General features: G+C 66.9%; 208 protein-coding genes, 2 tRNA genes, 1 pseudogene and 1 riboswitch (1 of these 212 running past the window's edge). Of the genes and pseudogenes, 86 read left to right on the forward strand and 125 right to left on the reverse strand.

Annotated features, from left to right (window positions below; all coding sequences use genetic code 11):
- The 4 genes in view from AC1DSA_RS05950 to AC1DSA_RS05965 are tightly spaced (at most 17 nt apart) and all read left to right on the forward strand, a layout consistent with a single transcriptional unit that may run on beyond the window.
- A protein-coding gene (locus AC1DSA_RS05950; protein ID WP_477887044.1) for an alpha/beta fold hydrolase crosses the window boundary here: on the forward strand, positions 1 to 827 show its 3' portion. It extends 148 nt beyond the left edge of the window; the window shows 827 of its 975 coding nt (coding positions 149-975); its start codon lies off the left edge, out of view; it ends in the stop codon at positions 825 to 827.
- Positions 824 to 2,038 (forward strand): efflux RND transporter periplasmic adaptor subunit, encoded by a 1,215-nt coding sequence (locus AC1DSA_RS05955; protein ID WP_477887046.1) that lies wholly within the window; start codon positions 824 to 826, stop codon positions 2,036 to 2,038. The genes AC1DSA_RS05950 and AC1DSA_RS05955 overlap by 4 nt, the downstream gene beginning before the upstream one ends.
- Positions 2,039 to 2,055: 17 nt before the next feature.
- The gene (locus AC1DSA_RS05960) at positions 2,056 to 5,283 is read left to right on the forward strand and encodes an efflux RND transporter permease subunit (protein WP_477887047.1); all 3,228 of its coding nucleotides are present in this window, start codon (positions 2,056 to 2,058) and stop codon (positions 5,281 to 5,283) included.
- A gap of 14 nt (positions 5,284 to 5,297) precedes the next feature.
- Positions 5,298 to 6,689, forward strand: a complete 1,392-nt coding sequence (locus tag AC1DSA_RS05965; protein WP_477887048.1) for an efflux transporter outer membrane subunit — start codon at positions 5,298 to 5,300, stop codon at positions 6,687 to 6,689.
- Positions 6,690 to 6,706: 17 nt separating this feature from the next.
- On the opposite strand, the gene AC1DSA_RS05970 is transcribed toward AC1DSA_RS05965, so the two are convergent.
- The 5 genes from AC1DSA_RS05970 to AC1DSA_RS05990 form a co-directional block, all read right to left on the reverse strand.
- Positions 6,707 to 7,063 carry a DUF4148 domain-containing protein gene (locus AC1DSA_RS05970; RefSeq protein ID WP_477887049.1) on the reverse strand — a complete coding sequence of 119 codons (357 nt, stop codon included), beginning with the start codon at positions 7,061 to 7,063 and terminating at the stop codon, positions 6,707 to 6,709.
- Between the two features lie 209 nt (positions 7,064 to 7,272).
- A complete protein-coding gene (locus tag AC1DSA_RS05975; protein ID WP_477887050.1) occupies positions 7,273 to 8,556 on the reverse strand; it encodes a catalase in 1,284 nt (427 codons plus the stop codon).
- Between the two features lie 24 nt (positions 8,557 to 8,580).
- The gene (locus AC1DSA_RS05980) at positions 8,581 to 9,534 is read right to left on the reverse strand and encodes an enoyl-CoA hydratase/isomerase family protein (protein ID WP_477887051.1); all 954 of its coding nucleotides are present in this window, start codon (positions 9,532 to 9,534) and stop codon (positions 8,581 to 8,583) included.
- A 265-nt stretch (positions 9,535 to 9,799) separates the two neighbouring features.
- Positions 9,800 to 10,522 (reverse strand): SDR family oxidoreductase, encoded by a 723-nt coding sequence (locus tag AC1DSA_RS05985; RefSeq protein ID WP_477887052.1) that lies wholly within the window; start codon positions 10,520 to 10,522, stop codon positions 9,800 to 9,802.
- Between the two features lie 212 nt (positions 10,523 to 10,734).
- Positions 10,735 to 11,505, reverse strand: a complete 771-nt coding sequence (locus AC1DSA_RS05990) for an alpha/beta hydrolase family protein (protein WP_477887053.1) — start codon at positions 11,503 to 11,505, stop codon at positions 10,735 to 10,737.
- A gap of 171 nt (positions 11,506 to 11,676) precedes the next feature.
- Here AC1DSA_RS05990 and AC1DSA_RS05995 point away from each other — a divergent pair, with 171 nt between their 5' ends.
- Positions 11,677 to 12,069, forward strand: a complete 393-nt coding sequence (locus AC1DSA_RS05995; RefSeq protein WP_477887054.1) for a tautomerase family protein — start codon at positions 11,677 to 11,679, stop codon at positions 12,067 to 12,069.
- On the opposite strand, the pseudogene AC1DSA_RS06000 reads toward AC1DSA_RS05995, so the two are convergent.
- Positions 12,057 to 12,299: pseudogene (locus AC1DSA_RS06000) on the reverse strand (peptide-methionine (S)-S-oxide reductase); the annotation flags it as partial. The gene AC1DSA_RS05995 and the pseudogene AC1DSA_RS06000 sit on opposite strands and share 13 nt — an antisense overlap.
- 137 nt (positions 12,300 to 12,436) lie before the next feature.
- Between AC1DSA_RS06000 and AC1DSA_RS06005 the strand changes: the two are divergent.
- From AC1DSA_RS06005 to AC1DSA_RS06020, 4 genes are all read left to right on the forward strand, one after another.
- Positions 12,437 to 12,925, forward strand: a complete 489-nt coding sequence (locus AC1DSA_RS06005) for a hypothetical protein (RefSeq protein ID WP_477887055.1) — start codon at positions 12,437 to 12,439, stop codon at positions 12,923 to 12,925.
- Positions 12,926 to 12,935: 10 nt separating this feature from the next.
- A complete protein-coding gene (locus AC1DSA_RS06010) occupies positions 12,936 to 14,462 on the forward strand; it encodes a phospholipase D-like domain-containing protein (protein ID WP_477887057.1) in 1,527 nt (508 codons plus the stop codon).
- A gap of 262 nt (positions 14,463 to 14,724) precedes the next feature.
- Entirely contained in the window at positions 14,725 to 16,410 is a 1,686-nt protein-coding gene (locus AC1DSA_RS06015; protein ID WP_477887059.1) for an ATP-binding protein, read from the forward strand.
- A 322-nt stretch (positions 16,411 to 16,732) separates the two neighbouring features.
- Complete coding sequence (locus AC1DSA_RS06020; protein ID WP_477887061.1) at positions 16,733 to 17,185, forward strand: Ohr family peroxiredoxin; 453 nt, start codon at positions 16,733 to 16,735, stop codon at positions 17,183 to 17,185.
- 38 nt (positions 17,186 to 17,223) lie between these two features.
- Here AC1DSA_RS06020 and AC1DSA_RS06025 read toward each other — a convergent pair whose 3' ends face one another.
- Positions 17,224 to 17,664 carry a response regulator gene (locus AC1DSA_RS06025; protein WP_477887063.1) on the reverse strand — a complete coding sequence of 147 codons (441 nt, stop codon included), beginning with the start codon at positions 17,662 to 17,664 and terminating at the stop codon, positions 17,224 to 17,226.
- Positions 17,665 to 17,979: 315 nt separating this feature from the next.
- On the opposite strand from AC1DSA_RS06025, the gene AC1DSA_RS06030 reads away from it, so the two are divergent.
- Positions 17,980 to 18,339 carry a hypothetical protein gene (locus tag AC1DSA_RS06030; protein ID WP_477887065.1) on the forward strand — a complete coding sequence of 120 codons (360 nt, stop codon included), beginning with the start codon at positions 17,980 to 17,982 and terminating at the stop codon, positions 18,337 to 18,339.
- Between the two features lie 282 nt (positions 18,340 to 18,621).
- Here the strand turns inward: AC1DSA_RS06030 and AC1DSA_RS06035 are convergent, their stop codons facing one another.
- The 7 genes from AC1DSA_RS06035 to AC1DSA_RS06065 all read right to left on the reverse strand — a co-directional run bounded on the left by AC1DSA_RS06035 (position 18,622) and on the right by AC1DSA_RS06065 (position 23,683).
- Positions 18,622 to 19,110, reverse strand: coding sequence for an RDD family protein (locus AC1DSA_RS06035; RefSeq protein ID WP_477887067.1), 489 nt, complete (start codon positions 19,108 to 19,110; stop codon positions 18,622 to 18,624).
- Positions 19,111 to 19,280: 170 nt separating this feature from the next.
- Positions 19,281 to 19,715, reverse strand: coding sequence for a helix-turn-helix domain-containing protein (locus AC1DSA_RS06040; RefSeq protein ID WP_477887069.1), 435 nt, complete (start codon positions 19,713 to 19,715; stop codon positions 19,281 to 19,283).
- 79 nt (positions 19,716 to 19,794) lie between these two features.
- Positions 19,795 to 20,493, reverse strand: a complete 699-nt coding sequence (locus AC1DSA_RS06045) for a hypothetical protein (RefSeq protein ID WP_477887071.1) — start codon at positions 20,491 to 20,493, stop codon at positions 19,795 to 19,797.
- Positions 20,494 to 20,880: 387 nt separating this feature from the next.
- The gene (locus AC1DSA_RS06050) at positions 20,881 to 21,240 is read right to left on the reverse strand and encodes a hypothetical protein (RefSeq protein WP_477887073.1); all 360 of its coding nucleotides are present in this window, start codon (positions 21,238 to 21,240) and stop codon (positions 20,881 to 20,883) included.
- Between the two features lie 47 nt (positions 21,241 to 21,287).
- A riboswitch (SAM-I-IV-variant riboswitch) is annotated at positions 21,288 to 21,389 on the reverse strand.
- A 157-nt stretch (positions 21,390 to 21,546) separates the two neighbouring features.
- Positions 21,547 to 22,173, reverse strand: a complete 627-nt coding sequence (locus AC1DSA_RS06055) for a DUF1376 domain-containing protein (protein ID WP_477887075.1) — start codon at positions 22,171 to 22,173, stop codon at positions 21,547 to 21,549.
- Between the two features lie 501 nt (positions 22,174 to 22,674).
- Positions 22,675 to 23,268, reverse strand: a complete 594-nt coding sequence (locus AC1DSA_RS06060; protein WP_477887076.1) for a hypothetical protein — start codon at positions 23,266 to 23,268, stop codon at positions 22,675 to 22,677.
- Positions 23,269 to 23,428: 160 nt separating this feature from the next.
- Positions 23,429 to 23,683 (reverse strand): helix-turn-helix transcriptional regulator, encoded by a 255-nt coding sequence (locus AC1DSA_RS06065; RefSeq protein ID WP_477887078.1) that lies wholly within the window; start codon positions 23,681 to 23,683, stop codon positions 23,429 to 23,431.
- A gap of 265 nt (positions 23,684 to 23,948) precedes the next feature.
- On the opposite strand from AC1DSA_RS06065, the gene AC1DSA_RS06070 reads away from it, so the two are divergent.
- Together AC1DSA_RS06070 and AC1DSA_RS06075 are read left to right on the forward strand one after the other, a co-directional pair.
- Positions 23,949 to 24,443 (forward strand): hypothetical protein, encoded by a 495-nt coding sequence (locus tag AC1DSA_RS06070; RefSeq protein WP_477887080.1) that lies wholly within the window; start codon positions 23,949 to 23,951, stop codon positions 24,441 to 24,443.
- Between the two features lie 1,174 nt (positions 24,444 to 25,617).
- Positions 25,618 to 26,505 (forward strand): type IV toxin-antitoxin system AbiEi family antitoxin domain-containing protein, encoded by an 888-nt coding sequence (locus AC1DSA_RS06075; RefSeq protein WP_477887082.1) that lies wholly within the window; start codon positions 25,618 to 25,620, stop codon positions 26,503 to 26,505.
- Here AC1DSA_RS06075 and AC1DSA_RS06080 read toward each other — a convergent pair.
- Complete coding sequence (locus AC1DSA_RS06080) at positions 26,482 to 27,387, reverse strand: nucleotidyl transferase AbiEii/AbiGii toxin family protein (RefSeq protein WP_477887084.1); 906 nt, start codon at positions 27,385 to 27,387, stop codon at positions 26,482 to 26,484. The two genes, AC1DSA_RS06075 and AC1DSA_RS06080, sit on opposite strands and share 24 nt — an antisense overlap.
- A gap of 857 nt (positions 27,388 to 28,244) precedes the next feature.
- Here AC1DSA_RS06080 and AC1DSA_RS06085 point away from each other — a divergent pair.
- A complete protein-coding gene (locus AC1DSA_RS06085) occupies positions 28,245 to 29,366 on the forward strand; it encodes a hypothetical protein (protein ID WP_477887086.1) in 1,122 nt (373 codons plus the stop codon).
- Between the two features lie 207 nt (positions 29,367 to 29,573).
- On the opposite strand, the gene AC1DSA_RS06090 is transcribed toward AC1DSA_RS06085, so the two are convergent.
- From AC1DSA_RS06090 to serS, 4 genes are all read right to left on the reverse strand, one after another.
- Positions 29,574 to 30,689, reverse strand: coding sequence for a hypothetical protein (locus AC1DSA_RS06090; RefSeq protein ID WP_477887088.1), 1,116 nt, complete (start codon positions 30,687 to 30,689; stop codon positions 29,574 to 29,576).
- A gap of 269 nt (positions 30,690 to 30,958) precedes the next feature.
- Entirely contained in the window at positions 30,959 to 32,278 is a 1,320-nt protein-coding gene (locus AC1DSA_RS06095; protein ID WP_477887090.1) for a tyrosine-type recombinase/integrase, read from the reverse strand.
- Between the two features lie 183 nt (positions 32,279 to 32,461).
- Positions 32,462 to 32,551, reverse strand: a tRNA-Ser gene (locus AC1DSA_RS06100).
- A gap of 45 nt (positions 32,552 to 32,596) precedes the next feature.
- A complete protein-coding gene (serS, locus tag AC1DSA_RS06105) occupies positions 32,597 to 33,907 on the reverse strand; it encodes a serine--tRNA ligase (protein ID WP_477887092.1) in 1,311 nt (436 codons plus the stop codon).
- Positions 33,908 to 33,965: 58 nt separating this feature from the next.
- Here serS and AC1DSA_RS06110 point away from each other — a divergent pair, with 58 nt between their 5' ends.
- Positions 33,966 to 34,382 carry a VOC family protein gene (locus AC1DSA_RS06110; protein ID WP_477887094.1) on the forward strand — a complete coding sequence of 139 codons (417 nt, stop codon included), beginning with the start codon at positions 33,966 to 33,968 and terminating at the stop codon, positions 34,380 to 34,382.
- Positions 34,383 to 34,389: 7 nt separating this feature from the next.
- Here AC1DSA_RS06110 and AC1DSA_RS06115 read toward each other — a convergent pair whose 3' ends face one another.
- Genes AC1DSA_RS06115 through AC1DSA_RS06125 form a run of 3 tightly spaced genes read right to left on the reverse strand, consistent with a single transcriptional unit; the run spans position 34,390 to position 36,742 of the window.
- Positions 34,390 to 35,331: a threonine/serine dehydratase gene (locus tag AC1DSA_RS06115; protein WP_477887096.1), complete on the reverse strand. Its 942-nt coding sequence runs from the start codon at positions 35,329 to 35,331 to the stop codon at positions 34,390 to 34,392.
- A complete protein-coding gene (gene ispH / locus AC1DSA_RS06120) occupies positions 35,328 to 36,266 on the reverse strand; it encodes a 4-hydroxy-3-methylbut-2-enyl diphosphate reductase (RefSeq protein WP_477887098.1) in 939 nt (312 codons plus the stop codon). The genes AC1DSA_RS06115 and ispH overlap by 4 nt, the downstream gene beginning before the upstream one ends.
- Entirely contained in the window at positions 36,266 to 36,742 is a 477-nt protein-coding gene (locus tag AC1DSA_RS06125; protein ID WP_477887100.1) for an FKBP-type peptidyl-prolyl cis-trans isomerase, read from the reverse strand. The genes ispH and AC1DSA_RS06125 overlap by 1 nt, the downstream gene beginning before the upstream one ends.
- Before the next feature lie 108 nt (positions 36,743 to 36,850).
- Between AC1DSA_RS06125 and radC the strand changes: the two genes are divergently transcribed.
- The gene (gene radC, locus AC1DSA_RS06130) at positions 36,851 to 37,528 is read left to right on the forward strand and encodes a RadC family protein (RefSeq protein ID WP_477887102.1); all 678 of its coding nucleotides are present in this window, start codon (positions 36,851 to 36,853) and stop codon (positions 37,526 to 37,528) included.
- The gene (locus AC1DSA_RS06135; protein WP_477887104.1) at positions 37,525 to 38,160 is read left to right on the forward strand and encodes a Smr/MutS family protein; all 636 of its coding nucleotides are present in this window, start codon (positions 37,525 to 37,527) and stop codon (positions 38,158 to 38,160) included. The genes radC and AC1DSA_RS06135 overlap by 4 nt, the downstream gene beginning before the upstream one ends.
- Here AC1DSA_RS06135 and AC1DSA_RS06140 read toward each other — a convergent pair.
- The 17 genes from AC1DSA_RS06140 to apbC form a co-directional block, all read right to left on the reverse strand.
- Entirely contained in the window at positions 38,147 to 39,148 is a 1,002-nt protein-coding gene (locus AC1DSA_RS06140; protein ID WP_477887106.1) for a M48 family metalloprotease, read from the reverse strand. The genes AC1DSA_RS06135 and AC1DSA_RS06140 overlap by 14 nt on opposite strands.
- 19 nt (positions 39,149 to 39,167) lie before the next feature.
- Positions 39,168 to 39,761, reverse strand: coding sequence for a LemA family protein (locus AC1DSA_RS06145; protein WP_477887108.1), 594 nt, complete (start codon positions 39,759 to 39,761; stop codon positions 39,168 to 39,170).
- Positions 39,762 to 39,813: 52 nt separating this feature from the next.
- Positions 39,814 to 40,221, reverse strand: coding sequence for a group II truncated hemoglobin (locus AC1DSA_RS06150; RefSeq protein WP_477887110.1), 408 nt, complete (start codon positions 40,219 to 40,221; stop codon positions 39,814 to 39,816).
- Between the two features lie 21 nt (positions 40,222 to 40,242).
- Complete coding sequence (locus AC1DSA_RS06155) at positions 40,243 to 42,765, reverse strand: ABC transporter permease (RefSeq protein WP_477887112.1); 2,523 nt, start codon at positions 42,763 to 42,765, stop codon at positions 40,243 to 40,245.
- The gene (locus AC1DSA_RS06160; protein WP_477887114.1) at positions 42,762 to 44,168 is read right to left on the reverse strand and encodes a C13 family peptidase; all 1,407 of its coding nucleotides are present in this window, start codon (positions 44,166 to 44,168) and stop codon (positions 42,762 to 42,764) included. The genes AC1DSA_RS06155 and AC1DSA_RS06160 overlap by 4 nt, the downstream gene beginning before the upstream one ends.
- A gap of 28 nt (positions 44,169 to 44,196) precedes the next feature.
- Positions 44,197 to 45,051 carry a formate dehydrogenase accessory sulfurtransferase FdhD gene (locus tag AC1DSA_RS06165; RefSeq protein WP_477887116.1) on the reverse strand — a complete coding sequence of 285 codons (855 nt, stop codon included), beginning with the start codon at positions 45,049 to 45,051 and terminating at the stop codon, positions 44,197 to 44,199.
- Positions 45,052 to 45,115: 64 nt separating this feature from the next.
- Positions 45,116 to 45,709, reverse strand: coding sequence for a hypothetical protein (locus AC1DSA_RS06170; protein WP_477887118.1), 594 nt, complete (start codon positions 45,707 to 45,709; stop codon positions 45,116 to 45,118).
- Between the two features lie 14 nt (positions 45,710 to 45,723).
- Positions 45,724 to 46,968, reverse strand: a complete 1,245-nt coding sequence (locus AC1DSA_RS06175; protein WP_477887120.1) for a formate dehydrogenase subunit gamma — start codon at positions 46,966 to 46,968, stop codon at positions 45,724 to 45,726.
- Complete coding sequence (locus AC1DSA_RS06180; RefSeq protein WP_477887122.1) at positions 46,952 to 47,179, reverse strand: hypothetical protein; 228 nt, start codon at positions 47,177 to 47,179, stop codon at positions 46,952 to 46,954. The genes AC1DSA_RS06175 and AC1DSA_RS06180 overlap by 17 nt, the downstream gene beginning before the upstream one ends.
- Positions 47,176 to 47,793: a formate dehydrogenase FDH3 subunit beta gene (fdh3B, locus tag AC1DSA_RS06185; RefSeq protein ID WP_477887124.1), complete on the reverse strand. Its 618-nt coding sequence runs from the start codon at positions 47,791 to 47,793 to the stop codon at positions 47,176 to 47,178. The genes AC1DSA_RS06180 and fdh3B overlap by 4 nt, the downstream gene beginning before the upstream one ends.
- A 12-nt stretch (positions 47,794 to 47,805) precedes the next feature.
- Entirely contained in the window at positions 47,806 to 50,772 is a 2,967-nt protein-coding gene (locus tag AC1DSA_RS06190; RefSeq protein WP_477887126.1) for a formate dehydrogenase subunit alpha, read from the reverse strand.
- A gap of 15 nt (positions 50,773 to 50,787) precedes the next feature.
- The gene (locus AC1DSA_RS06195) at positions 50,788 to 50,997 is read right to left on the reverse strand and encodes a twin-arginine translocation signal domain-containing protein (RefSeq protein WP_477887128.1); all 210 of its coding nucleotides are present in this window, start codon (positions 50,995 to 50,997) and stop codon (positions 50,788 to 50,790) included.
- A 185-nt stretch (positions 50,998 to 51,182) separates the two neighbouring features.
- Positions 51,183 to 51,800 (reverse strand): TorD/DmsD family molecular chaperone, encoded by a 618-nt coding sequence (locus AC1DSA_RS06200; RefSeq protein ID WP_477887130.1) that lies wholly within the window; start codon positions 51,798 to 51,800, stop codon positions 51,183 to 51,185.
- Positions 51,797 to 53,881, reverse strand: a complete 2,085-nt coding sequence (locus AC1DSA_RS06205) for a 4Fe-4S binding protein (protein ID WP_477887132.1) — start codon at positions 53,879 to 53,881, stop codon at positions 51,797 to 51,799. Before AC1DSA_RS06205 ends, AC1DSA_RS06200 begins: the two co-directional genes overlap by 4 nt.
- Positions 53,808 to 54,443 carry a DUF3306 domain-containing protein gene (locus AC1DSA_RS06210; protein ID WP_477887134.1) on the reverse strand — a complete coding sequence of 212 codons (636 nt, stop codon included), beginning with the start codon at positions 54,441 to 54,443 and terminating at the stop codon, positions 53,808 to 53,810. The genes AC1DSA_RS06205 and AC1DSA_RS06210 overlap by 74 nt, the downstream gene beginning before the upstream one ends.
- Positions 54,436 to 54,984 (reverse strand): DUF3305 domain-containing protein, encoded by a 549-nt coding sequence (locus AC1DSA_RS06215; protein ID WP_477887136.1) that lies wholly within the window; start codon positions 54,982 to 54,984, stop codon positions 54,436 to 54,438. Before AC1DSA_RS06215 ends, AC1DSA_RS06210 begins: the two co-directional genes overlap by 8 nt.
- A 14-nt stretch (positions 54,985 to 54,998) precedes the next feature.
- Positions 54,999 to 56,150 carry an iron-sulfur cluster carrier protein ApbC gene (apbC, locus tag AC1DSA_RS06220; protein WP_477887431.1) on the reverse strand — a complete coding sequence of 384 codons (1,152 nt, stop codon included), beginning with the start codon at positions 56,148 to 56,150 and terminating at the stop codon, positions 54,999 to 55,001.
- A gap of 75 nt (positions 56,151 to 56,225) precedes the next feature.
- Between apbC and metG the strand changes: the two genes are divergently transcribed.
- The 6 genes from metG (at position 56,226) to AC1DSA_RS06250 (ending at position 61,404) form a co-directional block, all read left to right on the forward strand.
- The gene (gene metG / locus AC1DSA_RS06225) at positions 56,226 to 58,298 is read left to right on the forward strand and encodes a methionine--tRNA ligase (protein ID WP_477887138.1); all 2,073 of its coding nucleotides are present in this window, start codon (positions 56,226 to 56,228) and stop codon (positions 58,296 to 58,298) included.
- A 123-nt stretch (positions 58,299 to 58,421) separates the two neighbouring features.
- Positions 58,422 to 58,757: a cupredoxin domain-containing protein gene (locus AC1DSA_RS06230; RefSeq protein WP_477887140.1), complete on the forward strand. Its 336-nt coding sequence runs from the start codon at positions 58,422 to 58,424 to the stop codon at positions 58,755 to 58,757.
- A gap of 10 nt (positions 58,758 to 58,767) precedes the next feature.
- Positions 58,768 to 59,586, forward strand: a complete 819-nt coding sequence (locus tag AC1DSA_RS06235; protein WP_477887142.1) for an FTR1 family iron permease — start codon at positions 58,768 to 58,770, stop codon at positions 59,584 to 59,586.
- 34 nt (positions 59,587 to 59,620) lie between these two features.
- On the forward strand, positions 59,621 to 60,367 hold the full coding sequence (locus AC1DSA_RS06240) for a hypothetical protein (protein ID WP_477887144.1): 747 nt from the start codon (positions 59,621 to 59,623) through the stop codon (positions 60,365 to 60,367).
- A 61-nt stretch (positions 60,368 to 60,428) separates the two neighbouring features.
- Entirely contained in the window at positions 60,429 to 60,635 is a 207-nt protein-coding gene (locus AC1DSA_RS06245; RefSeq protein ID WP_477887146.1) for a hypothetical protein, read from the forward strand.
- Between the two features lie 16 nt (positions 60,636 to 60,651).
- Positions 60,652 to 61,404, forward strand: coding sequence for a YoaK family protein (locus AC1DSA_RS06250; protein WP_477887148.1), 753 nt, complete (start codon positions 60,652 to 60,654; stop codon positions 61,402 to 61,404).
- Positions 61,405 to 61,434: 30 nt separating this feature from the next.
- Here AC1DSA_RS06250 and AC1DSA_RS06255 read toward each other — a convergent pair whose 3' ends face one another.
- Genes AC1DSA_RS06255 through hyfB form a run of 6 tightly spaced genes read right to left on the reverse strand, consistent with a single transcriptional unit; the run spans position 61,435 to position 68,631 of the window.
- Positions 61,435 to 61,959 (reverse strand): NADH-quinone oxidoreductase subunit B family protein, encoded by a 525-nt coding sequence (locus tag AC1DSA_RS06255; protein ID WP_477887150.1) that lies wholly within the window; start codon positions 61,957 to 61,959, stop codon positions 61,435 to 61,437.
- Between the two features lie 26 nt (positions 61,960 to 61,985).
- On the reverse strand, positions 61,986 to 63,539 hold the full coding sequence (locus tag AC1DSA_RS06260; RefSeq protein WP_477887152.1) for a hydrogenase large subunit: 1,554 nt from the start codon (positions 63,537 to 63,539) through the stop codon (positions 61,986 to 61,988).
- Between the two features lie 4 nt (positions 63,540 to 63,543).
- Entirely contained in the window at positions 63,544 to 64,998 is a 1,455-nt protein-coding gene (locus AC1DSA_RS06265; RefSeq protein ID WP_477887154.1) for a hydrogenase 4 subunit F, read from the reverse strand.
- Between the two features lie 3 nt (positions 64,999 to 65,001).
- Positions 65,002 to 65,661, reverse strand: coding sequence for a formate hydrogenlyase (locus AC1DSA_RS06270; RefSeq protein WP_477887156.1), 660 nt, complete (start codon positions 65,659 to 65,661; stop codon positions 65,002 to 65,004).
- Positions 65,654 to 66,610 carry a respiratory chain complex I subunit 1 family protein gene (locus AC1DSA_RS06275; RefSeq protein ID WP_477887158.1) on the reverse strand — a complete coding sequence of 319 codons (957 nt, stop codon included), beginning with the start codon at positions 66,608 to 66,610 and terminating at the stop codon, positions 65,654 to 65,656. Before AC1DSA_RS06275 ends, AC1DSA_RS06270 begins: the two co-directional genes overlap by 8 nt.
- Positions 66,607 to 68,631, reverse strand: a complete 2,025-nt coding sequence (gene hyfB / locus AC1DSA_RS06280; RefSeq protein WP_477887160.1) for a hydrogenase 4 subunit B — start codon at positions 68,629 to 68,631, stop codon at positions 66,607 to 66,609. Before hyfB ends, AC1DSA_RS06275 begins: the two co-directional genes overlap by 4 nt.
- 272 nt (positions 68,632 to 68,903) lie before the next feature.
- Here hyfB and AC1DSA_RS06285 point away from each other — a divergent pair, with 272 nt between their 5' ends.
- The 5 genes from AC1DSA_RS06285 (at position 68,904) to AC1DSA_RS06305 (ending at position 74,753) form a co-directional block, all read left to right on the forward strand.
- Positions 68,904 to 69,134 (forward strand): DUF3460 family protein, encoded by a 231-nt coding sequence (locus AC1DSA_RS06285; RefSeq protein WP_477887162.1) that lies wholly within the window; start codon positions 68,904 to 68,906, stop codon positions 69,132 to 69,134.
- Positions 69,135 to 69,147: 13 nt separating this feature from the next.
- Positions 69,148 to 70,008, forward strand: coding sequence for a segregation and condensation protein A (locus AC1DSA_RS06290; RefSeq protein WP_477887164.1), 861 nt, complete (start codon positions 69,148 to 69,150; stop codon positions 70,006 to 70,008).
- Positions 70,009 to 70,108: 100 nt separating this feature from the next.
- Positions 70,109 to 71,704 carry an L-aspartate oxidase gene (gene nadB, locus AC1DSA_RS06295; RefSeq protein ID WP_477887166.1) on the forward strand — a complete coding sequence of 532 codons (1,596 nt, stop codon included), beginning with the start codon at positions 70,109 to 70,111 and terminating at the stop codon, positions 71,702 to 71,704.
- 95 nt (positions 71,705 to 71,799) lie between these two features.
- A complete protein-coding gene (locus tag AC1DSA_RS06300) occupies positions 71,800 to 72,504 on the forward strand; it encodes a hypothetical protein (RefSeq protein ID WP_477887167.1) in 705 nt (234 codons plus the stop codon).
- A 164-nt stretch (positions 72,505 to 72,668) separates the two neighbouring features.
- Positions 72,669 to 74,753, forward strand: a complete 2,085-nt coding sequence (locus tag AC1DSA_RS06305; RefSeq protein WP_477887169.1) for a hypothetical protein — start codon at positions 72,669 to 72,671, stop codon at positions 74,751 to 74,753.
- Between the two features lie 7 nt (positions 74,754 to 74,760).
- Here the strand turns inward: AC1DSA_RS06305 and nadA are convergent, their stop codons facing one another.
- Both nadA and nadC read right to left on the reverse strand, forming a co-directional pair.
- The gene (nadA, locus tag AC1DSA_RS06310; RefSeq protein ID WP_477887171.1) at positions 74,761 to 75,879 is read right to left on the reverse strand and encodes a quinolinate synthase NadA; all 1,119 of its coding nucleotides are present in this window, start codon (positions 75,877 to 75,879) and stop codon (positions 74,761 to 74,763) included.
- Positions 75,879 to 76,742, reverse strand: a complete 864-nt coding sequence (gene nadC, locus AC1DSA_RS06315) for a carboxylating nicotinate-nucleotide diphosphorylase (RefSeq protein WP_477887173.1) — start codon at positions 76,740 to 76,742, stop codon at positions 75,879 to 75,881. Before nadC ends, nadA begins: the two co-directional genes overlap by 1 nt.
- Before the next feature lie 80 nt (positions 76,743 to 76,822).
- Here nadC and AC1DSA_RS06320 point away from each other — a divergent pair, with 80 nt between their 5' ends.
- Positions 76,823 to 77,221, forward strand: a complete 399-nt coding sequence (locus AC1DSA_RS06320) for a PaaI family thioesterase (protein ID WP_477887175.1) — start codon at positions 76,823 to 76,825, stop codon at positions 77,219 to 77,221.
- A gap of 71 nt (positions 77,222 to 77,292) precedes the next feature.
- Positions 77,293 to 77,610, forward strand: a complete 318-nt coding sequence (locus AC1DSA_RS06325; protein ID WP_477887177.1) for a thioredoxin family protein — start codon at positions 77,293 to 77,295, stop codon at positions 77,608 to 77,610.
- Positions 77,611 to 77,652: 42 nt separating this feature from the next.
- On the opposite strand, the gene AC1DSA_RS06330 is transcribed toward AC1DSA_RS06325, so the two are convergent.
- From AC1DSA_RS06330 to AC1DSA_RS06350, 5 genes are all read right to left on the reverse strand, one after another.
- Positions 77,653 to 78,315 (reverse strand): hypothetical protein, encoded by a 663-nt coding sequence (locus AC1DSA_RS06330; RefSeq protein ID WP_477887179.1) that lies wholly within the window; start codon positions 78,313 to 78,315, stop codon positions 77,653 to 77,655.
- A gap of 80 nt (positions 78,316 to 78,395) precedes the next feature.
- The gene (locus AC1DSA_RS06335) at positions 78,396 to 79,400 is read right to left on the reverse strand and encodes an NAD(P)H-dependent glycerol-3-phosphate dehydrogenase (RefSeq protein ID WP_477887181.1); all 1,005 of its coding nucleotides are present in this window, start codon (positions 79,398 to 79,400) and stop codon (positions 78,396 to 78,398) included.
- Between the two features lie 21 nt (positions 79,401 to 79,421).
- Positions 79,422 to 79,892 carry a protein-export chaperone SecB gene (gene secB, locus AC1DSA_RS06340; RefSeq protein WP_477887183.1) on the reverse strand — a complete coding sequence of 157 codons (471 nt, stop codon included), beginning with the start codon at positions 79,890 to 79,892 and terminating at the stop codon, positions 79,422 to 79,424.
- A 104-nt stretch (positions 79,893 to 79,996) separates the two neighbouring features.
- The gene (gene grxC / locus AC1DSA_RS06345) at positions 79,997 to 80,263 is read right to left on the reverse strand and encodes a glutaredoxin 3 (RefSeq protein ID WP_477887185.1); all 267 of its coding nucleotides are present in this window, start codon (positions 80,261 to 80,263) and stop codon (positions 79,997 to 79,999) included.
- Between the two features lie 20 nt (positions 80,264 to 80,283).
- Entirely contained in the window at positions 80,284 to 80,691 is a 408-nt protein-coding gene (locus AC1DSA_RS06350; protein ID WP_477887433.1) for a rhodanese-like domain-containing protein, read from the reverse strand.
- Positions 80,692 to 80,784: 93 nt separating this feature from the next.
- On the opposite strand from AC1DSA_RS06350, the gene gpmA reads away from it, so the two are divergent.
- The 3 genes from gpmA (at position 80,785) to AC1DSA_RS06365 (ending at position 84,067) form a co-directional block, all read left to right on the forward strand.
- Positions 80,785 to 81,531, forward strand: coding sequence for a 2,3-diphosphoglycerate-dependent phosphoglycerate mutase (gene gpmA / locus AC1DSA_RS06355; RefSeq protein ID WP_477887187.1), 747 nt, complete (start codon positions 80,785 to 80,787; stop codon positions 81,529 to 81,531).
- A 163-nt stretch (positions 81,532 to 81,694) separates the two neighbouring features.
- Positions 81,695 to 83,134, forward strand: coding sequence for a S41 family peptidase (locus AC1DSA_RS06360; RefSeq protein ID WP_477887189.1), 1,440 nt, complete (start codon positions 81,695 to 81,697; stop codon positions 83,132 to 83,134).
- Positions 83,135 to 83,311: 177 nt separating this feature from the next.
- Complete coding sequence (locus tag AC1DSA_RS06365) at positions 83,312 to 84,067, forward strand: HesA/MoeB/ThiF family protein (protein WP_477887191.1); 756 nt, start codon at positions 83,312 to 83,314, stop codon at positions 84,065 to 84,067.
- Between the two features lie 4 nt (positions 84,068 to 84,071).
- Here the strand turns inward: AC1DSA_RS06365 and AC1DSA_RS06370 are convergent, their stop codons facing one another.
- The gene (locus AC1DSA_RS06370) at positions 84,072 to 84,230 is read right to left on the reverse strand and encodes a hypothetical protein (RefSeq protein WP_477887193.1); all 159 of its coding nucleotides are present in this window, start codon (positions 84,228 to 84,230) and stop codon (positions 84,072 to 84,074) included.
- Positions 84,231 to 84,442: 212 nt separating this feature from the next.
- Here AC1DSA_RS06370 and AC1DSA_RS06375 point away from each other — a divergent pair, with 212 nt between their 5' ends.
- Positions 84,443 to 84,820 carry a response regulator gene (locus tag AC1DSA_RS06375; RefSeq protein ID WP_477887195.1) on the forward strand — a complete coding sequence of 126 codons (378 nt, stop codon included), beginning with the start codon at positions 84,443 to 84,445 and terminating at the stop codon, positions 84,818 to 84,820.
- A 4-nt stretch (positions 84,821 to 84,824) separates the two neighbouring features.
- Here the strand turns inward: AC1DSA_RS06375 and AC1DSA_RS06380 are convergent, their stop codons facing one another.
- On the reverse strand, positions 84,825 to 85,457 hold the full coding sequence (locus tag AC1DSA_RS06380; RefSeq protein ID WP_193678111.1) for a response regulator: 633 nt from the start codon (positions 85,455 to 85,457) through the stop codon (positions 84,825 to 84,827).
- Between the two features lie 119 nt (positions 85,458 to 85,576).
- Between AC1DSA_RS06380 and AC1DSA_RS06385 the strand changes: the two genes are divergently transcribed.
- The 7 genes from AC1DSA_RS06385 to AC1DSA_RS06415 all read left to right on the forward strand — a co-directional run bounded on the left by AC1DSA_RS06385 (position 85,577) and on the right by AC1DSA_RS06415 (position 90,209).
- The gene (locus tag AC1DSA_RS06385; protein WP_477887435.1) at positions 85,577 to 86,956 is read left to right on the forward strand and encodes a CHASE3 domain-containing protein; all 1,380 of its coding nucleotides are present in this window, start codon (positions 85,577 to 85,579) and stop codon (positions 86,954 to 86,956) included.
- Between the two features lie 165 nt (positions 86,957 to 87,121).
- A complete protein-coding gene (locus AC1DSA_RS06390; protein WP_477887197.1) occupies positions 87,122 to 87,286 on the forward strand; it encodes a DUF1328 domain-containing protein in 165 nt (54 codons plus the stop codon).
- 37 nt (positions 87,287 to 87,323) lie between these two features.
- Entirely contained in the window at positions 87,324 to 87,590 is a 267-nt protein-coding gene (locus AC1DSA_RS06395; protein ID WP_477887199.1) for a hypothetical protein, read from the forward strand.
- A 12-nt stretch (positions 87,591 to 87,602) separates the two neighbouring features.
- Complete coding sequence (locus AC1DSA_RS06400) at positions 87,603 to 87,977, forward strand: hypothetical protein (RefSeq protein WP_477887201.1); 375 nt, start codon at positions 87,603 to 87,605, stop codon at positions 87,975 to 87,977.
- 87 nt (positions 87,978 to 88,064) lie between these two features.
- The gene (locus tag AC1DSA_RS06405; RefSeq protein ID WP_477887203.1) at positions 88,065 to 88,523 is read left to right on the forward strand and encodes a hypothetical protein; all 459 of its coding nucleotides are present in this window, start codon (positions 88,065 to 88,067) and stop codon (positions 88,521 to 88,523) included.
- A gap of 94 nt (positions 88,524 to 88,617) precedes the next feature.
- Complete coding sequence (locus AC1DSA_RS06410; RefSeq protein WP_477887205.1) at positions 88,618 to 88,932, forward strand: BON domain-containing protein; 315 nt, start codon at positions 88,618 to 88,620, stop codon at positions 88,930 to 88,932.
- Positions 88,933 to 89,030: 98 nt separating this feature from the next.
- Positions 89,031 to 90,209 carry a zinc-binding metallopeptidase family protein gene (locus tag AC1DSA_RS06415; protein ID WP_477887207.1) on the forward strand — a complete coding sequence of 393 codons (1,179 nt, stop codon included), beginning with the start codon at positions 89,031 to 89,033 and terminating at the stop codon, positions 90,207 to 90,209.
- 108 nt (positions 90,210 to 90,317) lie between these two features.
- Here the strand turns inward: AC1DSA_RS06415 and AC1DSA_RS06420 are convergent, their stop codons facing one another.
- The 3 genes from AC1DSA_RS06420 to AC1DSA_RS06430 form a co-directional block, all read right to left on the reverse strand.
- A complete protein-coding gene (locus AC1DSA_RS06420) occupies positions 90,318 to 90,569 on the reverse strand; it encodes a hypothetical protein (protein WP_477887208.1) in 252 nt (83 codons plus the stop codon).
- 169 nt (positions 90,570 to 90,738) lie between these two features.
- Positions 90,739 to 93,201, reverse strand: coding sequence for a ligase-associated DNA damage response DEXH box helicase (locus AC1DSA_RS06425; RefSeq protein ID WP_477887210.1), 2,463 nt, complete (start codon positions 93,199 to 93,201; stop codon positions 90,739 to 90,741).
- A 1-nt stretch (position 93,202) separates the two neighbouring features.
- On the reverse strand, positions 93,203 to 93,724 hold the full coding sequence (locus tag AC1DSA_RS06430) for a MarR family winged helix-turn-helix transcriptional regulator (protein WP_477887212.1): 522 nt from the start codon (positions 93,722 to 93,724) through the stop codon (positions 93,203 to 93,205).
- Between the two features lie 119 nt (positions 93,725 to 93,843).
- Between AC1DSA_RS06430 and AC1DSA_RS06435 the strand changes: the two genes are divergently transcribed.
- From AC1DSA_RS06435 to AC1DSA_RS06455, 5 genes are read left to right on the forward strand one after another with little or no spacing between them, the layout of a single operon-like run.
- Entirely contained in the window at positions 93,844 to 94,767 is a 924-nt protein-coding gene (locus AC1DSA_RS06435) for a tripartite tricarboxylate transporter substrate-binding protein (protein ID WP_477887437.1), read from the forward strand.
- A 10-nt stretch (positions 94,768 to 94,777) separates the two neighbouring features.
- Positions 94,778 to 95,731: a Bug family tripartite tricarboxylate transporter substrate binding protein gene (locus AC1DSA_RS06440; RefSeq protein ID WP_477887214.1), complete on the forward strand. Its 954-nt coding sequence runs from the start codon at positions 94,778 to 94,780 to the stop codon at positions 95,729 to 95,731.
- A complete protein-coding gene (locus AC1DSA_RS06445) occupies positions 95,731 to 97,056 on the forward strand; it encodes a sulfatase family protein (protein WP_477887216.1) in 1,326 nt (441 codons plus the stop codon). Before AC1DSA_RS06440 ends, AC1DSA_RS06445 begins: the two co-directional genes overlap by 1 nt.
- 10 nt (positions 97,057 to 97,066) lie before the next feature.
- Positions 97,067 to 98,719, forward strand: coding sequence for a SulP family inorganic anion transporter (locus tag AC1DSA_RS06450; protein WP_477887218.1), 1,653 nt, complete (start codon positions 97,067 to 97,069; stop codon positions 98,717 to 98,719).
- A gap of 12 nt (positions 98,720 to 98,731) precedes the next feature.
- A complete protein-coding gene (locus tag AC1DSA_RS06455; RefSeq protein ID WP_477887220.1) occupies positions 98,732 to 99,301 on the forward strand; it encodes a LuxR C-terminal-related transcriptional regulator in 570 nt (189 codons plus the stop codon).
- A gap of 1 nt (position 99,302) precedes the next feature.
- On the opposite strand, the gene AC1DSA_RS06460 is transcribed toward AC1DSA_RS06455, so the two are convergent.
- Positions 99,303 to 100,433, reverse strand: a complete 1,131-nt coding sequence (locus AC1DSA_RS06460) for an ABC transporter substrate-binding protein (protein ID WP_477887222.1) — start codon at positions 100,431 to 100,433, stop codon at positions 99,303 to 99,305.
- Positions 100,434 to 100,624: 191 nt separating this feature from the next.
- Here AC1DSA_RS06460 and AC1DSA_RS06465 point away from each other — a divergent pair, with 191 nt between their 5' ends.
- On the forward strand, positions 100,625 to 102,145 hold the full coding sequence (locus AC1DSA_RS06465; protein ID WP_477887224.1) for a class I adenylate-forming enzyme family protein: 1,521 nt from the start codon (positions 100,625 to 100,627) through the stop codon (positions 102,143 to 102,145).
- Here AC1DSA_RS06465 and AC1DSA_RS06470 read toward each other — a convergent pair.
- The 25 genes from AC1DSA_RS06470 to AC1DSA_RS06590 form a co-directional block, all read right to left on the reverse strand.
- Positions 102,138 to 103,226 carry a flavodoxin family protein gene (locus AC1DSA_RS06470; RefSeq protein WP_477887226.1) on the reverse strand — a complete coding sequence of 363 codons (1,089 nt, stop codon included), beginning with the start codon at positions 103,224 to 103,226 and terminating at the stop codon, positions 102,138 to 102,140. The two genes, AC1DSA_RS06465 and AC1DSA_RS06470, sit on opposite strands and share 8 nt — an antisense overlap.
- A gap of 86 nt (positions 103,227 to 103,312) precedes the next feature.
- Positions 103,313 to 103,678: a DUF2784 domain-containing protein gene (locus tag AC1DSA_RS06475; protein ID WP_477887228.1), complete on the reverse strand. Its 366-nt coding sequence runs from the start codon at positions 103,676 to 103,678 to the stop codon at positions 103,313 to 103,315.
- 2 nt (positions 103,679 to 103,680) lie between these two features.
- Positions 103,681 to 104,487: a DUF429 domain-containing protein gene (locus AC1DSA_RS06480; protein ID WP_477887230.1), complete on the reverse strand. Its 807-nt coding sequence runs from the start codon at positions 104,485 to 104,487 to the stop codon at positions 103,681 to 103,683.
- A gap of 3 nt (positions 104,488 to 104,490) precedes the next feature.
- Positions 104,491 to 104,913, reverse strand: a complete 423-nt coding sequence (locus AC1DSA_RS06485; protein WP_477887232.1) for a BLUF domain-containing protein — start codon at positions 104,911 to 104,913, stop codon at positions 104,491 to 104,493.
- A gap of 13 nt (positions 104,914 to 104,926) precedes the next feature.
- Positions 104,927 to 105,658 carry a GTP cyclohydrolase I gene (gene folE / locus AC1DSA_RS06490; RefSeq protein ID WP_477887234.1) on the reverse strand — a complete coding sequence of 244 codons (732 nt, stop codon included), beginning with the start codon at positions 105,656 to 105,658 and terminating at the stop codon, positions 104,927 to 104,929.
- Between the two features lie 40 nt (positions 105,659 to 105,698).
- A complete protein-coding gene (locus tag AC1DSA_RS06495; RefSeq protein WP_477887236.1) occupies positions 105,699 to 107,423 on the reverse strand; it encodes an ATP-dependent DNA ligase in 1,725 nt (574 codons plus the stop codon).
- 2 nt (positions 107,424 to 107,425) lie between these two features.
- Positions 107,426 to 107,755: a DUF2269 family protein gene (locus AC1DSA_RS06500; protein WP_477887238.1), complete on the reverse strand. Its 330-nt coding sequence runs from the start codon at positions 107,753 to 107,755 to the stop codon at positions 107,426 to 107,428.
- The gene (locus AC1DSA_RS06505) at positions 107,752 to 108,222 is read right to left on the reverse strand and encodes an SRPBCC family protein (protein ID WP_477887240.1); all 471 of its coding nucleotides are present in this window, start codon (positions 108,220 to 108,222) and stop codon (positions 107,752 to 107,754) included. The genes AC1DSA_RS06500 and AC1DSA_RS06505 overlap by 4 nt, the downstream gene beginning before the upstream one ends.
- A gap of 16 nt (positions 108,223 to 108,238) precedes the next feature.
- Entirely contained in the window at positions 108,239 to 109,351 is a 1,113-nt protein-coding gene (locus AC1DSA_RS06510) for a saccharopine dehydrogenase family protein (protein ID WP_477887242.1), read from the reverse strand.
- Positions 109,348 to 110,373: a ligase-associated DNA damage response exonuclease gene (locus tag AC1DSA_RS06515; protein WP_477887244.1), complete on the reverse strand. Its 1,026-nt coding sequence runs from the start codon at positions 110,371 to 110,373 to the stop codon at positions 109,348 to 109,350. The genes AC1DSA_RS06510 and AC1DSA_RS06515 overlap by 4 nt, the downstream gene beginning before the upstream one ends.
- A gap of 142 nt (positions 110,374 to 110,515) precedes the next feature.
- Positions 110,516 to 111,733, reverse strand: coding sequence for a cardiolipin synthase ClsB (gene clsB / locus AC1DSA_RS06520; RefSeq protein ID WP_477887246.1), 1,218 nt, complete (start codon positions 111,731 to 111,733; stop codon positions 110,516 to 110,518).
- A gap of 10 nt (positions 111,734 to 111,743) precedes the next feature.
- Positions 111,744 to 112,472, reverse strand: a complete 729-nt coding sequence (locus tag AC1DSA_RS06525) for an endonuclease/exonuclease/phosphatase family protein (protein ID WP_477887248.1) — start codon at positions 112,470 to 112,472, stop codon at positions 111,744 to 111,746.
- Positions 112,469 to 112,918, reverse strand: coding sequence for a dihydroneopterin triphosphate diphosphatase (nudB, locus tag AC1DSA_RS06530; RefSeq protein WP_477887250.1), 450 nt, complete (start codon positions 112,916 to 112,918; stop codon positions 112,469 to 112,471). Before nudB ends, AC1DSA_RS06525 begins: the two co-directional genes overlap by 4 nt.
- Positions 112,919 to 112,942: 24 nt before the next feature.
- Positions 112,943 to 113,443: a hypothetical protein gene (locus AC1DSA_RS06535; protein ID WP_477887252.1), complete on the reverse strand. Its 501-nt coding sequence runs from the start codon at positions 113,441 to 113,443 to the stop codon at positions 112,943 to 112,945.
- A 15-nt stretch (positions 113,444 to 113,458) separates the two neighbouring features.
- Positions 113,459 to 115,246: an aspartate--tRNA ligase gene (gene aspS / locus AC1DSA_RS06540; RefSeq protein WP_477887438.1), complete on the reverse strand. Its 1,788-nt coding sequence runs from the start codon at positions 115,244 to 115,246 to the stop codon at positions 113,459 to 113,461.
- A 39-nt stretch (positions 115,247 to 115,285) separates the two neighbouring features.
- Positions 115,286 to 115,903 carry a DUF502 domain-containing protein gene (locus AC1DSA_RS06545; protein ID WP_477887254.1) on the reverse strand — a complete coding sequence of 206 codons (618 nt, stop codon included), beginning with the start codon at positions 115,901 to 115,903 and terminating at the stop codon, positions 115,286 to 115,288.
- 7 nt (positions 115,904 to 115,910) lie between these two features.
- A complete protein-coding gene (locus tag AC1DSA_RS06550) occupies positions 115,911 to 116,273 on the reverse strand; it encodes an FmdB family zinc ribbon protein (protein WP_477887256.1) in 363 nt (120 codons plus the stop codon).
- 93 nt (positions 116,274 to 116,366) lie between these two features.
- Positions 116,367 to 117,839 carry a high affinity choline transporter 1 gene (locus AC1DSA_RS06555; protein ID WP_477887258.1) on the reverse strand — a complete coding sequence of 491 codons (1,473 nt, stop codon included), beginning with the start codon at positions 117,837 to 117,839 and terminating at the stop codon, positions 116,367 to 116,369.
- 58 nt (positions 117,840 to 117,897) lie between these two features.
- Positions 117,898 to 119,460 (reverse strand): ubiquinone biosynthesis regulatory protein kinase UbiB, encoded by a 1,563-nt coding sequence (gene ubiB, locus AC1DSA_RS06560; protein ID WP_477887260.1) that lies wholly within the window; start codon positions 119,458 to 119,460, stop codon positions 117,898 to 117,900.
- A complete protein-coding gene (locus tag AC1DSA_RS06565) occupies positions 119,457 to 120,032 on the reverse strand; it encodes a ubiquinone biosynthesis accessory factor UbiJ (protein ID WP_477887262.1) in 576 nt (191 codons plus the stop codon). The genes ubiB and AC1DSA_RS06565 overlap by 4 nt, the downstream gene beginning before the upstream one ends.
- A 44-nt stretch (positions 120,033 to 120,076) precedes the next feature.
- Positions 120,077 to 121,090 carry a Tim44 domain-containing protein gene (locus tag AC1DSA_RS06570; protein ID WP_477887264.1) on the reverse strand — a complete coding sequence of 338 codons (1,014 nt, stop codon included), beginning with the start codon at positions 121,088 to 121,090 and terminating at the stop codon, positions 120,077 to 120,079.
- 33 nt (positions 121,091 to 121,123) lie between these two features.
- A complete protein-coding gene (ubiE, locus tag AC1DSA_RS06575; RefSeq protein WP_477887266.1) occupies positions 121,124 to 121,855 on the reverse strand; it encodes a bifunctional demethylmenaquinone methyltransferase/2-methoxy-6-polyprenyl-1,4-benzoquinol methylase UbiE in 732 nt (243 codons plus the stop codon).
- Between the two features lie 17 nt (positions 121,856 to 121,872).
- Positions 121,873 to 122,292, reverse strand: a complete 420-nt coding sequence (locus AC1DSA_RS06580) for a gamma-butyrobetaine hydroxylase family protein (protein ID WP_477887268.1) — start codon at positions 122,290 to 122,292, stop codon at positions 121,873 to 121,875.
- Between the two features lie 26 nt (positions 122,293 to 122,318).
- The gene (locus tag AC1DSA_RS06585) at positions 122,319 to 122,729 is read right to left on the reverse strand and encodes an HIT family protein (protein WP_477887440.1); all 411 of its coding nucleotides are present in this window, start codon (positions 122,727 to 122,729) and stop codon (positions 122,319 to 122,321) included.
- A gap of 83 nt (positions 122,730 to 122,812) precedes the next feature.
- Entirely contained in the window at positions 122,813 to 126,709 is a 3,897-nt protein-coding gene (locus tag AC1DSA_RS06590; protein ID WP_477887270.1) for a DUF3683 domain-containing protein, read from the reverse strand.
- Between the two features lie 189 nt (positions 126,710 to 126,898).
- Between AC1DSA_RS06590 and ugpB the strand changes: the two genes are divergently transcribed.
- The 5 genes from ugpB to ugpQ all read left to right on the forward strand — a co-directional run bounded on the left by ugpB (position 126,899) and on the right by ugpQ (position 131,929).
- Entirely contained in the window at positions 126,899 to 128,209 is a 1,311-nt protein-coding gene (gene ugpB, locus AC1DSA_RS06595; RefSeq protein WP_477887272.1) for a sn-glycerol-3-phosphate ABC transporter substrate-binding protein UgpB, read from the forward strand.
- 176 nt (positions 128,210 to 128,385) lie between these two features.
- A complete protein-coding gene (ugpA, locus tag AC1DSA_RS06600) occupies positions 128,386 to 129,267 on the forward strand; it encodes a sn-glycerol-3-phosphate ABC transporter permease UgpA (protein WP_477887274.1) in 882 nt (293 codons plus the stop codon).
- A 1-nt stretch (position 129,268) separates the two neighbouring features.
- The gene (ugpE, locus tag AC1DSA_RS06605) at positions 129,269 to 130,123 is read left to right on the forward strand and encodes a sn-glycerol-3-phosphate ABC transporter permease UgpE (protein WP_477887276.1); all 855 of its coding nucleotides are present in this window, start codon (positions 129,269 to 129,271) and stop codon (positions 130,121 to 130,123) included.
- Positions 130,124 to 130,125: 2 nt separating this feature from the next.
- Positions 130,126 to 131,136 (forward strand): sn-glycerol-3-phosphate import ATP-binding protein UgpC, encoded by a 1,011-nt coding sequence (locus AC1DSA_RS06610; RefSeq protein WP_477887278.1) that lies wholly within the window; start codon positions 130,126 to 130,128, stop codon positions 131,134 to 131,136.
- 58 nt (positions 131,137 to 131,194) lie between these two features.
- Positions 131,195 to 131,929: a glycerophosphodiester phosphodiesterase gene (gene ugpQ / locus AC1DSA_RS06615; RefSeq protein WP_477887280.1), complete on the forward strand. Its 735-nt coding sequence runs from the start codon at positions 131,195 to 131,197 to the stop codon at positions 131,927 to 131,929.
- Between the two features lie 153 nt (positions 131,930 to 132,082).
- Here ugpQ and AC1DSA_RS06620 read toward each other — a convergent pair whose 3' ends face one another.
- The 3 genes from AC1DSA_RS06620 to AC1DSA_RS06630 all read right to left on the reverse strand — a co-directional run bounded on the left by AC1DSA_RS06620 (position 132,083) and on the right by AC1DSA_RS06630 (position 134,562).
- A complete protein-coding gene (locus AC1DSA_RS06620) occupies positions 132,083 to 132,673 on the reverse strand; it encodes a DUF3501 family protein (RefSeq protein ID WP_477887282.1) in 591 nt (196 codons plus the stop codon).
- 5 nt (positions 132,674 to 132,678) lie between these two features.
- Positions 132,679 to 134,031 carry a heterodisulfide reductase-related iron-sulfur binding cluster gene (locus AC1DSA_RS06625; RefSeq protein ID WP_477887284.1) on the reverse strand — a complete coding sequence of 451 codons (1,353 nt, stop codon included), beginning with the start codon at positions 134,029 to 134,031 and terminating at the stop codon, positions 132,679 to 132,681.
- Between the two features lie 108 nt (positions 134,032 to 134,139).
- A complete protein-coding gene (locus AC1DSA_RS06630; protein ID WP_477887286.1) occupies positions 134,140 to 134,562 on the reverse strand; it encodes a rubrerythrin family protein in 423 nt (140 codons plus the stop codon).
- A 243-nt stretch (positions 134,563 to 134,805) separates the two neighbouring features.
- On the opposite strand from AC1DSA_RS06630, the gene AC1DSA_RS06635 reads away from it, so the two are divergent.
- Genes AC1DSA_RS06635 through AC1DSA_RS06650 form a run of 4 tightly spaced genes read left to right on the forward strand, consistent with a single transcriptional unit; the run spans position 134,806 to position 140,230 of the window.
- Complete coding sequence (locus AC1DSA_RS06635; protein WP_477887287.1) at positions 134,806 to 135,423, forward strand: VOC family protein; 618 nt, start codon at positions 134,806 to 134,808, stop codon at positions 135,421 to 135,423.
- Positions 135,424 to 135,479: 56 nt separating this feature from the next.
- Positions 135,480 to 137,207: an FAD-dependent oxidoreductase gene (locus AC1DSA_RS06640; protein WP_477887289.1), complete on the forward strand. Its 1,728-nt coding sequence runs from the start codon at positions 135,480 to 135,482 to the stop codon at positions 137,205 to 137,207.
- Positions 137,204 to 137,404: a DUF2783 domain-containing protein gene (locus AC1DSA_RS06645; RefSeq protein WP_477887291.1), complete on the forward strand. Its 201-nt coding sequence runs from the start codon at positions 137,204 to 137,206 to the stop codon at positions 137,402 to 137,404. Before AC1DSA_RS06640 ends, AC1DSA_RS06645 begins: the two co-directional genes overlap by 4 nt.
- Positions 137,405 to 137,413: 9 nt before the next feature.
- The gene (locus tag AC1DSA_RS06650) at positions 137,414 to 140,230 is read left to right on the forward strand and encodes a valine--tRNA ligase (RefSeq protein WP_477887293.1); all 2,817 of its coding nucleotides are present in this window, start codon (positions 137,414 to 137,416) and stop codon (positions 140,228 to 140,230) included.
- Here AC1DSA_RS06650 and AC1DSA_RS06655 read toward each other — a convergent pair whose 3' ends face one another.
- On the reverse strand, positions 140,231 to 141,241 hold the full coding sequence (locus tag AC1DSA_RS06655) for an NAD(P)-dependent oxidoreductase (protein WP_477887295.1): 1,011 nt from the start codon (positions 141,239 to 141,241) through the stop codon (positions 140,231 to 140,233).
- Positions 141,242 to 141,345: 104 nt separating this feature from the next.
- Between AC1DSA_RS06655 and galU the strand changes: the two genes are divergently transcribed.
- Positions 141,346 to 142,239, forward strand: a complete 894-nt coding sequence (galU, locus tag AC1DSA_RS06660; RefSeq protein WP_477887297.1) for a UTP--glucose-1-phosphate uridylyltransferase GalU — start codon at positions 141,346 to 141,348, stop codon at positions 142,237 to 142,239.
- Here the strand turns inward: galU and AC1DSA_RS06665 are convergent.
- The 4 genes from AC1DSA_RS06665 to cysM are packed head-to-tail and all read right to left on the reverse strand — an operon-like array spanning position 142,229 to position 144,748.
- Entirely contained in the window at positions 142,229 to 143,071 is an 843-nt protein-coding gene (locus AC1DSA_RS06665; RefSeq protein ID WP_477887299.1) for a D-hexose-6-phosphate mutarotase, read from the reverse strand. The two genes, galU and AC1DSA_RS06665, sit on opposite strands and share 11 nt — an antisense overlap.
- A 14-nt stretch (positions 143,072 to 143,085) precedes the next feature.
- Positions 143,086 to 143,313, reverse strand: coding sequence for a sulfurtransferase TusA family protein (locus AC1DSA_RS06670; protein ID WP_477887301.1), 228 nt, complete (start codon positions 143,311 to 143,313; stop codon positions 143,086 to 143,088).
- Positions 143,313 to 143,840, reverse strand: a complete 528-nt coding sequence (locus AC1DSA_RS06675; RefSeq protein WP_477887442.1) for an NUDIX hydrolase — start codon at positions 143,838 to 143,840, stop codon at positions 143,313 to 143,315. The genes AC1DSA_RS06670 and AC1DSA_RS06675 overlap by 1 nt, the downstream gene beginning before the upstream one ends.
- 5 nt (positions 143,841 to 143,845) lie before the next feature.
- Positions 143,846 to 144,748, reverse strand: coding sequence for a cysteine synthase CysM (gene cysM / locus AC1DSA_RS06680; RefSeq protein WP_477887303.1), 903 nt, complete (start codon positions 144,746 to 144,748; stop codon positions 143,846 to 143,848).
- Positions 144,749 to 144,789: 41 nt separating this feature from the next.
- On the opposite strand from cysM, the gene AC1DSA_RS06685 reads away from it, so the two are divergent.
- Both AC1DSA_RS06685 and AC1DSA_RS06690 read left to right on the forward strand, forming a co-directional pair.
- Positions 144,790 to 144,876 (forward strand) — tRNA-Leu (locus AC1DSA_RS06685).
- A 344-nt stretch (positions 144,877 to 145,220) separates the two neighbouring features.
- On the forward strand, positions 145,221 to 145,496 hold the full coding sequence (locus tag AC1DSA_RS06690; protein WP_477887305.1) for a hypothetical protein: 276 nt from the start codon (positions 145,221 to 145,223) through the stop codon (positions 145,494 to 145,496).
- Here AC1DSA_RS06690 and AC1DSA_RS06695 read toward each other — a convergent pair.
- Positions 145,481 to 145,609: a hypothetical protein gene (locus tag AC1DSA_RS06695; RefSeq protein WP_477887307.1), complete on the reverse strand. Its 129-nt coding sequence runs from the start codon at positions 145,607 to 145,609 to the stop codon at positions 145,481 to 145,483. The genes AC1DSA_RS06690 and AC1DSA_RS06695 overlap by 16 nt on opposite strands.
- Positions 145,610 to 145,627: 18 nt before the next feature.
- The gene (locus AC1DSA_RS06700; protein ID WP_477887309.1) at positions 145,628 to 145,945 is read right to left on the reverse strand and encodes an H-NS histone family protein; all 318 of its coding nucleotides are present in this window, start codon (positions 145,943 to 145,945) and stop codon (positions 145,628 to 145,630) included.
- A 151-nt stretch (positions 145,946 to 146,096) separates the two neighbouring features.
- Between AC1DSA_RS06700 and AC1DSA_RS06705 the strand changes: the two genes are divergently transcribed.
- Together AC1DSA_RS06705 and AC1DSA_RS06710 are read left to right on the forward strand one after the other, a co-directional pair.
- Positions 146,097 to 147,125 carry a S1C family serine protease gene (locus AC1DSA_RS06705; protein WP_477887311.1) on the forward strand — a complete coding sequence of 343 codons (1,029 nt, stop codon included), beginning with the start codon at positions 146,097 to 146,099 and terminating at the stop codon, positions 147,123 to 147,125.
- Positions 147,126 to 147,418: 293 nt separating this feature from the next.
- The gene (locus AC1DSA_RS06710; RefSeq protein ID WP_477887313.1) at positions 147,419 to 149,560 is read left to right on the forward strand and encodes a hypothetical protein; all 2,142 of its coding nucleotides are present in this window, start codon (positions 147,419 to 147,421) and stop codon (positions 149,558 to 149,560) included.
- Here the strand turns inward: AC1DSA_RS06710 and AC1DSA_RS06715 are convergent.
- Positions 149,557 to 150,489 carry an SDR family oxidoreductase gene (locus AC1DSA_RS06715; RefSeq protein ID WP_477887315.1) on the reverse strand — a complete coding sequence of 311 codons (933 nt, stop codon included), beginning with the start codon at positions 150,487 to 150,489 and terminating at the stop codon, positions 149,557 to 149,559. The genes AC1DSA_RS06710 and AC1DSA_RS06715 overlap by 4 nt on opposite strands.
- A gap of 40 nt (positions 150,490 to 150,529) precedes the next feature.
- Between AC1DSA_RS06715 and AC1DSA_RS06720 the strand changes: the two genes are divergently transcribed.
- Positions 150,530 to 151,576 (forward strand): CDP-6-deoxy-delta-3,4-glucoseen reductase, encoded by a 1,047-nt coding sequence (locus tag AC1DSA_RS06720; RefSeq protein ID WP_477887317.1) that lies wholly within the window; start codon positions 150,530 to 150,532, stop codon positions 151,574 to 151,576.
- A 36-nt stretch (positions 151,577 to 151,612) separates the two neighbouring features.
- Here the strand turns inward: AC1DSA_RS06720 and AC1DSA_RS06725 are convergent, their stop codons facing one another.
- Complete coding sequence (locus AC1DSA_RS06725) at positions 151,613 to 152,074, reverse strand: hypothetical protein (protein ID WP_477887319.1); 462 nt, start codon at positions 152,072 to 152,074, stop codon at positions 151,613 to 151,615.
- 134 nt (positions 152,075 to 152,208) lie between these two features.
- On the opposite strand from AC1DSA_RS06725, the gene AC1DSA_RS06730 reads away from it, so the two are divergent.
- The 3 genes from AC1DSA_RS06730 to AC1DSA_RS06740 all read left to right on the forward strand — a co-directional run bounded on the left by AC1DSA_RS06730 (position 152,209) and on the right by AC1DSA_RS06740 (position 155,482).
- Positions 152,209 to 153,180 carry a Bug family tripartite tricarboxylate transporter substrate binding protein gene (locus AC1DSA_RS06730; protein ID WP_477887321.1) on the forward strand — a complete coding sequence of 324 codons (972 nt, stop codon included), beginning with the start codon at positions 152,209 to 152,211 and terminating at the stop codon, positions 153,178 to 153,180.
- A 202-nt stretch (positions 153,181 to 153,382) separates the two neighbouring features.
- The gene (locus tag AC1DSA_RS06735) at positions 153,383 to 153,826 is read left to right on the forward strand and encodes a hypothetical protein (protein ID WP_477887323.1); all 444 of its coding nucleotides are present in this window, start codon (positions 153,383 to 153,385) and stop codon (positions 153,824 to 153,826) included.
- Positions 153,827 to 154,336: 510 nt separating this feature from the next.
- On the forward strand, positions 154,337 to 155,482 hold the full coding sequence (locus tag AC1DSA_RS06740; RefSeq protein WP_477887325.1) for a capsular polysaccharide export protein, LipB/KpsS family: 1,146 nt from the start codon (positions 154,337 to 154,339) through the stop codon (positions 155,480 to 155,482).
- 108 nt (positions 155,483 to 155,590) lie between these two features.
- On the opposite strand, the gene AC1DSA_RS06745 is transcribed toward AC1DSA_RS06740, so the two are convergent.
- Positions 155,591 to 158,128 (reverse strand): sulfotransferase, encoded by a 2,538-nt coding sequence (locus tag AC1DSA_RS06745; protein ID WP_477887327.1) that lies wholly within the window; start codon positions 158,126 to 158,128, stop codon positions 155,591 to 155,593.
- A 202-nt stretch (positions 158,129 to 158,330) separates the two neighbouring features.
- On the opposite strand from AC1DSA_RS06745, the gene AC1DSA_RS06750 reads away from it, so the two are divergent.
- Both AC1DSA_RS06750 and AC1DSA_RS06755 read left to right on the forward strand, forming a co-directional pair.
- The gene (locus tag AC1DSA_RS06750) at positions 158,331 to 161,855 is read left to right on the forward strand and encodes a glycosyltransferase (protein WP_477887329.1); all 3,525 of its coding nucleotides are present in this window, start codon (positions 158,331 to 158,333) and stop codon (positions 161,853 to 161,855) included.
- Between the two features lie 48 nt (positions 161,856 to 161,903).
- Complete coding sequence (locus tag AC1DSA_RS06755) at positions 161,904 to 162,413, forward strand: hypothetical protein (protein WP_477887330.1); 510 nt, start codon at positions 161,904 to 161,906, stop codon at positions 162,411 to 162,413.
- A 46-nt stretch (positions 162,414 to 162,459) separates the two neighbouring features.
- Here AC1DSA_RS06755 and AC1DSA_RS06760 read toward each other — a convergent pair whose 3' ends face one another.
- The 8 genes from AC1DSA_RS06760 to AC1DSA_RS06795 all read right to left on the reverse strand — a co-directional run bounded on the left by AC1DSA_RS06760 (position 162,460) and on the right by AC1DSA_RS06795 (position 171,570).
- Positions 162,460 to 163,869, reverse strand: a complete 1,410-nt coding sequence (locus tag AC1DSA_RS06760; protein WP_477887332.1) for an alginate O-acetyltransferase AlgX-related protein — start codon at positions 163,867 to 163,869, stop codon at positions 162,460 to 162,462.
- Positions 163,870 to 163,940: 71 nt separating this feature from the next.
- Positions 163,941 to 165,176: a class I SAM-dependent methyltransferase gene (locus AC1DSA_RS06765; protein WP_477887334.1), complete on the reverse strand. Its 1,236-nt coding sequence runs from the start codon at positions 165,174 to 165,176 to the stop codon at positions 163,941 to 163,943.
- Positions 165,173 to 166,009, reverse strand: a complete 837-nt coding sequence (locus AC1DSA_RS06770; protein WP_477887336.1) for a DUF4214 domain-containing protein — start codon at positions 166,007 to 166,009, stop codon at positions 165,173 to 165,175. Before AC1DSA_RS06770 ends, AC1DSA_RS06765 begins: the two co-directional genes overlap by 4 nt.
- Positions 166,010 to 166,028: 19 nt before the next feature.
- On the reverse strand, positions 166,029 to 167,492 hold the full coding sequence (locus tag AC1DSA_RS06775; RefSeq protein WP_477887338.1) for a glycosyltransferase family 4 protein: 1,464 nt from the start codon (positions 167,490 to 167,492) through the stop codon (positions 166,029 to 166,031).
- A gap of 23 nt (positions 167,493 to 167,515) precedes the next feature.
- A complete protein-coding gene (locus AC1DSA_RS06780) occupies positions 167,516 to 169,030 on the reverse strand; it encodes a glycosyltransferase family 2 protein (RefSeq protein WP_477887340.1) in 1,515 nt (504 codons plus the stop codon).
- 4 nt (positions 169,031 to 169,034) lie between these two features.
- Positions 169,035 to 169,685 (reverse strand): ABC transporter ATP-binding protein, encoded by a 651-nt coding sequence (locus AC1DSA_RS06785; RefSeq protein ID WP_477887342.1) that lies wholly within the window; start codon positions 169,683 to 169,685, stop codon positions 169,035 to 169,037.
- A complete protein-coding gene (locus AC1DSA_RS06790; protein WP_477887344.1) occupies positions 169,682 to 170,464 on the reverse strand; it encodes an ABC transporter permease in 783 nt (260 codons plus the stop codon). The genes AC1DSA_RS06785 and AC1DSA_RS06790 overlap by 4 nt, the downstream gene beginning before the upstream one ends.
- Entirely contained in the window at positions 170,464 to 171,570 is a 1,107-nt protein-coding gene (locus tag AC1DSA_RS06795) for a KpsE/RkpR family capsule polysaccharide export protein (protein ID WP_477887346.1), read from the reverse strand. The genes AC1DSA_RS06790 and AC1DSA_RS06795 overlap by 1 nt, the downstream gene beginning before the upstream one ends.
- 486 nt (positions 171,571 to 172,056) lie before the next feature.
- Between AC1DSA_RS06795 and AC1DSA_RS06800 the strand changes: the two genes are divergently transcribed.
- From AC1DSA_RS06800 to AC1DSA_RS06810, 3 genes are all read left to right on the forward strand, one after another.
- Complete coding sequence (locus AC1DSA_RS06800) at positions 172,057 to 173,250, forward strand: polysaccharide biosynthesis/export family protein (protein WP_477887444.1); 1,194 nt, start codon at positions 172,057 to 172,059, stop codon at positions 173,248 to 173,250.
- 190 nt (positions 173,251 to 173,440) lie between these two features.
- On the forward strand, positions 173,441 to 174,601 hold the full coding sequence (locus tag AC1DSA_RS06805; RefSeq protein WP_477887348.1) for a glycosyltransferase family 4 protein: 1,161 nt from the start codon (positions 173,441 to 173,443) through the stop codon (positions 174,599 to 174,601).
- Positions 174,598 to 175,632, forward strand: coding sequence for a capsular polysaccharide export protein, LipB/KpsS family (locus AC1DSA_RS06810; protein WP_477887350.1), 1,035 nt, complete (start codon positions 174,598 to 174,600; stop codon positions 175,630 to 175,632). Before AC1DSA_RS06805 ends, AC1DSA_RS06810 begins: the two co-directional genes overlap by 4 nt.
- A gap of 5 nt (positions 175,633 to 175,637) precedes the next feature.
- Here AC1DSA_RS06810 and AC1DSA_RS06815 read toward each other — a convergent pair whose 3' ends face one another.
- The 4 genes from AC1DSA_RS06815 to AC1DSA_RS06830 form a co-directional block, all read right to left on the reverse strand.
- Entirely contained in the window at positions 175,638 to 176,480 is an 843-nt protein-coding gene (locus AC1DSA_RS06815) for a glycosyltransferase family 2 protein (protein WP_477887352.1), read from the reverse strand.
- Between the two features lie 69 nt (positions 176,481 to 176,549).
- Positions 176,550 to 177,434, reverse strand: coding sequence for a glycosyltransferase family 10 domain-containing protein (locus tag AC1DSA_RS06820; RefSeq protein ID WP_477887354.1), 885 nt, complete (start codon positions 177,432 to 177,434; stop codon positions 176,550 to 176,552).
- Positions 177,428 to 178,360: a glycosyltransferase family 2 protein gene (locus tag AC1DSA_RS06825; RefSeq protein ID WP_477887356.1), complete on the reverse strand. Its 933-nt coding sequence runs from the start codon at positions 178,358 to 178,360 to the stop codon at positions 177,428 to 177,430. The genes AC1DSA_RS06820 and AC1DSA_RS06825 overlap by 7 nt, the downstream gene beginning before the upstream one ends.
- 1 nt (position 178,361) lies before the next feature.
- Positions 178,362 to 179,237, reverse strand: a complete 876-nt coding sequence (locus AC1DSA_RS06830) for a glycosyltransferase family 2 protein (protein ID WP_477887358.1) — start codon at positions 179,235 to 179,237, stop codon at positions 178,362 to 178,364.
- A 145-nt stretch (positions 179,238 to 179,382) separates the two neighbouring features.
- Here AC1DSA_RS06830 and AC1DSA_RS06835 point away from each other — a divergent pair, with 145 nt between their 5' ends.
- The 3 genes from AC1DSA_RS06835 (at position 179,383) to cysN (ending at position 184,628) form a co-directional block, all read left to right on the forward strand.
- The gene (locus tag AC1DSA_RS06835; protein ID WP_477887360.1) at positions 179,383 to 180,921 is read left to right on the forward strand and encodes an SAM-dependent methyltransferase; all 1,539 of its coding nucleotides are present in this window, start codon (positions 179,383 to 179,385) and stop codon (positions 180,919 to 180,921) included.
- 897 nt (positions 180,922 to 181,818) lie between these two features.
- Positions 181,819 to 182,724, forward strand: coding sequence for a sulfate adenylyltransferase subunit CysD (gene cysD / locus AC1DSA_RS06840; protein ID WP_477887446.1), 906 nt, complete (start codon positions 181,819 to 181,821; stop codon positions 182,722 to 182,724).
- Positions 182,724 to 184,628, forward strand: coding sequence for a sulfate adenylyltransferase subunit CysN (gene cysN, locus AC1DSA_RS06845; RefSeq protein WP_477887361.1), 1,905 nt, complete (start codon positions 182,724 to 182,726; stop codon positions 184,626 to 184,628). The genes cysD and cysN overlap by 1 nt, the downstream gene beginning before the upstream one ends.
- Positions 184,629 to 184,646: 18 nt before the next feature.
- On the opposite strand, the gene AC1DSA_RS06850 is transcribed toward cysN, so the two are convergent.
- The 5 genes from AC1DSA_RS06850 to AC1DSA_RS06870 all read right to left on the reverse strand — a co-directional run bounded on the left by AC1DSA_RS06850 (position 184,647) and on the right by AC1DSA_RS06870 (position 189,698).
- Positions 184,647 to 185,363: an ABC transporter ATP-binding protein gene (locus AC1DSA_RS06850; protein WP_477887363.1), complete on the reverse strand. Its 717-nt coding sequence runs from the start codon at positions 185,361 to 185,363 to the stop codon at positions 184,647 to 184,649.
- Positions 185,360 to 186,172, reverse strand: coding sequence for an ABC transporter ATP-binding protein (locus tag AC1DSA_RS06855; protein ID WP_477887365.1), 813 nt, complete (start codon positions 186,170 to 186,172; stop codon positions 185,360 to 185,362). The genes AC1DSA_RS06850 and AC1DSA_RS06855 overlap by 4 nt, the downstream gene beginning before the upstream one ends.
- A gap of 11 nt (positions 186,173 to 186,183) precedes the next feature.
- Positions 186,184 to 187,305, reverse strand: coding sequence for a branched-chain amino acid ABC transporter permease (locus AC1DSA_RS06860; protein ID WP_477887367.1), 1,122 nt, complete (start codon positions 187,303 to 187,305; stop codon positions 186,184 to 186,186).
- Between the two features lie 13 nt (positions 187,306 to 187,318).
- Positions 187,319 to 188,248, reverse strand: coding sequence for a branched-chain amino acid ABC transporter permease (locus tag AC1DSA_RS06865; protein WP_477887369.1), 930 nt, complete (start codon positions 188,246 to 188,248; stop codon positions 187,319 to 187,321).
- A gap of 154 nt (positions 188,249 to 188,402) precedes the next feature.
- Positions 188,403 to 189,698: a replication-associated recombination protein A gene (locus tag AC1DSA_RS06870; protein ID WP_477887371.1), complete on the reverse strand. Its 1,296-nt coding sequence runs from the start codon at positions 189,696 to 189,698 to the stop codon at positions 188,403 to 188,405.
- Between the two features lie 26 nt (positions 189,699 to 189,724).
- Between AC1DSA_RS06870 and AC1DSA_RS06875 the strand changes: the two genes are divergently transcribed.
- Entirely contained in the window at positions 189,725 to 190,096 is a 372-nt protein-coding gene (locus AC1DSA_RS06875) for a hypothetical protein (RefSeq protein WP_477887373.1), read from the forward strand.
- Positions 190,097 to 190,168: 72 nt separating this feature from the next.
- Here AC1DSA_RS06875 and lolA read toward each other — a convergent pair whose 3' ends face one another.
- The 3 genes from lolA to AC1DSA_RS06890 all read right to left on the reverse strand — a co-directional run bounded on the left by lolA (position 190,169) and on the right by AC1DSA_RS06890 (position 193,990).
- On the reverse strand, positions 190,169 to 190,804 hold the full coding sequence (gene lolA / locus AC1DSA_RS06880; protein WP_477887375.1) for an outer membrane lipoprotein periplasmic chaperone LolA: 636 nt from the start codon (positions 190,802 to 190,804) through the stop codon (positions 190,169 to 190,171).
- A gap of 68 nt (positions 190,805 to 190,872) precedes the next feature.
- A complete protein-coding gene (locus AC1DSA_RS06885) occupies positions 190,873 to 193,203 on the reverse strand; it encodes a DNA translocase FtsK (RefSeq protein WP_477887377.1) in 2,331 nt (776 codons plus the stop codon).
- Positions 193,204 to 193,315: 112 nt separating this feature from the next.
- On the reverse strand, positions 193,316 to 193,990 hold the full coding sequence (locus AC1DSA_RS06890; protein ID WP_477887379.1) for a Crp/Fnr family transcriptional regulator: 675 nt from the start codon (positions 193,988 to 193,990) through the stop codon (positions 193,316 to 193,318).
- Between the two features lie 158 nt (positions 193,991 to 194,148).
- On the opposite strand from AC1DSA_RS06890, the gene trxB reads away from it, so the two are divergent.
- The 4 genes from trxB to AC1DSA_RS06910 all read left to right on the forward strand — a co-directional run bounded on the left by trxB (position 194,149) and on the right by AC1DSA_RS06910 (position 196,310).
- On the forward strand, positions 194,149 to 195,099 hold the full coding sequence (trxB, locus tag AC1DSA_RS06895) for a thioredoxin-disulfide reductase (protein WP_477887380.1): 951 nt from the start codon (positions 194,149 to 194,151) through the stop codon (positions 195,097 to 195,099).
- 191 nt (positions 195,100 to 195,290) lie between these two features.
- The gene (gene rpmB, locus AC1DSA_RS06900) at positions 195,291 to 195,524 is read left to right on the forward strand and encodes a 50S ribosomal protein L28 (RefSeq protein ID WP_477887382.1); all 234 of its coding nucleotides are present in this window, start codon (positions 195,291 to 195,293) and stop codon (positions 195,522 to 195,524) included.
- Positions 195,525 to 195,542: 18 nt separating this feature from the next.
- A complete protein-coding gene (gene rpmG, locus AC1DSA_RS06905; RefSeq protein WP_055899695.1) occupies positions 195,543 to 195,713 on the forward strand; it encodes a 50S ribosomal protein L33 in 171 nt (56 codons plus the stop codon).
- 174 nt (positions 195,714 to 195,887) lie between these two features.
- Positions 195,888 to 196,310 carry a DUF3597 domain-containing protein gene (locus AC1DSA_RS06910; protein ID WP_477887385.1) on the forward strand — a complete coding sequence of 141 codons (423 nt, stop codon included), beginning with the start codon at positions 195,888 to 195,890 and terminating at the stop codon, positions 196,308 to 196,310.
- Between the two features lie 82 nt (positions 196,311 to 196,392).
- Here the strand turns inward: AC1DSA_RS06910 and AC1DSA_RS06915 are convergent, their stop codons facing one another.
- From AC1DSA_RS06915 to purN, 3 genes are all read right to left on the reverse strand, one after another.
- Positions 196,393 to 197,607, reverse strand: coding sequence for a DesA family fatty acid desaturase (locus AC1DSA_RS06915; RefSeq protein WP_477887387.1), 1,215 nt, complete (start codon positions 197,605 to 197,607; stop codon positions 196,393 to 196,395).
- Positions 197,608 to 197,714: 107 nt separating this feature from the next.
- Positions 197,715 to 198,983 (reverse strand): RsmB/NOP family class I SAM-dependent RNA methyltransferase, encoded by a 1,269-nt coding sequence (locus AC1DSA_RS06920; protein WP_477887389.1) that lies wholly within the window; start codon positions 198,981 to 198,983, stop codon positions 197,715 to 197,717.
- A 7-nt stretch (positions 198,984 to 198,990) separates the two neighbouring features.
- Positions 198,991 to 199,572 carry a phosphoribosylglycinamide formyltransferase gene (gene purN / locus AC1DSA_RS06925; protein WP_477887391.1) on the reverse strand — a complete coding sequence of 194 codons (582 nt, stop codon included), beginning with the start codon at positions 199,570 to 199,572 and terminating at the stop codon, positions 198,991 to 198,993.
- Positions 199,573 to 199,662: 90 nt separating this feature from the next.
- On the opposite strand from purN, the gene AC1DSA_RS06930 reads away from it, so the two are divergent.
- The 4 genes from AC1DSA_RS06930 to AC1DSA_RS06945 all read left to right on the forward strand — a co-directional run bounded on the left by AC1DSA_RS06930 (position 199,663) and on the right by AC1DSA_RS06945 (position 204,190).
- Entirely contained in the window at positions 199,663 to 200,343 is a 681-nt protein-coding gene (locus tag AC1DSA_RS06930) for a YceH family protein (RefSeq protein WP_477887393.1), read from the forward strand.
- A gap of 26 nt (positions 200,344 to 200,369) precedes the next feature.
- Entirely contained in the window at positions 200,370 to 201,548 is a 1,179-nt protein-coding gene (locus AC1DSA_RS06935) for an acyl-CoA dehydrogenase family protein (protein ID WP_477887395.1), read from the forward strand.
- Between the two features lie 90 nt (positions 201,549 to 201,638).
- Positions 201,639 to 202,754 (forward strand): acyl-CoA dehydrogenase family protein, encoded by a 1,116-nt coding sequence (locus tag AC1DSA_RS06940; protein ID WP_477887397.1) that lies wholly within the window; start codon positions 201,639 to 201,641, stop codon positions 202,752 to 202,754.
- Positions 202,755 to 202,816: 62 nt separating this feature from the next.
- Positions 202,817 to 204,190 (forward strand): alpha/beta fold hydrolase, encoded by a 1,374-nt coding sequence (locus AC1DSA_RS06945; protein ID WP_477887399.1) that lies wholly within the window; start codon positions 202,817 to 202,819, stop codon positions 204,188 to 204,190.
- Positions 204,191 to 204,304: 114 nt separating this feature from the next.
- Here AC1DSA_RS06945 and AC1DSA_RS06950 read toward each other — a convergent pair whose 3' ends face one another.
- Positions 204,305 to 204,865 (reverse strand): HNH endonuclease, encoded by a 561-nt coding sequence (locus AC1DSA_RS06950; RefSeq protein ID WP_477887401.1) that lies wholly within the window; start codon positions 204,863 to 204,865, stop codon positions 204,305 to 204,307.
- Positions 204,866 to 205,019: 154 nt separating this feature from the next.
- Here AC1DSA_RS06950 and AC1DSA_RS06955 point away from each other — a divergent pair, with 154 nt between their 5' ends.
- The 3 genes from AC1DSA_RS06955 (at position 205,020) to lspA (ending at position 209,508) form a co-directional block, all read left to right on the forward strand.
- On the forward strand, positions 205,020 to 206,030 hold the full coding sequence (locus AC1DSA_RS06955; protein WP_477887403.1) for a bifunctional riboflavin kinase/FAD synthetase: 1,011 nt from the start codon (positions 205,020 to 205,022) through the stop codon (positions 206,028 to 206,030).
- A 98-nt stretch (positions 206,031 to 206,128) separates the two neighbouring features.
- Complete coding sequence (gene ileS, locus AC1DSA_RS06960; protein WP_477887405.1) at positions 206,129 to 208,993, forward strand: isoleucine--tRNA ligase; 2,865 nt, start codon at positions 206,129 to 206,131, stop codon at positions 208,991 to 208,993.
- Positions 208,993 to 209,508: a signal peptidase II gene (lspA, locus tag AC1DSA_RS06965; protein ID WP_477887406.1), complete on the forward strand. Its 516-nt coding sequence runs from the start codon at positions 208,993 to 208,995 to the stop codon at positions 209,506 to 209,508. The genes ileS and lspA overlap by 1 nt, the downstream gene beginning before the upstream one ends.
- 20 nt (positions 209,509 to 209,528) lie before the next feature.
- Here the strand turns inward: lspA and AC1DSA_RS06970 are convergent, their stop codons facing one another.
- The 5 genes from AC1DSA_RS06970 to AC1DSA_RS06990 are packed head-to-tail and all read right to left on the reverse strand — an operon-like array spanning position 209,529 to position 216,651.
- On the reverse strand, positions 209,529 to 210,314 hold the full coding sequence (locus AC1DSA_RS06970) for a response regulator transcription factor (RefSeq protein WP_477887408.1): 786 nt from the start codon (positions 210,312 to 210,314) through the stop codon (positions 209,529 to 209,531).
- 51 nt (positions 210,315 to 210,365) lie between these two features.
- Positions 210,366 to 211,748, reverse strand: a complete 1,383-nt coding sequence (locus AC1DSA_RS06975; RefSeq protein ID WP_477887410.1) for a TolC family outer membrane protein — start codon at positions 211,746 to 211,748, stop codon at positions 210,366 to 210,368.
- Positions 211,749 to 211,751: 3 nt separating this feature from the next.
- Positions 211,752 to 213,134, reverse strand: a complete 1,383-nt coding sequence (locus AC1DSA_RS06980; protein ID WP_477887412.1) for an HlyD family type I secretion periplasmic adaptor subunit — start codon at positions 213,132 to 213,134, stop codon at positions 211,752 to 211,754.
- Positions 213,135 to 213,169: 35 nt separating this feature from the next.
- On the reverse strand, positions 213,170 to 214,870 hold the full coding sequence (locus AC1DSA_RS06985; protein ID WP_477887414.1) for a type I secretion system permease/ATPase: 1,701 nt from the start codon (positions 214,868 to 214,870) through the stop codon (positions 213,170 to 213,172).
- A gap of 41 nt (positions 214,871 to 214,911) precedes the next feature.
- Positions 214,912 to 216,651: a type I secretion system permease/ATPase gene (locus tag AC1DSA_RS06990; protein ID WP_477887447.1), complete on the reverse strand. Its 1,740-nt coding sequence runs from the start codon at positions 216,649 to 216,651 to the stop codon at positions 214,912 to 214,914.
- Positions 216,652 to 216,905: 254 nt separating this feature from the next.
- Here AC1DSA_RS06990 and AC1DSA_RS06995 point away from each other — a divergent pair, with 254 nt between their 5' ends.
- Both AC1DSA_RS06995 and AC1DSA_RS07000 read left to right on the forward strand, forming a co-directional pair.
- The gene (locus AC1DSA_RS06995; protein ID WP_477887416.1) at positions 216,906 to 217,667 is read left to right on the forward strand and encodes a LuxR C-terminal-related transcriptional regulator; all 762 of its coding nucleotides are present in this window, start codon (positions 216,906 to 216,908) and stop codon (positions 217,665 to 217,667) included.
- 460 nt (positions 217,668 to 218,127) lie between these two features.
- Positions 218,128 to 219,681, forward strand: coding sequence for a S8 family peptidase (locus AC1DSA_RS07000; protein WP_477887418.1), 1,554 nt, complete (start codon positions 218,128 to 218,130; stop codon positions 219,679 to 219,681).
- The last annotated feature ends 263 nt before the right edge of the window (positions 219,682 to 219,944 follow it).

Genomic DNA, 219,944 nt, shown 5'->3' on the forward strand with positions numbered 1-219,944 from the left:
TGCGCAGACTGGTTGTCCGAAACGCGCAAGCGAAGGGGACGGTGCTCCTCCTGCACGGATTTCCGGAGACGCTGTTCGCGTGGAAAGATATTTCGCTCGATCTGGGCGTTGACTACGAGGTTCACGCCTTTGACTGGCCCGGCTACGGCTTGTCTTCACGGCCATCGGCTGCCAAGTTCGCGTACGCGCCGCACGACTATGCGCATGTCCTGCAGGACTACATAGCGCATGCCCAAATCGACAGGTCAAGGCTCGTCATCTACGCCACGGACATCGGGGCGCTGCCCGTGCTCATGGCGGCTCTCGACGAGCCCACCATCGCGCGCAAGATCATCGTCGGCGACTTTGCACCGTTCGACCGGCCACAGTACATGCAGACCTCTCTGCAAAGCCTCAAGACGAAGTCTTCGTCCGAACCGACGCGCGCAGCCTTCAACAGGAATCGGGATGACATCCTGGAGAACGCGTACCGCCGCGGCTTCTCGAAGGAGGAGCAGTTCAACATCGCGCAAGAGTTCAAGGACGACATGCTGCGCGGGTGGGACCAACCCGAAATGACCTCGGCGGATGCGTTCTACCACTACTACTCCCATTTCACCGAGGACCAGCACTTCTTCGAAGCGAATCTCGCGCGGCTGAAGACGCCGGTCACGGTCATCTGGGGCGAGCGCGACTTCTATATCCAAAAGGAAATGGGCACCGAATTCGCCGGCAACGCGCGCCTGAACCTGGTTCTCCTCCCAGGCGTGGGGCACTACCCGCACTTACAAAGCCCCCAGCACACCGTCGACAGCATCCGGTCAGCGTTCCGCGAAGTGAGCCCATGATGAGAACAGTCTTCAAGAAGCGCGGCGCATTCGTGGTGGCATCCGCCGTGTTTGTGACGGTCGGCGCCGCGATGGCGATCACTTTGCACGCAGGCAAGCCCCCCGCCCCGAACTCGCCAGTGGCGCCCGCACCTATTCCGGTCTCGGTCGCGGCTGTTGTCCAGAGGCAGCTCACGGCCTGGGACGAATTCTCGGGACGACTGGAGGCGATCGACCACGTGGACCTGAGGGCCCGCGTATCGGGCGCGGTGCAAAGCGTCCACTTTCGCGAGGGAGCGTTGGTCAAAGCGGGGGACCTGATGGTCAGCATCGATCCCGCGCCGTACGCCGCCGAGGTCGAGCGCGCGCAGGCACAGGTGGCAGCCGCCGAGGCCCGCGTGCTTCACCTGCGCAACGAGCAGCAGCGTGCGGAGCGTCTCTGGCAGGAGCAGGCCATCGCCCAACGTGAGCTCGACGAACGCACCGACTCCGTGCGGGAAGCCGAGGCGAACCTGCGCGCGGCGCACGCCGTGCTCACCTCCGCACGGCTCAACCTCGGCTACACGCAGGTGCGCGCCCCAATCAGCGGACGCGCCGGAAAAGTGGACGTCACGATCGGCAACCTGGTTGCGGCCGGTCCTGGCTCCGCGGTGCTCACCACGCTGGTGTCCGTCACTCCGATCTACGCGAGCTTCGACGTGGACGAACAGGTGGTGCTGCAGGCGTTGAAGGACGTGCCCGGCGCGCAGGGCGATCGCAGCCACATCGGTCGCATCCCCGTGCGCATGGGCACCGGAGCGGACGCGGGAACGCCGCATGAAGGCCAGTTGCACTGGGTGGACAACAAGGTCGACGCACGTAGCGGCACGGTTCGAGTGCGCGCAAGCTTCGACAACCCCGACGGCTCGCTCTTGCCCGGCCAGTTCGCGCGCCTGCGGCTCGGTCGCGCCAAGACCCGGGACGCCGTGCTCATTTCCGAGCGCGCGCTGGGCACGGACCAGAACCGGCAGTTCGTGCTGGTGGTGGGGGACGACCAGAAGGCCGCGTACCGAGAGGTCAAGCTGGGGCCCAGCGTGGACGGACTGCGCATCGTGAATGAAGGCCTGTCGCGCGGCGAGCGCGTCGTGGTCAGTGGCCTGCAGCGCGTCAAGCCCGGAGCCGTCGTGGCGCCGCAGCCGACTGAAATGGCCGCGCAACCGGCGGACGGTGCCAGCGACGGCAGGCGCTCCTGAACGCGCATGGACCAGGCATGAACCTCTCGCGCTTCTTCATCGACCGGCCCATCTTCGCGGGCGTTCTGTCGCTGCTCATCTTCCTGGGGGGCCTGCTCTCGGTCCGGGTCCTGCCAATTTCCGAGTACCCGGAGGTGGTTCCGCCGTCCGTGATCGTGCGGGCGCAGTATCCCGGTGCGAATCCCAAGGTGATCGCCGAAACCGTCGCGACGCCACTCGAGGAACAGATCAATGGCGTGGAAGACTTGCTGTACTTTTCGAGTCAGGCCACCGCCGACGGCCAGCTGACGCTGACCGTCACCTTCCGGCTCGGCACGGATCCCGACCGAGCCCAACAGCTGGTGCAGAACCGCGTCTCGCAGGCCGAGCCGCGCTTGCCAGAGGAAGTGCGCCGCCTGGGAATCACCACGGTGAAGAGCTCGCCCGATCTGACCATGGTGGTTCACCTGGTTTCGCCCAACGACCGCTATGACCTGCCCTATCTGCGCAACTACGCGGTGCTCAACATCCGCGACCGACTGGCGCGCGTTCCCGGCGTCGGGCAGGTGCGAATCTATGGGGCGGGCGACTACGCGATGCGCGTGTGGCTGGATCCGCAGAAGGTCGCGGAACGCGGCCTGTCGGCGAATGACGTGGTGCGCGCGATGCGCGAACAGAACGTGCAGGCGGCCGCCGGCATCCTGGGCGCTTCGCCCAACAAGGGCATCGACGTGCAGCTTTCGGTGAATGCACTGGGCCGGCTGCAAACCGAAGAGGAATTCGGCAACATCATCGTGAAGTCCGAGAGCGGCGGCGCGGTCACGCGCCTGCGCGATGTCGCGCGGATCGAGCTCGGCGCGGCGGACTATTCGCTGCGTTCGCTCCTGGACAACAAGGACGCCGTCGCCCTTGCCATCGCCGCATCGCCCGGCTCGAACGCGATCGCCATTGCCGATGGCATCCGTTCCGAGATGGAGAGCGCGCGCAAGAGCATGCCCGAAGGCGTGGACTACACGATCGTGTACGACACCACCCAGTTCGTGCGGGCGTCGATCGAGTCCGTGGTGCACACGCTGCTGGAAGCCGTGCTGCTGGTCGTCGTGGTGGTTGTGCTGTTCCTGCAGACCTGGCGCGCCTCGGTGATTCCGCTGCTCGCCGTGCCGGTGTCCGTGGTTGGCACCTTCGCGGTGATGCACGTCTTCGGCTTTTCCATCAATGCACTCAGCCTGTTCGGCCTGGTGCTGGCGATCGGCATCGTGGTGGACGACGCCATCGTCGTGGTGGAAAACGTGGAGCGCAACATCGCGTCCGGTCTCTCGCCACGCGACGCCACGCTGCGCGCGATGCAGGAAGTGTCGGGTCCGATCATCGCGATCGCCCTGGTGCTCGTGGCCGTGTTCGTGCCCTTGGCCTTCATCAGCGGGCTGGCAGGACAATTCTTCCGGCAATTCGCCCTGACGATCGCGATTTCCACCGTGATCTCCGCGGTGAACTCGCTGACCCTTTCCCCCGCACTATCCGCGCTGCTGCTGCGAGCCCACGGCGCGCCGAAGGATGCGCTCACGCGCGGCATGGACCGCGTCTTTGGCGGCGGATTCCGGCTCTTCAACCGGCTGTTCGTGCGCGGCGCCACCCGCTATGCGGAAGGCGTGACCGGCGCGATCGCGCGCAAGGCGGCCATGCTCTGCCTATATCTCCTGCTCGCCGGCGCCACCGCTGCCCTGTTCCGGGCGGTCCCGCATGGTTTCGTGCCCGTGCAGGACAAGCAGTACCTGGTGGGGATCGCCCAATTGCCGGATGGCGCGACGCTGGACCGCACCGAGGAAGTCCTGCGCCGCATGAGCGAGATCGCGCTGAAGGACCCGGACGTCGTACACGCTGTTGCCTTGCCCGGCCTGTCCATCAACGGCTTCACCAACAGCAGCAACGCGGGCGTCACCTTCGTGGGCCTGAAGCAGTTCGATGAGAGGAAGGAGGCGCAGCATGGCGCTCCGGCCATCATCGCGCGCCTCAACCAGAAATTCGCCGCCATCCAGGACGCCTCGGTCGTGCTGTTGGCGCCGCCGCCAGTACAAGGGCTTGGCACCACGGGCGGCTTCAAGCTGCAGCTGGAAGACCGCGCTTCCCTCGGGTACGAAGGGATGGACGCGGCCACGAAGGCCTTCCTCGCAGAGGCACGCAAGGCCCCCGAGCTGGCACGCTTGTGGACCAGCCTGCAGGTGAACGTGCCGCAACTCTACGCGGACGTCGACCGCACGAAGGCACTCCAGCTCGGAGTGACCGTGACCGACGTCTTCGCCACGCTGCAGGTCTACCTGGGCAGCCTGTACGTCAACGACTTCAACCGGCTGGGCCGCACGTACACCGTCCGCGTGCAGGCGGACGCGCCGTTCCGGGCTCATGCGGAGGACATTGGCACCCTGAAGGTCCGCTCCGCTCAGGGCGAAATGGTGCCGCTGTCGGCGCTCCTGAAGGTGGATACCAGCCACGGTCCCGAGCGCGCGATCCGCTACAACGGCTTCTTGTCGGCGGACATCAACGGCAGCGCCGCTCCCGGTTTTTCGTCGGGGCAGGCGCGCGCAGCCATCGAGCGCATTGCGCAGCAGACGCTGCCGCCAGGCGTGGCCTACGAATGGACCGACCTCAGCTACCAGGAGATCCAATCGGGACAATCCACGTCGCTGGTGTTCCTGCTGGCGGTGCTGCTGGTCTTCCTGGTGCTCGCGGCCCAGTACGAAAGCCTGCTGCTCCCGATCTCAATCATCCTCATCGTCCCCATGGGCCTGTTGGCCGCCATGACGGGCGTGTGGCTCTCCCACGGGGACAACAACGTCTTCACCCAGATCGGCCTCATCGTGCTGGTCGGCCTGTCCGCGAAGAACGCAATCCTGATCGTGGAGTTCGCGCGGGAACTGGAGTTTGCCGGCAAGAGCCCCGTGCAGGCCGTGGTGGAGGCTGCCCGACTACGCCTGCGACCGATCCTCATGACCTCGTTGGCCTTTGTTATGGGTGTGTTGCCGCTGGTGCTCTCCACGGGGGCCGGCGCGGAAATGCGCCGGGCCATGGGAGTGGCAGTGTTCAGCGGAATGATCGGCGTGACCGCCTTCGGACTGTTCCTCACGCCGGTGTTCTACGTGCTGCTGCGCCGGGTCGCCGGCAATCGGCCTCTGCATCGCCATCAAGACGCCCACACTGTGCCGCACGCACCGGCCGCAGGTGCGCACGCGCGCCCGTTGCCTGCAGCACCGCGGCACGGCGAATCATGAGGAGGGTTCGTCCGATGAAGCACCTGCTTTCCACTGCCCGGCTTTCTGCCCTGGCCGCCTCGCTCGTCCTTGCAGGCTGCAGCAACCTGCCCGCGATCGATGCCACGCAACTGCCTGCAACGCCGGTGGCGTTCAAAGAGGCGCGCACCGCGACGGGGAGCCCGACGCCGCCTCCACCTTCCGGCGCCTGGTGGCAGGCATTCGATGATCCGGTTCTGAACGATCTGGTGCGGCGTGCGCTGGAGCGCAACGACCGCATCCAGATTGCGGCCGCGCGGCTCGCGCAGGCCCAGGCGCTCGTGCGCGGGGTGGACGCGCGCCGATCTCCTCAAATCGGACTGGGTGCGAGCGCTTTTCGCGGGACGCAATCGCAGACGGGCAATGTGCCGATCACGCGGCTTGGCGCCAGCGGCATCCTGTCCTATGAGGTTGACGTCCTGGGCAAGCTCTCCCAGGCTACCGATGCAGCGCGACTCGACAGCGAATCACGCGGGAGCCTGCTGCGCAGCGCCCGGCTGCTGGTGCAGGCCGAAGTCGCCCAGACCTACTTCAGCCTGCGCGCCCTGGACGAAGAGGGGGCGATCGTTCGCGACACCGTCGCCGCTTACGGCGACACGCTGCGGCTCACCGAATCGCGCCTGCGCGCAGGAGACGTCGCGCAGCTGGATGTCGAGCGCGTGCGCAGCGACGCGGCGGCCACGGAAGCGGATGCGGTGGTGCTGCAGCGGCAGCGTTCGCAGCTCGAACATGCCTTGGCGGTGCTGGTCGGGGAAACTGCATCGGAGTTCCAGGTCGCTGGAGGCGAATGGAGTGCGACGCTGCCGAGCGTTCCCGGTGGAGTGCCCGGGACCGTGCTGACCCGCCGGCCCGACGTCACAGCTGCGCAGCGGCAGCTGCTGGCCGCGCAAACGCGGGTGGGAGTGGCCCAGTCCGCCTGGTTTCCTGACGTGCAGCTCACGGCGGCGGGTGGCTTCGCATCGGCCGACCTGTCCGACCTGCTGAAGTGGTCGGCTCGCAGCTGGGGCCTTGGCGCTCTCCTTTCCTTGCCGATCTTCGATGGCGGCAAGCGGGACGCCGGCATTGCCGCGGCTCGTGCCGACATGGACGCCGCATTCGCCGGCTACCGAGAACAGGTGCTGGTGGCGTTCCGCGACGTGGAGGACCAACTCTCCGCCCTGCGCCTGCTGGAAGAACAGGCGCGTGTGCAGGAAGTTGCCGTGAGCTCAGCGAGCCGTGCCACGACCCTGTCCCAAGCGCGTTACCGCAACGGCTTCATCGGCCAGCTGGAGCTCCTGGACGCGCAGCGCAGCGAGCTGAGGAACCGGCGCCAAGCGACGCAAGTGCGCGCAGCGCAATACCAGGCCACCGTAGGGCTGGTGCGCGCACTCGGCGGATCCTGGGACTGACCCGGCCCTGGCCAGGTCTAGTTGGAAGCCTGCGCCGGCGCGGTCGCACGGGGCACTGCCACCACACTCGCATTCGGTGCGTTTCGCAGCTGCGTCACCAGTTCAGCGTACTGCGGCGACTGGCGAAGGTGCTGGTAAGTGGCATACGCCTTCCGGTAGCGGTAGCTGTTGGTGTCCACGGACTGTTCGCCTCGCGTGAGGTCTGCGAGGCCGGCGAGACGCCACATGTGGTAGTCGGCGATGACTTCCGCCCGAGTGAGACCAGACTGGACCGGCTCGATATTCGCGGGGACGGGGATCTGCAAGGACTCAGCACCTGCGTGTCCGGCTGCGAACGCGAGGCTCAGGGCTGCGAGGGAGAAGAGGCGTTTCATGGTGATTCCTAGGGGTGAGCGCGGCAGCGCCGCGACCACTGAAGACTGAGGACGGGAACCGGCGAGATAAGGCGCGGGTGCAAGAAGACAGAGTTGGCGAATTGCCAACAATGCGGAGAACGAAGGTGACACGGAACCAAGCTTCGCAGCAAAAAGAAGCCCGGGGAGTCCGGGCCAGTTTGTTCGGCGTGCCGGTGCTTCGATGCGGGCTATTGCTGCAGCACCCACTTCACCAGCGAGCGCGCCTCCGCCTCGCTTACTTGCGAATTGGGGGGCATGGGAATCTGGCCCCAGACGCCGGAACCGCCCTTCAGGACTTTCTCCACCAACTTTGCTTCCGCACTCCGGTCACCTGCGTACTTGGCAGCAACGTCCTTGTAGGCAGGTCCGACTAGTTTCGCTCCGACCGCATGACAGTTCAGGCAGTTCTTGCTCTTGGCAAGTTCCTCGCTGGCCGAGCGCTGCTGCGACGGTGCCGCTGCGACTTGGATCATTCCGCTTCCGGTTGCGCGCTGGCCGAAGCTGACCGCATACGCCGGAAAGCGCAACGCCAGGACCGGGTCTGCGGAGGGCTCAATGCCTGCCGGCAGGGAGACCGGGTTGAACAGAATCGCCCTGTTCGCCTCTGGGTCCGCGATGAACTTGTCGATGGTGATCGTTCCCAGTTCGACCACCTGATTGCTGGCGGGCCAGGCTTTCGCCGGGTCGTTGACGTCATCGATGGGGCTCGCAACTTGCGCCAGCAGCGTGAACTTCACCGGTTCCTTGTGCAGGCGTGCCGGGAGCTCGTCCATCAGGTAGTCCTCCGCTGCGCTCGCACCTTCCGGCTCCGGCAGATACCGTTCCCCAGCGGCGGGTCGAAGCCGGTAGCGCGCGTAGTGGCTCTCGCCCGCCGCGTTGGTGAACTTGAACGCGTTCAACCCGAAGTAGGTCATCGTCGCGAAACTGACAGGCGCCGGATGAAACGAATCGAAATAGGCCTGCGTTGTCGGATGGCCGGCGATGAACTGATCGAGGGGCGTCGGTTTCGCCACGGCGGGTCCACTGGCGATCGCCGCATTGAGCAGCGCAAGGAATTCCTCGGGCGTCGACACGGGGAAGGCCTTGGCCGTGTTGGTCACGATGTCCGTTGACGTTCCGCCCCCGAGATGGAACCGGATCGCGATACCGTGCGGGCGTGCATCGCGCGAGGCATCCCGGAAGTGAATGCGTCCGCTGTCGTTGGAAAAGCGGACGGTGATCGGCACCGGCTCCGCGAAATGCGGAGCCTTGCTGATCTCGCGTGCCGCAGCAGACGGCACGAACCGCCCCGAAGCCATGACGCCCTTCGCATGGTTGGCGCGGAAGCCCTCATGCGGGCCGCCTGCAATCGTGTTCAGTGCCGCTACGAGCGCAACGGACAGCGGTTGCTCGGAGGTGGCCGGTGTATCGGCGCGTGCAGCTTGTGCCAACGCGGCGGCCAGGCCACAGGCGATGAGGAAGCGTGAGTACATTTGCGTTCTCCGGCGACCTCGGGGTCAGTTGGACGGTGCGTTCAACCTGCCGGTGTAGTCATCCAGGCGCTTCTCCAGGTCCTGGTTGGTCTGCAGGCCCTGCTCCATCAGCTTGCCTATGCGCTGCTGCGCGGCAGGCCGCTGCACGGATGCGATGAAGGCCTCCCACTCCGCGCCGATCTGTTCGTTGGTCGGCAGACTGCTCGCGTCGACCAAGCGCTTGATGTCGGCAATGGTCTGCTTGTCGAATCCGGCAATGCGGCGTGCCAGCGCATCGACGAAGCCATCCAGCTTTGCGTCAGGCAGCGCACGATTGACATAGCCATAGCGCTCGGCGAGATCCCCATCGACATAGGTCCCGGTCATGAGCACTTCCAGCGCACGGCCGCGCCCCATGAGGCGCGGAAGACGCGCCATCGGCCCACCGCCCGGAGCGAAACCAGCACCGATTTCGAACTGCGAGAGCCTAGCGTTCTCGCGGCTGGCAAAGCGCATGTCGCTGGCCAGCGCCAATTCGCTGCCGACGCCGGTGGCCCGGCCCCGGATGGACGCGATGGACACGACCGGCGCCTTGCTCAGGCGCACCAGCATGTCGGGCAGCTGGGGGAGACCCGTGGGGCCCAGGGGCAGCTTGGTGGTATCGGTCAGTGGCGGAATGAAGTCGTAGTGGGTCAGGAAGAAGCCCGGCACGTCGCTGTCGAAGACCACCACCTTAACCCGTGGATCCGTCTCGATCGCAGTCACCACCTTGTTCAGCTGGGGCATCGTGTTCGGGCCGTAGATGTTGAACGGCGGGTTGTGGAAGGTGACACGCCAGTATTCGGGTGTAACGCGCGTGAGCCGTACCTGGTCGGGTGCGTCGGTGACCGACCGGCGCTGGGCCGCCGGCGCGCCCATTGAAGACTCGTCCGCGTGCGCAGGAGAAACCAAGGCGGCAGCGGCCGCGACAAGCACAGGAAAGATCAATTGCAGTTTCATGGCGAGTGTCCAATCTGGTGACGGCGGGTTCAGGAATGTGGAGCGGTCTGCGCGAACGCAACCGCGAATCCAGCATACGAGCCACGCAGCAAACGCCGCCCGGCTGAATCCATATGCGCCCGTAAAGCGGAGGTCCCACAGCGAAGTACGACCATCGGGGGAATCTCGCGTTGGCACGCGAGGAGCGACGCTGTGCACGAAAGAGCTCGCCTCCGGGCAACGGCAAGAGGCGATCGGTTGGGATGATCGACGTCGTCCGCGGCAGTCAGGCGTGTGCAGGCTGGCCGCCAAGGTAGAACGCCTTGTCACCACCCAGCGTCCGCTTGATGGACTGCGTGCCTTCGTCCGCGATCACCTCCTCCTGCCCCGTTTCGAGCGCATCCAACGCGCGGGTGACGACCTCGTCCGGGCTCGTCTTCTTCATGTCGAAGCCCTTTGTCATGTCGGTGTCAATGAAGCCAACGTGCAGCCCCAGCACCTGGATGCCTTTCTCTCGCAAATCCGTGCGCGTAGCGTTCGTGAAACTCCAAGCGGCAGACTTGCTCGCTGCGTACGCCGACACCCCCGGTGGGGAGTGCCACGTCACTTCCGAAAGCACATTCAAGATCGCGCCTTTCCCGTTCGCCTCGAGGACGGGCGCGAACGCCTGGGTGGTCAGCACTACCCCGTAGAAATTGGTCTCGAAGATCTCGCGAGCCGTCTCTATCCACCTCGCGTCCAGGGTGCCCACTAGCACCCGCGCGATACCGGCGTTGTTCACCAGGAGGGTCACATCGGAACAACGTGCGGCGGCCGCGGCAACCGAGGCCGGGTCGGTCACGTCCAGAGCCACAGGTACAAGTCCCGCAATCTCCTGCGCTGCGCTGTCCGGGTTTCGCACACCGGCGTACACCTTGCTGGCCCCTCTCGCGAGCAACTCGCGGGCAAAGGCGAGGCCAAGGCCTCTGTTGGCTCCGCTGACGAAGGCAATGGCACCACGGACATTCATGCTGTTTCTCCTTGGGAATATCGGGTTGAGGGACCGGTCGGTAAAAAGGAGGCTTCGGTGGCAGTCATTGCCGCAACGACGGATAGCCCTCTGTGTAAATCCAGTCCGTCATATTCATAAACGCTCGAGGTTCCGAAGTAACGTCCGGGGACAGAAGTGGCTGCCGATTCCTCGGCCTGATGAAATCGCCATGGCGACCGCTCTTGCCAGCGTCATTGCGCGACGGGCGTCAGATAAGGCGAGGCCCAGGCGGAAATCACATTCGCTGCGTAATCGGCGTCCCTGGAACGCGTGAGAAGGTGGTCCGCTTCGTGCAATGCGACGAAGCTTTTTGGATGCAACGCAGCATCGAAGATGGCTCGCGCATTGGCGATCCCGACGGTCCGGTCCTGGGTTGCATGCAACACAAGCAAGGCACGTCGCAACTCCTGGATGCGAGCGGCCTGATCCTGCTGGCGCAAGTCCTCCAGGAACGTGCGATTCAGATTGAACCGCCTGCCGCCGATGTCCACTTCCGCTTCCCCGACATCCGCCAGGGTTTCCAGGCTGTCACCGAGCAGGTGCGTCACGTGCGCGGCGTCGAAGGGAGCACCTATGGTGGCGACGGCTTGCACGGACGCGATCCTGCTTGCTGCGGCGAGCACTGCCGCGCCTCCCAGGCTGTGCCCGATGAGGAGTTGAGGTTTCGACAAACGATCGGACAGGGCCGCGGCGGCCGCCACCACGTCGAGCACGTCCGCGCTGAAAGTGCTGTCCGCGAAATTTCCCTGGCTCAGCCCCAATCCTGCGAAGTCGAAGCGCAGCACGGCCATGCCGCTTCGGGTGAGGGCCCGCGCAACCCGCACCGCGGCGACGGACGTCTTGGTGCAGGTAAAACAGTGCGCGAAGATCGCCACGGCCCTTGGCGTTCCCGGCGGGAGCTCCAGCACGCCGGACAGTCGCTGTCCTTGAGCGCCGGAGAAATCGAAGGATTGTTTGACCATGACTTCTCCGAGATTTGTTTGCCAGTGTGGATGGGCGCTCGGAAAGGATCACCCCACCAAAGACCGATGCGCTGGTGCACCTGAGCTCCGATGATTGCGATTGCCGGCGGGTTGTTCCGCGGCGTCACGGCGAGATCCGTTCGCTTGATTCAGATACGCAAGGAGAAGCACATGCCCTACATTCACGTTCAGATTTCCGGGACCTCAGAGGAGCAGTTGGCAGACGCGGTCGCTGCGCAGGCGAGCGAACTCACCGCCAGGCTGCTCGGGAAGGATCCCAAGTTGACGGCGGTCGTAATCGATTTCATCTCGCCGTCGCGTTGGATCGTCGCCGGGCGAAAGCTGTCGAGCGGCGATGAGCGTTCGTACCATTGGATGGTCACCATCACGGACGAAACGAACACCAAGGCCGAGAAGGCTGCTTACCTGGCTGCCGTTCATGCAACCATGCTCAAGCTGCTCGGCAAAGTGGCAGAGCACTCGTACGTGCACGTGGCGGATCTACGAGCGAGTGCATACGGCTTTGGCGGAATCACCCAGGAACATCGTTATCAGCACGGCTGAATGCGTTCACCTGGCTCGGTGTAGCCGTCCACATGCTTGAGCAAGTAATCCTGGTGCTCCGATTCGGCCTCCCAGAACTCGCCCGCAGGCGTGACTTCGGTGACCACCTTGCCCGGCTACAGCCCTGAGGCGTGGACATCGGTGATGGTTTCCTGGGCGACCTGCTGCTGGAGCTCGCTGCCATGGAAGATGGCGGACCGATAGCTCGTGCCCGCCTCGTTGCCCTGTTGACGGGGTTAGGCCGAAGGATGGACGCGTGTATCGGCCACTGAGCGCATGCGCCAACGCACACCCGAGAACAGACTGGGTCCGTCTCGCCAGCAATGTGCAGCGAGGCGACTCAACCCGCTCTCACCAGGACCACCGCATGAACCCGCGCCACCTAGCCTTCACGCTCACGTTGACCGCCTTGCTGTACATGGGTCCTGTGGGCGCACAGATCCCCCAACCCGAGCAGGCAAGCCCGTCCTTGGCGGACAAGAGCGCTGCACAAAAGCAAGATCGCACAGAGCGCAAAGCGCGTCGTGCGCAGGCACGAGCCGACCACCCCCGCTCGCCGACGGAGTGGGATCGCAACCAGAACACACGCACGGCGGCAAGCGGCACGCGAGAGTCCCGCAAGCAGGCCAGCCAGGAAGCCCGCGCTGTGGTGAAGCAGCAAGCCCGGGCCGGCGAGCTTCCACAGCCCAACGACGAGTGGAACCGACAGCAAAGTACTCCTGTGCAGGCACCTGCGACGCACGAGGAACGCAAGGCCGAGCGAAAAGCAATCCGCGCGGAGGTGCGGCAAGAAAATCTCAGGGGCGAAATTCCGATGCCATCCGAAGCCGGCCTCGGGTACGCCGGCGAGAGATGAGGACGTTCGCGTGCGGTGGCTCGCTGCGCTGCTGGCTGTCCTGCTCGCAGGCTGCGCATCCCTTCCCGCGAGGGACGCGCAGCATGCATCGTACGCGCTGGGGGAGGTTGCGGGCACGCAGCTCGCAGACATTGCCGCCCGCTCTCTGCCTGCCGGCCAGAACGGCTTCAGGCTGCTGAGCGAAGCAGGCGATGCACTTGGCGCCCGGCTGGCGCTGATCGAACGGGCGCAGCGCACGCTGGACCTGCAGTATTTCATCTGGAACGCCGACAGCACGGGGCGAACCATGCTGGCAGCGGTGCGGGATGCGGCCCTGCGCGGTGTGCGGGTGCGATTGCTCCTGGATGACCTGTACACCTCGGACACGGAAACGCTCCTTCAAGGGCTGAGCGGCTTCGATGGGGTCGAAATACGGTTGTTCAATCCCTTCCCGTCGGGCCGTGCGTCCCTGTTCGGCCGAATCGCCGGCTCGCTCGGAGACATCAGGCGCATCCGGCATCGCATGCACAACAAGCTGCTGGCGGTCGACAACGTGGTTGCTATCACGGGGGGCCGCAACATTGGCGACCCCTATCTCATCGCCGGCAATGGAAGCTTCTTCGACGCGGACATACTCGCGATGGGGCCTGTCGTTCGGGAGCTGTCGGAGAGCTTCGATCATTATTGGAACAGCGAACGCACCTACGCGGGCGCGCTGTTCTGGCCAGACTCCTCGCAAGCGGACCGACGCGCACAGTTTGCAAACGATATAGGACAGTTCAGCCCATCGCCAGGTCGGGGTAGTGCACCTTACGTCCCGCAAACCGCAGTCGTCTCGGACGCCGCGAGTCAGATTGCCGCCGGCAGCGTGCCGCTGCAGATCTGCAGCTCGCGCCTGTTCTTCGATTCGACAGACAAGGTCGTCGGCGCCAACCTCGTGGACGCCACTGGCACAGTCCATGAACGAGTGATCGATGTATTCGTCATGGCCCGGCGAGACCTCTACGTTGCATCACCCTATTTCGTGCGGGGACGCGCCGGCCTCGAACGCATCAGGAGCCTGCGCGACCGGGGCGTTCGCCTGCGGCTCCTGACGAACTCCGCATCGTCCACCGACGAACCGCTCGCACATGCCGTGTACCTGCGCTATCGCGTGCCATTGCTCGAAGCAGGCTTGGACTTGCGGGAGTTCGCAGTGCCCGCTCCAGCGGAGACCGAGTCGAGCAGCCTCAGTGCCAGCGGGCTCCACGCCAAACTGGCCGTCATCGACAACCGCTACGTGTACGTGGGGTCCCTGAATTTCACGGGCCGATCAGAGCGAATCAACACGGAGCTTGGACTCATCCTTGACTGCCCCGAGCTTGCATCGCAAGTGGCGGCCTTGATGGAGGCTGCCCCCGCGTACCACGTGCGGATGAAACGCGACGGATTGGGGCTCGAGTGGGTTGACCCACGCCAATCGCCGCCGCGCATCTCCCGTGTCGAACCGGGGACATCGCTCTGGCAGCGCATCAAGAGTTCGGTGTTGGGCCATCTCGTGCCGGAAGGCGAGATATGAGCAAGCGGCAGGAGCACGACGGTCGGCCCCCTCCCATTCGGGCATCGCGCTGGCGTCAACGGCCGGTCCGATGACACAGCAGGCCTATACGCTGCGCTGCAATGGCGCGCCGGAACGCACCAGCGCCCCGGGATGAACCTGCCGGCCCAGGAGCACCTCCGCGCGAGCCTTCCGGACGACCTGCATCACCCTCAAAAGGTATAGACGGAGCGCGGAAACACGCGCATGCTCGCTGCGCCAGCAGCTTTGCGAAAGGATCAGCATGTCCACCGTCCTTGACGAGGTCGTCGACGTGATCCCGGGGCAGCGGAAGCGTGCTGAAACGCTTCTCGCGGGCGAGAAGAAGCTTCTCGAGATGGTCGCCACGGGGTGCCCGCTCCCTGTCATCCTGTATGCGCTCTGCCAGTTGTTCGAGCAGATCACGAACGAATGCACCTGCAGCGTCGTGCTTGTCCATGCAAGCGGCAAGTTCCTTCAGCAAGGCGCATCCCCCAGCCTGGATCCCGAGTTCACGAAATCGATCGACGGCCGGCTGGTGCACGTGGATAACGGTCCGTGCGCCATGGCGGCATGCCTGAACGAGCAGGTGGGTTCGGCAGACGTCTCCACGGAAACGCGGTGGTCGTCCTATGGCTGGTGCAAGCTGGCGCTTTCGTTCGGTGTGAAAGCTTGCTGGTCGACGCCGATTCGGTCGAGTACCGGCCGGGTCGTCGGCACCTTCGGCCTTCATTACCACTACCCTGCAACACCCACGCCGCTGCACCAAAGCCTGATCGAACAATTCACGCACCTGGCCAGCATCGCCATCGTACGGGCCCAGGAGGAAGAGGCCTTGAAACGCAGCGAAGCTTTTCTCGTCGAGGCACAGCGGCTGAGCCTGACCGGTAGCTTTGCGTGGCCGGTGGCGTCGGACGTCGTCACATATTCCGAGCAGACCTACCGAATATACGAATTCGATCCTGCCCTGCCCGTGACGCTGGATTTGATCGCAACGCGGATCCACCCCGAGGACATCCCGCTTCTCCGGGACATGATCCGCCGGTCGAGGCAAAACGGAGATGACCTTGACTACGAATACCGGCTGCTCATGCCGGATGGCTCCGTCAAGCACCTGCATCTCGTGGCGCACGGGACGCGCCACAACCATGGCGAACTCGAGTACATCGGCGCGATCCAGGACATTACCCAACGGCGCCGGTCTGAGCTTTCACTCGAGAAAATTCGCTCCGAACTCGCGCAGGTCTCGCGGGTCACGAGCCTTGGAGCTCTGACAGCCTCCATCGCCCACGAGGTGAATCAGCCGCTCTCCGGGATCGTCAGCAACGCGGCCGCCTGCGCGCGGATGCTTGCCGCCGAGCCCGCCAAGGTGGAGGCGGCGCAGGAAACCATCCGCCGAATCCTGCGGGACGCGAACCGGGCATCAGAAGTCATTACCCGTCTGCGCGCCCTGTTCGCCCGAAAACCACTCCGAACGGAATCCATGGACCTGAGCGAGGCCACACGCGAGGTCATTTCCTTGTTGCTGGGGGAACTGCAAAGAAACCGCGTGATCCTGGTGACAGACCTGTCCGCGTCGCTCCCCGCCGTGCGCGCGGACCGAGTGCAGATCCAGCAAGTCATCCTGAACCTCCTGCGCAACGCTTCCGAGTCCATGTGCGGGATCGAAGATCGCCCGAGGGAACTACTGATCCGGACAGCCCGTGAGAAAGGGGATCGCGTTCTCCTCACTGTGCAGGATTCCGGGCTGGGGCTAGCCCCGGAGGTGGCGGAACTCGTGTTCCAGCCCTTCTACACGACGAAGACCAACGGCATGGGCATCGGCCTGTCGGTCAGCCGATCGATCATGGAACGCCACCAGGGTCACATCTGGGCGGCGCCCAATCCCGGCGTCGGCGCAAGTTTTTCGTTCTCGCTCCCACAGGCCGACGCGGCGATCAACGCTTCTTGAAGGAGCTTCAGGGGCCGGCACACGCGCCCGCCGCGATCAGTGTTCGCGCTGACCGTGCCGCTGAGCCCAGCGCTATTAAGTCTCAAGCAGGCAGGACCACGCCAGCGATGGACACTTGGGCGCCTGGGCACAACCAGCGGCCGTCGTTAGCGCCGTCGAGATTTCTCGCTCTGAGCTGACGCGAGAAGCCGGCCTGATGCCTCACCTCTGTCCACTCCGGGCTCAGGTCTTGTGTCGGACGACGTTGCCGCAGCAATCTCCCAAAATTGCTTCCGGGCCGCGCGCATCCGCCGGGCCCGAAACGTCACGCCACGGAGCTCCCATGACCAAGATCCAGACCGTCCTGTTAACAGGCAAGACCCACACGAGACCCAGCCAGCGCGAGGGCACTTCCCGCGACGGTGAGACCCGCCTCGACATCGATCTGTCGACGCCAAACGACGACAACGCACGCTACGCATACACGGGAATCGCTCCCCACCCCACCGCGGAGCAGCTGTTCGCCGGCGCGTGGTCGGCCTGCTACTTCGCCGCGATCGAAGCCGTTGCTAAGGCGAAGAAACTCTCGCTGCCGCACGATGTGTCCGTCGACATCGAGGTGGATTTGGGCACCGCGGGCAAAGCATATTTCCTGCAGGCACGGCTCAACGTCAGTCTGCCGGGCCTGTCACGTGAAGTCGCCGAGGCGCTGGCTCACGGAGCTCACGAAATCTGCCCGTATTCCAAGGCCACGCGTGGCAACATTGACGTTGAGGTGAATGTGCTCACCACCTGATGCGTCGGAAGCGCAACGCTCGCGCTGTTCTGCTGCCCTCAGGATCTGGCCGGCTTCCTGTCGGTGGCAGAGTGACGTGAGCCAGCCGCGAGGTGTGATGCACGATCGACCCGCAAGTCCGCGACGCGGTTCGCCCAGCGTGCGAAATCGCGGCTGTGGGCCCTGTCGAATACCACATCGGCTCCGAGTTTCAGGCAGTGCTTCTCGATGTCTTCGCTGAGGTGGCCGCTCAGCACGACTACGCAGCCGGTGGGGTGTGTTTTCCGTGCGCGGCTGATCACACCAAAGCCAGACCCTTGCGCCAGCATTAGGTCGATAACGGCCACCTCCCAGTCCCCCCTGCGCTCTTCTAGCCAGCGCTTCGCTTCGGCTTCGGTTGTCGCGGTCCCGACGCAGTCATACCGGTCGTCGCGAAACACTTCGTCCCACAGGGAATGCACGTTGCCCGTGCCCTGGACCAAGAACACTTTGATTCCCACGTACTTCTCCCTCAACGACTCTGACCAGCTACCCGCCACTTCTAAGTGCAATTGTGTGGCGAGGGTTCACTGCACGTGTTAACGCAAGGTGAAAGTTGGCCGGCAATGGTGCGACGCGCATCGGCGCGTCGTAGGCACTCATCAGCAACTCGACTGTTCGGGGGACGGCTGGTTACGGCCGAGTCCTCCGCACGCGCCGCCCTGAGTTGGCCTTTCGGAGGAGTCTCACGCTGGACGTACGCCCCATGCGATGCGCTGCGCGCCATTCCATCATCCGACGTAATGCGCCGTCAGCCCAACCAACAGGAGAGCTTCATGACACGCAATCTCGCCACCATTGGCGCACTCGCCTTCGTCCTGGCAGCAGGACAAGTTAACGCACAGGCGCTGAAGGTCCAGGTGCCTCAGGACGTCGAGCCGGCTCGCTCCGAGCTCACGCACACCCAGGTTCTGGCAGATTTGCACCTCTATCGGTTGGCGGGGATGTACGAACTCACGCGCGGAATAAATGTGTTCGACGCCTACAGCTACCCGTATAGGAAGCGCAACGCCACCTATCAGCAACTGCGGCAATCGCCCCAGTACGCGGAGCTCGTGAAGGAGCTGGAGCGAAACCCCCATGCGCAGGTCGTCGGGGCCCCAACCTTGCCTCCGACCGCAATGGTTCCGAACTGAGGCGTCGGTTGAGAGTCGGACGTTCCCGACTTTCCTCCACCAAGGGGAGGCGATACCTCTTCGGGATGCCCATATCGAGTGCGAAGCGCAACTTCAATTGATTTACGGACCTTGCTGGGCGGCCGACTCGCAATCCACCGGTCAATGGGTCGGAGTAGGAGGCAGCGGCATTTCGCGCCCATGTGACTGCCGCGCGGCGTCGCTCGTCACACGGTAGCTCAGTCCTACCCCGGTAAGTACCCCCATACGCCACCAGCAGCCCCACCAGCTTCACACGAGCTCTCAGAACCGAGGCTCAGTGGCTTTAAACGTCGGCTCACGACGTGAGAACTGCACGCGTTCGGTTCCTGCGGGCCGAACCACAACCGTCCCGGCGATCTTGTCATGCCAACCCTGCTTCTTCCGATCGAGGCCGACCCACAGGAATCCAACTCCAAGCGGCAGTGCAGAAATGATGTACCCGACGTAACGCAGAGCCGCTTGACCTGCTCCAACAGGCTCACCCGTATCCGCGTCAACCACCTTGGCCGACATCGCCATCTTGCCAGGCGTGGCGCCTTGGTGCACCCAAAAGGCGATAACGGCAGCTGCCGGGAGAACCACATTGATCACTATGTCGGCGGGCCCCTGGAAAGTCTTTCCTGTGAGCGAGACGTATTGACCGTATACAGCGATCGTGAGAGGGGCGGTGATGATCAACTGCAGTAGCAGGTCGATCACGCTTGCCGCAGTCCTCGCCCAAAAGCCGACGTACTCCCAATCGTTATCCATCGAGCCCCCTTGTTTTCTCCCATTGTCCTAGAGGCACATTTCGGCGGATAGAGTGTTGTAGCGCCTAACAGACGGACTCGACGCCAGCGTTGAAAGCAGTCGAGCGCGCACGACTTGCGCCAGTGCTACCGGGGCAAAGAGCGCGGGCGGATTCATCGGCAGGTGACGCCCTAGGCTCCTTGAGCCAAGCGCGCTAATGCTTCATGTCGTCCCATTTTGCGAACGACAGCGATGGCCTCCAGCTGCCCTCTACGAGGTCGAACTTCGCCCGTCTCCCATTTGTAGATGGACTGCCCGCTCACCCCGAGCAGCCGACCAAAGTCGGCAGCAGAAAGACCAAGTCGCTTTCGATGACTGGCCAGGCCGGATGGCCTGAACCGCAGGCCTGACTTTGCCTCGACTTCCCGGCCTGCATCCTTGGGACGTCGCGAACTGGTCGAGGCCCGCTCGAGCTGCTTTTCTAGGTGTTCCACTTTCCTGCGCAGGGCAGCAATGTGCGTACGCTGTTGCGCGGTCGCCTTCTTCAGAGCGGCGATCTCTCCGCGAATCTCCTTACGAGAAAGCCGCGAAATCTCCGCTTTCAGCACTTCTGCGATGTTGGGCATGCTGCATTATGGGCGGAGGTCGCCGGGGCGTCGCGAAGCGCTCCAGGACCACGACCAGCAGGCATTGCGGGTCCTAAATCTACTGAAGCGCCCGCCCTGCCAGGTCTTTCGTCTGCCGTGCTTGCAGCTCCTTGTCGTGGTGAATGCGCAGCAGGAGCTGGTCGATGTCGTTGGGCTGGTCAACCTTGTTCATGTCGTGAGCCTCACGTTCAACGGCCGTGAGCTTGGCAAACGCACTAGCCAGCCGATCCAGGGTCTCGGCCCTTCCGCGCACCCCAAGGAGCCTGTCGATGGCCGCTCCACGTGCAGCATCGTCTTCGCGGCAGCTCTGGGCTTCAATACCGATCAGGTCCTTGAGCTGGGAGGCGAGCTGCAATTCGGCCAACAGCTCCACTGCCAGCTCCATACCCTTGCGAGCTGCGGCCTGGTGCTCTGCTGCCACCTCCACGGCGGTGAGTGTCGCCTTCCTGAGACCGGCCTCGTACAGGCGCACCTGTTCGGCACCGATTTCGGCGCCGATTTCCTTCGCGCGTGCCGCTGCTACGGCTGCATCGGCCTCACTTGCTGCTGCGCGAACCGCGGCGCCGTCACCACGCTCCCAGCCTTCACGCTGCGCCTTGTTGCGCAGGTTCGACTCGGCGATGCCGTGCTTCTTCGCGATCTGTCGGATCGCAAGCGCTCCGAGACGGAAGTCCGCCTGAACCGCCAACCAATCGATGTCACTTCTTCGACCCATAGTTACGTACTCATTGTTCTGATGTTCAGGTACATACAGCACCTGTTTCGCCTTTGGTGAACAGACTCAGCCTCCTACGGAGCACGCCGAGCCTTTACGCATTCGCCCATGGAGCCACGCGACTCGCCAGCCTTTTCGACGTTGGGGTGCTGGCTTCGCCGCCCCGTTCCCTGTTCCGACGTCTATCCCGCAGTAAGGTGTTCACTACCAGGCCTGCCGTTAACCGTCGCACTGGAAGCGTGTCGGCCGTGAGCCTGATGGTTGCCAGGTCGGCGACGTTGAAGCGAAGCTGTGTTCGCTCAGGAGATTTAGAGTCCCTGAAGGTCGAGAACGTTCGACCAATCTTGCGAAAAGGATGCCTAGCGCTTGCATTTTCTAATCTGCCGACAGGATTTCGCGTATCCGAATCATGGATTCGGCGTTGTCGGGTCATCCGATCCGGCTTCGGAACGTCTCCAGCGCTTCGTCCCAGTTCACCGGCGCTATGGTCAACCTATCGGTGCCGGGAAACTCTTTCCCCACATCGCATCGGTTCAGCGGCAGCAGCCAAGCATCGGGGTGCTCCACCAACGACTTCCAGAAGACGACCTTCGACACCAGACGTCGTCGCTTGGTCTCCACGAGGTACGGAGCACGGATCACGGGCTTGATTACCCAGCACGGCAAGCCGAGTTGCCGGTTCGTTTCCAGCGGACCACGGACGCACACAATCCTGCCCACGTTCGTACGGCACGGCGGCGTGTCGTGGATGACCAGAGCCAAGATGCCCGGAGAACAACGCAGCCCCATGGGAGCTCCTCTGCCGCTGCCCGCTCACGAAAGACCCGGAAGAGCCGCGGTGCCGGCTTGGTTGCCCTCCAGGGCCGCATCGCCTTTTGGCAACCACCTTGCTCCGGAAGCAGGTTGGTGGGGTCAGCGACCCACTCGAGATGCGCCGCGATTCTCGCGCGGGCGCGAACTTGCGTCAAGCCTCCGCACTTCGCCTTCGCTAGATCTTCATTTCACCAACCACGAGGCCGCGGTAATCGGCGTTCTCACGTACCCAACCGGGGTGGCAATTCACATGCTGCGATACATCTCTTTGGTTCACTCACTTTAGATCTCTATGTCCCACTTGGGCGGGTCGGTTTCCAGTGCTGTCTGCGATTGACCTGTCAATTCCTGAATCCAGCGGTGTCGTCTCTCACGCTCTCTTTCTCTATTCAACTGTCCCTGTCCGTTGCGATCCCGGCGGGATCCCGTCGGCAATTGGCTGTCCGTCACTGCTTCCAGCGCGGTGTCGCGTCTTCTGGCGCGCCGAAGGCCACGTGATTGCGGGTTCAAACAGGCCAACATCTCTGCCGCAACAGCCAGGGCACGATCGACCGGCTCGCGATCGAATGCAGCTCCCCACCGACTTGCATTACCAGCCCCGCTGGTCAACCGAGCCTTTAGTCTTTCCATCCATGCTTCCAGCGCCTTCTCGGCCACTACCGGGTGGTACAGCCTGCCGTCAGAACAATGTCGCCACCCCTGCAACGCGCCATTGCGGATGCGCATCCAAGACCGCTGGTTGCGCCCATGTCCGGCAAGCCGTGCGAGCACTCGATCGTCGTTGGGGATGGATGCAGCGGGGACCTGATGCCACGCCGCACACCAGAGAAGTACGGCAGCCCAGCATGCTTCAGGCGCCACCGTCGCTGCCATATCTGATGACAACAGCCTGGCGACTTCAAGCGGCATGAAGGGAAAGTCTCGGAGATCGCAGTCCGCTGGCGTGAGTGGCGCTCCCAACGTATCAACAGTTTGAGACATGTACTCTTTCAAGCGAGTTGAGAAGGGGGGCTGAGCTCCTCGACGGCCACGATGGCGTCAAGTGCTCGCAGCAGAAGCAGTTCTTCCCTCGAGTCAGGAGACACCTTGCGAAACGCTCGCGCGACTCGCCATCTCTGAGCGCGGTCTCGACATCTTGTCGGGCCGCGGCCGCCTTGCCAAGGCGAACGCCAGTAACTGCTTCATAAGAGACCAGACAGGCGCTCGTAATCTCTTGAAGGCTGGACTGCAAGATCGAGCAGGATGCATTGCGTTTAGCTTGCAGCATTGTTTCCTTCTTTGCTCGAACCTGCGCCCAACCGGCGGCGTTAGCGGTTTCGACGCTGCCGACATAGCAGCACCATGATCAATTCGCATCACCAGCAGGGATATAGCGATGCAACTCTGACGGTTCCGTTCGGCGGTATCACTTCAGTCACCTTCCCGCTCCTCCATAATGAACACTGGGCTGTGACCGGCATGAGAGCAAACGGGTGCGTATTCGTCAGCTATAGCATATGCATAGAGGTGATTGTCTCCTCCTGTGCATTCCCACCGGTCAATTTGCCAACCAAGGACGCGCAGAATAAATAGGTCTCGCGTGACTTGGTAAGAAACGGCCTCCAAGTCGCCTCTTGGCTGCACCACGATAGTTGAGCCCAGCTTTATGAGTGCTAATAGTGCATACGCTGCCGATCCTATAGCGGGAGTCGAATTGGAGCGAATGCTGCCAGCTAAATGCGGATATTTAGAAACCATCTTCGCCATCACCGATTGCTCCTGTTGTGCCGCGCTAGTGGCGGCTTCCGCTACCGCGTTTCTTAGAGCCCGAAGTGCTGCAGCAGTGTCGAACTCGAGTTCCTCCGCTTCTTGGTCAAAGGCCCTCCATGCAATAGTGAGACGCATCTCTAGATCTTCGAGATCGTAGGTTGCTTTCGCCAGAACTTGTACTGCCTCACACATGATGCGACGGCTTGCTTCAAGCGCATTGCTGAAATCGCCGTCAGAGACCGTGTCTTCACTCATCACTCCCCCGTACGTGAAACGGGTGGGCCCGTGTACTTACTGAGATTTCCTGCCGTCTCATCAACGCTCACGGCTTCACTTGTCGGCAGCTTCGCGACGGGGGTGGGGATCATGTAAACCATAGGTTTCCTTTGTCGGCTGTGAACGCGTGCGCGCGGCGTCAACGGACTTCATTGATCAGTTGCTCGATAACATCTGACCGCCACACGGTCACGCGGCGGCCTAGGTGACTTCCTTTTGGAAAGTGACCAGCCTTAATTCCGGCAAACCACGCAGACTTAGAGACTGGAATGATCTCGAGTACGTCACGAAGGCGCAGCAGTCGTACTGCCTTAGCGCCGGTAGACCGGGCGTGTCTGGGCTCGACATTTTGGGAAACCTTGGGCGCGGACGCGCCCGTCAACTGGCTGTACATAGCATCTCCGGTTTAGTCGTTTTGGCGTACATCGCCCAGGCCGACAATCTGGCAAATTTCCTGGGATCCTTGAGATCGCTGGCGGATCGTAGAGCGCCGCAAGTTGGTGCCGGAGAAAGTACCCTCCAAGTTTTCTTTGCTACCCTCCTTAGAAATGTTGACTTGGCCGTTCGCAACTCGTGGCGCGCGAGATCGCACCCCCGCTCCGCCTCCGCAAGACGTACCTTCACCAACCGCGTTCGCTCACAACGACGCCACAATCAAGGTGTGGCTAACGACCGAATTGATCAATCGCCTGAACTGGATAAGTGTTCGCACGGATCTAAGCCGGCATGACGTAATCCGGGCTCTTATATTTCGTCATCTCTATGGCGAGCTGGCCTATGAGATGCTGAACGGAGGAGACCGCCCTCAGACCTCGGACGAGATCGTTGCGGCCGCGAGGAGTCGAGCGGCGAACGCCGCAGTTCCGGCAATGTTTCCGCAGCCGGTCGATCTCGAAATCAGGCGTAGCGCGGATCGGGCGTCAATTCATGCCGCCACGATTGGCGAGTCCACTGACAACATGCGAATCAAGGTTCCGCAAAAGATGAAGGACGACTTAGCGAAACTTGCCACGCTTGAAGGCTTGCCTTTGTCGCACTGTGTTCGCAAGCTATTGGTTCTAGCGGTCTTAGGTGGAATAAGGCACGCGGACTGGCAGAGCGCACTAGGGAACATTGGGAAGGACGTATTGAAGATGGAGGCTGATGGGGAGTAGACGCACGTCACGGCCGTGTACCTAAATTCCCCCTCGCCAGTCTCTTCAGCGAACGGCTTGGCCCGCCGATTATCTGCGGCGTTAAGCACATAGCACACATGCCGGCTGCCGATCTCGCATATGGATCTTCGGGTGCAAACTCTGTGCCCTACCCGAGTAGCGGCCATCCTCACCTCACCCGCAGGAGTAGTCACTCTTGCGCAGTCACTCCGTAGTGCGGATCAGTCATCCGCAAAATCACTCAACGAGGCCTACGGTTTCGGCGCATCGAGTGCCAGCCCCCTCCCCCATACGGCAGTTACTCCGAACGCGGAGAAGTTGAGCTCTGATCAAAACGCTGCATGGCTCGCCTCAATCAGTCAGTAGCCCCTTGCCGTTCGTGGTGGAGCGGGAGGTGACGCGCCGGGGCGCGATTCGCCCCCCGCGGCTCGGTTCGGTCTGCCTGTTTAAGTCTCGCTAGCGCGACGAATTTCATCGAGCCTGCGCTGGACGCCTGCGGCCGATGGTGCCCATGCTGGTGTCGAACGTGGATCTTGCAACGACGTTCCCGGCAGGAGGAGGTATGGATTCAGACTCATGCAAAGGTAGCGGCTTGGGGCGGAGTCCGGGCAGGCGGTCCGTTGACGTCATCATTCCGCTTAGCTGGAGCAGCGGCAGCTTGCCCACCGCACGCGTGCGAGGATGGTTGGTGCTGCGGAGCGCATGCGCTCCGCAGCATAACGCATACTTTGGCGGTTGGCAAGTTGATGAGTCGGTCGCCAACTGTTAGGCTAGGGGCATATATGCCCCCGCCTAACAGTTGGCTATCGACTGCGACCTAGATTGACCAGGCGCGCGTCGATCCGCGTGAAAAGTTCGTCCTTTCTCAGTAGGCCCGAACGCAGGCCCTGCTGGGCGCCCCAAACCCGCTACTTGGCACCCCCCCATACTGGCCTGGCAGCCGGCCATGCGATTTTTCCAGCTGGATCGAGTACTGCATGCTGCCGAGAAATGCATGGACATCTTCGTTCTACCGTGGTATGCTGCGCGGCATATATGCCGCGCAGCACGGTAGCTAACCGCGGTGCGCGTCGACCTGAGACTAATGCCTGAAACAACTTCGGATTCCGTTTACGCTGCTATACTTGGCAGCATATATGCTGCCAAGTACTTCGGCTAGTTGTGGCGGGGGCGCATGAACCGCTCCCGTATCCAGATCGCTAAGGCAGACATCGTCCGCCACTTCGATGCCCTCCCCAAGCACGTACTGAAGGCCAAAGACATCCACGACATCCTCGCAGAACAGCGGGGGTTCTGGCGGTTGGCGCAAAACACGACTGCGGAACAGTTCATTGAGTTTCTCACCAAGCATTCCAAGCTCAGGCTGTACGAGTTCGCCTTCCCGCAGCGGCCCGAGCGATGCTACGTTTGGGAGGACGCGCCACTCCTCGCGATCCTGCAGGCACTGAAGAAGGGGATCCACTTCAGCCACTACACGGCTATGCGCGCTCAGGGACTGACGGAGCAAACTCCCAAGACCATCTACCTGACTGAGGAACGCACCACCGCCACGGTGGCGGCCAGCAGCGAACTCAGGCAAGAGCCGATCGATGCCGCGTTCCGCAAGCCCGCCCGCACCTCCAACAACTGGGTGGAGCACGCCGGCCACAAAATTTACCTCCTTAATGGCGCGGCTACGAACCACCTCGGCGTGGTCAGTGAACTGGTCACCGACGACAGCGGAGCGGAGGTCACCGCGCGACTGACGAACGTCGAACGCACGTTAATTGACGTCACCGTGAAGCCGGAGTACGGAGGCGGAGTCTTCGAGGTGCTGAAAGCTTACGAGCTTGCAAAAGACCGACTATCGGTCAACAAGCTTCTTGCCATGCTCCACAAGCTGGAGTTCGTGTACCCGTACCACCAGGCGATCGGCTGCTACCTGCAACGCGCCGGCTACAAGCCGTCGCAACTGGACCTGGTGCGCCGTCTTCCCATGAAATATGACTTCTACCTTGCCCATGACATGGGCGACACGCGATACGAGCCAGAATGGCGCCTACACGTTCCAAACGGGTTTTAGCCGCTCGATCAGCTGAAGAACGTAGTCGAAGTAGAAGCGGAATTCTTTCAGGTCGAATCCGGGATCCACAGTGGCCTGCACGGCGGGGTATCCCGCGGCGTGGAACTCGTATGTTTCGGCCACCTTGCTGAGAAATTGCAGTGGCACCTTCTTCACAGCAAACATCGAACGCAGGATCTGCTGGGTCTTTTCCGATCCCACATCAACACCCAGCTTCTCCACCAACACAAATATATCCACGAAGTCACGCGGCCTGGCCGACCCCGCCCGGGCTCTCTTTATGATCGGGCCGTAGTCTGGCATCTGCTGGCAAATGGCCCGCAATTTCTCGCACACGATCATCACGGGCGAATAAACATAGATGGTGTAACCCTCTAGATCCGCTGGCTCCTTGTCCTCGACGTATTCGAACCGGCTGATGTCCAGAGAAAACTTTGTTCCCCGCCCGAGGTTCAAGGCCCGCTTGCGCAGCGCCTCCATGTCCCCACCGTAGTCCGCATAGGTCGCCGCGGTCGCGAGCTTGAATACGAGCTCGTAGCCGCCCCAAAAATGCTTCATGTCTTCTGAGATGGCCTTCGGCTTCTCGATCATCTCGAAGTCGAACAGATGAAAACCGTCGGCTTTGAACGTCTCGGCCAGCAACTTCTCGATGCGGTCGCCAACCCCGGCCACGTCATCACCGAAGTCCTGCTCTAGCGAAAAGTCAAGATCCACCGAACTGCGCGCGCTGATGCGGTGGATCAACACCATGGCGTTGCCTCCCTTGAGGACCAACTTCTCCAGCAAGTCATCGTCGGAGAACATCGCCTGTACGGCCAGGATTTTGATTCGCTCCAGCATTCCAGCGTCCGAGGCCTGCGCGGCAGGTTTTTCTCTGTTCATGCCGATGACGGTAGCACAGCGCTGCTCCGCCACCGTGCCCCTCGGCGAACCCCTTCCCGTTCTGGCGAGTGGTAGCAGGTCCACGTCGTGGAGCGCCGCTGGTCGTCACCACGCTACCGTCCCGCATGGCCCGCTCGCAACCCTCAAGCGTATCGGCCAGGCGTTCAGCTGAAACGCGGAACAGCCGAAGTTCCTCCCGAGATTGCGCGAGGGTGACGAGGCTTGCGGTGCAGGTCGGCTGCCTGTTCGAGTGAATACATGAACGATGAAGCGCTTTAGACATAGACCATTACGTCAACCATCCAAGTGATCGCCAAGAGAGATGTGCATTCAAAGCAGCCTCCGAGTGAAGATCAAGGCTATGACCGGAGAGCTGCTCCCCACGTGGGACAGAACTCCCGAGAACGGTGTCTGTACTGGTGTGGCCTGGACGCATGACTTCCTTGGCCAACGCAGGTATTCTTGATCACGCACCGGACCGGGCCCGCCGGGTAAATTCGTTTCGGAGATGCACATGTCAGACGTTCCTCGCAAATGTTGCTCCATATGCGGCAAGTCCTTTCCTCTCTCGGAGTTCAGCTACGGAAACCGAGCGAACCGGTCGTATTGCACATCGTGCGACAAGGCTGAGGCGGCCGCGCGAAAAGCAGGAGGAACAGAAGGCGCGCACAAGTTTTGCCGCGACATGCGCGCCAAATGGATGCCTCGATGCGAAGGTGGCGCCACTCCGTGTGCAAGAGGGCGGCGGTGCTTCCGTGAGTAAGCGCGAGAATGGTTATCTGATGGTGGCTGCGCAGGCAGTCGTCACCATCGACATCAGCTGTTCCCCGGCCCGAGGCAGCGCCTGAGACATGCCCGTGCCTGAAATCACTGTCACCTTGGTCGCCGGCCAGCCTACCGGCGATTCGGGAGAGTGCGATCAGCTCAATCGACTACGCCGAGACCAAGGGGTCCTCACACCTTCGGGCGCCACAAGCTGGGTGCTCAATCCACACTCTCCACTGCCTCTCACGTTGCTGAACGCCAACGAGGCTGTGGCCCGCCAAGTCAAGGCCATTCTGGATGACCTGCAATACTGGTCTCGCAATGTCCCACTGTTGTCACTGCTCATCGCCCAGCACAAGCTTCGGTTCAAGGAGGTCGACGAATGGATTCGCGGCCTCAAGCCACGGTTCGAGGCTGACCTGGCCAAGCGCATACAACAGTCAAAGGAGTGGACAGTCGCATCTGAAAGGGACCGTTCCGAAATCCGGAGTGAATGCCAGCACGAAGCAATTAGTGCCCTCGGAGTCACAGCCGGGAATTCGGATTTAGCGACGTTGTTGCTCGACCACCCTCAGGACCGTTCGCGCGATGACGAACTCCTGAAGCGCTTCAATGGCGATGCGGAGCTGTATTCCTTCTATCTCGGGCAACTTGGCCGAGCGAACCCTGTGGTGACATCTAAAGCCGAGGACTGGAGCAGAAAATCGTGGGAGGGTTTGACTGAGAGGGGGGTCGCCTTGCGTGGCAAGGACATCCCGCTGCAACGGCTGCTTGAGGGGCAGCGCCTCAAAGACCTCAATGAGCTTCTAGGCGACACGATTGAAAAGCCCATCGGCCGCAAAGCGAAGGCACTCGAAGCGGTGCTAGTGCTGCCGGACCTTCAGGAACGACTCTCGCAGCGTGTTTCCTTCAGAGCGCTGTTCATGGCCGTTCTCCCGGGGGATATTGATCTGAGCGAGCTGAGAGCCGCCTTCAATTACGCCAATCAAGTCGCCGCCGCTGTGTGTCAGACCTACGATACCGCCGGGAAGTCCTTGGACTGGCAGCATCGTCAAAAGGAAACGCCACAGTTCTACCGAGGCTGGGAAATTACCCACTGGCCCCCCGTGCCCACGTGCGCTGAAGCCCAATGCCGCAAGTACTCAGTGAAGGATTGCAAGTTTCCGCCATATCACATTGGCTGCACCTGCGAGATGCGCGGCATCTTCGCGTGACCGAAGGGGAGCAGCGATGATTTCCCAATGCTTCTACGTCCCTCTAGCGGGTGGCGTGCCTTCCAGTTCGGCAATTTAGTCCGAAGGCTGCAACTGACACGGGCGCCTTGGCGGACTCGCAGAATTCTCTGGCACGCAAGAACGCCGATCGACAGAGCACTACGTTCCCTCCCGCATGGCTGAACGCGTGCGTCCGCTACGGTAAAACTAGGGCCACGGGTGTGCCGCTATATCGATGAAATGCGGTTCCTTGTAGCTTCGAATCCACGTTTGGACGGAGCCATCACCTGGCCAGATTAGGTTCAGCGGATGCCCCGTAAACAGCGCAAGCATTTCGGCGTACTCCTCATGATCGTAGTCCCCAAAGATTGGGTTCTCCGAGAGTCCTCCAATAGGCATCTGCTTTCCATCTACGTGCGTGGAGATGTACTTCGGTGTCCGAGTAAAGGTGCGCGCTTTCGCGAACACTTTGGCGCTGATCTCTTCGAACTGGAGCGGGTGTAACTGGTGGGAGAAGAGCTTGGCAAACACTTCTTCAGCGAGCCGCTCTTGGGCGCCGCCGTCTGTGACGCAGATGATTCCGACCGTGTTCAATCGAACGGCCATGCAGCCGAAGTCGACGTCGTCCCGGTACATGAAACGCTCTGACGGATTTGGATGCTCTTGAATTGGGAACACCATGAGCGACGAGTGGTACTTCGTATCGTCGCTGTTAAAGGTCAGAGTCGCACGCGCGGCCTGCATAGTGAGGTGCATGAAGCGGAAGCCGTCTAGGGCGCCTGGCCTGAGAATTGCCCCTGCGTTCCCTGCGGCGCGGTTCATCGGCAGCAAGGACTCCGCGTACAAAATCCCGAAAAACAGTTTCGCCACCCACAAGTAAAGGATCTCGTGCCCGAGAGCACGAACTTCTGCCGCACCACCTGGCAACGCGCAAGCGACCTGTCCCTCCACCTTTGACAAGGAAACGTTGTTGCAGGCGGCGCAGGCCGGGATCTTCAGGTCGCGGTATGGGATCTGTGTTCCGTTAAGGAGCACCAACGTTCGGTCCCAAAGGTTGAACTTCCCCTGAAGCCATTTGGCGAAAACGTGTTCCTGTCCTATCTCACCAGAGTCAAACTCCTGGCCGCACAAGAAACAGGTCGCGCGGCTCGCTGTCGGAACATCGTGCTGCGTAAGGTCAATTGCCACGGCAAGCGCCTCCTTGAAGAAACGCCCTCGATTCCCTGATGGCTGCCGGGGCGCCAGAATGCTGGTGGCCTGGGCCGAATCGAGCCACCAAGACGCGAATTTCGATCTGGCAGGAATTCGTTTTCGTTCGAACACTGCTTTGGTTATCGTTCTACACACTGACACCGTGAGAGGCTCAGCGCCCTATGGTTTGTAGAAGATGTATGCGACCTATTCCGTTGCGAAGAGCAAGCTGGACATGTTGCCACGAGGACGGGTCCGACTCTTGATTTGGCTCATGAAGGGAATTGTAGAAACGACGCCCTGAATGTGGAAACGCCCCAGAACCCGAATCGGGCGCTGAGGCGCATGGAATTGGTGGCCTGGGGAGGAATCGAACCACCGACACGCGGATTTTCAATCCGCTAAGCGCGCACCGCGTTGTCTTCCCGCACCTGGCACACCACGGTGGCTGATGAGACTGCTGCTCGCCGAACCATCGCAGGGGCACAAAGCGGCACCGTAGCAGACAGACACCTGTCTAGGTGATCGGCCCAAAACTGCATCATGTGGCGTCGTTCCGGAAGCTGTTGACTGTGGTCGTACGCGCCTCTGACCTTCCCGCGCACGTGTGCCAGCTGAAGCTCAATGTGGTCAGACGGGAACTGCTTCTCATACAGCGCAGTGGAGGCCAATCCTCTGAATCCGTGGCCGGTCATTTTTCCCTTGTAGCCGAGGCGCTCAAGTGCTTTGAGGATCGTGTTGTTGCTCATGCACCTGTTGCTATCGCGCTCCCCAGGGAAAAGTAACTCCGACTGTCCTGAGATCACCTGCAGGGTCCGAAGAACCTGAATGGCTTGCGGCGCCAGTGGAACGACATGGACCCGCTTCATCTTCATGCGTTCAGCAGGAATCCGCCATTCGGCAGCGTCAAAGTCAAATTCCGCCCACCTCGCCTCAATCAGCTCCGACGTGCGCACAAATGTGAGGGCAAGCAGCTTCATCGCGAGTCGCGTGAGCTGCGAGCCCTGATACGCCTCAATTTTATTGAGGAGCTCCGGGAGCTCACTTTCTTGGATCCGCGCGTGATTCTGCGAGGTCCGCTGTGGCAAGACATCAGAAGGTTTGAACTCTCCGGATGGATTACGTGAGGTAAGGCCGCGGGTGATCGCGTACCTGAAGATCTGACTGCACGTGTTCCGGACTCGCCGAGCGATGTCGTTCGCACCGTGGCCCTGGATGCGCTCCATCATGCGAACGATGTCCTTGGGCTCGATATGGACCACTGGCTTGTGCCCGATGTTGGGGAAGACGTTTCGCTCAAGTCGACCCATCACGTCCTCAGCGTACCGAGCATGCCGCCCCTCAGCCCAGACCTTATGCCAAGCGCGGGCGACCGCCTCGAACGAGTTCTCCTGGGCAGTAAGGAGTGCGAGCTTCGCGTCGCGGCGCTCCTCGGCAGGGTCAATGCCGGCCAACACCTTCTTACGTGCATCATCGCGCGCAGCTCGGGCTTGCGCGAGAGGCACGTTCGGATAGATGCCCAACGGCAGGACCTTCTCCTTGCCGGCAAACAAGTACTTCCAGCGCCAGGCTCGGCTGCCCGACGGGGACACAAGGACGTAGAGCGAATTGCCGTCAGCAACCTTGTAAGGGCGGTCCTGAGTGACCAGGTTTCGCAGTTGCAAGTCGGTCAGGCGACCATTGAGCTGGCGGGTTCTGCGGTTCGTAGAGAGTTCAGACATTCGAGGACTTTCAAGCGGTCGGGAAGATACCCCGTTAAGGCTTGCCCTCATACCCCGTTTAATACCCCGTTATGGGGCTGGAACGCCATGGACGTCCCTGGACGTAGAAAAACATAAGGCCTTGATTTCTCAAGGCCTTTTGCTGTTCGAGAGAACCTCTATGGACCTCTCTGGACTACGTCCTGGCGGAGCAGGAGGGATTCGAACCCTCGATACGGTAAACCGTATACCGGATTTCGAGTCCGGCGCATTCGACCACTCTGCCACCGCTCCTGAATTCGGTTCGCGTGGTGCGAAGCCGGCTATTTTAACCCAAGCTCAGGCCGCGAGCCGTTCCAGTCCGCCCAGGTAGCGGCGCAGGGCCTCCGGCACGGTCACGCTGCCGTCGGCGTTCTGGTAGTTCTCGAGCACCGCCACCAGCGTGCGGCCCACGGCGAGGCCGGAGCCGTTGAGGGTGTGCACGACTTCGTTCTTGCCCTGCGCGCTCTTGAAGCGGGCCTGCAGGCGCCGCGCCTGGAAGGCCTCGCAGTTGGACACCGAGCTGATCTCGCGGTAGGTGTCCTGCGCCGGCAGCCACACCTCCAGGTCGTAGGTCTTGGCGGCGCCGAAGCCCATGTCGCCCGCGCACAGCAGCATCACCCGGTACGGCAACCCCAGCTTCTGCAGGATCGCTTCGGCGTGGCCGGTCATCTGTTCCAGCGCGTCGTAGCTCTTGTCCGGGTGCACCACCTGGACCATCTCGACCTTGTCGAACTGGTGCTGGCGGATCATGCCGCGCGTGTCACGGCCGGCGCTGCCCGCCTCCGAGCGGAAGCACGGCGTGTGCGCGGTGAGCTTCAGTGGCAGCTGCGCCTCCGGCACGATCTCGTCGCGGACGAAGTTGGTCAGCGTCACTTCGCTGGTGGGGATCAGGTACAGCGCCTGCTGGTCCTCGGCGCCCAGGCCTTCCTGCCCACCCTTGCTGACCGCGAACAGGTCGCCCTCGAACTTGGGCAGCTGGCCGGTGCCGCGCAGCGTGGCCTCGTTGACGATGTAAGGCGTGTAGCACTCGGTATAGCCGTGCTCCTGCGTCTGCACGTCGAGCATGAACTGGGCGAGCGCGCGGTGCAGCCGAGCGATCTGCTGCTTCATCACGGTGAAGCGCGCGCCACTGAGCTTCACGCCGGTGGCGAAGTCCAGGCCCAGCGGCTCGCCGATGTCCACGTGGTCCTTGACGGCGAAGTCGAACGCGCGGGGCGTGCCCCAACGGCGCACTTCCACATTGCTGGTCTCGTCGCTGCCCTTCGGCACGCTCTCGTGCGGCAGGTTGGGCACGGCCAGCAGAAGGGCCTGCATCTCCGGCTGGATCTGCTCCAGCCGCGCGGCGGACTGGTCCAGCTCCACCTTGCATTGCGCCACCTCGGCCATCACGGCGTCGGCGGTTTCGCCCTTGGACTTGAGCTGGCCGATCTGCTTGGACAAGGCATTGCGCCGGGCCTGCAGCTCTTCGGTGCGGGTCTGGATGGTCTTGCGCTCGGCCTCCAGGCGCTGGAAAGCCTCGACGTCCAGGTAGGGCTGCGGGGACTTGCGGGCCTCGAGCCGCGCGATCACGGACGGAAGGTCTTTTCGGAGCAGGTTGACGTCGAGCATCGGGTGATTTTATTCGGCGCCTTGCTTACGATGGTTCGACCACTCCAAGGAGCATTCCATGGCCATCCAGATCGACTGCTACCTGTCCTTCTCCGGCAACTGCGAAGAGGCCCTGAATTTCTACGCCAAGTGCCTGGGCGGCAAGGTCGCCACGCTCATGCGCTTCGAGGGCTCGCCCATGGACAACAAGGACCTGCCCGCCCACTGGAAGCAGAAGGTGATGCACGGCACGGTGGAGGCCGAAGGCGCGCAGATCATGGGCAGTGACATGCCCCCGGGCATGGGCGTGCCGGGCTACCAGGGCATCACCGTGTCGCTGTACGTCAAGGGCGACGTCGAAAAGGCGCGCAAGTCCTTTGAGGCGCTCGCCGCAGGCGGCCAGGTCACGATGCCTTTCGCGCCGCCGTTCTGGGGCGGCCACTTCGGCATGCTGAAGGACAAGTTCGGCGTCCCGTGGATGGTCAGCAGCGAGTGAGCCGATCTCAAGCCAGCGTCGCCGGGTCCAGGTTGGCGCCGCACAGCACCAGCGTGACGATCTCGTCGCCCTGCGGCACGTAGGCGCCCGTCCGCAGCGCGGCGAGGCCCAGCGCCGCGGCGGGCTCGACGGCCAGCTTGAACTCCTTCCACAGCGCGAGCTGCGCAGCGCGGATCGCATCGTCCGGCAACAGCAGGGCCTCGCGCACGTGGCGCTGCGTCAGCTCCCACGCGATCTCGCCGATGCGCCGGGCGCCCAGCGAATCGGCAGCGATGCCGCTGACCGGCACGTCCACGGTCGCACCCGCTTCGCGCGCACGGAACAGCGTGGGCGCCAGCTCGGGCTCCAGGGCGACGACGCGGCTGCGGTCCTCGAACCAGGCGGCGATGCCGGCAATGAGGCCACCGCCCCCCACGCTCACCAGGACGCTATCGGGTGGCTCGCCGCCCTGCTCCTCGATTTCCATGGCCAGCGTGCCGGCGCCGGCGACCACCTCGGGCTGGTCGTAGGCATGGGTGAGCAGGGCACCGGTCTCGCGCTGGCGCGCCAGGCAGGCCTCCAGCGCTTCCGCATAGGCGCTGCCGATCACCACCACCTGTGCGCCCAATTCGCGCAGCTTGGCCTGCTTGGCGGGGCTGCTCACCGTGGGCACGAACACTTCGCAGTGCACGCCGAGCGCACGCGCCGCCGCCGCCGTCGCGATGCCGGCGTTGCCGCCGGAGGCGACGATCACGCCGCTGCCGGGAATCGGATTGGCCAGCAGCCGGTTGTACATGCCGCGCGCCTTGAAGCTGCCCGCCACCTGCAGCTGCTCCAGCTTGAGCCACACCTCGGCGCAGGCGACACCCAGCGCGCTGCCCGGCACCTTCCACAGCGGCGTGCGCCGCACGAATCCGCGGCCGTCGCCGGCGAAGCGCGCCGCTGCCGCTTCGATGTGGGCGCGGTTCAAATCTTCAGGCCCTTGGGCATGGGGAACTTCACCGTCTCGACCACGCCGTCCATCTTGCGCACGGACAGGGCGCCGAGCGCCTTGATGCGCTCGATCGCTTCCTGCACCAGCACCTCGGGCGCGGAGGCACCCGCCGTGAGGCCGACGCGGGTCTTGCCTTCCAGCCACTCGGCCTTCAGCTCGCTGGGGCTGTCGACCATGTAGCTGGGCACGCCCAGCTTGCGCGCCAGTTCGGCGAGGCGATTGCTGTTGGAGCTGGTAGGGCTGCCGACCACGATCACCACGTCGACGTCGCGCGACATGATCTTCACCGCGTCCTGCCGGTTCTGCGTGGCGTAGCAGATGTCCTGCTGCTTGGGCTCGCGGATCTTCGGGAAGCGCAGCTTGACGGCCTTCATGATCTCGGCGGCGTCGTCCACCGACAGCGTGGTCTGCGTCACCACCGCCAGGCGCTCGGTCTGCGCCGGCTGTACGCCGGCCACGTCGGCGGTGTCCTCCACCAGGTGGATGCCGTGGTCCAGCTGGCCCATCGTGCCTTCCACCTCGGGATGGCCCTTGTGGCCGATCATGATGAACTCGTAGCCTTCCCGGGCCAGCTTGGCCACTTCCATGTGGACCTTGCTCACCAGCGGGCAGGTGGCGTCGAACACGTGGAAGCCGCGGTCCTGCGCTTCCAGCTGCACGGCCTTGCTCACGCCGTGCGCGGAGAAGACCAGCGTGGCGCCGGGCGGCACTTCCGCCAGATCCTCGATGAAGATCGCGCCCTTGGACTTGAGGTCGTTCACCACGAAGGTGTTGTGCACGATCTCGTGGCGCACGTAGATCGGCGCGCCGAACTTGGCGAGCGCGCGCTCCACGATGTCGATGGCGCGGTCCACGCCGGCGCAGAAGCCGCGCGGCTCGGCCAGCAGGATCTCCTGCGGCGTGGCGGGCATCACAGCACCCCGATCAGGTGCACTTCGAAGGTGACGGGCTCGCCGGCCAGCGGGTGGTTGAAGTCGAAAAGCACCGAATCGGGCTGGCCATCGCCATCTGCGTCGGCACCGAGCTCGCGCACGGAGCCGGCGTACTGGCCCGCGCCGTCGGGCGTGGGGAACTTCACCACGTCGCCCACCTTGTACCGCGCGTTCCTGTCCCCCACTTGAACGAGGAGCTTGCGCGCGACCCACTGCACCATCTCGGGATTGCGGTCGCCGAAGGCCTCGCCGGCGGGAATCTGGAACTGCGTCCGGGTCCCCTCTTCCAGGCCGATCAGGCGCTCTTCCAGCGCGGGCGACAGCGCGCCGGTGCCCAGGGGCATGGTCGAGGGCTTGCCGTCGAAGGTGTTGATGATGTCGCCGGCCGGTCCCGCAAGGCGGTAATGCAGCGTGAGGTAGGAGCCGGGTTGCACTCGGACAGCGTTGGGGGCCATGGATAGGGACAGGTTATCCCGCCCGGCCTGCGTGCCGCTGCGGAAAGAAGGCGTGGAAGTTCAATACACTGGCCCCTATTCTAGAAAGTCGGGGCGAAGGGCAAAGTGATGGCGCTCAAAGACCTGCCTGCCGACGCGCGGCCCCGGGAGAAACTGCTGGCGCGCGGGCCGACGGCGCTGAGCGACACCGAACTGCTTGCCCTGCTGCTGCGCACCGGCACCGCCGGCCGCGGCGTGTTCCAGATGGCCGAAGAGGTGCTGGCCCGGTTCCGCGGCCTGGCGGGGCTGCTGCACGCCAGCAGCGATGAATTGCGCACCGTGCACGGCCTCGGCGGCACGGCCAAGCGGTCCGAGCTGCTGGCGGTGCTGGAGCTCGCGCGCCGCGCGATGGCTGAGCAGTTGAAGGCGCGCGAGATCTTCGGATCGCCCGAAGCCGTGAAGAATTTCCTGCAACTGCATCTGGCGCGGCGGCCCCACGAGGTGTTTGCCGCGCTCTTCCTCGATGCCCAGAACCGCTTGATCGCCATGGAAGAACTGTTCCGCGGCACGCTGACCCAGACCAGCGTGTACCCCCGCGAAGTCGTGCTGAAGGCCCTGCACCACCACGCCGCGGCGGTGGTGCTGGCCCACAACCACCCGAGCGGCACCGTGCAGCCCTCGCGCGCCGACGAGGCGCTCACCCAGACGCTGAAGGCGGCGCTGGCGCTGGTGGACGTGCGCGTGCTCGATCACGTGGTCGTCGCCCCGGGGCAGGCGCTGTCGATGGCGGAGAAAGGCCTGTTGTGAAGTCCAAGTCGCTGAAGGACCTGCAGGCCATCCGCCAGCAGCTCTCGGAGCGCGAGCGCATCGCGCGCGAGGAGGCCGCCCGCCGTGCCGAAGCGCAAAGGCGCGCCGATGCCGAGAAGGACCTGTTCCAGCGCGCCGCCGGCAAGGTGCAGCCGCTGGCCCGGCACGGCCGCGTGCACCATGCGCCGGAACCGGTCGCACCGGTGGCCGTGCAGCGCCAGCTGGACGACCGGCGCGTGCTGCATGAAGCCATCAGCGACGAATTCGATGCGTCGACGCTGCTGGAGGTCGACGAGGCGCTGAGCTTCCGCCGTCCCGGCGTGGGGATCGACGTCGCGCGCAAGCTGCGCCGCGGCTACTGGAGCATCCAGGGCGAGATCGACCTGCACGGCCTGCGCAGCGACGACGCCCGCGAGGCCCTGTCGACCTTCGTGCGCGAGGCCGTGCGCCAGGGCCTGCGCTGCGTGCGCGTCGTGCATGGCAAGGGCCTGGGCTCGCCCGGCAAGACGCCCGTGCTCAAGGGCAAGGTGCACAGCTGGCTGGTGCAGAAGAACGAGGTGCTCGCCTTCGTGCAGGCGCGGGGTGACGAGGGCGGCGCGGGGGCCGTGGTGGTGCTGCTCAGGCCCACGTGACCGCGGCAGCGCGGCCCAGCGGGATCGCCGGCATAGCCCGGCCGTAGACGCGCTGGATGCGCACCGGCAACGGCGGGTGCGCAGCGAACCAGCCGTCGCGGTCGTCCACCGCACCCATCAGCAGCAGGTGCTGCGCGGTGGGCGGCCAGGCGGGGTCGGAGGGCCGGTCCTCGGCGCGCTCCTTCTGCGTCAGCGCCTTGCGCAACACGCCGCCCAGGCCGTCGCGGCTGCGCGTCCACTGCACCGCCCGCGCATCGGCCAGGAATTCGCGCTGGCGCGACACCGACGCCTGCAGCATGCGGCCCGCATACCAACCGGCCACGCCCGTCGCCATGATGGCGCTGCCGAACAGCATCGCGAGGCCGCCGCGCTCACGCACGGTCTCGCCGAAGCCCCACACCAGCTCGAGGCCGCACACCATGCCGGCCAGCTGCATGTTCAGGCGGGTGTCGCCCTCGTGCACGTGGCTGCACTCGTGCGCCACCATGCCCTGCAGCTCGTCGCGCGTGAGCAGGTCCAGCGCGCCCTGCGTCACGGCCACCACCGCATCGTCCGGGTCCCAACCGGTGGCGAAGGCGTTGATCGCCTCGTGCCGCGGCAGCACCATCACCTGCGGCCGCGGCATGTGGGCGGCGATGCAGATCTCGTCCACGATGTTGCACAGCCGCTGCTCGCCGTGCGAAGTGCCGGGCCGCGCCTCACGGGCGCCCAGGCGGCGCGCCAGGCGCTCGGCGCCGCCGGCGGCCTGCAGGTTGGACGTTTCGATCCACCAGCCGCCCAGCACCAGCAGCAGCGTCACGCCGACGTTGACGGTGAAGAACAGGCGGGGAAAGTCCAGCGGGATGGGCGACAGCAGCTGCAGCACCCACCAGCAGGTCGCCAGCGCGAGGTGCACGCCCAGCACGGTGGCGGCAACCGCCAGCGCGAACAGCGCGAGCAGCCGCAGCGTTTCGCCGCGCGCCGTGTCCTGGGCCTCGAAGATGCGCATGCCTGGCCGCCCGCGCGGCTCAGAAGGCCACGCGCGGCGCTTCGCGCTCCTGCGCATTCTGGGTGGCCTGCAGCATGGCGGCCGGTGCGAAGCCGAACAGGCGCGCCGCGACCAGCGCCGGAAAGCGGGTAGCGGCGTCGTTGTAGTCGAGCACTTCGTCGTTGTAGGCCTGGCGCGCGAAGCCGATGCGGTTCTCGGTCGAGGTGAGCTCTTCGCCCAGCGACTGCATGGTCGCGTCGGCCTTCAGTTCGGGGTAGGCCTCCGCCACGGCCATGAACCGGCCCATGCTGCCTCCCAGCGCCTGCTCCGCCAGGGCCAGCGTCTGCACCGCGGCCGCATCCGTCGGATGCGCACGCGCCACCGCCGCCGCGCCCACCGCCGCGCCGCGCGCCTTGGCAACGGCTTCCAGCGTGCCGGCCTCATGGGCCAGGTAGCGCCGGGCGACGTCGACCAGGTTGGGAATCAGGTCGTAGCGCCGCTTGAGTTGCACGTCGATCTGCGCGAACGCGTTCGTGATGCGGTTGCGCCGCTGCACGAGGCCGTTGAACACGGCCACGCCCCAGACGACGATCACCACCAGGGCCGCCAGGAACATCCAGGTCGCTGCCACCATGCCGGGTCTCCTTCCCCAAAGACGCGGCCATTATGGGGCGCTCAAGCGCTGCTCAACCGTGCGTATTCCGCATCCAGTCTGCGGTCTGGAAGAAAGAATCGCGCAACCGCTGCCGCAGTGCCTCGGCTATGCCGACCTCGCCCATCGCCTGGTCCATGCAGGCGAGCCACTGGTCGCGCTCGAGGATGCCGATCTTGAACGGCAGGTGCCGGGCCCGCAGCCGCGGATGCCCGAAGCGCTCGGTGTAGTGCTGCGGCCCGCCGAGCCAGCCGCACAGGAACCAGAACAGGTTCTGCCGTGCCCGCTCCAGCTCGGTGCCGTGCGCTGCCCGCAGTTCCGCGTACTTCGGTTCCAGGTCCATCAGGTCGTAGAAATGGTCCACCACCGCCCGGACCTTCTCTTCGCCGCCGAACCACTCGAAGGGGGTGGCGTGCGGCGGCTTGTCTTCACTGCTCTGCATGCCGCGATTGTCCCAGCGAACCTATTCGGCGGCCTTGCGCAAGGTTTCCACCACCGGACGGGCGAGCACTTCGCGCAGGCCCCACCAGCCGGCGGCCAGCGCCAGCACCGCGCCGGCCACCGCGCCCACCAGGGGAACGAAGGGCGAGGCCGTCCAGGTGAAGCCGAAGACGTACTTGGCCAGGGCCCAGCCCACCACGGACGCGACCACGCTGGCCAGGAAACCCGCCAGCAGCCCCACGCCGGCGAGCTCGGCCCGCTGCACCTGCCGCAGCAGGCTGGCGCGGGCGCCCACGGCGCGCATGATCGCGAACTCGCGCGCGCGCTCCTCGCGCGTGGCAGCCACCGCGGCGAACAGCACCACCAGGCCGGCGGCCAGCGTGAAGCCGAACAGGAACTCCACCGCGCGGATCACCTTGTCCAGCACCGATTGCACCTGGTTCAGCGTCGAGGTCATGTCGACGTTGGTCACGTTGGGAAAGGCGCGCACCAGCGCGTTGTCGAAGCCGCGGACCTCGGGCGCGCGGAACGCCCCCATGTAGGTGACCGGCATGTCCGGCAGCACGCTCACCGGGTACATCACGAAGAAGTTGGCCCGCATCGAGCCCCAGTCCACCTTGCGCAGCGAGGTGATGCGCGCCTCGCTCGTCATCCCGGCGACGTCGAAGCGCAGCGTGTCGCCCAGCTTCAGGCCCAGCGTGGTGGCGATGCCCTCTTCCACGCTGACGGTGCCGCGCTCCTCCGGCTGCCAGCGCCCCGCCACCACCTCGTTGTGTTCCGGCTGGCTCGCGGCAAAGGACAGGTTGAACTCGCGGTCCACCAGGCGGCGCGCGCGGTCGTCGACGAAATCGTCGGGCGTCACCGCCTTGCCGTTCACTGCGACAAGCCGGCCGCGGAACATGGGAAACCAGTCCAGCCGCCGCACGCCGGAGGCGCGCAGCTTCTTCACGAAGGCGTCGCTCTGCTCGGGCAGCACGTTGATGACGAAGCGGTTCGGCGCGTCCGGCGGCGTCGCCTGCCGCCAGCTGGCGATCAGGTCGGTGCGCAGCAGCACCAGCAGCACCAGCGCCAGCAGTCCCACCGCCAGCGCACTGGTCTGCACCACCGTGTAGGCGGGGCGGGCGCTGATCTGCCGCGTGGCCAGCACCATCCAGCGCGGCGCCGTCGCTTCGTTGACCACGCGGCGCAGCAGCTTCACCGCGACCCAGCTGAGGCCGGCGAACACCAGCACGGCGCCGGCGAAGCCGCCCACCGCGATCCCGCCCAGCTTCAGGTCGCTGCTGGCCGCCAGCAGCAGCGCGACGAAGCCGGCCACGCCCACGCCCAGCACGAGCAGCGAAGCGGGCCGCAGGTTGCCCACGTCGCGCCGGATCACGCGCAGGGGCGGCACCTGCGCCAGCTGCAGCACCGGCGGCAGGCCGAAGGCCAGCAGCAGGGTCAGGCCCATGCCCATGCCGAAGGCCACCGGCCAGAGGCCCGCCGACGGCAGCGAGGTCTCCACCAGCCCGCCCAGCAGTGCGATGAAGACGAAGTGCACGGCGTAGCCGATCGCCACACCCAGCAGGCTGGCGAACAGGCCGATCGCCGCAAACTCCACCGTGTAGCTGCGGGCGATGGTGCGCTGGCTCTCGCCCAGCACGCGGAGCATCGCGCAGTCGTCCAGGTGCCGGCTGGCGAAGCCGCGCGCCGCCAGGGCGACCGCGACGGCGCTGAGCAGCGCGGCCAGCAGCGCCACCAGGTTGAGGAATTTCTCGGCGCGATCGAGCGTCTGCCGCATCTCGGGCCGGCCCCCTTCGAGCGACTCGACCCGCACGCCCCGCACTTCCGGCCGCTTGGTCTCCGCCACCGCCCAGTCGGAGAAACGCGCGACATCGCGGTCGGCGCCGGCCACGGCGAAGCGCCAGTTGACGCGGCTGGCCGGCTGCACGAGCTTGGTCGCCGGCAGGTCGCCGGCATGGATCATCACGCGTGGCACGAAGTTCAGGAAGCCGGCGCCCCGGTCCGGCTCGAGCGTGATGACGCGCGCAATGCGCAGCTGCGCATCGCCCAGCAGCAAGGCGTCGCCCATGCGCAGGTCCAGCGCCTCCAGCACCGCGGCATCGACCCAGGCCTCGCCGCGGCGGGGCACTTCGCGCGTGCGGGCGCCGGGCGTGTCGGGCTGCGTGGCGATCTCCAGGCTGCCGCGCAGGGGATAGCCCTCGGACACCGCCTTCAGCGCGATGAGGCGCGAGGCGCCCCCCTTCGCGTCGGGCGCGCGGGCCATGGAAGGGAAGACCAGGGTGGTGGCGCTCTGCAGGCCGAGCGCGCGGGCCTGCGCCTCGAAGCCGGGCGCCGTGGGCTGGTCGCTCACGACCACCGCATCGCCTCCGAGAAGCTGTCGCGCATCGCGCGACAGGCCGCCCTTCAGCCGGTCGGCGAAGAAGCCGACGGCCGTGAGGGCCGCGACCGCCAGCGTCACCGCCACGATCAGCAGGCGCAGTTCGCCGGCGCGCAGGTCGCGCAGCAAGGTGCGCCAGCCCAGCGCCAGCGCGGAGGTGCGCTTCATGGCGTCTCCAGGCGCTTCTCCAGCGCCTTCAGCAGCGGCCGGATGCCCTCGCCGACGCTGATCTGCGGGTTGGAGAAGCCGTCGGTCTTGCGGGCTTCCTCCTCGCGCCGGCGGATCACGGGCACGGCCGCGGCGAACGCCTGCTCGAACGAGTGGGTGCGCTGCAGCTGTTCGTCGAACACCGCGCGGCCGAAGTAGGTGAGCTCGGAGCGGGCGCCGCAGCCATAGGAGGTGTGGTCCGCATCCGCCGCCGTCATCACCAGGGTGGTGTCGCTGGCCAGCGGGCCGACCCAGCCGCCGGAGTAGCAGGCGGAGATCGCGATCACGCGAAAGCGGATGCCGGCCTCGTCCAGGGCGGTGCGCAGCTCGCCGGGGCTCACCGGTTCCACCTGCAGCGGCGGATGCGCGGCGGCCAGCCGGAAATCGTTGGCGCCGTGCGAGGTGAGGTAGAGCACCAGCAGGTCGTGCTCGCGGTCCATGCGGGCGGCCACCGCCTCGATGGCACGCTTGAGGTTGCGCGGCGTCGCCCAGGGCAGCGACTCCACCGTGTCCGGATGGTTGACCAGCTGGAGCACCCGCCCCTGGGCGTCGAAGCGCTGCGCCAGCAGGTTCGCCACCATCGTGCTTTCACGCAGGAAGACGTCCTCGGTCGCATAGGGCGCGAAAACGATGCCGTAGACGTCGGTCACGCCAGGGCGCTGCGGCAGGAGCCCTTCGACACTCTGGCGGAACAGCGCCTGCTGCGTCTCGAAGCTCTCGTCGCCCAGCACCATGCCGGGTGTTTCCGCTTCGGGCTCGGGGGGTGCCTCCCACGGGCGATCGGGAAAGAGCCACGCGCTCACCGCGAAGATCAGCACCAGGACGGCACCGAAGATGCGCAGCTGGGCCCGTGCCAGGCCGAAGTGCGACGCCAGGCGCAGCGCAATGGCGAGCACCCAGGCCCACAGGCCGATGTACACCAGCAGGGCGAACAGCGCGGACTCCGCGAGCGCCTCCGGCAGCAGCTCCCAGCCCTGCGCGATTCCGATCGCCTGCGACACCAGGCCGGGCGGGATGGCTGCCCCCAGCCACAAGGCGAACCAGGCGGCCATGCCGCCCGCCTCGGGCCGCGGCTCGCGCGGCCACAGCGTCCAGAGCAGCAGCACCAGGGCCGCCACGCTCCAGGAGGGCGCCAGCCAGCCGCGCAGGCTGAAGTCCGCGGGCCCCGGCACCTCCAGCCGCCCCAGCGCCAGCTCGATGCCGGTGGCGATCAGCACCAGCAGCAGCAGCTCGCGCGGGCGGGGCGTGCTGCCCTGCGTGCTGGGCGAGCGCAGCACGGAAGCGCGCAGGCCTTCGCGCAGCCACCCGCGCACGCCCAGCGCGGGCGGTGGTGCGGGCGGCTGGCCTTCGATCCATTCGTTCATGGCAGGGAATCCGTTGGGGGGCGTCGCGTCAGGAAGCGGCCCGCCGCATGCTCGCCAGTTCCGGCTGCAGCTGCAGGCGGTCCGGCGCCGTGTAGCAGAGGAAATGCCGGCCGGTCGCACGTCCGACGGTGCACAGGCCCAGGCGCTGCGCGACCTCGTGGCCCATCTGAGTGATGCCGCTGCGGGAGATGACGATGGCCACGCCCATCTGCGCCGACTTGATCACCATCTCGCTGGTGAGTCGGCCCGTCGTGTAGAACACCATCGGTTCGTCCGCCGTGGCGGGCGCGTGGCCGTCCCCGTGCAGCCACATCCAGCCGGCGATGGTGTCGATCGCGTTGTGGCGCCCGACGTCCTCCACGAACAGCAGCATCTGCTCGCCGCGAAACAGCGCGCAGCCGTGCACCGAGCCGGCCGACTTGTACGTGCTCTCCTGCAGCCGGATCGCGTTGACGATGCCGTACAGCTGCGCCTGCGTGAGGCGGGCATTGGGCAACGCCACGCTGTCGATCTCGTCCATCAGCGCGCCGAACACGGTGCCTTGCCCGCAGCCGGTGGTCACGACCCGGCGCGCGGTGCGCTCCTCGATGCGGTCGATGCCGTCGACCGTCTTCACGGCCGCCGCGCCGACTTCCCAGTCCACCGTCACCGATGCCACGGCGCCCACGGATTTGACCAACCGCTGGTTGCGCAGGTAGCCCAGCACCAGCCATTCCGGCTGGGCGCCCAGCGTCATCAGGGTGACCAGCTCGCGCTTGTCCACGTACACCGTGAGCGCGCGTTCCGCCGGGATCGAGATCGTTTCCTGCTCGCCGTGCTCGTTGACGACCTCGACGCTGCGGGTCAGGGGCGCGCGGGCCTCGGTGAGCACGGGAAGGGACATGGCGGAAGGCTACCGCAAAAGAAAAGGCCAGCCCGCGGGCCGGCCTCGTCGCCACCGCAATTGCTTACTTCTTCGTGGCCACGCCCGGCTTGGACGGCGCCATCTCGGCCGAGTTCGACCGCACGCTCGGCGGGCTGGTGGCATTGGCGGCCGGCGAATGCGCGCCCGAGGTCTCCAGCGGCTTCTGTTCGGGCGGTGCGTAGGCAAACGGGCCGGGGTCCGCGCAGCCGGCTGCAGCCGGCGCGGCCGCGACCGGCGTGCTGCCACCTTGCGAAGCGGACGCGCTGGTCGGCGAGGTGGGGGCTGCCGCTGTCGTCGCGGAGGCCGGCGGCTTGGCCGCAGCGACCCCGCTGGAGGCCGGCGGCATGGGCTTCGCCGCAGCCGACGTGCCCGACGTGCCCGACGTGCCCGACGCAGCCGACGCAGCCGACGCAGCCGACGCAGCCGGACGCGAGGCGACCGTCTTCCGGTAGTTCGCCACCACGCGGTCCTGCGCCTTGCACGTCTGATAGGCATCCAGCTTGGCCTGGTACGCCGTCTTGGCGGCGGCCTCGGCGGCCTTGGCCTTGGCGGCTTCGTCCAGCACCGGCGGCGGGATCGTGGCGAGCGCGGCGCCCGAAACAGCCAGCGCAACGGCGGTGAGCATCACTCGGATCATGTCTGTTCTTCTCCTCACACGGTGCGCACGGACTGCGTGTCGTCGACGATGCCCAGCGGCTTGCTGCGCTGGGCCGGGATCTTGCCGGCACGGATGTCCTCGTACCAGTAGGCGTGGTGTTCCTTCGCCCACGCCTCGTCCACGTAGCCGTCGCGCATGGCGCGGTAGGCGCCGCGCATCCCGACCGTGCCCAGGTAGATGTGCACCACGGTCAGGCACATCATCCCCACGGCGGCGGCGGCGTGGATCATGTGCGCCACCTGCATCTGCGCCCGCTCGTAGCCCAGGCTGGGAATCAGCTTGTCCATCACCAGGCCCGAACCGACGACGATCAGTCCCAGCACCACCACGGCCAGCCAGAAGACCACCTTCTCGCCGGCGTTGAAGCGGTGGCCGGGCGGTTCCTCCCCGTGCTTGCCGAGCACCGCGCGGGGGCTGAGCAGCCAGCGGAGGTCCCCGCGGCGCGGAAGTTCGTCCTTGGCGAAGGTGATGATGATGATCACGAGCGACACGGCGAACAGCGGTCCGGCGAAGTTGTGGACGTTCTTCAGCAGGTACGTCAAGTAACCGAAGAGCGTCTGCCCGATGACCGGCAGCAGGAAGAACTTGCCGAAGGCCATGACGATGCCGGAGACCGCGAGCAGCACGAAGGCGATGGCATTGGACCAGTGGGCTGCGCGCTCGAAGGGGGTGAAGCGCTCGATGCGCCGTCCGCCGCCGCCCACGGCTGGCTGATGGCCCAGCGGCCCGCGCACGAAGTAGAAGATCGCCATCGCCACCAGCGAGATGAGCAGCAGCGCGCCGCCGTAGGGCACCAGCCAGTGGTTGCGCACCTGCCGCCACGCCTCCCCGGCGGTCACGAAGCGCGTGCCCGGATACTGCACCGGCGCCTGGATCAGGTTGCCGGCCTCGGGCGCCTCGGACTTCGGCAGGCTGCTGTAGCCTGTGACGCCACCCTGCACGCCGCGCCACATCGGCGCGTTGTTGCCCGGCTGGACGCGGTTGCGCTGGCCGTTGTTCTGCTCCATGTAGCCGGGGTCGGAGGAAGCGTCGCGCTTCACTTCGGGCTTCACGTCGAAGATGTTCTGGCCCTGGACGCCGCCGGCAGCCGGCGCCGGATCGTCCGGCAGGTTCCTCGAGGGCGCCGTGGCCGTGGCGGGGGCCCCCGCGGGCGCCGGGCTCGGGGTCTGCGCGAGCGCGGTGCCGCCGAGGGCGGCCGTCAGCGCGGCCGCGGCGAGAAGCTCAAGGAACCTTCGCATAGTCGTTTTGCCCCTGGACGGTACGGACCTTCATCTGCTGTTCCCAGCTGTTGCGGTCGCCGGGCTTCCAGCCCGTGACCACGAACGGATGGTTGGTGCCCTGGTAGGCCGCGGCATCGCTCTTGATGCCGCTGGCTGTCTGCTCGCGCTCCGCGCAGGCGGCGAGCACGACGGCAAGGACGATGAGCGCGAGGATGGTGAGGGGTCTCATGACTTGGCTCCCTGCGGCTGGCCGGCCTGCTTGGAACCGTAGGCGGTGCCCCAGCCCCACACTTCGGCGCCCTTGCCGCGCTTGAGCACGCGGTTGCGGAAGATGTCGGCCACGACGTCGCCGTCGCCGGCCAGCAGGGCCTTGGTCGAGCACATCTCGGCGCAGGCGGGCAGCTTGCCTTCGGCCAGCCGGTTGCGGCCGTACTTCTCGAACTCGGCCTGCGAACCGTTGGCCTCGGGGCCGCCGGCGCAGAAGGTGCACTTGTCCATCTTGCCGCGCACGCCGAAGGTGCCGGCCGCGGGGAACTGCGGCGCGCCGAAGGGGCAGGCGTAGCTGCAGTAGCCGCAGCCGATGCAGGTGTCCTTGTCGTGCAGCACCACGCCCTCTTCGGTGCGGTAGAAGGTGTTGGTGGGACAGACCGCCATGCAGGGCGCATCGGAGCAGTGCATGCAGGCCACCGACACCGACTTCTCGCCCGGGACGCCGTCGTTGAGCGTGACCACGCGGCGGCGGTTGACGCCCCACGGGACTTCGTGCTCGTTCTTGCAGGCCGTGACGCAGCCGTTGCACTCGATGCAACGCTCGGAGTCACAGATGAATTTCATTCTTGCCATCGTGATCTCCCCTTAGGCCCGTTCGATGTTGCAGATCGTCGTCTTGGTCTCTTGCATCATGGTCACGCTGTCGTAACCGTAGGTCGTGGCGGTGTTGACCGCCTCGCCCCGCACCACGGGCGCAGCGCCGTTCGGGTAGTACGGCAGCATGTCGACGCCCTGCCAGCGGCCGGAGAAGTGGAAGGGCATCCACACCGTGTCCGGCCCGACGCGCTCGGTCACCATCGCCTGCACGTTCAGCTGCGCGCCGGTGGGCGAGCGCAGCCAGACGCGGTCGCCATTCTTGATGTTGCGCTCGGTCGCCGTCTTCGGGTTGATCTCGACGAAGGCTTCCTGCTGCAGTTCGGCCAGCCAGGGGTTGGACCGGGTCTCCTCGCCGCCGCCCTCGTACTCGGTCAGGCGGCCGGAGGTCAGGATCAGCGGGAACTTCTCGGCCACCTTGTCCTGCAGGTTCTTCTGCTGCACGCTCTTGTACAGCGTGGGCAGGCGCCAGAACGCCTTCTTGTCGTCGTGCGACGGGTACTTGGCGACCAGGTCCGGCCGGGTGCTGTACAGCGCCTCGCGGTGCTGCGGGATCGGGTCGGGGAAGTTCCACACCACCGCCCGCGCCTTCGCATTGCCGAAGGGATGGACGCCGTGGTTTTTCATCGCGACGCGGATCAGGCCGCCCGACGAGTCGGTCTTCCAGTTCTTGCCTTCGGCCTGCGCCCGCTCGGCATCCGTGAGTTCCCCCCACCAGCCGAGCTTCTTGAACAGGACGTGGTCGATCTCGGGATAGCCCGTCGTGATGTCGGAGCCCACCGGTGCGGAGCCGTCCTCGGCCAGCAGGTTGACGCCGTCCTTCTCGACGCCGAAGTTGGCCCGGAAGCAGCCGCCGCCGTCCATGACGTGCTTGCTGGTGTCGTACAGGTTGGCCGAGCCCGGGTGCTTCAGTTCGGGGGTGCCGTAGCAGGGCCACGGCAGGCCGTAGTAGTCGCCCTGGATGTCGTACCCGGTCTCCTTGTCCTTCACGCTGCCCTTGGCCTTGAGCGTCTTCACGTCGAAGCTGCCCATCAGCCGCATGTGGGCCTTCAGGCGCTCGGGGCTCTGGCCGGTGTAGCCGATGGTCCAGACCGACTTGTTGATCTCGCGCAGGATGTCCTCGGGGATCGGCTCGTCCAGTCCCTTGACCTTCTGCATCTTGTAGTTCTTGACCAGTTCCTTGCCGAAGCCGAGCTTGTCGGCCAGCTGGTACATGATCATGTGGTCGCTGCGGCTTTCCCACAGGGGCTCGATCACCTTCTCGCGCCACTGCAGCGAGCGGTTCGAGGCCGTCACGGAACCGCTGGTCTCGAACTGCGTGGCCGCCGGCAGCAGGTACACCGCGCGGTTCTGGTTCAGGTCCTTGGGGTCGCCGGGCATGGCGGCCATGGCGGCGGTGGCGGACGGGTACGGGTCGACCACGACCAGCAGGTCCAGCTTGTCCATCGCCTTCTTCATCTCGAGGCCGCGGGTCTGCGAGTTCGGCGCGTGGCCCCAGTAGAAGACGCCGCGCAGGTTGGACGTCTGGTCGATCAGCTCGTTCTTCTCGAGCACGCCATCGATCCAGCGGGACACCGTGATGCCGGGCTTGGTCATCATGCCCACGTTCTCGAAGCGGCCCTTGATCCAGTCGTAGTCGACGCCCCAGACCTTGGCGAAGTGGCGCCAGGAACCTTCGGCGACTCCGTAATAGCCGGGCAGCGAGTCCGGGTTGGGGCCGACGTCGGTCGCGCCCTGCACGTTGTCGTGGCCGCGGAAGATGTTGGCGCCGCCGCCGGACACGCCGATGTTGCCCAGCGCCAGCTGCAGGATGCAGGAAGCGCGGACCATGGCGTTGCCGATGGTGTGCTGCGTCTGGCCCATGCACCACACGATGGTGGAGGGCCGGTTCTTCGCCATGGTCTCGGCGACCTTGAAGACCTCGGCCTCGGGCACGCCGCAGGCCTCGAACACCTTGTCCGGCGTCCACTTGGCCAGCACGTCCTCGCGGACCTTGTCCATGCCGTAGACCCGGTCGTTGATGTACTTCTTGTCTTCCCAGCCGTTCTTGAAGATGTGGTGCAGCACGCCGAACAGGAAGGGGATGTCGGAGCCGGACCGGATGCGGATGTACTGGTCCGCCTTGGCGGCCGTGCGGGTGAAGCGCGGGTCGGCCACCATCAGCTTGGTGCCCGTCTCCTTGGCGTGCAGCATGTGCAGCATGGACACGGGGTGCGCCTCGGCGGCGTTGGAGCCGATGTACAACGCAGCCTTGCTGTTCTGCATGTCGTTGTACGAGTTGGTCATCGCGCCGTAGCCCCACGTGTTCGCCACGCCGGCGACGGTGGTGGAGTGGCAGATGCGCGCCTGGTGGTCGCAGTTGTTGCTGCCCCAGAGGCTCACGAACTTGCGCATCAGGTAGGACTGCTCGTTCGAGTGCTTCGACGAGCCGATCCAGAACACGGATTCGGGGCCGCTGGCCTTGCGCAGGTCGTTCAGCTTGGCGGTGATTTCGTCCAGCGCCTGGTCCCAGCTGATGCGCTGGTACTTGCCGTTCACCAGCTTCATCGGGTAGCGCAGGCGGAACTCGCCGTGGCCGTGCTCCCGGATCGCCGCGCCCTTGGCGCAGTGCGCGCCCAGGTTGATCGGCGAGTCGAACACCGGCTCCTGCCGCACCCACACGCCGTTTTCGACCACGGCGTCGATCGCGCAGCCCACGGAGCAGTGCGAGCACACCGTGCGCTTGACTTCCACGCGTCCCTCGCCGACTGCGGGCCCCTTGCCTTCGGCGGCCTTGGCCTTCTTCACGAGCGTGAGCGAGGAGGCGGCGATGCCGACCCCGACGCCCAGGCCGGAGCGGCGCAGGAACGCGCGGCGGTCCATCGTGGGCAGGGCGGAGGACAGGCCCCGCTGCAGGCTGTGGATGAACGGCGAGCGCGTTGTGTCCTGGGCAGCGCCCGACTTCTTGGTGAGCAGCATGGAACTCTCCGGGAGTTAGACGAGCGTGGTCTTGTAGTACCGCTTGACGTGGTCCGTCAGGTGGTAGCCGCCGCCGTTTTCCGGCGCTGGCGGGAGCGTCTCGGCGACAGGCGCCTCAGGGACAGTTGTCTTGGGAATCGTGACCACGGCTGCGGTCGCTGCGCCGGCAACGGCGGCTCCCATGATGAAACCCCGGCGTGAGGGCTTGGCTTGGCTTTCGGACATGTGCAAGTCTCCTGAAGCTCTTATGAACTACCTTTCATACTGTAGTAGAGCGAAAACTTCACGGCAATCGTTGGCATGCAAAAAAGAGGTCGGTTCCCTCAGGGAAAACGCGAACCGACAGCAGCCCGACAGGAATTCCCCTATGGAAAACGCGTACGCGGGGAATAAACGCGGCACTCGCGACGTCACGCGAGCATGTCGAAGCCCTGGGCTTCGATGCTCGCGAAGGCGCGCGTGAATTCGGCGAGGGCCGCGTAGAAATGCGCCTTGGGATGGGCGCCGATCGCGTCGCACAAGGGTGCCAGCCACGGCTGCACGTGCTCGTTGAAGAACTCCCGCTGGCGCGCGAGGTTGGCCACCGCCGCATCGTCGCCGGCGATGAGGTAGCGCATGACCTCGCACACGTAGGCCACGTGGTCCTCCGTCTCCGGCATCGCCTCGTCGCGCGCAAGGCCCAGTCCAGCCAGCGTTTCGCGCAGGCGGGCGACCGGCTTCTCGTTCAGGAAGCCGGTGAGGTAGTGCGAGCCGAACAGGTAGACCTCCGGCTTGCCGACGCCGCCGAACAGCGCCTCGAATTCCGCGGCGATCTCGCCGTCGCTCATGCCGCGGGCGACTCCCACCAGCACCCGCCACGGCTCCTCCAGGAAAGCGCCCTGCGCCGGCGCTTCGGTCACCGCCACCCGCAGCGCGGACAGCAGCTCGGGGCCGGGCGCCGCGTAATAGAGCTGCGCGAGCAGCCCGTAGATCTCGGCGCGTGCGGTCTCCTCGTCCAGCGCGCTGGTGGAGGGCGGGAGTTCTCTCATAGGTCGGTGATGCGCGATTCGTTCTGCGACGAGTAGAGGTCGATCACGCGGCAGTCGCCGCACATCTTCAGCCGCTCCAGGGCCGGGCCCTGGAACATGGAATGGCCGGCCAGCTTGCCGAGCATGGACTCGATGCCCTTGAGCGTGCCAAACGGCTTGCCGCAGCGGATGCAGGCATAGGGCTTGGCTTCGTTGAGGATCCGCGCCTGCTTGCGCTCGGGCGTGAGCAGCAGCCGCGGCTGCAGCGTGATGGCCTTTTCCGGGCAGGTGGTGGCGCAAAGCCCGCACTGCACGCAGTTCTTCTCCACCAGCCGCAGCTGCGGCGCCGCCTGGTTGTCCTGCAGTGCGCTCGCCGGGCAGGCGCCGACGCAACTCATGCACAGCGTGCACTTGTCCGCGTCGACCGTGATGCTGCCGAAGGGCGCGCCGACCGGCAGCGCGATCGCCTCGGGCCGGCCGGGCGCCTGCTCCACCAGGTGGTCGAGCGCGAGCTCCGCGGTCGTGCGCTTTTCGGCCGCCACGGCGAAGCGCGCCCGCACCTTGGGGGTGGCGCCGCGGCGGCCGGCGAGCAGGCGCAGGTCCTGGTCGAGGTCGCTGGCGCTGCGGCTTTGCAGCAGGCTGAAATGGCTGCCTTCGTAGCCGAGGCCGTGCAGGATCGCCTGCGCGATCTCCATCTGCGCCTTCAGCGCGTCGAGGTACTGCGGCGCGTCGTCGCGGGTGGCCAGCACCGCCACGTGCGCGGCACCCTGCGCCACCGCACTCAGCCACAGCTCGATGCCGATGCTGGCGACATGCCACAGGGCCAGGGGAATCACGTTGGCCGGAACACCGTCGCCGGCGCCGACGCGCGCACCGCGTCCCACGTCCTCCACCAGGGCCTGGCCGCGCTCCTGGTTGTGGAGCAGCAGCACGGGCGCGCTGCCACCTGCCGCCTCGTAGGTGGACAGCAGCGTCCGGATCCGGGTGCCCTGCTCACCGGGGCGCGGATAGGCATAGGTGAGCGCGCCGGTGGGGCAGACCGTCGTGCAGGCGCCGCAGCCCACGCACAGGTTGGGATGGACCTTGATCTGCTGCCGCGATTTCTCGCTGCTGATCGCCTCGGCCGAGCAGATGTCGATGCACGCGCTGCAACCCACCTTCTCGTTGCGGCTGTGCGCGCACAGCTTCTGCTTGTAGGCGAAGAATCTGGGCTTTTCGAACTCGCCCACCAGCTCGCGCAGCTTGATGACCACGTCCAGGGCCTTCGGGCCGTTGGCCTGGTCCGGCGGCAGGTGGAAGTAGCCTTGCGGCGGCGCGTGCTGCAGGAAGCCCGGCTGCCGGCGCAGGTCGAGCACGAGGTCGAAAGTGTCGGCGTGGGCGACGGGCTCACGCGTGAAGTCGATGGCGCCGACGTCGCACACCTTCACGCAGGCGCGGTGGTCCTTGCAGGCCTGCAGGTCCACCTGGTAGTCCAGGCCGATGGCCTGCTCCGGGCAAACCGCGACGCAGGCATTGCAGCGCGTGCACAGATCGAGGTCGATCGGGTTGTCCTGCGCCCATGCCAGCTGGAAGGCGCCCAGCCACCCGGAGAGGCTGTCGATGCGCCCGCCCACCACGGGATAGCGGCGTTCCTGCGCGCCGGCGCCGCCGCGCGCGAAGATGGTCACGTCCAGCGCATCGCCGAGCACCGCGGCGAAACGCTCCGCCTCTTCCAGCGGCCCGATCAGCAGCAGGCGGCCGGCGCTCTTGTAGGTGACGGTGGCAACAGGTTCCGCCTCCGGCAGCTTGGCGGCAGCGAGCAGCGCGGCCAGCTTGGGCATCGCGGCTTTCGCGTCCTTGCTCCAGCCGCCGGTTTCGCGGATGTTGACGAAGCGGATGGGGGAGACGGCGCCCTCGGTCTGCCGCCCCAGTTCGCCGAACAGGCGCTTTTCCTGGGTGCAGGCGACGACCACGTCGTCGCCGCTGCGGATCGCCTGCTGGAACGCCCCGGCCTCGCGCCGGCACAGCGTGGAATGCAGCGTCAGGTTCTCAGCAAGAGCCTTCCCCAGGGCCTGGGCGTCCAGGGGCATCGTCTTGTTGCAGTCGCAAATCAGGGTCGGCATGGTCGTCGGCCGGCGGTAATGCTTGTCCGGTCCGGGTGCTGGACTGTGCCACGGAATCGGAAGGGCGCGCATCCGCGAATTCCCGCTCCGTGGGGGCTTTCGCCAGCGGCTCGGCTTCGTCCTTGTTCGCCTTGTCTTCCTCGTCATCGAAGAGCTTGAGGAACTTGGCGCTGGCGAGTTGCCGCAGCATCTCCGGCGGGATCGGGTCGGGCTTGTTGTAGTCGTCGATGTAGGTGTCCAACCCGTCCATCACGTTGAAGTGCGGATCGGCGAACAGCTTCTTCATCGCCGCGTTCTTCACCTCGGGCGCGACGTCGGGCTGGACGAAGCGGGTGAAGTCGGATTGCGGAGTGAGCTCCTGCGCGTCCTGGAGCGTCGGCGAAGCAGGGGGTTCGACCGGGGCCGGCTGGGCTGGCGCGGGAACGGGCTCCGTCCCCGCAGGCGCAACCACGTTCGCAGGCGCCGGGGGCTGGATCGTGCGCTCGGGCTCCGCGGGCAGCGGCTCGCCCTTGCGCACCGCCTCCTTGCGCTTCGCCCAGCGGCCCAGGAAACCGTCAGCCATGGCCCTCGCCTCCGCCGTGTTTCTTCTCCGTGCTGACGGAAGCCGGCTGGCCGAAGCGGTCCTCCAGCCGGCGGAAGCTCTCGGGACGCTTACGCTTCTTCGGTTCGGGCACGTAGTGCTCTTCGGCGAAGGCGCGCATCCACTCGACGACGTGCGGGGGTGCGGGCACCTGCTCCACCGTTTCCTGCGCATCCAGCCAGCGCGCGGCCTCGTGGTAGCTCAGGGTCACGAGCAAGGGCCGCGGCATCGGCTCGTCGGCGATGCTGGCCTCCTCCTCCATGCGCCAGAGGACGAACCAACCCGGCGCCGGCGTGGTGACGTTGAGGTAGTAGCCCTCGGCTTCGTCGCGGAACAGTTCCACGCGCAGGCCGGGATGCAGCCAGCGCTCGCCGTCGTCGTCCTGGTGCAGGCGGCGCGGTTCGCTGCCGAAGGCGGCTTCGTTCGGCACGACCTCCGCCAGCTCCCACTGCCAGGGCTGCCAGCGGCTGGCGGTGCGCCGCTTGCGCATGATCACCGCGACGGCTAGGGCCGGGCGCTCCATGATGGCTCCGGGCGCTAGGTGTTCTTGGAGACGGTGATCGTGGGGAACTTCGAGGAGAAGTCCTTGGCCCGGGCCGCGATCTTGATCGCGACCTTGCGCGCCACGCTGCGGTAGATCTTCGCCGCTTCGCTGTCGGGGTCCGCCACCACCGTCGGCTTGCCGCTGTCGGCCTGCTCGCGGATGTGCATCGCCAGCGGCAGCGCACCGAGGTACTCGATGCCCTTGTCCTCCGCGTAGCGCTTGCCGCCGCCCTCGCCGAAGATGTGCTCCGCGTGGCCGCAGTTGCTGCAGATGTGCACCGCCATGTTCTCCACCACGCCGAGGATGGGCACGCCCACCTTCTCGAACATGGTGACGGCCTTCTTCGCGTCGATCAGCGCGATGTCCTGCGGCGTCGTGACGATGACGGCACCCGTCATCGGCACGCGTTGCGACAGGGTCAGCTGGATGTCGCCGGTGCCGGGGGGCATGTCGACGATCAGGTAGTCCAGGTCCTGCCAGTTGGTCTGGCGCAGCAGCTGCTCCAGGGCCTGGGTGGCCATGGGACCGCGCCAGATCATGGCTTCGTCCTGGTTGATGAGGAAGCCGATGGACATCACCTGCACGCCATGGTTTTCCAGCGGCTCCATGGTCTGGCCGTCGTCGCTTTCCGGACGGCGGTCGATGCCCAGCATCATGGGCTGGCTGGGGCCGTAGATGTCGGCGTCCAGCACGCCCACCTTGGCGCCTTCGGCCGCCAGGGCCAGTGCCAGGTTGGCGGCGGTGGTGCTCTTGCCCACCCCGCCCTTGCCCGACGCCACCGCGATGATGTTCTTCACGTTGGGCATCAGCTGCACGCCGCGCTGCACGGAATGCGCGGTGACGCGGGTGGTGATGTTGACCGAAACGTTTTCGATCCCGGGCACCGTCTTGGCCGCGGCGACCAGTGCACGGCGCATCTCCGGCGCCTGGCTCTTGGCCGGATAGCCCAGTTCGACTTCGAAGGAGACGTCGCCTCCCTCGATCTGCACGTTCTTCACGGCCTTGGCGCCGACGAAATCCTTGCCCGTGTTCGGGTCCTTCACGCTCGCGAGAGCCGCGAGCAGCTGTTCCTGGGTGGCCATAAAGCTTTGTCTCTGTAGTTGCGCCGAGTGTAGCGGCGGCGACTCGCGCGACTCCCATGGAATCGCTTACCCCCACGCCGCGCCGGACCGTCACCCACTGGCGCTGACTAAAATGCCCGGTTCCCCCTGGAAAACCCCATGCCCCAGCGCAAGCTCTTCGTCACCACCGCCCTGCCGTACGCCAACGGCAAGTTCCACATCGGCCACATCATGGAATACATCCAGGCCGACATCTGGGTGCGGCACCAGCGCATGCAGGGCAACATGGTGCACTTCGTGGGCGCCGACGACGCGCATGGGGCGCCGATCATGATTGCCGCCGAGAAGGCGGGCAAGACGCCGCAGGCCTTCGTGGGCGAGATCGCCGCGGGCCGCAAGCAGTACCTCGACGGCTTCCACATCCGCTTCGACAACTGGCATTCCACCGACAGCCCGGAAAACACCGTGCTGGCGCAGGCCATCTACCAGCGCCTGAAGGCCAACGGCCTGATCACCACCCGCACCATCGAGCAGTTCTACGACCCGGTGAAGGGCATGTTCCTCCCGGATCGCTACATCAAGGGCGAGTGCCCGGTGTGCCACGCGAAGGACCAGTACGGCGATGCGTGCGAGGTGTGCAGCAGCGTGTACTCGCCCACCGAGCTGATCGAGCCCTATTCCACGCTGACCGGTGCGCGCCCCGAACTGCGCAGCTCCGACCACTACTTCTTCCAGCTGTCCCGGCCCGAGGTCGTCGATTTCCTCAAGGCCTGGACGCAGGACGGCAAACTGCAGCCCGAGATGGCGAAGAAGGCCGGCGAATGGTTCGAGGCCGGCATGGCCGACTGGGACATCAGCCGCGACGCGCCCTACTTCGGCATCGAGATCCCGGACGCGCCGGGCAAGTACTTCTACGTCTGGCTGGACGCGCCGATCGGCTACCTCGCCAGCCTGAAGAACCACTTCGACAAGGGCCAGGCGAAAGACCACTGGCACGCGGCCTCGCGCACGGACGCGAGCTTCGAGCAGTTCATCGCCGACCCGGCGGTGGAGCAGGTGCACTTCATCGGCAAGGACATCGTGTACTTCCACACCCTGTTCTGGCCGGCGATGCTGCAGTTCAGCGGCCGCAAGACGCCCCACCAGGTCAACGTGCACGGCTTCATCACCGTCAGCGGCGAGAAGATGTCCAAGAGCCGCGGCACCGGCATCGATCCGCTGAAGTACCTGTCGCTCGGCATGAACCCCGAATGGCTGCGCTACTACATCGCGGCCAAGCTGAATGCGCGCGTCGAGGACGTCGACTTCAATCCGGACGACTTCGTGGCGCGGGTGAACTCCGACCTGGTCGGCAAGTACGTCAACATCGCCAGCCGCGCCGTCAAGTTCATCCCCGGCGGCAAGCTGGTCGCCGGCGAAGGAACGCTGAACGTGGGCAAGCTGGTCGACAGCGTCAAGGTGCTGTACGAGACCCGCGAGTTCGGCAAGGCATTGCGCGAGGTGATGGCCTTTGCCGACGAGGTGAACCTGCGCTTCGACGCCGCCGCACCCTGGAAGCTGGTCAAGGAAGGCAAGGCCGATGCGGCCGCCCAGGTCTGCTCCGACTGCCTGCAGGCCTTCAAGGTGCTCACCGCCTGCCTGAAGCCCGTGCTGCCGCAGCTGGCCGCGCAGGCCGAGGCCTTCCTGAACTGCCAGCCGCTGGACTGGACCAATGCCGCGCAGGTCCTGCCCGCGGGCCACCAGGTCGGCGCGTACCAGCACCTGATGCAGCGCGTGGACGTGAAGCAGCTCGACGCGCTGTTCGAGCCGCCGGCCGAGGCTGGCGCGCCCCCACCCCAACCCTCCCCCGGCGGGGGAGGGAGCGAGAAACCCGGGGGCGAGGAGATCGCCCCCGCGATCACGATCGACGACTTCGGCAGGATCGACCTGCGCATCGCGAAGATCGTGGAGTGCAAGGCCGTCGAGGGCTCGACCAAGCTGCTGCAGCTCACGCTCGACGTGGGCGAAGGCCGCCACCGCAACGTGTTCTCCGGGATCGCCTCGGCCTACAAGCCCGAGGATCTGGTTGGCAAGCTCACCGTGATGGTCGCCAACCTGGCGCCGCGCAAGATGAAGTTCGGCGTGAGCGAGGGCATGGTGCTGGCGGCCAGCCACGCGGACGAGAAGCAGAAGGCCGGCATCTACGTGCTGAATCCGTGGCCTGGCGCGGAGCCGGGCATGCGGGTGCGCTGAGGGCGGCAATCGCCACCCAGGCAGCGGAACGGCGCAGTCTCGCGCCGTTTTTCTTGTCTCCCGCTTGCAAATACGAACAATTCTCGTTTAGACTACGGGCAGTCCCAACAAGAAAGCCCCGTCATGTTCGCCGCCCGCCGCACCCTCTCCATCGCCTTTGCCGCCTCGCTCTTCTGCGGATGGGCTGGTGCCGCCGAGCCGGAATTCACCCTCGTCATCAAGAACCACCGGTTCGATCCTGCCGAGCTGAAGGTGCCGGCCGGGCAGCGCGTGAAGCTGGTCGTCGACAACCAGGACAGCACGCCGGAAGAGTTCGAGAGCCACAGCCTCAACCGCGAAAAGGTGATCCCCGGCGGCAAGAAGGCGTCCATCTTCATCGGTCCCCTGAAGCCCGGCCGCTACACCTTCTTCGGCGAGTACAACGAGAAGACGGCGCAGGGCGTCGTCATCGCCGAGTAGGGTCGCCGCCATGTTCGCCGCCGCCCTGATCGTCTTTCGCGAGTCCCTGGAAGCCGCGCTGTTCGTGGGCATCGTGGCGGCCGCCACGCGCCAGTTGACCGGTCGTGGCCGCTGGCTGTCCGCCGGCGTGTCGCTCGGCGTCCTGGGCGCGCTGCTGATGGGCTTCGCGGCACAGCACGTGAGCGACTGGTTCGACGGCCTCGGTCAGGACGTGGTCAACATCGCCGTCCTCTCGGTCGCCCTGGTGATGCTGCTGTGGCATTGCATCTGGGTGGCCGCCCACTCGCGCGAGATGGCCAGCGACGCCCGCCGGCTCGGCCAGTCGGTGCAGCAGGGCGACCGCAAGCCTTGGGCGCTGCTGGTGGCCGTGGCGCTGGCCGTGCTGCGCGAAGGCGCGGAGACGGTCCTGTTCGTCAGCGGCGCCATCACCGGCACCGACACCAGCGCCGGCACCGTGGTCGCTGCCGTGATCCTGGGCGTGGGCCTGGGCGTGGCGGCCGGCCTGGTGATCTACAGCGGCCTCGCCCGCATCTCGCCGCGCCACCTGTTCACCACCACCAACGTGCTGATCGCGATCCTGGCCGGCTCCATCGGCAGCCAGCTGGTGAAGTCGCTGGCGCAGGCCGGCTTCATCGAGCGTTGGACTTCCCCCCTATGGGACACCTCGTCCTGGCTGGCGCCGGATTCAGCGATTGGCACCCTGCTGCACGCGCTGGTCGGCTATGACGCCCGTCCCTCGGCGGCGCAGCTCGCCTCCTACCTCGCGGTGCTGGCCCTGATCTTCCTCGGCAACCGGCTGTTGCGACCTCGGCCGCAGCCCGCCCGCTGAGCGACCCCTTTCCCTTTTCACTTCCGGAGATTCCATGAACCACGCCACCCGCTGGCGGGTCGGGGCGAGCCTTGCCCTGTCCTGCCTGGTCCTGCCCGCCATGGCCGGCCCGGCCGACTATGTGCACACACCCACCGTGGAGGAAGGCGAGCGCGAGATCGAGTTCAAGTCGGGCACCGCCAAGAACCGCGACGGATCGCGCGAGTCCGAGTACGCCCTGAGCTTCGGCCTGGGCGTCAACTCCTGGTGGTTCACGGAGCTGGTGGCGAAGTGGCACAAGCAACCCGACATGAAGCACGACTTCGACGCCTGGGAATGGGAGAACAAGTTCCAGCTGACCGAGACCGGCAAGTACCCCGTCGACCTCGGCTTCCTGCTGGAGATCGAGCGGCCGAAGGACCGCAGCGAGGGCTACGAGTACAAGTGGGGCCCGCTGTTGCAGACGGAGTTCGGCAGCAAAGTGCAGGCGAACCTGAACCTGCTGATCGAGAAGCACATCCGCGCCGAGAACGCCGGCAAGGCGGAACTGGGCTACGAGTGGCAGCTGAAGTACCGCTGGCGGCCCGAGTTCGAATTCGGCGCGCAGGGCTTCGGCGACGTCGGCCCCTGGGACCACTGGGAGCCGCATTCCGAGCAGCCGCACAAGGCGGGGCCCGCGCTCTTCGGCCAGGTCCGCCTGGGCGCCCGGCAGGTGATCAAGTACAACGCCGCCGTGCTGATCGGCCTGACCGACGCGGCGCCGCGTCACACGCTGCGGCTGCAGGCGGAATACGAGTTCTGAGCGAACAGCTCTTTACCAACGCGACGGCGGGACGCCGTTGACGCTGCGTTAAGCTCACCGCATGCAGTTCCTGATCCGCGCGGCCGTCCTGGCCGTCCTCGCAAGCGCGCTCTCCGGCTGTGCCGTGGTCACCGTCGCGGGCGCCGCCGCCTCCGTCGCGGCGACGGCGGGCTCGCTGGCCGTGGATGCCGCCGTCGGCACCGTGAAGCTCACGGGCAAGGCGGTCGGCGCCGCCGCCGGCGCCGTCCTGCCCGGCGACAGCCAGTAAGGGCGGCCGCCGCGCGATGTTCGCGTTCATCCGCGGCTGGACCGACGTCGATCGCACCACGCAGGCCAACGTCCGGCTCGGAGCCTTCCTCGCCTTCGTCGCGGGCGCCACCAACGCCGGCGGCTTCCTCGCGGTGGGCCAGTACACCTCGCACATGTCCGGGATGCTGTCCTCGATCGCCGACAACCTCGTGCTGGGGCGGGTCACGCTGGCGATCGCCGCGGCCGGCGCCATCGTCGCCTTCATCGGCGGGGCCATGACGACCGCCGTGCTGGTGAATTGGGGCCTGCGCCGCCGCCTGCACAGTGCCTACGGGCTCCCGTTGTTCCTGGAATCGGTGGCCCTGCTGGTGTTCGGCGTCGCGGGCGCCTCCATCGGCGTCTTCGAGCCGCTGTTCCTGCCCCTCACCGTGGTGATCCTCTGCTACATCATGGGCCTGCAGAACGCGGTGATTACCAAGATTTCGCGGGCCGAGATACGGACCACCCACGTGACCGGACTGGTGACCGACATCGGCATCGAACTCGGCAAGCTGGTCTACATCAACCCGCGCGAGGCCGGCCGCGACCCGGTGCTGGCCAACCGCCAGAAGCTGCGCATCCACACGGTGCTGGTCAGCTGCTTCTTGGTGGGCGGTTTCGCCGGCGCCCTGGGCTTCAAGTACGTGGGCTTCGTGAGCACGGTGCCGCTCGCGATCGGGCTGTGGCTGCTCGCGCTGCGGCCCTTCCTGAAGGACGTGCGCCAGCACCTGCTGGCAGCCGGCCACTGAGGCGGCAAGTCGCCGCCGCGCCCCGCCCTGCTACGGCGCGGCCGGACGACAGCGCCGCACGGCCGTGAGGATGCCGCGCAGGATCTCGATCGGCGCCGGCGGGCAGCCCGGGATGGTGAGGTCCACCGGGATCACGCTGTCGACGCCGCCGCAGCTCGCATAGCTTTCGCCGAAGATCCCGCCGTCGCGGCCGCAGTCGCCCACGGCCACCACCAGCTTGGGTTCGGGCGTGGCGTCGTAGGTACGCCGCAGCGCCTGCTCCATGTTGCGTGACACCGGGCCGGTCACCAGCAGCATGTCGGCATGGCGGGGACTGGCCACGAACCTGATGCCCAGGCCCTCGATGTTGTAGTACGGGTTGCCCAGGGCATGGATCTCCAGCTCGCAGCCGTTGCAGGAGCCGGCGTCGACCTGCCGGATGGTCAGGGCCTGGCCGAGGATGGCCAGCAGCTCGCCCTGGATGCGCTGGGCCTCGACGCGCAGCGCGTCGCTGGACCCGGGTGGGGCTTCGGTGGCGATGCCGCCCCGGGCAATCTGCTTGACGATCTTCCACATGGCCGGGCCTCAGGATGGAAAGGGGCTCACAAGTCGTGTCCCGAGTAACTCAGGTTGAACGACTTGTTGATCAACGGGAAGTCGGGAACGATGTTGCCGATCACCGCGTGCTCGATCACCGGCCAGTTCTGCCAGGAAGGATCGTGGCAGTGGCAGCGCCGCACCTGCGCCTGGCCACCCTGCCCGTCCAGCTCCAGCGCCACCAGGATCTCGCCGCGCCAACCCTCGACCCAGCCAACGCCACGCGCCGCGCCAAGCGGAAGCTGCAGCTCGGTGCGCACCGGCCCTGCAGGCAATCCGGCCACGATGGCGCGGACCAGGCGCATGGATTCGACGATCTCGTCGAAACGGACGGCGACCCGGGCCGCGACGTCGCCGCCGGAATGGGTCACCGCCTTCACGGCCAGCGCGTCATAGGGAGCCCAGGGCTGGTCGCAGCGCAGGTCGCGCGCCTGGCCGCTGGCCCGGGCCGCCAGGCCGGTGAGTCCCAGCCGGGCCGCCAGGTCGACGCTGACACGGCCGGTGCCGGCGAAGCGGTCCTGCAGCCCCGCATGCTCGTCGTAGATGGTCCGCAGGGATTGCAGTTCGCCCGCAATCGCGTCGCATTGCGCCGCCAGCCGGCTCCCCGCGTCGGCGGCCAGGTCGAACGCGACGCCGGCGGGCACCACGCAGTCCATCATGAAGCGGTGGCCGAACACCTCCCCGGCCAGGCGCTGCCAGTCCTCCCTCAGGCGGGAGAACTGCGCCAGGGCCACGCCGAAGCCGGCGTCGTTGCCGAGCGCGCCCAGGTCACCCAGGTGGTTGGCCACCCGCTCCCGCTCCAGCAGCAGCGCACGCAGCCACTGCGCCCGTTGCGGGATCTCGCACGCGGCGGCCGATTCCAGCGCCATGCAGTAAGCCCAGGCATACGCCACCGTGGAATCACCGGAGACCCGCCCGGCCAGGCGGTAGCCCTCCAGGGGAGGCAATCCGGTGAAGCGCTGCTCGATGCCCTTGTGCGTGTAGCCCAGCCGCTCCTCCAGCCGCAGCACCTTTTCGCCGACCACGGAAAAGCGGAAGTGGCCGGGCTCGATGATGCCGGCATGCACCGGGCCGACGGCAATCTCGTGCACGCCATCGCCTTCGACCCGCACGAAGGGATAGTCGCGCACAGCACCGCCGTCCGGCTCGGAGCCGGCCCGATGCTGCAAGGGGAAGAAGCCGGCGGGCCAGGCGCCGTGGTTCAACCAGGGCCGGGTATCGGCCGCGCCCACGGCGCGCACGCCCGACAGGTCGGCAGCGGCCCGCTGCATGCGGCCGGCCGCCGGAAACAGCGCGGCCAGGTCGGGATAGAAAGGGTCGTCGTCCGTGGCGAGCGGCAGTTCGAGCCACAGCAGGCCACCCGCCAGCGCATAGGCGGCGTGGACCGCGGCGGCCCCCTGGGCGCCGCCCCCCGACGCCCACAGGGCCAGCAGACGGCCGCCCGCCTGCGCCACGGTGCCAGCCGCTGCCTGCCAGCCCGCGGCATCGATCACGCCGTGCCAGGTCGGCAGCGCGCCCGGCAGGCGCGAGAGCTCGGCGCGGATTTCCGGAATCAGCATCAGGTCATCCCCCCACCATCCGCGCCGCCTGCCGGTACCAGAGGTCCAGGTACGGCGGGACGTACAGGCCCAGCATCAGGCCCAGCCCCAGGTGGACGAACACCGGCAGCAGCGCCGGCGAATGGGCCAGCGGCCTGACCGATGTTTCGCCGAACACCATGGGCAGCACCTTCTTGAACACGGAGGCGAAAGCCACCGCCAGCGCCATCAGCAGGAAAGGCGTGGTCCAGGGCTGTTCACGCATGGCGGTGGTCAGGATCAGGAACTCGCTCGCGAACACGCCGAACGGCGGCATGCCGAGGATCGCCAGCGCGCCGAGCATCAGGCCCCAGGCGACCGTGGGGCTGACCTTGATCAGGCCGCGGATGTCCTCCATCACCTGCGTGCCCGCCTTCTGGCAGGCGTGGCCCACGGCATAGAAGATGGCGGACTTGATCAGGGAATGCACGGTCATGTGCAGCAGGCCGGCATAGCTGGCGACCGAGCCGCCCAGGCCGAACGCGAAGGTGATCAGCCCCATGTGCTCGATCGACGAATACGCGAACATGCGCTTGACGTCCCTCTGGCGCGACAGGAAGAACGCCGCGACCACCACCGACAGCAGCCCGAAGGCCACCATCAGCTGGCTGGCCAGCGCGCTTTGCAGGGCGCCGTCGGTCAGCACCTTGCAGCGCAGGACCGCGTACAGCGCCACGTTGAGCAGCAGGCCGGACAGCACGGCCGACACCGGGGTCGGACCTTCGGCATGGGCGTCGGGCAGCCAGTTGTGCAAGGGCACCAGGCCCACCTTGGTGCCGTAGCCGATGAACAGGAAGGCGAACGCCAGCGTGATGATGTTCGGATCCAGCTGCTGCTTCACTTCGGCCAGGTTGGTCCACAGCAGCCCGCCGCCATGCGGACCCAGCACCCGCTCCGACGCCATGTGCAGCAGCACCGTTCCCAGCAGCGCCAGCGCGATGCCGACGCCGCACAGGATGAAGTACTTCCAGGCCGCCTCCAGGCTGGCCGCGGTGCGGTAGACGCTGACCAGCAGCACGGTGGTGAGCGTGGCCGCCTCCATCGCGACCCACAGGATGCCCATGTTGTTGGTCGTCAGCGCCACCAGCATGGTGGCGCTGAACAGCTGGTACATGCTGTGGTACAGGCGCAGGCGCGGCGGCGTCATCTTGCCGTGGTCGCGCTCCACCCGCATGTAGGGGCGCGAGAAGATCGCCGTGGTCAGGCCGACGAACGCGGTGAGCGTGACCAGGAACACGTTGAGGGGATCGATGAAGAACTGCCGGTCGAGCGCGAACAGGGGGCCGCCGGAAATCACCTGCGCCGTCAGCACGCAGGCCGCCAGGAAGGTGCCCAGGCTGAATGCCACGTTGATGTCGCCGGCCCGGTCCCGGTGCCCGGCCAGGGCCAGCACCGCGCTGCCGAGGACCGGGATGCCGAGGACGAAGTAGACGGCGTTCAAGGATCAGTCTTCCTTGAGCTTTTCGAGGTGGTGGATGTCCAGGCTGTCGAACTGCTCGCGGATCTGGAACATGAACACGCCCAGGATCAGGATGCCGACCAGCACGTCCAGTGCGATGCCGAACTCCACGATCATGGGCATGCCGTTGGTGGCGGCGGTGGCGGCGAAGATCAGCCCGTTTTCCATCGACAGGAAGCCGATCACCTGCGGCACGGCGCGCGACCGGGTGATCATCATCAGRAACGCCAGCAGCACGCAGGCCAGCGCGATGCCCATCGAGCCACCGGCAATCGAGGCAGACAGGCGCGAGACCGGCAAGGCCAGGCTGAAGGAAAAGATCACCAGGGCGATGCCCACGATCATCAGGGTGGGCACGTTGATCAGCGGCTCCACGTCCCAGCGCACGTTCAGCCTGCGGATCACGCGGTACAGCAGCCAGGGAATCAGCATCACCTTGAGCACCAGCGTCAGGCCGGCCGAGACGTAGAGGTCCTGGTTGTCGCCCGCGTATCCCAGCAGCACGGATGCCGCGACCAGCGCCGCGCCCTGCAGCGCGAACAGGTTGATCAGCGAGGCGATGCGGCGCTGCGAGATCATGGCGAAGGAGAGCAGCAGGATGACCGCGGCCAGGAGGTTGATCAGCTGGGGGATGAATCTAGCCACCGCCGACCCCGAGCAGGATGCTGACCAGCAGGCCGATCACCGCCAGCATGAAGGCCGTGGCAAGGAACTCCGGCACGCGGAAGATCCGCATCTTGGCGCTGACGCCTTCCAGGAACGCGAGCAGCGCGCCGCCGATGGCGAGCTTGAGCACGAGCACCGGCATCGCCAGCACCAGCGCCAGCGGCGCGCCGGCCTCGGCCACGCCCCAGGGAAAGAACAGCGCCAGGCCCATGCACGAATAGGCGAACATCTTGAGGCTGGCGGCCCACTCCATCAAGGCCAGGTGCCGGCCCGAGTATTCGAGGATCAGCGCCTCGTGGATCATGGTCAGTTCCAGGTGGGTCGCCGGGTTGTCCACCGGAATGCGGGCGTTTTCGGCCAGCGAGATCATGGTGAAGGCGACGCCGGCGAACGCCAGGCTCGGATAGATCGCCAGTTCACGGTGGGCCAGCGTTTCCACGATCGTGGTGAGCGAGGTGGACCTGGAGATCAGCGAGGCGCAGAAGAACACCATCAGCAGCGCGGGTTCAGCCAGGAAGCCGATGAACATCTCGCGCCGGGCGCCCAGCGTGCCGAAGGCGGTGCCCACGTCCATCGCCGCCAGGCTGATGAACACCCGGGCCAGCGCGAACAGCCCGACCAGCGCGATTGCGTCCGCCGCTGGAGACAGCGGCAGGTCGGTCGACAGCGTGGGAACGATGGCGCTGGCCAGCGCCATGCAGCCGAAGACGATGTAGGGCGCGGCGCGGAACAGCGATGAGGCGTTGTCCGCGAGCACGGAGTCCTTGTTGAACAGCTTGTGCAGCACCTGGTAGGGCTGCACCAGCGGCGGCGCCGACTTGTTCTGCAGCCAGGCGCGGCACATGTTGACCCAGCCCGTGAGGAGGGGCGCGAGCAGCAGGGCCGCGGCAATCGCCAGCACTTGCGACAGGGTGCCCAGCCAGCTCATCGCATCACCCACAGCAGCACGGCGATCAGCGTGAGGAAGCTGTACAGCAGGTAGACCGCGATGCGGCCCTGCTGCAGGAGGCCGATGGCGCGCGAGAGGCGCTCGACGCCGGCCGCGATCGGCAGGTAGATCCAGTGCCAGAAGTGGTCGCCTATCGCCACCCGGTACCTGGGATGGGCGTCGAAGGGCGATGGCAATTCCCGCTCCATCCGGAACAAGGGTTCGAAGATCTGCCGGATCGGCTGGCCGAAGCCTTCCGCGGTGTCCTGGATGCGCGCGGTCTGCCATGGGAAGCCGCAATCCCAGGCCGGGGAGCGCCGCAGGCGACCGTGATAGAGACGGCGCACGAGCACCCAGGCGAGCACGGACCCGGCGGCCACCCCGAGCAGGAAAAGGACTGGTCCGTAGCTGGCCCGGTCGATGTCCACCGGAACCAGCAGCCAGCCGCCGGCGGCCACGGTGGTTCCCAGGCCGGCGCCGGTGAGCTGCCGGGTCACCGGATCGATCAAGGCGATGAACTGGACCGGCAGCAGTCCGAGAGCCAGGCAGCCCGCCACCAGCCAGAGCATGCCCAGCCGCTCCCAGCCGCCGGCATCGTGCGCCCGCGACAGCGCCTCCTCGCGCGGCTGGCCCAGGAACACGACGCCGAAGAATTTGACCATCACGTAACCCGACAAGGCCGACACCAGGGCGATCAGCGCCGCCACCACCGGGATCAGCATGTTCAGAAAGGAACTGGGCAGGCCCGGGGTGAACAGGAAGCTTTGCAGCAGCAGCCATTCGGAGACGAAGCCCGCGAGCGGCGGCAGGCCGGCGCAGGCCAGGGCGCCGACCAGGGTGAGCCACGCGACCCAGGGCATGTAGCGGATCAGGCCGCCGAGCTTGCCGAGGCTGCGCTCGCCGGTCGCGTGCAGCACAGCGCCGGTCCCCAGGAACAGGAGGCTCTTGAAGAACGCATGGCTGGCGACGTGGTACAGGGCGGCGGTGAGCGCCAGCGCCGCCATCGGCTTCATGTCATAGGCGGAGAACAGCACGGCCAGCCCGATGCCCGCGAACAGCAGGCCGATGTTCTCGATCGACGAATAGGCCAGCAGGCGCTTCATGTCGACCTGCGCGGCCGCAAAGACCACGCCGAACAGGGCGCTGGCCAGCCCCAGGGCGAGCAGCACCACGCCCCACCACCAGACCTGCCCATGGAGCAGGTCAAAGGAAACGCGCAGCACGCCGTAGACGGCGGTCTTGAGCATCACCGCGCTCATCAGCGCGGAAACTGGCGAGGGTGCCGCCGGGTGGGCTTCGGGCAACCAGACGTGCAGGGGCACCAGGCCGGCCTTGGCGCCGAACCCGAGCAGCGCCAGCAGGAACGCCGCCGAGGCCCAGAAGCTCGTGTGCGACTGGGCCCGCATGTTCGCAAAGGTGTAGTCGCCAGTGTCCGCCTGCAGGACGCCGAAGCACAGGAGGATGCCCAGGGCACCGATGTGCGCGATCAGCAGGTAGAGGTAGCCGGCGCTGCGGATCTCGGGGATCCGGTGGTTGGCGATCACCAGGAAGAACGAGGACAGCGCCATCGTCTCCCACATCACCATGAAGGCATAGGCGTCGTCGGCCAGCACCACCAGCGCCATGCTGGCCAGGAACACGTGGTACTCCAGGCAGAGCAGTCCCGGCGGCGTGCCCTCGCCCTTGCGGAAATAGCCCGCGGCAAACGCCGAAACCCCGGCCGACGCGCCCGCGATCACCGTCAGGAAGAACGCCGACAGGCTGTCCAGCCGCAGGTGGAAGGGCAATCCGGGCAGCCCCAGCGGCAGGGTCGCCACTTCGGGGGTGTCGAAGGCGGCGCTCAGCGCCAGCCCGAACAGCGCCAGCGAGATCACGCCGCCCGCGGGAAACAGGATGCGGGCCACCAGCGCCAGCCGGCGCAGGGCCAGCACGCCCAGCACACCCACCAGCAGCCAGGCCGAAATGGCGAGCAGCACCCAGTCGAGATGGAGCCACCGGTTGGGCGCGAGGACTTCGGTCATGAGGGCCGACTGGCCTCGCCGCCTGCAATCCGGTGCGACGCACTGCGTCCGGCCCGTTGTCTGCAGCCCATCGTCACAACCGAACCCCGCACCCTGAACAGCAAGGCGTCCATGATCAGCAAAGTGTAAGCCACTGATCAGTTGCGCCCCCCACCAGCTGGCGCAGCTTCCTGCCGCTGCATCCGTCCGCTGGACCCCTTGCCTCGTAGGCTCAGCGTGCCCGCCAACGCACCCCGGAAAGTCCCCGATGGACCTCAACGTAAAATGCCCGGATGGCCAGCCTGCTCCAACGTATCTTCCGCCGTCCCGACTACCGTTCCGACGTCACCCAGTTCATCGACCAGCTGAAGACGGACAAGCCGGAGCTGGAAGCGCAGCAACGCGCCGGCCGCTCGATCTGGTGGGACAAGCTCCTGGACCGCGACCAGCTGGCCGAGTGGAAGCTGGCGCGCGTGCCGCAGAAGCCGTACGTGTACGGCGACGATCCCCGCCAGCGCCGCTGACGCTGCCGGCTCCATGGACAGCGGCGAAACCGTCCTGCCCGAGCTGCCGGAGCCCCCGGCCGCGGAGGAAACCGGCTTGCCCGACGTGGTGGACCAGGTCGCGCTCGCCCGCCTGTACGGCGAGCCGCTGTTCGCGCTGCCCACGGACCTGTACATCCCGCCCGATGCGCTGGAGATCTTCCTCGAGGCCTTCGAGGGCCCGCTGGACCTGCTGCTGTACCTGATCCGCAAGCAGAACTTCAACATCCTCGACATCCCGATGGCGGCGGTGACCCGCCAGTACCTGGTGTACGTGGACGAGATCCGCGTGCGCAACCTGGAACTGGCGGCCGAATACCTGCTGATGGCCGCGATGCTGATCGAGATCAAGTCGCGCATGCTGCTGCCGCCCAAGAAGACGGCGGACGGCGAGGAAGCCGAGGATCCGCGCGCCGAACTCGTGCGGCGCCTGCTGGAATACGAGCAGATGAAGGCCGCCGCCTTCCGCCTGAACGAGATGCCGCAGCTGGGGCGAGACGTGCTGCGGGCGCAGGTCTACATCGAGCAGTCGCTGGCGCCGCGCTTTCCCGACGTGGAGATCGCCGACCTGCAGGAGGCCTGGCGCGACATCCTGCGGCGGGCCCGGCTGGTCCAGCACCACAAGATCACGCGCGAGGAACTGTCGGTGCGCGAGCACATGAGCATGGTCCTGAAGAAGCTGCAGGGCCGCAAGTTCGTCGAGTTCGAGAACCTGTTCGACGTCAACCGCGGCGTGCAGGTGCTGATCGTCACCTTCATCGCCACCCTGGAGCTCGCCAAGGAAAACCTGATCGAGCTGACGCAGGCGGAGGCCTACGCCCCGATCTACGTCCGGCTTGCCTACCAACCCGCATGATGGACTCCCCCCCGAAGCGGCCTGCGGCCGCCTCCCCCTCGAGGGGGCGCCCCCAGCGGCCCGGCAAAGCCGGTTCCGCGGCGGGCCTGGAAGGTTCCCGATGCCCTCCCGTGGAAACACCTTGATCACTCGCGATTTCGACGTCCTCATCGTCGGCAGCGGCCTCGCCGGCCTGTCCGCCGCGCTGCACCTGGCGCCCACGCACCGCGTGGCCATCCTCACCAAGCGCTCGATGAGCGACGGGTCGAGCGGCTGGGCCCAGGGCGGTATCGCCGCCGTCATGGACCGCAGCGACAGCTTCGACAGCCACGTCGACGACACGCTGGTGGCCGGCGCCGGGCTGTCCGATCCCGCTGCCACCCGCTTCGTGGTCGAGCACGCGCCGGAAAGCGTGGAATGGCTGCAGAGCCTGGGCGTGCCCTTCTCCGAGGAGGACGGCCACCTGCACCTGACGCGCGAGGGCGGCCACAGCGCGCGCCGCATCGTGCACGTGACCGATGCCACCGGCGCGGCGGTGCAGCAGACGCTGATCCAGCGCGTCAAGCACACGCCCAACATCACCATGCTGGAACACCACATGCTGGTGGACCTCATCCTGGCCGGCAAGCTGGGGATGCAGCCCAATCGCTGCCTGGGCCTGTACGCGCTGGACGAGACGACCGACGAGGTCATCACGTTCCGTGCACCGCACACGATCCTCGCCACCGGCGGCGCCGGCAAGGTGTACCTGTACACGACCAATCCCGACACGGCCACGGGTGACGGCATCGCCGCCGCCTGGCGCGCAGGCTGCCGGGTGACGAACATGGAGTTCATCCAGTTCCACCCGACCTGCCTGTACCACCCGCACGTCAAGAACTTCCTGATCTCGGAAGCGGTGCGCGGCGAAGGTGGCCGCCTGATGCTGCCGGACGGCACGCGCTTCATGCCCAATCACGACCCGCGCCTGGAACTGGCGCCGCGCGACGTGGTGGCGCGCGCGATCGACTTCGAGATGAAGAAGCACGGCCTGGACTGCGTGCTGCTGGACATCTCGCACCAGCCGGCGGCATTCATCAAGGAACACTTTCCCAACATCTACGCGCGCTGCCTGGACCTGGGCATCGACATCACGCGCCAGCCCATTCCGGTGGTGCCGGCCGCGCACTACACCTGCGGAGGCATCCACACCGACCTGTCCGGCCGCACCGACGTGCCCGGCCTGCACGCGATCGGCGAGACGGCGTACACCGGCCTGCACGGCGCCAACCGGCTGGCCAGCAATTCGCTGGTGGAATGCATGGTGTTCGCCCGCTCCGCGTCCACCGACATCCTCGCCACGCCGATGCCGGCCACGCCCGACGTGCCGCAGTGGGACGACAGCCGCGTGACCGATGCCGACGAATCGGTCGTGATCTCGCACAACTGGGACGAGCTGCGCCGCTTCATGTGGGACTACGTGGGGATCGTGCGCACCAACAAGCGCCTGGACCGGGCCGCGCACCGCATCAAGCTGCTGCAGGAGGAGATCCAGGAGTTCTACAGCGCCTTCCACGTCACGCGCGACCTGCTGGAGCTGCGCAACCTGGTGACGGTCGCCGACCTGATCGTGCGCTCGGCCCAGTCGCGCCACGAAAGCCGCGGCCTGCATTTCAGCCGCGACTATCCGCAGATGGCGGACGTCGCGGTGCCGACCATCCTCGAACCCGCGCGCTGACGTTCCACGGCCGGCGCGCACGCCGCCGTGGCCGGATGGCGACACTGTTCGCGTGAGGGTGGTGCGGCACGGCTGAGCTTGCTATAACGGCCCGCATGCTGCTGAGCCGCCTGCTTTCCGTGCTTGCCTGCACCGCCTGCCTGTTTGCCGCCCCGGCGCACGCCATGGAGTTCCACCTGGTGGGCGACACCCTGGTCATGTCCGGGCCGGTGGACGGCACCGACCTCGCGCGCTTGCGTGACCAACTGGTGGACCACAAGATCAAGCTGGTGCTGCTGCACCAGAGCCCCGGCGGCGACCTCTGGAACGGCTACCAGCTTGGCGTGCGCATCCGCGACGAGGGCCTGCCCACCGCCGTGTCGGGCAAGTGCGAGTCGGCCTGCGGGCTGATCTTCCTGAGCGGCTCGCATCGCTTCTTCAGCGACGGCCGGCCGATCGCGGAGACCATGGTGGGCCTGCACGGCGCGCACACGACGGACACGCGACAGACCCTGCCGGAGCTGAGTCCCCGCATGGCCTACGTGATCAGCACGCTGACGCAGCGCAAGTACCCGCCCGACCTGCTGGAACGCACGGTCTACCCGCGCAACGCGGACGACATGGTCTACACCTTCCACCCCGGCCGGTACGCGCCGACGGCCAGCGCCCGCGGCGTGGTGGAGTGCCTCAAGCAGCCCGATGCGAAGTTCCAGTGCAAGATGGTCGACGGCGTGGACGGCCTGGGCATCGGCGTCCTCACGGACCCGGAAGTTCTCACGCTGCCACCGAACGTGAAGCAGCTGCTGGAGCAGCTGTCCTGATGGACACACAGGAGCGTCCTGCGCCCTGAACCACAGACGGGGCGCTGCTCGCCGGGCGGGCCGCACCGGCCGTCCGGCGCGGTCCGGGCACCCGAGCGCACCGGCGCACACTCGACACGCAGGCTGCCGCGGCGGCCCGCCCCGGCGATCGGCAAGGAGGAGGAATGGGGACCATGTGGCACTCGGCGCAGGCGATGAAGCAGCTCGCGACCGCGCTGCTCGCGCTCGCGCTGGCGGCCATCGCGATCACGTACGCGGCCAACCAGAAGTCGGTCACGCTCCAGGGACCGGGAGCGCTGCAGGCGATCGACGAGAACACCGTGTGGCTGGGCGTCAACGAGGAACTCTGGATCCTGGACCGCACGGGCCGCCGCACCGGCATGCGCAGCGCGCGCTCCCTCGGCTTCAGCGAAGCGGTCAGCAACATCGCGCTCGCGCCGCAGCAGCAGGCCCTGCTCACCAGCCGCGGGGATCGCGACTGGCAGCTGGTCGATCGCGCCCTGCTGGCGCCGGTTCGCACCATCACGCCGCAGTGGCCCGCGGATTTCGCCGGCAAGGAGCTGCGCGCCCTGCACGTCGTGGTCTCGCCCCAGGGCGACATCGCGGTGGCCACCGGCGGCGGCCACGCCGTCCTGCTGTTCGACCGCGACGGACGACTCAAGGCGCGGACGGCAGCGGGCACCTACCACTTCACCAACGGCCTGTGGTGGTCGGCCGAAGGCTGGTGGACCACGGACACCAACCGCTTCCGCCTGGTGCTGCTCGATGCGGCGACGCTGGCGGTGAAGTCGGTCGTGGCGCTGCCGGCGGCGCCGGCCGGACACCCGTTCCTCGGCGAAGCGATCGCCTCGCAGGGCAGCCCGCTGCCGGGCACGCAGCAGGCGCCGCTCGCCACGCTCACGCGCATGGGGCACTGGATGGAACCGGGACACGCCGTGGACGTCTTCCCGGACGGCAGCCAGGTCCTCTTCCAGACGCAGCCGATCGCGCAACTGCGGGACATCACCTGGTTCGATGGCCGCCTGCTGGTGGTGGACGGCGAGGACTTCAGCGTGCAGCGCTTCGGGCCGGACCGCACCGCGGATGCGCCCTTCGGCGATCCGCAGGTGCGCACCCTGCTGCGCCAGATGCGCGACGACCGCCGGTTCTGGCGCACGCTCGGCTCGCGGTATGCGTTCCTGGTGGCCGCGCTGCTGCTGGCGGCGGGAATGGGGGCGTACGCGCGCCATCGCCGGCTCGCGAGCCGCGCCGTGGCGGCGGCCCGCGAGGGCGGACACGCCGTCACGGGCGCCGCCTCGCCGCAGGAGCTGGCGCGCCAGCGCATCCGGGTCTACGGCGTGCCGTGGGCCGTGCGGCTGCTGGTGCTGTTGCTCGCGCTGTTCGTGCTGTTCCCCTTGCTGCATTGGTGGCTGATCGGGCCGCGGCCGCTGGACCTGGGCGCGTCGCTGCGCCTGCTGCTGCTGTGCGTGCTGGTGCCCGCCACCCTCGCGGCACTCTGGCAGCAGCGCCGCCACGAGCGCCTCGCCGCGAACGCCGCCTACGAGCCGGCCCTGAACCACCGCGCGGTCAGTTGGCTGCGCGACCACGACGACTTCGACCGCGTGAAGCTGGAAGGCGAGGTGCCGCGGGAGACGGTGTTCGTGACGGGATGGCGCCAGCGCTGGCTGCTGGTCACCAACCGGCGGATCCTGCTGTTCGTGGCCTCGGCGCGCGAGCGCCAGCTGGTGAGCGAATGGCCGCGGCGTTCGGTGGTGTACGCCGGCCCGCCGTCGCAAGCCCCCGCTGGCCCCAGGCGCTCACCCTGGCTGCGGCTGCTGCTGCCTGCGCCCAACCTCGCGCTCACCTTCACCACGGGCACCACCTTGCAGCTGCGCTGCGCCAGCACCGCGAGCGCTCACCGCGTGGCGCAGCTGCTCATGTCCTCGCCGGCGATTCCGGATGAAACGGTCGCGCTCCCGGGTGGGCTCACCGTCACCGGCCCGAGGCGCTGGCATGAAGTGCTGGCCTCCTTCCTCGTACCGGGCACGGGCCAATGGCTGCAGGGGCGCTTCAGCACCGGCCTCGTGCTGTTCACCGCGGCCCTGCTGCTGGCGATCTACGAATGGTGGCCGGTGGCCTGGGCGCTCCAGGGCCCCAAGATGGAGGTGTCCAGCCTCAGCATCGCCTGGGCCCTGGCCACCTGGGCGCTGCTCGCACTCGTGGCGGGCAGTGACGCGTGGCACTTCAGCACCACGCGCAGGCTGCGGTGAGGCGCCTTCAGGCGGCGCCGATGTTGGGGACCAGCGCCCCGGCCGGCTGACCCGCCCGGAGCGCGGCGGTGAACGCCAGCATGCGCTCGATCGGCAGCCGCGCGCGGTCGATCACGGCGGCATCCACGTTCACCTCGTTGGCCCCCGTTTCCAGCACATGCGCGAGGCCCGCCAGCCCGTTCATGGCCATCCAGGGGCAGTGCGCGCAGCTTTTGCAGGTGGCGCTGTTGCCGGCGGTGGGCGCCTCGATGAACACCTTGCCGGGGTTCATGGTGCGCAGCTTGTGCATCATGCCGTTGTCGGTGGCGACGATGAACTCCTTCGCGTCCATCTCGCGCGCGGCCCTGAGGATCGCGGAGGTGGAACCCACGGCGTCCGCCAGCGCAACGACGTCGGCCGGCGATTCCGGGTGCACCAGCACCTTGGCGTTGGGGTACTGCTTCTTCAGGTCCTGCAGCTCGAAGGCCTTGAACTCGTCGTGCACGATGCACGCGCCGTTCCAGAACACCATGTCGGCGCCCGTCTCGCGCTGGATGTAGCTGCCCAGGTGCTTGTCGGGCGCCCACAGGATCTTGTGGCCCTTGGTCTTCAATGCGTTCACGATGTCCAGCGCGCAGCTGGAGGTGACCAGCCAGTCCGAGCGCGCCTTCACGGCGGCACTGGTGTTGGCGTAGACGACGACCGTGCGGTCCGGGTGCTGCTTGCAGAACGCATCGAACTCGTCCTCCGGGCAACCCAGGTCCAGCGAGCAGGTGGCGTCCAGGTCGGGCATCAGCACGCGCTTTTCCGGCGACAGGATCTTCGCCGTCTCGCCCATGAACTTCACGCCCGAGACCACCAGCGTCTGCGCCGCGTGGTCGCGGCCGAAGCGCGCCATCTCCAGCGAGTCGCTGACGATGCCGCCGGTCTCCTCGGCCAGGTCCTGCAGGTCCGGATGCACGTAGTAGTGCGACACCATGACGGCGTTGCGCTCTTTCAGCAGCCGCCTGATCTTCTCCTTGAGCGCCGTGCGCTCGGCCGGCGCCGGCTCGGGCGGCACGCGGGCCCAGGCATGCTTGGTATCGCAGGTGTTTCCGGGCAGGGGATGTTCGTATTCGACATCCTTGATGGGGATCACAGCACTCATCAGATCTCTTTCAGCCGCATGGAAAAGTCCGTGGCCTTCACGTCCTTCGTCAGGGTCCCGATGGAGATGCGGTCGACGCCGGTCTCCGCAAGGGCGCGCAGGCCTTCCAGCGTGACGCCTCCCGAGATCTCCAGGATCGCGCGGCCGGCATTGATGCGCACGGCCTCGCGCAGCGTAGTCAGGTCCATGTTGTCCAGCAGGACCATGGTGGCGCCGGCGCCCAGCGCTTCCTGCAGTTGCGCCAGGGTCTCGACCTCGATCTCGATGAAGGTGGCGCGGGCAGCGACCCGTTGCGCCTCGCGCAGCACCGGCGTCACGCCCCCAGCCGCGGCGATGTGGTTTTCCTTGATCAGCACCGCGTCGTACAGGCCGATGCGGTGGTTGGTGCCGCCGCCCGTGCGCACCGCGTACTTCTGTGCGAGCCGCAAGCCGGGCAGCGTCTTGCGCGTGTCCACGATGTGGGCGCGTGTGCCGCGCACGGCCTCCACGTAGGTGGCCGTCTTGGTCGCCACGGCGCTGAGCAGCTGCAGGAAGTTGAGCGCCGTGCGCTCCGCGGTAAGCAGGCCGCGCGCCTGGCCTTCGATTTCCAGCACGACCTGGTCGCGTTCGCAGCGCTCGCCTTCGCGCACCAGCCAGCGCACCTGGGCCGCCGGATCCACCTTCCGTAGCGCGGCCTCGGCCCAGGGGCCGCCGCAGATCACGGCGCTTTCGCGGGCCAGCACGCGCGCCCGTGCGCGGCGCGCCGGATCGACCAGCGCCGCGGTCAGGTCGCCGTCGCCGACGTCCTCTGCCAGCGCGCGCGCCGCGTCGGCGCGGGCCAGGTCGGCGATGGCGGCGGGCGAAAAATCGAACAGGGCACTCATGCCGGGAGCATAAGCCAAGCCCGCGTCCCTGCTGGCGCGCGGGACTCCCCGGCGCTACAGTGCCGGCCGGAGGACCGTGCATGAACCTGGACCAGCTGCAGAAACTGCTGCACCCGCTCTTTCCCGGCTTGATGGGGGTGCAGCTCACCGAGGCGACACCGGAACGGGTGGTCGCGACCATGCGCGTCCGCCCCGAGCTCTGCACCGCCGGCGGCATCCTGCACGGCGGCGCGCACATGGCGTTTGCCGACACGCTGGGCGCGGTGGGCACGGTGCTGAACCTGCCGCAGGGCAAGCGGACCACCACCACCGATTCCAGCACCAAGTTCATCGGCGGCGCGAAGGTCGACACCATCGTGACGGGCGAGAGCGTGGCCCTGCACCGCGGCCGCACCACCATGGTCTGGCAGACCACCATCCGCAACGCCGAAGGCAAGCTCTGCTCGGTGGTCACCCAGACGCAGCTGGTCCTGGATTAGCCAGCGCCTCCGACAGGCCCCGTCGGGGGCCTCCGACGGCGGACGGTCGCCGCCGGCCCGACAATGGAGCCATGGAAACGAGCTACGCGACGAGCGCGCCCACGCGTGACGAAGTGGATGCGCTGGCTGGAGCCACCGTGCTGGAGTTCGGCACCGGCTGGTGCGGCTGGTGCCGGGCGGCGCAGCCGCTGATCGCGGGCGCTTTCGCGTCCCATCCCGGCCTGCGCCACATCAAGGTGGAGGACGGCCCCGGCCGGCCGCTGGGCCGCAGCTTCCGGGTGAAGCTGTGGCCGACCCTGGTGTTCCTGAAGGACGGCCGGGAACTCGCCCGCGTCACGCGCCCGGCCAATCTCGACGAGCTGCGCAACGCGATGAAGACGATCGCCTGAGCGCTGTTCCGGCCGGAGGCCGGAGCGCGCGGCGCCGCGGCCTCAGTTGGCCGCGAAGCAGTACAGGCGGCCGTCGCCGCCGGTGGCCTTGAGCGAAGCCAGGCTGCAGCCGCGCGAGGCGTGCGACGAGTTCCAGGACTTCGCGGGGGCCGATTCGTCCAGGCCGGTCCGGTCGTGGTGGCCGACGATCGCCGAGCCATCACCGCCCTTGGTCCAGTTGCCGCAGGTGGTGTCGGCAGTGCCGCCCGCGGTGGCGCGCCCGTCGGGCGTGGAGCCGGTCAGCACGTCGTGCATGTTCACCGCATCGCCCCGGCCCATGACCCCCTCCCCTTTCTCGGTCAGCGCCGTGACCTTGGACAGCTGGTTCGTCCCGTGCAGTTCGTCGACGTTCGCCGCGACCATCGTGCCCTTGGCGTTGTACCAGGGGCCGCGGCCGATGCGGTCGCGCGCGTTCACCGGCGTGGCGCCGGTGGCGCTCAGGTAGGCGCGCCAGGTCTTGCCGCCGGCGCCGGCCGCACTGGCCAGCGACTGGCAGTACTGGTCCGCTCCCGCGAGGCCGCCGAAGTCGGCACCCTTGCCCGGGTTGCTGCTGGTGACGAAGAAGCTCATGTTGTTGCTGCCGCCCCCGCCCATGCCCATGCCGCCGGCGCAGGCAGCCAGCAGGAGGACGGACGCGGTGGCGGTGAGGACGTGAAGACGGCGCATGGGGATCTCCGTTGTTGTGGGAGGCCACAGTCTCGCCGAGCACCCACCCCGCACAGGGGCGGGAAGGTCCCTAGGTAACGCTAGGAATATTCTGCTGCGGGGTCGCGGCCCATGAGCGTCGCCACCGCCTCGGCCGGAGACTGGCGTCCGTCCAGCAGGTCGACCACCGCATCGGCGATAGGCATCCGCACGCCCAGCCGGCGCGCACGCTCGACCACGGTGCGCGCGCTGTACACGCCCTCGGCCACATGGCCGAGCGAATCGACCGCCTGCTGCAGCGTCCGGCCTTCGGCCAGCAGCAATCCCACGCGGCGGTTGCGGCTGAGATCGCCGGTGGCCGTCAGCACGAGGTCTCCCAGCCCCGACAGCCCCATGAAGGTTTCGGCGCGTGCGCCCAGTGCCAGCCCCAGGCGCGTCATCTCGGCCAGGCCGCGGGTGATCAGCGCCGCGCGGGCATTGAGGCCCAGCGCGAGCCCGTCGCACAGCCCGGTGGCGATGGCGAGCACGTTCTTGACCGCGCCGCCCACCTCGACCCCGGGCAGGTCCTCGGTGGCGTACACGCGCATCGCGGGTCCGTGGAAGGCCGCCACCAGGGCGTCGCGCACGGCCGCCGCATCGCTGGCGGCCACCAGCGCGGTCGGCCGGCCCTGGGCGACTTCCTGCGCGAAGCTGGGTCCGCTGAGCACGCCGGCCGCCAGCGTGGGGGCCACTTCGGCCCGGATCTCGTGGCCCAGCAGGCCGTAGGGCTGCGAAGCCGGCAGTTCGAAGCCCTTGCAAAGCCAGGCCACGGGACGCGTGCAGCCGCGCAGCGCGGTGAGCACCTCGCGCAGCCCCGCCATCGGGGTGGCGACGATCACCAGGTCGTGCCGCTGGGCCAGCGCGGCAACGTCGCCGGCTTGCGGCGAGGCAACCGTCACGCCCGGTGGAAGGCCAAAGCCGGCGAGGTAATGGACGTTTTCGCGGCGTGCCGCGATCGCCGCCGCCTGGGCTGCGTCACGCGCCCACAGGGTGACGCGGTGCCGCGCGCCCGCGCTGATGGCGAGCGCCGTGCCCCAGGCACCGGCCCCGAGCACCAGGATGTCCATGGGCTGCGTGCGCCGCGGCGTTCAGGCGGAGGTGATGATGCCGGAGCCCTGGGGCGCCTGCTGGCCCTGCTGCGCCTGCTGCTGCTCGTACATCGCCTGGAAGTTGATCTCGGCCAGGTGCACCGGCGGGAAGCCCGCGCGCGTCACGATGTCGGACACGTTGGCACGCAGGTACGGATAGACGATCTGCGGGCAGGCGATGCCCATCACGGCCTGCATCTGGTCGGCGGGCACGTTGCGGATCTCGAAGATGCCGGCCTGCTTCACCTCGACCAGAAACACCGTGCGGTCCTTGATCTTGGTCGTTACCGTCGCCGACACGGCGACTTCGAACACGCCGTCGACGGCCTGCTGCGCTTCCACGCCCAGCTGGATGTCCACGGTGGGCTGTTCCTGCTCCAGCAGGATGGCCGGGGAGTTCGGCTGTTCCAGCGACGCTTCCTTCATGTAGACGCGCTGGATCTGGAATACGGGTTCTTTGTTGTCGGCCATGGCCAATGCCTTCGTTGCGGATGAAAAAAGGCCCGCCGGGACGCTGCCGGCGGGCGCATTGCGGGATGCCCCGGATTATCGCAGGCAGGCGGACGGTGGCGCGCTCAGCCGGCGGCGCCGTTGAGCAGGGGCAAGAGGCCGCCCCGGCCGTCCAGGGCGACGAGGTCGTCGCAGCCGCCCACGTGGGTGTCGCCGATGAAGATCTGCGGCACCGTGCGGCGGCCGGTGATCTCCATCATCTTCATGCGCTCCTCGGGCTGCATGTCGATGCGGATCTCCTCGATCGCGTCGACGCCCTTGGACTTGAGGATCTGCTTGGCACGGATGCAGTAGGGGCAAACGGCCGTGGTGTACATCTTGACGGGCTTCATGGGACCAGTGTGGCGAGGGTTCAGGATTTCTCGACGGGGAGGTTGGCTTCTTTCCACGCGCGAAGTCCGCCACCCAGGACGACAGCCTTTTCGTACCCCAGGGTTTTGGCCTTGGCCGTGCAGCGCTGCGCCCGGGCGCCGGTGGCGCACACCAGGATCAGGGGCACACCCTTGTTCTTCACCACCTCGGGCAGCCTTCGCTCCAGGTCGTTCACCGGGATGTTGCGGGCGCCGGTGATGTGGCCGGCGGCGAACTCGTCCGCCTCGCTCACGTCCACCACCACCGCGCGTTCGCGGTTGATCAGTTGCACGGCATCGCCCGGGCTCAGCCCGGCGCGGGTCCCGGCGGCAATGCCGGGCCACAGCAGCAGGCTGCCGGACACGACGGCGATCAGCACCAGGGCCCAGTTGTGCTGCAAAAACGGCAAGAGATCCATTCCAACCTTTCTTCTTCAGCCCGGAAGGTTCCGGACAGCCCGCAATTCTAGAATGCCGGGTTTCTCCCTCACCTGCGCCTGACCATGCACAAGCTCGTCCTGATCCGCCACGGCGAATCCACCTGGAACCTGGAAAACCGCTTTACCGGCTGGACCGACGTGGACCTGACGCCGCTGGGGCTGGAACAGGCCGTCCAGGCCGGGCGCCTGCTGAAAACGGAGGGCTACGACTTCGACCTCTGTTACACGAGCGTCCTCAAGCGGGCCACCCGCACGCTGTGGCACGTGCTGGACGAAATGGACCGCACCTGGCTGCCCGTGGCGCACTCCTGGCGGCTGAACGAGCGCCATTACGGTGCACTGCAGGGGCTGAACAAGGCGGACATGGCCAAGAAGTTCGGCGAGGACCAGGTCCTGGTCTGGCGCCGAAGCTACGACGTGCCGCCGCCCGCGCTCGATCCGGCGGATCCCCGGTCCGAGCGTGGGGATATCCGCTATGCGCGGCTGAAGCCGGAGGAAATCCCCCTGACCGAGTGCCTGAAGGACACGGTGGCGCGGGTCCTGCCGTTCTGGAACGAAGCCATGGCGCCCGCCATCCGCGCCGGCAAGCGGGTCCTGGTGTCCGCCCACGGCAACTCCATCCGGGCCCTGGTCAAGTACCTGGACGGAATCTCCGACCAGGAGATCGTGGGACTGAACATTCCCAACGGAATTCCACTGGTTTACGAACTGGACGCAAACCTGCGACCGCTGCGCCACTACTATCTGGGAGACGCCGAGGCCGTGGCGCGAGCGGCCGCGGCGGTGGCCAGCCAGGGCAAGGCAGGCTGAAGCGACCGCCGCGCGTCAAAGTCCCCTGTAGGACGGTTCCTGCCCGAATCGCGTTTTTTTCACACGCCGCCGGCACCGTCCCGGGAACCCCTGATCCAGCCCCGCGTCAGAGAGGTTTCTCAGGTGTATATTGAAGTCGAGAGGACCCTTGGAACGTAACCCCATGAGCCACAAACTCAAGATTGCCGGCTGGATTTCCGTAGGCGCCCTTGCCGGAGCGCTGACCACGGTTTCCCTGCAAACCGTCGCCCGTGGCTCCCTGGCCCCGTTGCCGCTCGAGGAACTGCAGCAGCTTGCGGCCGTGTTCAGCATGGTCAAGAGCGACTATGTCGAGCCGGTCGACGAGAAGAAGCTGATCACCGATGCCATCTCCGGCATGGTCGCCAGCCTCGATCCGCATTCCCAGTATTTCGACAAGAAGTCGTTCAAGGAATTCCGCGAAGGAACGTCCGGCCGCTTCGTCGGCGTCGGCATCGAGATTTCGCAGGAAGACGGGCTGGTCAAGGTGGTCTCGCCGATCGAAGGCTCCCCCGCCTACCGCGCCGGCCTGAAGAGCGGCGACCTGATCACCAAGATCGACGACACCGCCGTGAAGGGCCTGTCGCTGTCCGATGCCGTCAAGCGCATGCGCGGCGAGCCCCAGACCAAGGTGATGCTCACGATCTACCGCAAGGATGAGAACCGCACCTTCCCGGTGACGATCACCCGCGAGGAGATCAAGACGCAGTCGGTCAAGGGCAAGGTCATCGAGCCCGGCTACGGATGGGTTCGCCTGTCGCAGTTCCAGGAGCGCACGGTCGACGACTTCGTCAACAAGGTCAACGAGCTGTACAAGCAGGATCCCAACCTGAAGGGCCTGGTGCTCGACCTGCGCAACGACCCGGGCGGCCTGCTGGATTCCGCAGTGGCGGTCTCCGCGGCCTTCCTGCCCGAGAACGTGAACGTGGTCTCCACCAACGGCCAGCTGCCCGAGAGCAAGTTCGTGTACAAGGCCTCGCCGGAGTTCTACCAGCGCCGCGCCGGTTCCGACCCGCTCAAGCGCCTGCCGCCCCAGCTGAAGAACGTGCCGCTGGTGGTGCTGGTGAACGAAGGCTCCGCCTCCGCTTCCGAGATCGTGGCCGGCGCCCTGCAGGACCACAAGCGCGGCATCGTGCTGGGCAGCCAGACCTTCGGCAAGGGCTCCGTGCAGACGGTGCGCCCGCTGGGCCCCGACACCGGCCTGAAGCTGACCACGGCGCGTTACTACACGCCCAGCGGCAAGTCGATCCAGGCCAAGGGCATCGTGCCCGACGTGATGGTCGACGAGACCGAGGAAGGCAACCTCTTCTCCGTGCTGCGCACGCGCGAAGCCGACCTGGACAAGCACCTCAACAGCGGCCAGGGTGCCGAAGTGAAGGATGCGGCCCGCGAGAAGGCGCGCGAGGAAGCACGCAAGCGTGCCGAGGAAGAGGCCAAGAAGGGCCCGTCCGAGCGCAAGGTGCCCGAATTCGGCAACGAAAAGGACTTCCAACTGGTGCAGGCCCTGAACCAGCTGAAGGGCCGGCCGGTGGTGATCTCCAAGACCCAGGTCGTGGAGAACAAGGAAGAGAAGAAGGAAAATTAGACACCTTCATCCTGAAAAATGGCGGCCTCTGGGCCGCCTTTTTCATTGCGTGGATCGCGCGGAATAGCATGCAGCGCGGTCCCACCTGTGTGGAAGATCCGGCTCCGCCGGGCTTCCACACACCGTTCAAAACCACTGCAAAAAGTCGGACCGACTTTTTGCAGTGAAAATCGCCTCATGACGGACGACCAGCTGCTTCGGTACTCCAGGCACATCCTGCTCGACGAAGTAGGTGTGGAGGGCCAGCAGCGGCTGCTGGACTCGCACGCGCTCGTCATCGGCGCCGGCGGTTTGGGCTCGCCCGTCGTGCTGTACCTCGGCACCGCGGGCGTCGGCCGCATCACGATCGTGGACCACGATGCCGTGGACCTCACCAACCTGCAGCGGCAGATCGCGCACAACCTGGATCGCGTCGGCCGGCCGAAGGCGCAGTCCGCGCGCGAGGCGGTTGCGGCGATCAACCCTGACGTGTTCGTGCGTCCCGTCGTGATGAAGGCGGATGCGCAGGCGCTGGACGAACTCGTGCCGCAGGCCGACGTGGTGATCGACTGCTGCGACAACTTCGAGACGCGCCAGGCCATCAACCGCGCCTGCTTCGCGCATGGCAAGCCGCTGGTGTCCGGCGCCGCCATCCGCTTCGACGGACAGGTCAGCGTGTTCGACCCGCGGCGCGCGGACAGCCCGTGCTACGCCTGCGTGTTCCCGCCGGACCAGTCGCTCGAGGAGACACGCTGCGCCACCATGGGCGTGTTCGCGCCGCTGGTGGGGATCATCGGGGCGATGCAGGCCTCGGAAGCCTTGCGCCTGCTCGCGGGCGTTGGCAGCTCGCTGGCCGGCCGCCTTCAGATGCTCGACGGCCGCACGATGGAGTGGAATGAAATGCGGGTGCGCCGTGACGCCGCCTGCCCGGTCTGCGCGCAGCGCGGCGCCTGACGACTCACTCGTCGGCGCCGAACAGCGCGGCGACCACCTGGCCGGTTGGTGCGCTCTGCGCTGCCATCTGCACCTCCGCCGCACCCGGCTCGCCCAACGCCACGAGCGCCGCGGCGAACAGCGTGACCAGGATGACGATGACGGATCGGAGAACGGGTTTCATGTGCGTGCGGGGCAGGAACTGCTCGCCCCTTGCATCGCAGTGTGCCCGCTGCGGCCCGCGCGAGAAGTCGGCACGCTGCGGTCCAGCACGTCGTCCGCCACACCCGAGCTCGTAGGAACCATCCTACCCGTGGCGCGATGGCCCGCTGGCACAATGGCCCGCGGTCAGAGGGGACCGGCGGCTGGCGGCAGCCGCGCCACACTCGCCAGCCCGTGGAACTGCGCACCTACATCGTCGAAGACAACGCGACCATCCGCGAGAACCTGATCGAAACGCTGGCGGAACTCGCCGGAGTGAGTTCGCTTGGGTGGGCCGAAGCGGAAGGCATCGCGCGTGCGTGGCTCGCGGCCCATCGGGGCGACTGGGATCTGGCGATCGTCGACCTGTTCCTCAAGCAAGGCAGTGGGCTCGGCGTGCTGGAAGCCTGCCAGGACCGCAGCCGCGACCAGCGCGTCGTGGTCCTCAGCAACTATGCGACCCCCGACATGCGCAAGCGCTGCGCGGAGATGGGCGCCGATGCGGTGTTCGACAAGTCGAACGAGATCGACGCCCTGGTCGACTACTGCCTCGCGCTGGGCGGGCAGCGCTGACGCTTCAGTCGATCAGCTTGTTCTTCAGCGCGTAGTACGTGAGGTCGCTGTTGGAGGAGAGGTTCATCTTCTCCATCAGGCGCGTGCGGTACGTGCTCACCGTCTTCACGGACAGCGACAGCGCCTTGGCGATGTCGCCCGCGGTCTCGCCCTTGGCGAGCTTGAGGAACACCTGGAATTCGCGTTCCGACAATTGCTCGTGCGGCGCGCCGCCTTCCTTGCGGTTGAGCTGCTGCGCGAGCAGTTCGGCGACCGCGGGCGAGATGTACCGGCGGCCCAGCGCGATGGTGCGGATCGCGTTGACGATCTCCATCGGCTCGCATTCCTTGTTCAGGTAACCGCTGGCGCCCTGCCGGATCAGGTTCATCGCGTAATGCTCTTCGGGATAGCCGGAGAGGATCAGGATGCCGACGTCGGGTGCCTTCGCCCGGATCATGCCCAGCGCGTCGATGCCGCTCTGTCCCGGCATCGAGAGGTCCATCACCAGGACGTCCATTTCGGTGGTGCGCACGAGATCGATGGCTTCGCGCCCGCTCGACGCCTCACCGACGACACGCAGGTCGACCTGTTCAGAAAAGAACTGTTTGAGGCCCGACCGCACAATGGCGTGGTCGTCCACAATGCCCACTTTGATCATGCTTCACCTTCTACGCCAAGCTGATTCATTGTGCCCCACTTCCGGTTGGAAATGGCCTACCCTTGAGCCATGACGTGCCCGGATTTTATGCAGACCGTTGAGCCTCGCGGGTGAAACCACTGTCATCTTTTGCCTCGTCCCGAGGTGCGATCAGTCTTATTCTTGCCCTGCTGGCAGCGCTGGTGCTCATCGGTATCAACGAGACCGGCTACAACCAGTCGGCCCAGGCGCTCGATCGCATCGATGAGAACACGCGCATCCGCAACGCGGTGAGCCGCCTGCTGCTGCACATGGTGGATGCGGAGACCGGATCGCGCGGCTACCTGCTCACCGGCGACCCGCGCTACCTGGAGCCCTACGACGCGGCGGTCGCGGAGATCGGCCAGAACCTCGACTCCTTGCGCAAGAGCTATGCGGCGGAAGCGCCGGATGCCGCCGTGCTCGGCCAGCTCACGCGCAACGTGCAGCGCAAGCTCGCCGAGATGGACCTGTCGGTGCGCATGCGCAAGCAGGGCAACGAGGACGCATGGAAGTCCGTGCTGCTCACCGACGTCGGCAAGGAGCACATGGATGCCATCCGCGGCGAGGCGGGACAGCTGATCCAGAGCGCGACCGACCGCATGGTTTTGGCGCAGGACCAGGTGCAGCGCACGCTTCGGCGCGCGCGCGCGGGCATCGCCATCGTCGCGGCCGCGGCGCTGCTCGCCTTCGCGCTGTACCTGCGCCAGACCACGCGGCTCAAGCGCGCGGGCGAACAGCAGCAGGCGGCGCTGCAGCAGGAGCGCGACCAGCTGGAGCGGCAGGTGCGGGAGCGCACGGCTTCCCTGGCGCAGCTGGCCACCCACCTGCAGCAGGTGCGCGAGGAGGAACGCGGCCACCTGGCGCGCGAGCTGCACGACGAACTCGGCGCGCTGCTCACCGCCGCCAAGCTGGATGTCGCCCGGCTGAAGTCCAGGCTCGGACCGCAAGGCCCCGAAGTGCTGGAACGCATGCAGCACCTCACGGAGGCCCTCAACAGCGGGATCGCGCTGAAGCGCCGCATCATCGAGGACCTGCGACCCTCCTCCCTCGCCAACCTGGGACTCACGCCTTCGCTGGAGATCCTGGCGCGCGAGTTCTCCGAGCGCTCCGGCGTCGAGGTGGCGACCAGCCTGGAAGCCGTGGAGCTCGGGGAGTCCGCGCAACTCACCGTCTACCGCATCGTCCAGGAGTCCCTGACGAACGTGGGCAAGTACGCGGAGGCCACCCAGGTCGACATCAGCGTGCGCGACTACAGCAACCACGTGGAAGTGGAGATCCGCGACAACGGCAAGGGGTTCGACGTGCACTCCATGCACGCCTCCACGCACGGGCTCGCCGGCATGCGCCACCGCGTGGAGGCGGCCGGGGGTCGCTTGAGCCTGGCCTCGCAGCCCGGCAATGGCACGCGGATCATGGCCATGCTGCCCAAGGCCGGCGCGGCGGCACCCTCGCCCGCCCCGGCGCCGGCATCCGCGTGAAGCATCCCGGCCGCGCGTAGGCGCCGTCCTACATCGCTTGCCTCCCGCGTGACTACAGCGGATCAGGCCCGCTCCTGATCGTTGCGCCGGGCCGTATGCCTAAGCTAGCCGCAGGCATGGACAGCCCCCGTGCCCGCGCGCCCAAGGTTCATCGAGGAGTCCCCCGTGCTGCATTACGCCGTCGCCTTCCTGGTCATCGCGCTGATCGCGGCGGTGCTCGGGTTCGGCGGCATCGTGACGGAGACGGAGGAGCTCGCGAAGACTGCGTTCTTCGTGTTCGCCGGCCTCTCGGCCATCGCCTTCCTGATGGGCCTCATGCGCAGAACCTAGGCACCCCGCACACCCAACAAAAGAGGACCCGCACATGATGAACGAAACACTCGACAGCACCCGCCGCCTGGCCGCCGACGCCCTGGACCGCGCGAGCAGCACGGTGAAGGACCTGCGCTCCGGCGTGTCCGATCGCGCGTCCTCGGCCCAGCGCTACATGGGCGAGTACGCCAGCGCGGGCACCCGCTACGTGTCCGAGCATCCGATGAAGTCCGCGCTGATCGCGGCCGCAGTCGGCGCCGCCGTCGCGGGCATCGTGATCGCCATGCGCCACCGCAACGACCTCCAGAACCGCTACTTCTGAGGCCCGACGCCCATGGTGCATCCGATCTTCTCGGTGCTGATCACCAGGCCGGAGCTGGTGATGGAACACGTGGCCGGCTATGCGTCGCTGATGCGGGAGGAAGCCTCCTCCGTGGGCAGCGAAGTCGCCAAGCGCGCGGTCGCCTGGGCCATCACGCTGTCCGCCGCGCTGGTGTTCCTGATCCTCGCCGGCGTGGCTGCGATGCTCGCCGCGATCCAGGACCGGTTCCATTGGGCGTTCGTTCTCGTTCCGCTGATCCCGCTGGTGGTCTCCGTCGCCGCCTTCACGGTGGCGCGCAAGCGCCTGCCGGAGAAGGCGTTCACCGAACTGAAGGCGCAGCTCGATGCCGATGCGCAGACGCTGCGCGGGATCGGTGCGCGCTCATGAGCGGCGCACGGCCGCACGACAGCGCTCGCTGCTCCCTTCAGGGCGAGCCGCGGACCCCACGGCGCTCCGGCAGGGGGGAGGTCTCCCATGTCTGAGGCTTCCGACCGGCTGGCACGCAATCGCCAGGCCATCCTCGAGCAGATCGCGCGGCGGCAGCGTCGGCACGATCCCCGCGAGGAAGTGGCCGGCCAGCCTTTCAGCGACGGCTTCGGTTTCCCGGAGGACGACCTGCCGCCGCCGGTCGCGGGCGCCGATTGGTTCGGCCACCTGCGGCATGGGGTCAAGACCTGGTGGCGCTACCACCCGGCCCACATGGTGACCGACCTCGCCGCGCCGCTGCTGCAGGAATACGCACGCCGCAAGCCGCTGCAGCTGCTGGGCATCTCGCTGCTGACTGGCGCGGCGCTCACCTTCGCGCGGCCGTGGCGCCTGATCTCGGTGACCACGCTGCTGGTGGCCCTGCTCAAGTCGTCGCAGCTGTCGCACCTGTTCGCTGCTGCGATGTCGGCGGCGGACTACCGAAAGGATCACAACCGTCCTGAGTGAAATCGGCGAACCGGGAGGTACGGTGCGGGTCCCGGTGCGCGTTTTTGCAGTCCCGCACCACATCACAAGCAAATCCGCAAGGAAGGGAGTTCATATGAAGCAGACTCGCGCCATCGCACTGGCAATCCTCACCGGCCTCACGCTGGTCACCTCCGGCTGCGCCGTCATGCGCGGCCAGACCGACGCCGGCACCTATGTCGACGACCGCGCCATCAGCACCACGGTGAAGGCCAAGCTGCTCGAGGACAAGAGCACGGGCGGCATGTCGATCAACGTCGACACGCTCAATGGCACCGTGGCCCTGTCCGGTTTCGCCAAGTCCCAGGCCGAGAAGGACTCGGCCGGCCGCATCGCCGCCGCCACCAAGGGCGTGCGTGAAGTGCGCAACAACCTCGTCGTGCGTCCGTAAGCACACAAGGCTCCGGGCGGCGCCGCGCCGTCCGGACCATGGGGCAGGCGGCCAGCGGCGCGCCTGCCCTTTTTGCTTTCCGGGGAACCCAGGACACCATGAAGACATTCCACTGCCAGTACTGCGGCAACCCGATCTTCTTCGAGAACGTGACGTGCCTGCAGTGCGACAGCGCGCTGGCCTTCCTGCCCGACCGCCTGAACATGGCGGCGATCGAGAAGGCCCCGGGCAACGACGACACCCTCTGGCGCCCGCGCGCCCGTGGCAGGAAGGCCTCCCCGGCGCGCTATCGGCTTTGCCACAACCACACCACGCAGAACGCCTGCAACTTCGCGGTGCCGGCGGACGACCCCAATCCCCTGTGCGTGTCCTGCCGCCTCACGCGCGTGCTGCCGGACCTCTCCAAGCCGGAGAACCCGCAGCGCTGGTACCGGCTGGAGGTCGCCAAGCGGCGGCTGTTCTACACCCTGGGCAAGCTGGGCCTGGTCGCGGCCGCCCCGCACGAAGGCAACGCCGACGGCCCGGTGTTCGAGTTCCTGGAAGATCTCCCCGGTCAGCCCGTGATGACCGGTCACGCGCAGGGCGTGGTCACGCTCAACGTGTCGGAGGCGGACGAAGCCGAGCGCGTGCGCCGGCGGGTGGAGATGCACGAGCCCTACCGCACCCTGCTCGGCCACTTCCGCCATGAATCGGGCCACTACTACTGGGACCGCCTGATCGACGAAGGCCAGCGCCTGGAGGGGTTCCGCGCCGTGTTCGGCGATGAGCAGCAGGACTACCGGCAGGCCTTGCAGGACCACTATGCACGCGGCGGCACGCTGCCCGACTGGCAGGATCACTTCGTCAGCGAGTACGCGAGCGCGCACCCGTGGGAGGACTGGGCCGAGACCTGGGCGCACTACCTGCACATGGTGGACCTGCTGGAAACCGCCGCGTCCCACAACATGCGGCTCACGGTGCCCGGCCAGGACCGCGACGTCGAGGAGGTCCTGAACCCGCTGGAGACCGGCCAGCCGGACTTCGACACGCTGGTGGAGCAATGGGTGCCGCTGACGCTGCTGGTCAACAGCCTCAACCGCAGCCTCGGCCAGGAAGACGCCTATCCGTTCGCGCTGTCGGTGGGCGCGCTCCAGAAGCTGCGCTACGTGCACGACGTGATCAGCGAGACGCGCTCGCCGTCGACGGCGCGCGGGCCCCAGCCGGTCGCAACCGCGGACGCCGGAAAGCCCGCAGGCACCGCATCCACGGGCAAGGTGGAACCGGCGGCCACGCACTGAAGCCCACGCTGCACGGCAAGAGGGAGGGCCGCACGCGCGGCCCTCGGCTCGTTGCCTTGCGGCTTGCGGCTTGCGGGACTGTGATCGTCGCGGGTCCCGCGGCGTGCCTCAGGAGCGCGGCGAGGCGCCCCGCCAGAACCGCGACAGGCGCCCGTCCTCGCGCTGGCCGTCGTTCGTGTTGTGCGCCACGCCGATGGCTTCGCTGGAATCCTTCGCGCCTTTCATGCCCTGGCGGTTGATCTCCACGCTGGCCTGGTCCGCCGGCGGCCCGGGGTCGAGGCGTTCGCTGCAGGCGGCGAGCGCCAGCAGCAGCGTCATCGAGGCCGCCATGGCGGCAGTGCGGGTGCGGGACGTGTTCATGCCGGCTCCTTGGTGTGTTGGGAGAACTCTAGGCACCCCGTCATGGACAAGCCGTGCGCGGCCAGAGCAAGCCGGTGTAGGAGAACACTAGGAAATGCCCGAGGCCGGAGGCGGTCCAGGCCGCCCTCGCTGACGGGCCGCGCAAGAACAAGACCTGCCGGGTGAGCACTCAGGCCGCGTCGTCCCGCTCCATGTCGCGCAGGATCCGGTCCAGCCGCTGCGACAGCTGTTCGGTGGACAGCTTTTCGCGAAAGCGCTCCACCATCAGCGGCAGGCTCATCGGGCTGGGATGCCGCAGCGGCGCGAACACGAGCCGGCGTGCCCGCATGCGCTCCAGCGTGCCGCCGAGCCGCGACAGTTCCAGCTCCTGGCTCAGCACCTCGCTTTCCGCCTGGTTCAGCAGCAGGTTGCCTGCGTCGTACTTGCGGAACACCTCGTAGAACAGCGCGCTGGACGCCTGCAGCTGGCGCGTGCTCTTCTTCTGGCCGGGGTAACCGGTGGAAATCAGCCCCGCGACGCGCGCGATCTCGCGGAAGCGCCGCTGCGCCAGCTCGCTGGAGTTGAGCGAGGCCAGCACGTCGTGCAGCAGGTCGGTCCCGGAGAACACACGCTGGCTGGTGACGGGTTCGACGTCGAACGGCTCCGCGCTCACCAGCTCGAAGCCGTAGTCGTTGATCGAGATGCTGAAAGTGTTGGGATGTTCGCGAGCGAGGCGCCACGCGATCAGGCTCGCCAGGCCCAGGTGCACGTTGCGGCCGGCGAAGGGATAGATGTACAGGTGCTGGCCTTCGCGCGACTGGAAGGCTTCCACCAGCAGCGTGTCCGGCGTGGGAATCTTCGACAGCCGCTGCTGCGTCAGCAGCATGGGGCGCGCCGCCTCCAGCTCCGGCTCCTGGAAATCGCCCCGCGCGGCGCCCTGCATCATCTCCAGCACCGCGTCGCTCAGCTCGGTGGAAAGCGCCATCTTGCTGCCCTGCCAGGTCGGCACGGTGCCCTTGTTCTTGGTCGCCTTGCGCACGTAGGCGGCCATCTCGCGCACCCGCACGAACTCCAGCAGCCGGCCCGCGAAGAAGAAATGGTCGCCCGGCTTCAGGCGCGCGATGAAGCCCTCCTCCATGGTGCCGATGGTGGCGCCGGTGAGGTATTTCACCTGGATCGCCGCATCGCTCACGATGGTGCCCACGCCCAGGCGATGGCGCTTGGCGACGCCCTTGTCCTTCACGCGGAACACGCCTTCCTCGTCGCGCACGATGCGGTGGTACTCCGGGTACGCGCCCAGGCTGTCGCCGCCACGTTCGCAGAAGGCGATGGTCCAGTCGAACTCGGCGCGGGTGAGCGTGCGGTAGGACCAGGCCGTGGTCACTTCCGCGAACAGGTCATCCGGCGTGAACCCGCCGCCGAGTGCAACGGTCACGATGTGCTGCACCAGCACGTCGAAGGGCTTGGCCGGCGGCGTGCGCTTCTCCACCCGGCCGGCGTGCGCGGCCCGGCGCGCCGCCGCCGCCTCGATGATCTCCATGGTGTTGGTGGGCACCAGCGTCACGCGGCTGGGCCGGCCCGGCGCGTGGCCGCTGCGGCCGGCGCGCTGCATCATGCGCGCCACGCCCTTGGCCGACCCCACCTGCAGCACGCGTTCCACCGGCAGGAAGTCCACGCCCAGGTCCAGCGAGGAGGTCGCCACCACCGCGCGCAGCGTGCCCTCCTTGAGGCCCTGCTCGACCCACTCGCGGGTGGACTTGTCCAGCGAACCGTGGTGCAGCGCGATGCGCCCCGCCCAGTCCGGCCGCGCTTCCAGCAGCAGCTGGTACCAGATCTCCGCCTGCGAGCGCACGTTGGTGAAGACCAGCGTGGTGCCCGAGCGCGCGATCTCCTCCACCACCGGCTGCTGCATGCGCGCACCCAGGTGCCCGGCCCAGGAGTACTTGCCGGGGTCAGGCGGGATCAGCGTGTCGATCAGCAGCGTCTTGTCGATGCGGCCCTGCACCAGCTTCGGCGCAGGCTCGGGGTCCGGCCCGCACAGCACGTGCATCGCATCCTCCAGGTTGCCGAGCGTCGCGCTCAGTCCCCAGGTGACGAGGCCCGGATGGAAACGCCGCAAGCGCGCCAGCGCAAGCTGCGCCTGCACCCCGCGCTTGCTGCCGATCAGCTCGTGCCACTCGTCGATCACCACGTACTCCACACCCGAGAGTTCGTCGCGCGCGTTCTCGCGCGTGAGCATGAGCGTCAGCGACTCGGGCGTGGTCACCAGCACGGTGGGCATGCGCCGGTCCTGGCGCGCGCGTTCGGCGCTGGGCGTGTCGCCGGTGCGCAGGCCGATCGTCCAGTTCGGCGCGAGCTCGCGCAGCGGCTCGGTCAGCGCCTTGGTCGTGTCGGACGCCAGGGCGCGCATCGGCGTGAGCCAGACCACGCGCAAAGGTTCGGCCCCGCGTCCGTGCGGATGCCGCCGCAGCAGCGCGTCGAGCATGCCCAGCCACACCGCGTAGGTCTTGCCCGAGCCGGTGGTGGCGTGCAGCATGCCGCTGCGGCCCTCGTCCACCGCCGCCCACACCTCGCGCTGGAAGGCGAACGGCTGCCAGCCGCGCAGGGCCATCCAGGCCGCGGCCTGCACTCCCAGCTCCGGGTCCCTCCCCATGTCAGCCCATCGCGAGCCGCGCCCGCGCGCCGCGGCGTCGGTCCGCCTTGGGCAGTTGCGCGGCCTGCACCATCGCATCGGCCTGCGCCTGCAGGGCGGCCAGCGTCACGTCGAGCTGGCGCACGTCGGCCGCCGCCAGCGGCGCCAGCAGCCCGCGGTTGATCTCGCACACCAGCGGAAACAGCGATGCATGCAGCGAGCGGCCCTTGTCGGTCAGCGCGATCCGCGCCTGCCGCCGGTCCGAGGGTCCGGCCTGCCTGCGCACCAGCTTCTTGGCCACCAGCGAGGAGACGGCCCGCGACGTGCGCGCGCGATCGAGCTGGATGCTGTCGGCCAGCTCGGAGGACAGCAGCTCCTGTTCCTGCGCCAGCCGCGCGATCACGCGCCATTCACGCCGGGTGATGCCGAAGCGTCCTTCGCACAGGCGGATCACCATGCTTCCGCCGACGGCCAGCAGGCGGCTGAGCTTGTACAGCAGCAGGTCGTCCAGGCCGGCCGGCTCGCGCAGGGTGGATGCAGGCATGCGGGTTTACGCGGGGAATGATTGATTTGAACAATTGATTGTGGGGCAACTAGAGTGAGTCCTGGCGGCGAACGAGCGGCCACTGGAGACCTTTCTTGAAACGACGAACCGCCACCGCCCTGCTCGCGTTCACGGCCTGCGGGCTGCGCGCCCAGGCGCCGGACACCCTGCGCATCGTCACGGGCTTCGCACCCGGCGGCGCCACCGATCGCGTCGCGCGCATCGTCGGCGAGAAGCTGCAGTCGCGGCTGGGCATGCCTGTCATCGTCGAGAACAAGACCGGCGCCGGCGGCCGGCTCGCGGCCCAGCAGGTGAAGGCGGCGGCGCCGGGCCAGCACGTGCTGATGGTCGCCAACCCGGCCGTGATGGTGGTGGCGCCGCTGGTCCTCAAGGACAACGGCTACGACCCGGACCGGGACTTCGTCGCGGTCTCGCACGTCAACGACTACGACTTCGCGGTGACCGTGGCGGGTGCCGTGCCGGTGCGCGAGCTCTCGCACCTCATCGCCTGGCTGCGCGCGAATCCAGGCCAGGCCAACTTCGGCGTGCCGGCCACCGGCAGCCTGCCGCACTTCGTCGCGCTGATGCTGGCGGAGAAGGCGGGGGTGAAGGCGCAGGTGGTGGGTTATCGCGGTTCGGCGCCGCTGATCACAGACCTGATCGGCGGGCAGGTCCCGGTGTCGGTCGACACGCTGGAGAGCGTGCTGCCGCAGCACGAGGCCGGCAAGGTGCGCATCCTCGCCAGCTCGGGCGCGACCCGCAACACCATCTCCCCGAACATCCCCACCTTCCGCGAGGCGGGTCTGCCGCTGGTGGCCACCGGCTGGAACGCCTTCTTCGCGCCGGCCAGCATGCCCGCCGCGGCCGTGCAGCGCTACGCCGCCGCCATCGCCGACGTGATGAAGGACCCGGACACGCAGCGCAAGTTTCTCGCCGCGCAGATGACGCCCGTGGTGTCCACGCAGGCGCAGACGCAGGCCATGCTCAAGGCGTACCGCGCGCAGTGGGCGCCGGTGGTGCAGAAATCGGGCTACCAGCCCTGACGGAGATCCGATGAAACGATTGCTCGCCGCGGCCGTGCTGGCTGCCTGCGCCTCCTCCTTCGCCCAGGCGCCGGCCTGGCCCAGCAAGCCGGTGAAGTTCGTCAACAACTTCCCCCCGGGCGGCCCCGCGGACCTGATCGCCCGCTCCGTCGCCGACGTGCTGCAGAAGCAGTTCAACCAGCCCTTCGTGGTGGAGAACAAGGCGGGCGCCGGCGGCAACATCGGCGCCGACGCCGTCGCCAAGGCCGCTCCCGATGGCTACACCGTGCTGTTCGGCATCGACAGCACCTTCACGGTGAACCCGCACATCTACAAGGGCATGCCCTTCAAGACCACGGACCTGCGGCCCGTGATGGTGATGGCCTCCTCCGGCCTTTTGGTGGGCGTGCATCCGTCCACCGGCTTCCGGACCATGAAGGATCTGGTCACCGCGGCGAAGGCCCATCCGGTCACCTTCAGCTCCGCCGGCAGCGGCAGCCCCGGCCACCTGGCGGCGGAAGTGTTCACCGAGGCGACCGGCGCGAAGATCACGCACGTGCCGTACAAGGGCAACACGCCCGCGGTCACGGCGGTGCTCGCCGGCGAGGTGAATGGCGGCGCGCTGGCCACGCCCGGCATGCTGCCGCACGTGAAGGCCGGCAAGATCACGCCGCTGGCCGTCACCAGCCGGCTGCGCTCGACACTGGCGCCGGAGATCCCGACGGTCGCCGAGGCCGGCCTGCCGCAACTCGAACAGGAAGTCCTGTACCTCGCGATGGTGCCCGCCGCCACGCCGGAACCCGTGGTGCAGGCGATCCAGAAGGCGATGACCGATGCCCTCGCCCGCGCCGACGTGCGCGCACGGCTGGACAACCTCGACCTCCACTACGAAGGCCTGGCCGGGGCCGCTGCCGGCAAGCGGCTGGCGGACCTGTCCGACCGCTACGGCAAGGTGATCCGCGTGACCGGCATGAAGGTGGAGTGATGGCCCAGCGTCCCAACGTCATCTTCATCGTCGCCGACGACCTCGGCTTCGCCGACCTGGGCTGCTACGGCGGCCGCGATGCGGACTTCGGTGCGGTGTCGCCGCAGCTGGATGCCCTGGCCGCCAACGGCATCCGCTTCACGCAGGGCTATTCGAACTCGCCCGTCTGCTCGCCCACGCGCTTCGCCTTGATGACGGCGCGCTACCAGTACCGGCTGCGCGGCGCGGCCGAGGAGCCGATCAACAGCAAGAGCCGCGGCAGCACCACGCTGGGCCTGCCGCCCGAGCATCCCACCGTGCCCTCGCTGCTGAAGCAGGCGGGCTACCGCACGGCGCTGATCGGCAAGTGGCACCTGGGCTACCCGCCCGCGTTCGGTCCGCTGCGCTCCGGCTACGACGAGTTCTTCGGCCCCATGTCCGGCGGCGTCGACTACTTCACCCACTGCAGCTCCAACGGCCAGCACGACCTGTGGTTCGGCGAGGAGGAGCGTGCGGAGGAGGGCTACCTCACCGACCTGATCTCGCACCGCGCGGTCGACTACATCGACCGCATGGTGGCGCAGGACCGCGCGGCGCCCTTCTTCCTGAGCCTGCACTACACCGCGCCGCACTGGCCCTGGGAGACGCGCGACGACGAGGCACTGGCGCAGGAGGTGAAGCAGAACCTGTTCCACCTGCACGGCGGCAACATCCAGACCTACCGCCGGATGATCCACCACATGGACGAAGGCATCGGCTGGGTGATGCAGGCCTTGCGCAAGCACGGGCTGGAACGCGACACGCTGGTGATCTTCACCAGCGACAACGGCGGCGAGCGCTTCTCGGACAACTGGCCGCTGGTGGGCGGCAAGATGGACCTCACCGAAGGCGGCATCCGCGTGCCCTGGATCGCGCACTGGCCCGCGCAGATCGCGCCCGGCCAGGTCAGCACGCAGCAGTGCATGACCATGGACTGGTCCACGACCGTGCTGGACGCCTGCGGCGCCGAGGCGGACCCTGCCTACCCGCTGGATGGCGTGTCGCTGCTGCCGGTGCTGCAGGAGCCGCAGCGCACCTTCGCGCGGCCGCTGCACTGGCGCATGAACCACCGCGGCCAGCGGGCGCTGCGCGACGGCGACTGGAAGTACCTGCGCGTGGACGGCCACGACTACCTGTTCAACATCCCGGCCGACGAACGCGAGCGCGCCAACCTCGCGGGCCGCGAGCCGGACCGGCTGGTGGCGCTGCGCGATGCCTGGGAGAGCTGGAACGCCACCATGCCTGCCATCCCGGAGGACGCGACGGTCAGCCTGGGTTACGGGGTGAAGGACATGCCGCAGCGGTAAGCTCGGGCGGATGTCCAAGCTGTCCCACTGGTTCCCGTTCCTGACCTGGCCGCGGCCGACGCGGCACTTGCTGCGTGGCGAGGCGATCGCGGCGCTCACCGTCGCGGTGGTGATGATTCCCCAGTCCGTGGCCTATGCAGGCCTGGCCGGGATGCCGCTGGTGACGGGCCTGTACGCGACCTTCCTGCCGGCCGTGGCGGCGGTGCTGTTCAGCGCCTCCACGCGGCTGTCGGTGGGTCCCTCGGCGCTGAGCAGCGTGCTGGTGGGCGCGTCGCTGGTCGGCATGGCGGAACCCACCAGCGCGAGCTGGGTGGCGCTGGCGGTCTGGCTCGCGCTGCTGGCCGGCGGGCTGCAGCTGCTGGTGGGGCTCACGCGCTCGGCGTGGGTGCTGAACCTGGTGACCTCGCCGGTGCTCACCGGCTTCAGCCAGGCCGCCGCACTGCTGATCATCGCTTCGCAGCTGCCGGCGCTGATCGGGCTCAAGGGCTCGCTCGGCCAGCTGCTGCACGGGCCGGACCTCGACCTGCAGGCCCTGGCCTACGGCATCGTGAGCCTCGTGGTGTTCGTGGGCGCCAAGCGCGTCGCGCCGCGCCTGCCCATCATGCTGATCGTGCTCGCGGCGGCAGGCGCCATCAGCTATTTCAGCGGCTACTCGCAGTCCGGCGCCGTGGTGGGCGCGCTGCCGCAGGGCCTGCCCGCACCGTACTGGCCCGGCTGGCCGGGCTGGGAGCAGTTTTCCACCCTGCTCGCCCCCGCGCTGGTGCTGGCGCTGGTGAGTTCGCTGGAGATGGCCGCCAGCGCCAAGATCGAGAGCCAGCGCGACGGCAAGCGCTGGGACGCGAACCAGGACCTCGTGGGCCAGGGGGTGGGCAAGCTCGCATCGGGCCTGTCGGGCGCGTTCGCCACCAGCACCTCGTTCTCGCGCTCCGCGCTGACCCTGTATTCCGGCGCGAAGACGGGCTGGGCCACGGTGATCGCCACCGGCTTCGTGCTGCTGGTGCTGCTGTTCCTGACGCCCGCGCTGTCGCACGTGCCGAAGGCGGTGCTCGCGGCCGTGGTGGTCGCGGCCGTGTCCAGCCTGTTCAAGCCGCGCACCTTCGTCGGGCTCTGGCAGATCGACCGCGTCGAGGCGGCCACCGCCGCCGTCACCTTCGCCGTGACCATCCTGACCGCGCCGCGCATCTACTGGGGCGTGCTCACCGGCGTGCTGATCGGCCTGGCCTATTTCCTGTACCTGCGCCTGCACCCGCGGATCATCGAGGTGGGCCTGCATCCGGACGGCAGCCTGCGCGACCGCCACCTGTGGAAGCTGCCTCCGCTGGCGCCGCACCTCTACGCGCTGCGCATGGACGCGGAGCTGGACTTTGCCTCCGCCACCGCGATGGAGCGGGCGATCGTCGAGCACCTCGCCCTGCATCCCGACGTGCGCCACGTGTGCCTGTTCGCCCAGCCGATCAACCGCATCGACGCTACCGGCGTGGAGATGTTCGGCCAGCTGCGCAAGCTGCTGGCCGAGCGCGGCATCACGCTGCACATCAGCGGCATCAAGCTGCCGGTGGAACGCGTGCTGCAGAAGGCGGGCGAGCTGCGGGAGAGCCCGCTGCTGAAGATGTACCGCACCGACGCCGACGCGCTGCAGGCGTTCTCCGCGCGCGGGGCCTAGCCGGATCGCACCATGCCGCAGTCCGACGCGAACCCGACGCTGGACGCGCTGCGCATCGCCTTCGAAATGGCGCCGGTCGGGATGTGCGTCACGCAGGAACGAGTGGTGGCGCTGTGCAATCCGGCCTTCGCCCAGATGTTCGGCTACGCGCCCGAGGAACTCGCGGGCCGGCCGCTCGCGCCGCTCTATCCGACCGAGGACGAGTACCACCAGATCGGCAAGGTGGGCCTGCCGGTCATGCGCGAACAGGGCACCTACGGCGACGAGCGCATCATGAAGCGGCGCGACGGCACGCTGTTCTGGTGCCACGTGGTGGGCCGGGCGCTGGACCGCAGCGCACCGTTCGCGCGGGCGGTCTGGATGTTCGAGGACATCTCGACGCGCCGGCGCGTGGCCGGCGACCTCACCGCGCGCGAACGCGAGATCGCGCAGCACCTGGTCACCGGCCGCACCAGCAAGCAGATCGCCAGGCTGCTGGACCTGAGCCCGCGCACGGTGGAGGCGCACCGCGGCCGCCTGATGCGCAAGCTGGGCGCCGCCAGCCACGGCGAGCTGGTCGCGCGCCTGGTCGGCGCGGGCTGAACTACTTGAGCAGCTTGCCGGAGCTGCCGATCACCGTCACCTCCACGTAGCGCGAACCCACGCGATTGTTCGGCGCGTAGCCCACGGTAATGCCGCCGAGGTCGAAGCCCGAGATGGACTCCAGCGCTTCCATCACCTTGGCCCGGTTGGGATTCGGCCCCGCCCGGCGCAGTCCCTCCACCAGCACCTTGGCGCCCAGGAACTCCTCGAAGCTGGTGTAGTTGATCTCCTGGTCCGGTGCGTGGCGCTTCAGGAGTTCCTGGTACTCGCGCACGGCAGGCAGCCGCGGCGTGTAGGGGTACGGAACCACCTGGCTGATGCCCAGTCCGTGCGCATTCTTCAGCCCGGCGATGCGCACGATCTCGGCGGGATCGACCACCGAGATGTTGTACAGCTGGGCGCCGCCGCCCAGCTCGCGAAAGCGCCTTGCGAAGGCCGCGGTCGACTTGTTCACCGAGATCATGATCACGGCCTGCGCGTCCGACGCCTTGATGCGCTGCGCCGCGTCCTCCACCTTGTCGGTGTTGCGCTCGTAGCCGGCCGCCACGGACAGCGGCAGCTTGCGGCGCGCCAGCGCCTGGCGCACGCCTTCGAGCCCGGCCTGGCCGAAGCCGTCGTCCTGGTACATCACCGCGATGCGGTTCAGGCCCAGCGTCGTGGCCTGCTGGACCATGTGCTCGGTCTCGTCGGCATAGCCGGCGCGCAGGTGGAAGATCCACGGATTGAAGGGATTGCGCAGCACCTCGCCGCCCGTGTAGGGCGCCACCAGCGCCGCCCCGCCCTGCTCCAGCACCTTTTCCGAAAGCAGCTTGCCGATGTTGGCCGTGCCCGCGAAGCCGAACAGCGCCAGCAGTTCGGGCCGCGCCAGCAGCTCGCGCGTCTGGCGTACGGTTTCGTCCACCTTGTAGCCGTCATCGACCACCACGTGCTGGATGGCCCGGCCGTGGATGCCGCCCCTGGCGTTCACGTGCTCGAAGTAGATCCGCCCGCCCAGCACCATCTGGGCCCCCGTGCTGGCCAGCAGGCCGGACAACGGGGCGACCTGGCCGATGACCAGGTCGGGGGTGCGGGCGCGCACGGTCGGCAGCGCGAGCGCCGACCCCAGCGCCAGCGCGAAGCTGCGTCTTTTCATGCTGTCTCCACAACGACGTGGCCACTCAAAACGGCGGCCATCGGCGCGCGAGGTTAAGGCCGACACCCTAAGCTGCAACGGGGAGAACCCATTACGTAGAGTTACCTGCCCCCCGGCCGGCCAGCGTGTTTCTACGCTCTTGGCCGCCGCCCGCGCCACGGCTATCTTGGGCGCCTATCCCGGAGCGACACATGAACCTGGCGAACACGCTGCGCCGCATCGCGCTGGCCGACCCCGACCGGCCGGCCCTGTACGAAGGCAACCGCCTGCGCTGCAGCTACGGCGAACTGGCAGCGCGCACGGCGCGCATCGCTGGCGCCCTGCGCGCGCAGGGCCTGGCACGGGGAGACCGGGTGCTGCTGTTCATGCGCAACCATCCCGCCTACCTGGAGCTGATGTACGCCTGCTGGTGGGCCGGCCTGGTGGTCGTTCCGGCCAACGCCAAGCTGCACCTGCGGGAAGCCCAATGGATCGCGGAGCACGCGCAGGCCCGCTGGGCCTTCGTCACCGCCGACGTCGGCGCCGGCCTGCAGGTGCCGGGGCGCTGCATCGACGTGGAGACGCCCGCGTACGAGGAACTCCTGGGCGGTACGCCAGCGGAGCTCGCTGCGCGCGCGCCCACCGACCTGGCCTGGCTGTTCTACACCAGCGGCACCACCGGCAAGCCCAAGGGCGTGATGCTCACGCACCGCAACCTGATGACCATGGGCCTCACCTACTTCATCGACGTGGATGCGATCGACGCCCGCGATGCGATCGTCTACGGCCCGCCGATGTCGCACGGCGCCGGCATCTACGCGATCCCCCACGTGATGGCGGGCGCGCGCCACGTGGTGCCGGCTTCCGGCGGTTTCGATCCGGAGGAGATCTTCGGACTCGCGCGCACCCTGGGCCGCGTGAACATGTTCGCGGCGCCGACGGTGGTCAAGCGCCTGGTCGACCACGCGGAAACGCACGGGCTCGACGGCGAAGGCTTCAAGACCATCGTGTACGGCGGCGCGCCGATGTACGCCGAAGACATCAAGCGCGCCCTGCGTGTGCTGGGGCCGCGCTTCGTGCAGATCTACGGCCAGGGCGAGACGCCGATGGTTGCCACGGCGCTGTCCCGTGCGCAGCTGCTCGACACGGGACATCCGCGCCATGCGCAGCGCCTCGCTTCGGTCGGCGTGGCGCAGACGCCGGTGGAAGTGCGCGTGAGCGACGAAGAAGGCAAAGACCTGCCGATCGGCGAAGTGGGCGAGGTGCTGGTGCGCGGCGACACGGTGATGGCCGGCTATTGGCAGGACCCGGCCGCGACGGCCGCCGCGCTGCGCGAGGGCTGGCTGTTCACCGGCGACATGGGCAGCCTGGACGCCGACGGCTTCCTCACGCTGAAGGACCGCAGCAAGGACCTGGTCATCAGCGGCGGCTCCAACATCTACCCGCGCGAGGTCGAGGAGGTGCTGCTGCTCACGCCCGGCGTCGCCGAGGTGTCGGTGGTGGGCGCCCCCGACCCCGAATGGGGCGAGGTGGTGGTGGCCTTCGTCGTTCCGCAGCCGGGCCGCACCGTCACCGTCGCCGACCTGGATGCCGTGTGCCTGCAGCACATCGCCCGTTTCAAACGGCCGAAGCGCTACGAGATCGTCGAGGCGCTGCCCAAGAACAACTACGGCAAGGTGCTGAAGACCGAGCTGCGCGCGCGGCTGAAGCAGGGCCGGGGCGACGCTACTTAGGCCGCGGCGGACGCAGCCCGCTGCCCGGTGCGCTCAGTGCGCCCCGGCGCAACTGCGCCACCGCTTCCAGCAGCGCACGCGCGACGTTGCGCACCTCTTCCTGCACGCCGGTGTCGCGGTCCAGTTCGGCGTGGCTGGTGGCATAGGGTTGGTAGTAGCCGATGTAGCGGTCCAGCCGCGCGCCCGGACCGGCGTCGACCAGCCCCATCCAGTCCAGCCAGTCGCACGTGGCACGGCGCGTGCCTTCGATGCCGGCCACATCGCCGTGCACCACCACGCCGTAGGTGCGCCCCGCGAGGTGCTTGGGATAATCCCAGCCCGCCAGCTCGATTTCCTTCGCCTTCTTCGCGTCCTTGCCGCTCGTACGGGTGGGGTCGGGATTGCCGCCGTCGGCGCAGACCAGCCGGTCCATCATCAGCTTGAGCGGGCTGCTGACCTGGTACCAGTGCGTGGGCGTCACCAGCAGCACGCCGTGCGCCGACACCCAGCGCTCGTAGATCTCGGCCATCCAGTCGCCCACCTGCCCGGTGGCGTGGTTGGGATAGCAGCTGCACGGCCAGTGGCACAGCGGCATGGCGGTGGACACGCAGCCCTTGCAGGGATGGATGTGGCGGCGGTAGTCGGAGGTGAGCAGGCTCAGGTCCAGCAGGTCGGTCCCGACGCCGCCGCCATCCAGGACGTCGTGCGCGATCTTGGCCAGGCGGAAGGTCTTGGACATCTCGCCGGGACAGGATCCGTCGTTGCGGCTCGCGCAGGCGACCACCAGCACGCGCGAGGGCGCGGCTGGCTCGCTCCAGCGCGCCTGCGCCAGCCGCAGGCGCTCGCGCGTGGCGTACCACTCGACCGACAGGTCGTAGTCGGGATCCTGGAACTCCGGCCCGGCCTTGCGCGTGACCGGGGCCTTGCGTCCTTCGCGGTAGGCGTCCCAGGCGATCGCCTCCAGCCGGGTGAGCGCGTCCTGCTCGGCGCGGTAGGCGGGGTCCGTGAACTGCGCGAGGAAGCGTTCGCGGAACACTTCGCGCGGGTGCAGTCCGGGCCACTGGCCCTTGCGCACCTCGGGTCCGGCTGCGTCATCGGCCATGGCAATCTCCGGAGGATGGGGGAATGCGAAAGGCTAGCCCAAAGCCCGTTCGCGCGGGGCCGTTTGCCACGGCCGCGCTGCCTGGCTCAACCGCGCCGGCGCCGGCGCCAGACGAAGAAATAGGCGAACGCATTGAACGCAACCAGTCCCGCGCCCAGCACGGACTGGACCGTGCGGGTGAGCTCTTCCGGATAGAGCATCGGCAGCAGGTAGTGCTCGACGAAGCCGCCCGGATAACCCGCCAGGCCGCCAGCCGCGCGCAGTGCGTTTTCCAGCGGCGTCAGCGGGCAGATCGTTCCGCTGAATTCCACGAACGCGGCCCAGGCCAGCGCCGGCAGGTGCACCAGCGGCATCCAGCGCCAGCGCAGCGCGAGCAGGCCGCCGGCGACGGCGAAGGCGATGAAGGCCAGGTGCAGGACCAGGACCGCATCGGCGAGAACGCGCGACAGCATGGTCAGGCGCTGACGATCCAGCCTTCCAGCGGATCGACGTCCGCCGGCAGCCCGTAGCGCGGTGCGCCGTGCTGCGCGGCCCAGGCCGCCTGCACCAGGCACAGCACGGCGTCGAGGCTGTCGCCGCTGGCGTCGCCCGCCAGCGTGTCGTGTTGCGCATGCGTGAGCTTCAGCCGCAGGCCCAGCCGGGTGCGGCCCTGCTCGAGCGCCGTGAGCAGGTCCTTGCGCGCGATCAGGCGGTCGGGCGTCTGCTTCGCCTTTTCGTCGCTCTTGTAGCTGCGCCGCCCGATCAGCTCGCGCGCGAGCAACCCCGGATACGCCTCCAGCGCCACCCGTTGCGGGTCGCCTTCGTGCAGGCCCGGGATGTGCACGCCGGCCTCCAGCAGCAGCGGCACGGCCGCATGGAGCATGTAGGCCACCGGCGGATTCACCCACTTCATCGAGGGGCTGGAGCCGGCGAGCTTGTCGAAGCGCCGGTGCGCGAACTTGGAGCCCGCGGGGCGCGCCGCGCAGTAGGCCGCGAAGGTCTCGCGGATCTGCGGCCGCGTGAGGCCGGCGTAATGCCGCATGCACTCGCGCCAGCCAGTCGGCCAGCCGAGGTGCTCCACCAGTTCACGCGGCAGGCCGAAAGGGAAGTCGAAGCCGCCGATCCAGGCGTGCGGCGCGCGCAGCCAGTCAGCGAAGCCCGCCAGCGTTTCGATGCGCTCCAGGCGCGCCAGCTGCACGCGTCCAGCGGCCGCCTGGCCGATGGCCAGCAGGATGGGTTTGCGCCGGGTGGGCGCGCTGGAGAAATCGCAGCCGACCAGCACCGGCTAGCTGCGGCCGCAGATCGCGGCGGTGGCCGCCAGGTCCTCCAGCAGCGCCAGCGACACCTTGCCCGAGACCGCGTACGGGTCGAGTTCGGGCTTCTCGGAGTACTTCAGCAGCACCGAGTGGTTCAGCTTGGAGACGTTCACCTGGCCCATGCTCCAGCCACTGAAACGGCGCTCGAAGATTTCCTCGAAGTGCAGCAGCGCGACGTCCTTGTGGCGGGCGTCCTGCTGGATCGTGCCGTACAGCTCGCTCACCTGCATGCGGCCGCCTTCGATGCACTGCAGGAAGATGCCGTCGCCGTAGCACAGGATGCCGGTCACGCCGGACAGCGCGTTGTGCTGGCGCGAGGTGGTCAGGATGGACTCGATCGCGGCGGGGCTCGTGTCGACGGAGCGGCTGCAATAGAGAAGACGAACCAGCATGTCTTCGGCCCCTTCAATCCTTGTGCGGAATCAGCGCGAGGAATTCGCGGCGCAGCGTGGAGTCCTTCAGGAAGGCGCCGCGCATCACCGAGTTGATCATCTTGCTGTCCAGGTCCTTGACCCCGCGCCAGGCCATGCAGTAGTGCTTGGCTTCCATGACGAGGGCCAGGCCGTCCGGCTGCGTCTTTTCCATGATGAGGTCGGCCAGCTGCACCACGGCCTCTTCCTGGATCTGCGGCCGGCCCATGATCCATTCGGCCAGCCGCGCGTACTTGGACAGGCCGATCACGTTGGTGTGCTCGTTGGGCATCACGCCGATCCACAGCTTGCCGATCACCGGGCACAGGTGGTGGCTGCAGGCCGAGCGCACCGTGATCGGGCCGACGATCATCAGCTCGTTCAGGTGCTCGGCGTTCGGGAACTCGGTGATCGTGGGCGCAGCGACATAGCGGCCGCGGAACACCTCGTTCAGGTACATCTTGGCCACGCGCCGGGCGGTGTCGCCGGTGTTGTGGTCGCTGGTGGTGTCGATCACCATGCTGTCCAGCACGCCCTGCATCTTGTGCGTGACTTCCTCGAGCAGCGCCTCGAGCTCGCCGGGCTGGATGAAATCGGCGATGTTGTCGTTGGAGTGGAAGCGCTTGCGCGCCGCCTGGACGCGCTCGCGGATCTTCACCGACATGGGCACGCCCTCGCCGGGTTCGGCCGGGGTGAGCTGGCTGGACGGATCGGCTTTCATCAACATGGTCAACTGTATCAGAGGGGGTGGAGATGCTGCATAGACGCTACGAGCCGAGCAGGCGTTCCAGCTCCAGCAGGCTGTCGGCCTCGTGCAGGGGCTTGTCGTCGCGGATGCGCAGCATGCGCGGGAAGCGCACGGCGATGCCGCTCTTGTGCCGGCCGCTGCGGTTGATGCCCTCGAAGCCGAGTTCGAACACCAGGCTGGGCCGGACGCTGCGCACCGGCCCGAACTTCTCCAGGGTGTTGCGCCGGATGATCGCGTCCACCTTGCGGAACTCCTCGTCGGTCAGGCCGGAATAGGCCTTGGCGAAGGGCACCAGCTGCAGCGCATCGGGCTGCGGCGGCTCCTTGCGCGCGATCGCCTCCAGCACCGCGTCGGCCTCCTCCCTGCCCGCCGGCGGCCGGTTCCAGACCGCGAAGGTGTAGTCGGTGTAGACGGAGGAGCGGCGGCCGTGCCCCGGCTGTGCGTACACCAGCACGCAGTCGACCGACATGGGATCGATCTTCCATTTCCACCACAGGCCCTCGGCCTTGGTACGGCCGGTGCCATAGGCGGCGTCCTGCCGCTTGAGCATGAAGCCTTCCACCCCGCGGGCGCGCGACTCCTCGCGCCGGCGCGCGAAGTCCAGCCAGGAGACGGCCGTTTCCACCGGCGAGAGCCGCAAGCCGGTGCCGGCCAGCAGCGCCTCCAGCCGCGCGCGCCGCTCGCGCTGCGTCAGGCCGCGCGCGTCGGCGCCGTCCTGCTCCAGCAGGTCGTAGGCCATGAAGCTCACCGGCGCCTCGGCCAGGATCCTCTTCGTGAGGTTCTTGCGGCCGATGCGCTGCTGCAGAAGGGCGAAAGGCGCAGGCCGCCCGGCGATCTCGCCGGTCTCGGGATCGGCCTCGTCCTTCCACACCAGGATCTCGCCGTCAAGGACGGTTCCGTCCGGCAGCGCCTGGGCCAGCGCCACGATCTCCGGAAAGCGCTCGGTCACCAGCTCCTCGCCGCGCGACCAGATCCACACCCTGCCGGCCCGCTTGACCACCTGGCCGCGGATGCCGTCGTACTTCCATTCCACCAGCCAGTCGGCCACCGGGCCGAGGCGCGGCGAGAACAGCTCCGGGGGCAGGTCCAGCTGGTGGGCCAGGAAGAAGGGATAGGGCTGGCCCTCGTCGGGCTGCTCCGGCACGCCTTCCTGCGCGCCCGCGATCAGCGCCTCGTAGCGCTCCGGCGAGGGCATGGACTTGCCGTCGGTGTAGCCCATCATGCGCTGGGCCACGCGCTTGGCATCGATGCCCGCATGGCTGGCGAGCGCACGCTGCACGAGCAGCTTGCTCACGCCGACCCGGAAGCCGCCGCCCACCAGCTTGGTCAGCAGGAAGCGGCCCAGCGTGTCCAGCTCCCGCCAGTACCCCGCGACGCGCTGCGCGACTTCCTCGTCCGGCAGCCCGCGCAGCGGCAGCAGGCGGTCCTCCACCCATTCGGCCAGGCCGACGTCCGACGGCGCATCGCCGCGCGGAAGCACCAGCGCGATCGTCTCCGCGAGGTCGCCCACGGACTGGTAGCACTCGTCGAACAGCCAGGGTTCGATCTGCGCCAGCTGGCACGCCAGGCCGACGAGCGAAGCGGTCTTCACCACCTGGCGCGGCTTGCCGCCCGCCAGGAAGTAGACCGCCCAGGCGGCGTCGCGCGCCGGCGCCTCGTCGAAGTAGCGCGCGAGGGCCTCCACTTTCTCGTTGGTGGAGGTGGTCGCGTCGAGCTCGCTGAACAACCGGGCGAAGCGGCGCATGGTCAGCCGAAGGAGGCGCGCGCGAGCATCAGCGCGAACAGGCCCATGACACCGAGGAAGGCGGGCCATCCCAGCACGAACCAGAGGCGGAAGCGGCGATGGAAGCGGGCATCGAGACCGCCGACGGTCGCGGCCTGAGCGGCCGCGGCCGTTGCGGTGAAGACGGAGTCCGCGGTCACCGTGAGGCGCAGCACGCCGCGGATCAGGCCGAGGTCGCCCTGCTCCATGCCGCGCCGGTAGCCGAACCAGGCGAGGAAGGCGATGCCCAGGCCGGTGCCGAACAGGACTGCAGCGCCCAGCAGGTGCAGCCACTTGACGCCCAGGTAGCTCACGCGCGCGGCTCCCCTTGCTGCCAGGCACGCACGTCGTCGGCGTGCGCCTGCAGGAAGCGCCGCATCCGTTCGAAGCGCTTGCGCGTCTGCCAGTCGAACAGGCGCTTCGTGGTGGGCTCCAGCAGCCAGCGCAGCGCACGCGGCCCGCACTCGAAGCTGTAGGTGTACACCATGACCGAACGCCCGGCGCCCAGCGGCTGGTGGCGCATCGACGCGGCCCAGCGGGTGAACGGGAACGAGCGCCCCTCCATCGTCGCCGCCGCCACCTTCGCACGCTGGTAGGTAATAAAGCGCGTCCGCATCGACAGCGGCTTCAGCCAGCCGCCGCCGCCGTTGTGCGTGAGGGCGCCCACGAAGGGGCACGGCGCGCCGCCGAGCACGTGGGTCGCGGCCACCAGCGAATCCCAGCGGTGCCGCCAGTGCTGGTAATGGAAGGCATCGAACACCACCTCGGGCGGTGCAGGCATCTCGAATTCGAAGCGCTCATGCACCATCGATGGCTTCCGTCACCAGGTCGACCTTCATGCCCCAGCGCTGGAACTCGGGCAGGAATTCCTGCAGCCGCAGCAGCCCCATGCAAGGCATCGCGCCGGGCGGCAAGCTCTCGCCGCGGGCGAGCCGGCGGGCCAGCAGGATGGCCGCCATGCAGGGGATCTCGGGGCCGTGGTGGTGCGGCGCGAAGATGTTCCAGGCCAGCTGCGCCGGTGCGCCGGCCACCGACAGGCCGCGCATGCGCACGACCATCCCGCCCCTGGAGGTGCCGAGCGGATCGAACACCTTGCCGGCGTGGTGCAGCACCGTGGCCAGCCGCGGGGTCCGGACCAGGTAGCCGCGGCGCCGCACGGCCGCCAGCGCGGCGAAGGCGTACTGCGCCGGCGCGACCTCCAGCGCCGCGCGGAACATCACGTCGGTGACGCCGGGATAGCGCCGGGGGAACAGCTCCAGGTCCGGGATGTCGCACAGGGCGCCGCGCCGGGTCTTCAGGCGCGCGAACTTCACGGGTTGCGGATCGGCCCAGCCGCTCTGCTCCTGCCAGCGGCCGTCCTTCCAGACCTGCACGGGCCCACCGCAATAACTCAGCACGCCGGCCACGGTCGCCGGTCCGCGTGGCGCGCGTTGCGCGGGCGCGATGCAGCAGTCGATCGCGTCCAGCCGCCAGAACTGCGGCAAATGAGCGTCCACCACCGCCGACGAGAGCGCAGGCACCGTGCTCGCGCCGGTGATGGCCGTGCGCCCCGCGGCGCGAAAGCGCGCGTCGAGCGCCTGCGCGAAGTCGCAGACGAAGCGGCGGCCGTCCGCCAGGTCGATGTAATGGCTGCCGGCTGCGAGGGCGGCCAGGGCGACCCGGTGGTCCTGCCCCTGGAACGGACCCGCCGCATGGATCACGAGGTCGGGCCGCAGGATCGCCAGGCGGTCCGGGAATCCGGGAGCGCCGATGTCGAGCGCCGCCGCGCGGGCGCGCTGTTCCCGGGCGAAGGCCTGCGCGCGCTCCATCTCGCGCGCGCCCACGACCAGTTCGATGTCGCCATGGCCCGCCAGCGCCCGGCAGATGCGCGCGCCGAAGTTGCCCGTGCCTCCCAGCACCACGACTTTCATGCGCTCTCCTGCGGCGGCGGCTGCAGGTCCGCCTCCACCACGTCGTCGCCGTACTCGGTCTCGAAGGCCTCGGCCTGCAGCCCGCGCTCGCCGAGGTGGCGCACCATCACGTTGGCGCTGCCGTGCGTGACGATCACGCGCCCGGCGCCGGTCGCGGCGATGGCTTCCAGCAGGCCGGGCCAGTCCGCGTGGTCGGACAGCACGAAGCCCCGGTCGTAGCCGCCGCGCCGCCGGTTGCCGCGCACCTGCATCCAGCCGCTGGCGAACGCCGTCTGCGCGTCGCCGAAGCGCCGCAGCCACGGGCTGCCCACCGCGCTGGGCGGGCAGACGACGAGGCAGCGCCGCAGGTCGGCCTTGTCCTTCACGTCCGTCACCATCAGGGTCTCGGGCAGCGAGACGCCGGCGGCGCGATAGGCCGCGTTCAATGGCTGCACCGCGCCGTGCACGATGATCGGGCCGATCGAGGGATCGACGCCGCTCAGCAGGCGCTGCGCCTTGCCGAAGCTGTAGCAGGCGACCACGCTGGCGCGACCGTGCGAGGCATTGCGCGCCCACCAGGCATCGATGTCGGCGAACACCTCGCCGTCCGGGCACCAGCGGTAGATCGGCAGCCCGAAGGTGGATTCGGTGATGAACACGTCGCAGCGCACCGGCTCGAACGGCGCGCAGGTGGGATCGGGCGCCACCTTGTAGTCGCCGCTGGCCACCCAGACCTGGCCGCCGTGCTCCAGCCGGACCTGGGCCGATCCCAGCACGTGGCCCGCCGGGTGCAGGGAGACCGTCACGCCGTGGTGCCGCAGCGGCTCGCCGTAGGGCAACGTCTGCAGCGGGATGTCCCCCAGCCGCGAACGCAGCACGCCCTCGGCCGGGGCCGCCGCGAGGTAGTGGCCGTTGCCGGGGCGCGCGTGGTCGGAGTGCGCGTGGGTGATCACGGCGCGCGCGACGGGCCGCCAGGGATCGATATAGAAATCCCCGGGGGGACAGTACAGGCCCTCGGGCCTCTGCACCACCAGGTCGCTCACTGGGTAACCTCCCCCAGGATTGCCCGCTGCGCGGGCTGCACACCGGCCACCCCGGAAAAAGGCTGAAGCCTTTTCCCGGGGACCCCGCCGGCCCCCCTCCGCAAGCGGAGGGGGCGAGCGCCTTCGGGCGGCCGGGCGGCGCTCACAGATATTTCTTTCCCTGGATCACCAGCAGCAGGCGCATCACGACCAGCGCCAGCCGCTCCTTCACGCGCTGCCAGGGCGGGCGCTTCTCGTAGGCGGCGGGATCCATGCGCTTGCCCTCCTGCACCATCGCATGCAGCAGGCGCTCGCGCAGGCGGCGCGCGAAGCGGGGGTCTTCCACCACCACGTTGGCCTCGCGCGCCAGCAGCAGGCTGAGCGGATCGAGGTTGGACGAGCCGACGGTGGCCCAGCGGCCGTCGATCACCGCCACCTTGGCATGCAGGAAGCTCGGGGCGTACTCGTGGATGTGCGCGCCGGCGCGCAGCAGCGCGCCGAACACCGGGCGCGACGCGTAGTACTGCATGAAGTATTCGTAGCGGCCCTGCACCAGCAGGTTCACGTGCACGCCCCGGCGGGCGGCATTGATCAGGGCCCGCCGCATGCGCCCGCCCGGAACGAAGTAGGCATTGGCGATGATGATCTCGTCGCGCGCGCGGCCGATCGCCCGCAGGTAGGCCCGCTCGATCACCACCCGGTTGCGCAGGTTGTCGCGCAGCAGCAGCGCAGCGCGCACGTTGCTGTCCCCTTGGGGGGGCAGCTCGGCGGCCCGGGCGGGCTGCGGACGTGCCGCGCGCCACAGCTCGAAGGCGCCGCCCCACTTCGCGCGCTTGAGCTGCCCCACGGCCTCGATGCGCGACCACTGGCGCTGCATGGTCTGGTGCATCTGCAGCACCAGGGGCCCTTCCACGCGCAGGGAGAAATCCAGGCGCGGCGACAGCAGCGTGCCATGGTTGGGGTCGTGGTAGTCGTCCAGGATGTTGATGCCGCCGCAAAAGCCCAGCGCCTCGTCGACGACGCACAGCTTGCGGTGCAGCCGCCGCCACTGCCCCGGCCACAGCAGGCCGAATGCGCCGGTGCGTGAATACAGCGCCCACTGCACGCGCGCCGCGTCGAAGCGCATCTCCCAGAATGGCGGCAGCGCCGGCGTACCGAAGCCATCGATCACCAGCCGCACGGTGACGCCGCGCCGGGCCGCCCGTTCGAGCGCATAGGCCACGTCGGCGCCGCTGCCGGTGAAGTCGAAGATGTAGGTTTCCAGCAGGACTTCCCGCTGGGCCCCGTCGATGGCGGCGATCAGCGCGGGGAAGAAGGCGCGGCTGCCCTCCAGCAGCAGCAGGTGATGACCGGCGCGCAGGGGGGGGACCGCGTGCGTCATCGGCGCCTCCCTACACCTTGAACTCTGCGATCAGCGGCAGGTGGTCCGACATGCGCCACCAGATGCGCCCCCGCGGGATCTCCAGTCCCATCGGCTTCAGGCCCCGGCCGTACACGTAGTCCAGCTGCGTCAGGGGCAGGCGCGAGGGATAGGTCAGCGCCCGCTGGCCCATGAAGTCCTGGAAGCCGTGGCTGTTGAGCATCGGGCGCAGCTTGCCGCCCCAGTCGTTGAAGTCCCCGGCCACGATCACCGGCGCGGTGCGCGGGATCTCCCGCTCGATGAACCGCAGCATCTGCTCGACCTGGCGGGCGCGGCTGCCGGCGATCAGCCCCAGGTGCAGCACGATCACGTGCACCTTGCGGCGGCCGACCTTCAGCTCCGCGTGCAGCAGGCCGCGCTGCTCGAACCGGTGGTCCGACATGTCTTCGTGACCCTGCGAGACCACCGGCCAGCGCGACAGCAGCGCGTTGCCGTGCTCGCCGTGCTTGGTCTTCGCGTTGGTCTGGTAGAGGGCGAAGTAGCCCTCGGGACAGAGGAATTCAGCCTGCGGCAGCTCGGGCCAGCGGGTGAAGTACTGCTCTTCGCGCCGGTGCAGCTTGCGCACTTCCTGCAGGCACACGATGTCCGCGTCGAGCTGCTCCACCGCATGGCCGAGGTTGTGGATTTCGAGCCGGCGCGCCGGGCCCAGGCCCTGCACGCCCTTGTGGATGTTGTAGGTCGCGACCCGCAGAAGGCTCATTCCCTGAATTCTGGCAGCATCAGGATCGCTTCGGCGTTGGACGGCGAGAAGCAGGTATCGGCCGCCTTGCGCCAGGTCAACCACTGCCAGGCCGTGTGCTCCCGCGGGTTGAGGGTCACGGGCGTGCCGGCCGGCACGCACAGCCCGAACACGTGCTCGCGGTTGCGCAGGACGCCGGGTGCGTAGCGGTGCAGGTAGTGGGGATAGATGTCGTAGACGTTCTCCAGCCCCCAGTCGGTGAGCCGTCCGTCCGCGCAGGCGATGCCGGTCTCCTCCTGCACTTCGCGGATGGCCGTCTCCTCGAAGCTCTCGTCCACGCTGTCCTTGGAGCCGGTGACCGACTGCCAGTGGCCGGGCGTGTCGGCGCGGTTGATCAGCAGCACGTCCAGGTCCGGCGTGTGGATCACGACCAGGACGGACAGGGGGAGCTTGAACGGCCGGGACATTGGGCCACGCGGTGCCGGATGCCCCTAGTTCAGGGGTTCGTCGCTGACCTGGTACCGCTGCACCACGCCCCGCGGATCGACATAGATGAACAGCATCCGCGGGTTGTTGTTCTGCTTGAAGCGCCACTCCCAGATGCCGCCGTCGAACGAGGCGACGCGGCTGACCCGGGCCGGCTTGCCGTAGGTGCGCTCCACGTCCTCCTCGGTCCACACCCCGGGCTGGATGGTGGCGGCGAAGCGGCGCTCGTCCAGTACCTGGGTCACCGCGACCACGTGGCCGCTGGGGTCGAGGTCGACGTTGTTGACTTCGTAGCCCGAAGGCGCGCGCGAATACTGCAGGCGCTCGCCCGATGCCAGCCGGTAGCTGGCCGTCGGCTGCCCGAGGAAGCCGAGGGTGAATTCGCGGGTGGAACCCAGCGGCAGGCGGCTGGGGTCGCGGGTGGGATCGTTGCGCACGTCGCAGGACGCCAAGGCCGTCGAAAGCAGCGCCAGGGCAAGCCAGTGTCGACCACCGGAGGAAGCCATGTCCTCGCTTCTGGCTCAGGCCGCTGTCGCGTTGCGCAGCCGGATGTGCAGTTCGCGCAATTGCTTCTCGTCGACCGGCCCCGGCGCCTGGGTCAACAGGTCCTGGGCGCGCTGCGTCTTCGGGAAGGCGATCACGTCGCGCAGGGACTCGGCGCCGGTCATCAGCATGACGAAGCGGTCCAGGCCGATGGCGATGCCGCCGTGCGGGGGCGCGCCGTACTGCAGCGCGTCCAGCAGGAAGCCGAACTTCAGCTTGGCTTCCTCGGCGTCGATCTTCAGCGCGCGGAACACCTTGCTCTGCACCTCCTCGCGGTGGATCCGGACCGAGCCGCCACCGAGCTCGATGCCGTTCAGCACGGCGTCGTAGGCCTTGGCCAGGCAGCGGCCGGGGTCGGTCTCCAGCCAGTCCTCGTGGCCGTCCTTGGGCGAGGTGAAGGGATGGTGCACCGCGTTCCAGCGCTGCGCATCGTCGTCGAACTCGAACATCGGGAAGTCCACCACCCACAGCGGCTTCCACTGGCCCTCGACCAGGCCATGGCCCTTGCCGAACTCGCTGTGGCCCACCTTCACGCGCAGCGCGCCGATGGAGTCGTTGACCACCTTGGCGCGGTCGGCGCCGAAGAAGACCAGGTCGCCGTTCTGAGCGCCGGTGCGCTTGAGGATCTCGGCGATCGCGCGGTCGTGCAGGTTCTTCACGATCGGCGACTGCAGGCCTTCACGGCCCGCGGCCACGTCGTTGACCTTGACCCAGGCCAGGCCCTTGGCGCCGTAGATCTTCACGAACTCGGTGTAGCCGTCGATCTCGCCGCGGCTCATGCCGGAGCCGCCGGGCACGCGCAGGCCGACCACGCGGCCGTCCTCGGCGTTCGCCGGGCCGGAGAAGACCTTGAAGTCGACGTCCTTCATGACGTCCGTGAGTTCGGTGAACTCCAGCTTCACGCGCAGGTCCGGCTTGTCGGAGCCGTACAGGCGCATGGCGTCGGCGTGGGTCATCACCGGGAAGGCCGGCATGTCGACGCCGATGACGTTCTTGAAGGTGCTGCGGATCATGCCCTCGAACATCGTGCGGATCTCCTCCTCGGTCAGGAAGGAGGTCTCCACGTCGATCTGGGTGAATTCGGGCTGGCGGTCCGCGCGCAGGTCCTCGTCGCGGAAGCACTTGGTGATCTGGTAGTAGCGGTCGAAGCCCGACACCATCAGCAGCTGCTTGAACAGCTGGGGGGACTGCGGCAGCGCGAAGAACATGCCGTCGTGCACGCGCGAGGGCACCAGGTAGTCGCGCGCGCCTTCCGGCGTGCTCTTGGTGAGCATCGGCGTCTCAATGTCGATGAAGCCGTTGGCGTCCAGGAACTTGCGCACCTCCATCGTCACCTTGTAGCGCAGCATCAGGTTGTTCTGCATGTACGGCCGGCGCAGGTCCAGCACGCGGTGCATCAGGCGCGTCGTTTCCGACAGGTTGTCGTCATCGAGCTGGAAGGGCGGCGTGACCGAGGGGTTCAGCACGGTCAGTTCCTGGCACAGCACTTCGATCCTGCCGCTCTTCAGGTGGTCATTGACGGTGCCCTCCGGACGCGCGCGCACCAGGCCCTTGACCTGCACGCAGAACTCGTTGCGCAGGCCTTCGGCGGTCTTGAACATCTCGGCGCGGTCGGGATCGCACACCACCTGCACATAGCCTTCGCGGTCGCGCAGGTCGACGAAGATCACGCCGCCATGGTCGCGGCGGCGGTTCACCCAGCCGCACAGGCTCACGGTCTGGCCCATGAGGGCTTCGGTCACCAGACCGCAATAGGTCGTACGCATTTGTTGCATGGAAATACCTTCGGGGAACGCGAGGCGCGCTCAGTTGCGCGCGATCGTCTTCTGGGGGGACACGACGCCCATGGAGACGACGTACTTGAGCGCGTCGTCCACGCTCATCTTGAGTTCGATGCAGTCGCTCTTGCGCAGCATCACGAAATAGCCGCCCGTGGGGTTGGGCGTGGTGGGCACGTAGACGCTGACGTATTCCTCGCCGTGCAGGTGGTTGGCCACGTCGCCGCCCGGCGTGCCGGTGACGAAGGCGATGGTCCACACGTCCGGGCGCGGCCACTGCACCAGCACCGCGGTGCGGAAGGCGTTGCCGCTCTCGGAGAACAGCGTGTCCGACACCTGCTTGACGCTCGAATAGATCGAGCGGACCACCGGGATCCGCGACACCACGCGGTCGCCCAGGTGCACCAGCCGCTTGCCGATGAAGTTGCTGGCGGTGGCGCCGACGATCAGCAGGATGGCCAGCGTCAGCAGCACGCCGAAGCCGGGGATGTGGAAGCCGATCAGCCGGTCCGGCTGCCAGGCTCCCGGCAGGATCTGCAGGGTCTGGTCGAGCGTGTCGATGATCCAGCGCAGCACGGAGATCGTGATGGCCACCGGCACGATGACGAGCAGCCCCGCCACGAGCCATTTGCGCAGGGCGTGCATGGGATTCTCAGTGGCAGGCGCAGGACGCGCCGCAGCCGCCGGCCGCCGCGCTGGGCGCGTCGGGCTTGGTCGCCGCCGGCGCGCTCTCGGTCTTGCCGGAATCGGTGCCCTTGGCAGGCTCGGTGCCCTTCGCAGGCTCGCTGCCCTTGGCACCCTCGGCGCCCTTGTCCGCCGCGGGCGCAGTGCTGCCACCCCGGAAATCCGTCGCGTACCAGCCCGAACCCTTGAGCTGGAAGCCGGCCGCGGTGATCTGCTTGGAGAACGCGTCGGCGCCGCAGGACGGGCACTCCGTCAGCGGGGCATCGGAAACTTTTTGCAGGACGTCCTTGGCATGGCCACAGGAGCCGCATTTGTACGCGTAGATGGGCATGGCGGGTCAGGTCGTGGGAGCAAAGCCCTCAATTATAGGCGGGGGGCCAGATCCCAAGCCTTCCCGTCACCCGCGGCCCCGGGGAGGCGCCGGCTATTGGGCGGGCATGCCGGCCACGTGGTGCACCATCTCGTGCCGGTTGCGCAGCTTCTGCGGCAGCAGCGAGCCCACGACCATGCCGCCGAAAGCGGCGATCAGGCCGGCCAGCTGCGCCGGGAAGGCCTTGCTGAGCGCTTCGCCGCCCACCTGCGGGAAGAACAGAACCCAGGCCGCCAGGCCGGCCGCGACCGAGAAGATCGCGCCCTGGGTCGTGGAGCGCTTCCAGTACAGCCCCATCACCAGCGGCACGAAGGCGCCGACCAGGGTCACCTGGTAGGCCGAGGACACCAGGTCGTAGATCGAGGTGCCCTTCATCGCGATCGCGTACGCCAGCACCAGGCCGGTGAAGCTGACGATGGTGGCGCGCATCGCGAACAGCTGCTGCTTGTCGCTCATGCGGGGGCGCAGGTTCTTCAGGATGTTCTCGACGAAGCTGGTCGACGGCGCCAGCAGCGTGGCCGACGAGGTGCTCTTGATGGCCGACAGCAGCGCGCCGAAGAACAGGATCTGCATCACCAGCGGCATCTTGGTCAGCACGAACGTCGGCAGCACGCGCTGGTAGTCGTTCTTGGCCAGCTCCATGGCGCTGTCGCCCATCACCACCACCGCGCTGGCAACGATGAACATCGGGACGAAGGCGAACAGGATGTACGACACGCCGCCGATCACCGCGCCATTGCGGGCGGTATCGCTATCCTGGGCGGACATCACGCGCTGGAACACGTCCTGCTGCGGGATGCTTCCCAGCATCATGGTGAGGCCCGCACCGATGAAGAAGGCCATGTCGGTGAAGGTGGGCGCGGGCAGGAAGTTCCAGAGCTGCTTGGAACTCGCCAGGTCCAGCACCTTGCCGGCGCCGCCGGCCAGGTCCGCCGAGAAGATGGCGATGATGGTGAGGCCCACCACCAGCACGATCATCTGGATGAAGTCGGTCCAGGCAACGGCCAGGAAGCCGCCGATCACCACGTAGACCAGCACCGCCAGGGTGCCCACGATCATGCCCGTGGTCTCGGACATCGCCCCGTTGGTGAGCACGCTGAACACCAGGCCCAGCGCGGTGATCTGCGCCGCCACCCAGCCCAGGTAGCTCAGGATGATGGCCGCGGAGCAGAACACCTCGATGCCGCGACCGTAGCGCTGGCGGTAGAAGTCACCGATGGTCAGCAGGTTCTGCCGGTACAGCTTGGTGGCGAAGAACAGGCCCACCAGGACCAGGCAGGTGCCCGCGCCGAAGGGATCTTCGACGATGGCGTTGAGGCCGCCCTGGACGAAGCGCGCCGGGATGCCCATCACCGTCTCGGCGCCGAACCAGGTGGCGAAGGTGGTGGTCACCACCATCACCAGCGGGAGGCTGCGCCCCGCGATGGCGAAATCAGTGGTGTTCTTGATCCGGGTGCCGGCCCAGACGCCGATGCCCAGCGTACCGAGCAGGTACACGACGACGAATGCGACGAGCGTGGTGTTCATGGCAATCCCCCAACCCCCTCCCCGGTTTGCGCGGCATTATGCAGGACGGTGGCACGACTCAGAAGATGTTGTTGCGCACAAGCGCCAGCATCACCAGCAGGCCCAATGCAAATCCGATGCCACTGAACAGGGCGGTCTCCAGCAGCCGGTTGGTGCGCCGCTGCTCCACCAGCAGCTCCCGCACTTCCTTCTGCAGGCTGCCGTGGCGCTCGTTCAGGTACGAGTGCAGCAGCCGGGGCAGTTCCGGCAGCAGCTTGGCGTACCGCGGCGCCTGATCGCGCAGCTCCTGCACCAGCTTCTGCGGGCCGATCTGGTCCAGCATCCACTTTTCCAGGAAAGGCTTGGCGGTCGCCCACAGGTCCAGGTCGGGGTCGAGCTGGCGGCCCAGTCCCTCGATGTTGAGCAGGGTCTTCTGCAGCAGCACCAGCTGCGGCTGGATCTCCACGTTGAAGCGGCGCGAGGTCTGGAACAGCCGCATCAGCACCATGCCCAGCGAGATCTCGCGCAGGGGCCGGTCGAAGTACGGCTCGCACACCGTGCGCACGGCGCCCTCCAGCTCGTCCACCCGCGTGCCCGGCGGCACCCAGCCGGACTCGATGTGCAGCTCGGCCACTCGCTTGTAGTCGCGCCGGAAGAAGGCGGTGAAGTTCTGCGCGAGGTAGTCCTTGTCGTGCTCGGTCAGCGTGCCGATGATCCCGAAGTCCAGCGAGATGTAGCGGCCGAAGGTGCCGGGCTGCACGCTCACCTGGATGTTGCCGGGGTGCATGTCGGCGTGGAAGAAGCCGTCGCGGAACACCTGGGTGAAGAAGATCGTGACGCCGTCGCGGGCCAGCTGGCGCAGGTCCACGCCGGCTTCGTTCAGGCGATCGACCCGGCTGATCGGCACGCCGGTCATACGCTCCATCACGATCACCTCGGGATGCACGAAGTCCCAGTACATCTCGGGGATCATCACCAGGTGCAGGCTGGACATGTTGCGGCGCAGCTGCGCCGCGTTGGCCGCCTCGCGCACCAGGTCCAGCTCGTCGTGCAGGTACTTGTCGAACTCGGCGACCACCTCGCGCGGCTTCAAGCGCTTGGCATCGTGCGAGGCCTTCTCGATCCAGCCGGCCATCATGCGCATGAGGTCCAGGTCCTTCTCGATCACCGACAGCATGCCGGGGCGGAGCACCTTGACCGCGACGTCCTTCATGTCGCCCGAGCGCAGGCGGACGGTGGCGAAATGCACCTGCGCGATCGAGGCGCTGGCCACGGGCTCGTGGTCGAAGCTCTCGAAGACGGCGTTGAGCGGGCGCTTGAAGGCGCGCTCGATGGTCGCCACGGCCACCGACGAGGGAAAGGGCGGCACCCGGTCCTGCAGCATCGCGAGTTCGTCGGCGATGTCCTGCGGCAGCAGGTCGCGCCGGGTGGACAGCACCTGCCCGAACTTGACGAAGATCGGGCCCAGCGCCTCCAGCGCCTGGCGCAGGCGCTGCCCGCGCGGCGCGTCGATGTGGCGGCGGCGTCCGAAGGAGATGATCCGGGCGAGCCCCCGCAGCCGGAAGCCGGAGAGCACCAGCTCGTCCAGCCCGAAGCGGAAGATCACCCAGAGGATGACGATGGCGCGCACGTAGCGCGTCATCCGCCCGACCGCCCCGCGGTCCCTGAATCGGCGCCGCCGCCCGGGGCGGCCTTGTCGCGCCCGGCGAACTGGCGCAGCGCGTCGGCCATGCGGCGCATCACGCTCCCGATCATGTGGGCCGGCGCGTCGCCGAACACGCGCGCGAGGTCCTCCTCGATGTCCCAGCGGACATGGTCCACCAGCCATTGCACCTCGGCGGCCAGCTGCACGTCGCCGGCGATGCGCACGGACGGCTTGTCGCCCCGCACCGCGGCCTGCGCCAGCGAAAACGGCGACTCCTCGGTCACGGTGAGGCTGAGGTCGGGCACCTGCGTCGCGGGACCGAGGTCCAGCAGGCCGGCCGGCGTGGCCGCCAGGCGCACGCTGAAGTGCCGCCAGTGCGCCTCCACCAGGCGCCCGGCCTGGCGTTTCAGCCGGGCCTGCGCCTCCGGCTCCTGCTGCAGCACGTGATTGAGCAGCAGCACCAGCCGCCGCTGCATCTCCTGCACCACCCAGGGCGGCGGCTGCAGCGCCTTCCCCAGGCGCTCGAACAGCTGGTCAAAAACGGAAGCGGGGGATGCCGGTGTGGTCATCCCCCGATTATTGATGATGCGGGCGGGGCGCGGCCCCGCCGGGCTCACTGGAGCGCCTGGACCCCCGCGACCAGCCAGCCCGAGCTGCCGCTCCTGGGCTTGATCATGTTCCAGACTTCGCGGAACGGCGCGGGACCGGCGGAGGGCTCCTCGCGGATCATCCCGGAGAACTCCACGCTGGCCAGGTACTCGGTGGCGAGTTCCTCGATGCCCAGCAACTGCGCCTCCAGCAGGACCACCTCGGTCTTGTGCGTGGTCGCGACGGCGCCCTGGTCGCGCTCGCCGATCTGGTTGCGGATCTCCTGCAGCATCTCGTCGGTCATCATGCTGCGCAGGGTGCCGAAGTCGGCTCGATCCCAGGCGTCCTGCAGCGTCAGGAAATTGCGCTTGGCCGCCCCCAGGAAGCCCTCGACGTCGAAGCCGGGCGGGATGCCCCAGGTCTGCGAGCCCTCCAGGGCGCCGCGCGGCTGGCCGGCCAGCGCCGAGCCGATGCGCAGGCCACCTTCCGCGTCGCGCGCCGCATGGGCGTCGAAGCCGCTTTCCCAGGGTCGGGCGGACGCGTCGTTGCCCACCTTGGCCGGGTTGTACTGGCGCGGCGAAGCCGGCGCATCGGCGCTCAGGCCGCTGTTCTGCATGCCGTAGCCGGCGCCAGCCGCTGCGGGCTGCTGGCGGCGGGCGCGCATCATGCCGATCGCGACCAGCACCAGCACGCCCAGCAGCAGGAACAGCATCACGTTGGCGAAACCGGCGCCGAAGCCCAGGGCATGCGCCAGGGCGGCGATGCCGAGGCCTGCGGCGAGCCCGCCCAGCATGCCGCCCCAGCGGCTTGGCTGCTTGGCCGGCGCGGCGGTCGCCGGGTTCGGCTGGGGCGTGGCCGAGGGCGCCGTGCTGGGCGACGTCGGCGTGGTGCTGGGAGAAGCGGGCGGCGTGCTTTGGCGCTGCGTGACGTTGGAAGACTGGCGGCCGACCGAGCCGCCGCCACCCAGGCGGCGCGCCGCGTCGGCGTCCAGGGCACCGAAGGCGAGCACGCCGGCGAGCAATACGGTCCAGAGTTTCATCGAATGTCTCCTATGCCCGCCCCAGATGCGGGCTCAGCACTTGATTGCAACATGCAGCGCGGCCACCCCGGCGGTGAGGTTGTGATAGTCCACGTGGCCGAAGCCGGCTTTCTTCATCAGCGCCTTCAGTTCCTCCTGCCCGGGGTGCATCCGGATGGACTCGGCGAGGTAGCGGTAGCTGGCCTCGTCGCCGGCCACCAGCCGCCCCAGCCGGGGCAGGATGTTGAACGAGTACCAGTCGTACGCCTTTTCCAGCGGCGGCGCCACCCGGGAGAACTCCAGTACGAGCAGTTTTCCGCCCGGTTTCAGCACACGGTGCATCTCCGCCAGCGCGCGGTCCTTGTGCGTCATGTTGCGCAGGCCGAAGCCCACGCTGACGCGGTCGAAGCTCTCCGACTCGAAGGGCAGTTTCTCGGCGTCGCAGACCACTGTGGGCAGGACGACGCCGGCATCGAGCAGCCGGTTGCGTCCGACACCCAGCATGGCGGCGTTGATGTCGGTGTGCACCACGAGGCCGCCGGGCCCCACCTTGCGGGCAAACGCCTGCGCCAGGTCGCCCGTGCCGCCGGCGATGTCCAGCACCGCCTGGCCGGGCCGCAGGTCGGCCGCCAGCACCGTGAACGCCTTCCAGGCGCGGTGCAGGCCGAGCGACATCAGGTCGTTCATCAGGTCGTAGCGCGGGGCCACGGAGTCGAACACGCCGCGCACGCGGCCGGCCTTCTCGCGTTCGTCGACGTTCTGGAAACCGAAATGGGTCTGGGTCATGGTCGTGCCGGAAAGGTTCAGTGGCCGCAGGCGTGGCCGCCATGCGCCGCCTTCGCGGCCATGGGGGCGTCCCGGTCGACGCCGGCTTCCTGCAGCCGGCGCGTGTAGTCCTCCCACAGCTGCGCCTGCTGCGCGCCGAGGAAGTACAGGTAGTCCCACGAATAGATGCCGGTGTCGTGGCCATCGGAGAACACCGGCTTGACCCCGTAGTTGCCCACCGGCTCCAGGTCCGTGATCTCGACCTCGCGCTTGCCGGTCTGCAGCACCTCCTGGCCGGGGCCGTGGCCCTGCACCTCGGCCGACGGCGAAAACACGCGCATCAGCTCGAAGGGAAGGCGGAACACCGAACCGTCGGCAAAGCCGACTTCCAGCACGCGCGAGGCGCCATGCAGGGTGAGGGATTCGGGAGAGGGTGTGTCGCTGCGCAAACCGGCCATGCAGGCAGTTTAAGCGCAGCGCGTCCTCAGGGGCTGCCCAAGCGGGAGAGCAGGTCCTTCTCGACCGCAGGCAGGAGGGCGGCCACTTCGGCCAGGCGCGCGGCGTCGGGCTCGCGCTGCGCCGGCGCCCACACCGGCGCCGGGAACCGGCTGTCCCAGTCGAACCGCGCGATCACGTGCCAGTGCAGATGCGGCACCACGTTGCCCAGCGCGGCCACGTTCGCCTTCGCCGGCCGCAGGTGGCGCAGCAGTGCGTCTTCCACGGTGGCGACCACGTCCATGCACTCGTGGCGTTCGGCGCGGGACAGCTGGGAAAACTCGGCGACATGGTCTTGCCAGACCACGCGGTAGAACGCGGGAAAGGCTTCTTCCTGGGCATGGATGAGCCGCCAGCGTGGCGCGCGCACCAGCACCCGGCCGCCGTCGGCATCGCACAGCGGGCAGCCGGGCTGCCGCTTCGAGCCACCTGCCTCCTGCGGGCCGGACGCGGCCGCAGCTCCTGCCGACGGCCGCGCGGTGCTCACACCAGCACCCGCTCGATGCCGCCGTTGTTGGCGGCCTTCACATAGTCCTTCATCCAGTCGGCGCCCAGGATCTTGCTGGCCATCTCGACCACGATGTAGTCGGCCTCCAGCAGGCCGTTCTGCAGGTCGTGGCTGTAGCGGTGCAGGCCCTGCAGGCAGCTGGGGCAGCTGGTGAGGATCTTGACGTTGCCCTTCTCCGGCACCGCGCCCGAGGCGCGCAGCGCATCCTCATCCTTGCGCAGTTCCTCTTCCTTGCGGAAGCGCACCTGGGTGGAGATGTCCGGGCGGGTGACGGCCAGCGTGCCCGACTCGCCGCAGCAGCGCTCGGACTTGCGCACGTTCTCGCCCACCAGCGCCTTCACGGTCTTCATCGGGTCCTGCAGCTTCATGGGCGTGTGGCAGGGGTCGTGGTACAGGTAGCCGCCCGCACCCTCCAGCTTGATGCCCTTTTCCAGCAGGTATTCATGGATGTCGATGATCCGGCAGCCCGGGAAGATCTGGTCGAACTCGTAGCCCTGCAGCTGGTCGTAGCAGGTGCCGCAGGACACCACCACCGTCTTGATGTCCAGGTAGTTCAGCGTGTTGGCCACGCGGTGGAACAGCACCCGGTTGTCGGTGATCATCTTCTCGGCCTTGTCGAACTGGCCGGAGCCGCGCTGCGGATAGCCGCAGCACAGATACCCGGGCGGCAGCACCGTCTGCACGCCGGCGTGCCACAGCATCGCCTGGGTGGCCAGGCCCACCTGCGAGAACAGGCGTTCCGAGCCGCAGCCGGGGAAGTAGAACACCGCCTCCGATTCGGCCGTCGTCGCCTTCGGGTCGCGGATGATCGGGACGTAGTCCTTGTCCTCGATGTCCAGCAGCGCCCGCGCGGTCTTGTTCGGCAGGCCGCCCGGCAGCTTCTTGTTGATGAAGTGGACCACCTGCTCCTTCACCGGCGCCGGCCCGTGGGTGTCCGGCGGGCGCTTGACCTGCAGGTGCGCCAGTCCGCGCAGCAGGTTGTTGCCCATGCGCTGGGCCTTGTAGCCGACGCCCACCACCGCGGCGCGGATCGCCTTGATGCTCTGCGGGTTGGTGGCGTTGAGCATCAGCATCGCCGCAGCGTTGCCGGGGCGGAAGCTCTTCTGGCCCATCTTGCGCAGCAGGTTGCGCATGTTCATCGACACGTCGCCGAAGTCGATCTTGACCGGGCAGGGATTCAGGCACTTGTGGCAGACGGTGCAGTGGTCCGAGACGTCCTCGAACTCCTCCCAGTGCTTGATCGACACGCCGCGGCGCGTCTGCTCCTCGTACAGGAAGGCCTCGACCAGCAGCGACGTCGCCAGGATCTTGTTGCGCGGGCTGTACAGCAGGTTGGCCCGCGGCACGTGGGTGGCGCAGACCGGCTTGCACTTGCCGCAGCGCAGGCAGTCCTTGATGGAATCGGCGATCGCGCCGATGTCCGACTGCTGCATGATGATCGACTCGTGCCCCATCAGGCCGAAGGATGGCGTGTAGGCGTTGGTCAGGTCGGCGTACACCGACATGTCGGCGTCGACGGCGCCGCGCGCGGACGGCCGCAGCAGCTTGCCCTTGTTGAAGCGCCCCTCCGGATCCACCCTCTGCTTGTAGTCGGCGAAGGGCGCGATCTCCTCGTCGGTGAGGAATTCCAGCTTGGTGATGCCGATGCCGTGCTCGCCGGAGATCACGCCGTCCAGCGAACGCGCCAGCGCCATGATGCGCTTGACCGCCTCGTGCGCGGTCTGCAGCATCTCGTAGTCGTCGCTGTTGACCGGGATGTTGGTGTGCACGTTGCCGTCGCCGGCATGCATGTGCAGCGCCACCCACACGCGGCCCTTGAGCACGCGCTGGTGGATCGCGTTGACCTCGGTCAGGATGGGCGCGAAGGCATTGCCGGCGAAGATGGACGCCAGCGGCGCGCGGATCTGCGCCTTCCAGCTCGCGCGCAGCGAGTGGTCCTGCAGCTGCGCGAACAGCGGCTCGACGTTGGTGAGCCAGTCCTGCCACTGGCCGCGCACCTCGCGCACCAGGGCGAGCGCCTGCTGCACGCGGTCTTCCAGCAGTTCGGCCGAGGGGATCTCGCCGGCGTCGTCCTGCTTGCCCAGCGGCAGGTTGCCACGGGCGAAGAAGACCTCCAGCTCGTTGGCCAGCGCGATCTTGTTGCGCAGCGACAGTTCGATGTTGATGCGCTCGATGCCGTCGGTGTACTCCGCCATGCGCGGCAAGGGGATCACCACGTCCTCGTTGATCTTGAAGGCGTTGGTGTGCTTGCTGATCGCCGCCGTGCGCTTGCGGTCCAGCCAGAACTTCTTGCGCGCTTCCGGGCTGATCGCGATGAAGCCCTCGCCGCTGCGCGAATTGGCCAGCCGCACGACCTCCGAGGTGGCCCGCGCGACCGCATCCTGGTCGTCGCCGGCGATGTCGCCGACCAGCACCATCTTGGGCAGGCCGCCGCGCTTGGACTTGGTCGCGTAGCCCACGGCCTTGAGGTAGCGGTCGTCCAGGTGTTCCAGGCCCGCCAGCACGGTGCCGGTGCGGCCCTGCTCGCCGAACATGAAGTCCTTGATCTCGACGATGCTGGGCACCGCATCCCTGGCGTTGCCGAAGAACTCCAGGCACACCGTGCGCGTGTGCTGCGGCATGCGGTGCACGACCCAGCGCGCGCTGGTGATCAGGCCGTCGCAGCCCTCCTTCTGGATGCCGGGCAGGCCGGAGAGGAACTTGTCGGTGACGTCCTTGCCCAGGCCTTCCTTGCGGAAGCGGGCGCCGGGGATCTCCAGTCGTTCGGTGCGCTTGGGTTTGGACCAGTCGATCCGGTTGGAGGCATCGAAGTAGCGCAGCTCGAAGGTGGCCACCGGCGCGTCATGGATCTTGCCGAGGTTGTGGTCCAGGCGGACGACTTCCAGCCACTGCGCGTCCGGCGTGACCATGCGCCAGGAGGCGAGGTTGTCCAGCGCCGTGCCCCACAGCACGGCCTTCTTGCCGCCCGCATTCATGGCGACGTTGCCGCCGATGCAGGAGGCCTCGGCCGACGTCGGGTCGACCGCGAACACGAAACCGGCACGCTCGGCGGCGTCGGACACGCGCTGCGTCACCACGCCGGCTTCGGTCCAGATGGTGGGCACGGGATCGGCGTGGCCGGGCAGCGCGAAGTGCTCGACCTCGGTCATCGCCTCGAGCTTTTCGGTGTTGATCACCGCGCTCTTCCACGTGAGCGGGATGGCGCCGCCCGTGTAGCCGGTGCCGCCGCCGCGCGGGATGATGGTCAGGCCCAGCTCGATGCAGCCCTTCACCAGGCCCGCCATCTCGGCTTCGGTGTCCGGCGTGAGCACGACAAAGGGGTACTCGACGCGCCAGTCGGTGGCATCGGTGACGTGCGAGACGCGCGACATGCCGTCGAACTTGATATTGTCCTTGGCGGTGTACTTGCGCAGCAGGCGCTGCGCGCGCGTCCGCAGTTCGGCGGTCTGGCCGAACGCGCCGTCGAAGTGGTGGACCGCGGCCTGCGCCGCTTCCAGCAGCTCGCCCACGAGGCCATCGCGCTGCGGATCGGTGTCGGGGTCGCGCCGCTTGCCGATCTCGGCAAGCCGGTGATGCAGCGCTTCCACCAGCAGGCGCCGGCGCTTGGGGTTGTCCAGCAGGTCGTCCTGCAGGTAGGGATTGCGCTGCACGACCCAGATGTCGCCCAGCACCTCGTACAGCATGCGGGCCGAGCGACCGGTGCGGCGCTCCTCGCGCAGCCGGTTGAGGACTTCCCACGCGCGCGCGCCGAGCACGCGGATCACGATCTCGCGATCGGAGAACGACGTGTAGTTGTAGGGGATCTCGCGCAGGCGCGGCGCATCGTCGCCGACCGCGGCCATGAGTTGTTCGAGTGTCGTTGGCGCGTTCATCGTGTCAGGGCTATGTCAGCCAACGGAGCAACCCGGCTGAGAGGGGATGTTACCGCAGCGCAGCAACGCGCAGGCCTCACGGTCATGGGAAACCCGCTTGTTGCCCAGGGACCGCGTCTGTCTAATCCGCGTCACGCAAAAACCGTAGAGTCAGGCCCTTCCCGGCTGAACCGAACAGGAGAGAACCGAATGAGAATGAAGCTTTCTGCGCTGGCACTGGCCGCCACCTTCTTTGCCGCGGCCCCCGCCCAGGCCCAGACGGAGATCCAGTGGTGGCATTCGATGGGCGGCGCCCTCGGCGAATGGGTGAACGACCTCGCCAAGGACTTCAATGCCAGCCAGAAGGATTACAAGGTGGTGCCCACCTTCAAGGGCAGCTACGCCGAGTCCATGACCGCCGGCATTGCCGCGTTCCGCGCCGGCAACGCGCCCCACATGATCCAGGTGTTCGAGGTCGGCACCGCCACCATGATGGCGTCCAAGGGCGCCATCGTGCCGGTCGCCAAGGTGATGACGGATGCCGGGCTGAAGTTCGACCCCTCCGTGTACGTGCCGGCCGTGGCGGGCTACTACACGGCGCCGAACGGCCAGATGCTGAGCTTCCCGTTCAACAGCTCGACACCGGTCTTCCACTACAACAAGGACGCCTTCAAGGCCGCGGGCCTCGATCCGGAGAGTCCGCCCAAGACCTGGCCCGAAGTGGCGCTGGCCGCCGCCAAGCTGAAGGCGTCGGGCCACAAGTGCCCGTTCACCACCAGCTGGATCAGCTGGACCCAGCTGGAAAGCTTCTCGGCCTGGCACAACGTGCTGTACGCCACCAAGAACAACGGCTTCGGTGGCCTGGACACGCGCCTCGCGTTCAACAGCCCGCTGCACGTGCGCCACATCGAAAACTTGGCCAACATGGCCAAGAGCGGCCTGTTCGTCTACAAGGGCCGCGACAACGCGGCGGACGCCACCTTCGTCTCCGGCGAGTGCGCGATGGCGACCGGCTCGTCGGCGCTGGCCGGCAGCGTCAAGCGCAACGGCAAGTTCGCCTACGGCATCGGCACCCTGCCCTACTACCCCGACGTTCCGGGCGCGCCGCAGAACACCGTGATCGGCGGCGCCAGCCTGTGGATCATGTCGGGCAAGAAGCCCCAGGAATACAAGGGCGTGGCGCAGTTCCTGAGCTACCTCTCGCAGCCGGAGGTGGCCGCCAAGAGCCACCAACGCACCGGCTACCTGCCCGTCACCAAGGCTTCGTTCGACCTCACCGAGAAGTCCGGCTTCTACAAGCAGAACCCCGGCTACGACGTGTCGGTCAACCAGATGGTCCGCAAGACGACCGACAAGTCGCGCGGCGTGCGCCTCGGCAACTTCCTGCAGATCCGCACGATCATCGACGAGGAACTCGAAGGCGTGTGGCGCGGCGCGAAGCAACCGAAGGAAGCGCTGGACGAAGCGGTCAAGCGCGGCAACGAGCAACTCGAACGCTTCCAGAAGGCTAACAAGGCCTGACGGCCTTGCCGCCTTCTGACGCGTTCTGCGCTGCTCGCGTCCGATGACGGCACCCCCTCCCCAGCCCTCCCCCGCCAAGCGGGGGAGGGATTCGGAAACGTAATAGCGGTAGCGGGCGAGCGGGGCTCGTCCGCTTTCATTTGGAGGCCCGTTCGTTCGGGAGAGAATAGGCGCCAATGGAGAAGCGGGTTCTATTCAAGTCGGCGTGGCTGCCCTGGGTGCTGATCGCACCGCAGATGGCCGTCATCCTGGTGTTCTTTTTCTGGCCGGCGGGCCAGGCGCTGTACCAGAGCGTGATGCAGCAGGACGCCTTCGGCGCCACCAGCGAATTCGTGGGCATGGAGAACTTCCAGCGCCTGTTCAGCGACCCGAGCTACCTCGAATCGTTCAAGACCACGGCGATCTTCTCGATCCTGGTGGCCGTTGGCGGACTGGCGCTGTCGCTGCTGCTGGCGGTGATGGCCAACCGCGTCGTCCGGGCGTCCGGCCTCTACAAGACCCTGCTGATCTGGCCCTACGCCGTGGCGCCCGTGGTCGCCGGCGTGCTGTGGCTGATGATGTTCGCGTCGCCCTACGGCGTGATCCGCTATGCGCTGATCGAGATGGGCTTCGACTGGAACCACCTGCTCAATGCCAACCACGCGATGGCGCTGATCGTCATGGCGGCGATCTGGAAGCACCTGTCGTACAACTTCCTGTTTTTCCTGGCCGGACTGCAGTCGATCCCGCAGTCGCTGATCGAGGCGGCCACCATCGACGGCGCCTCGCCCTGGCGGCGCTTCTGGACGATCGTGTTCCCGCTGCTGTCGCCCACCACCTTCTTCCTGCTGGTGATCAACATCATCTACGCCTTCTTCGAGACCTTCGCCATCGTCGACGCCGCCACCCACGGCGGCCCCGGCAAGGAAACCGCGATCCTGGTCTACAAGGTCTACTACGACGGCTTCAAGGCGCTGGACATCAACGGCTCGGCCGCGCAGTCGGTGGTGCTGATGGCCATCGTCATGGCGCTCACGGTGATGCAGTTCCGCTTCGTCGAGAAGAAGGTGCACTACTGACATGGTCCAGCGCACGCCCATCCTCAACTTCTTCTCCCACCTGATCCTCGTCATCGGGGTGATCGTGGTGTTCTTCCCGATCTACGTGACCTTCATCGGTTCCACCCAGACGGCACAGCAGATCACCTCCAGCAACCCGATCTCGCTGCTGCCCGGCACCAATATCGTCGAGAGCTACCGCTTCGCGCTGTTCGGCGGCAAGACCGAGGCGGGCGCCAGCGTCGCGCCGGCGCTGCCGATGATGGGCATCAGCCTGGCGATGGCGCTGATCATCGCCCTCGGCAAGATCGCCATCTCGCTGCTGTCGGCCTTCGCCATCGTCTACTTCCGCTTTCCGGCCAAGAACCTCGTGTTCTGGCTGGTGTTCGCCACGCTGATGCTGCCGGTGGAAGTGCGCATCGGGCCGACCTACCAGGTGATCTCGGACCTGCGGATGCTCAACACGATGGCGGGCCTGACCATTCCCATCATCGCCTCGGCCACCGCGACCTTCCTGTTCCGCCAGTTCTTCATGACGGTGCCGGACGAACTGGTGGAGGCCGCGCGCATGGACGGCGCCGGGCCGATGCGCTTCTTCAAGGACGTGCTGCTGCCCCTGTCCAAGACCTCGATGGCGGCCCTGTTCGTCATCCAGTTCATCTACGGCTGGAACCAGTACCTCTGGCCGCTGCTGGTGACCACCGACGAGAAGATGTACCCGATCGTCATGGGCATCAAGCGGCTGATCTTCGGCGAGGTCTACATCGAATGGAACGTGGTGATGGCCACCGCGATCCTGGCGATGCTGCCGCCGGCCGTCGTCGTGGTCCTGATGCAGAAGTGGTTCGTCAAGGGCCTGGTGGACACGGAAAAATAAGCATGGCATCCATTTCCCTCAGAAACGTCGTCAAGAAGTACGGCAAGGGCAAGGCGGAACTGCAGGTGATCCACGGCGTCAGCGCCGAGATCGCGGACCGCGAGTTCATCGTGATCGTCGGGCCGTCCGGCTGCGGCAAGTCCACGCTGCTGCGCATGGTGGCCGGGCTGGAAGAGATCAGCGGCGGCGAGATCGCCATCGGCGGCCGGGTGGTCAACCAGCTGGAGCCCGCGGAGCGCGACATCGCGATGGTGTTCCAGAACTACGCGCTGTACCCGCACATGAGCGTGTTCGACAACATGGCCTACGGCCTGAAGATCCGCAAGATGCCGATCGCGGAGATCAAGCAGCGGGTCGACAAGGCCGCCGGCATCCTGGAGCTGGGGCACCTGCTGGACCGCAAGCCACGCCAGCTGTCCGGCGGCCAGCGCCAGCGGGTGGCGATGGGCCGCGCCATCGTGCGCCAGCCCCAGGTGTTCCTGTTCGACGAGCCGCTGTCCAACCTGGACGCCAAGCTGCGCGCGCAGACCCGCATCGAGATCCAGAAGCTGCACCGCGAGCTGGGCATCACCTCGCTGTTCGTCACCCACGACCAGGTCGAGGCGATGACGCTGGCCGAGCGCATGATCGTGATGAACGCGGGTCGCATGGAGCAGTTCGGCACGCCGGAGGAGGTGTACCACCGGCCCGCGTCCACCTTCGTGGCGAGCTTCATCGGCTCGCCACCCATGAACCTGCTGAAGGACGTGCAGGGCGGCCGCAACGGCGCCATCACCGGCATCCGCCCCGAGCACCTGGACGTGGGCGACGGCGGTTGGGAAGTGCGCACGGAGAGCGTCGAACTGCTGGGCGCCGAACGGCTGATCTACGGTCGCATCGGCGGCGAGCAGATCATCGTCCGGATCGAGGAGAACCAGCCGGCGCCGAAGCCGGAGCAGGTGATCCGCGTCACGCCCCGCGAAGACCGGCTGCACTGGTTCGACGCCGCCAGCGGCAAGCGGATTGCGGCGTGAGCGCCGCACGGCCGGCCGAAGGCGCCCGCTCCCTCCGCTTGCGGATGGCGGAGGTCCCATGATTCCCTGGCCTTACCCGCGCTGGGTGGCGCATCGCGGCGCCGGCAGGCTGGCGCCGGAGAACACGCTGGCGGCCTTCCGCCTGGGCGCATCGCATGGCTACCGCATGTTCGAATGCGACGTGAAGCTGTCGGCGGACGGCGTGCCCTTCCTGATGCACGACGCGACGCTGGAGCGCACCACCAACGGCATCGGCCTGGGTGGCGACCAGCCCTGGGACCAGCTGGCGCGCCTGGACGCCGGCAGCTGGCATTCGCGGCAGTACGCGGGCGAGCCGCTGCCGACCTTCGAGAACGTCGCGCGCTACTGCCTGGCCAACCGCTTCGACCTGAACGTCGAGATCAAGCCGACGCCGGGGCTGGAAGACAAGACCGGCCAGGTCGTCGCCGACTACGCGGAGCGGATCTGGCGCGGCCAGGCCGTGCCGCCGCTGCTGACGTCGTTCCGTCCCGAATCGCTGCGGGCCGCGCTGCAGGCGCAGCCGCAGTTGCCGCGCGGCCTGCTGCTGGACACCTTGTGGGACGGCTGGTTCGACATCGCGCAGCGGCTGCAGTGCGTGGCCATCGTCTGCAACCACGCGCTGTGGGACGCCGGCACGGTCGCAAAGGTCCAGGGAGCGGGGATGCGCTGCCTGAGCTACACCGTCAACGACGACTGGGCGGCGCAGCGGCTGCTCGACCTGGGAACCGACGGGATCATCACGGACCGGGTGGACTTGTTTTCGCCCGCGTGAATGGGCTGAAGTTGGCGCGCAGGATCGCTGGGGTTCGCCTTCGGGCTCACCGCCAGCCTACGAAGTGTCCCGTCAAGGACGTGGACGCTCAGCTTTCATGTTCCAAGGAATGCCCCATGTAGGCTGGGGTGAGCGCGCAGCCGAACCCCAGCGTCAGCGAAGGTCGCCGGCCAGGGAGGCCAGCGTCTCCGGCACGATCGCCACGTGCGCCGGGTAGTTGGTGTGGTCGCAGCCCAGCTTCACCGCGGCGCCGGCCTTGACTGCCTGGCGCATCGCCGGCGTGAACTCGAAACGCAGGAAGTGCACCGCGGAGGTCTTCTCCTCGTTGTCCCGCGGCAGGTCCTCGTCGGCGATCGCGTACACGCGCGGGTGACCTTCCACTTCCACGAACATGCGGTCCTGCACGCCGATCAGACGCGCCAGTTCGCGCCTGCGCTCGTTGACGTCCGGGTACTCGATCAGCATGGTGGCTTTCCAGTTGCCGCCGTCCGGCACCAGCGGCGAATAGGCATCGATCTCGGACTGGATGCCCTCTTCCTCGAAGATCTTCTCGATGCGCAGCATCTCCTGGATCTGGTAGCGCATCGAGAGTTCGCTCTCGAACTGCACCGTGATGTGCTCGCCCAGGTGCACGGCGCGCAGCCGGCGGTGCGCGATGATCTCGCCCTTGTGCAGCTTGCGCCACTTCGCGTACGCCTCCAGCGTCATCAGGCTGTCGGTCGTGATCTTGCCCGTGGTCTGCATGGTGTTCACTTCAATCCGTAGGCCATCCGCAGCAGCGTGATGGGGTGCTCCAGCCGCGGCGCGCCCAGGCCGTTGCGGTCGAATCCCTGGTCGATGTGGTGGCCGCCCAGGGGACAGTCCGAGCTGATGAAGTCGGGCGCCCCGCCCTGCGGGTGTTCGGCCATGCGCTTGAACAGCGGCTTGCCGATCTTCATCGCCACCTCGTGGTACGGCTTCTTCACGCCGAAGGTGCCCGCGTGCCCGGAGCAGCGCTCGTTGGTGTGCACGAAGGTGCCGGGCACCATCTTGAGCAGTTCCTCGGTCTTGCGGCCGATGTTCTGCACGCGCGTGTGGCAGGGGACCTGGTAGCTCACCTTGCCCAGCGACTGCGGGAATTCCGTTTTCAGCAGGCCGTCGCGCCGCCGCGAGGTGAGGTACTCGAAGGGATCCCACATCGCCTCCTTGACCGCCTGCACGTCGGCGTCCTCGGGGTACATGAGGGGGATCTCCTGCTTGAACATCAGCGTGCAGCTCGGCACGGCGGCGAGGATCGCGTAGCCCTCGCGCGCGTATTTCGCCAGCACCGGGATGTTCGCCTGCTTGCTCTTGTCCACCGCGTCCAGGTCGCCCAGCTCCAGCTTGGGCATGCCGCAGCACTGCTCCTTTTCCACCAGCACATAGGGGATGTCGTTGTGCGCAAGGACCTTCAGCAGGTCCAGCCCGATGCCCGGCTCGTTGTAGTTGACGTAGCAGGTGGCAAAGATCGCGACCTTGCCGGGCGTGCGCTCGCCGTTCCTCACGGGCAGTTCCGCGGTCTTCGGCGCGGCGCTGCGGAACTTGCGGGTCGCCAGCGCCGGCAGCCACGCATTGCGGTCCACGTGCAGGGTGTTTTCCATCAGCGCGCGCATCGGCTTGGTCTGGTTCACCGCGTTGGCGACCTGGACCACGACGGGGATGCCGGCGAACTGGCCGTGCACGTCGGTGGACGAGAGGAACTTCGAGCCGAAGTCGACCTCGCCCTTCTTGAACTTGATCGCCTTGGCGCGCAGCATCGTGTGCGGGAAGTCCAGGTTCCATTCGTGCGGGGGCACGTAGGGGCACTTGGTCATGTAGCACAGGTCGCACAGGTAGCACTGGTCGACGACCTTCCAGTAGTCCTTCTTCTCCACGCCGTCGACTTCGCCGGTCTTGCTTTCGTCGACCAGGTCGAACAGCGTGGGAAAGGCCCCGCACAGGGCCACGCAGCGGCGGCAGCCGTGGCAGATGTCGAAGATGCGCTCCAGCTCCTTGAAGGTCGCGCCTTCGTCGTAGTACTCGGGCGACTTCCAGGCGATGGGATGGCGCGTGGGCGCCTCGAGGTTGCCTTCGCGGACGGCCATGGCGTTTGCTTCGCTTGTTGTGCTGGGGGGCTGGAATGATGGCACGCGCGTGCCATCACCCCAGCCCTCTCCCCGCGGGGAGAGGACGGAACTCGGGAAGCCGGGGACTCAGTCCGTCAGCTCGTTCAGCGCCTTGGTGTAGCGGTTGGCGTGCGAGCGCTCCGCCTTGGCCAGCGTCTCGAACCAGTCGGCGATCTCGTCGAAGCCTTCCTGGCGCGCGGTCTTCGCCATGCCGGGGTACATGTCGGTGTACTCGTGCGTCTCGCCGGCGACGGCGGCCTTCAGGTTGTTGCGGGTGCTGCCGATCGGCAGGCCGGTGGCGGGGTCGCCGACCTGCTCCAGCCATTCGAGGTGGCCGTGGGCATGGCCCGTCTCGCCTTCCGCCGTGGAGCGGAACAGCGCCGCCACATCGTTCTGGCCCTCGACGTCCGCCTTGTTTGCGAAGTACAGGTAGCGGCGATTGGCCTGGGACTCGCCGGCAAAGGCGGCCTTCAGGTTCTCTTCGGTCTTCGAGCCTTTCAAATTGGCCATGGAGTTCTCCTTCGAGGTGGGGTGAGGACGATGCGTGGCGCTCCGGCGGGGCCGAAGACGCTGCAAGCGTAGTGACGCGGGGCAGCGCCGTCTAATAGCCAGACTCAATGCACTTCATTCAGCATGGCTATTGGTTTGCGCCAGTTGATAACGAATCTCAACGGGCTCGAAGCAGCGCGGCGGATGGGGCTCGGCATTACGGTAAAGTAAACGCATTACGCATTGTTAAATCCAGGAGTCACCATGGCCGCCGTCCTGAAGGCCCCGGGCGCCCTGCCCGCGCCCGCGCCCATCCAGCAGCTGCACCACTACGCCTACCGGGCGCGCGACGCCGAGGAGACCCGCCGCTTCTACGAGGACATCCTCGGCCTGCCGCTGTACCACATCATCCAGAGCGACTACGTGCCGAGCACCGGCGAGTACTGCCCGTACACGCACTTCTTCTTCCGGCTGCAGGACGGGTCGTTCATCGCCTTCTTCGACCTGGGCGACGACCAGGCCTGCGAGCCGTCGCCGAACACGCCCAAGTGGGTGAACCACATCTCCTTCCGCGTCGACTCGATCCAGGCGCTGCAGGACATGAAGGCGCGGCTGGAAGCCAACGGCGTCGAAGTGCTGGGCGTCACGGACCACCACATCTTCCACAGCATCTACTTCTTCGATCCGAACGGGATCCGCCTGGAGCTCACGGCCCAGCTGGCCGACGAATTCCAGATGCTGCAGGAGAGCAAGACCGCGCACGCGCGCCTGAACGAATGGACTGCGCGCAAGGACCAGTGGCGCCGGGACCGCGCCGCCGGCAAGGTGGCGGAGCCGCTGAAGCCGCAGCAGAATGACCGCCCCGAATTCGTGAAGAAATGAGGGCGCGGCCGCCCCTCCGGGCGAACCGGGGGCGGCCATTTCCGGAGGACAGAAAGATGGCGGAAAGCTACGCCGGGGCGGCGTTCACCAACGGCTACGAGTTCACGCAGGGCAGCGGCTACGCGTTGCCCGAATACCCCTTCCTGGCGCCGCCGGAGCTCGCTTCGGGCCAGCCCGGCCACCATCCGATCGTGATCGTCGGCGGCGGCATCACCGGCCTCACGGCCGCGTGCGCGCTCGCGCACTACGGCGTCCCGGCCGTGCTGCTGGACGAGGACAACACGGTCGGCGTCAAGGGCGCGTCGTCGCGCGGCATCTGCTACACGCAGAAGTCGCTGGAGATCTTCGAGCGCCTGGGCGTCTACGAGCGCATCGCCGGCAAGGGCATCCAGTGGAGCGTGGGCCGCACCTTCGCGGGCAAGGACGAGGTGTACTCGTTCGACCTGCGGCAGCAGAGCGCCTTCAACCTGTCGACCCAGCCGCCCTTCATCAACATCCAGCAGTTCTACATCGAGGGCTACCTGGTCGAGCGGATCTACGAGCTGGGCCACGTGGACCTGCGCTGGCGCAGCCGGGTCACCGACTTCCGGCAGGACAACGAGTGCGCCACGCTCACCGTCCAGACCCCCGAGGGCGACTACCAGCTGCGCGCCGACTACGTGATCGACGCCACCGGCAGCCACAGCCCGTTCCGCAAGTGGGTGAACGCCTCCGTCACGGCGAAGAAGGGCGACGACCGCTGGTGCATCGCCGACGTCCGCTTCACCAAGCATCCGCCGGTGGAACGCCACACCTGGATCGAGGCGCCCTTCAACGAGAACCGCGCGGTCTGGCAGCACCTGATGGGCGACGGTGTCTGGCGCATCGACTACCAGATGGCGCCCGACGCGGACCCTGCCGAGGTGAGCCGGGAGGAAGTCGTGCGCGAGCGCCTGGCCCGCCAGTTCGGGCCCGACGCTGGCGTCGAGATCGTGTGGGTGGGTCCGTATGCCTACCGCAGCGAATGCGTGGACCACATGCGCCACCAGCGGGTGTTCTTCATGGGCGATGCCGCCAAGGTGGTGAGCCCCTTCGGCGCGCGCGGCGGCAACACCGGCATCGCCGATGCGGACAACCTGGCCTGGAAGCTGGCTGCGGTCCTCCAGGGTCGGGCCGCGCCGGCGCTGCTGGACAGCTACCACGAGGAGCGCCACGAAGCGGCCAGGCAGAACGTGCTCGTGACCAATCGCACGGCACGCTTCCTGCGACCCGGGACGCCGCAGGAAAAGATGTTCCGCGACGCGGCGCTGGGCCTGGCGCGGCAGCACGTCTTCGCCCGGCAGCTCGTCAACACCGGCCGCATGGCCGTCGCCAATCCATACACGCACTCGAGCGCCTGCGACCGCACGGGTGGGCAGTCGGTACAGAACGTCGCCTTCCAGTGGCCCGACGGTTCACCGGGACGCGTCAACGACCTGCTGCGCTGGGCGCACGGGCGGCTGCTGGTGCTGTTGTTCGGCGCCGCACCGCAGGTCGCGCTGCAGCGCCTGCGCGGCCTGACGGAAACCGCGCCGGTGCGGGCGGTGCAGGTGCTCGGCCCCGACGATCCGGCGGGTGCGCTGGAGCATGTGCGCGATCCCAAAGGCCACCTGCAGGGAGCCTGCCACGTCTTCGGCCATGCCTGGGCCCTGGTGCGCCCGGACAGCTACGTCGCCGCGACCGGCGAGAGCGTGGATGCCGCGCTGGTGCACGCGGTGGGCCAGGCGCTCGGCACGGCGCTGCACGAGGAGGAGGAGGCGGCATGAAGACCAACCTGAACCTGCAGGACGCCGACGGCTTCTACGAGCAGTTGCTGGACGCCCACCAGGGCCTGACCGAGCAGCAATCCGCCCTCCTGAACGCCCGGCTCATCCTGCTGCTGGCCAACCAGGTCGGCGACGCCAAGGTGCTGAAGGACTGCGTGGAAGCCGCGCGGACCGCGCCGCCGCAGGGCGGCACTTAAAATCCCCGGGTGAGCAACGAACAACCTGGGCTGAACAGCCTCTCCAAGTCCTTCGAACCGGCCGCCATCGAGGCGAAGTGGGGCCCGCTGTGGGAACAGCGCGGCTACGCCCGCGCGGGCCACCGCGGCACCGGGACGGCGAAGGCCGGCGAAGCCTCCTTCGCCATCCAGCTGCCGCCGCCGAACGTGACGGGCACCCTGCACATGGGCCACGCGTTCAACCAGACCATCATGGACAGCCTGGCGCGCTACCACCGCATGCGCGGCGCGAACACGCTGTGGGTCCCGGGCACCGACCACGCCGGCATCGCCACCCAGATCGTGGTGGAGCGCCAGCTGCAGGAGCAGGGCGTGAACCGCCACGACCTGGGCCGCGAGAACTTCGTCAAGAAGGTCTGGGAGTGGAAGGAGAAGTCCGGCAACACCATCACCACGCAGATGCGCCGCATGGGCGACAGCGTGGACTGGTCGCACGAGTACTTCACGATGGACGAGAAGCTCTCGAAGATCGTGACCGAGACCTTCGTCCGGCTGTACCAGCAGGGCCTGATCTACCGCGGCAAGCGGCTGGTGAACTGGGACCCGGAGCTGAAGACGGCCGTGTCCGACCTCGAAGTGGAGAGCGAGGAGGAAGACGGCTTCCTTTGGCACATCCGCTATCCGCTCGCCGACGGCTCCGGCCACCTCACCGTGGCCACCACGCGTCCCGAGACCATGCTAGGCGACGTGGCCGTGATGGTCCACCCCGACGACGACCGCTACCGCCACCTGGTGGGCAAGTACGTCAAGCTGCCGCTGTGCGACCGCGAGATCCCGGTGATCGCCGACGCCTACGTCGACAAGGAATTCGGCACCGGCGTCGTCAAGGTCACGCCCGCCCACGATCCCAACGACTACGCCGTGGGCCAGCGGCACCAGCTGCCCATGATCGGCGTGCTCACGCTGGACGCGAAGATCAACGACAACGCGCCGGCGGCGTACCGCGGCCTGGACCGCTTCGTCGCCCGCAAGAAGGTGGTGGCCGACCTGGAGGCGCACGGCCTGCTCGAGGAAACCCGCAAGCACAAGCTGATGGTCCCGCGCTGCGCGCGCACGGGCCAGGTGGTGGAGCCGATGCTCACCGACCAGTGGTTCGTGGCCATGACCAAGGTCAGCCCGCAGGACCCCACCCGCAAGTCGATCGCGCAGAAGGCGATCGACGCCGTCGACAGTGGCGCCGTGCGCTTCGTGCCGGAGAACTGGGTCAACACCTACAACCAGTGGATGAAGAACATCCAGGACTGGTGCATCTCCCGCCAGCTCTGGTGGGGCCACCAGATCCCCGCCTGGTACGACGAGCAGGGCGAGGTCTACGTGGCCCGCACCGAGGCGGAAGCCCAGGCGCAGGCTCCCGGCAAGAAGCTCACGCGCGACCCCGACGTACTGGACACCTGGTACTCCTCCGCGCTCGTGCCCTTCTCCACGATGGGCTGGCCGGAAAAGACGCAGGACATGGACCTGTACCTGCCCTCCAGCGTGCTGGTGACCGGCTACGACATCATCTTCTTCTGGGTCGCCCGGATGATCATGATGACGACCCACTTCACCGGCCAGGTGCCGTTCCGCCACGTCTACATCCACGGCCTGGTGCGCGACTCGCACGGCAAGAAGATGAGCAAGTCGGAAGGCAACGTGCTCGACCCGGTGGACCTGATCGACGGCATCGCGCTGCCGCCGCTGCTGGACAAGCGCACCACCGGACTGCGCAAGCCGGAGACGGCGCCGCAGGTGCGCAAGAACACCGAGAAGGAATTCCCGGAAGGCATTCCCGCCTACGGCGCCGATGCGCTGCGCTTCACCTTCGCGGCACTGGCGACGCTGGGCCGTTCGATCAACTTCGACGCCAAGCGCTGCGAGGGCTACCGCAACTTCTGCAACAAGCTCTGGAACGCGACGCGCTTCGTGCTGATGAACTGCGAGGGGCAGGATCTCGCCGAGCAGGACGCGACGCTCACGCCGGCCGACCGCTGGATCATTTCCGTGCTGCAGAAGGCGGAAGCCGAAGTGGCGAAGGGCTTCGCCGAGTACAGGCTGGACAACGTGGCCACCACCCTGTACCAGTTCGTGTGGGACGAGTACTGCGACTGGTACCTGGAGATCGCCAAGGTGCAGATCCAGGGCGGCGACGCCGCGCAGCAGCGCGGGACGCGCCGCACGCTGATCCGCGTGCTGGAGGCGATCCTGCGTCTCGCCCACCCGGTGATTCCCTTCATCACCGAGGAGCTGTGGCAGAAGGTGGCGCCGGTCGCCGGCAAGACCGGCGACTCCGTCAGCCTGGCGCCCTATCCGGAGACCAATCCCGCCAACGTGAACCCGCAGGCGGAAGCCTGGATGGCCAAGCTGAAGGCGGTGGTGGACGCGTGCCGCACCCTGCGCGGCGAAATGAACGTGTCCCCCGGCACGCGCCTGCCGGCGTACGTGGTGGGCGACACGGGCTTCCTGCGCGAGGCCACGCCGGTCCTGCAGGCCCTTGCGAAGCTGAGCGAGGTGAAGATTTTCGACAGCGAGCCCGAATGGGCAGCGGCTGCAAAGGCCGCGCCGGTGGCCATGGTCGGCCAGGCACGCCTGTGCCTCTACATGGAGATCGACGTCGCCGCCGAGAAGGCGCGCATCACGAAGGAAGTCGGCAGGGTGAAGGGCGAATTGGCCAAGGCCAACGGCAAGTTGTCCAACGAGGCCTTCGTCGCCAAGGCGCCGCCCGCCGTGATCGAGCAGGAGCGCCAGCGCATCGCCGACTTCGCGGCCTTGCTGGAAAAGCTGGAAGCGCAGCTGCAGCGCCTGGGCTGATCAGCGTTCGGCGTGCGGCACCGAGGACGGCACGCTGTCCGGTACCGAGTCCAGGCCCATGGCCCCGCTGAGGATGGTGTCGAAGCCGGAATGGCGCGGGCTGGTCAGCGTCTCGTGCAGGCGCTGGGCCACGTACCAGCTCGCGCGCACCCGCGATTCGCGCGTGTAGGAGCCCAGCCGCGGCGTGAGATAGAGGTTGCGCTGTCCGTGCAGCGGCGTGCCGCGCGCGGCGAAACCGGCCTCGGCGCCATCGAGCATCGCAGCCTCGATGCGGCCGTCGGCGAGCGCACGCGCCAGCGCCTCCCCGTCGAAAAGGTCCGAGCGGGTCGTGCCAACCCACAGCTGGCCGGGCTTGCAGTGCGCGAGCACCTTGTCGTTGACGAAGCCGCGGTAGCGCGAGGCATAGAGCACCTGCACCGTCACGGCATCGGCCTGCGCCATCAGGTCCTGCAGGCTCACGGGCTGGATGCGCAGCCGCTGCCACGTCGAGGCGGAGTGGTGCACGGCGGGGTCGTAGCCGATCAGCTTCGCGCCGAGTGCGTCGAGCATCATCGCCAGCGCATGGGCCGAGGGCGCCAGGCCCAGGATGCCGACGGTGCTCCCGTGCAGTTCGCGCCCGAGCGTGGCGGGGGCGTGTCGATCCCCCTTCAGGGCCGAACCGATCGCCCGCCGATACAGCAGCAGCAGGCTCGCGAGCAGGTATTCCGCGTTGGAGCGCACATGGGCATTCACCGCCTGCAGCACGCGGATGCGACGTTCCCGGCAAGCCTCGAGGTCCGTGTTGTCGGTCCCCTCATGCATGCGAGCCAACGCGCGCAGCACCGGCGCGAAGTCGAGGAACTCGCGGGTGACGGGCAGCTTGCGGGGCAGCACCAGCGCCTGGACGTTGTAGAGCTGCTTGCGCAGCGCGATGGGGTCCTGCGCGAGTTCGGGCCGGTAGGAGAGCTGGTGCCTCGCTTCCAGCCACGCCTGCGCTTCGGGAATCAGCCGTTCGAGCAGAAGGATTTCCAAGACAAACGTTCCTTGGTGTCACCGCAAGACGCGTCACTTCAGCGATGATCGCCCCCGGTGGTGCCGGAGCCGGCCCACTCTAGCCACAACCCCAAGAGCGGTCGATGAAAAACTTCACACATGTTAACAAAGCGGTCTTCCCGGTCGCAGGCCTGGGCACCCGCTTTCTTCCCGCGACCAAGGCGCAGCCCAAGGAGATGCTGCCCGTGGTGGACAAGCCCCTGATCCAGTACGCGGTGGAAGAGGCGTACGAAGCCGGCATCCGCCACATGATCTTCGTCACCGGGCGCAACAAGCGCGCGATCGAGGACCACTTCGACACGGCCTACGAGCTGGAAAGCGAGCTGGAGGCGACGGGCAAGAAGGAACTGCTGGCGCTGGTGCGCAGCCTGGCGCCCGCCGACATGGACTGCTCCTACGTGCGCCAGCCCCGCTCCCTGGGCCTCGGACACGCGGTGCTGTGCGCCCGCCACATCGTGCGCAACGACCCCTTCGCCGTGCTGCTGGCGGACGACCTCATGGTCGGCAGGGACGGCGGCCCGGGCGTCCTCAAGCAGATGGTGGAGGTGTTCCTGCGCGTGCAGACATCCGTGCTCGCCGTGCAGGAAGTGCCCCTGGAGCACGTCAAGCGCTATGGCATCGTGGCCGGTGAACCGGCCGGCGAACGCCTCGTGAAGGTACGGCAGATGGTCGAGAAACCCTTGCCCGACAAGGCGCCCTCCCGCCTGGGCGTGGCCGGCCGCTACGTGCTGACGCCGTCGGTGTTCGACTGCATTGCCAACCAGCCGCGCGGCAGCGGCGGCGAGATCCAGCTCACCGATGGCATCGCACAGTTGATCGGGACCGAAGGCGTGCATGCCTACCTGTACGAGGGCAAGCGCTACGACTGCGGCAGCAAGGACGGCTTCCTGGAGGCCTCGGTGGAGTTCGCCTTGAAGCACCCGGAAATCGGGCCCGGCTTCCGCGCTTACCTGAAGGGTCTGGACCTCAAGGGCTGAGCGGCACCAGTTCCAGGCGCTGCATGCCCCGCCAGGTCTTGCCCGGCGGCAAGGTCACCGGTCGCGCGACCACCGCGGCCTCGATGCAGACCATCCGCAGCCAATCCTGCGGCGGCATGTCGCCCAGGCGGGCCGCCTTGTCCACGCCGGGATTCCACAGCACCGCGTCGGTGAACCCTTGCTGGATCACGCGGCGATCCGGCATGCCGCCGCCGGCCAGGTGCAGCTGCGGCGGCACGTCGCGGTACACGCGATCCACTTCGCCAGGGAAGGCGAGCGCGGGCGCATCGTCCCGCTTCAACGCGTTGCCTTGCAGCGCGTCCTCGTACTGGAGGCCGCCCAAGCCCGCCACCGACGCTGTGCGCACGTCGTGCACGGCGAAGTAGGTGTGCAGCGCCGCGGTGAAGCTGTACGGGGTACGGCCGGTGTTGGCCGCCTGCAGGTGCAGCTCCAGCCAGCCGTGTCCCAGCCGCGCCACCAGCACCAGGCAGAACGCATGGTCCCAGGCGGCCGGCAGCATGGAGGAATCGACCTGGAAGTGGGCCTCGGCGATCTCGCCGCCCGGCATCGCCGCCTCGACCAGCTCCCAGTGGCTCGTGCGGACGAACCCGTGCTTGGGCAGGGGACCTCGATCGGAAAACTGGGGAAAGCAGATCGGGGTGCCGCCCCGCACGGACTTGCCCGCCGCGGGTACCGACAGGGGACTGCGATAGATCTGCTCCTCCGCTCCGGCGGGCCGCCAGGACAGCAGTTGCGCGCCGTGCAAGCTGATGGCGGCGCTGTCGCCGGCAGCGGTGCGCAGCACGACCGGCTCCTGCTCCCCCGCTGTCATGCCTGGCTCCGTGTTCAGCGGCGACGCAGCACGTGGATGTACTCGTCGCCCACGGTCTGCTGCTCGACCAGTTCGTTGCCGGTCTGCTTGGCGAAGGCCTGGAAGTCGCGCAGCGATCCGCCATCGGTGGAGACCACCTTGAGCAGCTGGCCGCTCTTCATGTCGGTCAGCGCCTTCTTGGCCTTCAGGATGGGCAGCGGGCAATTGAGCCCGCGCGTGTCGATTTCCTTGTCGATCTGCATCACTTGTCCCCTGACGGCCGCGCGAACTCCATGAACTGCGGCTCGTAGCCGCGGCCGCGCAGCCAGTCGGCCAGGGCGTAACCGGTGCCGGCCGGCCAGCAGCGCAACTGGTCATAGGCGAACAGGCGGTAGTCGACGAGTTCGGGCGACAGCTTCACTTCGCCCTCGCACACGGCATGGTAGGCGATGATCACCTGGTTCATGCGCTGGAAGTCATAGACACCGATGAGGTCGACCGAGAGCGCGCGCAGGTTGGTCTCCTCCGCGATCTCGCGGGTGATGCCGTCCTGCGGCGTCTCGCCGGCTTCCATGAAGCCGGTGATCAGCGCATACATCTTGTGCTGCCAGGCGGCGTTGCGCGCCAGCAGGATCTTGTCCTGGTACTGCACGACGGCCGCGAGCACCGGCGTCGGATTGTTCCAGTGCGTCCAGTTGCAGGACGCACAGCGCAGGCGCTGCTTCTCGCCGCCGTCCTCCTGCTGCGCGATCCAGGCCAGCGGGGTCGCGCACTGCGGGCAGAAGCGCATCTCGCTCACGCCGGGAACACCCCGGTGGAGAGGTAGCGGTCGCCGCGATCGCACACCACGAAGACGATGGTCGCGTTCTCCACCTGTTGCGCGACCTGCTGCGCGACCCAGCACGCACCCGCCGCGGAGATACCCGCGAAGATGCCCTCCTCGCGCGCCAGCCGGCGGCACATGTCCTCGGCGTCTTCCTGGCTGACGTAGACCAGCTCGTCCACAGACTTCGGGTCGTAGATCCGCGGAAGGTATTCCTGCGGCCACTTGCGGATGCCGGGAATGCGGGAGCCTTCGCTCGGCTGCGCGCCGACGATGCGGACCGCCGCGTTCTTCTCCTTCAGGAAGTGCGACACGCCGGTGATGGTGCCCGTGGTTCCCATCGCGCTGACGAAGTGCGTGATACGGCCGCCGGTCTGCTCCCACAGCTCCGGACCGGTGGTTTCGTAATGGATGCGCGGGTTGTCGGCATTGGCGAACTGGTCCAGCACGCGGCCCTTGCCCTCGCGCTGCATGTTCTCGGCGAGGTCGCGCGCGTACTCCATGCCGCCGCTCTTGGGCGTGAGCACCAGTTCGGCGCCGAACGCCTTCATGGTCTGCGCGCGCTCGATGGACAGGTCCTCCGGCATGACCAGCACCATGCGGTAGCCCTTGATGGCCGCGGCCATGGCGAGGGCGATGCCGGTGTTGCCGGACGTCGCCTCGATCAGCGTGTCGCCCGGCTTGATCTCGCCGCGCTCTTCCGCGCGCTGGATCATGGACAGGGCCGGGCGGTCCTTCACGGAGCCCGCGGGATTGTTGCCTTCCAGTTTTCCGAGGATGACGTTGCCGCGTTTCGCGTTGTCCGCCGCCCCGATGCGTTGCAGCGCGACCAACGGCGTCCTGCCGATCGCGTCCTCGATCGTGGGGTATTGCATGGCGTCACTGTGCCATAATTTCCGGCTGCCCTCTCTACACTGCCGGAGTGGCGAAATCGGTAGACGCAGCAGACTCAAAATCTGCCGGTGGCAACACCGTGCCGGTTCGATTCCGGCCTCCGGCACCAGCGTTTTCTTGCTGAAGAAGCTGCAGCGCAATTCCACAGCCCGTTCCGCATCGTTTTCCGCAAAACGGTGAGCCGCTGCGTTGCTCTCCCCCGTGACGCGCAGCCATCCGCAACCGTTGAGCCTAGCCCTTTCCTCTTAAGCATTCCCGTGGATGGTGTTCCGTGTTCGGTCACAGCAGGATCTGTGTCCAAACCTCAGGAGCAAGGCATGAGGATGACCTCCCGGTCGCAGGGATCGAGTCAGCCGCCATCGTTCTCGATGCGATGGCGAAGGCAGAGTTCGCCGCGGCACGGGTGTCCCTCCGATGGACGATCCATCCGCCGCATCCCGCATGCATGAACGAATGAAAGCCATCGCCACCTCCCTGGTGGAGGGTCTGTGGTGGCTGGTCAAGCTCCCGATCCTGCTGATCGGGTGCGTGATGCAGATCTTGTTCTGGGTCTTCGAGCCCATGAGCAGGTACCCCACCCAGCCCCTTGAAGACATGACCGACTCTGAAGGAGATCGCGTGACCGACCCCCGCCTGTTGCGCATCACCACCCCCAAGCGCGAAGTCCGCCAGTCTTTATGGATGCGGTTGATGGGTTGGCTTCGCGGCTTGCGTCAGCCGACCCGGTAGGCGATGCAGGCGTCGCTTGCGGTCTTGCGCACCCCAAAGCGCGGCGGTGTCGCAATCGAAACGAATTTCCTGACGGGCAATTGGCTTTCAGACACGCGCAGGTCGCGGTCCACGGCCGCGCCGTTCCTTTTCTAAACGGCGAATTCCTCCAGCCGGCGGCCTTCCTTGAGCGCCTCGGTGACCCAGCGCGGCTTGCGGCCCCGCCCACCCGACCAGGTTTCCCCGTTGGGACCGCGGTATTTCACCGGCGATTTCGCCGACTTTGCCGGTTTGGCGCGCGAATTCCCCGGGCCGCCGCGCGCAAATCCGAGATCGGCGGCAGTCAGGCCATACAGGTCGACCTTGCGCTTGATATCGGCGATCGCGTCGGCGATTTCCTGTTCGCGCATTCTTTCCGCTTCCGCCAGCAGTTTTTCCGCCTGCTCTTTCAATTCCAGATAAGTCGCCACGAATTTTCCTTGCCAATTGGGTGAATCGAATTATGCAAAAAAGGGCCGCGCGGATTTCCTTCACCTGACGCCCGGCCGGGGTGTCCCTCCGGACAATTGCGGCAGGCGGCCTTTTGGAGCATCCTCACTCGGCCAACTTCCGGGGATCCCGATGTCCCTCCTGCGCCTCACCCGCCGGTCCGCCGGCATCGTGCTGCTCGCTCTCGCGGCAGCGTTCTCCGCGCAAGCCGCGTCGCCGGCTGCATCGCAACAGGCGAACATCGAGGCGATCACGCGGGCCGTCGAAGCCGTCGTCGGCCTGGAGGTCACCGCCACCGAAGGAGCGAGGTCCGCGGAAACGCTCGGACGCGACCGCACGGGCTCGGGCGTCGTGATCGGAAGCGACGGCCTGATCCTCACCATCGGCTACCTGATCGTGGAAGCGGACGCGATCCAGGTGACCACCTTCGACAACCGCGTCGTTCCGGCGAGTCCGGTGGCGTACGACCTGGCCACCGGCTTCGGGTTGGTGCGGGCCCTGCTGCCGCTGCGCGGGATCCAGCCCGTGACGCTGGGCAGCGCTAAGGAGATCGCCGCCGAGACGAAGCTGATCGCCGTCACCGGTGGCGATGAGGGCGGAGTCGGGGTCACCCAGCTGATGGCGAACCGACCGTTCTCCGGCTACTGGGAATACCACATCGAGAGCGCGCTGTTCACGAGCCCGCCGCTGCGCAACCACAGCGGGGCGCCGCTGTTCAGCGCGCGCGGCGAACTGCTGGGGATCGGCAGCCTGTTCGTGGGCAACGCGATGGGCGACAACCGGCAGGTGCCGGGCAACATGTTCGTGCCGGTGGACCTGCTCAAACCCATCCTTGCGGAAATGCAGCAGACGGGCAGCACCCGGGTGAGCCATCGGCCCTGGCTGGGGCTGACTTCCACCGAGCACGGCGGGCGGGTGCAGATCGTCCGGGTCAGCCGCGGCAGTCCTGCCTTCGACGCGGGCCTGGGCGAGGGAGATGTGGTGCTGGCCATCGACGACGAAAAGGTGAACACGCTGGAAGGCTTTTACAAGAAGCTGTGGTCACGCCCGGAGGCCGAAGGCGACGTTCGCCTGACGGTGCTGCAGGGGTCGGCCATCCGCCAGGTGACGGTCCATTCGGTGGACCGCATGAAGACGATGCGCAAGCCGGAAGGCATCTGAATCCGAATGTGACAGCCGTGTCCGACAGCGGCTGCGGAAATCGGCTGACAGGGAACTGCGCCGCTCTGCCTAGCCTTGGCAGTCGGCGCTTGCAAGCGGGGGGAAGGCATCGTGTCGGCAATTCCAGGGTCCGGGCAGGATCAGCCTCGGCGTGAAGGCTGGGGCGCATGGCTGCGCGTGGCGGCGGTCGCCGCGGTGCTGCTGATGCTGTCGGAGGCCTTGTGGTTGTGGCAGACCTGGCCAGTGCGCGACCTGCTGCGGCCGGCCGTGGCGCCCCGCACTGCGAGCAGGACATGACGGCTTGGCTTCCCGTGCGCCTGCGCCGCGCGGTGCCCCTGCGCCGGCCCTGGCTCGCACTGGCCTGGCTGCTGCTCGCGCTCTGGGCCGCTGGCATCGCAGTCGCTGCCTGGCAGCTGGACAACTGGCGGCAGGAACTGACGCGCACGCTGTTGCAGCTGAACGCCGACGCCCGTTTCCGCGCGCGTGTCCCGAACCGGGAGGCGGTCGATCCCGAGTGGTACCGCCGCAAGGCGATCGCGCTTCTCTCGGCCAGCGAGCGACTGAAGCACGGCGCGGCGTGGACCGCCTTCCTTCCCGGCTCCTGGCACGCCTTCGACGATCTCGAAGAGCAGGTGCAGGCCCGCCTCGAGCGGGAGTTCAGCGACATCGTCGTCGAGACCCTGCGGCGCGAGCTGTACGCGCGTGCCAGCCGACTGAGCGGCGTGCCGCAGGTGCGCGGCACGGGCGACCTGCAGACCGGCGCCGAATGCCAGTCGCCGGTGCCACTGACGCTGGAGCGCCGCCTGAGCTCGGCACCGGAAGACCTTCCGGAGTTCATTGCCGTGACCGAGTACGTGGACGGGGTCGCGCAGCTGGACGCCGCGGTGCAGTCCTTCCTGTCCCTGCAGTACAGCAGCGGCCAGCCGGACCAGTTGCGCAAGCTCGTGGCGTACACCCTCGGCAAGGAGCTGCCGGGCGCGCTGGAAGGCGCCGTGCGCATGTTCCAGGGCAACGAGGAGGTGAGCATCCAGCCTGCCCTGATGCAGGCGCGCCTGCAATGGGCAACCCGCTGCGCGCTCGACAAGGCCATGGGCGCGCTGCACACCCGCCTGCTGAACACGAACGAGCTGTTCGCGCTGGAACAGGGCTATGCCACGCGCAGCGCCGGGCTGTTCGATCCCGCGGCCCGGGCCATGCCGTTCGACCGCACCATCGAGCGCTATCGCGCCGTGCATGCGCTGCTGGAGGACCAGAACACGCTGCTGGCCAAGGGCCGCAATGGCTGGATGGGTCAAGGCACGCTCCAGCTCGGCCCGGCCTACCAGCGCATCCTGCAGCGCATCGAAGCCACGCGCCTGCTGGGACCGGAGGTGGTGCAGCAGTTGCAAAGCCAGTCGGGTGCGGCCTTCTCCGAATTCCGCCGCCAGTTCGAGCAGGCCTTCGGCGGCCACCGCGAGCCCGGCATCGTGTGGCTCGAAGCGGAGCAGCGCTTCGGGCTGTCCCGCGACCGTGCGGCACTGCGCGAAGGACTCGGCGCGCTGCTGCGGGTGCCTTTCATGGCCGACGAGGCCACGGGCGGCGCGGCCCGGACGCGCGAGGCCGTCAGCCTGCCGCGCGTGCTGCAGGAAGCGCGGGCGCTCTCGGAAGAGCGCGCCCGTGCGAACGCCGAGGTCGTGCCCGTGTTCCCGGAACCCGTCCGGCCCGTGGTGGCAAAGGTGATCGACACGCGGGTTTCCGAGCTGATCTACCAGCGGGCTTTCCGCTCCCTGAAAGCCCTGCAGCCAGCGGACGCCAGCGCGCCGCTGGACACCGCGGCATTCCGCGAGCAACGCGAACAGGTGCGCGCGCTGCAGGCCGTCCTGAAGGAAACCGGCGGCAGCTGGTTCGGCGACCGGCTCGCTTCCGTCCTCGACGCAGAGCTGCTCGGTCGCCTGGCGGTGCTGCAGCAGGACTGGGAACAGCTGCCGCTGCCGGACGCCCGCAGGACCAACCTGGCCGCCTGGCAGGGCGAACCACTGGCCCTGGCGCAGGTGATCGGCGCGGATGCTGGCACGGTTCCGCCGCCCGCCTTCTCCCGCACGGCCATCCGCCTGGACCTGCTGGTGCAGCAGGCGCGCGGCCTGCTGGCCCTCGGAAGTCCCGCAATGGCGGCGGATCCGGCAGCCGCGCGCTGGGTGCAGTTGCAATCGGAACTGGAACGCTACACGGCGCATGCCAGCGACAGCAGCCTGCTGCGCCTGGAACGGTATCTCGGGTCCCTGGGACCGGACCTGCGCCGCGAGAACTGCGCCGAAAGGCTGGCCGCGCAGGCGCCGGTCGCGCTGCACGAGGACGAGATCGCCCAGCGGCACCTGCAGTTGCACCAGGCGCTGGTGCAACGCTGCGGCGAGTTGCGGGCGCAGGCGCCGGCGCCCGCCGCGTCACTCGCCCCCTAGTCTCGATCCCGAAGTCCGCTTGCGACGGTGGGATGCACGAGCCGAAGGCGCAGCTCCTTCTTCAGCCGCGCGTTGTCGAGCCGCCGCGATTCGCTCATGAAACTGAGCAGCACCAGCGGCAACTGCTCCTGTGCCGTGCTACGCGGGATGCGGGGCGGCCGGGGCAATCCGTACAGGTCGGCCGCGAGGTCGAAGTACTCGCCCATCTTCAACTCGCTGTCGTCGCAGGCGTTGTAGACGCGTTGCGACCGCGCGCGCCACAGGGCCGCGATGACCGCCCGCGCCAGGTCGTCGGCGTGGATGTGGTTGGTGTAGACGTCGTCTTCCGGCGTGAGAACGGGCGTGCCCTTCAGCAGGCGATCGCGCGGCGTGCCGCCCGCCCGGTCGGGCGCGTAGATGCCGGGAATGCGCAGGACTGCCGTGCGCGTTCCGGTGCCGCGCCCGAAGAAACGCACCTGCCGCTCGGCATCGACGCGGCGCTGGGCGCGCGGTGTGCGTGGCGCCACGGCGCGTTCCTCGCCGATCTTCTCGCCCGCGCAGTCGCCATAGACGCCGGAGGTCGAGCCGTACACCAGGGAGGCCGGCGCCGAGCGTTGCCTCAGCGCGCGCAGCAGCGCATGCGTGCGGTGGTCCCGCCACCATTGCTCCGTGGCTTCGCTGGCCGGCGGCGCCAGGTGCACGATCCGGTGGGCCACCCCGGCGAGGCGCGCGAGGGTGGCGGGCGCATCGAGATTGCCAACCAGGGGCGTGATGCCGCGGTCGCGCAGCAGGGGCGCGCGCGCCGGCGTCGAGGTGAGGGCCAGCACGCGCACGCGGGGCGGCAAGGCGCGCGCCACGCGCACGCCGACATCACCGCATCCGACGATCAGGACGCGCGTGCGGCGGAAGCGGCTGGGCAACGCGCCGAGAGGGTTCTGGTTTGAGGGCAAAATCCGTTCCGGAACACAGAGCCCCAGAGGATACCCAAGCATGACAGCCGACTCGGCAGGCGCCGGCCCTTTCCAGATCAGCGTGCAGCCCAGCGGGCGCACCTTCGGCGTGGAGGGGGGAGAGGCCATCCTCGCGGCTGCGATCCGCCAGGGCATCGGCATGCCCTACGGCTGCAAGGACGGCGCCTGCGGCTCGTGCAAGTGCAAGAAGCTGGAAGGCACCGTGGTCCACGGGACGCACCAGAGCAAGGCCCTGTCCGCCGAGGAAGAAGCCAACGGCCTGATCCTCACCTGCTGCGCGGTGCCGCAGACGGACGTGGTGCTCGAGTCGCGGCAGGTGACCGACGAAAGCGCTTTCCCCGTGCGCAAGATGCCCGCACGCGTCAATTCGCTGGCCAAGGTGTCGCACGACGTGATGGTGGTGAAGCTGCAGCTGCCGGCCAACGACACGCTGCGCTACCACGCCGGCCAGTACGTCGAATTCATCCTGCGCGACGGTGCGCGCCGCAGCTACTCGATGGCCAACGCGCCGCACAACGGTCCCGGCGTGGAACTTCACATCCGGCACATGCCGGGCGGCAAGTTCACGGACCACGTGTTCACCGCCATGAAGGAGAAGGAGATCCTGCGCGTGGAAGGCCCCTTCGGCAGCTTCTTCCTGCGCGAGGATTCCGACAAGCCGATGATCCTGCTGGCCTCCGGCACCGGCTTCGCGCCGATCAAGGCCCTGATCGAGCACATGCAGTTCAAGGGCATCCAGCGGCCCGCCACCCTGTACTGGGGCGGCCGCCGCCCTTCGGACCTCTACATGGACGACTGGGTTCGCGACAAGCTGGTGGAGATGCCCCACCTGACCTACGTCCCCGTCATCTCCAACGCGCTGCCGGAGGACAACTGGACGGGCCGCACCGGCTTCGTCCACAAGGCCGTGCTCGAGGACCACCCGAGCCTCGCGGAGCACCAGGTCTACGCCTGCGGTGCGCCCATCGTGGTCGACTCCGCCCGGGCCGAATACAGCGCCCAGGCCGGCCTGCCGCCGGAAGACTTCTTCGCGGATTCGTTCACCACCGAGGCGGACAAGCACTGAGCCCAGAGGCGCAGGCCCGGTCCGCCTGCTGCCGCATCAGCGACGCGCCTGCCAGTCGGCGTAAGCGCGGTCCATGCGCTCTTGCCGCGTCGACGCATTCAGATCCGTTGCGGGCGATGCCCCGGCACCCATCATGCGGGTGTCGTGATGCGCCTTGCCATGCATGCCGTGGCCTGCGTCGGCATGCTTCGCGTGGTGGTGATCGGCGGCTGCGTGCGTCTGGTGATGATGGGCCGACGCCGCGTGATGATGGTGCTGCTTCGCGCTCGCATGGTGCGTTGCGTGGTGCTTCCCGGCGACCTTCCCGTGCGACTTGTCGGCAGGCATCGTGGCCCGGTCCGCGTCCGACGCGGCACTGCGGGTGCTGCTCGAAGCGTCGTTGGTGCTGCTCATCGTCGCCGCCTTGTCAGCTGGCGTCTTGGCGCTGCCGTAAGGAGCCTGGGCGAAGGCGGTACCGCCGACCAGGGCGACGGCGATCATCAGGGCTTGCAGTTTCATGGGTGTTCCTTTCGATGCGCGAGTGCGTCCTCTCACAACGCGCGGGCCGGCGAGCGGCCTGTCGGACAAACTGCTGCCGGCGTGTAGGGATACCCTGCGCGGCCGTGACCCTGCCGGATTGAGACAATGCGCCGATGAAACGCCGACAACTCCTCCTCACCTCCCTGGCCTCCGCGGCCACCCTTGCCGCGCCTCACGCGTGGTCGCAGGCCCGGCCGCTGCGCATCATCGTTCCCTACGCGGCCGGCGGGCCGATCGACGTCACGGCGCGGCTGCTGGCCGAGCGCGTGAAGGACAGCCTGGGCACGGTGATCATCGAGAACCGCCCTGGCGGCGGCGGCAACATCGGCGCGGATGCAGTGGCCAAGGCCGCTCCCGACGGCACCACCATCGGCATCGCCGCGGTCGCCACCCATGCGATCAACCCCTGGCTGTTCAGCAAGATGCCTTACGACCCGGTGAAGGACTTCGCGCCCATCACGCAAATGGTCCGCGTGCCCAACGTGCTGGTGATGAACGCCGACACTGCGGCCCGCCTGAAGATCAACACCGTGCGCGACCTCATCGCATACGGCAAGGCGAACCCCGCGAAGCTGAATTACGGCAGCGGCGGCAACGGCAGTGCGGGCCACCTGGCCGGCGAGATGTTCAAGCGGGACGCCGGTATCTACGCCGTGCACATCCCCTACAACGGCGGCAATCCCGCGCAGCTGGCCTTGCTGTCCGGCCAGGTCGACTTCAATTTCGACAACCTCGCCACGGCCGCCCCGAACATCCGGGCCGGCAAGCTCAAGGCGCTGGCCGTCACCACCTTGAACCGGTCGCCGAGCCTACCGGACGTGCCTGCGGTCGCCGACACGCTCAAGGGCTTCGCGATCGACACCTGGTGGGGCCTGGTCGCGCCGGCGGGCACGCCGCGCGACGTGGTGCAGAAACTGAACCAGGCCTTCGTCGCCGCCCTGAATTCCCCGGAAGCGAAGACCCGCTTCGCAGCCCTCCTGGCGGAACCCGTGCCCACCACGCCCGACGAATTCGGCAGCTTCATGCGCGCGGAGCTCGCCAAATACGAAAAAGTCGTGAAGGCGTCGGGCGCAAAGGTGGATTGAGGCCAAAGCCGCGTCTCCTACAGCGCGTGTGAGACTTGTCCGACACGCGCTGGCTCAGCCGGGCTCCACATTGGCTGCAAAGCACAACGGGGGAGCCGACATGGGACACCGAGTTCTCGTGGGGTTGGTCATCGTGACTGCGGCGTGCAGTGCCGCCGCGCAGTCCGGCGGAAGCTTGCAGTGGCGGGCCGGAAGTGCCCCCTTGGGACTGCAGGCCGGCCAAGACGGGTCGAGCAGCGCCCCCTGCGGCCGCTTCGCCATCTCCTGCGACGCCACCACCCTGCCCCTGTACGCCAGCCCACGCAAGCCCTACAGCGTGAGCATGCAGGTGGTCGGGTACACGGAAGCGCCCGCGACGCTTTCCGCAGGACTTCCCCCCGGATTGAACGTGAGCCTGCTTGGCAAGGCAGGCCTCGGCTGGGACCTGGGTGTTTACGGCCGGGTGGGAACCTCGTTCCATCGCGCCGCCACCGCGCTCACGCCCGTCTCTCCCGGCGAGGGTGGCGTCAGCTACGGCGTGGGGCTGGATTGGCGGTTCTCCCGGGCGGCCTCTGCCGCGATCGGCCTGGACAGCTATGAGCTGCGCGGGGGCTTCGGCGACACGAGGGAGTTGCGAACCAGTCTCGGACTGCGCTGGCGGTACTGACCCGGCGCCCGCCTAAATCGGACCCTGCGGAGAGCCGTTCCCTCGCGGGAAGGACTCAACTTCTTCCCCTGTGGCGCGCACGCCGCAGCTGCGCAATCCCGTCAGTTAGCGACAAGACGCCCCCACTTCGTCGCCAGCCCAGCATCGGCGGGCACATCGCGCTATTTGGAAACAATTAGAGTTACATCGCACCGTATTTTCTCACGATTCCCAAAACCAGCTCGGCAACAATTAACTGATCGGTGGATGCGTTGCCTGATCCAAATGGCTATCCTTCGCCATCGATGAGGAAATTGCTTAGGGATACACCCTTAGCAAGGGGACTGGTGCGTACCACAAAGGGCGCCCAAGCATCGTAACAATGAGTGAGGGGGTTCGATGGCGAGCGGGGTCCTTGCTGCGGGCGGGGCAGGAGAAGCTGTAACCGCGAACTGGCGTGCGCCCGTTCCAGGAAATCCCGCCTTCGCATGTCTCCGCAACGCGCGCCGTGTGCTCATGCTGCAAGGGCCCGTGGGCCCTTTTTTCGACCGGGTGGCCGACTGGCTGCATTCCTTCGGATGCAAGGTCGATCGTGTCGCCTTCCACGGCGGTGACGAGGCCGACTGCCAGCAGCTCGCCCCGATCCGGTTCACCCAGCCCCGTGCCAACTGGCCTTCGTTCCTCGGGACGCTGTTGCGGGACCAAAGGCCGGACTGCATCGTCCTGTTCGGCCAGAACCGCTACTACCACAAGGTGGCACTGGAGCGCGCGCGCGCGATCGACCTGCCGGTGATCGTGATGGAGGAAGGCTACTTCCGTCCGGGTTACGTCACGATGGAACTCTGGGGCGTCAACGGCTACTCCACCACCCTCGATCGCTTCACCTGGACGCCGGAAGAAGCCAAAGACGGCGCGCCCGCGACGCTGGCCCCGCAGTTTTCAAGCATGCACTTCCAGAAGATGGCGTGGCACGCTTCCCGGCACTACATCGCCATGCGGGCCGCGCGGCAGCGCTTTCCCGATTACGTCCACCATCGTTGCGACGACCTGGGCTTCTATGTGCGCTACTGGACGCGATCCTGGGCCCGCAAGGGCATGCACCGCGCACCGGACCGCCGCCTGCAGCGCTGGCTGTTCGACAGCGGCACCCCTTATTACTTCGTCCCGCTGCAGCTGGAGGGCGACAGCCAGATCGTCCACCACAGCCCTTTCGAGAACAACTCGGATTTCATCCTGCGGGTGCTGCCGTCCTTCGCGCGGCACGCACCCAAGGAGGCGCTGCTGGTGTTCCGCCAGCACCCGCACGCCCGCGGCGGCCCCGGCAACCACGAGCTGATCCGGACCCTGGCGAAGTCGCTGGTGATTTCCGACCGTGTGTTCCACATGTGCGAAGGGGACACTCCCGACCTGGCGGAGCGTTCCCAGGGAACGATCGTGATCAACAGCACGGTGGGCTTGCAGGCCTTGGAGCGGCGGGTTCCCCTGATCGTTCTGGGCGACGCGCTCTACAAGCACCCGGAGTTCACCTTCACGGGCGACATCGATGCTTTCTGGGAGGAGCGACGCAAGCCGGACCCTGATGCAACGCGCGCCTTCCTGGCCCAGGTGAAGCATCTCACGCAGGCGCCTGCGAGTGTCTATGCGCTGCGCGAAGAACCACTCAGCTGGTCAATCTAGCTGCTGTGCGGGCACGCGGCCTTCTGGCCTGCGAGTGCGCTCGACGCTCCCTACCGTAGCAAGGTAGCTCGAGGAGAAGAGCAGAGTTGCAGGTGAACTGCCCTGCCCTCAGGCCGTTCGCCAGCCAACCCAGCGGCGAAGCCACGCTCCCAATCTCTTTGCACCACCGGACGGAACGGCCGTTGGATCGTGGCGGGCGATCAGGGTGAGAGCGAATTCGCGGGTCGTCATCCGCTGCTGCCGCAGCTCATCTAGCAATCCGGCATTGGCATGTTCGCGACTGGCGAGGTTCGCCCGCAGTTCTTCGATCTGCCGCTGAAGATCGACATTGGCTGCAGCCGACGCGAGCTCATGGTCACGCATCGCAGTCAGTTGATCGCGTACAGCTTGCGACGCCGTGGAGAGTTCGGCAAAGCGCACGGCGATAGCTTCACCGCGTTCAGCGATCTGATTCGCGCGGACCTCAGTGCGTGCCAAGAGCTCGGCGTGCTGTTGTTCTGATGCCCGCGCTTGCTTCTGCATCGCGGCAAGCTGACTGGAGAGCGCCTCCCTTTCAGCCCTCACTTCTTCGATTTGGCGCTGGAGCTCCGCATTGTGGCGAGCGGCGGCAAGTCCCTCTTCCTGGGCCAATTTCAGTTGCTCGCGCACAGCCCTGGACGAAGCAACGACTTCGGCAAAGCGGGCTGCGAGCGCTTCGCCCCGCTCCGCGACTTCGACTGCATGGCGCTCGCTGCGCGACACAAGGTCGGCGTGCTGTTCGTTTAACACCCGGGCGCGATGTTGCACTTCATCCAACTGCCCCGAAAGCACCGCCTTTTCGCGCGTGAGTGTTTCAATCTCAGCCTGCAGTCGGCCGTTGGATTCGGCCGAAGCACCAAGTTCGGCAGCAAGGCGCTCGGCCTGCTCCTGTGTTGCGGCAAGCGATGCAGCGAGCCACTCGACGTCTCCGCCGAGTCTGTCTTTCAGCGCGGCAAGGTCCTGGACCTGTGCAGTTCGTTCCGCAACCTCCACTTGCGCACTGGCAAGCGAGTGCGCCAGAGACGCATTTTCAAAGTGCAGTTTCCCCTGCGCCTCCAGGAGCGCGGCATTCTCTGCGCTTCGGCGCGTCGCCTCGTCGGCCTGATCCCTAAATGCCTCGTTCAAGCGCGTGACTTCGGATCCGAGGTGCCGTTGCGTTTGTTCCAGAACTGCGATCGACTCGCGCTGCTGCTCCGCCTCGGCGTTTGCTGCTTGGAGGGCTGCATCGAGCGCGGAGTTTTGTTGCGACAAGGCTTGGGCGGAAGCAACGGCAGCGGCATGGTCGGCGGCACGAGCGGCGGACTCCTGATTGCTGGCGCTCAAAGCGCTGGCGAGTCTCGCCACTTCCTCGTCAAGGTGCTGACGGGACTGCTGGAGCAAGCTCAATCGGCCGGCACCCTCCGCGATCTCCGCGTCCGCTCTCGCGAGTTCCGAAGTGAGTCGCGATGCTTCTTCGGACCTAGCCGCCAAGGCAGCCTGCAATCTCTCCGCCTCCTCCTTCGACAGAGTTGTGCCGAGCTCGCTTCGCAGGGCTCGCACCTCCTCGCTGCGGGCTTGAAGCTGGGCGCGAACCTCGTCCGCACGCGCGCCTTCCGCACGCAGGTGCTGCGCCAATTCCTCGGCTTCCTGAACGCGGCGCGCAAGTTCCTGCGACAGGTTGGCGACTTCGGCAGAGCGCGCCTGCGTCTGCACCGTAAGCCCTTCCACCTTCTTCGACAACTTGTCGGCAAAACGCAGGGCGGGCTCGAGTGCCCGCAGTTGCGTTTTCCAGCCCTGCAGTCGATCGCTCCAATCCTCGTCCGCTCCGACTTCCGCGGAAGCAAGGCCGGCAAGAAGGTTGTACACGTCCAGGACCAGTTCAGGGCAGCCGTCGTCCAGCAGCAGGTCACCGGCTCCGAACTCTGTGTGCCGCAGCTCAGGCTCGAGGAAATCGCGTTCGAACGCGACAACCTCGTCTTCATTCACGTCCAGGCCGAGAGTGCCGGCCATGCGTCCGATCTCAAGCCTGGGGAACGCCAGCAACCGGTCGTATTCCACAAAGACGTGCTTTTCCCCGGCGATCGAGTCCAGCATCGGCATCACGTGATCGAGCCAAAGGTAGTACGCCTGTTCCGATGGCATGTCGTTGCGCTTGCCCAACGAGCGCACGACGCTGAGGGGATTGCGCACCGCGACCACGTAGGCGACCTTGAGCCGAGTCGCGCGGAACACCTCGCGCCAGAACGGCAGCAGCTTCGAGATTCGCGGGTCCTTGAATGCAAACGGCGCTCCGGTCTTCAGCTTCGCGCGCACCACCTCGGCCGCACGAAGCATGAAGCCGGCCTCGCGCAGCCGGGCCACATCATGGTCGGACGTCTTCGCCAAAGAGTGCCATTCCTTGCCGAGTGCAGCCAACATCTGGATGTTCAGCGCATTGATGTCCATGTCCTCCCAGAATCCCTTTGGGTTCTGTTCGGGGTGGGGCGGCATCAAGTTATCGCCAAGCTCCATGCCGAGCGCCCGGAGCGACCGCGTGATCGCGCTCGTCCCACTGCGGTGCATGCCCAGCACGACGACGAGATCGACGGTACGCGCCGGGTTTCGACCGACCACGCGCAGGGGACTGGCAGGAATAGTGGTGCTCATCATGCGAGCATTGTGCTTCAGCCCGAATGTAGTCACGCTAAACTGCTGAGCACCGCGTGCCGCCACTCCGTCCACGAAGCTGGCGTGTTGCTCTCTTGCATCACCTGGAATCAAACGCGCTTCGTTGCGTGCCAATGCGTCTTTTCAGTTCTATCTCATCCCGGTGCAAGCGCGCGCACGGGTATGTGCCACGTTGTATTAAGAAATGAAAATCGAAGAGTTTCCCACCGACCGCGCTGAGCGCATCCTGGCCGCCGTGGAGGCGGAAATCACGAGGATCGAAGCAAACTTTGCGGAGGTCAACCACCTGATCCGCACGCTCCGCGATGTTGGCGCGCAGCCAACATCCAGGCATCCGGTGCCGCATAGGGCGCAGACACTGCCGCAGCAATCCGCGGCCAACGTTGGGCGGGAGCAGTCAGAGCGAGCCCTCGTCTCGGAATCGGGGCTGTTCGATCGTCAGTACTACCTAAGAACCTACCCCGACGTTGCCGCCACCGGCATCGATCCGCTCGATCACTACATGGTGGCCGGTCACCTCGAAGGCAGAAACCCGAATCGCTTCTTCGAAACGGATTGGTATCGAGCGTTCTATCCGGAAGTCGGGGGCAACCCGCTGGTGCACTACATCCTCCACGGGGCCAAGGAGAACCGGAGCACGTCCCAGGCATTCAACGGTGCCTACTACGCCCAGGAGAACCCCGACGTGTGTGCCGCAGGATTGAACCCCCTGAGGCACTTCGTGGAGTACGGACGTGGCGAGGGACGTTCCGCCACGCGATTGCGGTTCGAGGACCTGCGGGTTCTCGCACCACCTTCGCTAGCCCCTTCGTTCGAGCGTCTGGAGCCTTACGACGCCTGGATCGCTGCCAACACGCCGACCGCCGCGTCCCGCAGCGAACTGGCCGCTGCGCTGCACGAACGCCGGGACCGGCTGCCCCGTATCTCGCTGGTCACCCCCGTTTACGACACCCCAGCTGAACTGCTGCTTGCGCTGGTCGCCTCGGTACAGGCCCAGATCTATCAGGACTGGGAGCTCTGCATCGTCGATGACTGCAGTCCGTCCGCGCACATCGCCCCCTTACTGCAGGAGATCGCTGCGAGCGATTCGCGGATCAAGGTCGCCCGCCTGGGCGCCAACGGCGGCATCAGCGTCGCTACCAACGCAGCGGTCAAGCTTGCTTCCGGCGAGATCGTGGCCTTCCTCGATCACGACGACTTGATCACCGAAGACTGCCTGGGTGAGATCGCCATCTACTACTGCGACCATCCCCAGGCTGACGTCGTCTACAGCGACGACGACAAGATCGACCTGGCCGGCAAGCGATTCGCACCGCAGTTCAAACCCGGCTGGGCGCCGACGCTGCTGCTGTCGTACATGTACCTTGGCCACATCTTCACGGTGCGGCGAACCCTGTTCCTCGAGCTCGGAGGATTCATCAAGGACTACGACGGCTCGCAGGACTACGAGTTCGCGCTGCGCGTGGTGGAAAAAGCGCGGCACGTCGGGCACATCCCCAAGATCCTGTACCACTGGCGCGTGGTGCCCGGGTCGACGGCAGCCTCCGGCGACGCCAAACCGGCGAGCATGGAAGCGGGACGCCGTGCCGTCGAGGCGGCGGTGCGCCGCCGCGGGCTGCGTGTCAGCGCGGTCACGCATCCCCAGTGGGCGCAGGCCGGCAAGTGCGGCATGTTCGCGCTGGAGTTCCCGGACGACGGGCCGACGGTCACGATCATCGTGCCCACCTTCAATCGGGTCGACCTCCTGACTGCATGCATCGAGTCGTTGCGCAAGACGACGTACCGCAACTACGACGTGCTGGTGGTCGACAACGAGAGCACCGACCCCGCGACCCTCGCCTACCTTGCGCAGTTGAACCAGCGTGCCGGCCACCGAGTTGTGCGCATCGGCAACGACGGGCCCTTCAGCTATGCGGCGCTGATGAACAAGGCAGCCAGGCGGGCCACGGGCGAGTACATCCTGTTCCTGAACAACGACACGGAAGTCATCGAGCCGCGCTGGCTCAGCCAGATGATGGGTTATGCCCAGATGCCGAAGACCGGCAGCGTCGGCGCGCGTTTGTACTTTGGAGATCGCACCCTGCAGCACGCCGGCATCGTGCACGGATTCCATGGCGGGCTGGCGGGACACGCCTTCCGCGGCCACCCGCCGCATGACTGGGGATACCTTGGCTACGTACGCGTCGCCCGGGAGTATTCGGCCGTCACCGCCGCTTGCGCGGTCACGCCACGCTGGCTGTTCGAATCACTGGGCGGATTCGATACGAGCCATTTCGCCGTGGCCTACAACGACGCCGACTACGGCTACCGCCTCGCCCGCCTGGGCTACAGCAACATCTATTGCCCGGAAGCCGAGCTTTTCCACTACGAAGGCAAGACCCGCGGCTTCTCCGACAACCCGCGCGAGGTGGCGGCTTACCGGCAGATCCACGGCGGCACCCGCGACCGCTTCTTCAACCCGAACCTGAGCCTGGCCGATGAAAGCTTCGTGCCGGCGCATGTGCGTGTCAATTTGCGGCCGCGGCAGTTACCCCGCACTGCGGTGATCAGCCACAACCTGAATTTCGAAGGGGCGCCCTTGGTCCTGCTCGATCTTGTGGCGGGACTGGTGGCTTCCTCCAGCGCAGAGCGGATCACGGTTTATTCGCCCGTAGAAGGCCCGCTGCGCAAGCAGTTCGAGGCGCTGGGCGTTCAAGTGCGCGTGCTCGGCGATCCGCAGGCAGGCGTGACGAAGGCCTCGGTCTACCAGGAGCGCTGCACAGAACTCGGCGAGATTCTGCGCCGTGCAGGCCACGAAGTGGTAATCGCCAACACCTTGGCAACCTTCTGGGCGATCAATGCCGCGAATGCGGCGCACCTGCCGTCGGTGTGGTGCAACCACGAGAGCGAGCCCTGGGAGACGTATTACGACTACCTCGCAGTGCCTCTGCGCGCCTATGCGTATGCAGCGTTCGCGCAGGCATACCGCGTGACGTACGTGGCGGACGCCACCCGCGCCGTCTGGGCACCGGTTGAAACGCGGGGAAACTTCGAGGTGGTGCGCTATGGAATTCCCGCGCCCGTGCTCGACCGAGAAATTGCGGCGCGACCCCGCACGGCGGCGCGCAGCGAGCTAGGGATTGCGCAAGACGAGCTGGTGCTCGCGCTGGTGGGCACGGTCTGCCAGCGCAAGAACCAACTGGACCTGGTCGAGGCATTTGCCAGCTTGCCGTTTGACTTGCAGCGTCGGCTGAAGATCTTCATCGTCGGTGCGTTTGGGGAGAAGGCGTACCTGGAGAAGATCGAAGCGAAGCTTGCGGAACTGCAACCTGAAGTGCGAGCGCGGGTTGTGCTAACGGGTCCCAAAGAAGGTGCGTTGACGTACTTCGCTGCAGCCGATATTGCTGTGTGCACGTCCCGGGTCGAGAGCGCGCCCCGCATCCTGATGGAAGCGATGGCCTTCGGCTTGCCTATCATCACAACCCCGGTCTACGGCATTCCGGAGCTGGTGAAGCACGATGTCAATGCACTCTTCTATGAGCCTGGAGACGTGCAGCGTCTGGCTGCCATGATTGACCGGCTCACGTCCGAAGCCAAATTGCGGAGCAAGCTTGCCTCTAACAGCCGCCTGGTGCTCGAAAGCTTGCCGGGATACGAATCCATGGTGGACCGCTACCGAGCGATGATGGACGAAGCATCGATTTCCACCGTCGCGACGACCGGGTCGTGACCGACCATATCGAAGTCGAATGTTGAAAGCGAAGGATCAGGAGTAGGGATGGCGAAAGATCAATTTCACTGGGGCCTCGAGCTATGGGAGCTGGGTGCTCACGACTATTTCGTGAAGATCAATCATTCACGGCCCGTCAAGCTTCTCGGCCTGGAGGGCGTGTTGACCGCGGCCCCAGTTCCCAACTATCGCGTGGACGATCACTTGGTTCGGCAAACTCTGGCCTCGCTGACTTTTCCCGGGAACTACCTGAAGGAAGGGCAAATCGAAATCGTTGGCCAACCCGACACACCGCGCTGCAATCAGTCCATTGACCGAAACCTTGTCACGCTCAATGTGAAGCAGACTGCGGGAAACAATACGGCGCTGAGTTTTTCTAGGCGCTTTGATCCACCCATAGAACTTCCGGAAAACATACTGCGGTGGCACGTGTTCAACGAGTCTTATAGATTCCGCATTGACCGCGAGCCGCACGAGTCCTATGTAGTGGACAACTCCTACGACGCGCTGAACGTTGAGATACACACGCACTTTTACTACGAGTTTGACGGCGAATGATCGCTGAGTCGGAGAACGAAAACCTCGATTCCGCCTCGCAGCTAGGTTACGAATGAACCGGGATTAGGCGCAGACCAGTAATGCGAAACGTGCCTCGTGCCGAAAGCGGGTCAATCCGCAAGGCTGGCCCCAGGCGGAGACCGGTGAGGTCGAAGCTCACCTGATTTCTTCCAACACGGATCGGTTGCCGTAGGACTCGGTCCTCCGAGTAACCGATCGAATCTGGGCACATGTAGTAGATGGCCACATCGGACTCTACGTCGCTCATCAAGTCGAGTTCCAGAAAGTAGCGGCCAGTTTGAAGCGGCGTATTGGGAAATACAAAAGCTGGATCGTTGCCGACGGATCGAAAGCCGCCTCTCTCAACGTCGACAATCTCCACGTGATCGTTAGCTGCCCAATCTCCCAAGTCAGGAAACCGAATCAGTCCCCTCTTCGCTTCTTCGACGCAAAGGCGTGACTCCCACGATAAGTATTCAGCACGATGATGAGTCCACGAGAGCTGAGCTTTAAGAGCAGCGACGAACGTTGCTGATGGCGCGTAAGTGGTACTGCCATGGAAGTCCAGCAGGAAGCTGCGTGATTCCCTATCGCTACGCACATCGGACAAATACCGCTCCGTGTTGCTCGTAACGATCGCGTCCGGACCAAATTGCTCCACTATGTCCGCTTGGAATGTGGCACTGCGAACGTAAAGAATTTCCTTGAACGCGGGCAGGAGGAACTTGAGTGATTCCTTGATGAAACTGTCACCAAAGATCAGGAGCCTGCCCCTACTCTCGGCCGGCTGATTTCGCAGGACTGCTAGGTTCCCGGTGTTCCCTGGTAGGAACAGGTGATTGTCAAACACGAGGGGCGCCCTCTGGGGCTCCGCTGTTTTCTCCGGTGTCGATCTCCCGTCCCCAAGCATGAGTCCCAAATCACCGGAGACCATTTGCTGCCCCGCTGTGAAGTGGTCGGCCAATGTGTAGGAACGACCCCAGCGTCGAAGAAGCAAGTCTGCGACCGTGAACGATCCGTGATCAGTGAGGTGTGTATCTCTGAGTCGAAAAACTCGGGACTGGTGGTCCGCAGCGGCGAGTTCCTCGAGGGGGTAAACGGCGCCGGCAGCGGAGGCGGCGAGCGCGGGCGCGTAACTGCTGAGAAACAGGCTCTGAATTTCCTCCCGCCAGGGCGCCGGGACAAGTGATCGCAGAACGACGGGTTTTGCTGGGAACACCAGATGAACATACGGTATTTTTCTGTACGCGCAGTAGGCCGCTCGATCTTCCAGATTCCCCACGAAGTTCGCAATATCTTGAGCTGTAGGCTTGCGTCGCCCTGTCAAAAATTCAAACTTGTGATGCTCTCCCGCAAAGAGAAATAGATTCTCTCCCGCCCCAACCAGTACGCCGGACTTTGGTGCCATCGAAAGCTGTGAACTTGAGTCTTGATCCATATTCAGCCAAGACAGCATGCATGCATCGGATCCGCACCGGCGAGCCCAGTATTTGCTCGGATCTGCTGAATGAATATCTTCATACCTGGCTATGGAAGATCGACTAAAACTACATCCACACGTTGGCACCGCCCCATTTGCCCAAACCATGCAACGTGCTCCGACACCATGTCGAGGCGCACTCGTCTCACATTCGCCGACAGCGGAATCTGCACACGCAGAACAGCGCGGCCACCGGGAGCCAGACCTGGAGCGGGCACACCGACACGCATGAAGTCCAGCTGCACGGGCTCGTCGTGGTCGTCCAGCAGCTGTACCCCTAGATTCACGCAACCCGGCTCGGCCTGCCGGTCGCAGATCCAGTGCCCCGTGCCCGTGTTACGCACCTCGACCTCGAAACTTGCAAAGCCCGCAAGACTCGTGTCGATGGGCCCGGTCAATCGGATCTCTGCACCCAGGCTGCCTGGCTGTCGGCTGTCGGTCCGGGGTTCTCCCTTCGTGAGGTAGAAGCACTGCGTATTGAGCATTTGCGCGGTCAGCCGCTCGCAGATGGAAACCGCCTTTGCCTTGGGCATTCCGGCTGCGGACCATTGCAGGTATTCGTCGAGATGCACGCGCAGCGGCTTGGGCAGTTGCACCAGTACTTCGGGGGCGTCCAATCCCGCAGCTTGGGCGTCCCGCGCCACACGCGCCAGGTCGATGTCGTTCTCGATCACCTTGTACCGGCGCATTTCTTCCTGCGATTGCGCGGTCCGCGAATGGAAAGGTCCGGGCTCCAGCATCGCGATCCTCCCGCCGGGACGCAGCACCCGTGCAAATTCGCGCAGGGTGGCGCCCTGGTCCTTGGCGTGGTGGAAGGAATCGAAGCAGATGATGCGGTCCACACTCCCGTCGTCCATCGGAAGCCGCTCGCCACGATAGGCCAGGAATTGGGCGCTTCCCTGGGAAGCAGCCACAGAGGCGGCGAGTTCCTCTGCAAGACACAGCGCAGCCGCGGCGATGTCGACGCCGACCGCGTGGCACCCCATGGCGGCCAAGCCCTGCGTCAACCACCCGGTCGCGCACCCGAAGTCCAGCACGTCGCAGCCCTTGAACAGCTCCGCCGCCTCGAAGAGCAGGCCCAGGTTGCGCGTCTGCTGCACTGCATCGCTCGGGTTCGAAAAAGGTTTTCGGCACTGCTCGCTTCGCGTGTCGAGTGAACGGAAATACGCGTCGGCGCTTTCCACCAGTTCGTCGTCCGTCAGCGTGGCGATTAGCTCATTGACGTCGATCACGCCCGGTTCAGGGCCGGCCGCATCGCGCAGCCACGATGGCACCCAGCTCATGGAAGGCGTTCGCCGCCTGCCTTCAGGCGGAACGCGATCGCGCGCAGCGTGCGCTCCGCCGGAAAGTCGGTCTCCACGCCATGCACTGCCCGCAGGTACCAGCCGCGCCAAGTGGGACGGCTGGCCGCCTCGTACCGCCGCAGGTACGTAGCAAGCGGCCAGGGAAGCGCGGCGGCCGGCGCAGCCTCCGTCATGCGCTTCAGCACGAACGCCCGGGTCAAGCCCTCGGCGAGGTAAGCCGTGTACAGCTCCGTCTCGTGGGCGCTGGCTGGGCGACCCAGGACGACGCGCGCGGCAGCCGCCACGAAGGCAGCCTCCCCCGCCTCCATCAGTTCGCTGGCGGTGTGGCCGCACGACTTGATCAGCCGATGCTGCAGCTTCAGCTCCTCGAGGCCGGGCAGCGTGGCGGCATAGGCAAGCCCTTCCGGATCGGCGCAGATGTCGCAGATCACCTGTTCCTTCGTGTCACCGGCGGCCAGGCGTGCCCCGTAGTCCCTCAAGCCCGTCGGGTCGGCCGGACGCCCAAGCAACTTGAGATACGCCGCGTGCACGAACGCATTGCCATCCAGCGCGAGCAACTGCGCCACGTCCCGCACGCGCGACGCAAGCTCCGCGGGCTCCATGCCCCGGCCTGCAAAGCGCCGGCCTTCATCGCTGTCGGACAGCTCCTCCCAGACCTTGTCGCGCGGCGTGCCCGCGTTGAGCCGTTGCAGGTAGTCGCGCAGGCCGACCGGGTCGACGGGCCGGCCCAGCAGCGCTATGTACGCCTTCCCAAGGAAGGACTGATGGTCCAGGCGCTCAAACTCGGAGGGAATGGAGGTGATGGCATTCATGGGATGTATCGCATACGTTTCAAGACTGGGCGCGGCGCCCGTGATCCGAAAGAAGCTCCGCCCACTGCGGGACGATCCGCCCGGCCATGTACCGCCCGCCCACGACCTGCCCGCGGCCCGCCAGCTCTGCGCGGCGACCGGCGTTTCCCGGTCCGAGGAGTCCGGCCAGGACCTCGGCCGCGTCGCGAGGCGAATAAGGGTTGAAGAAAGCCGATGCGTCGCCGTACACCTCGCGATGCACCGGGATGTCGGACGACGCGACAGCGCACCCGCACCGCATCGCTTCGACGCCGGAGTAGTCGAAGCCTTCCGCCAGGCTCGGGCAGACGGTCACGGCCGCGTGCTGGTAAAGGGCCCGGAGCTCGCGGGCGGGCACGTTCTGCAGCCAGAACAACTCGCCGCGGCTGATCAGCGGCCGGAATGCGCGCAACGTCGCCGTGGCATCCCACCCGAGGTTGCCCACGACCACCAGCTTCAGGTCGGGATTGCCGGAGTATTTCAGCTGCTCCCACGCACTCAGCAGCAGCGCGTGGTTCTTTCGCGGCTCCAGTGTGGAGACCATCAGCAGGTAGTCGAATTCCCCCGGATCCTGCGTCTCCGCAGGCGATCGCGCGTCCAGTGCCTTGGCTTCAGCCAGCCTGTTCCTGATCACCCGGCTCACCATCGCACGCGGGCTCTCCTCCCGATGGAACTCCTCGGACACCATGTTGTGGATCACCTGCGCGCGACTCTCCACCTCGGGAAAGATCGTCAGCAGGTCCCGGCGCGTCGCTTCCGACACGCACACGAACAGCGCTCCGCCCGCGACGTTGCTGCGCAGGGCCTGGTAGTGCGTGGCCTGGTGGAAGGCCTTGTCCTTGATGGTGTGCGGCATGAGCAGCGGCACTGCGTCGTGGTAGCGCACGACGATGCGCGTCCCCTTGCTCACGCGACCGGGGAAAGGGGTCTGCGCCAGCAGGAAATCGAACCCGCTGGTGTCGATCATCGGGAACCGGGGCACCGACGTCGACTTGGTTCGCAGGCTGACGTTCTGCAGGGCCTTGCGGGATGGTCGCAGGACCAGGTAATCGCCACCCGCGACCGCGTCCTTGTCGCCCACCGGCAGCGTCTTCTCGAACAGGGTGCGCCACACGAAATCCGCGAACAGTTCGGATCGGAAGATGGACAGGTGCACCGGCAGTCCGAGTGCCGTGCGCAAGCGAAGCACCTGCGTTGCCAGCTGACTCTTGACCCCGTCTGCCAGTGCTTCGAGGCGCGTGGTGGACGACCGCTCGTTGATCGAAACGATCAGCTTGGACAGCTGGTAGATCTCCGCGGATATGGTGCCGCTCTCGCCGGCACGGAGGCCGGCGCGCAGATGCCTGCCACCGTGCTGGACGAGGCCCGTCGTATCGCAACCTGGAAGCCCACGGAGCGCCCGAAAGAGCAGTCGGGTCTCCTGCGGTATCCCGGCGAAGCCATCGAATGCCGGCTTCAGATCCACGAGAATTCGAGCGCAATTGGCCTTCATTGTGTGCATCGGGGCGGCTCGTTCCAGCGGGCGGGGTGGCGATCGATGAATGCCAAATCCGGGGTCCAGTCGGGCGACGCCGAGTCCAGGTTCGGATTGAAGTACGGGTCGCCGCGCCGCAGCTCGGGTTCCCATCGCGCCCAGAAGCGCAGGGCATCGCCGACGTCCTCCGACTTTCCCCGGGTGGCACGCTCATGGTGAACCAGTCTGCTCCTGGGCTCCACGAGCACCGTTCCTCCTGCGGCGCGGACGCGAAGGCAGAAGTCGGTGTCGTTGCACGTCAGTCCGAACTGCGGGTCGAAGCCGCCCATAGCATCGAACACACGGCGCGGAACCAGCATCACGGCACCCGTGACTGCACTGACCTCACGCGGGCAGACCGCCCACACTGGGAGCGTGGTGGCGTTGTGAAACAGGTGCTCGGCACCCCCGCCGTGGTAGGCCAGGAAGATTCCTACGTGCTGGACACCTCCGTCCGGGTAAGTCAGCAAGGGGCCGACAACACCGGCGCCAGTCGCGTTCTGCGTCGCGACCAGGCGCGAGAGCCAGGTTGCATCGCCGGATGGTTCCACGTCGTCGTTGAGAAAGAGCAGCAGTTCGCCGGCCGCGAGTGGGACGCCGAAGTTGTTGACGCTCGACCAGTTGAACGGCTTGTCCCAGCGCAGGCAGCGGACCGTGTCGGGCAACCAGGACGGCTTGTCGCATTCGCCATTGAGCACCAGCGTGATGTCGAGCGCCGCGTAGTCCGTCGCATGAAGAAGGCCCTCGATGCAGCGCCGCAGCATGGGCTCGTCCGCGATCCGCGTCGGGATGATGGCGGATACCTGCTTGGGGGCGACGGGCTCGTTCCAAGTTGCCAGGGGACCACTTCGGGCGGATCGCCCCGCAGGCATCCGGCTCAGGATCGCCGGGACGTGGCCAACGGAAGGCACGTCACCGCAGGACTGGTGAACCTCGGCGAAGTCCCAGGCATCGATGCGCCCGGAACATCGCAGTGCGGCTCCGAGGACAGTGCGCCTCAGGAAGTAGGCAGCCCCTACATAGTCGTAGTGAACTGCGAGGATCGGCGACCAGGCGGGCTTGAGCTTCGGGGTTGCGTGCCCATCGGCACCCAACACTTCGGCATCGCCGTAAAGGCAGTCCGTGTCAGCTCTCGTGCGCACCGCCTCGGCAAGCTCAGCGACCGCCCACGGTTTGAGCTCGACGCCAGACTCGATGAGAAGCAGCCACTCGTTCTCGGTCGCTTCGATCAGTTCATCGAGGCGCTGGTGCCACGATATGGACAGGTTGGGGAAGTCAGGCAACTGGCCACGCGGTGCCGGCCCGACAAGAAGGACCGCGACCTTGCCGAAGTTCGACGCGCAAGGCAGCAGCGAATGCAGCGTCCTTGCGAGGTCGCCCGCGCCCGCAGTTCGCACGTCGTGTCGCACGCAGGCATCCAGGCGCATCGTGGACTTCGGCACCGCGCGCCCATAAAGCGCGCAATGTGCATCGCACCAATCCGCAGCCATCGCGTCAGGTGACATGCTGATAGAACTCGTAGGCACTGGCCACGCCGTCAAACGAATGCAGCACACCCTTGTGCAGAACCGCCGCCGAATGGCAGTGCTGCTCGATGCTGTGCGGATCATGCGAAACGAGAATGCAGGCGCGGTCCGCGCGCTTCTCGAACAGCTCGATCTCGCACTTGGCCTGGAACCTCGCGTCGCCGACGGCAATGACCTCGTCGATCAGGAAGCAGTCGAAATCCACCGCCATGGAGACCGCAAACGCAAGCCGAGCACGCATGCCGGCAGAAAAATGCTTCACCGGCTCGCGCATGGCCTTGCCGAGCTCCGCAAATTCCTCGACGTAATCGATCTTGTCGCGGTAATCCACGCCGTGCACACGGCAGATGAACTTCAGGTTGTCCATGCCGGTCAGCGTGCCCTGGAAAGCGCCGCCGAAGGCCAGCGGCCAGGATACGGACATCCCGCGGTGGACGCTGCCGGACGTGGGCCGCTCCGCGCCGCTGAGGATGCGGATGAGGGTGGACTTGCCGGCACCATTGGATCCCAGAATGCCTATCTTCTGGCCTCGACCCACGGTGAAGTTCACTCTATCCAGGACGACCTTCGGACCCGAGCGCGTCGGGTACACCTTGCGCACACTTTGGACCTCGATCATTCGGGCACGACCCTGCGGCTGACGATCCGCTCCTGCGTCAAGGCAAGCGCTGTGAGCACGGCACATGACCCTGCGAAATACCAGATGTCGTAGTGGGTACGGACCAGGCTTCCAAAGTAGCCGTCCCGGATCATCTCGGTCCCATGCACCATGGGCAACCAGAGCAGGAAGTCGCGACCGGCAGGTGGCAGCGCATCCAGCATGAACGCGGCGCCGGAGAGAGGAAACAGCAGGTACGACGCCGGGTGCCAGAGCTTGTCGACCAGTTCGCTGCGTCCGGACAGCGAGCCCAGGAGAAGCGCCAGTGCCCCCCCGAACCAGGCAAGCATGAACCAGCCGCAGATCACCTTCAGCAGATCCTCGGGCGGCGACAGCCAGTTGGTGGCGATGAACACCGTCGAGAGCACGATGAACGAGATGGTCGCGCCCATGCCCTCCAGCAGGATGCGCGCCAGAAACACGTCCATCAAGCGAACCTGGCGGTGGTAAAGCAGAGCGAGATTCGGTTCGATCGCGGCGACGCACCGCGCCGGCATGTTGCGCCAGAGCAGGACGGCCGAATACCCGGTCAATGCGAATGCAACGATGGGGATGGGCGACTCCCGGTGCAGTCCGATGAATGTCCACAGGGCCGTGACGCCCAACGTGAAAAGCATCGGTTCCACGAAGAGCCACAAGAAGCCGATGTTGTGCCTTCCGTAGCGCGTGAGCATCTCGCGGATCAGCAGAGCGCGGATGACTCGCACTTGCACCCGTAGCGACTGAAGCAGCGGGGACATCAGGCCTCGTGCTCGCGGATGCCGGCGAGGAGCATGCGCAGGATGGCCAAGGCGATCAGCCCGAGCAAGAGCGTCGAAAGAACGTTGCGCAGCCGTCGCGGCTCCTGCGCCACGTCAGGGAGGCTTGGCTGCGCGATGCGTTCAACGTAGACCTGCTGCCGCTGCGCCTCGTTGCGCGCGCTTTCAAGACCCGCTAATGCACTCGCTAGTTGCTTGTTTGCGAAGTCGGCCTCGAGCGCGAGCTGCTGGATGCCTGCGGCCTTGTTGGCCAGGGAACCTTGGCCCCCGGTCACGCGTGCGGATTCCTTTTGGATCTCATTGCGAAGAGACTGGCTCCGGGTCCGCAGCGCCGCGATCTGCGAGTTGCCCGGCGTGGACGCCTCGAGCTGCGCCAGTTGCGTGGTCGTCGCGATCAATTCGTCCTGCAATTTGGCGATCTGCTGCAACTGCACCGTGGCCTGTCGATCCGGGTCGACCACGTTCTGCACATTGCGAAAGTTCGTCAGCTGCAGCATCGCTCCCTTCGCGGCCTTCTCAGCGAGCACGACTTCGTTCTGCGCGTAACGAATCAGATCCTGGCGCGCACGTTCGTTCAGTCGGTTCACAAGGCTCTCGCTTTCCTCCAGCAAGATGCGGTTCGTGTCCCGCGCATCCTCCGCACGAAAGGCTCGGACCGTCATCGTCACGATGGACGAATTAGCGTCCGTCTGCACGCTGACCTTGTTCTGGTAATACCGGTGGAGCGCCTCGAAGCTGTCATCCGGATCGATGCCAGCAAACCGGCTAAAGATGTCCGCACTGCGATCTGAGAATTTGGTCTTCACATCGATCTTCTGCTGCAGCTTTTGCAAAGCGTCGCGAGAAAGGATGAATTCCTTCACGACGAAACTGTCGTCTTGCGCTCGCGCGAAGCCGGTTCCCTGAAGCAACGCACCGAGCCCTGTGCTGACTTTTCGTTCCGGACTGCGGACGACGAAGCGAGATTCAGAGGTGTAGATATCGCTTGCCCACAGTGCACAGTACGCAGCGATGCCGAGCGTAGGCACTGCAATCGCGACGGCGAGGGCGTGGCCTCGGAGCAACAAAGAAAGGCCTTGGATGCGCATAAATTTCAGGTTGGAGCAGGGCCCGTCTTCAGTGGCGCGGCAAGAGAGCAAGAAAACTCCAGCTCGAGGCAAGCAATTCTCAAGAGGATCAAGTCATCCGAAGCCGGGATTTTTTGAGCCGCGCGTGGACGCTCGCGACCGGCGCCCCACTCGCTCGGGCAGGCTGGACGCGTGTCGTAACGGCGATGTTAGCTGATCCATGGCCTGTTAAAGAGCGGAGCGGCCGGAGAACCGCTTCGACGTTGTACCGCAGCCAACGCGGGTTGCTTGACACGGGATTGCCGGCTGCCCCAACCAGCTACGCCGCCTGCACCACTGAGTGCCAAAGGTGACAGCAAATTCGAAAAGGCCCCTTGGCCGCTCGCGTGGGGGCCCTGAAACACGGCTCCCCTAGGCTCGAAGATTGGGGCTGAGCAACGGCTGCGACTGATGACCGGCCACGTATGATCAGCATTTCGGTGGACAGGCCGCGAGCTGCGCATCCCCATATCACGACGCATGATTGCCAGAATCCTCAAAGTCCTCACTCTCGGCGCCGCGATTGCATTGGCCGGATGCACGTCGACGAGGGCATTCCTCCCCACGAGCGGCCCTAGCGGCCAAGAAGTGGAGCAGGCGCGGCAGCCCGATGACGGCATCAGCGTCGTCGAACTTACCAGTGCCGTCGTGCGCCGCGTCCAGGCGATGGAGAAGCGCGCCTCTCTTGCAGACACGCTGGGCGGCGGCACGGCGCCGCGCTTCACCATTGGGCCGGGCGACGCGCTGGAGATCTCCGTTTGGGAGGCACCGCCGGCCGCCCTGTTCGGCGCAGGCACAACGGATTCCCGCGCTATCAACTCAACTGCCCGTGTTTCCGTCCTGCCTGAGCAGACTGTCAACACGTCCGGGAACATCAACGTGCCATTCGCAGGGACGGTCCCCGTTGCTGGCCGCACTGTGCAGGAAGTGGAGAGCGAGATCACGCGGCGCCTCAAACCCAAGGCGAACGATCCGCAAGTGTTGGTGCGAGTGCTGCGCAACACTTCCGCGATGGTGACGGTTGTGGGTGAGGTGAATGCAAGCTCCCGACTTCCGCTGTCGCCGCGCGGCGAAAGGCTGTTGGATGCGCTTGCGACGACGGGGGGCTTTCGCCAACCGGTAGGCAAAATCACAATCAGGGTCACGCGGGAGCTCGTGGAAGATGGGCGAAGGACGGTGCGCGTTGTGTCCCTCCCGTTGGATACCATCTTCACCGATCCAGCGCAGAACATCCTGCTGCAGCCGGGCGACGTGGTAACGGCTCTGCACCAGCCGAACAGCTTCACCGTGCTAGGTGCGACAGCGCGCAATGAGGAGATCAACTTCGAAGCCCAAGGGATCACCCTCGCGCAGGCGCTCGGACGCTCGGGCGGGCTGCAGGATCAACGTGCGAACCCGACTGCCGTCTTCGTCTTCCGGTTTGAAAACCCTGAAATAGTGAGGGAGGCCCCCCCAGAGAGGACGACCTTGGACGGCCGAATCCCGGTTGTCTATTTGGTGGATCTGAAGAATCCGGCCAGCTTCTTTCTCGCCCAAGACTTTCCCATGCGCAATCGCGACGTCCTGTACGTGGCCAATGCGCCCGCCGCGGAGCTACAGAAGTTCTTGAACCTGCTGACTTCCCTCGCATTCCCGATCAATTATTACAACGGCCTGAAGTAGTGGCGTCATTGCAGCTTTCCTGCGGAGAGCTGATCGCCAGCTTGCAAACGCCTGCCGAGAAAACCGGCTGGCCGGCAGAGGGCGGGTGGGGCTGCGCACTCGTCCATCCGCGACGAAGTTGCATTGCCCGAGATTGCGTCACCGAGGCGGACATCGCGAAGAATGCGCTATGTGCGCCCCTCTGCTTCTGATGCAGAGCCCCCTCCTGATCGACGTCAGCCGGCTGACCCTCCGCACCCTGCGCGGTCGGCTGCCGACCGGCATCGACCGCGTCTGCCTTGCGTACATCGAGCACTTCGGCGAGCGCGCGCAAGCCGTTCTGCAGTGGCCCGGCTTCCGGCGCGTGGCGATCCATGGCACTTCCCAGGAGCTGTTCGGAATGCTGCGCGATCCCGACGCGAGCTTCGCGCGGCGACTGGCGCGGCTGGTTCCGCGGGCCTTGTTTCCCGCATGGCCCGCGCGTGACGTCGGCAGCCGGATCTACATGAATCTGGGTCACTCCGGCCTGGAGAATCCAGGCCTTGGACATTGGCTGCGTCGCACCGGGCTTCGACCCGTGTTCATGGTGCACGACCTGATCCCGGTGACACATCCGGAGTATTGCCGTGCCGGCGAGTCGCAGAGACACGTCGCCCGCATGGAGCTGATGCTACGCTTGGGCGCCGGTATCCTGGTGAACTCGCAAGCCACGCGCGATGAGCTGCAGGCCTTCGCAGGGGTGCATGGCCTTCGCATGCCCCCGACCGTGGTGGCGCCCTTGGCGGCGCCGAAGCTTCCTCTGGAAAGCGCCGCGCCCGCCCCGCTGCCACATCCCTACTTCGTGGTCCTTGGCACCATCGAGCCGCGCAAGAACCACCTCCTGTTGCTGAACGTGTGGCGGCGCCTCGTGTCGGAGTTGGGGGAACACACCCCTCACCTCGTCATCATCGGGCAGCGTGGCTGGGAGTGCGAGAACGTGGTGGACCTGCTGGAACGGTGCGATCCGCTGCGGGGTGTTGTGCACGAGCTCGGTCGCTGTTCGGATTCGGAACTGACGCGGCACCTGCTGCACGCGCGCGCGCTGCTGTTTCCGTCCTTTGCCGAAGGATTCGGCCTGCCGCTGGTGGAGGCCTTGGGACTCGGCACTCCCGCCATTGCGAGTCCCCTGCCCGTTTTCAACGAGATCGCAGGCATGGTGCCGGAATATGTCGATCCGCTCGACGGCCCAGCCTGGGCCCAGGCGATCCGCGATTACGCGCCCTCTGAGCATCCGCGCCGCAGCGCCCAGCTGGAACGCCTGCGCAGTTTTCGTGGGCCGACCTGGGACGAACATTTCGCGCGGGTCGAGGACTTGCTGGAGATGCTGTCTTGATCCGCACGGCGCTGGGGCCGGAACTCGAGGGCCCGGTCTTTGCGTACGGGTTCTCCTTGCGCAAGCGCGCCTTCGTCCGTGCCTTCAGCGCGCGCCCGGATGTTCGCTTCGTGCGCTCCGGCGCCGAGGTCACGCCGGGCGCGACCTTGCTCCTGTGGGGCAGTGCGCCCGTGCCGCATGGCGTCAGCGACGGGGTGCGGATCGTTCGCATGGAAGACGGTTTCCTGCGTTCCGTGGGGCTCGGTGCGGACCTCACGCGACCGTTGTCCTGGGTGCTGGACGAGGAAGGCATCTACTACGACGCGCGCACGCCCAGCACGCTGGAACGCTTGCTCCAGGAATGCGCGTTCGACGAGGAGGAAATTGCGCGGGCGGCTTCGCTGCGACGGCGTGTCGTCGAGACCGGCGTGACGAAGTACAACCTGGTGCGACGCGCCTGGACCAGGCCCGCGGGGACCCGCCACGTCGTGCTGGTGCCAGGCCAGGTCGAGACCGACGCTTCCATTGCATGCGGAACAGTCGACATCCGAACCAACCTCGCCCTGCTCCAGGCCGTGCGAGCCGCACGGCCGCAGGCCTGGGTGGTTTACAAGCCGCACCCCGACGTGGTCGCCGGGCTGCGCGGCGCGGGGATGGGCGAGAACCAGGCGCAGGCGTTTTGCGACGAAGTCCTGACCGACGCGTCCATGCATGACCTGCTGCAGCAGGTCGACGAAGTGCACGTGCTCACGTCGCTCGCCGGCTTCGAGGCCTTGCTGCGAGGGACACCGGTGTCGTGCTGGGGGCACCCGTTCTATGCCGGCTGGACGCTGACGCAGGACAGCCATCCGCATCCGCGGCGTACGCGCACGTTGACGCTGGACGAACTGGTGGCCGGCGCGCTGTTGCGGTACCCGGTTTACGTCGGCGCCGGTGGTCGGCGATGCACGCCGGAGGACGCGCTGGACGCGCTGATCGAGTGGCGTGCACGCGAACCGCAGCGCGACCGATGGTGGCGAAGATGGATTCGTCCGCTGATAGCAAGGCCATGACTGCTTCAGGGCCGACCGATGGAATCAAGAATCTCCATCAATCGCCCGTCCCGCACATACCGTCCAGACAGCACCTTCTCCTCGGCCGAAGCGATCCAATCGGTCTGCCCTTCATGCTTTTCCTTCAACTTGCCGCCCTGCCAATCGGCATAGAGCACCCTCCAGGTACCGCCAACGGCAGGATCCAGCTGTGTGTTCCGTCCATACGCAGCCCCGCCCAGCACGATCTTCTGCTCGAACTGCTGGTAGGAGCGAACGGGGAAATGCAGGATCTCGATGTCTTGCGTGCTTGGCGCGGTCACCGGTCCTAGTTTGTTGGACACGGTGTGATTTCCCTGTGCGACCACGACATCCTCAAGTCCTCGATGGCAGACCTTGCCAGGCAGCGGATGCCCCAGCGCGTTCACGGAATGCAGATCGCGAAACAGCATCCGGCGATAGAACGGCAGTGCGTGGTCGCAATCGACGATTTCCGGGAAGTTGTACCTTCTACACTCGATGGCGAGCACTTCCGGCGCCTGACTGGCCAGCCGCTCCTTCAATGACCCGGAGGTTGCCATCCAGAATTCATCGGCGTCGTTGTTGACCACCCAATCCGCGCGGTGCTCATCCACCGCTGCCCGCGCCATTCTTGTCACCCAGGCGTGCTGCGAATAGTCGTCACTGTCTTCACGCCGCCATTCAAGAACGCCCAGGCGTCGATACTCGTCGAGGATGTCCAGGGTTCCATCTTCGGACAGGTTGTCCGTGCAAACGAAGAAATCGACCCCCTGCGAAAGGTGAAACTCCAGGTTGTCCCTGAGGATGTCCTCTTCGTTGCGCACCAACAGCGTCATCACCAGCTTCATACGGGGTCATCCATTGAACATATCGCGTGAGCCGGCACCTCACGACGAGGCGCGTCCCGCTCCGCGCCTCTACAGAAGCGCCTGTAGCGCCGGCACGAGGTAATCCGGATCGAAGTACTTCGGGAGGTTTCCGTCGGCAAAGCATGGAGCATCACGGAAGGCCTGATAGGCATGGCGATCCTGATCCACCGCCCGGATGCGATCGAGCGCCGCTTCGACGTGCTGCGGACTCTCCACGTGAATGAACGACGCGGTGTTGAAGTGGTCTGCAATGTCAGGTGCACCCACGTAGATGGGCACGGCGCCCGCGAGTCTGGCGCTCACGATCTTCTCGGTCACGTACCCCGGGAGGATGGAGTTTTCGCCACAGATGACGAACTTGTAGCCGAGGTACTTCTGTACCGCAAGATCGTTGTAGGTACTCCGGCCAGGATCGTAGTGACCCCGGTCGTGCGGCTGGTTTTCCGGCGCACACGCGCGTCCCAAGGCGTCGACGGGTTTGTACCGACTGATCGATTCGAAGAGCTGGTTGCGGAAAGGCACGCTATTCCAGTAGAGAAATGCGCAGAACCGGTCGCGTTCCGTCAGCGACGTGCCGCCCCCGCTCGCAAGGAGGTCTTCGGGCCGGCTGGTGAAGCGCTCGGCGAATGACACTGCATAGAAGGGGAGATAGACGAAGCGCACATCACCCGGCTGCAGGTGCGGGGCCGACTTGCAGTCGATCAGCAAATCGCACCGCACATGCGACAAGTCGTAGGGTTCGCCGGATACGCACACCTTCCTGCAGTCGTACTTCAGGTTGTCTTCACCGAACACCGAGAAGAAGAGGATGTCCGGGTTGACCGTCGGATCCCGTTCAAACCTCAGCTCGGTTCCCGGGAATGCCCGGCGCAACGCGGGCTCGAAGAAGGGCATCATGTAATGCATGCCGTCGGCAAGCCCGACGGTCAACATGGCTGCCCCTCCCCGACGCTCAAGCGCACGGCGGCCTGTCCCCAGCCTGGCCAGTCACCATAGATTTGCCGGATCTCGCGGTTGAACAAACTCCGGTCCTCGGGGCTCATGCGAGCGTTGTTCCCCATCCTGACCAGGTCCTCCAGCGAAAACTCCGCGTAGGAATCGTGCCAGCAGAACCCTGCCCCGCCTCGGAGGAAAGTGGCCTTGACTTCCGCGGCGTGCTGCGCGTGCTCCATCATCCAGCTGAAGTCGAGAACGCGATGCGGCTTGGGAGTCCCGATCCTGTACCGATAGCAGATTTCGGAGGATGTCGACAGGGTTCGGACCACGGTCAAGGCCCTCGCGAGGAAGACTGGGTCCTCTCCCGTCCTGAGAGAGGGGTACTCGACTCCGTGCCGCAGGAGCATTTCCCTCGAGAACATCCACGTCACGTGATACCACGGGTTCCAGACGCCCGGAACCTCGTGCAAGGGCTTCGCGTGAAGCTCTCCCACCGGCCGTTCGAGGATCCAGCGATTGTCGGGCCCCGCGTCGGTGAAACCTTCGATGTTTCCCTTCACCGCGTCGACGGCGTCGTCAACGATCAGGCGGTACAACGTCGACAGCGTGTCGGGTGGAACGAGGTCATCCGCATCGATGAACCGGACGTATTTGCCACGGGCATGGTGAAGTCCCCTGTTGCGACTTCTTCCGGCGCCTGTGTTGTGCTCGTTCACCAGCACACGAACCCGCGGGTCGCGCTGTGCAAATTGCTGAAGGATCTGCAGGGATCCATCGGTGGAACTATCGTCCACGCAGACGACCTCGATGTCGCGCAGGCTCTGGGCCAGAATGGATTCGAGAGTCTGGGCCAGGTACGGCGCCTTGTTGAACACCGGCACCACGAGACTGACGGCCGGCACCGTTGGTGAATCGGTCGCCATCCTATTGGCCTGCACTCGGAGCTGGCATGCTGGTGCGCGCCTCGGGAAAGTCCGCCGGCCGTTGCATCAGGCCAAGCTCGACCAGTTGATCAGGATTCCGATACTGGGCAGAACCCGCGTAGTAGGCACTCATTTGCGGCGACTTCCCGATGCCGTCGGCATAAGTCTTGTATTGATGCGCTTGATCCCAGTGCTCTTTCCGTGTCGCTTCGCTGTGGGCGCGCATTTCGAAATCGGCGAAGAACTTGAAATGAAGCAGGACGCCGGTGAGTTCGGCCAGGCGCACGCCCCGTATGACGTGCGTCGAGGCCTCGAACGACAGGCCCTGGCGCCACTTGACCAAGGGAATCTTGCCAAGGAACGGGCTGCGAGGCGCGCCGGCGCCCCAGAACAGCCTTTTCCTGGGGCCCCCAAGCACGGGAACGCGCGTGTACAGATCGTGCTGCGGGTATTCATACGAATCAGAGTCGAAGAATGGGCAAACCTCCAGGAAGGGACGTCCCGCGTCGTACCTGGCGTCGCTGATGGGGCCTTGCGAATACATGTCCAGCATGAAACTCTCGACACCCTCCTCGTTCCGGCTGTCGAGGTACGCCGTGAGCCCCGACAAGCCTACGCGATCGCTGCCGGGGAAGATAAACAGTTCATCCGCATCAACGACAAGGGCCCATGTCCCGATGCAGTGAGCATCCATCACTGCATTGATCCAACGCACGCCACATAAGGAAGCCGAATAGCTTTCGTCGGTGCTGAAGATGGAAACGTCCGCTTGAGCGGAGAGGAAGTCGAGGGTTCCATCGTCGGAGGCGTTGTCAACGAGAAGGAATCTCGAAACGCCCAGACGCCTGTAATAGGAAAGGAAATACGGGAGCCGCATCCGCTCGTTCCGTACGCATCCGACGACCGTCGGACCAGTACCTTCTTGGGGCCCCACGGAGGGGGAAAGCAACCGCAACGCTGACATGGGGGGACTCCTCAGCAATTTAGCTTACCATCGCGCCGGGCCGCCATTCACCAGTCCGATGTTCCGTCGAACTTCCACACCCACGACTGTCGATCACTTCAACCAGGTCTTCTCCAGGGAGGATCCATGGAACTACTCCACCTCCCCGTACGAACTGCGGAAGTATTCGCATACGCTGGAGATGATCCCGGGTCACTTCGAGCGCGCGCTGGAAATCGGATGCGCTGAGGGACTCTTCACCGAACGACTCGCCGCCCGGACGGAACATCTGGTCGCACTCGACATTTCCGAGCGAGCGCTCGCCCGCGCGCAGGCAAGACTGGCCCACCTCCCTCACGTTGCTTTGCAGCAGTGGGACATTGAAAACGGATTGCCCGAAGGCCGGTTCGACCTGATCGTCTGCTCGGAAGTCTTGAGCTACATGAAGAACCGATTCAGCCTGGCGAAGGTAGCGAAGGGCATCGCGAATTCGCTGGCGGAAAACGGAATCCTCGTCCTGACACACGCGACCGCCATCGCCGACAACGGCAGCGTTTCCGCGCACGACTTCAACGAAGTGGGCGGTGAATTCATTGGCCAGACGTTTGCTCAGGCCAAGGGCCTGGATTTCCAACGGGAGCTGCGAACGACCTTGTACCGCGTGCAAGTCTTCAGGAAGACGGATGCCAAGCGTTTACTTCCTCGAGGCCGCCCAAGAGAAGTGCTGGTACGGCCGGATCTCGAGGATCTCACCGGGCTCGTGGCGTCGTGGCCTTTCACCGGCGTCAAGCGGGGCGGGGCCGCGATATCCCGTGCCGAGGCCCGACACTGCTGGCGATCGCCGGGCATTCCGGTCCTGATGTACCACCGGGTGTGCGATGACGGACCGCAGATACTCGCCCCGTATCGTGTGTCACCCGAGCAGTTCGAACGGCAACTCGCGTTTCTCCAGCGTCATGGCTTCGAATCGATCGGCATCGCGAAATGTTTTCAGCTGCTGAACGCATCGACCGAGCCCCCCAAGGGACGGTATGTGGTGCTCACCTTCGATGACGGGTACCTGGACTTCTTTGAAGTTGCCTGGCCCCTTCTCAAGACATATGGGTTCGGCGCCACCGTCTTCGTGCCCACTTCGTTCGTCGGCGGTGTGGCATCGTGGGACGCCCAACATGGCTTGCCGGCGCCGCTCATGTCCTGGGACCACATACGGGACCTTGCAGCGCAAGGTGTCGAGTTCGGAGCGCACGGTCATACGCACTCGCGCCTGCCCACTCTCTCCCAAGAAGCGGCCCTGGACGAGGCCCACACATCGCGGCGCATCCTTCAGGAGGAACTGCGGCGCGATGTGAATCTGTTCTCGTACCCGTTCAACGGCCGCAATCCGCAGGCGGTGGAGGCCGTCCGATCCAGCGGATTCACCCACGCCGTGACTGCGGGATCCCTGTGTCGGCATGGCGTCGCCCCATTCGAAATGCCACGCATCGAGGTGCTGGGAACGGATTCCATGGAAACCTTCATCGAGCAGCTCGGCCCGGCGGTCAAGGCACCTCTGTGGGACCGGGCGCGCTATCGCGTGCTGCGCGCCCTGCGTGACCGACGCACCTACATGCCTTGTTGACGAGGGCAAGTCCGAGCCGCTCGCCGTGTGGTCGATTTCCATCGACATCAGTGGATGAGGCCTTCGAATTGGCGCAAAATGCCTTTAGTTCGATCGATTCCGAAAAGGTTTAATTGAAGACGGCATCGGCCAGCGGTCACCGATTGTCCAGGCAGGACCTGAACGCCCGCCGTCGCCCTGCGGCTTCAAGGCCAAAAGCTGGCAGCAGTGACCGCCAGCGCCGGCCTGAGTGCGCCCACCGTGATCGCAGCGGTGAAGGCCTACCGCCAGGGCGGCTGGGCAGCCGTCGATGTCCAACCCGGCAGGGGTCGGCCACCTCGAGACAAGGAGGGGCTGCCGGCCGACTTGCTGGCGGCGCTGTGGAAGGTGCTGCCGCTGCCACCGGAAGACGCCGGGCTCCCCTCGCATTCGCTCTGGAACCGGCAGGCGCTCTTCGATTGGCTGAAGCAGCAGGGGTGTTCACGCAGCATGGGCGCGGTCGGCCGCTTTTGCGCCCCGGCCGGCATCGACCCGGAAATCGACGTCCCGCAGCCTGCGAAACGCGAGGACAACGTCCTGCATCTGCACGCGCGCGAGCGCTACATGACGACGCCGGATGGCAGGCACGTCGGAGTGCTTTGCACGCGCACGGCACGCGGCCAGTTGCGCTGGCTTGCGTTCGAGGCGCCCCTGCAGGTGCGGCACTGCCTCGCCTTCCTGGAGCGGCTGCTTCCGCTGTCCGCCGGTCCCATCGAACTGCGATGGCCGGGCGCGGCCCGCGTGCTGCGTGACCGGGAACTCGGCGCGTGGCTTGCGGCCCAAACGTCGCGCCTGGCAGTCACCGATCCGGAAATTGGTTCACCCGCCGTCGTCGTTCCCCGCGTCGCCAGCCCGGAGCTCGCAGAAAGAATATTGCCGATGACCCCCACGCTCACCCACCTGCAGCGCCTCGAGGCCGAAAGCATCCACATCCTGCGCGAGGTGGTGGCCGAGACCGACAAGCCGGTCATGCTGTATTCGATCGGCAAGGACAGCGCCGTGATGCTGCACCTGGCCATGAAGGCGTTCTATCCCGCCAAGCCGCCCTTTCCGCTCCTGCACGTCGACACTCGCTGGAAGTTCCGGGACATGTATGCGTTCCGCGATCGCATGGTGAAGGAGCTTGGGCTGGAGCTCTTCACGCACGTCAACCCGGAAGGCGTGGCCAAGGACATCAACCCGTTCACCCACGGATCGGCCATCCATACCGACGTGATGAAGACCGACGCGCTGAAGCAGGCCCTGGAGCAGCATTGCTTCGACGCCGCCTTCGGAGGGGCGCGGCGCGACGAGGAGAAGTCCCGCGCGAAGGAGCGCATCTTCTCGTTTCGCAACGCGCAGCACCGCTGGGACCCGAAGAACCAGCGCCCGGAACTCTGGAAGCTCTACAACGCCCGCAAGAACCCGGGCGAGTCGCTGCGCATCTTCCCGCTGTCCAACTGGACCGAGCTCGACGTCTGGCAGTACATCTACCTGCAGCAGATCCCGATCGTGCCGCTGTACTTCGCCGCGGAGCGGCCGGTGGTGGAGCGCAACGGCACCCTCATCATGGTGGACGACGACCGCATGCCCTTGCGCGATGGCGAGGTGCCGATGCGCCGCAAGGTGCGCTTCCGCACCCTCGGCTGTTATCCGCTGACGGGCGCGATCGAATCCGAAGCCGACACGCTGCCCGCCATCATCCAGGAGATGCTGCTCACCCGCACCTCGGAGCGGCAGGGACGGGTGATCGACCACGACGCCGCGGCCTCCATGGAGAAGAAGAAACAGGAAGGGTATTTCTGATGGCCCACACCGGCCAGCTGATCGCGTCGGACATCGACGCCTACCTGCGCCAGCACGAGCACAAGAGCCTGCTGCGCTTCATCACCTGCGGCAGCGTGGACGACGGCAAGAGCACGCTCATCGGGCGCCTCCTGTACGACAGCAAGCTGCTGTTCGAGGACCACCTGGCGGCCGTCGAATCGGACTCCCGCAAGTGGGGCACGCAGGGCGAGCACATCGATTTCGCCCTGCTGGTGGACGGCCTGGCCGCCGAACGCGAGCAAGGCATCACCATCGACGTCGCCTACCGCTTCTTCTCGACAGAGCGGCGCAAGTTCATCGTCGCCGACACGCCGGGGCACGAGCAGTACACGCGCAACATGGTGACGGGCGCGTCGACGGCCGATGCCGCCGTCCTGCTGGTGGACGCACGCAAGGGCATCCTGACGCAGACGCGGCGCCACAGCTTCCTGGTGTCCCTGCTGGGCATCCGGCACATCGTCGTCGCGGTGAACAAGATGGACCTGGTGGACCACGACGAGCAGGTGTTCCAGCGCATCCGCGACGACTACCTCGCGTTCGCGGGGCAAGTGGGCCTGCGGGACATCACCTTCATCCCGATGTCGGCATTTCGGGGCGACAACGTCCTGCGGCGCAGCGAGCGCATGCCCTGGTATGGCGGTGCGACGCTCATGGGCTACCTGGAAAGCGTGGAGGTGGACGGCGAGCGCATGAAGCGCGCGCCTTTCCGGCTGCCCGTGCAGTGGGTCAACCGACCCGACCTCGACTTTCGCGGCTTTGCCGGCACCATCGCCGCCGGCCAGGTTCGACCAGGAGACCGGTTGCGCGTGCAACCCTCCGGCCGTGAAAGCACGGTCGCGCGGATCGTCACCCTCGACGGTGACATGCCCGGGGCCATCGCCGGCCAATCCGTGACCCTCACCCTCGCCGACGAGATCGACATCTCCCGCGGTGACCTGCTCTCCGCCGCGCAGGATCCCGCGCAGGTGGCGGACCAGTTCGAAGCCCAGATCGTCTGGATGCACGACGAGCCGCTGCTGCGCGGCCGCAGCTACCTGCTCAAGATCGGCACGGCCACGGTCACTGCCTCCGTCACCGAGATCAAGTACCAGGTCAACGTGAACACCATGGAGCACCTGGCGGCCAAGACGCTGGGGCTGAACGCGATCGGCGAATGCACGATCCACCTGGACCGCCCGATCGGCTTCGACCCCTACACGGAGAACCGGGACACCGGCGGGTTCATCCTGATCGACCGGATCAGCAACGCGACGGTGGGCGCCGGCATGATCCGCTACGCGCTGCGCCGCAGCCACAACGTCCACCTGCAGCACGTCGACGTCGACAAGCAGGCGCGCGCCCGCATGAACCGGCAGCAGCCCTGTGTCGTGTGGTTCACCGGCCTGTCGGGATCGGGCAAGTCCACGGTGGCCAACCTGGTCGAGAAGAAGCTGCATGCCGCGGGGCACCGCACCTACCTGCTGGACGGCGACAACATCCGGCACGGCCTGAACAAGGACCTGGGCTTCACCGATGCCGACCGGGTGGAGAACATCCGCCGCATCGCCGAGGTGGCGCGCCTGATGGTGGACGCCGGCCTGATCGTGCTCACGGCCTTCATCTCCCCGTTCCGCGCGGAACGCAGGTTGGCGCGCAGCCTGGTGCAGGCGGGGGAGTTCGTGGAAGTGCACGTCGACGTTCCGCTGGAAGAGGCGGAACGCCGGGATCCCAAGGGTCTTTACCGCAAGGCGCGGCGCGGCGACCTGAAGAACTTCACCGGCATCGATTCGGAATACCAGACGCCGGAGCACGCGGAACTGCGCCTGCCGACGGCTGAACTGAGCCCGGAGGAAGCGGCTGACCGGGTGATCGCAAGGCTGCGGTCGATGGGTCGGATCGCCTGAGGCCAACGCACCCGAGGTTCACTCCCCCAGGTACGCCGCCCTCACCTTCGGGTCGTTCAGCATCTCCTTGGCATCCCCGCTCATGCTGATCAGGCCGGACTCCATCACGTAGCCGCGGTCGGCGATCTCGAGCGCGCGGCTCGCGTTCTGCTCCACCAGCAGGATGGTGACGCCCTGCTTGTGCACGTCGCTCACCACTTCGAAGATCTTGTCGACCATGATCGGCGACAGGCCCATCGACGGCTCGTCCATCAGCAGCACCTTGGGCCGGCTCATGAGCGCCCGGCCCATCGCGAGCATCTGCTGTTCGCCGCCGGACATGGTGCCGGCGAGCTGGTCCTTGCGTTCCTTCAGGCGCGGGAAGGTCGTGAAGACGCGCTCCATGTCCTGCGCGATCCCCTCCTTGTCCCTGCGGATGTGCGCGCCCATCTGCAGGTTCTCGGTGATCGTCATGCGCGTGAAGACGCCGCGGCCCTCGGGCACCATGGCCAGCCCCTGCTTCACGAGTTCCCAGGCGCCGCGGCCGCGGATGCTCTGCCCCAGGTAGTGGATGTCGCCGCCCGCGAACGGCAGCAGGCCGGTGATGGCCTTCATCGTGGTGGTCTTGCCGGCGCCGTTGGAGCCGATCAGCGAGACGAGCTCGCCTTCGCGGACTTCGAAATCCACGCCCTTGACGGCCTGGATGCCGCCGTAGGCGACCTTCAGGCCGCCGACCTTCAGCAGCGTCTCGCTCATGGCTGTCCTCCGCTCGGCACGGCCGGCGCGGTGCCGGTCGCCTTGTGGCTGTGGCCCAGGTAGGCCTCGATCACCTTTTCGTCGCGCTGCACGTCGTAGGGCGAGCCCTGGGCGATCTGCTTGCCGTAGTCCAGCACCGTGACGCGGTCGCACAGGCCCATCACCAGTTTCACGTCGTGCTCGATCAGCAGGATGGTGCGGTTGTCCTTGCGGATGCGATCGATCAGCTCGCGCAGCACCACCTTCTCGGTGGAGTTCATGCCCGCCGCGGGCTCGTCCAGCGCGATGAGCTGCGGATCGGTCGCGAGCGCGCGCGCGATCTCCAGCCGGCGCTGGTCGCCGTACGACAGCGTGCGCGCCTTGAATTCGGAGAGCTTGCCGATGCCCACGTAATCCAGCAGTTCCTGCGCCCGCTTGGCGATCTCCGCCTCTTCCTGGCGGAACTTCCTCGTTCGGAACATGGCCCCGAGCAGGCCGGAGCCGGTGCGCACGTGGCGGCCCACCATCACGTTCTCGATCGCCGTCATGTCGGCGAACAGCCGGATGTTCTGGAAGGTGCGCGCGATGCCGGCCTTCGCGACCTCGTGCACGGCGCTGGGCGTGTACGGCTTGCCCGCCAGCTCGAAGCTGCCGCTGTCCGGCGTGTAGAGGCCGGTGATCACGTTGAAGAACGTGGTCTTGCCGGCGCCGTTCGGGCCGATCAGGCCATACACCTGGCCGCGTTCGATGGTCAGGCCCACATCGGACAGGGCCTGGAGGCCGCCGAAGCGCTTGGAAATCCCCGCGACGCGGAGGACGACGTCTGCCATTCGCCTTCTCCTTACTTCGCGGTCTGTTGCAGGTTCTTGCCGTGCTCGGGCGTCGGCCACAGGCCGCGCGGACGCAACAGCATCACGATGATCATCGCCAGCGCGATCAGCAGCTGGCGCAGGATGGACGCGTCGAGACGGCCGCCGGTGATGGACTGCAGGTCGAAGACGCCCGACACCCAGCGCAGCACTTCGGGCAGTGCGGACAGCAGCACCGCGCCCAGGATCACCCCCGGCAGGTGGCCGATGCCGCCCAGCACCACCATGGCGACGATCATCACCGACTCCATTAGGCTGAAGGACTCGGGCGAAACGAAGCCCTGGAAGGCCGCGAACATGGTGCCCGAGACGCCGCCGAAGGTGGCGCCCATGCCGAAGGCCAGCAGCTTCATGTTGCGGGTGTTGATGCCCATCGCCTTGGCCGCGATCTCGTCCTCGCGGATCGCCATCCAGGCGCGTCCGATGCGGGAGACCTCCAGGCGGTGGCAGATGAGGACGCTGAACAGGACGAGCACCAGGAACAGGTAGTAGTAGAGCGTCACCGCGTTGATCGAATAGCTCTCGGTGATTTCGAGCGGCTTGCCCAGGTTGATCCCCGGGATGCCCAGCGCGTCGAACTTGAACAGCGTGATCGAGTCGATCTGCGACAGGCCCTTGGGACCGTTGGTGATGTTCACCGGGTGGTCCAGGTTGTTCAGGAACACGCGGATGATCTCGCCGAAGCCGAGCGTCACGATGGCCAGGTAATCGCCGCGCAGCTTCAGGGTGGGCGCGCCGAGCAGGACGCCGAAGAAGCCCGCTATCGCGGCCCCCATGGGAATCACCAGCCACACCGAGGTGTGCAGGCCGGTCGGGAACATCTGCTGGAACCAGGGAAAGTTCTCGGACAGGTGCGGCGAGGCCATCAGCCCGTACATGTAGGCGCCGATGGCGAAGAAGGCCACGAAGCCCAGGTCGAGCAGGCCGGCGTAGCCGACCACGATGTTGAGGCCCAGGGCCAGCAGCACGTACAGCAGCGCGGTGTCCGCGATGCGCACCCAGAAGTTGCCCGCCGCCTGCAGCAGCAGGGGCAGGATGGCCAGGGCCAGGGCGGCCAGCACCCAGACCACCGTCTTGTTCTGCTTGTTGATCATGGCGTGTGCTCCTTCAGGCGCGGTCGGCGACGCGTTCGCCCAGCAGGCCCGAGGGACGCAGCGTGAGCACCACGATCAGCACGATGAACGCGAAGATGTCGGAGTAGTGGCTGCCCAGCACGCCGCCGGTGAGCGCACCCAGGTAGCCGGAGCCGATGGACTCGATCAGTCCCAGCAGGATCCCGCCCACCACCGCGCCGGCCAGGTTGCCGATGCCGCCGAACACCGCCGCCGTGAAGGCCTTGAGGCCCGGGAGGAAGCCCATCGTGTGCTGCACGGTGCCGTAGTTGGAGGCGTACATGACGCCGGCGATGGTTGCGAGCACCGCGCCGATGATGAAGGTGGCGGAGATCACCATGTCCGGCTTCACGCCCATCAGCGCCGCCACCCGCGGGTTCTCCGCCGTGGCCCGCATCGCGCGGCCCAGCCGCGTGTAGTTCACCAGGTACATCAGCACCGCCAGGGACACTGCGGTCATCCCGAGGATCATGATCTGAGTGGTCGTGATCACCGCGCCGGCAAACTGGATCGGCACCGGCGGCAGCAGGGTCGGATACGGCTTGTAGTTCGGTTTGAAGATGATCATCGCCAGCGTCTGCAGCAGGATCGACATGCCGATGGCGGTGATCAGCGGTGCCAGCTTGGGGCTGTTGCGCAAGGGGCGGTAGGCAACTTTTTCGATGACGAAGTTCAGTGCCGCGGCCACTACGCAGGAAATGATCAGGGCCACCAGCAGGAGGAGCCACCCCGGAATGCCCGGCATGGCCTCCTGCGCCGTGGTGATGATCGCCCAGCTGGTGAGGGCCCCCACCATCAGCACCTCGCCGTGCGCGAAGTTGATCAGGTTGATGATGCCGTACACCATGGTGTAGCCGAGGGCCACCAGCGCGTACATGCTGCCCAGGACCAGACCGTTGATGATCTGCTGCAGCAGGATCTCCATAGAGGTTTTCTCCGTTTCTTTGCCGCTTGTGATGGTCGATGCGCGCCTTTGTGAGGCGCTTCGCCATGTAGCAAAAAACCCGCCATGCGGATCCTGGGCGGGTTGTTCGGGCGCGATTGTAATGGCGTGACCTGACGCCAAGCTTCGAACCGGACTAGGGGTTTGTCCCTTGCCCTGCGTTGAGGGCGCGCAGCTGCCGCAGCTTCTCCGCGATGCGGATTTCCAGCCCGCGCTCCACCGGCCGGTAGAAGTTCGGCGGCTTCATGCCTTCGGGCAAGTAGCTCTCGCCGGCGGCGAAACCCTCGGCCTCGTCGTGCGCGTAGCGGTATTCCTTGCCGTAGCCCAGGTCCTTCATCAGCCGGGTGGGTGCATTGCGCAGGTGCAGCGGCACCGGACGGGTGCCATCCTTGCGCACCAGTGCGCGGGCCTCGTTGTAGGCGACGTAGACCGCATTGGACTTGGGCGCGACGGCCAGGTAGACCAGGCACTCGGCCAGGGCGAGCTCGCCTTCGGGGGAGCCGAGCCGCTCGTAGACGTCGGCGGCGTCCAGTGCCATGCGCAAAGCCCTGGGATCGGCAAGGCCAATGTCCTCGACCGCCATGCGGATCATTCGGCGCGCCACGTAACGTGGATCGACACCGCCATCCAGCATCCGCACGAACCAGTACAAGGTGGCGTCCGGGTCGGAGCCCCGCACCGACTTGTGCAGCGCGCTGATCGTGTCGTAGAACTGCTCGCCGCCCTTGTCGTAGCGGCGCATGCGCTCGCCCAGCACTTTCAGCAGCCAGTCATCGGCGATCTCCTGGCGCTTTTCCCTGGTGGCGGCGACGGCCAGGGTCTCCAGGGTGTTCAGCAGCCGGCGCGCATCGCCATCCGCATAGGCAATCAGCCGGTCCAGCGCGGCCTGCTCGATCGCCGGCACGGCGTCGATGGCCTGCGCGCGCTGCACGATCTGCCGAAGGTCGTCCTCGGACAGCGGTTGCAGCACGTAGACCGCCGCGCGCGACAGCAAGGCCGAATTCACCTCGAACGACGGGTTTTCCGTGGTCGCGCCGATGAACGTGAAGAGCCCCGACTCGACGTGCGGCAGGAAGGCGTCCTGCTGGCTCTTGTTGAACCGATGCACCTCGTCGACGAAGACGATGGTGCGCCGCACGTGCGCCTGCGCGATCAGCGCCTGCTCCACGGCTTCGCGGATGTCCTTCACCCCGCCGAGCACGGCACTGATGGTGATGAACTGCGCATCGAATGCGTCGGCCATCAGCCGCGCGATGGTGGTCTTGCCGGTGCCCGGCGGGCCCCACAGGATGCAGCTGTGCGGCTGGCCCGACTCGAAGGCGATGCGCAGGGGCATCCCTTCGCCCAGCAGGTGCTGCTGGCCGATCACCTCGGCCAGCGAATGCGGCCGCAGGCGTTCCGCCAGGGGCGCATGGACGGGCTTGCTGCTCATGCCGGGCAGTTTATATTGCGCGCATCATGGAACCGGCCGTCTGGTCCTCTCTCTCCGCACTGCTCGGCGCCGTCGTGGGCGGCGGCATCAGCTTCCTGTTGAATCGCCAGCAGTTCCGCAACCAGCTGCGCATCCTGCAGGAGCAGCACAAGGTGGAATTCATGGCGGAGGCGACCGCGCGCCACTTCCTCGGCCACAAGAGCTTTACCGACCGTTCCTTCGACACCCTGCGCAATCACCTTGGCGGCTTCACCGACGACGAACTGCGCAAGATCCTGGTGCGGGCGGGAGCCATCCGCGTGTTCCGCGACGACGGCTCGGAATGGTGGCGCCTGCTTTCGCGCATGGACGAATACATCGAGCGCAAGCAGCTGGACCAGATCGCGCTGGAGATCTAGACGCAAACGCGCCGCCTGACGGCGGCTCGTTTGGGGCCGGCGCGCGGCGCGCGCGCACGGCCAAGACCGCCGTTACGGCGCCTGGACGACGTCCGCGCCCTTGGGCGGCACGAAGCGGAAGGCGTCGGCGCTCACGTTGCCGTTCAACTGCATGTTGTTGAACGTCAGCACGGAACGCTGGCCGAAGCTGTCCAGGATCTCCAGGGCGGCGAGCTGGTCACCGCGGAAACCCACCTTCATGTTCGTGAGCTGGCCTTCCTTCTGCCGCGGCGTGGCCTGCAGCCATTGCAGGCCGTTGCTGTCGGGCAGTGCCTGCAGCTCGAAATCGCGCTTCAGCGCGTCGAGGTCCGGCGAAGCGGCGATCAGCGCCGCCGGCGTCGAGCCCAGCACCTTGGCCTGCTTGCGCTGGCTGACCTGGTTCAGGTCCTTGTCGTGCAGCCACAGCGTCTGGCCATCAGCCACGATGGTCTGCTCGAACGGTTTGCGATAGTCGAAGCGGAAGCGGTTCGGGCGCTGGAAATCGAACGTGCCGCTGGAGGTCTTGGTCCGTGCGGCCTGGCCGTCGCGGGCCGGCGCGGTGATCACCTGGGTGAATTCCGCATGGCCGCTCTTGGCGGTGCGGACGAAGTTCTCCAGGCTTTCGATGGCGCCGGCGTGCGCGGCGAGGGCCAGCGCGGACAGCGCGAACGTGGCGATCAATTTCTTCATGAGGCTTTTCTCCCAACACGGCATTGTCGGTTGGGTGGCCGCATGGCGGCGAAGTTCGTTACCGATCGTTATTCAGCTCGGCCGGGGATCAGGATTTCGCGCTGGCCACGGGCGTTCATCGCACTCACCAGGCCCGCCTTCTCCATGGCCTCCAGCAGGTTGGCCGCCTTGTTGTAGCCGATGGCGAGGTGCCGCTGCACCAGCGAGATGCTGGCCTTCTGGTTCTTGAGGACCACTTCGACAGCGCGGTCGTACAGCGGATCGGCCTCTCCGCTGACGTCGCCGCCGCCCCCCGGAACGCCGTCGTCGCCGTCCACCGTGCCGCCCTCCAGCACGCCGTCGATGTAGTTCGGCTCGCCTTGCTGCTTCAGGTAGGACACGACGCGGTGCACTTCCTCGTCGCTCACGAAGGCGCCGTGCACGCGCACCGGCAGGCCGGTGCCGCTGGCCATGTACAGCATGTCGCCCATGCCAAGCAGCGCCTCGGCACCCATCTGGTCCAGGATGGTCCGGCTGTCGATCTTGCTGGACACCTGGAAGGCGATGCGCGTGGGGATGTTGGCCTTGATCAGGCCGGTGATCACGTCGACGCTGGGACGCTGCGTGGCCAGGATCAGGTGGATGCCCGCGGCGCGCGCCTTCTGCGCCAGCCGCGCGATCAACTCCTCGATCTTCTTGCCCACCACCATCATCAGGTCAGCGAGTTCGTCGATCACCACCACGATGTGCGGCAGCCGCTCCAGCGGTTCCGGGCTGTCGGGCGTGAGGCTGAAGGGGTTGTAGATGAACTGTTCCTTTGCCTTCGCCTCGTCGATCTTGTGGTTGTAGCCGGCCAGGTTGCGCACGCCCAGCTTGGACAACAGCTTGTAGCGGCGCTCCATCTCGGCCACGCACCAGGTCAGGCCGTTGGCCGCCTGCTTCATGTCGGTCACCACGGGCGCGAGCAGGTGCGGGATGCCCTCGTAGACCGACATCTCCAGCATCTTGGGGTCGATCATCAGCAGGCGCACGTCGCGCGCCTCGGCCTTGTACAGCAGGCTGAGGATCATCGCGTTGATGCCCACCGACTTGCCCGAGCCGGTGGTGCCGGCGACCAGCACGTGCGGCATCTTGCCCAGGTCCGCGACCACGGGGTTGCCGACGATGTCCTTGCCCAGCCCGATCGTGAGCTGCGACTTGGCTTCGTTGTAGGCGTTGGAGCCCAGGATCTCCGACAGCTTGATCGACTGCCGCTTGGCGTTGGGCAGTTCCAGCGCCATGAAGTTCTTGCCCGGGATCGTCTCGATCACGCGGATGGACACCAGCGACAGCGCCCGCGCCAGGTCCTTCGCCAGGTTGACGACTTGCGAGCCCTTCACGCCCGTGGCCGGCTCGATCTCGTAGCGCGTGATCACGGGGCCGGGCTGGGCCAGCACGACCCGCACCTCGACGCCGAAGTCCTTCAGCTTCTTCTCGATCAGCCGCGAGGTCATCTCCAGCGTGTCGGACGACACCGTCTCCTGCCGGCCCGCGGCGGTGTCGAGCAAGTCCACCTGCGGCAGCTTGCTGTCCGGCATTTCCGAGAACAGCGGCTTCTGGCGTTCCTTGGCGACCCGCTCGCTCTTGGGCACGTCGATCACCACGGGTTCGATCAGCACCGGCGTGGGATGGTGCTCCTCGATCTCCACGCGCTCGACCTGGACCGTTTCCTCGCGCTCGCGCGCCGCCCGCTGTCCCATCGCGATGTCTTCCGCCACTTCGCCCTTTTTCCGGCGCGCCTCGATGAAGCCGTCGATGGCGGCACCGATGCGCTCGGCAACGTGGCTCCAGGAAAAACGGAACACCACCGCGGCGCCCAGCACCAGCAGCGCGATGAACACCAGGCCGGAGCCGGGGAAACCGAGCCAGTTGACGCCCAGGGGGCCGACCAGGTAACCCAGCGCCCCGCCGGCATGGTCCGGCAAGCGTGGCTCGAAGCGATAGAGGCGCGACCACTCCAGCCCCGTGCTCGCGGCCAGCACCACCGCCAGGCCGACCCAGAACGCCAGGCGGCCGTGCAGCCAGCGCTTGCCGGTCACCGGTGGCGCCGGGTCGTCCGCGCGCATCCAGCGCGCCAGGGAAGCCATCCAGGCCCGCACGCCGGCGATCACGCACCACCACACCGAGTACCCGAGCAGGAAGAAGCCGCCATCCGCGAGCCAGGCGCCAAGCCGCCCGCCCCAGTTCCGGATGGCCCCGCCGTCGCCGGAAGTCGAAAAGCCGGGATCGGCGGGCGAGTGGCTCACCAGCGCAAGCAGCCAGAACACGAGGGCGGCGGCGCCGAGGACCAGCGCCGTTTCATGGGCGAACCGGGCGAGGCCAGCACGCGGAGCGGATGCGGCCGGGGCCGCATCCGACAGGGTATGGAGCGAATACGTCATGCGCACTCGCGAGCTTAGCGCAGCGGACGAGCCGCCCACCGCGTCATCTCGGGAGGTAGCCCGGATCCATGGCAGTGAACCAACACTTCGTGGTGCGCGGCAGGAAGGCGGATCAGCCCAGCGTGGTCAGCCGGTCCTTGACCAGCATGGAGCCGTCTTCACGGGTTTCGATGAAGCCGCGGTCCTCCAGGTCCTTCATCACGCGGCTGACCATCTCACGGGAGGCGCCGACCATCTTGGCGATGTCCTGGCGCGAGATGCGTTCGCGGATGGTCATGAGGCCTTCGCGATCGGGCTGCGCGAATTCGAGCAGCGCCCGCGCCACGCGGCCGTACACGTCCATCAGCGCGAGCGATTCGATCTTGCGGTCCGCGTGCCGCAGGCGCTGCACCAGGCCCTTCATGATCGCGTACGACATGGAGCTGTTCTCGGGAAGGCAGCGCGCGAATTCGGCGCGTCCGAGCGTCAGCATGTCGGTCTGCACTTCCGCGCGGCAGGTGGCGGAGTGCGGCTCGTTGTCGATCAGGCTCATCTCGCCGATGTAGTCGCCGGGATTCAGCGTGGCCAGGATGACTTCGCGGCCGCGCTTGTCGGACGTGACCACGCGCACCCGGCCGGTCAGGATGATGAACAGGGTGTTGGTCTTCTCGCCCTGCTCCACGATGGTTTCACCCCGCTTGAAGCGGCGCTTGACGACGGCGTCGGCCACCGATTCCGCCTGGCTGGAGGTCAGCAGGGCAAACAACGGGACCCGGCGGATCAACTCCAGGTTCGACAGCATCGACATGTTTCAAATCCCTCCTGCTCGGCGGCCGGCCATGGGTTCTTACAATCGCCCTGATTGAGAACCCGCAAGCAACGCGCAACCACGCACGCTTGATACTTCTCGAATCGGCCAGAAATGTACACCGACCTGTCGCGTTTATCACACAGGTTTCTCTCACCATGACCAACAAGCACGCCAAAGTATTGATCCTCGGTTCCGGCCCCGCCGGCTACACCGCCGCCGTCTACGCAGCGCGCGCGAACCTGAATCCCTTGCTCATCACGGGCATCGCGCAGGGCGGGCAGCTGATGACGACCACCGATGTCGACAACTGGCCGGCCGACGTGCACGGCGTGCAGGGTCCGGAGCTGATGCAGCGCTTCCTGGAGCACGCGGAGCGCTTCAAGACCGAGATCGTCTTCGACCACATCAACAAGGTCGACTTCGCCAAGCGCCCTTTCGTGCTCACAGGCGATAGCGGGACTTACACCTGTGACGCGTTGATCATTGCCACCGGCGCCTCCGCGCAGTACCTGGGCCTGCCCTCCGAGCAGGAGTTCATGGGCAAGGGCGTCAGCGCCTGCGCCACCTGCGACGGCTTCTTCTACCGCGACGAGGTCACATGCGTCATCGGCGGCGGCAACACCGCCGTGGAAGAAGCGCTGTATCTCTCCAACATCGCGAAGAAGGTGTACCTCGTGCACCGCCGGGACAAGTTCCGCGCCGAGCCGATCTTGGTCGACAAGATGATGCAGCGGGTCGCCGAAGGCAAGATCGAGCTGAAGCTGTTCAAGACCCTGGACCAGGTGCTGGGCGACGCCACCGGAGTGACCGGAATTCGCCTGAAGGACGCGAAGTCCGGCGCGACCGAGGACGTCGAACTCAAAGGCTGCTTCATCGCCATCGGCCATCGCCCCAACACGGAGATCTTCCAGGGACAGCTGGAGATGAAGGATGGCTACATCCTCACCCGGGCGGGACTGGCAGGCTTCGCGACAATGACCAGCGTGCCGGGCGTGTTCGCCGCCGGCGACGTGCAGGACCACATCTACCGGCAGGCGATCACCAGCGCCGGCACGGGCTGCATGGCCGCCCTGGACGCCCAGCGATTCCTGGAACAAGCGCAGTAGCCGGCCCTTCCAGTGCGCCCGCGGAACCGGCTTTGCCGGGCCGCTGGGGGCGCCCCTTGAGGGGAGGCGGCGCAGCCGCTTCGGGGGTGGGCTATAATCTTGGGCTTCGCCGGATTTCCGGCCGGTTACCGCCCCCGTCAGGGCGAGGTGAGCCCCTCACGTGAGTGACGGGCGGACATGGAGAGTTTCAGATGGCACGCGTCTGCGACGTGACGGGCAAGGGCCCGATGGTGGGGAACAACGTCTCCCACGCCAACAACAAGACCAAGCGCCGGTTCCTGCCGAACCTGCAATACCGCCGTTTCTGGGTCGAGAGCGAGAACCGCTGGGTGCGCCTGCGCGTCTCCAGCGCCGCGCTGCGCCTGATCGACAAGAACGGTATCGACGCTGTGCTGGCGGACATGCGCGCCCGCGGCCAGGCTTAATCCACAAGGAGCAGCACCATGGCTAGCAAAGGCGGACGCGAGAAGATCAAGCTGGAGTCCACGGCCGGTACCGGTCACTTCTACACGACCAGCAAGAACAAGAAGACGATGCCCGAGAAGATGTCGATCATGAAGTTCGACCCGAAGGCTCGCAAGCACGTCGAATACAAGGAAACCAAGCTCAAGTAATCGAGCTTGCCTTGTTGGAAAAGCCCCGCATCGCGGGGCTTTTTCGTTTCCGGCCCGTGCGTCGCCCCTTGCCAGCCGACGCCCCGAAAACCGCGCGCTGCTTTCCGACATGCCCAGCCATGGAGCCGCTTCCATGATGGTGGCGGCAATCCCGCCAGCGTCACGGAGAACCCCATGAGCATTCTCGGCAAGATCTTCGGCCGAATCTTTCCCCACGCGAACGCCGGCCAGGCACCCGCTGCGACGCAAGGCTCGCCTACCCCAGCCGCGCCGGCCAAGCCCGCGTCGCAAGCCCAGGCCGCACCGGGCCAGCCCGCCGGCGCCGCCGTGACGATGGAACGCGTGGACATCGAGCAGGTGCTGGACGGCATGGCCGCCAGCAACCAGCAGAAATTGAACTGGCGCACCTCCATCGTCGACCTGATGAAGCTGGTCGGCATGGACAGCACGCTGCAGGAACGAAAGGAGTTGGCGGACGAACTGGGCTACACCGGTGACAAGGGCGACACCGCCGCCATGAACGTCTGGCTGCACAAGCAGGTGATGCAGAAGCTCGCCGAGAACGGCGGCAAGGTGCCCGCCAACCTGATGGACTGAGCGCGCGTTGCGGGCTCCAGCGCGGAGCCCCAAAAAGAACAAGGCCCCGTCAGGGGCCTTGTTCTCACCTTTGCCGAAGGCGTTACGCGTGCGCGGCGCGCAGCTTTAGCGAGAACTGGCGCAGCGCCTCGATTCCGCTTTCTTCCGCACGGCGGCACCAGGCCTGGAGATCGACGGCGAGCTGTTCGCGCGAATGGTTCGTGTTGAGCCACATCTGGCGAAGCTCTTCCCGCATGCTGGCCATCTTGTCCAGCGCAGGGTGCGCCGCGCGCACCTGGGCCAGCTGCTGCTTGGCGGCAGCCGGCACGCGCTCATCGTCGCGGTGCAGCCAGCGCTTGGCGGCCTTGAGCATCGCGGAGTCCTGGCCCTTGGCCTTGAGCTGGTCGATCTCGACCTTGCAGGCGCGGCGCATTTCGCGGGCGTATCCGGCCATCACCTCGTAGCGGTTGGCGATCACCGCCTCCAGCGTCTTCTCGTCCGCCACCGGCTTGATGCTGCCCAGGCGCAGCTTGGGCGGCACCTTCTTCACGGTGGCCAGGCCCAGCTTCTGCATCACGCTGATGTAGATCCAGCCGATGTCGAATTCGTAGGGCTTGACCGAGAACTTGGCCGACGTCGGGTAGGTGTGGTGGTTGTTGTGCAGCTCTTCGCCACCAATGATGATCCCCCACGGGGAGATGTTGGTGCTGGCGTCCGGCGCCTCGAAGTTGCGGTAGCCCCAGTAGTGGCCGATGCCGTTGATGATGCCGGCGGCGGACACGGGGATCCAGGCCATCTGCACCGCCCACACGGCCGCACCGGCCGCACCGAACAGGGCCAGGTCGATGATCAGCATCAGGCCCACGCCCTGCCAGCTGTAGCGGGTGTACAGGTTGCGCTCGATCCAGTCGTTCGGCGTGCCATGGCCGAACTTGGCGATGGTTTCCTGGTTCTTCGCTTCCGCACGGTAGAGCTCCGACCCCTGCCAGAACACGGTGTCGATGCCGCGCGTCTGCGGGCTGTGCGGGTCGTCCGGCGTCTCGCACTTCGCGTGGTGCTTGCGGTGGATCGCCACCCATTCCTTGGTGACCATGCCGGTGCCGAGCCACAGCCAGAAGCGGAAGAAGTGGGACGGAATGGCGTGCAGGTCCATGGCCCGGTGGGCCTGGGTGCGGTGCAGGAAGATGGTGACGCCAGCGATGGTGATATGGGTGGTCACCAGCGTGTACAGCACGATCTGCCACCAGGACAGATCCCAGAGACCGTTGGCGAGCCAGTCGATCGCCGCGTTCAGGACGGCCCAATCGGGAAGCAACATGAAGGGTGAATCTCTTTCGCGTGAGCAGGAGCCCGCAGGACATCCCTGCGTGCGTGTAGGACGGATTTTACGGGTTGGGGTTCCCCCCTAGGAACAATCTTTTGACGTCAGGGCTGGACTTTTTCCCAGGCCGCGGCGTAGAAGCCGTCGGTCGCGTGGCGATGCGGCCAGAGGCGCAGGTCCTGGCCCCCCTCACTGCAGAGGCTGGCGGCGCCGTCCACTTTCGCGTTTTCCAGCAGTTCCTGCACGGAAAGCCGCCGAAATGCAGGATGAGCCGCAGAAAATGCCGCGGCGATGTCCTCGTTCTCGGCCCGCAGCAGGCTGCAGGTGGCGTAGACGATCCGACCGTCCGGCTTGAGCAGCCGGGCCGCGCTGTCCAGGATGGCGGCCTGCTTGGCCGTCAGCTCCGCCAAAGCTTGCGGCGACTGGCGCCACTTCAGGTCGGGGTTGCGGCGCAGGGTGCCGAGGCCCGAGCACGGCGCATCCACGATCACCCGGTCGATCTTGCCGGCCAGGCGCTTGATGCGTTCGTCGCGCTCGTGGGCGATCGCCGCGGGATGCACGTTGGACAGCTTGCTGCGGGCCAGCCGCGGCTTCAGGTTGTCCAGCCGGTGCGCGGACACGTCGAAGGCATACAGCCGCCCGGTGTTGCGCATGGCCGCGCCCAGCGCGAGGGTCTTGCCGCCGGCGCCGGCGCAGAAGTCCACCACCATCTGGCCGCGGCGCGCATCGGCCAGCAGAGCCAGCAACTGCGAGCCTTCGTCCTGCACCTCGATGGCGCCGCGCGCGAACGCGTCGAGCTTGGTCAGTGCGGGCTTGCCGTCCACGCGCAGGCCCCAGGGCGAAAAGAGCGTGGGACGGGAGGGAATGCCGGCGAGCTGCAGTTCGCGGCGCACGTCGTCCCGCTTGTCGGTCAGGGCATTCACCCGCAAGTCCAGCGGCGCCGGCTGGTTGAGGGCCTCGACGAGCGGCCAGAACTCTGCGCCCAGTTGCGCTTTCAGCGGCTCGACCAGCCACTCGGGCATGTTGTGGCGGTGCCGCTCGGACAGCGTGGATGGGTCCACTGCGTCGCATTGGTCGAGCCAGCTCTTCTCCTGCTCAGTCAGCGCGCTTTTGAGGAAGTCGCGCGGTCCGGCGAAGCCCAGGATGGCGAGGCGCCGCTCGCGCGGGCCGCTGCCCGAACCGGCGAAATGCTCGAACAGCAGCTTCCTGCGCAGCACCGTGTACGCGGTCTCGGCAAGTGTCGCGCGCTCGCGCGGGCCGAGCGAGCGGTGCTCGCGGAAATACCGCGAGACGATCGCGTCGGCGGGATGGTCGAATCTCAGGACCTGCGCGACCAGGTCGGCGCACGCGTCCAGCAAGGCCTTGGGATGCATGCGGGTCCTACAGCGTGGGCAACAGTTGCGCGACGGCGCGCGGATAGATCACGTGTTCCTGCGTGAGCACGCGGGCGGCCAGGATCTGCGGCGTGTCGCCGGGCAGGACCGGAACCACGGCCTGCGCCAGGATGGGCCCGTGATCGAGCTCCGTGGTCACCTGGTGCACCGTGGCGCCGGCGAAGCGGCAGCCGGCTTCCAGCGCGCGCTGGTGGGTGTGCAGGCCAGGAAACGCCGGAAGCAACGAAGGATGTATGTTCAGCAGCCGGCCCTGGTAGCGCGCCACGAAGGCCGGCGTGAGGATGCGCATGAAGCCGGCCAGCACCACGAGCGCCGGCTCGTGGCGATCGATCGCCGCCGCAAGCGCTTCGTCGAAGGCTTCGCGCGCGGCGTAGTGCCGGTGGTCCACCACTTCGGTGGCGATGCCCTGCTCCCGGGCGAACGCCAGGCCCCCGGCATCCGCCCGGTTGCTGACCACCGCGCGCACTTCGGCGCCGTAGAGCTTGGCCCATTGCTCGCGTTGGGCCGCGCGCACAATGGCGGCCATGTTGGAGCCCCCGCCGGAGATCAGGATCACGATGTTCTTCATTTGGCCCGCGATTATCCCAGCCACCCGCGCCGGATCCCGCCCGGCCGCAACAGGGGGATCGCTCACCGCGGTGCGTCGCAGGGAGGTGGAATGATCTCGCCGCTGACCCTGGCCGAGGCGCGCGTGCTCGGTACGCTGATGGAAAAGGCCCGCACGGTGCCCGACAGCTACCCGATGACGCTCAACGGGCTGGTGGCGGGATGCAACCAGAAGAGCAGCCGCGATCCCATCACGCAACTCGCCGAAGCGGAAGTTCAGGAAGCGCTCGACGGCCTCAAGCGCCGGTCGCTCGCGTTCGCCACCAGCGGCAACCGCGTGATGCGATGGGAGCACAACTTCCAGCGCGCGATGGTCGTGCCCGAACAGTCGGCGGTGCTGCTTGGCCTGTTGATGCTGCGCGGGCCGCAGACCGCGGGCGAGCTGCGCATCCACAGCGACCGTTGGTACCGCTTTGCCGACATCAGTTCGGTCGAAGGATTCCTGGAGGAGATGCGGGATCGCAGCGAGGAAAAGGGCGGCGCCCTGGTGGTGCAACTGCCCCGCGGACCCGGCTCGCGGGAGGCGCGCTGGGCCCACCTGCTCTGCGGTCCGGTCGACCTGGGGGCGGCAGCGGCCGCCGTCGAAGAAAGTTCGGCGCCCGAGGGCGGGCTGGCGGCACGTGTCGCCGCATTGGAAAATGAGGTTGCGCAACTGCGCGCCGTCGTTGCGGACCTGGCCTCGCAGCTGGGTTTGTCACCACCTGGACAGCCCGAATCGAACGACCGTGCTTAAATTACCGATTGCTCCGGAGACACCCCATGGATCTTGCATTCACCCCTGAAGAACAGAAGTTCCGCGAGGAGGTCCGCGCCTGGGTGCGCGCCAACCTTCCGCAAGAGATCGCGCACAAGGTGCACAACGCCCTGCACCTCACTCGAGACGACATGCAGCGCTGGGCCAAGATCCTTGGCAAGAAGGGCTGGCTGGGCTACGGCTGGCCGAAGGAATTCGGCGGCCCGGGCTGGACCGCGGTGCAGAAGCACCTGTTCGAGGAAGAGACCGCGCTGGCCGGCGCGCCGCGCATCATTCCCTTCGGCCCCGTGATGGTAGCGCCCGTGATCATGGCCTTCGGCTCGCCCGAACAGCAGAAGCGCTTCCTGCCCGGCATCGCCAGCGGCGAAGTCTGGTGGAGCCAGGGCTACAGCGAGCCGGGATCGGGTTCCGACCTGGCGTCGCTGAAGACCCGCGCCGAGCGCAAGGGCGACAAGTACATCGTCAACGGCCAGAAGACCTGGACGACGCTGGCCCAGTACGGCGAGTGGATCTTCTGCCTGGTGCGCACGTCCACCGAGGGCAAGCCGCAGACCGGCATCTCCTTCCTGCTGATCGACATGAAGTCGCCCGGCGTCACGGTGCGCCCGATCATCATGCTGGACGGCGGCCACGAGGTGAACGAGGTGTTCTTCGATAACGTCGAAGTGCCGGCCGAGAACCTGATCGGCGAGGAGAACAAGGGCTGGACCTACGCCAAGCACCTGCTCTCCCACGAGCGCACCAACATCGCCGACGTCAACCGCGCCAAGCGCGAGCTCGAGCGCCTCAAGCGCATCGCCAAGAGCGAGGGTGTGTACACCGACACGCGCTTCCGCGACGAGATCGCCAGGCTCGAAGTCGACATCGTGGCGCTGGAGATGCTGGTGCTGCGGGTGCTGTCGGCCGAGAAATCGGGCAAGAACCCGCTGGACATCGCCGGCCTGCTGAAGATCAAGGGCAGCGAGATCCAGCAGCGCTACACGGAACTGATGATGCTGGCCGCGGGCCCGTTCGCGGCACCCTTCATCAAGGAAGCAATGGAGGCCGGTTACCAGGGCGACTACGTGGGTGCTGCCTACATCGCGCCGCTGGCGGCGAGCTACTTCAACATGCGCAAGACCACCATCTACGGCGGTTCCAACGAAGTGCAGCGCAACATCGTCTCGCAGACGGTGTTGGGCTAAAGCCCAACACCGTCCGGGACGGGCCCGTACGTCGCTCCCCCCAGCCCCCTCCGAGAGGGGGCTCCAGCCAGACGAATGCAGGAGATATTCATGGATTTCAATTTCAGCGACGACCAGGAACAGCTGCGCGACGCGGTGCGCAAGTGGGTGGACCGCAGCTACGGCTTCGAACGCCGGCAAGGCATCACCAAGGCAGGCGGCTTCGACCGTGCCGCCTACGGCGAACTGGCCGAACTGGGCCTGACCGGCCTGTACGTCAGCGAAGACCACGGCGGCATGGCCATGGGCCCCGTCGAGGCGATGGTGGTGCTGGAGGAACTCGGGCGCGGCATCGTGCTGGAGCCGCTGGCGCAGACGCTGATCGCCAGCGGCGTGCTCGGAGGCTATGCACCGGACGCTGTGAAGGCGCAATGGTTGCCGAGGGTCGCCTCCGGCGAGGCCCTCGTCGTGCTCGCCTACCTGGAACGCAAGGCGCGCTACCGCCTCGACCAGTGCGAGGCGCAGGCCACGCAGGCGGGCAGCGGCTGGAAGGTCTCCGGCGACAAGAGCATCGTGCCGGCCGGCGACCAGGCGGACGCCTTCCTCGTGCCGGCCAGGGCCGGCGGCAAGATGGCGCTGTTCCTGGTGGAACGCACGGCCCAGGGCGTCTCCACCCGCGGCTATCCCACCATGGACGGAGGGCGCGCGGCCGAAGTGAGCCTGCGCGATGCGGCCGCGACCCTGGTCACGCAGGACGGCATGCCCGCGCTGGAACATGCCGTCGACATCGGCATCGCCTGCACCTGCGCGGAAGCAGTCGGCGTGATCGACAGGACGATGCAGCTCACCGCCGAATACATGAACACACGCAAGCAGTTCGGCGTGACGCTGGCCACCTTCCAGGCCCTGCGCCACCGCATGGCCGACATGAAGATGCAGCAGGAACTGGCCCGTTCCATGAGCTACTACGCCTCGCTGAAACTCAACGCGCCGGCGGAAGAACGCCGCCGGGCGATGGCGCGCGCCAAGTACCAGCTGGGCGTCGCCATGCGCTTCGTCGGCCAGAATTCGGTGCAGCTGCATGGCGGCATCGGCGTGACGGACGAATACGTAGGCAGCCACTACTTCAAGAAGCTCACGCAGCTGGAACTGGCCTACGGCGACACGCTGCACCACCTGGGCGAAGTGTCCGAAAGGATGCAGGACACCGCGGGCGTGTTCGCCTGACAGGGTTGCCCCCCACAACGCCCGCGGCCCCGCGGGCGTTTTCGTTTGCAGGAGACAAGAACATGACCACCCGCCGCAACTTCCTTGCGCTCTCCGGCGCGCTCCTCACCACCGCCTGCGCCACCAGCCCCTCCATGACCGAGCCGCATCCGCCCATCGTCTTCGTGCACGGCAACGGCGACACTGCCGCGCTGTGGCAGACCACGCTCTGGCGGTTCGAATCCAACGGCTGGCCCCGCGAGCGCCTGCACGCCATCGACGTTCCCTACCCGCTGGCGCGCGACGACGACGGCAAGCCGCAGCCGGGACGCACCTCCACGGCGGAACACATGGCCTTCCTGCGCGCCGAGGTCGACAAGGTGCTGCAGGCCACCGGCGCGCAGCAGGTGGTGCTGGTCGGCAATTCGCGCGGCGGCAACGCCATCCGCAACTACGTCCTGAACGGCGGCGGCGCCGCCAAGGTGAGCCACGCGGTGCTCGGTGGCGTGCCGAACCACGGCGTGTGGAACGTTGCAGGCCGCGCGCCCGGCAGCGAATTCGCCGGCAACGGCTCCTTCCTGCAGGCGCTGAACGCGCCCAAGAACGCCGCGGGCGACGAGGTCACCGGCCCGGTGAAGTGGCTGACCATCCGCTCCGACAGCAACGACAAGTACGCGCAGCCCACCGGCCAGTGGATCGGCGACCGCAACCTGCAGACGGGCGTCACCTACGCCGGACCGGAGTTGAAGGGCGCCACCAACGTGGTGATCCCCCACCTGGACCACCGCGAGACGGCGTTCTCGGCCAGCGCCTTCGAGGCGGCCTATCGCTTCATCACCGGCAAGCCGCCGGCGACTCTGACGATCGTGCCGGAGCATCCCGTGAGCCTGTCCGGCAAGGTCAGCGGCATGGGGGTGTCGTCCACTGACCCCGCCAGCGGCAACTTCGCGAACAACCTGCCGCTGCCGGGCGCGCGGCTGGAGATCTTCGCGATCGATCCGGGCACCGCTGAGCGCCGCGGCCCACTGGCGCACAGCCAAGTGATTGGCAGCGACGGTGCCTGGGGACCGTTCATCGCGGAGCGCAACACGCCGTACGAATTCGTCGTGGCGGCGCCGGGCTATGCCACCACGCACATCTACCGCAGTCCCTTCCCCCGCTCCAGCCAGGTGGTCCACATGCGCCCGGAACGGATTCCCGAAGCCGATCGCGCGGGTCCGTCCCTCGTCATCCTGACCCGGCCGCGCGGCTACTTCGACCCGGGTCGCGACCGCATGGCGTTCGACGGCCAGAACCCGCCCCCGGGAGCCTTGCCGGGGGCCGGCGTCTCGAGTTCGCGCATCAAGCCCACGGGGCCGCAGCGCACGGTGGTGGCGGATTTCAACGGGGAGAGGCTGGTCGGCCGCACTTGGCCGACGGCGAACAACGAGGTGTCGGTGCTGGAGCTGACGTATTGAGCAGCGCTGGGGTTCGCCTTCGGGCTCACCACCAGCCTACGGTGCCTGCCCGGCCGTAGGCTGGGGTGACGCAAGGAACCCCAGCGATGCGCGAAGCGCGGGCTGGCCCTGCGCCTAAGCGTCGTGCAGCCGCGAGTTCTTGGGCAGGTGCGCCATCAGGAACTCCATCTGGTCCGCCAGGATGCGGCGGTTGCGCAGGATGAAGTCCTCCCACAGGCTGGGCACGTAGGGCGTGTAGACCAGGGACATGCCTGCCTGCTCCGGCGTGCGGCTGCCCTTGCGATGGTTGCAGGCGCGGCAGGCCGTCACGACGTTCATCCAGTGGTCGCGGCCGTTCTGCGCGAAGGGAACGATGTGCTCCCGCGTCAGCTCATCTTCGTGGTATTCGTCGCCGCAGTAGGCGCAGACGTTGCGGTCGCGAGCGAACAGCTTGCCGTTGGTGAGGCCCGGCTTCAGTTCGAAGGGATTGATGTTCGGCACGCCCTTGGTGCCGATGATGCTGTTGACCGCGATGATCGACTGCTGGCCGCTCTCGGCGTTGATGCCGCCCCGGAACACGGCCACCTCCGCCCCTGCCTCCCAGCGCACCTGGTCGGCGGCGTAGTGCAGCACGGCCTGCTCCAGTGAAATCCACGACTGGGGCAGTCCTTGGGCGGACAGCTTCAAGACCTTCAAAACGCGCCTCCATTCAACGACGAACAGACCGACAGCGCCTCGCGGCAGCGTGAGAGACAATATACCGTGTTTTCGTGACGCACCCGTAGCAGGCCATGCGTGCGTTGGCGGTGTCCAACGGACCTCGGCTGCTATGAAAAAGATACCACCCTCCATGCAGATCCTGCGCGGCTTCCACCACCCCCAGATCGCCAAGGCGTGCGCGGTCACGATCGGCAATTTCGACGGCGTGCACCGGGGCCACCAGGCCATGCTGGCACTGCTGATCAACGAGGCGCGCCATCGCGGGGTCCCCAGCTGCGTGCTGACTTTCGAGCCGCACCCGCGCGACTATTTCGCCAAGGTCCACCGCAAGCCGGAACTCGCGCCGGCGCGCGTCGCCACCCTGCGCGACAAGCTGACCGAGCTGGAGAAATGCGGCGTCGACCAGTGCGTGATCCTGAAGTTCGACGCCCGCCTGTCCGGCCTGGCGCCGGACGCCTTCATCGCCGACGTCCTGGTGAGGGGCCTGGGCGCCCGGTACGTGCTGGTGGGCGACGACTTCCGCTTCGGCGCCAAGCGGGCGGGCGACTACGCCCTGCTGGACTCCGCCGGCAGCCGCCTGGGCTTCGACGTGGCGCGGATGAACAGCTACGAAGTCCACGGCCTGCGGGTGTCGAGCTCGGCCGTGCGCGAGGCCCTGGCCCGGGGCGACATGGCGGGCACCGCCGCCTTGCTGGGCCGCCCTTACAGCATCAGCGGCCACGTGGTGCATGGGCGCAAGCTCGGTCGCGAACTCGGCTTCAAGACCCTGAACCTGCGCTTTTCCCACTGGAAGCCGGCGGCCGGCGGCATCTTCGCCGTCCAGGTCCACGGGCTGGACGGGGACCCGGTCGAGGGCGTGGCCAACCTGGGCATCCGCCCCTCGCTGGACCCTGACGACGTCAACGGCGGGCGGGTGCTGCTGGAGACGCACTGCCTGCGATGGCCCGCCGGCCTCGGCGAAGAGGGTGCCTACGGTAAAATCATCCGGGTGGAACTGCTGCACAAACTGCATGACGAGCTGCGCTACGACAGCCTCGATGCCCTGAAGACGGGCATCGCGCGCGACTGCGACGCCGCGCGCGCGTTCTTCGCTTCCACGCACGCCGAAACCCGGCGGCAGACCACGCGCGACCGAATTTAACGACCTCGTCCCCGCGGCCCGCGAGCCGCATCCACCCCACGCTGCAAGCACGTGGCAGCCGGGCCCGACCCGGCAAGACGAGTTCGTAAAGGCATTCCATGACCGACAAGACCGATTACCGCGCCACCCTGAACCTGCCCGACACGCCCTTCCCGATGCGGGGCGACCTGCCCAAGCGCGAGCCGGGCTGGGTGAAGGAGTGGGAGGATGAAGGCCTGTACAAGCGGCTGCGTGTCGCACGCCAGGGCCGGCAGAAGTTCGTGCTGCATGACGGGCCGCCCTACGCCAACGGCCAGATCCACATGGGACACGCGGTCAACAAGATCCTCAAGGACATGATCGTCAAGTCGCGCCAGCTCAAGGGGCTGGACGCCGCCTACATCCCGGGCTGGGACTGCCACGGGCTGCCGATCGAGAACGCGATCGAGAAGAAGTTCGGCCGCAACCTGCCGCGCGACGAGATGCAGGCCAAGAGCCGCGCCTTCGCCACCGAGCAGATCGGCATCCAGATGGCCGACTTCAAGCGGCTGGGCGTGCTGGGCGACTGGGACCATCCCTACCGCACCATGGACTTGTCCAACGAGGCCGACGAGATCCGCGCGTTCAAGCGCGTGATCGAGCGCGGCTTCGTCTACCGCGGACTGAAGCCCGTGTACTGGTGCTTCGATTGCGGCTCCTCGCTGGCGGAATTCGAGATCGAGTACGCCGACAAGAAATCGCAGACGCTGGACGTGGGCTTCAAGGCGAACGAACCCGACAAGGTGTTCCAGGCTTTCGGCCTGGTGCCCCCGCCCCAGCCCTCCCCCGGCGGGGCAGGCAGCGATGTGTTCGCCGTCATCTGGACCACCACTGCGTGGACCATCCCGGCGAACCAGGCGCTGAACCTGAATCCGGAAATCGTCTACGCGCTGGTGGACACGCCGCGCGGCCGCCTGATCCTGGCCGAGGTGCTGGTGGAGAAGGCGCTCGCGCGCTACAAGCTGGAAGGCAAGGTGCTGGCCACCACCCTGGGCAAGAACCTGGGGGGCCTGGAGTTCCAGCATCCGCTGTACGAAGTGGACGCCGGCTACCGCCGCCTTGCGCCCGTCTACCTGGCCGACTACGCGACGGCGGAGGACGGCACGGGCATCGTGCATTCCTCGCCGGCCTACGGCCTGGACGACTTCAACAGCTGTGTCGCCCACGGCATGAAGTACGACGACATCCTCAATCCGGTGCAGGGCAACGGTTCCTACGCGCCCGACTTCGCGCTGTTCGGCGGCGAGAACATCTGGAAGGCCGTGCCGCACATCATCGGCACGATCGAAAAGGCCGGCCGCCTGTTCGCCACCGAGGCCATCACGCACAGCTACCCGCACTGCTGGCGCCACAAGACGCCGGTGATCTACCGCGCGGCAGCGCAGTGGTTCATCCGCATGGACGAGGGCGTCGGCGTGTTCACCAAGGACAAGGCGCCCGACACGCTGCGCAACCTGGCCTTGCGCGCGATCGAGGACACCAGCTTCTTCCCGGAAAACGGCAAGGCCCGCCTGCGCGACATGATCGCCGGCCGGCCCGACTGGTGCATCTCGCGCCAGCGCAGCTGGGGCGTGCCCCTGCCCCTGTTCCTGCACAAGGACTCGGGCGAGCTGCACCCGAAGACCATGGAGATCCTGGACGTCGCCGCCGGCATGGTGCAGGCCGGCGGCATCGAGGCCTGGAGCAAGGCCTCGACCGAGGAGATCCTGGCGCAGGTGGGCGCGGCGGCCGACGCCGCGCAGTACACCAAGAGCCAGGACATCCTGGAAGTGTGGTTCGACTCCGGCACGACGCACACCACGGTCCTCCGGGGCTCGCACAAAGGTGCTGCGCACCAGAACGGACCGGAAGCCGACTTGTACCTGGAGGGCCACGACCAGCACCGCGGCTGGTTCCATTCCTCGCTGCTCACCGCCTGCGCGATGTACGGCCGCGCCCCGTATCGCGGGCTGCTCACGCACGGCTTCACGGTCGACAGCCAGGGCCGCAAGATGAGCAAGTCGCTGGGCAACGGCATCGAGCCGCAGCAGGTCAGCGGCAAGCTCGGCGCCGAGATCATCCGCCTGTGGGTGGCGGCTTCCGACTATTCGGGCGACATCGCCGGCGACGACAAGATCCTCGCCCGCGTGGTGGACGCCTACCGCCGCATCCGCAACACGCTGCGTTTCCTGCTGGCGAACGTGAGCGACTTCGACCCCGCCAGGGACGCCGTGCCGGTGTCGGAGATGCTGTCGATCGACCGCTACGCGATGTCGCGGGCGGCGGAGTTCCAGGCCGAGGTGCTCGCGCACTTCGAGGTCTACGAGTTCCACCCCGTGGTCGCCAAGCTGCAGGTGTACTGTTCCGAAGACCTCGGCGCCTTCTACCTCGACATCCTGAAGGACCGCCTCTACACGACCGCCCCGAAGTCGCATGCGCGGCGCAGCGCCCAGACCGCGCTGTGGAACATCACGCACGCCATGCTGCGCTGGATGGCGCCTTTCCTCAGCTTCACCGCGGAGGAAGCATGGAAGGTGTTCGGCAGCTCGCCCTCGATCTTCTTCGAGGAATATGCGGAGATCGGCAGCCCGGACACCGATCTGCTGGCGAAGTGGAACCGCATCCGCGCGATCCGCGATGCGGCCAACAAGGAGATCGAGGCGCTGCGCGCGCAGGGCCGGGTCGGCTCCTCCCTGCAGGCCAACCTGGTGATCACCGCCGGTGCCGACGACCTGCAACTGCTGCAGGCGCTGGGCGATGACCTCAAGTTCGTGTTCATCGCCTCCGCGGTGAAGCTGCAGGCCGGGGACGCGCTGGCCATCGAGGCGCTGCCCAGTGCCGACACCAAGTGCGAGCGCTGCTGGCATTGGCGCCCCGACGTCGGCAGCGACCCGGCGCATCCGACGGTCTGCGGCCGCTGCGTGAGCAACCTGTTCGGAGCCGGCGAGTCCCGGGTGCACGCCTGATGGCCCGCGGCAACACCCTCACCGTCGGTGGCCGCTCCTCGGGCAGCCTGCTGCCCTGGCTGGGACTGGCGCTGATCATCCTGATCGCGGACCAGTTCACCAAGGTGCTGATCCTCGGGGCCTACAAGTTCGGCGATTCGACCGTGGTCACGTCGTTCTTCAACATCGTGCGGGCCCACAACACCGGGGCGGCGTTCTCCTTCCTGGCCGCGGCCTCCGGCTGGCAGCGCTGGCTGTTCACGGGCATCGGCGTGGCCGCCACCCTGTTCATCCTCTACATGCTGCGCTCGCACGCCGGACAGAAGCTGTTCTGCTTCGCGCTGGCCTGCATCCTGGGCGGCGCGATCGGCAACGTGGTCGACCGCCTGCTGCACGGCTATGTGGTGGACTTCCTGCAGTTCCACTGGTCGAACCGCTGGTACTTCCCGGCGTTCAACGTGGCCGACACCGCCATCACGGTCGGCGCCGCCTGCCTGATCCTCGACGAACTGCTGCGCGTGCGCCGCTCCCGCTGAGGAGCCGCCGCGCGCGGCCCTCAGTTGATGCCCGGCCAGCCCTCCAGCGGCTGCTCCACCAAGCCGTTCCGCACGGCATAGAACAGCAGGTCCGTGCGGTTCACCAGGTTCAGCTTGTGGTAGATGCTGCTGAGGTGGTTGTGCACCGTGTGCTCGCTGATGCCCAGCTGCGCGCCGATCACCAGGTACTTTGCGCCCGGGTTGTCCACGATCGCGCGGATCAGCTCGCGTTCGCGGCCGGTCAGCCGCGACACACCCTCCGCCGGCGTCCTCAATGATCGCGCCGCCGGGCCGGCGGGAATCGTCCAGTGCGCCGCCGCCAACGGAAGCGGATCGTCGCGCGTTTCATGGACCTGCGCCACGGCGTTCACGATCGATTCGGCCGGCTCCTCCGCAATCACCACGCCAGCGGCGCCGATGCGCAGCAGGCGCGCGACCGGCACGGGATCGTGCATGCCCTTGAGCACCAGCACCTTGGCATTGCAGACGCGGAGCACGGCCGCAACCGTCCCCAGCGCGTCCAGCGTGTCCTGGAACACGCTGAGCAGGATGACATCCGGCTGTTCGCGCTCCGCCAGGTAGAGGGCGCGCGCATAGCTGCCGGCACTGCCGATCGCCTCCATCCTCGGCCGCTGCCGGTCGATCAGTTCGGCCAGCGCGTCCAGCACCAGCGGACGCGAGTCCGTCAGCAGCACGCGGATCGTGGCCGTCTCGCCCGCGCACGGCGGGGGCCTCCGCCGCTCCAGCGCATGGCCCGTCTTCGGGAAAAGTCCCGGTCCGCCTTCATGGGGTCTTGCGTCTTCCACTGCCGTTCTCCTTTGTGGCGTGCGTCCCGACCGACGCGCGCCTGTCCATCACTACCGTGTCGCTCCCTGCAGCCATCCATTTGTCTCAGCAATCGTTCCCGCGTCCGCCTCGCCCGCCAGCGCGCGCAGCGTGATGCGCGCGAGCAGGTACGCATAGCGCGCGTTCGCCAGGTCGAGCACGGCGGAGACGCGCGCCTCCTCCGCGTTCAGGACGTCGACCTGCGTGCGCGAGCCGGCCTCGTAAGAGCGCCGCGTGGATTGCAGCGCCGTCTCGGACGAACGGACGGCCTGCTCCAGCGCGCGCACGCGCAGCACGCCTTCGATCACGCCGCGGAATTCCTTGTAGACACGCAGCCCGAGATCGCTGCGCGTGGCTTCCATCGTCTGCTCCACCCTCGCAAGTTCGGCCAGCGCCTGCCGCACCCGGGAGTTCACGTAGCCGCCTGCGAACAGGGGAACATTGAGTTCCACGCCGATCGACTTCTGGTCGTACTGGAAGCCCAGGCGGGTGGGGTTGTCCGACAGCGAATTCACCCTCTGCGCGACCGCGTCGAGCGTGGGAAGGTGGCCGGCCTGCTGCTTGCTCACTTCCTGCCGGGCGGCCTCTCGCTGGGCTTGCAGCGCGCGCATTTCGTGGCTGCCCTGCTCAGCGCGGGAAATCCAGCCGTCGATGTCCGCCGGCTCGGGCGGCAGCAGCGGCAAGCGGGCCGTGTCCAGTGGAACGAGGGGACCATTGGCCAGCCCCGTGAGTTGCTGGAGCTGGCGGCGCGTGAAGCCGACGTTTTCGCGGGCTTCCAGCTCGCGCGCCAGCGCCAGGTCCAGTCGCGCCTGGGCTTCGTCGATGTCGGTTCGCGTGCCCGCCCCGGCACCCAGGCGCCGGCGCGCCGCGTCCACCTGGGTCTGGTAGGCCCGCTTCTGCGCCAGCGCCAGTGCGAGCTGTTCCTCCGACGCCAGCGCGTGCAGGTAGGCCGTCGCCACGCGGACGGCCAGGTTCTGCGTCTCCTGCAGCAGGGTCTGCTGCGCCTCCTCCTGCTCGGCGTGCGCCTGGCGCAAGTCCGCCCACTGGTACGGGCGGAACAGCGGCTGCCGCAGCACGAGAGCGCGCGAGTAGCTCGTGTAGTCGCTGTTGGCGGTGACGGGTTGCCCGAGCAGGCCCGGGGTCGTGCTGTCGAGGTCGTTGCGGTAGCGGCTCACGCTGGCCCGCAGGCTGGGCAGCAGCTGCGCGCGCGCCTGCGGAACCCGCTCGCCGCGTGCTTCGGCCGCGGAACGCGCGGCACGCAGGGTGGCGTCGTTCTGCAGCGCCAGGTTGTAGGCCGCCGTGAGGTCCAGGCGATCCCCCGCCAGGGACTCGAAGCCCGGCACGCCACCCGCTGCATACGCGGACGCGATCGTCAGCGCGCAAAGCAACAGGCAGATGGCCGGGGGGCGGATCACGCTTCAGTCCTCCTTCAAGGATGCGGCCAGGCGCTTGGTGAGCGGGTGCAGCAGGTAGGTGAGCAGGGACCGTTCCCCCGTGCGCAACACCACTTCGACCGGCATGCCGGGCTGCAGGCTGCGCTTTCCCAGCTTGCGGTAGCCCTCCGGCGTGAGCTGGACGCGGGCGAGGTAGTAGGTCGCATTGGTCTGCGGCTCGGTGAGCAGGTCGCCGGACACCGAGACGAGCCGGCCGTCGACCACCAGCTGCGGCGAGTCGGCGAAAGCGGCGAAGCGCACGTCCACCGGCAGGCCTGCGTGCACGCGGTCGATGAGATGCGGCGGGACCTTCGATTCCAGCACCAGCACTTCGTCTTCCGGCACCACGTCCATCAGCTTCTGTCCGGGTGAAATCACGGCGCCGACGGTCTGCACCGCCAACCCGACCACCTGGCCGGAAGCGGGCGAGCGGATCTCGATGCGCTGCAATTCCTCGCTCAGGGCGTGGTACTTGCTCTCGTCGGCCTCCACGTCGCGCGCGACGTCGGTGAGCTGGGCCTCGACTTCCTTGCGGTATTCCTGCCGGCGCAGCGTCTGCCGCTGCTGCAACTCGGCGATCGAGCGCTGCGCGCGCATCGAGTTGCCCGACAGGTCGGCGATCGCGGCCTGCACCTCCGTCACCATGCGCTCCAGTTCGAGCTGGCGGTTGCGCGGCGCGTAGCCTTCCTGGACCAGCCCGCGCGTCTGCACCAGCTCCTCGCGCAGGAACCCCAGCTGCGCATTCCGGTTCGCAAGCTGGCCCGCGTAGGACTCGATCATGGCCTGCTGGCCGCCGATGCCTTCCTGCATGGCCTGCAGGTCGGCGCGCAGCGCCGCGCGCCGCGAGCTGAACAACTGCTGCTGCGTGGACATCTGCATCGCGATGAGCGGATCTGCCGCTTCCTTCACGAGGTCCGGGTGGTAGGCCACGGTGTCCGCCCCGCGCTGCTCGGCGACCAGCCGTCCCTGCATGGCGCGCAGGCCGAGATAGCGGTGGCGCGTCGCCTCGAAGTTGGCGCGCATGAGCGCGTCGTCCAGCCGCACCAGGCGCTGTCCTTCACGGACGTGGTCGCCCTCGCGCACCAGGACTTCGCGGACGATGCCGCCGCTCTGGTGCTGCACCGCCTTGCGTTTGGTGTCGATCGCAACCGCGCCCTGGCTGGGCACGCCCTCGTCCAGCGGAGCGAATGCGGCCCACAGCAGGAAGCCGCAGAAGCCCAGGCCCAGCACCAGCAGTCCGGTCCGGCGGACGCGCGCGAAATCATCGCCGGCCTCCGGCTTTCCCTCGTTCCGGCCGACGGCATCCGCGGCATCGCTCGCCGTGGCGGCGGGACCCTGGCGGAACAGCGATTGCGACAGGTTGATCATGGGAGCTCCGGGTGAGGGCTAGTGTCCCGCCTCGCTCAGGCGGACTGAATGGCGCGAGAAGGGGATTGCGGACCGGACCGCGTCGGATTCAAGGCCGGGAGAACGTCGGCGGGCGGTCCCTGCAGACGGATCCGGCCGTCGTCGAGCACCACGATCTCGTCCGCCAGCGGCAGGAGGCCGCCGCGCAACTGCGTGACGACGAAGACGGTGGCGCCCTCTTCCTTCAGCTGCAGCAGCACGCGACGCAGCGCGGCTTCCCCCGCCTGGTCGAGGTTGGCGCCCGGTTCATCGAGGACGAGCAGCGCTGGGCGCCCGTAGAGTGCCCGGGCGAGACCGATGCGCTGCCGCTGTCCTCCAGACAGCAGCGCGCCTGCTTCTCCCACCGGCGTGTCGTAGCCCTTGGGGAACTGGAGGATGGTTTCGTGCAGTCCGGCGGCACGGGCGGCGGCGATGACCGCGGCCGGGTCCACCCGTCCCAGCCTCGCGATGTTGTCGGCGATGCTGCCGTCGAACAGCTCCACGTCCTGCGGGAGGTAACCGATGCGCGGGCCCAGGACCGCGCGGTCCAGCGTCGCAAGCGGGTGGCCGTCGAGCGTCACCTCGCCTTGCACATCCGGCCAGGCACCGACGAGTACGCGTGCCAGCGTGGATTTGCCGGCGCCGGAAGCCCCGGTGATCGCCACCAGCGCGCCCGCGGGTGCCGACATGCTCAAGTCGTGCAGCACGGGTGCCTTCCGCCCCCGCGCGCAAGCCGTGACGCCGCGCAGTTCCACAGCGCCCAGCGGCGCCACCCCCACGGTGCCGCGCACGCGCGGCGCGCGCTCCCCGAGCCATAGGTCCAGGCGCGCCAGCGCGGCGCGTGCGGACAGCATCGGCCGCCAGAGCGAGACCAGCTGGTCGGTCGGGAGCAGCGCACGGTTGATCCACAGGTTGGCGGCGATCATGGCCGCCGCCGAAAGCTCGCCGCGGATCACGAGGACCGCGCCGGCGGCGAGCGCCAGCGACTGGTGCGTGTGCCGGACGAACTTGCTCCAGGCGATCCCGCGGTGCGCCGCGCCATGGGCGTGCGACCCGAGTTCCAGCGCGGCCGTGTGCTCGCCGCGCCAGCGCTGGCGCAGGTTGGCCAGCATGCCCATGGCTTCCACGGTTTCCGCGTGCCGCAGCCTGGACTCCAGGAAGGCGTGCACCTCGGATCGGGCGCGGGAAGCGGCCTCGCTGCCGGCGGCCGCATGCCGGTGGCCCAACCAGGCGACGCCCGCCTGGATGCAAAGGAAGGCGATGCCCACGAAACCCAGGAGCGGGTGCAGCAGGAACGCGCCCACGAGGTAGATCGGCGTCCAGGGCAGGTCCAGCAGCGCAAACAGCAAGGGCCCCTGGAACAGCTGTCGCACCTGGTAAAGGTCCGCCGATGCGCGCGCCGCCTCGGCTCCGGAGCCTTCCAGGTAGGCGTCGAAGCTGGCGCTGAAGACACGTTCGCCGAGCTGGCGCTCCAGGCGCTGGGAGACGTGCGAGAGCACGCGCGAACGCGCCCACTCGCAAACCGCCAGCACGCCGAACAGGAAGAGCGCAATCAGCGACAGCACGAGCAGGGTCAGCTCGTTCCGGCTGGCGAGCACGCGGTCGAACAGCTGCAGCATGTACACCGTGGGCACGAGCATCAGCAGGTTGATGGCCAGGCTGAAGGCGGCAAGCAGGAGCAATTCGCCGCGCATCGCGCCCAGCAGGGGCCGAAGCAAACGCCCGTGAAGGAGAGTGTGGGGCGAGGCCATGTGCATGCTCAGGGAGAAGTCACGGTCCTGGTGGCGTCGCGGCCGCGGACTGCGGGCACGCGGGCTGCAGGTTGGGTCAGGGCCGTCAGGACTTCGTCGCGCGGACCGACGGCCTGCATGCGCCCGTTCTGCAGCGCCAGCACCTTGTCGGCCAGCCCGAGGACGCTGGTTCGCTGCGTCACGATCACGAAGGTGGTGCCGCGCGCCTTGGCCGACACGATGGCCGCGGCCAGTGCGGCGTCGCCCGCTTCGTCCAGGCAGGCATTGGGTTCGTCCAGCACCACCAGCACCGGCGAGCCGTACAGGGCGCGGGCCAGGGCGACGCGTTGCCGAATGCCACCGGAGAGGTAGGCACCGTCAGCGCCGATCCGGGTGTCATACCGGTCCGGCAGCGCGAGAATGGTCTCGTGCAGGCCGACGGCGCACGCCGCCGCCTCCAGCTTGGCGGGATCGGGTGCCTCAAAGCGCGCGATGTTATCGGCGAACGTGCCCTCGAACAGGGCGATATCCTGCGGCAGGTAGCCCACGTACGGCCCCAGCTGCTCCTTGGCCCAGCCGAACACGTCGGCACGGTCGAGCCGCACCTTGCCACTGCTGCAGGCCCACAGCCCGACGAGTACGCGCGCGAGGCAGGTCTTGCCGGCACCGGACGGACCCACGACGGCGAGCACCTCGCCCGGCTCCAGCGTGAAGGCGATGTTGTGCAGCAAAGGCAGGTTCTGCCCGGGCGCGCAGGCGATCACTTGTTCCGCCTGGACACGGCCTTTCGGCGGCGGCAGCGGCATGCCCGGTTCCGTCGCCGGCACGGCGGCCAACAGCTCCTGGATGCGCAGAAGGGCCTGGCCGGCCTGGAGGACGGCACGCCACTGCGTCACCACGACGACAAGGGGAGTCACCACGCGCACGCCGATGATCGAGCCGACGAGGATCATGCCGGCGCCGTAAGTTGCCGTTCCGCGGATGACCAGCCAGGCGCCCAGCCCGAGCAGCAGCGAACCCAGGCTGACCTGGAGGAACCGCGACAGCGCATAGGACGCTGCCGCGTGCGCCGAGGCCACGGCCTGCTGCTGCTGGCTTTGCCTTTGCGTCGCCATCCAGCGGCCCTGCACGTTGGCCTCCATGCCCATCGCAGCGACGGCCTGCGAGTTGCGCTCGGCACCGCGGGCATAGCGCTGCGCCTCCAGCGAGGCACGGTTGGCCGCCATCTGGGGGGCGCGGGTTGCAATCTCGGTGCCGCGCGCAATCAACAGCTGCAGGATGGCGCCCACCAGGGAGGCCGTGCCCAGCAACGGGTGGATCGCAAAGGACAACGCCAGGAACACCAGCGCCGCGGGCGTCTCCATCGCGGCAAGCACGGGCGGGGACGTGAGGAAATCGCGCAGCGTCCGCAGGTCATTGATCGCCTGGGGCGTCCCGCCCGGCAGGCGGCGCAGGCTGGCCGTGAACATGGCCGTGAACACCCGCTCGCCCAGCTTGCGGTCGAGCACGAGCCCAGCCTGGTGCATGAGCCGCATCCGCGTCCAGTCGAGCACTTCCATGACGGCAAACGCGCCGAGGACCGCAATGGTTAGCATGAATAACGTAACAGGGTTACGGCTATTCACTACGCGGTCGTACACCTCGAGCATGTAAACCGTGGGCGCGAGCACGAGCAGCGCCATCAGGATGCTGAACCACAAAGCCGCCCGGATGTGCGGGCGTACTTCCTTCATTACATCCCTCAACTCAGAAGATTGGGCTCCGCGCATCGTTGTTTCCCCCGTTATGCAGCCCGCTGCCGCCGTGCCCACCCCGCCGGCGTAACCGCGCATTGAAGATATGACAACAATTGGAAACGAGTGACGGCATTCCGTGACCACCTGAAACTTGCGAAACGAAAGCGCTCAATCTTTTCAGCCCGAGTGTGCGGTTGCCTTGATAGGCCTTCGTTTGCAGCCGATGAGTACCAATTGGGTTAGGCCGGAACTCCCAAGGTTCGGCACCGGAGTAGGAGGACCGGCCGATGGCGAGCGCTCCACGCTTTCCTAAAGTCATCCGCGCCGCATCCGAGGGATGCGCGAAAAAGAAGGGATCCAAGTTGGTCAAATTGCTGATCGGGTGCGTCGACTCCGCCTGGGGCATGGCACTCGGCGACCGCCTTGCGTGGGAAATGCGCGGTGCCTGCGAATGCGCAGTGCGCGGGTTGGACCTGCTCGTCGAGGCCGCCGCCATCCTTCGGCCTGACGTCCTGCTGCTGGAACGCTGCGGCGACGGTGGCGTCGGTGCGCTGGTGACGGATGTGGTTCGCAGCCATGCGCCGACGCGTGTGCTGCTGTTCAGCGAAGGGTCGAGCCGCGAACTGATCATGGAGGCGCTGGAGTCGGGTGCCAGCGGTTGCCTCTTCAAGTCGAGTCCGGCCTCTGCGTTCGCAGAAGCAGTGCGGACCGTGCACCGCGGCACGTCCTGGTTCAGCCGGGAGGTGCTGTTGCACGCGCTCGGCTCGCAGCCGGTCGATCACACGCCGGCGCCACCCGCCGAAGAGGGAATGCTGACGCGCAGGGAGCACGAGATCATGCTTCTGATCGGTACGGGCCTGACCAACAAGGAAATCGCCCGCCGGCTGGCGATCAGCGACCACACCGTGAAGACGCACCTGCATCGCGTGTACGTCAAGCTGCATCGCAGCGGACGCTACAAGGCCTTGCTCGCCCAGAACGCGCTCGGAGTGGACAGCCTCGCGCTCTCCCGGGCGGCGCTGGCGGCCGCGCCCCCACGCACCGCCTGACGACGTTTTCGCGGCAGGGCATCGGGCGCCCCAGGCTCGTGCGACCGGTTGCCGCGCGCTTGCGGCGTGGTTTGCGTCGCGAACCCGCGACACCCCGACGGCCCTTTCTCGTAACCCTTTGGTGTGAATTCCGGGCGAAGGCGAGGCGCCTCCGGAGCGCCCTGCCAAGCCCCTGCATCTTGCGAACGCTCAGAGTGAATGCGCCTGGCGCGCCAACGCAGCCCTCGCGACCGGACACCCTCTTCCCCGATCCGTTCGCTGCATCGAACTGTTAAGCGTCCAGCCATCCGCTTACGTTTCTGACTGCAGCACGCGCGGACGCCGACGGGTCTGCCCCTAGCATTTCCGCATGGTCGAGATGCGGGCTCCAAGCTCCAGCCGCAGTCCGAACCGCAGCCGGGCCCTGGAAGCGCGCAAGACCGGCTGTATCCGTAGCGCCCCGCGCAGTCATTGGGACTCCATGAAAATTGCTTCTCTCCTCACCGCGGTGGGCGTTGCCGCCGCGACGACGACGCTCCTGCTCACGCCGGCCGCGTTCGCACAGGCCCAACCCGAAGCAGCCAGCGGCGCGGCCACGTATCCGTCCGGGCGTTCGCAACCGATCCCTGGCCGCTACATCGTGGTGTTCAAGAACACCGTGGGGGCCCCGGCAGCAACGGCGGCGAGCATGGTGCAAGGCAGCGGTGGCCAACTGCACCGCACCTACACCGCGGCGCTCAAGGGATTTGCGGCCAGCCTTCCGGATGCCGCTTTGCAGGGCATCCGGAACAATCCGAACGTGGAGTTCGTCGAGCAGGACCAGACGGTGTCGCTGAGCCAGGTGTCGTCCCCGCAAAACCAGGCCACCTGGGGACTGGACCGCATCGACCAGGCCGATCGCCCGCTCGACACCCAGTACCACTTCAACGGCACGGGCGCCGGCGTCACGGCTTTCCTCATCGACACCGGACTGCGCTCCGACCACGTCGAATTCACCGGCCGCGCCAAGCCCGGGTTCACCGTGATCAACGACGGCAACGGCACGGGTGATTGCCACGGCCACGGGACTCACGTCGCGGGAATCGTCGGGGGAACCACCTGGGGCGTGGCCAAGGGGGTCAACCTCGTTCCCGTCCGGGTGTTTGGCTGCACCGGTTCCGGCCCCTGGAGCGACGTCATCGCGGGCATCGACTGGGTGGCCAACAGCACCGTGAGGCCGGCGGTCGCCAACATGTCCATCAGCGGAACCGCATCCGCGGCGCTGGACACGGCCCTCGCAGGCCTTGTGGCCAAGGGCGTGACCGCGGTCGTGGCGGCGGGCAACAACAACCTCGACGCGTGCAACTACTCGCCCTCGAGGGCTGCGGGCGCCCTCGCAGTGGGAGCGACCACGAGCAACGACGTGCGCGCGATCTACTCGAACTTCGGCGCCTGCGTGCAGCTGTTCGCGCCCGGAAGCGGCATCACTTCCGCATCCAACCTCGACACCACCTCCTCGAAGGTCCTGAGCGGTACGTCCATGGCTTCGCCCCACGTCACCGGAGCCGCCGCCCTGACGCTGCAAGCGAATCCGGCGGCAACGCCGGCTGCCATCGGGCAGTACCTGGTGTCCACCGCCACGACCGGTCGCCTGACTTCCAGCTCGCTGGGTGCCGGTTCGCCCAATCTGCTGCTCTATGCCCTCGGCGACGGCAGCGCCGCTCCGGCACCCACGCCGAAGACCGTGGCGTTCATGTCCATGTCTGGCAGCGGGGTCAAGACCGGCGGCAACTGGAAGGCGTCCGCCGTGGTCACCGTGCGCGACGTCAACGGCGGCGCGACGGTTCCCAACGCCACCGTGGTTGGCAGTTTCTCTCCCGGCGGCAGCGCGACCTGCGTGACCGGCACCAACGGCAGCTGCACGCTGAGCAGCGGGTCCATCAAGTCGAACCAGGCCTCGAGCACGGTCCTCACCGGAACGGGCATTTCGGGGACGCTGATGAATTACGACGCGAGCCAGAACGCCGTCTCGCAGATCGTCATCAGCAAGCCCTGACGTCGCACCCAACGAGCACCGGCCCCGCTGCGTTGTGACGCAGGCGGGGCCGGTGTGCGGTCCCTGAAGGGATGCTGGAGCGCTGCGATCAGACGAAGTCGGTCGCGGCGATTTCCGCTGCGGCGTTGATGCCCGCCAGCACGATCAGCGTGTCGTTCGTATCGACCGAGCCGCTGTCGTTTTCGTCGACCACCGCCCAGGCGTTGCCCGAACCGGCCGCGTCGTAGGCGACGTAGACGTCGTTGGTGCCTGCCCCAGGGGCC

Source organism: Ramlibacter sp. P4_H7 (assembly GCF_056400765.1).

Excerpts from the sequence above, each read along its gene's own strand:
- AC1DSA_RS05975 (WP_477887050.1), bottom strand. The coding sequence starts at position 8,556 with ATGTACTCACGCTTCCTCATCGCCTGTGGCCTGGCCGCCGCGTTGGCA.
- AC1DSA_RS06460 (WP_477887222.1), bottom strand. The coding sequence starts at position 100,433 with ATGAAAAGACGCAGCTTCGCGCTGGCGCTGGGGTCGGCGCTCGCGCTG.
- AC1DSA_RS06175 (WP_477887120.1), bottom strand. The coding sequence starts at position 46,968 with ATGCGAAGGTTCCTTGAGCTTCTCGCCGCGGCCGCGCTGACGGCCGCC.
- AC1DSA_RS05980 (WP_477887051.1), bottom strand. The coding sequence starts at position 9,534 with ATGAAACTGCAATTGATCTTTCCTGTGCTTGTCGCGGCCGCTGCCGCC.
- AC1DSA_RS06190 (WP_477887126.1), bottom strand. The coding sequence starts at position 50,772 with ATGCTGCTCACCAAGAAGTCGGGCGCTGCCCAGGACACAACGCGCTCG.
- AC1DSA_RS06240 (WP_477887144.1), top strand. The coding sequence starts at position 59,621 with ATGAACCACGCCACCCGCTGGCGGGTCGGGGCGAGCCTTGCCCTGTCC.
- AC1DSA_RS06160 (WP_477887114.1), bottom strand. The coding sequence starts at position 44,168 with ATGAACGAATGGATCGAAGGCCAGCCGCCCGCACCACCGCCCGCGCTG.
- AC1DSA_RS06830 (WP_477887358.1), bottom strand. The coding sequence starts at position 179,237 with ATGCGGCTCCCGTATTTCCTTTCCTATTACAGGCGTCTGGGCGTTTCG.
- galU (WP_477887297.1), top strand. The coding sequence starts at position 141,346 with ATGAAAAACTTCACACATGTTAACAAAGCGGTCTTCCCGGTCGCAGGC.
- AC1DSA_RS06495 (WP_477887236.1), bottom strand. The coding sequence starts at position 107,423 with ATGCGCCGCTTCGCCCGGTTGTTCAGCGAGCTCGACGCGACCACCTCC.
- AC1DSA_RS06915 (WP_477887387.1), bottom strand. The coding sequence starts at position 197,607 with ATGTTGCTTCCCGATTGGGCCGTCCTGAACGCGGCGATCGACTGGCTC.
- AC1DSA_RS06755 (WP_477887330.1), top strand. The coding sequence starts at position 161,904 with ATGGCGAAAGATCAATTTCACTGGGGCCTCGAGCTATGGGAGCTGGGT.
- lolA (WP_477887375.1), bottom strand. The coding sequence starts at position 190,804 with ATGAAGAAATTGATCGCCACGTTCGCGCTGTCCGCGCTGGCCCTCGCC.
- grxC (WP_477887185.1), bottom strand. The coding sequence starts at position 80,263 with ATGAAGCCCGTCAAGATGTACACCACGGCCGTTTGCCCCTACTGCATC.
- AC1DSA_RS06040 (WP_477887069.1), bottom strand. The coding sequence starts at position 19,715 with ATGCCCAACATCGCAGAAGTGCTGAAAGCGGAGATTTCGCGGCTTTCT.
- AC1DSA_RS06865 (WP_477887369.1), bottom strand. The coding sequence starts at position 188,248 with ATGGAGATCCTGCTGCAGCAGATCATCAACGGTCTGGTCCTGGGCAGC.
- AC1DSA_RS06780 (WP_477887340.1), bottom strand. The coding sequence starts at position 169,030 with ATGGCTGCGGATTGGTGCGATGCACATTGCGCGCTTTATGGGCGCGCG.
- AC1DSA_RS06150 (WP_477887110.1), bottom strand. The coding sequence starts at position 40,221 with ATGCAGAGCAGTGAAGACAAGCCGCCGCACGCCACCCCCTTCGAGTGG.
- AC1DSA_RS06275 (WP_477887158.1), bottom strand. The coding sequence starts at position 66,610 with ATGAGCTGGCTGGGCACCCTGTCGCAAGTGCTGGCGATTGCCGCGGCC.
- AC1DSA_RS06110 (WP_477887094.1), top strand. The coding sequence starts at position 33,966 with ATGGCCATCCAGATCGACTGCTACCTGTCCTTCTCCGGCAACTGCGAA.
- AC1DSA_RS06760 (WP_477887332.1), bottom strand. The coding sequence starts at position 163,869 with ATGCTGTCTTGGCTGAATATGGATCAAGACTCAAGTTCACAGCTTTCG.
- AC1DSA_RS06330 (WP_477887179.1), bottom strand. The coding sequence starts at position 78,315 with ATGCGCCGTCTTCACGTCCTCACCGCCACCGCGTCCGTCCTCCTGCTG.
- AC1DSA_RS05985 (WP_477887052.1), bottom strand. The coding sequence starts at position 10,522 with ATGAATGTCCGTGGTGCCATTGCCTTCGTCAGCGGAGCCAACAGAGGC.
- AC1DSA_RS06290 (WP_477887164.1), top strand. The coding sequence starts at position 69,148 with ATGGACAGCGGCGAAACCGTCCTGCCCGAGCTGCCGGAGCCCCCGGCC.
- hyfB (WP_477887160.1), bottom strand. The coding sequence starts at position 68,631 with ATGACCGAAGTCCTCGCGCCCAACCGGTGGCTCCATCTCGACTGGGTG.
- gpmA (WP_477887187.1), top strand. The coding sequence starts at position 80,785 with ATGCACAAGCTCGTCCTGATCCGCCACGGCGAATCCACCTGGAACCTG.
- nadC (WP_477887173.1), bottom strand. The coding sequence starts at position 76,742 with ATGAGTGCCCTGTTCGATTTTTCGCCCGCCGCCATCGCCGACCTGGCC.
- AC1DSA_RS06415 (WP_477887207.1), top strand. The coding sequence starts at position 89,031 with ATGAAGACATTCCACTGCCAGTACTGCGGCAACCCGATCTTCTTCGAG.
- AC1DSA_RS06545 (WP_477887254.1), bottom strand. The coding sequence starts at position 115,903 with ATGCACGCCCTGCGCAAATGGCTCGTGGCGGGGCTGCTCGTCATCGTG.
- AC1DSA_RS06935 (WP_477887395.1), top strand. The coding sequence starts at position 200,370 with ATGGATCTTGCATTCACCCCTGAAGAACAGAAGTTCCGCGAGGAGGTC.
- ubiE (WP_477887266.1), bottom strand. The coding sequence starts at position 121,855 with ATGACCCAGACCCATTTCGGTTTCCAGAACGTCGACGAACGCGAGAAG.
- AC1DSA_RS06770 (WP_477887336.1), bottom strand. The coding sequence starts at position 166,009 with ATGAATGCCATCACCTCCATTCCCTCCGAGTTTGAGCGCCTGGACCAT.
- serS (WP_477887092.1), bottom strand. The coding sequence starts at position 33,907 with ATGCTCGACGTCAACCTGCTCCGAAAAGACCTTCCGTCCGTGATCGCG.
- AC1DSA_RS06730 (WP_477887321.1), top strand. The coding sequence starts at position 152,209 with ATGAAACGCCGACAACTCCTCCTCACCTCCCTGGCCTCCGCGGCCACC.
- AC1DSA_RS06805 (WP_477887348.1), top strand. The coding sequence starts at position 173,441 with ATGCAGAGCCCCCTCCTGATCGACGTCAGCCGGCTGACCCTCCGCACC.
- AC1DSA_RS06485 (WP_477887232.1), bottom strand. The coding sequence starts at position 104,913 with ATGCTGGTTCGTCTTCTCTATTGCAGCCGCTCCGTCGACACGAGCCCC.
- AC1DSA_RS06200 (WP_477887130.1), bottom strand. The coding sequence starts at position 51,800 with ATGAGAGAACTCCCGCCCTCCACCAGCGCGCTGGACGAGGAGACCGCA.
- AC1DSA_RS06060 (WP_477887076.1), bottom strand. The coding sequence starts at position 23,268 with ATGAGTGAAGACACGGTCTCTGACGGCGATTTCAGCAATGCGCTTGAA.
- AC1DSA_RS06300 (WP_477887167.1), top strand. The coding sequence starts at position 71,800 with ATGCTGCTGAGCCGCCTGCTTTCCGTGCTTGCCTGCACCGCCTGCCTG.
- AC1DSA_RS06035 (WP_477887067.1), bottom strand. The coding sequence starts at position 19,110 with ATGGATAACGATTGGGAGTACGTCGGCTTTTGGGCGAGGACTGCGGCA.
- AC1DSA_RS06710 (WP_477887313.1), top strand. The coding sequence starts at position 147,419 with ATGACGGCTTGGCTTCCCGTGCGCCTGCGCCGCGCGGTGCCCCTGCGC.
- AC1DSA_RS06610 (WP_477887278.1), top strand. The coding sequence starts at position 130,126 with ATGGCATCCATTTCCCTCAGAAACGTCGTCAAGAAGTACGGCAAGGGC.
- AC1DSA_RS06565 (WP_477887262.1), bottom strand. The coding sequence starts at position 120,032 with ATGACCACACCGGCATCCCCCGCTTCCGTTTTTGACCAGCTGTTCGAG.
- secB (WP_477887183.1), bottom strand. The coding sequence starts at position 79,892 with ATGGCCGACAACAAAGAACCCGTATTCCAGATCCAGCGCGTCTACATG.
- AC1DSA_RS06860 (WP_477887367.1), bottom strand. The coding sequence starts at position 187,305 with ATGATCAACAAGCAGAACAAGACGGTGGTCTGGGTGCTGGCCGCCCTG.
- AC1DSA_RS06125 (WP_477887100.1), bottom strand. The coding sequence starts at position 36,742 with ATGGCCCCCAACGCTGTCCGAGTGCAACCCGGCTCCTACCTCACGCTG.
- AC1DSA_RS06475 (WP_477887228.1), bottom strand. The coding sequence starts at position 103,678 with ATGCTGTCGCGCGTTCTCGCCGATGCGGTCCTGGTCCTGCACCTGGCC.
- AC1DSA_RS06855 (WP_477887365.1), bottom strand. The coding sequence starts at position 186,172 with ATGGCAGACGTCGTCCTCCGCGTCGCGGGGATTTCCAAGCGCTTCGGC.
- AC1DSA_RS06675 (WP_477887442.1), bottom strand. The coding sequence starts at position 143,840 with ATGCGCTTCTGCCCGCAGTGCGCGACCCCGCTGGCCTGGATCGCGCAG.
- AC1DSA_RS06535 (WP_477887252.1), bottom strand. The coding sequence starts at position 113,443 with ATGGCTTCCTCCGGTGGTCGACACTGGCTTGCCCTGGCGCTGCTTTCG.
- AC1DSA_RS06370 (WP_477887193.1), bottom strand. The coding sequence starts at position 84,230 with ATGAAACCCGTTCTCCGATCCGTCATCGTCATCCTGGTCACGCTGTTC.
- AC1DSA_RS06815 (WP_477887352.1), bottom strand. The coding sequence starts at position 176,480 with ATGAAGCTGGTGATGACGCTGTTGGTGCGCAACGAAGAGGACATCCTC.
- AC1DSA_RS06005 (WP_477887055.1), top strand. The coding sequence starts at position 12,437 with ATGAACCCGCGCCACCTAGCCTTCACGCTCACGTTGACCGCCTTGCTG.
- rpmB (WP_477887382.1), top strand. The coding sequence starts at position 195,291 with ATGGCACGCGTCTGCGACGTGACGGGCAAGGGCCCGATGGTGGGGAAC.
- AC1DSA_RS06665 (WP_477887299.1), bottom strand. The coding sequence starts at position 143,071 with ATGACAGCGGGGGAGCAGGAGCCGGTCGTGCTGCGCACCGCTGCCGGC.
- AC1DSA_RS06670 (WP_477887301.1), bottom strand. The coding sequence starts at position 143,313 with ATGCAGATCGACAAGGAAATCGACACGCGCGGGCTCAATTGCCCGCTG.
- ubiB (WP_477887260.1), bottom strand. The coding sequence starts at position 119,460 with ATGACGCGCTACGTGCGCGCCATCGTCATCCTCTGGGTGATCTTCCGC.
- AC1DSA_RS06235 (WP_477887142.1), top strand. The coding sequence starts at position 58,768 with ATGTTCGCCGCCGCCCTGATCGTCTTTCGCGAGTCCCTGGAAGCCGCG.
- AC1DSA_RS06095 (WP_477887090.1), bottom strand. The coding sequence starts at position 32,278 with ATGTCTGAACTCTCTACGAACCGCAGAACCCGCCAGCTCAATGGTCGC.
- AC1DSA_RS06745 (WP_477887327.1), bottom strand. The coding sequence starts at position 158,128 with ATGATGAGCACCACTATTCCTGCCAGTCCCCTGCGCGTGGTCGGTCGA.
- AC1DSA_RS06075 (WP_477887082.1), top strand. The coding sequence starts at position 25,618 with ATGAACCGCTCCCGTATCCAGATCGCTAAGGCAGACATCGTCCGCCAC.
- AC1DSA_RS06955 (WP_477887403.1), top strand. The coding sequence starts at position 205,020 with ATGCAGATCCTGCGCGGCTTCCACCACCCCCAGATCGCCAAGGCGTGC.
- AC1DSA_RS06910 (WP_477887385.1), top strand. The coding sequence starts at position 195,888 with ATGAGCATTCTCGGCAAGATCTTCGGCCGAATCTTTCCCCACGCGAAC.
- trxB (WP_477887380.1), top strand. The coding sequence starts at position 194,149 with ATGACCAACAAGCACGCCAAAGTATTGATCCTCGGTTCCGGCCCCGCC.
- AC1DSA_RS06590 (WP_477887270.1), bottom strand. The coding sequence starts at position 126,709 with ATGAACGCGCCAACGACACTCGAACAACTCATGGCCGCGGTCGGCGAC.
- AC1DSA_RS06790 (WP_477887344.1), bottom strand. The coding sequence starts at position 170,464 with ATGTCCCCGCTGCTTCAGTCGCTACGGGTGCAAGTGCGAGTCATCCGC.
- AC1DSA_RS06580 (WP_477887268.1), bottom strand. The coding sequence starts at position 122,292 with ATGGCCGGTTTGCGCAGCGACACACCCTCTCCCGAATCCCTCACCCTG.
- AC1DSA_RS06445 (WP_477887216.1), top strand. The coding sequence starts at position 95,731 with ATGGCCCAGCGTCCCAACGTCATCTTCATCGTCGCCGACGACCTCGGC.
- AC1DSA_RS06835 (WP_477887360.1), top strand. The coding sequence starts at position 179,383 with ATGTTCCGTCGAACTTCCACACCCACGACTGTCGATCACTTCAACCAG.
- AC1DSA_RS06995 (WP_477887416.1), top strand. The coding sequence starts at position 216,906 with ATGGCGAGCGCTCCACGCTTTCCTAAAGTCATCCGCGCCGCATCCGAG.
- AC1DSA_RS06620 (WP_477887282.1), bottom strand. The coding sequence starts at position 132,673 with ATGCAGACCACGGGCAAGATCACGACCGACAGCCTGATGACGCTGGAG.
- lspA (WP_477887406.1), top strand. The coding sequence starts at position 208,993 with ATGGCCCGCGGCAACACCCTCACCGTCGGTGGCCGCTCCTCGGGCAGC.
- AC1DSA_RS06440 (WP_477887214.1), top strand. The coding sequence starts at position 94,778 with ATGAAACGATTGCTCGCCGCGGCCGTGCTGGCTGCCTGCGCCTCCTCC.
- clsB (WP_477887246.1), bottom strand. The coding sequence starts at position 111,733 with ATGACGCACGCGGTCCCCCCCCTGCGCGCCGGTCATCACCTGCTGCTG.
- cysD (WP_477887446.1), top strand. The coding sequence starts at position 181,819 with ATGACCCCCACGCTCACCCACCTGCAGCGCCTCGAGGCCGAAAGCATC.
- AC1DSA_RS06550 (WP_477887256.1), bottom strand. The coding sequence starts at position 116,273 with ATGCCCATCTACGCGTACAAATGCGGCTCCTGTGGCCATGCCAAGGAC.
- AC1DSA_RS06380 (WP_193678111.1), bottom strand. The coding sequence starts at position 85,457 with ATGATCAAAGTGGGCATTGTGGACGACCACGCCATTGTGCGGTCGGGC.
- ugpE (WP_477887276.1), top strand. The coding sequence starts at position 129,269 with ATGGTCCAGCGCACGCCCATCCTCAACTTCTTCTCCCACCTGATCCTC.
- AC1DSA_RS06750 (WP_477887329.1), top strand. The coding sequence starts at position 158,331 with ATGAAAATCGAAGAGTTTCCCACCGACCGCGCTGAGCGCATCCTGGCC.
- folE (WP_477887234.1), bottom strand. The coding sequence starts at position 105,658 with ATGTTGATGAAAGCCGATCCGTCCAGCCAGCTCACCCCGGCCGAACCC.
- AC1DSA_RS06250 (WP_477887148.1), top strand. The coding sequence starts at position 60,652 with ATGTTCGCGTTCATCCGCGGCTGGACCGACGTCGATCGCACCACGCAG.
- AC1DSA_RS06850 (WP_477887363.1), bottom strand. The coding sequence starts at position 185,363 with ATGAGCGAGACGCTGCTGAAGGTCGGCGGCCTGAAGGTCGCCTACGGC.
- AC1DSA_RS06630 (WP_477887286.1), bottom strand. The coding sequence starts at position 134,562 with ATGGCCAATTTGAAAGGCTCGAAGACCGAAGAGAACCTGAAGGCCGCC.
- AC1DSA_RS06015 (WP_477887059.1), top strand. The coding sequence starts at position 14,725 with ATGTCCACCGTCCTTGACGAGGTCGTCGACGTGATCCCGGGGCAGCGG.
- AC1DSA_RS06210 (WP_477887134.1), bottom strand. The coding sequence starts at position 54,443 with ATGGCTGACGGTTTCCTGGGCCGCTGGGCGAAGCGCAAGGAGGCGGTG.
- AC1DSA_RS06230 (WP_477887140.1), top strand. The coding sequence starts at position 58,422 with ATGTTCGCCGCCCGCCGCACCCTCTCCATCGCCTTTGCCGCCTCGCTC.
- AC1DSA_RS06795 (WP_477887346.1), bottom strand. The coding sequence starts at position 171,570 with ATGCGCATCCAAGGCCTTTCTTTGTTGCTCCGAGGCCACGCCCTCGCC.
- AC1DSA_RS06945 (WP_477887399.1), top strand. The coding sequence starts at position 202,817 with ATGACCACCCGCCGCAACTTCCTTGCGCTCTCCGGCGCGCTCCTCACC.
- AC1DSA_RS06785 (WP_477887342.1), bottom strand. The coding sequence starts at position 169,685 with ATGATCGAGGTCCAAAGTGTGCGCAAGGTGTACCCGACGCGCTCGGGT.
- AC1DSA_RS06080 (WP_477887084.1), bottom strand. The coding sequence starts at position 27,387 with ATGAACAGAGAAAAACCTGCCGCGCAGGCCTCGGACGCTGGAATGCTG.
- AC1DSA_RS06145 (WP_477887108.1), bottom strand. The coding sequence starts at position 39,761 with ATGGTGGCAGCGACCTGGATGTTCCTGGCGGCCCTGGTGGTGATCGTC.
- AC1DSA_RS06720 (WP_477887317.1), top strand. The coding sequence starts at position 150,530 with ATGACAGCCGACTCGGCAGGCGCCGGCCCTTTCCAGATCAGCGTGCAG.
- AC1DSA_RS06640 (WP_477887289.1), top strand. The coding sequence starts at position 135,480 with ATGGCGGAAAGCTACGCCGGGGCGGCGTTCACCAACGGCTACGAGTTC.
- AC1DSA_RS06030 (WP_477887065.1), top strand. The coding sequence starts at position 17,980 with ATGACACGCAATCTCGCCACCATTGGCGCACTCGCCTTCGTCCTGGCA.
- AC1DSA_RS06885 (WP_477887377.1), bottom strand. The coding sequence starts at position 193,203 with ATGACGTATTCGCTCCATACCCTGTCGGATGCGGCCCCGGCCGCATCC.
- AC1DSA_RS06425 (WP_477887210.1), bottom strand. The coding sequence starts at position 93,201 with ATGGGGAGGGACCCGGAGCTGGGAGTGCAGGCCGCGGCCTGGATGGCC.
- AC1DSA_RS06940 (WP_477887397.1), top strand. The coding sequence starts at position 201,639 with ATGGATTTCAATTTCAGCGACGACCAGGAACAGCTGCGCGACGCGGTG.
- AC1DSA_RS06180 (WP_477887122.1), bottom strand. The coding sequence starts at position 47,179 with ATGAGACCCCTCACCATCCTCGCGCTCATCGTCCTTGCCGTCGTGCTC.
- AC1DSA_RS06285 (WP_477887162.1), top strand. The coding sequence starts at position 68,904 with ATGGCCAGCCTGCTCCAACGTATCTTCCGCCGTCCCGACTACCGTTCC.
- AC1DSA_RS06360 (WP_477887189.1), top strand. The coding sequence starts at position 81,695 with ATGAGCCACAAACTCAAGATTGCCGGCTGGATTTCCGTAGGCGCCCTT.
- AC1DSA_RS06055 (WP_477887075.1), bottom strand. The coding sequence starts at position 22,173 with ATGCCGCTTGAAGTCGCCAGGCTGTTGTCATCAGATATGGCAGCGACG.
- AC1DSA_RS06320 (WP_477887175.1), top strand. The coding sequence starts at position 76,823 with ATGAACCTGGACCAGCTGCAGAAACTGCTGCACCCGCTCTTTCCCGGC.
- AC1DSA_RS05965 (WP_477887048.1), top strand. The coding sequence starts at position 5,298 with ATGAAGCACCTGCTTTCCACTGCCCGGCTTTCTGCCCTGGCCGCCTCG.
- AC1DSA_RS06570 (WP_477887264.1), bottom strand. The coding sequence starts at position 121,090 with ATGAAACTCTGGACCGTATTGCTCGCCGGCGTGCTCGCCTTCGGTGCC.
- ugpQ (WP_477887280.1), top strand. The coding sequence starts at position 131,195 with ATGATTCCCTGGCCTTACCCGCGCTGGGTGGCGCATCGCGGCGCCGGC.
- AC1DSA_RS05995 (WP_477887054.1), top strand. The coding sequence starts at position 11,677 with ATGCCCTACATTCACGTTCAGATTTCCGGGACCTCAGAGGAGCAGTTG.
- AC1DSA_RS06825 (WP_477887356.1), bottom strand. The coding sequence starts at position 178,360 with ATGGCGACCGATTCACCAACGGTGCCGGCCGTCAGTCTCGTGGTGCCG.
- rpmG (WP_055899695.1), top strand. The coding sequence starts at position 195,543 with ATGGCTAGCAAAGGCGGACGCGAGAAGATCAAGCTGGAGTCCACGGCC.
- AC1DSA_RS06170 (WP_477887118.1), bottom strand. The coding sequence starts at position 45,709 with ATGATCCGAGTGATGCTCACCGCCGTTGCGCTGGCTGTTTCGGGCGCC.
- AC1DSA_RS06465 (WP_477887224.1), top strand. The coding sequence starts at position 100,625 with ATGAACCTGGCGAACACGCTGCGCCGCATCGCGCTGGCCGACCCCGAC.
- AC1DSA_RS06140 (WP_477887106.1), bottom strand. The coding sequence starts at position 39,148 with ATGCGCATCTTCGAGGCCCAGGACACGGCGCGCGGCGAAACGCTGCGG.
- AC1DSA_RS06155 (WP_477887112.1), bottom strand. The coding sequence starts at position 42,765 with ATGAAGCGCACCTCCGCGCTGGCGCTGGGCTGGCGCACCTTGCTGCGC.
- AC1DSA_RS06450 (WP_477887218.1), top strand. The coding sequence starts at position 97,067 with ATGTCCAAGCTGTCCCACTGGTTCCCGTTCCTGACCTGGCCGCGGCCG.
- AC1DSA_RS06215 (WP_477887136.1), bottom strand. The coding sequence starts at position 54,984 with ATGGAGCGCCCGGCCCTAGCCGTCGCGGTGATCATGCGCAAGCGGCGC.
- AC1DSA_RS06335 (WP_477887181.1), bottom strand. The coding sequence starts at position 79,400 with ATGGACATCCTGGTGCTCGGGGCCGGTGCCTGGGGCACGGCGCTCGCC.
- radC (WP_477887102.1), top strand. The coding sequence starts at position 36,851 with ATGGCGCTCAAAGACCTGCCTGCCGACGCGCGGCCCCGGGAGAAACTG.
- cysM (WP_477887303.1), bottom strand. The coding sequence starts at position 144,748 with ATGCAATACCCCACGATCGAGGACGCGATCGGCAGGACGCCGTTGGTC.
- AC1DSA_RS06395 (WP_477887199.1), top strand. The coding sequence starts at position 87,324 with ATGAACGAAACACTCGACAGCACCCGCCGCCTGGCCGCCGACGCCCTG.
- AC1DSA_RS06510 (WP_477887242.1), bottom strand. The coding sequence starts at position 109,351 with ATGAAAGTCGTGGTGCTGGGAGGCACGGGCAACTTCGGCGCGCGCATC.
- AC1DSA_RS06930 (WP_477887393.1), top strand. The coding sequence starts at position 199,663 with ATGATCTCGCCGCTGACCCTGGCCGAGGCGCGCGTGCTCGGTACGCTG.
- ispH (WP_477887098.1), bottom strand. The coding sequence starts at position 36,266 with ATGCCCGCCACGCCGCAGGAGATCCTGCTGGCCGAGCCGCGCGGCTTC.
- AC1DSA_RS06820 (WP_477887354.1), bottom strand. The coding sequence starts at position 177,434 with ATGTTGACCGTCGGGCTTGCCGACGGCATGCATTACATGATGCCCTTC.
- nudB (WP_477887250.1), bottom strand. The coding sequence starts at position 112,918 with ATGTCCCGGCCGTTCAAGCTCCCCCTGTCCGTCCTGGTCGTGATCCAC.
- AC1DSA_RS06890 (WP_477887379.1), bottom strand. The coding sequence starts at position 193,990 with ATGTCGATGCTGTCGAACCTGGAGTTGATCCGCCGGGTCCCGTTGTTT.
- AC1DSA_RS06255 (WP_477887150.1), bottom strand. The coding sequence starts at position 61,959 with ATGTGGAAGATCGTCAAGCAGATTGCCCGGGGCGGCATCGCCACCGAA.
- AC1DSA_RS06050 (WP_477887073.1), bottom strand. The coding sequence starts at position 21,240 with ATGGGGCTGCGTTGTTCTCCGGGCATCTTGGCTCTGGTCATCCACGAC.
- AC1DSA_RS06325 (WP_477887177.1), top strand. The coding sequence starts at position 77,293 with ATGGAAACGAGCTACGCGACGAGCGCGCCCACGCGTGACGAAGTGGAT.
- AC1DSA_RS06990 (WP_477887447.1), bottom strand. The coding sequence starts at position 216,651 with ATGCGCGGAGCCCAATCTTCTGAGTTGAGGGATGTAATGAAGGAAGTA.
- AC1DSA_RS06365 (WP_477887191.1), top strand. The coding sequence starts at position 83,312 with ATGACGGACGACCAGCTGCTTCGGTACTCCAGGCACATCCTGCTCGAC.
- AC1DSA_RS06455 (WP_477887220.1), top strand. The coding sequence starts at position 98,732 with ATGCCGCAGTCCGACGCGAACCCGACGCTGGACGCGCTGCGCATCGCC.
- AC1DSA_RS06980 (WP_477887412.1), bottom strand. The coding sequence starts at position 213,134 with ATGATCAACCTGTCGCAATCGCTGTTCCGCCAGGGTCCCGCCGCCACG.
- AC1DSA_RS06420 (WP_477887208.1), bottom strand. The coding sequence starts at position 90,569 with ATGAACACGTCCCGCACCCGCACTGCCGCCATGGCGGCCTCGATGACG.
- AC1DSA_RS06430 (WP_477887212.1), bottom strand. The coding sequence starts at position 93,724 with ATGCCTGCATCCACCCTGCGCGAGCCGGCCGGCCTGGACGACCTGCTG.
- AC1DSA_RS06705 (WP_477887311.1), top strand. The coding sequence starts at position 146,097 with ATGTCCCTCCTGCGCCTCACCCGCCGGTCCGCCGGCATCGTGCTGCTC.
- purN (WP_477887391.1), bottom strand. The coding sequence starts at position 199,572 with ATGAAGAACATCGTGATCCTGATCTCCGGCGGGGGCTCCAACATGGCC.
- AC1DSA_RS06165 (WP_477887116.1), bottom strand. The coding sequence starts at position 45,051 with ATGTCCCTTCCCGTGCTCACCGAGGCCCGCGCGCCCCTGACCCGCAGC.
- AC1DSA_RS06525 (WP_477887248.1), bottom strand. The coding sequence starts at position 112,472 with ATGAGCCTTCTGCGGGTCGCGACCTACAACATCCACAAGGGCGTGCAG.
- ugpA (WP_477887274.1), top strand. The coding sequence starts at position 128,386 with ATGGAGAAGCGGGTTCTATTCAAGTCGGCGTGGCTGCCCTGGGTGCTG.
- AC1DSA_RS06305 (WP_477887169.1), top strand. The coding sequence starts at position 72,669 with ATGGGGACCATGTGGCACTCGGCGCAGGCGATGAAGCAGCTCGCGACC.
- aspS (WP_477887438.1), bottom strand. The coding sequence starts at position 115,246 with ATGCGTACGACCTATTGCGGTCTGGTGACCGAAGCCCTCATGGGCCAG.
- AC1DSA_RS06470 (WP_477887226.1), bottom strand. The coding sequence starts at position 103,226 with ATGGCCGATGACGCAGCCGGACCCGAGGTGCGCAAGGGCCAGTGGCCC.
- AC1DSA_RS06065 (WP_477887078.1), bottom strand. The coding sequence starts at position 23,683 with ATGTACAGCCAGTTGACGGGCGCGTCCGCGCCCAAGGTTTCCCAAAAT.
- AC1DSA_RS06505 (WP_477887240.1), bottom strand. The coding sequence starts at position 108,222 with ATGCCTGCACCGCCCGAGGTGGTGTTCGATGCCTTCCATTACCAGCAC.
- AC1DSA_RS06690 (WP_477887305.1), top strand. The coding sequence starts at position 145,221 with ATGAAAGCCATCGCCACCTCCCTGGTGGAGGGTCTGTGGTGGCTGGTC.
- AC1DSA_RS06555 (WP_477887258.1), bottom strand. The coding sequence starts at position 117,839 with ATGAACACCACGCTCGTCGCATTCGTCGTCGTGTACCTGCTCGGTACG.
- AC1DSA_RS06400 (WP_477887201.1), top strand. The coding sequence starts at position 87,603 with ATGGTGCATCCGATCTTCTCGGTGCTGATCACCAGGCCGGAGCTGGTG.
- AC1DSA_RS06625 (WP_477887284.1), bottom strand. The coding sequence starts at position 134,031 with ATGGCCGTCCGCGAAGGCAACCTCGAGGCGCCCACGCGCCATCCCATC.
- fdh3B (WP_477887124.1), bottom strand. The coding sequence starts at position 47,793 with ATGGCAAGAATGAAATTCATCTGTGACTCCGAGCGTTGCATCGAGTGC.
- ileS (WP_477887405.1), top strand. The coding sequence starts at position 206,129 with ATGACCGACAAGACCGATTACCGCGCCACCCTGAACCTGCCCGACACG.
- nadA (WP_477887171.1), bottom strand. The coding sequence starts at position 75,879 with ATGAGTGCTGTGATCCCCATCAAGGATGTCGAATACGAACATCCCCTG.
- AC1DSA_RS06020 (WP_477887061.1), top strand. The coding sequence starts at position 16,733 with ATGACCAAGATCCAGACCGTCCTGTTAACAGGCAAGACCCACACGAGA.
- AC1DSA_RS06635 (WP_477887287.1), top strand. The coding sequence starts at position 134,806 with ATGGCCGCCGTCCTGAAGGCCCCGGGCGCCCTGCCCGCGCCCGCGCCC.
- metG (WP_477887138.1), top strand. The coding sequence starts at position 56,226 with ATGCCCCAGCGCAAGCTCTTCGTCACCACCGCCCTGCCGTACGCCAAC.
- AC1DSA_RS06725 (WP_477887319.1), bottom strand. The coding sequence starts at position 152,074 with ATGAAACTGCAAGCCCTGATGATCGCCGTCGCCCTGGTCGGCGGTACC.
- AC1DSA_RS06245 (WP_477887146.1), top strand. The coding sequence starts at position 60,429 with ATGCAGTTCCTGATCCGCGCGGCCGTCCTGGCCGTCCTCGCAAGCGCG.
- AC1DSA_RS06405 (WP_477887203.1), top strand. The coding sequence starts at position 88,065 with ATGTCTGAGGCTTCCGACCGGCTGGCACGCAATCGCCAGGCCATCCTC.
- AC1DSA_RS06870 (WP_477887371.1), bottom strand. The coding sequence starts at position 189,698 with ATGAGCAGCAAGCCCGTCCATGCGCCCCTGGCGGAACGCCTGCGGCCG.
- AC1DSA_RS06875 (WP_477887373.1), top strand. The coding sequence starts at position 189,725 with ATGGAACCGGCCGTCTGGTCCTCTCTCTCCGCACTGCTCGGCGCCGTC.
- AC1DSA_RS05990 (WP_477887053.1), bottom strand. The coding sequence starts at position 11,505 with ATGGTCAAACAATCCTTCGATTTCTCCGGCGCTCAAGGACAGCGACTG.
- AC1DSA_RS05970 (WP_477887049.1), bottom strand. The coding sequence starts at position 7,063 with ATGAAACGCCTCTTCTCCCTCGCAGCCCTGAGCCTCGCGTTCGCAGCC.
- AC1DSA_RS06920 (WP_477887389.1), bottom strand. The coding sequence starts at position 198,983 with ATGCATCCCAAGGCCTTGCTGGACGCGTGCGCCGACCTGGTCGCGCAG.
- nadB (WP_477887166.1), top strand. The coding sequence starts at position 70,109 with ATGCCCTCCCGTGGAAACACCTTGATCACTCGCGATTTCGACGTCCTC.
- AC1DSA_RS06195 (WP_477887128.1), bottom strand. The coding sequence starts at position 50,997 with ATGTCCGAAAGCCAAGCCAAGCCCTCACGCCGGGGTTTCATCATGGGA.
- AC1DSA_RS05960 (WP_477887047.1), top strand. The coding sequence starts at position 2,056 with ATGAACCTCTCGCGCTTCTTCATCGACCGGCCCATCTTCGCGGGCGTT.
- cysN (WP_477887361.1), top strand. The coding sequence starts at position 182,724 with ATGGCCCACACCGGCCAGCTGATCGCGTCGGACATCGACGCCTACCTG.
- AC1DSA_RS06410 (WP_477887205.1), top strand. The coding sequence starts at position 88,618 with ATGAAGCAGACTCGCGCCATCGCACTGGCAATCCTCACCGGCCTCACG.
- ugpB (WP_477887272.1), top strand. The coding sequence starts at position 126,899 with ATGAGAATGAAGCTTTCTGCGCTGGCACTGGCCGCCACCTTCTTTGCC.
- AC1DSA_RS06260 (WP_477887152.1), bottom strand. The coding sequence starts at position 63,539 with ATGCTGATTCCGGAAATCCGCGCCGAGCTCTCGCGCCTGCCGGGCGCG.
- AC1DSA_RS07000 (WP_477887418.1), top strand. The coding sequence starts at position 218,128 with ATGAAAATTGCTTCTCTCCTCACCGCGGTGGGCGTTGCCGCCGCGACG.
- AC1DSA_RS06765 (WP_477887334.1), bottom strand. The coding sequence starts at position 165,176 with ATGAGCTGGGTGCCATCGTGGCTGCGCGATGCGGCCGGCCCTGAACCG.
- AC1DSA_RS05955 (WP_477887046.1), top strand. The coding sequence starts at position 824 with ATGATGAGAACAGTCTTCAAGAAGCGCGGCGCATTCGTGGTGGCATCC.
- AC1DSA_RS06205 (WP_477887132.1), bottom strand. The coding sequence starts at position 53,881 with ATGCCGACCCTGATTTGCGACTGCAACAAGACGATGCCCCTGGACGCC.
- AC1DSA_RS06645 (WP_477887291.1), top strand. The coding sequence starts at position 137,204 with ATGAAGACCAACCTGAACCTGCAGGACGCCGACGGCTTCTACGAGCAG.